219 protein-coding genes, 4 tRNA genes, 4 pseudogenes, 1 riboswitch and 1 other annotated feature (1 of these 229 cut by a window edge) are annotated in these 230,686 nt (G+C 37.3%); of the genes and pseudogenes, 39 read left to right on the top strand and 188 right to left on the bottom strand.

Annotated features, from left to right (window positions below; all coding sequences use genetic code 11):
- From tcpF to JZO71_RS05385, 10 genes are all read right to left on the bottom strand, one after another.
- Positions 1-1,123: the 5' end (the start) of a conjugal transfer ATPase TcpF gene (tcpF, locus tag JZO71_RS05435; protein WP_002338091.1), read on the bottom strand. It extends 1,325 nt beyond the left edge of the window; the window shows 1,123 of its 2,448 coding nt (coding positions 1-1,123); it begins with the start codon at positions 1,121-1,123; its stop codon lies off the left edge, out of view.
- Positions 1,107-1,499: a conjugal transfer protein gene (locus tag JZO71_RS05430; protein WP_000723888.1), complete on the bottom strand. Its 393-nt coding sequence runs from the start codon at positions 1,497-1,499 to the stop codon at positions 1,107-1,109. Before JZO71_RS05430 ends, tcpF begins: the two co-directional genes overlap by 17 nt.
- A gap of 88 nt (positions 1,500-1,587) precedes the next feature.
- Positions 1,588-2,085, bottom strand: a complete 498-nt coding sequence (locus tag JZO71_RS05425) for an antirestriction protein ArdA (protein WP_000342539.1) — start codon at positions 2,083-2,085, stop codon at positions 1,588-1,590.
- A gap of 116 nt (positions 2,086-2,201) precedes the next feature.
- On the bottom strand, positions 2,202-2,423 hold the full coding sequence (locus JZO71_RS05420) for a hypothetical protein (protein WP_001009056.1): 222 nt from the start codon (positions 2,421-2,423) through the stop codon (positions 2,202-2,204).
- Positions 2,424-2,465: 42 nt separating this feature from the next.
- Positions 2,466-3,671 (bottom strand): MobT family relaxase, encoded by a 1,206-nt coding sequence (gene mobT / locus JZO71_RS05415; RefSeq protein ID WP_000398284.1) that lies wholly within the window; start codon positions 3,669-3,671, stop codon positions 2,466-2,468.
- A 177-nt stretch (positions 3,672-3,848) separates the two neighbouring features.
- Entirely contained in the window at positions 3,849-5,234 is a 1,386-nt protein-coding gene (locus JZO71_RS05405) for an FtsK/SpoIIIE domain-containing protein (protein WP_000813488.1), read from the bottom strand.
- A gap of 28 nt (positions 5,235-5,262) precedes the next feature.
- Positions 5,263-5,649, bottom strand: a complete 387-nt coding sequence (locus tag JZO71_RS05400; protein ID WP_000985015.1) for a YdcP family protein — start codon at positions 5,647-5,649, stop codon at positions 5,263-5,265.
- Positions 5,650-5,664: 15 nt separating this feature from the next.
- Positions 5,665-5,979 carry a YdcP family protein gene (locus JZO71_RS05395; protein ID WP_000420682.1) on the bottom strand — a complete coding sequence of 105 codons (315 nt, stop codon included), beginning with the start codon at positions 5,977-5,979 and terminating at the stop codon, positions 5,665-5,667.
- A gap of 412 nt (positions 5,980-6,391) precedes the next feature.
- Positions 6,392-6,892, bottom strand: coding sequence for a GAF domain-containing protein (locus JZO71_RS05390; protein WP_206898543.1), 501 nt, complete (start codon positions 6,890-6,892; stop codon positions 6,392-6,394).
- A gap of 66 nt (positions 6,893-6,958) precedes the next feature.
- Positions 6,959-7,621, bottom strand: a complete 663-nt coding sequence (locus JZO71_RS05385; protein WP_206898542.1) for a winged helix-turn-helix transcriptional regulator — start codon at positions 7,619-7,621, stop codon at positions 6,959-6,961.
- A 239-nt stretch (positions 7,622-7,860) separates the two neighbouring features.
- Here JZO71_RS05385 and JZO71_RS05380 point away from each other — a divergent pair, with 239 nt between their 5' ends.
- On the top strand, positions 7,861-9,237 hold the full coding sequence (locus tag JZO71_RS05380) for a M23 family metallopeptidase (protein ID WP_206898541.1): 1,377 nt from the start codon (positions 7,861-7,863) through the stop codon (positions 9,235-9,237).
- A 116-nt stretch (positions 9,238-9,353) separates the two neighbouring features.
- On the opposite strand, the gene budA is transcribed toward JZO71_RS05380, so the two are convergent.
- Positions 9,354-10,064 (bottom strand): acetolactate decarboxylase, encoded by a 711-nt coding sequence (gene budA / locus JZO71_RS05375; RefSeq protein ID WP_206898540.1) that lies wholly within the window; start codon positions 10,062-10,064, stop codon positions 9,354-9,356.
- 18 nt (positions 10,065-10,082) lie between these two features.
- A complete protein-coding gene (gene alsS / locus JZO71_RS05370; protein WP_206898539.1) occupies positions 10,083-11,747 on the bottom strand; it encodes an acetolactate synthase AlsS in 1,665 nt (554 codons plus the stop codon).
- A gap of 469 nt (positions 11,748-12,216) precedes the next feature.
- Here alsS and JZO71_RS05365 point away from each other — a divergent pair, with 469 nt between their 5' ends.
- The 4 genes from JZO71_RS05365 (at position 12,217) to JZO71_RS05350 (ending at position 17,775) form a co-directional block, all read left to right on the top strand.
- Complete coding sequence (locus tag JZO71_RS05365; RefSeq protein WP_206898538.1) at positions 12,217-13,791, top strand: glycoside hydrolase family 18 protein; 1,575 nt, start codon at positions 12,217-12,219, stop codon at positions 13,789-13,791.
- Positions 13,788-14,552, top strand: coding sequence for a hypothetical protein (locus JZO71_RS05360; RefSeq protein WP_206898537.1), 765 nt, complete (start codon positions 13,788-13,790; stop codon positions 14,550-14,552). The genes JZO71_RS05365 and JZO71_RS05360 overlap by 4 nt, the downstream gene beginning before the upstream one ends.
- A 355-nt stretch (positions 14,553-14,907) precedes the next feature.
- Entirely contained in the window at positions 14,908-16,407 is a 1,500-nt protein-coding gene (locus tag JZO71_RS05355; RefSeq protein WP_206898536.1) for an AcpB/EbpR/MafR family transcriptional regulator, read from the top strand.
- Positions 16,408-17,775 (top strand): NAD(P)/FAD-dependent oxidoreductase, encoded by a 1,368-nt coding sequence (locus tag JZO71_RS05350; RefSeq protein WP_206898535.1) that lies wholly within the window; start codon positions 16,408-16,410, stop codon positions 17,773-17,775. It begins immediately after the preceding gene.
- Between the two features lie 122 nt (positions 17,776-17,897).
- Here the strand turns inward: JZO71_RS05350 and JZO71_RS05345 are convergent, their stop codons facing one another.
- From JZO71_RS05345 to JZO71_RS05315, 7 genes are all read right to left on the bottom strand, one after another.
- Positions 17,898-18,956, bottom strand: coding sequence for a WxLIP family cell surface protein (locus JZO71_RS05345; protein WP_206898534.1), 1,059 nt, complete (start codon positions 18,954-18,956; stop codon positions 17,898-17,900).
- 92 nt (positions 18,957-19,048) lie between these two features.
- Positions 19,049-19,660, bottom strand: coding sequence for a WxL domain-containing protein (locus tag JZO71_RS05340; RefSeq protein WP_206898533.1), 612 nt, complete (start codon positions 19,658-19,660; stop codon positions 19,049-19,051).
- Positions 19,661-19,710: 50 nt separating this feature from the next.
- Positions 19,711-20,277, bottom strand: coding sequence for a hypothetical protein (locus JZO71_RS05335; protein WP_206898532.1), 567 nt, complete (start codon positions 20,275-20,277; stop codon positions 19,711-19,713).
- On the bottom strand, positions 20,261-20,563 hold the full coding sequence (locus JZO71_RS05330; protein WP_206898531.1) for an LPXTG cell wall anchor domain-containing protein: 303 nt from the start codon (positions 20,561-20,563) through the stop codon (positions 20,261-20,263). Before JZO71_RS05330 ends, JZO71_RS05335 begins: the two co-directional genes overlap by 17 nt.
- Positions 20,564-20,575: 12 nt before the next feature.
- Entirely contained in the window at positions 20,576-23,509 is a 2,934-nt protein-coding gene (locus JZO71_RS05325; RefSeq protein ID WP_206898530.1) for an L-type lectin family protein, read from the bottom strand.
- Positions 23,510-24,231: 722 nt separating this feature from the next.
- Positions 24,232-24,756 (bottom strand): aminotransferase class I/II-fold pyridoxal phosphate-dependent enzyme, encoded by a 525-nt coding sequence (locus JZO71_RS05320; RefSeq protein WP_206898529.1) that lies wholly within the window; start codon positions 24,754-24,756, stop codon positions 24,232-24,234.
- 173 nt (positions 24,757-24,929) lie between these two features.
- The gene (locus JZO71_RS05315; protein WP_206898528.1) at positions 24,930-25,832 is read right to left on the bottom strand and encodes an NADP-dependent oxidoreductase; all 903 of its coding nucleotides are present in this window, start codon (positions 25,830-25,832) and stop codon (positions 24,930-24,932) included.
- Positions 25,833-25,957: 125 nt separating this feature from the next.
- Here JZO71_RS05315 and JZO71_RS05310 point away from each other — a divergent pair, with 125 nt between their 5' ends.
- Positions 25,958-26,509 (top strand): TetR/AcrR family transcriptional regulator, encoded by a 552-nt coding sequence (locus JZO71_RS05310; protein WP_206898527.1) that lies wholly within the window; start codon positions 25,958-25,960, stop codon positions 26,507-26,509.
- 291 nt (positions 26,510-26,800) lie between these two features.
- Here the strand turns inward: JZO71_RS05310 and rplS are convergent, their stop codons facing one another.
- The 5 genes from rplS to rpsP form a co-directional block, all read right to left on the bottom strand.
- Entirely contained in the window at positions 26,801-27,148 is a 348-nt protein-coding gene (gene rplS, locus JZO71_RS05305) for a 50S ribosomal protein L19 (RefSeq protein ID WP_067483995.1), read from the bottom strand.
- A 143-nt stretch (positions 27,149-27,291) separates the two neighbouring features.
- Positions 27,292-28,032: a tRNA (guanosine(37)-N1)-methyltransferase TrmD gene (gene trmD, locus JZO71_RS05300; protein WP_206898603.1), complete on the bottom strand. Its 741-nt coding sequence runs from the start codon at positions 28,030-28,032 to the stop codon at positions 27,292-27,294.
- Positions 28,022-28,546 carry a ribosome maturation factor RimM gene (rimM, locus tag JZO71_RS05295; RefSeq protein WP_206898526.1) on the bottom strand — a complete coding sequence of 175 codons (525 nt, stop codon included), beginning with the start codon at positions 28,544-28,546 and terminating at the stop codon, positions 28,022-28,024. Before rimM ends, trmD begins: the two co-directional genes overlap by 11 nt.
- 156 nt (positions 28,547-28,702) lie before the next feature.
- Positions 28,703-28,951, bottom strand: coding sequence for a KH domain-containing protein (locus tag JZO71_RS05290; protein WP_067483991.1), 249 nt, complete (start codon positions 28,949-28,951; stop codon positions 28,703-28,705).
- 11 nt (positions 28,952-28,962) lie between these two features.
- Complete coding sequence (gene rpsP, locus JZO71_RS05285) at positions 28,963-29,238, bottom strand: 30S ribosomal protein S16 (protein ID WP_005875628.1); 276 nt, start codon at positions 29,236-29,238, stop codon at positions 28,963-28,965.
- 229 nt (positions 29,239-29,467) lie between these two features.
- Here rpsP and JZO71_RS05280 point away from each other — a divergent pair, with 229 nt between their 5' ends.
- On the top strand, positions 29,468-30,022 hold the full coding sequence (locus JZO71_RS05280) for an NADPH-dependent FMN reductase (RefSeq protein ID WP_206898525.1): 555 nt from the start codon (positions 29,468-29,470) through the stop codon (positions 30,020-30,022).
- A gap of 190 nt (positions 30,023-30,212) precedes the next feature.
- Here the strand turns inward: JZO71_RS05280 and JZO71_RS05275 are convergent, their stop codons facing one another.
- The 5 genes from JZO71_RS05275 to JZO71_RS05255 form a co-directional block, all read right to left on the bottom strand.
- A complete protein-coding gene (locus tag JZO71_RS05275) occupies positions 30,213-30,734 on the bottom strand; it encodes a dihydrofolate reductase family protein (RefSeq protein ID WP_206898524.1) in 522 nt (173 codons plus the stop codon).
- A gap of 62 nt (positions 30,735-30,796) precedes the next feature.
- Positions 30,797-31,357: a DNA-3-methyladenine glycosylase I gene (locus JZO71_RS05270; RefSeq protein ID WP_206898523.1), complete on the bottom strand. Its 561-nt coding sequence runs from the start codon at positions 31,355-31,357 to the stop codon at positions 30,797-30,799.
- Positions 31,358-31,454: 97 nt separating this feature from the next.
- Positions 31,455-32,873 carry a signal recognition particle protein gene (gene ffh / locus JZO71_RS05265; RefSeq protein ID WP_206898522.1) on the bottom strand — a complete coding sequence of 473 codons (1,419 nt, stop codon included), beginning with the start codon at positions 32,871-32,873 and terminating at the stop codon, positions 31,455-31,457.
- A gap of 32 nt (positions 32,874-32,905) precedes the next feature.
- On the bottom strand, positions 32,906-33,244 hold the full coding sequence (locus tag JZO71_RS05260; RefSeq protein WP_206898521.1) for a putative DNA-binding protein: 339 nt from the start codon (positions 33,242-33,244) through the stop codon (positions 32,906-32,908).
- Complete coding sequence (locus JZO71_RS05255; protein WP_206898520.1) at positions 33,245-33,730, bottom strand: 2-thiouracil desulfurase family protein; 486 nt, start codon at positions 33,728-33,730, stop codon at positions 33,245-33,247.
- A gap of 128 nt (positions 33,731-33,858) precedes the next feature.
- On the opposite strand from JZO71_RS05255, the gene JZO71_RS05250 reads away from it, so the two are divergent.
- On the top strand, positions 33,859-34,563 hold the full coding sequence (locus JZO71_RS05250; protein ID WP_206898519.1) for a response regulator transcription factor: 705 nt from the start codon (positions 33,859-33,861) through the stop codon (positions 34,561-34,563).
- The gene (locus JZO71_RS05245) at positions 34,560-36,287 is read left to right on the top strand and encodes a sensor histidine kinase (RefSeq protein ID WP_206898518.1); all 1,728 of its coding nucleotides are present in this window, start codon (positions 34,560-34,562) and stop codon (positions 36,285-36,287) included. Before JZO71_RS05250 ends, JZO71_RS05245 begins: the two co-directional genes overlap by 4 nt.
- Positions 36,288-36,357: 70 nt before the next feature.
- On the opposite strand, the gene JZO71_RS05240 is transcribed toward JZO71_RS05245, so the two are convergent.
- On the bottom strand, positions 36,358-37,242 hold the full coding sequence (locus JZO71_RS05240; protein WP_206898517.1) for a phosphate ABC transporter substrate-binding protein PstS family protein: 885 nt from the start codon (positions 37,240-37,242) through the stop codon (positions 36,358-36,360).
- Positions 37,243-37,442: 200 nt separating this feature from the next.
- On the opposite strand from JZO71_RS05240, the gene JZO71_RS05235 reads away from it, so the two are divergent.
- On the top strand, positions 37,443-38,180 hold the full coding sequence (locus JZO71_RS05235; protein ID WP_206898516.1) for a DUF2087 domain-containing protein: 738 nt from the start codon (positions 37,443-37,445) through the stop codon (positions 38,178-38,180).
- Positions 38,181-38,367: 187 nt separating this feature from the next.
- On the opposite strand, the gene JZO71_RS05230 is transcribed toward JZO71_RS05235, so the two are convergent.
- Positions 38,368-38,826 (bottom strand): hypothetical protein, encoded by a 459-nt coding sequence (locus JZO71_RS05230; protein WP_206898515.1) that lies wholly within the window; start codon positions 38,824-38,826, stop codon positions 38,368-38,370.
- A gap of 215 nt (positions 38,827-39,041) precedes the next feature.
- Here JZO71_RS05230 and JZO71_RS05225 point away from each other — a divergent pair, with 215 nt between their 5' ends.
- Positions 39,042-39,449, top strand: coding sequence for a hypothetical protein (locus tag JZO71_RS05225; protein ID WP_206898514.1), 408 nt, complete (start codon positions 39,042-39,044; stop codon positions 39,447-39,449).
- Positions 39,450-39,516: 67 nt separating this feature from the next.
- Here JZO71_RS05225 and JZO71_RS05220 read toward each other — a convergent pair whose 3' ends face one another.
- Positions 39,517-40,110 carry a type II toxin-antitoxin system Phd/YefM family antitoxin gene (locus JZO71_RS05220; protein WP_206898513.1) on the bottom strand — a complete coding sequence of 198 codons (594 nt, stop codon included), beginning with the start codon at positions 40,108-40,110 and terminating at the stop codon, positions 39,517-39,519.
- Positions 40,111-40,186: 76 nt separating this feature from the next.
- Positions 40,187-41,475, bottom strand: a pseudogene (locus tag JZO71_RS12590) (hypothetical protein).
- Positions 41,476-41,812: 337 nt separating this feature from the next.
- Here JZO71_RS12590 and JZO71_RS05210 point away from each other — a divergent pair.
- The 3 genes from JZO71_RS05210 to JZO71_RS05200 are packed head-to-tail and all read left to right on the top strand — an operon-like array spanning position 41,813 to position 46,023.
- Positions 41,813-42,769 carry an AAA family ATPase gene (locus JZO71_RS05210; protein WP_242590411.1) on the top strand — a complete coding sequence of 319 codons (957 nt, stop codon included), beginning with the start codon at positions 41,813-41,815 and terminating at the stop codon, positions 42,767-42,769.
- Between the two features lie 2 nt (positions 42,770-42,771).
- Entirely contained in the window at positions 42,772-43,839 is a 1,068-nt protein-coding gene (locus tag JZO71_RS05205) for a DUF58 domain-containing protein (RefSeq protein WP_206898512.1), read from the top strand.
- 12 nt (positions 43,840-43,851) lie between these two features.
- Entirely contained in the window at positions 43,852-46,023 is a 2,172-nt protein-coding gene (locus JZO71_RS05200; RefSeq protein ID WP_206898511.1) for a transglutaminase-like domain-containing protein, read from the top strand.
- A gap of 104 nt (positions 46,024-46,127) precedes the next feature.
- On the opposite strand, the gene JZO71_RS05195 is transcribed toward JZO71_RS05200, so the two are convergent.
- The 6 genes and pseudogenes from JZO71_RS05195 to JZO71_RS05170 form a co-directional block, all read right to left on the bottom strand.
- The gene (locus JZO71_RS05195) at positions 46,128-47,279 is read right to left on the bottom strand and encodes a mannitol-1-phosphate 5-dehydrogenase (RefSeq protein WP_206898510.1); all 1,152 of its coding nucleotides are present in this window, start codon (positions 47,277-47,279) and stop codon (positions 46,128-46,130) included.
- A gap of 12 nt (positions 47,280-47,291) precedes the next feature.
- On the bottom strand, positions 47,292-47,729 hold the full coding sequence (locus JZO71_RS05190; RefSeq protein WP_206898509.1) for a PTS mannitol transporter subunit IIA: 438 nt from the start codon (positions 47,727-47,729) through the stop codon (positions 47,292-47,294).
- A gap of 14 nt (positions 47,730-47,743) precedes the next feature.
- A complete protein-coding gene (locus JZO71_RS05185) occupies positions 47,744-49,507 on the bottom strand; it encodes a PTS mannitol transporter subunit IIBC (protein WP_206898508.1) in 1,764 nt (587 codons plus the stop codon).
- Between the two features lie 299 nt (positions 49,508-49,806).
- Entirely contained in the window at positions 49,807-50,247 is a 441-nt protein-coding gene (locus tag JZO71_RS05180; RefSeq protein WP_206898507.1) for a PTS mannitol transporter subunit IIA, read from the bottom strand.
- Between the two features lie 33 nt (positions 50,248-50,280).
- A complete protein-coding gene (locus tag JZO71_RS05175) occupies positions 50,281-52,317 on the bottom strand; it encodes a BglG family transcription antiterminator (protein WP_206898506.1) in 2,037 nt (678 codons plus the stop codon).
- Positions 52,280-53,942, bottom strand: a pseudogene (locus JZO71_RS05170) (PTS transporter subunit EIIC). Before JZO71_RS05170 ends, JZO71_RS05175 begins: the two are co-directional and overlap by 38 nt.
- A 290-nt stretch (positions 53,943-54,232) precedes the next feature.
- Here JZO71_RS05170 and JZO71_RS05165 point away from each other — a divergent pair.
- A complete protein-coding gene (locus JZO71_RS05165) occupies positions 54,233-54,385 on the top strand; it encodes a hypothetical protein (protein ID WP_206898505.1) in 153 nt (50 codons plus the stop codon).
- A 25-nt stretch (positions 54,386-54,410) separates the two neighbouring features.
- Here JZO71_RS05165 and copB read toward each other — a convergent pair whose 3' ends face one another.
- The 14 genes from copB to JZO71_RS05095 form a co-directional block, all read right to left on the bottom strand.
- A complete protein-coding gene (gene copB / locus JZO71_RS05160) occupies positions 54,411-56,603 on the bottom strand; it encodes a copper/silver-translocating P-type ATPase CopB (protein WP_430733279.1) in 2,193 nt (730 codons plus the stop codon).
- 193 nt (positions 56,604-56,796) lie between these two features.
- A complete protein-coding gene (locus tag JZO71_RS05155; protein ID WP_206898504.1) occupies positions 56,797-58,980 on the bottom strand; it encodes a heavy metal translocating P-type ATPase in 2,184 nt (727 codons plus the stop codon).
- Positions 58,977-59,189, bottom strand: a complete 213-nt coding sequence (copZ, locus tag JZO71_RS05150; protein WP_206898503.1) for a copper chaperone CopZ — start codon at positions 59,187-59,189, stop codon at positions 58,977-58,979. The genes JZO71_RS05155 and copZ overlap by 4 nt, the downstream gene beginning before the upstream one ends.
- 13 nt (positions 59,190-59,202) lie before the next feature.
- A complete protein-coding gene (locus JZO71_RS05145) occupies positions 59,203-59,637 on the bottom strand; it encodes a CopY/TcrY family copper transport repressor (RefSeq protein WP_206898502.1) in 435 nt (144 codons plus the stop codon).
- 72 nt (positions 59,638-59,709) lie between these two features.
- Complete coding sequence (locus JZO71_RS05140) at positions 59,710-60,255, bottom strand: P-loop NTPase family protein (RefSeq protein WP_206898501.1); 546 nt, start codon at positions 60,253-60,255, stop codon at positions 59,710-59,712.
- A gap of 156 nt (positions 60,256-60,411) precedes the next feature.
- The gene (locus JZO71_RS05135; protein WP_206898500.1) at positions 60,412-61,878 is read right to left on the bottom strand and encodes an amino acid permease; all 1,467 of its coding nucleotides are present in this window, start codon (positions 61,876-61,878) and stop codon (positions 60,412-60,414) included.
- Between the two features lie 367 nt (positions 61,879-62,245).
- Positions 62,246-64,330 carry a heavy metal translocating P-type ATPase gene (locus JZO71_RS05130; RefSeq protein WP_206898499.1) on the bottom strand — a complete coding sequence of 695 codons (2,085 nt, stop codon included), beginning with the start codon at positions 64,328-64,330 and terminating at the stop codon, positions 62,246-62,248.
- 173 nt (positions 64,331-64,503) lie between these two features.
- Positions 64,504-64,887 carry a YccF domain-containing protein gene (locus tag JZO71_RS05125; RefSeq protein ID WP_206898498.1) on the bottom strand — a complete coding sequence of 128 codons (384 nt, stop codon included), beginning with the start codon at positions 64,885-64,887 and terminating at the stop codon, positions 64,504-64,506.
- Positions 64,888-65,237: 350 nt separating this feature from the next.
- Positions 65,238-66,536: an asparagine--tRNA ligase gene (gene asnS / locus JZO71_RS05120; protein WP_067483937.1), complete on the bottom strand. Its 1,299-nt coding sequence runs from the start codon at positions 66,534-66,536 to the stop codon at positions 65,238-65,240.
- 34 nt (positions 66,537-66,570) lie between these two features.
- Entirely contained in the window at positions 66,571-67,767 is a 1,197-nt protein-coding gene (locus JZO71_RS05115) for a pyridoxal phosphate-dependent aminotransferase (protein WP_206898497.1), read from the bottom strand.
- 19 nt (positions 67,768-67,786) lie between these two features.
- The gene (locus tag JZO71_RS05110) at positions 67,787-68,314 is read right to left on the bottom strand and encodes a cell wall elongation regulator TseB-like domain-containing protein (RefSeq protein ID WP_206898496.1); all 528 of its coding nucleotides are present in this window, start codon (positions 68,312-68,314) and stop codon (positions 67,787-67,789) included.
- Between the two features lie 52 nt (positions 68,315-68,366).
- The gene (locus tag JZO71_RS05105; protein ID WP_206898495.1) at positions 68,367-71,147 is read right to left on the bottom strand and encodes a helicase C-terminal domain-containing protein; all 2,781 of its coding nucleotides are present in this window, start codon (positions 71,145-71,147) and stop codon (positions 68,367-68,369) included.
- 377 nt (positions 71,148-71,524) lie between these two features.
- Positions 71,525-71,725: a cold-shock protein gene (locus tag JZO71_RS05100; RefSeq protein WP_206898494.1), complete on the bottom strand. Its 201-nt coding sequence runs from the start codon at positions 71,723-71,725 to the stop codon at positions 71,525-71,527.
- 782 nt (positions 71,726-72,507) lie between these two features.
- Entirely contained in the window at positions 72,508-73,629 is a 1,122-nt protein-coding gene (locus JZO71_RS05095) for a baeRF6 domain-containing protein (protein ID WP_206898493.1), read from the bottom strand.
- 251 nt (positions 73,630-73,880) lie between these two features.
- Between JZO71_RS05095 and JZO71_RS12550 the strand changes: the two genes are divergently transcribed.
- The 3 genes from JZO71_RS12550 (at position 73,881) to JZO71_RS05085 (ending at position 76,805) form a co-directional block, all read left to right on the top strand.
- Complete coding sequence (locus JZO71_RS12550; protein ID WP_277988598.1) at positions 73,881-74,003, top strand: hypothetical protein; 123 nt, start codon at positions 73,881-73,883, stop codon at positions 74,001-74,003.
- 131 nt (positions 74,004-74,134) lie between these two features.
- On the top strand, positions 74,135-75,442 hold the full coding sequence (locus JZO71_RS05090) for a serine hydrolase (protein ID WP_206898492.1): 1,308 nt from the start codon (positions 74,135-74,137) through the stop codon (positions 75,440-75,442).
- 163 nt (positions 75,443-75,605) lie between these two features.
- A complete protein-coding gene (locus tag JZO71_RS05085; protein WP_206898491.1) occupies positions 75,606-76,805 on the top strand; it encodes a YdcF family protein in 1,200 nt (399 codons plus the stop codon).
- 337 nt (positions 76,806-77,142) lie between these two features.
- On the opposite strand, the gene JZO71_RS05080 is transcribed toward JZO71_RS05085, so the two are convergent.
- The 13 genes from JZO71_RS05080 to JZO71_RS05020 form a co-directional block, all read right to left on the bottom strand.
- On the bottom strand, positions 77,143-78,408 hold the full coding sequence (locus JZO71_RS05080; RefSeq protein WP_206898490.1) for a voltage-gated chloride channel family protein: 1,266 nt from the start codon (positions 78,406-78,408) through the stop codon (positions 77,143-77,145).
- 53 nt (positions 78,409-78,461) lie between these two features.
- Positions 78,462-78,526, bottom strand: a riboswitch (Fluoride riboswitch).
- 41 nt (positions 78,527-78,567) lie between these two features.
- Positions 78,568-79,215, bottom strand: a complete 648-nt coding sequence (locus tag JZO71_RS05075; protein ID WP_206898489.1) for a FusB/FusC family EF-G-binding protein — start codon at positions 79,213-79,215, stop codon at positions 78,568-78,570.
- A gap of 451 nt (positions 79,216-79,666) precedes the next feature.
- A complete protein-coding gene (locus JZO71_RS05070) occupies positions 79,667-81,091 on the bottom strand; it encodes a helix-turn-helix domain-containing protein (protein ID WP_206898488.1) in 1,425 nt (474 codons plus the stop codon).
- A 6-nt stretch (positions 81,092-81,097) separates the two neighbouring features.
- On the bottom strand, positions 81,098-81,547 hold the full coding sequence (locus JZO71_RS05065; protein WP_206898487.1) for a hypothetical protein: 450 nt from the start codon (positions 81,545-81,547) through the stop codon (positions 81,098-81,100).
- 1 nt (position 81,548) lies between these two features.
- Positions 81,549-82,304 carry a class A sortase gene (locus JZO71_RS05060; protein ID WP_206898486.1) on the bottom strand — a complete coding sequence of 252 codons (756 nt, stop codon included), beginning with the start codon at positions 82,302-82,304 and terminating at the stop codon, positions 81,549-81,551.
- The gene (locus JZO71_RS05055) at positions 82,285-83,367 is read right to left on the bottom strand and encodes a WxLIP family cell surface protein (RefSeq protein ID WP_206898485.1); all 1,083 of its coding nucleotides are present in this window, start codon (positions 83,365-83,367) and stop codon (positions 82,285-82,287) included. Before JZO71_RS05055 ends, JZO71_RS05060 begins: the two co-directional genes overlap by 20 nt.
- A 59-nt stretch (positions 83,368-83,426) precedes the next feature.
- Positions 83,427-84,176: a WxL domain-containing protein gene (locus tag JZO71_RS05050; RefSeq protein WP_206898484.1), complete on the bottom strand. Its 750-nt coding sequence runs from the start codon at positions 84,174-84,176 to the stop codon at positions 83,427-83,429.
- A 22-nt stretch (positions 84,177-84,198) separates the two neighbouring features.
- Entirely contained in the window at positions 84,199-86,844 is a 2,646-nt protein-coding gene (locus tag JZO71_RS05045; RefSeq protein WP_206898483.1) for a pectate lyase-like adhesive domain-containing protein, read from the bottom strand.
- A 19-nt stretch (positions 86,845-86,863) separates the two neighbouring features.
- The gene (locus tag JZO71_RS05040) at positions 86,864-87,643 is read right to left on the bottom strand and encodes a WxL domain-containing protein (protein ID WP_206898482.1); all 780 of its coding nucleotides are present in this window, start codon (positions 87,641-87,643) and stop codon (positions 86,864-86,866) included.
- Between the two features lie 20 nt (positions 87,644-87,663).
- The gene (locus JZO71_RS05035) at positions 87,664-88,392 is read right to left on the bottom strand and encodes a WxL domain-containing protein (protein WP_206898481.1); all 729 of its coding nucleotides are present in this window, start codon (positions 88,390-88,392) and stop codon (positions 87,664-87,666) included.
- A complete protein-coding gene (locus JZO71_RS05030; RefSeq protein ID WP_206898480.1) occupies positions 88,389-88,721 on the bottom strand; it encodes an LPXTG cell wall anchor domain-containing protein in 333 nt (110 codons plus the stop codon). Before JZO71_RS05030 ends, JZO71_RS05035 begins: the two co-directional genes overlap by 4 nt.
- Positions 88,722-89,084: 363 nt before the next feature.
- Positions 89,085-89,588: an HD domain-containing protein gene (locus JZO71_RS05025; protein ID WP_067483904.1), complete on the bottom strand. Its 504-nt coding sequence runs from the start codon at positions 89,586-89,588 to the stop codon at positions 89,085-89,087.
- Positions 89,589-89,707: 119 nt separating this feature from the next.
- Entirely contained in the window at positions 89,708-90,472 is a 765-nt protein-coding gene (locus tag JZO71_RS05020; RefSeq protein WP_206898479.1) for a TrmH family RNA methyltransferase, read from the bottom strand.
- Positions 90,473-90,577: 105 nt separating this feature from the next.
- Here JZO71_RS05020 and JZO71_RS05015 point away from each other — a divergent pair, with 105 nt between their 5' ends.
- Positions 90,578-90,853 carry an acylphosphatase gene (locus JZO71_RS05015; protein ID WP_206898478.1) on the top strand — a complete coding sequence of 92 codons (276 nt, stop codon included), beginning with the start codon at positions 90,578-90,580 and terminating at the stop codon, positions 90,851-90,853.
- Positions 90,854-91,026: 173 nt separating this feature from the next.
- Positions 91,027-91,962: a membrane protein insertase YidC gene (gene yidC / locus JZO71_RS05010; protein WP_206898477.1), complete on the top strand. Its 936-nt coding sequence runs from the start codon at positions 91,027-91,029 to the stop codon at positions 91,960-91,962.
- A gap of 83 nt (positions 91,963-92,045) precedes the next feature.
- On the opposite strand, the gene JZO71_RS05005 is transcribed toward yidC, so the two are convergent.
- From JZO71_RS05005 to JZO71_RS04915, 19 genes are all read right to left on the bottom strand, one after another.
- Complete coding sequence (locus JZO71_RS05005) at positions 92,046-92,450, bottom strand: PTS sugar transporter subunit IIA (RefSeq protein ID WP_206898476.1); 405 nt, start codon at positions 92,448-92,450, stop codon at positions 92,046-92,048.
- Positions 92,451-92,463: 13 nt separating this feature from the next.
- A complete protein-coding gene (locus JZO71_RS05000) occupies positions 92,464-93,273 on the bottom strand; it encodes a PTS system mannose/fructose/sorbose family transporter subunit IID (protein ID WP_206898475.1) in 810 nt (269 codons plus the stop codon).
- Positions 93,260-94,153, bottom strand: coding sequence for a PTS mannose/fructose/sorbose/N-acetylgalactosamine transporter subunit IIC (locus JZO71_RS04995; RefSeq protein ID WP_206898474.1), 894 nt, complete (start codon positions 94,151-94,153; stop codon positions 93,260-93,262). Before JZO71_RS04995 ends, JZO71_RS05000 begins: the two co-directional genes overlap by 14 nt.
- A 12-nt stretch (positions 94,154-94,165) precedes the next feature.
- Positions 94,166-94,645 carry a PTS sugar transporter subunit IIB gene (locus tag JZO71_RS04990; RefSeq protein ID WP_206898473.1) on the bottom strand — a complete coding sequence of 160 codons (480 nt, stop codon included), beginning with the start codon at positions 94,643-94,645 and terminating at the stop codon, positions 94,166-94,168.
- A gap of 91 nt (positions 94,646-94,736) precedes the next feature.
- Entirely contained in the window at positions 94,737-95,708 is a 972-nt protein-coding gene (gene lacD / locus JZO71_RS04985; protein ID WP_206898600.1) for a tagatose-bisphosphate aldolase, read from the bottom strand.
- 2 nt (positions 95,709-95,710) lie between these two features.
- Positions 95,711-96,910 carry an SIS domain-containing protein gene (locus tag JZO71_RS04980; RefSeq protein WP_206898472.1) on the bottom strand — a complete coding sequence of 400 codons (1,200 nt, stop codon included), beginning with the start codon at positions 96,908-96,910 and terminating at the stop codon, positions 95,711-95,713.
- Between the two features lie 12 nt (positions 96,911-96,922).
- Positions 96,923-97,654: a GntR family transcriptional regulator gene (locus tag JZO71_RS04975; RefSeq protein WP_206898471.1), complete on the bottom strand. Its 732-nt coding sequence runs from the start codon at positions 97,652-97,654 to the stop codon at positions 96,923-96,925.
- Between the two features lie 506 nt (positions 97,655-98,160).
- Positions 98,161-100,236: a glycine--tRNA ligase subunit beta gene (gene glyS, locus JZO71_RS04970; protein ID WP_206898470.1), complete on the bottom strand. Its 2,076-nt coding sequence runs from the start codon at positions 100,234-100,236 to the stop codon at positions 98,161-98,163.
- 1 nt (position 100,237) lies between these two features.
- Positions 100,238-101,155, bottom strand: a complete 918-nt coding sequence (gene glyQ, locus JZO71_RS04965) for a glycine--tRNA ligase subunit alpha (protein ID WP_067483888.1) — start codon at positions 101,153-101,155, stop codon at positions 100,238-100,240.
- A gap of 22 nt (positions 101,156-101,177) precedes the next feature.
- Positions 101,178-101,420: a hypothetical protein gene (locus JZO71_RS04960; protein WP_206898469.1), complete on the bottom strand. Its 243-nt coding sequence runs from the start codon at positions 101,418-101,420 to the stop codon at positions 101,178-101,180.
- A 305-nt stretch (positions 101,421-101,725) separates the two neighbouring features.
- A complete protein-coding gene (recO, locus tag JZO71_RS04955; RefSeq protein WP_206898468.1) occupies positions 101,726-102,586 on the bottom strand; it encodes a DNA repair protein RecO in 861 nt (286 codons plus the stop codon).
- Between the two features lie 74 nt (positions 102,587-102,660).
- Entirely contained in the window at positions 102,661-103,560 is a 900-nt protein-coding gene (gene era / locus JZO71_RS04950) for a GTPase Era (RefSeq protein ID WP_067483882.1), read from the bottom strand.
- Positions 103,561-103,578: 18 nt separating this feature from the next.
- Positions 103,579-103,971 carry a diacylglycerol kinase family protein gene (locus JZO71_RS04945; RefSeq protein WP_206898467.1) on the bottom strand — a complete coding sequence of 131 codons (393 nt, stop codon included), beginning with the start codon at positions 103,969-103,971 and terminating at the stop codon, positions 103,579-103,581.
- Positions 103,955-104,431, bottom strand: coding sequence for an rRNA maturation RNase YbeY (ybeY, locus tag JZO71_RS04940; RefSeq protein ID WP_206898466.1), 477 nt, complete (start codon positions 104,429-104,431; stop codon positions 103,955-103,957). Before ybeY ends, JZO71_RS04945 begins: the two co-directional genes overlap by 17 nt.
- 34 nt (positions 104,432-104,465) lie before the next feature.
- Positions 104,466-106,667: an HD family phosphohydrolase gene (locus JZO71_RS04935; RefSeq protein ID WP_206898465.1), complete on the bottom strand. Its 2,202-nt coding sequence runs from the start codon at positions 106,665-106,667 to the stop codon at positions 104,466-104,468.
- Positions 106,668-106,690: 23 nt separating this feature from the next.
- Positions 106,691-107,662 (bottom strand): PhoH family protein, encoded by a 972-nt coding sequence (locus JZO71_RS04930; RefSeq protein WP_206898464.1) that lies wholly within the window; start codon positions 107,660-107,662, stop codon positions 106,691-106,693.
- A 157-nt stretch (positions 107,663-107,819) separates the two neighbouring features.
- A complete protein-coding gene (locus JZO71_RS04925) occupies positions 107,820-108,266 on the bottom strand; it encodes a GatB/YqeY domain-containing protein (protein WP_206898463.1) in 447 nt (148 codons plus the stop codon).
- A 26-nt stretch (positions 108,267-108,292) separates the two neighbouring features.
- On the bottom strand, positions 108,293-108,469 hold the full coding sequence (rpsU, locus tag JZO71_RS04920; protein WP_002356740.1) for a 30S ribosomal protein S21: 177 nt from the start codon (positions 108,467-108,469) through the stop codon (positions 108,293-108,295).
- Positions 108,470-108,631: 162 nt separating this feature from the next.
- A complete protein-coding gene (locus JZO71_RS04915; protein ID WP_067483869.1) occupies positions 108,632-109,060 on the bottom strand; it encodes a Fur family transcriptional regulator in 429 nt (142 codons plus the stop codon).
- A 90-nt stretch (positions 109,061-109,150) separates the two neighbouring features.
- Here JZO71_RS04915 and JZO71_RS04910 point away from each other — a divergent pair, with 90 nt between their 5' ends.
- Positions 109,151-110,011 (top strand): pyruvate, water dikinase regulatory protein, encoded by an 861-nt coding sequence (locus tag JZO71_RS04910; protein WP_206898462.1) that lies wholly within the window; start codon positions 109,151-109,153, stop codon positions 110,009-110,011.
- A 132-nt stretch (positions 110,012-110,143) separates the two neighbouring features.
- Here JZO71_RS04910 and JZO71_RS04905 read toward each other — a convergent pair whose 3' ends face one another.
- From JZO71_RS04905 to JZO71_RS04880, 6 genes are all read right to left on the bottom strand, one after another.
- Complete coding sequence (locus JZO71_RS04905) at positions 110,144-110,386, bottom strand: ArsR/SmtB family transcription factor (RefSeq protein ID WP_370629926.1); 243 nt, start codon at positions 110,384-110,386, stop codon at positions 110,144-110,146.
- 123 nt (positions 110,387-110,509) lie between these two features.
- Positions 110,510-112,237 (bottom strand): phospho-sugar mutase, encoded by a 1,728-nt coding sequence (locus tag JZO71_RS04900; protein WP_206898461.1) that lies wholly within the window; start codon positions 112,235-112,237, stop codon positions 110,510-110,512.
- A gap of 186 nt (positions 112,238-112,423) precedes the next feature.
- Complete coding sequence (trxB, locus tag JZO71_RS04895) at positions 112,424-113,356, bottom strand: thioredoxin-disulfide reductase (RefSeq protein WP_206898460.1); 933 nt, start codon at positions 113,354-113,356, stop codon at positions 112,424-112,426.
- A 138-nt stretch (positions 113,357-113,494) separates the two neighbouring features.
- Positions 113,495-114,928, bottom strand: coding sequence for a 6-phospho-beta-glucosidase (locus JZO71_RS04890; RefSeq protein ID WP_206898459.1), 1,434 nt, complete (start codon positions 114,926-114,928; stop codon positions 113,495-113,497).
- 57 nt (positions 114,929-114,985) lie between these two features.
- Positions 114,986-115,813 (bottom strand): Cof-type HAD-IIB family hydrolase, encoded by an 828-nt coding sequence (locus tag JZO71_RS04885; protein ID WP_206898458.1) that lies wholly within the window; start codon positions 115,811-115,813, stop codon positions 114,986-114,988.
- 11 nt (positions 115,814-115,824) lie between these two features.
- The gene (locus JZO71_RS04880) at positions 115,825-117,213 is read right to left on the bottom strand and encodes a 6-phospho-beta-glucosidase (protein ID WP_206898457.1); all 1,389 of its coding nucleotides are present in this window, start codon (positions 117,211-117,213) and stop codon (positions 115,825-115,827) included.
- A 245-nt stretch (positions 117,214-117,458) separates the two neighbouring features.
- Here JZO71_RS04880 and JZO71_RS04875 point away from each other — a divergent pair, with 245 nt between their 5' ends.
- A complete protein-coding gene (locus JZO71_RS04875) occupies positions 117,459-118,376 on the top strand; it encodes a MurR/RpiR family transcriptional regulator (RefSeq protein WP_206898456.1) in 918 nt (305 codons plus the stop codon).
- Between the two features lie 95 nt (positions 118,377-118,471).
- Here the strand turns inward: JZO71_RS04875 and JZO71_RS04870 are convergent, their stop codons facing one another.
- The 3 genes from JZO71_RS04870 to JZO71_RS04860 all read right to left on the bottom strand — a co-directional run bounded on the left by JZO71_RS04870 (position 118,472) and on the right by JZO71_RS04860 (position 122,355).
- Entirely contained in the window at positions 118,472-120,250 is a 1,779-nt protein-coding gene (locus JZO71_RS04870) for an ABC transporter ATP-binding protein (RefSeq protein WP_206898455.1), read from the bottom strand.
- Entirely contained in the window at positions 120,250-122,001 is a 1,752-nt protein-coding gene (locus JZO71_RS04865; RefSeq protein ID WP_206898454.1) for an ABC transporter ATP-binding protein, read from the bottom strand. The genes JZO71_RS04870 and JZO71_RS04865 overlap by 1 nt, the downstream gene beginning before the upstream one ends.
- A gap of 129 nt (positions 122,002-122,130) precedes the next feature.
- Positions 122,131-122,355, bottom strand: a complete 225-nt coding sequence (locus JZO71_RS04860) for a YneF family protein (protein ID WP_071868695.1) — start codon at positions 122,353-122,355, stop codon at positions 122,131-122,133.
- Between the two features lie 264 nt (positions 122,356-122,619).
- On the opposite strand from JZO71_RS04860, the gene JZO71_RS04855 reads away from it, so the two are divergent.
- A complete protein-coding gene (locus tag JZO71_RS04855) occupies positions 122,620-124,197 on the top strand; it encodes an Nramp family divalent metal transporter (protein ID WP_430733278.1) in 1,578 nt (525 codons plus the stop codon).
- A gap of 265 nt (positions 124,198-124,462) precedes the next feature.
- Here the strand turns inward: JZO71_RS04855 and JZO71_RS04850 are convergent, their stop codons facing one another.
- The gene (locus JZO71_RS04850) at positions 124,463-125,356 is read right to left on the bottom strand and encodes a deoxyribonuclease IV (RefSeq protein WP_206898453.1); all 894 of its coding nucleotides are present in this window, start codon (positions 125,354-125,356) and stop codon (positions 124,463-124,465) included.
- A 246-nt stretch (positions 125,357-125,602) separates the two neighbouring features.
- On the opposite strand from JZO71_RS04850, the gene JZO71_RS04845 reads away from it, so the two are divergent.
- Positions 125,603-127,948 (top strand): transglycosylase domain-containing protein, encoded by a 2,346-nt coding sequence (locus tag JZO71_RS04845; RefSeq protein WP_206898452.1) that lies wholly within the window; start codon positions 125,603-125,605, stop codon positions 127,946-127,948.
- 99 nt (positions 127,949-128,047) lie between these two features.
- Here the strand turns inward: JZO71_RS04845 and ccpA are convergent, their stop codons facing one another.
- The gene (gene ccpA, locus JZO71_RS04840) at positions 128,048-129,049 is read right to left on the bottom strand and encodes a catabolite control protein A (RefSeq protein WP_067483841.1); all 1,002 of its coding nucleotides are present in this window, start codon (positions 129,047-129,049) and stop codon (positions 128,048-128,050) included.
- A 210-nt stretch (positions 129,050-129,259) separates the two neighbouring features.
- Here ccpA and JZO71_RS04835 point away from each other — a divergent pair, with 210 nt between their 5' ends.
- Complete coding sequence (locus tag JZO71_RS04835) at positions 129,260-130,363, top strand: aminopeptidase P family protein (RefSeq protein WP_206898451.1); 1,104 nt, start codon at positions 129,260-129,262, stop codon at positions 130,361-130,363.
- A gap of 322 nt (positions 130,364-130,685) precedes the next feature.
- Here the strand turns inward: JZO71_RS04835 and JZO71_RS04830 are convergent, their stop codons facing one another.
- The 25 genes from JZO71_RS04830 to JZO71_RS04710 all read right to left on the bottom strand — a co-directional run bounded on the left by JZO71_RS04830 (position 130,686) and on the right by JZO71_RS04710 (position 154,986).
- Entirely contained in the window at positions 130,686-131,267 is a 582-nt protein-coding gene (locus tag JZO71_RS04830) for a YtxH domain-containing protein (RefSeq protein WP_206898450.1), read from the bottom strand.
- Positions 131,268-131,269: 2 nt separating this feature from the next.
- The gene (locus JZO71_RS04825) at positions 131,270-131,710 is read right to left on the bottom strand and encodes a DUF948 domain-containing protein (protein ID WP_206898449.1); all 441 of its coding nucleotides are present in this window, start codon (positions 131,708-131,710) and stop codon (positions 131,270-131,272) included.
- Between the two features lie 154 nt (positions 131,711-131,864).
- Positions 131,865-132,779 (bottom strand): UTP--glucose-1-phosphate uridylyltransferase GalU, encoded by a 915-nt coding sequence (gene galU / locus JZO71_RS04820; protein ID WP_242590405.1) that lies wholly within the window; start codon positions 132,777-132,779, stop codon positions 131,865-131,867.
- A 14-nt stretch (positions 132,780-132,793) separates the two neighbouring features.
- Positions 132,794-133,825, bottom strand: coding sequence for an NAD(P)H-dependent glycerol-3-phosphate dehydrogenase (locus JZO71_RS04815; protein WP_206898448.1), 1,032 nt, complete (start codon positions 133,823-133,825; stop codon positions 132,794-132,796).
- 40 nt (positions 133,826-133,865) lie between these two features.
- On the bottom strand, positions 133,866-134,699 hold the full coding sequence (gene lgt, locus JZO71_RS04810) for a prolipoprotein diacylglyceryl transferase (protein WP_206898447.1): 834 nt from the start codon (positions 134,697-134,699) through the stop codon (positions 133,866-133,868).
- A gap of 18 nt (positions 134,700-134,717) precedes the next feature.
- Entirely contained in the window at positions 134,718-135,653 is a 936-nt protein-coding gene (gene hprK / locus JZO71_RS04805) for an HPr(Ser) kinase/phosphatase (protein ID WP_067483827.1), read from the bottom strand.
- A 205-nt stretch (positions 135,654-135,858) separates the two neighbouring features.
- Complete coding sequence (locus JZO71_RS04800; protein WP_206898446.1) at positions 135,859-136,212, bottom strand: phage holin family protein; 354 nt, start codon at positions 136,210-136,212, stop codon at positions 135,859-135,861.
- Positions 136,212-136,517, bottom strand: coding sequence for a PspC domain-containing protein (locus tag JZO71_RS04795; protein WP_206898445.1), 306 nt, complete (start codon positions 136,515-136,517; stop codon positions 136,212-136,214). Before JZO71_RS04795 ends, JZO71_RS04800 begins: the two co-directional genes overlap by 1 nt.
- 168 nt (positions 136,518-136,685) lie before the next feature.
- On the bottom strand, positions 136,686-138,257 hold the full coding sequence (gene liaX, locus JZO71_RS04790; protein WP_206898444.1) for a daptomycin-sensing surface protein LiaX: 1,572 nt from the start codon (positions 138,255-138,257) through the stop codon (positions 136,686-136,688).
- A 522-nt stretch (positions 138,258-138,779) separates the two neighbouring features.
- On the bottom strand, positions 138,780-139,457 hold the full coding sequence (gene phoU / locus JZO71_RS04785; protein ID WP_067483819.1) for a phosphate signaling complex protein PhoU: 678 nt from the start codon (positions 139,455-139,457) through the stop codon (positions 138,780-138,782).
- Between the two features lie 12 nt (positions 139,458-139,469).
- Positions 139,470-140,228, bottom strand: a complete 759-nt coding sequence (pstB, locus tag JZO71_RS04780; RefSeq protein ID WP_206898443.1) for a phosphate ABC transporter ATP-binding protein PstB — start codon at positions 140,226-140,228, stop codon at positions 139,470-139,472.
- A 15-nt stretch (positions 140,229-140,243) separates the two neighbouring features.
- On the bottom strand, positions 140,244-141,050 hold the full coding sequence (gene pstB, locus JZO71_RS04775) for a phosphate ABC transporter ATP-binding protein PstB (protein ID WP_206898442.1): 807 nt from the start codon (positions 141,048-141,050) through the stop codon (positions 140,244-140,246).
- A gap of 15 nt (positions 141,051-141,065) precedes the next feature.
- Complete coding sequence (pstA, locus tag JZO71_RS04770; RefSeq protein WP_206898441.1) at positions 141,066-141,950, bottom strand: phosphate ABC transporter permease PstA; 885 nt, start codon at positions 141,948-141,950, stop codon at positions 141,066-141,068.
- A gap of 1 nt (position 141,951) precedes the next feature.
- Positions 141,952-142,872, bottom strand: a complete 921-nt coding sequence (gene pstC, locus JZO71_RS04765) for a phosphate ABC transporter permease subunit PstC (protein ID WP_206898440.1) — start codon at positions 142,870-142,872, stop codon at positions 141,952-141,954.
- Between the two features lie 114 nt (positions 142,873-142,986).
- Positions 142,987-143,844 (bottom strand): phosphate ABC transporter substrate-binding protein PstS, encoded by an 858-nt coding sequence (locus JZO71_RS04760; protein ID WP_206898439.1) that lies wholly within the window; start codon positions 143,842-143,844, stop codon positions 142,987-142,989.
- A gap of 351 nt (positions 143,845-144,195) precedes the next feature.
- Complete coding sequence (gene cls / locus JZO71_RS04755; RefSeq protein WP_206898438.1) at positions 144,196-145,644, bottom strand: cardiolipin synthase; 1,449 nt, start codon at positions 145,642-145,644, stop codon at positions 144,196-144,198.
- A 154-nt stretch (positions 145,645-145,798) separates the two neighbouring features.
- Positions 145,799-146,683, bottom strand: a complete 885-nt coding sequence (gene ftsX / locus JZO71_RS04750) for a permease-like cell division protein FtsX (protein WP_206898437.1) — start codon at positions 146,681-146,683, stop codon at positions 145,799-145,801.
- Positions 146,676-147,362 carry a cell division ATP-binding protein FtsE gene (gene ftsE / locus JZO71_RS04745; protein WP_067483807.1) on the bottom strand — a complete coding sequence of 229 codons (687 nt, stop codon included), beginning with the start codon at positions 147,360-147,362 and terminating at the stop codon, positions 146,676-146,678. The genes ftsX and ftsE overlap by 8 nt, the downstream gene beginning before the upstream one ends.
- Before the next feature lie 110 nt (positions 147,363-147,472).
- A protein-coding gene (prfB, locus tag JZO71_RS04740; RefSeq protein WP_206898436.1) for a peptide chain release factor 2 occupies positions 147,473-148,574 on the bottom strand; the annotation gives its coding sequence in 2 pieces (ribosomal slippage) (positions 147,473-148,501 and positions 148,503-148,574; 1,101 coding nt in all).
- Between the two features lie 150 nt (positions 148,575-148,724).
- Entirely contained in the window at positions 148,725-151,259 is a 2,535-nt protein-coding gene (secA, locus tag JZO71_RS04735) for a preprotein translocase subunit SecA (RefSeq protein WP_206898435.1), read from the bottom strand.
- A 207-nt stretch (positions 151,260-151,466) separates the two neighbouring features.
- A complete protein-coding gene (gene hpf / locus JZO71_RS04730) occupies positions 151,467-152,021 on the bottom strand; it encodes a ribosome hibernation-promoting factor, HPF/YfiA family (RefSeq protein ID WP_067483801.1) in 555 nt (184 codons plus the stop codon).
- Between the two features lie 137 nt (positions 152,022-152,158).
- A complete protein-coding gene (locus JZO71_RS04725) occupies positions 152,159-152,866 on the bottom strand; it encodes a ComF family protein (RefSeq protein ID WP_206898434.1) in 708 nt (235 codons plus the stop codon).
- Entirely contained in the window at positions 152,863-154,179 is a 1,317-nt protein-coding gene (locus tag JZO71_RS04720; protein WP_206898433.1) for an ATP-dependent helicase ComFA, read from the bottom strand. The genes JZO71_RS04725 and JZO71_RS04720 overlap by 4 nt, the downstream gene beginning before the upstream one ends.
- Before the next feature lie 88 nt (positions 154,180-154,267).
- Positions 154,268-154,591, bottom strand: a complete 324-nt coding sequence (locus JZO71_RS04715; protein ID WP_067483795.1) for a PTS sugar transporter subunit IIB — start codon at positions 154,589-154,591, stop codon at positions 154,268-154,270.
- Between the two features lie 104 nt (positions 154,592-154,695).
- Positions 154,696-154,986, bottom strand: a complete 291-nt coding sequence (locus tag JZO71_RS04710) for a DUF7662 domain-containing protein (RefSeq protein WP_206898597.1) — start codon at positions 154,984-154,986, stop codon at positions 154,696-154,698.
- Positions 154,987-155,117: 131 nt separating this feature from the next.
- On the opposite strand from JZO71_RS04710, the gene JZO71_RS04705 reads away from it, so the two are divergent.
- Complete coding sequence (locus JZO71_RS04705) at positions 155,118-155,765, top strand: YigZ family protein (protein WP_206898432.1); 648 nt, start codon at positions 155,118-155,120, stop codon at positions 155,763-155,765.
- A 44-nt stretch (positions 155,766-155,809) separates the two neighbouring features.
- Here JZO71_RS04705 and JZO71_RS04700 read toward each other — a convergent pair whose 3' ends face one another.
- Both JZO71_RS04700 and JZO71_RS04695 read right to left on the bottom strand, forming a co-directional pair.
- Positions 155,810-156,517 carry a GntR family transcriptional regulator gene (locus JZO71_RS04700; RefSeq protein ID WP_206898431.1) on the bottom strand — a complete coding sequence of 236 codons (708 nt, stop codon included), beginning with the start codon at positions 156,515-156,517 and terminating at the stop codon, positions 155,810-155,812.
- A gap of 181 nt (positions 156,518-156,698) precedes the next feature.
- On the bottom strand, positions 156,699-160,940 hold the full coding sequence (locus JZO71_RS04695; protein WP_206898430.1) for a 2-hydroxyacyl-CoA dehydratase: 4,242 nt from the start codon (positions 160,938-160,940) through the stop codon (positions 156,699-156,701).
- A 172-nt stretch (positions 160,941-161,112) separates the two neighbouring features.
- On the opposite strand from JZO71_RS04695, the gene JZO71_RS04690 reads away from it, so the two are divergent.
- Positions 161,113-161,721: a TetR/AcrR family transcriptional regulator gene (locus JZO71_RS04690; protein WP_206898429.1), complete on the top strand. Its 609-nt coding sequence runs from the start codon at positions 161,113-161,115 to the stop codon at positions 161,719-161,721.
- Positions 161,722-161,772: 51 nt separating this feature from the next.
- Here JZO71_RS04690 and JZO71_RS04685 read toward each other — a convergent pair whose 3' ends face one another.
- The 32 genes from JZO71_RS04685 to rpoN form a co-directional block, all read right to left on the bottom strand.
- Positions 161,773-161,943, bottom strand: coding sequence for a hypothetical protein (locus tag JZO71_RS04685; protein ID WP_206898428.1), 171 nt, complete (start codon positions 161,941-161,943; stop codon positions 161,773-161,775).
- Between the two features lie 135 nt (positions 161,944-162,078).
- Positions 162,079-162,150: transfer RNA gene (locus JZO71_RS04680), tRNA-Gln, on the bottom strand.
- Positions 162,151-162,160: 10 nt separating this feature from the next.
- Positions 162,161-162,241 (bottom strand) — tRNA-Tyr (locus JZO71_RS04675).
- Positions 162,242-162,328: 87 nt separating this feature from the next.
- Positions 162,329-162,565, bottom strand: a complete 237-nt coding sequence (locus JZO71_RS04670) for a DUF2969 domain-containing protein (protein WP_172843719.1) — start codon at positions 162,563-162,565, stop codon at positions 162,329-162,331.
- A gap of 90 nt (positions 162,566-162,655) precedes the next feature.
- The gene (locus JZO71_RS04665; protein WP_206898427.1) at positions 162,656-163,540 is read right to left on the bottom strand and encodes an ROK family protein; all 885 of its coding nucleotides are present in this window, start codon (positions 163,538-163,540) and stop codon (positions 162,656-162,658) included.
- A gap of 88 nt (positions 163,541-163,628) precedes the next feature.
- Positions 163,629-164,090: a GNAT family N-acetyltransferase gene (locus JZO71_RS04660; RefSeq protein WP_206898426.1), complete on the bottom strand. Its 462-nt coding sequence runs from the start codon at positions 164,088-164,090 to the stop codon at positions 163,629-163,631.
- 47 nt (positions 164,091-164,137) lie between these two features.
- Positions 164,138-164,410, bottom strand: a complete 273-nt coding sequence (gene yidD / locus JZO71_RS04655; protein WP_206898425.1) for a membrane protein insertion efficiency factor YidD — start codon at positions 164,408-164,410, stop codon at positions 164,138-164,140.
- Positions 164,411-164,479: 69 nt separating this feature from the next.
- Positions 164,480-164,656 carry a DNA-directed RNA polymerase subunit beta gene (locus tag JZO71_RS04650; RefSeq protein WP_206898424.1) on the bottom strand — a complete coding sequence of 59 codons (177 nt, stop codon included), beginning with the start codon at positions 164,654-164,656 and terminating at the stop codon, positions 164,480-164,482.
- A gap of 12 nt (positions 164,657-164,668) precedes the next feature.
- The gene (gene murA / locus JZO71_RS04645) at positions 164,669-165,970 is read right to left on the bottom strand and encodes a UDP-N-acetylglucosamine 1-carboxyvinyltransferase (RefSeq protein WP_206898423.1); all 1,302 of its coding nucleotides are present in this window, start codon (positions 165,968-165,970) and stop codon (positions 164,669-164,671) included.
- A gap of 96 nt (positions 165,971-166,066) precedes the next feature.
- Positions 166,067-166,300: a DUF1146 family protein gene (locus tag JZO71_RS04640; RefSeq protein ID WP_206898422.1), complete on the bottom strand. Its 234-nt coding sequence runs from the start codon at positions 166,298-166,300 to the stop codon at positions 166,067-166,069.
- 180 nt (positions 166,301-166,480) lie between these two features.
- Entirely contained in the window at positions 166,481-166,903 is a 423-nt protein-coding gene (locus tag JZO71_RS04635; RefSeq protein ID WP_067483772.1) for a F0F1 ATP synthase subunit epsilon, read from the bottom strand.
- A gap of 13 nt (positions 166,904-166,916) precedes the next feature.
- Positions 166,917-168,323 (bottom strand): F0F1 ATP synthase subunit beta, encoded by a 1,407-nt coding sequence (gene atpD / locus JZO71_RS04630; protein ID WP_067483770.1) that lies wholly within the window; start codon positions 168,321-168,323, stop codon positions 166,917-166,919.
- 22 nt (positions 168,324-168,345) lie between these two features.
- Positions 168,346-169,248 (bottom strand): F0F1 ATP synthase subunit gamma, encoded by a 903-nt coding sequence (locus tag JZO71_RS04625; RefSeq protein ID WP_206898421.1) that lies wholly within the window; start codon positions 169,246-169,248, stop codon positions 168,346-168,348.
- 13 nt (positions 169,249-169,261) lie between these two features.
- Positions 169,262-170,818: a F0F1 ATP synthase subunit alpha gene (gene atpA, locus JZO71_RS04620; protein WP_206898420.1), complete on the bottom strand. Its 1,557-nt coding sequence runs from the start codon at positions 170,816-170,818 to the stop codon at positions 169,262-169,264.
- Between the two features lie 22 nt (positions 170,819-170,840).
- Positions 170,841-171,383 (bottom strand): ATP synthase F1 subunit delta, encoded by a 543-nt coding sequence (atpH, locus tag JZO71_RS04615; RefSeq protein WP_206898419.1) that lies wholly within the window; start codon positions 171,381-171,383, stop codon positions 170,841-170,843.
- Entirely contained in the window at positions 171,370-171,894 is a 525-nt protein-coding gene (atpF, locus tag JZO71_RS04610; protein ID WP_206898418.1) for a F0F1 ATP synthase subunit B, read from the bottom strand. The genes atpH and atpF overlap by 14 nt, the downstream gene beginning before the upstream one ends.
- Before the next feature lie 91 nt (positions 171,895-171,985).
- Complete coding sequence (atpE, locus tag JZO71_RS04605) at positions 171,986-172,201, bottom strand: ATP synthase F0 subunit C (protein ID WP_010718599.1); 216 nt, start codon at positions 172,199-172,201, stop codon at positions 171,986-171,988.
- Between the two features lie 50 nt (positions 172,202-172,251).
- A complete protein-coding gene (atpB, locus tag JZO71_RS04600) occupies positions 172,252-172,971 on the bottom strand; it encodes a F0F1 ATP synthase subunit A (protein WP_206898417.1) in 720 nt (239 codons plus the stop codon).
- A gap of 311 nt (positions 172,972-173,282) precedes the next feature.
- Complete coding sequence (gene smpB, locus JZO71_RS04595) at positions 173,283-173,747, bottom strand: SsrA-binding protein SmpB (RefSeq protein ID WP_067483756.1); 465 nt, start codon at positions 173,745-173,747, stop codon at positions 173,283-173,285.
- Between the two features lie 20 nt (positions 173,748-173,767).
- Positions 173,768-176,125: a ribonuclease R gene (gene rnr / locus JZO71_RS04590; RefSeq protein ID WP_206898416.1), complete on the bottom strand. Its 2,358-nt coding sequence runs from the start codon at positions 176,123-176,125 to the stop codon at positions 173,768-173,770.
- Complete coding sequence (locus tag JZO71_RS04585; protein WP_206898596.1) at positions 176,122-176,877, bottom strand: alpha/beta hydrolase; 756 nt, start codon at positions 176,875-176,877, stop codon at positions 176,122-176,124. The genes rnr and JZO71_RS04585 overlap by 4 nt, the downstream gene beginning before the upstream one ends.
- 111 nt (positions 176,878-176,988) lie before the next feature.
- On the bottom strand, positions 176,989-177,225 hold the full coding sequence (secG, locus tag JZO71_RS04580; RefSeq protein ID WP_067483752.1) for a preprotein translocase subunit SecG: 237 nt from the start codon (positions 177,223-177,225) through the stop codon (positions 176,989-176,991).
- A gap of 475 nt (positions 177,226-177,700) precedes the next feature.
- Positions 177,701-177,976 carry a GNAT family N-acetyltransferase gene (locus tag JZO71_RS04575; protein WP_067483750.1) on the bottom strand — a complete coding sequence of 92 codons (276 nt, stop codon included), beginning with the start codon at positions 177,974-177,976 and terminating at the stop codon, positions 177,701-177,703.
- A gap of 1 nt (position 177,977) precedes the next feature.
- On the bottom strand, positions 177,978-178,253 hold the full coding sequence (locus JZO71_RS04570) for a (4Fe-4S)-binding protein (RefSeq protein ID WP_206898415.1): 276 nt from the start codon (positions 178,251-178,253) through the stop codon (positions 177,978-177,980).
- A gap of 246 nt (positions 178,254-178,499) precedes the next feature.
- Complete coding sequence (locus JZO71_RS04565; RefSeq protein ID WP_206898595.1) at positions 178,500-179,471, bottom strand: alpha/beta fold hydrolase; 972 nt, start codon at positions 179,469-179,471, stop codon at positions 178,500-178,502.
- Between the two features lie 152 nt (positions 179,472-179,623).
- Positions 179,624-179,983 (bottom strand): DUF1304 domain-containing protein, encoded by a 360-nt coding sequence (locus JZO71_RS04560; protein ID WP_206898414.1) that lies wholly within the window; start codon positions 179,981-179,983, stop codon positions 179,624-179,626.
- Positions 179,984-180,128: 145 nt separating this feature from the next.
- Positions 180,129-181,427 (bottom strand): phosphopyruvate hydratase, encoded by a 1,299-nt coding sequence (gene eno / locus JZO71_RS04555; protein WP_206898413.1) that lies wholly within the window; start codon positions 181,425-181,427, stop codon positions 180,129-180,131.
- A gap of 117 nt (positions 181,428-181,544) precedes the next feature.
- A complete protein-coding gene (gene tpiA / locus JZO71_RS04550; protein ID WP_206898412.1) occupies positions 181,545-182,300 on the bottom strand; it encodes a triose-phosphate isomerase in 756 nt (251 codons plus the stop codon).
- 82 nt (positions 182,301-182,382) lie between these two features.
- Positions 182,383-183,573 (bottom strand): phosphoglycerate kinase, encoded by a 1,191-nt coding sequence (locus JZO71_RS04545; RefSeq protein ID WP_206898411.1) that lies wholly within the window; start codon positions 183,571-183,573, stop codon positions 182,383-182,385.
- Positions 183,574-183,676: 103 nt separating this feature from the next.
- A complete protein-coding gene (gene gap, locus JZO71_RS04540) occupies positions 183,677-184,678 on the bottom strand; it encodes a type I glyceraldehyde-3-phosphate dehydrogenase (protein ID WP_206898410.1) in 1,002 nt (333 codons plus the stop codon).
- Between the two features lie 40 nt (positions 184,679-184,718).
- Entirely contained in the window at positions 184,719-185,810 is a 1,092-nt protein-coding gene (locus tag JZO71_RS04535; RefSeq protein WP_206898409.1) for a sugar-binding transcriptional regulator, read from the bottom strand.
- A 150-nt stretch (positions 185,811-185,960) separates the two neighbouring features.
- Entirely contained in the window at positions 185,961-187,292 is a 1,332-nt protein-coding gene (gene rpoN, locus JZO71_RS04530) for an RNA polymerase factor sigma-54 (protein ID WP_206898408.1), read from the bottom strand.
- Between the two features lie 59 nt (positions 187,293-187,351).
- On the opposite strand from rpoN, the gene JZO71_RS04525 reads away from it, so the two are divergent.
- A tRNA-Arg gene (locus JZO71_RS04525) sits at positions 187,352-187,423 on the top strand.
- Positions 187,424-187,692: 269 nt separating this feature from the next.
- On the opposite strand, the gene rpoE is transcribed toward JZO71_RS04525, so the two are convergent.
- Both rpoE and JZO71_RS04515 read right to left on the bottom strand, forming a co-directional pair.
- Positions 187,693-188,316 (bottom strand): DNA-directed RNA polymerase subunit delta, encoded by a 624-nt coding sequence (gene rpoE, locus JZO71_RS04520; RefSeq protein WP_206898407.1) that lies wholly within the window; start codon positions 188,314-188,316, stop codon positions 187,693-187,695.
- Positions 188,317-188,390: 74 nt separating this feature from the next.
- Positions 188,391-188,828 (bottom strand): YwiB family protein, encoded by a 438-nt coding sequence (locus JZO71_RS04515; protein WP_206898406.1) that lies wholly within the window; start codon positions 188,826-188,828, stop codon positions 188,391-188,393.
- A gap of 212 nt (positions 188,829-189,040) precedes the next feature.
- On the opposite strand from JZO71_RS04515, the gene JZO71_RS04510 reads away from it, so the two are divergent.
- Genes JZO71_RS04510 through yidA form a run of 3 tightly spaced genes read left to right on the top strand, consistent with a single transcriptional unit; the run spans position 189,041 to position 192,078 of the window.
- Entirely contained in the window at positions 189,041-189,883 is an 843-nt protein-coding gene (locus tag JZO71_RS04510) for a lipoate--protein ligase family protein (RefSeq protein ID WP_206898405.1), read from the top strand.
- The gene (locus JZO71_RS04505; protein WP_206898404.1) at positions 189,867-191,234 is read left to right on the top strand and encodes an HD domain-containing protein; all 1,368 of its coding nucleotides are present in this window, start codon (positions 189,867-189,869) and stop codon (positions 191,232-191,234) included. Before JZO71_RS04510 ends, JZO71_RS04505 begins: the two co-directional genes overlap by 17 nt.
- Positions 191,235-191,265: 31 nt before the next feature.
- Positions 191,266-192,078 (top strand): sugar-phosphatase, encoded by an 813-nt coding sequence (yidA, locus tag JZO71_RS04500; RefSeq protein ID WP_206898403.1) that lies wholly within the window; start codon positions 191,266-191,268, stop codon positions 192,076-192,078.
- Positions 192,079-192,321: 243 nt separating this feature from the next.
- On the opposite strand, the gene JZO71_RS04495 is transcribed toward yidA, so the two are convergent.
- Positions 192,322-192,771, bottom strand: coding sequence for an NUDIX hydrolase (locus JZO71_RS04495; RefSeq protein WP_206898402.1), 450 nt, complete (start codon positions 192,769-192,771; stop codon positions 192,322-192,324).
- A 120-nt stretch (positions 192,772-192,891) separates the two neighbouring features.
- Here JZO71_RS04495 and gloA point away from each other — a divergent pair, with 120 nt between their 5' ends.
- A complete protein-coding gene (gene gloA, locus JZO71_RS04490; RefSeq protein ID WP_206898401.1) occupies positions 192,892-193,263 on the top strand; it encodes a lactoylglutathione lyase in 372 nt (123 codons plus the stop codon).
- An 86-nt stretch (positions 193,264-193,349) separates the two neighbouring features.
- On the opposite strand, the gene JZO71_RS04485 is transcribed toward gloA, so the two are convergent.
- From JZO71_RS04485 to JZO71_RS04440, 10 genes are all read right to left on the bottom strand, one after another.
- Positions 193,350-194,705 (bottom strand): TrkH family potassium uptake protein, encoded by a 1,356-nt coding sequence (locus JZO71_RS04485; protein ID WP_206898400.1) that lies wholly within the window; start codon positions 194,703-194,705, stop codon positions 193,350-193,352.
- A gap of 105 nt (positions 194,706-194,810) precedes the next feature.
- A complete protein-coding gene (locus JZO71_RS04480) occupies positions 194,811-195,449 on the bottom strand; it encodes a V-type ATP synthase subunit D (RefSeq protein WP_206898399.1) in 639 nt (212 codons plus the stop codon).
- 2 nt (positions 195,450-195,451) lie between these two features.
- Positions 195,452-196,831, bottom strand: a complete 1,380-nt coding sequence (locus JZO71_RS04475) for a V-type ATP synthase subunit B (protein WP_206898398.1) — start codon at positions 196,829-196,831, stop codon at positions 195,452-195,454.
- Positions 196,824-198,605 (bottom strand): V-type ATP synthase subunit A, encoded by a 1,782-nt coding sequence (locus JZO71_RS04470; RefSeq protein WP_206898397.1) that lies wholly within the window; start codon positions 198,603-198,605, stop codon positions 196,824-196,826. The genes JZO71_RS04475 and JZO71_RS04470 overlap by 8 nt, the downstream gene beginning before the upstream one ends.
- A 21-nt stretch (positions 198,606-198,626) precedes the next feature.
- Entirely contained in the window at positions 198,627-198,938 is a 312-nt protein-coding gene (locus tag JZO71_RS04465) for a V-type ATP synthase subunit F (protein ID WP_206898396.1), read from the bottom strand.
- On the bottom strand, positions 198,928-199,914 hold the full coding sequence (locus tag JZO71_RS04460) for a V-type ATPase subunit (RefSeq protein ID WP_206898395.1): 987 nt from the start codon (positions 199,912-199,914) through the stop codon (positions 198,928-198,930). The genes JZO71_RS04465 and JZO71_RS04460 overlap by 11 nt, the downstream gene beginning before the upstream one ends.
- An 11-nt stretch (positions 199,915-199,925) precedes the next feature.
- The gene (locus JZO71_RS04455) at positions 199,926-200,510 is read right to left on the bottom strand and encodes an ATPase V (RefSeq protein WP_206898394.1); all 585 of its coding nucleotides are present in this window, start codon (positions 200,508-200,510) and stop codon (positions 199,926-199,928) included.
- A 19-nt stretch (positions 200,511-200,529) separates the two neighbouring features.
- On the bottom strand, positions 200,530-201,000 hold the full coding sequence (locus JZO71_RS04450) for a V-type ATP synthase subunit K (protein WP_206898393.1): 471 nt from the start codon (positions 200,998-201,000) through the stop codon (positions 200,530-200,532).
- 17 nt (positions 201,001-201,017) lie between these two features.
- Positions 201,018-203,018, bottom strand: a complete 2,001-nt coding sequence (locus tag JZO71_RS04445; RefSeq protein WP_206898392.1) for a V-type ATP synthase subunit I — start codon at positions 203,016-203,018, stop codon at positions 201,018-201,020.
- Positions 203,005-203,325 (bottom strand): hypothetical protein, encoded by a 321-nt coding sequence (locus tag JZO71_RS04440; protein WP_206898391.1) that lies wholly within the window; start codon positions 203,323-203,325, stop codon positions 203,005-203,007. Before JZO71_RS04440 ends, JZO71_RS04445 begins: the two co-directional genes overlap by 14 nt.
- Before the next feature lie 108 nt (positions 203,326-203,433).
- Positions 203,434-203,482: a sequence feature (sodium ion sensor (DUF1646 type); this cis-regulatory element may regulate processes involved in with the transportation of sodium ions), on the bottom strand.
- A gap of 204 nt (positions 203,483-203,686) precedes the next feature.
- On the opposite strand from JZO71_RS04440, the gene JZO71_RS04435 reads away from it, so the two are divergent.
- A complete protein-coding gene (locus JZO71_RS04435; RefSeq protein WP_206898390.1) occupies positions 203,687-204,406 on the top strand; it encodes a gamma-glutamyl-gamma-aminobutyrate hydrolase family protein in 720 nt (239 codons plus the stop codon).
- Between the two features lie 74 nt (positions 204,407-204,480).
- Here the strand turns inward: JZO71_RS04435 and JZO71_RS04430 are convergent.
- From JZO71_RS04430 to zapA, 8 genes and pseudogenes are all read right to left on the bottom strand, one after another.
- Positions 204,481-206,380: pseudogene (locus tag JZO71_RS04430) on the bottom strand (fructose-bisphosphatase class III).
- Positions 206,381-206,576: 196 nt separating this feature from the next.
- Positions 206,577-207,839 (bottom strand): ABC transporter permease, encoded by a 1,263-nt coding sequence (locus tag JZO71_RS04425; protein WP_206898389.1) that lies wholly within the window; start codon positions 207,837-207,839, stop codon positions 206,577-206,579.
- Positions 207,832-208,731 carry an ABC transporter ATP-binding protein gene (locus JZO71_RS04420; protein WP_206898388.1) on the bottom strand — a complete coding sequence of 300 codons (900 nt, stop codon included), beginning with the start codon at positions 208,729-208,731 and terminating at the stop codon, positions 207,832-207,834. The genes JZO71_RS04425 and JZO71_RS04420 overlap by 8 nt, the downstream gene beginning before the upstream one ends.
- Positions 208,732-208,919: 188 nt before the next feature.
- Positions 208,920-210,698: an excinuclease ABC subunit UvrC gene (gene uvrC, locus JZO71_RS04415; protein ID WP_206898387.1), complete on the bottom strand. Its 1,779-nt coding sequence runs from the start codon at positions 210,696-210,698 to the stop codon at positions 208,920-208,922.
- Between the two features lie 143 nt (positions 210,699-210,841).
- Positions 210,842-211,156, bottom strand: coding sequence for a thioredoxin (gene trxA, locus JZO71_RS04410; protein ID WP_067481710.1), 315 nt, complete (start codon positions 211,154-211,156; stop codon positions 210,842-210,844).
- 87 nt (positions 211,157-211,243) lie between these two features.
- Positions 211,244-213,604 carry an endonuclease MutS2 gene (locus tag JZO71_RS04405; protein ID WP_206898386.1) on the bottom strand — a complete coding sequence of 787 codons (2,361 nt, stop codon included), beginning with the start codon at positions 213,602-213,604 and terminating at the stop codon, positions 211,244-211,246.
- A 130-nt stretch (positions 213,605-213,734) separates the two neighbouring features.
- Complete coding sequence (locus tag JZO71_RS04400) at positions 213,735-214,283, bottom strand: CvpA family protein (RefSeq protein ID WP_206898385.1); 549 nt, start codon at positions 214,281-214,283, stop codon at positions 213,735-213,737.
- Between the two features lie 42 nt (positions 214,284-214,325).
- The gene (zapA, locus tag JZO71_RS04395; RefSeq protein ID WP_206898384.1) at positions 214,326-214,763 is read right to left on the bottom strand and encodes a cell division protein ZapA; all 438 of its coding nucleotides are present in this window, start codon (positions 214,761-214,763) and stop codon (positions 214,326-214,328) included.
- 200 nt (positions 214,764-214,963) lie between these two features.
- On the opposite strand from zapA, the gene rnhC reads away from it, so the two are divergent.
- A complete protein-coding gene (rnhC, locus tag JZO71_RS04390; protein ID WP_206898383.1) occupies positions 214,964-215,884 on the top strand; it encodes a ribonuclease HIII in 921 nt (306 codons plus the stop codon).
- Positions 215,885-216,309: 425 nt separating this feature from the next.
- Here the strand turns inward: rnhC and JZO71_RS04385 are convergent, their stop codons facing one another.
- The 7 genes and pseudogenes from JZO71_RS04385 to JZO71_RS04360 form a co-directional block, all read right to left on the bottom strand.
- Positions 216,310-216,756 carry a GNAT family N-acetyltransferase gene (locus JZO71_RS04385; RefSeq protein WP_206898382.1) on the bottom strand — a complete coding sequence of 149 codons (447 nt, stop codon included), beginning with the start codon at positions 216,754-216,756 and terminating at the stop codon, positions 216,310-216,312.
- A gap of 333 nt (positions 216,757-217,089) precedes the next feature.
- Positions 217,090-218,070: a hypothetical protein gene (locus JZO71_RS04380; protein WP_206898381.1), complete on the bottom strand. Its 981-nt coding sequence runs from the start codon at positions 218,068-218,070 to the stop codon at positions 217,090-217,092.
- Between the two features lie 492 nt (positions 218,071-218,562).
- Positions 218,563-218,744: pseudogene (locus JZO71_RS12585) on the bottom strand (recombinase family protein); the annotation flags it as partial.
- Positions 218,745-219,357: 613 nt separating this feature from the next.
- The gene (locus tag JZO71_RS04375; protein WP_206898380.1) at positions 219,358-220,272 is read right to left on the bottom strand and encodes an N-acetylmuramoyl-L-alanine amidase family protein; all 915 of its coding nucleotides are present in this window, start codon (positions 220,270-220,272) and stop codon (positions 219,358-219,360) included.
- A gap of 143 nt (positions 220,273-220,415) precedes the next feature.
- Positions 220,416-220,727, bottom strand: coding sequence for a DUF1292 domain-containing protein (locus tag JZO71_RS04370; protein WP_067481590.1), 312 nt, complete (start codon positions 220,725-220,727; stop codon positions 220,416-220,418).
- Positions 220,728-220,748: 21 nt separating this feature from the next.
- Complete coding sequence (ruvX, locus tag JZO71_RS04365) at positions 220,749-221,180, bottom strand: Holliday junction resolvase RuvX (RefSeq protein WP_206898379.1); 432 nt, start codon at positions 221,178-221,180, stop codon at positions 220,749-220,751.
- Entirely contained in the window at positions 221,177-221,443 is a 267-nt protein-coding gene (locus tag JZO71_RS04360; RefSeq protein ID WP_067481587.1) for an IreB family regulatory phosphoprotein, read from the bottom strand. The genes ruvX and JZO71_RS04360 overlap by 4 nt, the downstream gene beginning before the upstream one ends.
- A 261-nt stretch (positions 221,444-221,704) precedes the next feature.
- Between JZO71_RS04360 and JZO71_RS04355 the strand changes: the two genes are divergently transcribed.
- Positions 221,705-222,172 carry a TspO/MBR family protein gene (locus JZO71_RS04355; protein ID WP_206898378.1) on the top strand — a complete coding sequence of 156 codons (468 nt, stop codon included), beginning with the start codon at positions 221,705-221,707 and terminating at the stop codon, positions 222,170-222,172.
- A 183-nt stretch (positions 222,173-222,355) separates the two neighbouring features.
- Here the strand turns inward: JZO71_RS04355 and JZO71_RS04350 are convergent, their stop codons facing one another.
- A complete protein-coding gene (locus JZO71_RS04350; RefSeq protein WP_206898377.1) occupies positions 222,356-223,081 on the bottom strand; it encodes a DNA/RNA non-specific endonuclease in 726 nt (241 codons plus the stop codon).
- A 136-nt stretch (positions 223,082-223,217) separates the two neighbouring features.
- Positions 223,218-223,288: transfer RNA gene (locus JZO71_RS04345), tRNA-Gly, on the bottom strand.
- Positions 223,289-223,408: 120 nt separating this feature from the next.
- Here JZO71_RS04345 and JZO71_RS04340 point away from each other — a divergent pair.
- The gene (locus tag JZO71_RS04340; RefSeq protein ID WP_206898594.1) at positions 223,409-224,158 is read left to right on the top strand and encodes a threonine/serine exporter family protein; all 750 of its coding nucleotides are present in this window, start codon (positions 223,409-223,411) and stop codon (positions 224,156-224,158) included.
- Between the two features lie 18 nt (positions 224,159-224,176).
- Entirely contained in the window at positions 224,177-224,662 is a 486-nt protein-coding gene (locus tag JZO71_RS04335) for a threonine/serine exporter family protein (RefSeq protein ID WP_206898376.1), read from the top strand.
- A gap of 368 nt (positions 224,663-225,030) precedes the next feature.
- On the opposite strand, the gene JZO71_RS04330 is transcribed toward JZO71_RS04335, so the two are convergent.
- Positions 225,031-225,867 (bottom strand): TIGR03943 family putative permease subunit, encoded by an 837-nt coding sequence (locus tag JZO71_RS04330; protein WP_206898375.1) that lies wholly within the window; start codon positions 225,865-225,867, stop codon positions 225,031-225,033.
- 11 nt (positions 225,868-225,878) lie between these two features.
- The gene (locus tag JZO71_RS04325; protein ID WP_206898374.1) at positions 225,879-226,835 is read right to left on the bottom strand and encodes a permease; all 957 of its coding nucleotides are present in this window, start codon (positions 226,833-226,835) and stop codon (positions 225,879-225,881) included.
- A 197-nt stretch (positions 226,836-227,032) separates the two neighbouring features.
- Here JZO71_RS04325 and JZO71_RS04320 point away from each other — a divergent pair, with 197 nt between their 5' ends.
- Positions 227,033-227,395, top strand: a complete 363-nt coding sequence (locus tag JZO71_RS04320; RefSeq protein WP_206898373.1) for a thioredoxin family protein — start codon at positions 227,033-227,035, stop codon at positions 227,393-227,395.
- A gap of 239 nt (positions 227,396-227,634) precedes the next feature.
- Here JZO71_RS04320 and JZO71_RS04315 read toward each other — a convergent pair whose 3' ends face one another.
- Positions 227,635-228,288: a redox-sensing transcriptional repressor Rex gene (locus JZO71_RS04315; protein ID WP_206898372.1), complete on the bottom strand. Its 654-nt coding sequence runs from the start codon at positions 228,286-228,288 to the stop codon at positions 227,635-227,637.
- A gap of 223 nt (positions 228,289-228,511) precedes the next feature.
- Here JZO71_RS04315 and JZO71_RS04310 point away from each other — a divergent pair, with 223 nt between their 5' ends.
- Positions 228,512-230,446, top strand: a complete 1,935-nt coding sequence (locus JZO71_RS04310; protein WP_206898371.1) for an ABC-F family ATP-binding cassette domain-containing protein — start codon at positions 228,512-228,514, stop codon at positions 230,444-230,446.
- Positions 230,447-230,686 lie beyond the last annotated feature (240 nt).

Genomic DNA, 230,686 nt, shown 5'->3' with positions numbered 1-230,686 from the left:
AATCTTTCACTTCATTACAACGACGTTTGAGTTCGTCAAGATCATTTGCTGATACCCTTACCACATAAGACAGCTTGTACATAGATTCCTTGCTTTGGTCTAAATTGGTTTCCAGCTCATTCACACTTTCCAGAGCTTCCGCCACATTGGAGCTGGTTTCATTATCACTTTGCCAAGCGTAGTTATCCAAGTCTTTCAGTTCTTTCTTTTTATTGCGGACAGTAGATAGGGCTTTACGATTCGCTACAATTTCCACATTCATTGACGTATCAATCGGGAATGTAAATTGCTGTTGCTGGTAGTAGAAGATTTCAGAGGACGGGAAGTCCAGTTCTCCGACAATGCTGTTAATGGTAAAGTAAGCTACATAGACGGTTTCATCTTCCTGCTGGATTTTCAAATATCGCTGTTTTTCTTCCACCAAACAGCGAGTAGGCTTAATCAAGTCATAGTATTTAATCAGCGTTTCATTATCCAGCTTTTTCTTTGATAGATGGTACTCATACTCTTCATAGGCAGTGCCTGTCTGTCCGTAAAGGTGTTCAATCAGATAGCCGAAGTCGTCCTTATCTAACCTGCGGATTTTGAAACGACGAGAGATTTTATTTTCTAAGAGCTTTTCCATCTTCTGAAAACGCAGGATTTCATCATTACTCATACTAACAAAATCGCCCATCAGCTTATGGTTCACATCATAGACAAAATCAGACAAAGCATTTTTTGCTTCAACGGTAAGACTTTTCATAGAAAACTCCTGATCGTTGAGAAGCAACTTAAAGCCGATAAAGAAACGGTAGTTCACTTGATTTTCGCCAATCATGGATATTAAAGCGTCTGTCTGTTGGTCGATTTTGTCATAGGCAACCGCTTTGAGCTTGCCAGTGACTTCATTTTTGGAACGCTCTTGTGCAGAACGTATGCTGGATTCTGTACTGATTTGTAAAGCATGAATTTTGCCATCACGATTTTGTGCGATAAGCTGTCTGAAAGAATCATGCACTTGTATTTTCTGTTCTGGACTTAGAAATGAGTAATTGTAAGGAACAAGCTCATAGTAAGCATAACATTCCCCGTCTTTATTCCAGACGAGATTGTTTTCAATGTATTTAATTGGATATGCCATAAAATTCACTCCTAACTGCTGTAATGGCTTCTTGTGGCTGGTTTCTGCCAAGCGTTACTTTTTTTCCTGCATAGGTCAGCTTTGGTCGCAGTGCATAAGCAATGACAGACTTCAAAAATCCATAAGGCTTTTTACCATCAAAAGTTTTTGTAGACATAAACCATGTGAAAGCCACAGGAATCCCAAAGTATTTGAGAAATGCTCCCTCTATCATGGAAAGAGGGGGCAAGTTGCCAAGTATCATCACTGCAAAGAGTGACACGACAAACCATGTCATTTGCGTAAAGGTTATGGGAAACGGAAGTCTAAAATCATTGATAGAATACAGTACCTTTTCCACAGACCAGATACTGGTATAGCTTCGTATTTTCTTCATGTAATCAATCCTTTCATAAAAAATAGGGGTAGCTGATTGAGCCACCCCGTAAAATAGAAAATCTGCCAGTAGTAATGTACCGACAGATTTAATAGACGATTTCAAAAATCCCATGATTGGTTGAGATAAACGTTCCTGAAAGGTCTAAATCCCGACCATAGGCTTGATAATCAATATAGTTTTGAAGACTAGCTGGTACTTCGCCTAAAGCACCCGTTTCTTCAATGTAGTAGCGTGCCACGTCATACATATCATCACAATCGGAATGAATGATAATATCCTCTTGATGTTCGCTTAGTTCTTCAATGCTTGAAAAATGAGTGAGCAGAGCAGATAGCTCCGATTGTAATTCTTCGGGTAATTCCGATACCATTTCCCATAGTCGATTGAGTTCGCCAATGGAAGTGTATTCGTCAACCGTAAAGGGTAACTCGTAGTCATGAATGGCGTATTCCTCATATTCATCATTCAAGCCGATTTTCTCTTTGACTTCCTCAAAGTCAATGGGAAAGGTAAACCACGCACCGACCAATTCGCCCTCATTGTATTTGCCTAAATTCGCAATATAGACTTGCATATCGTCCATATATTCACGTCCTTTCTTTGTAGAGATTCAAAAATCCCTACCGCACTTCGTTTGGTGTACCATTCCTTTGCGGAACATAAGAAAACCACTTATATTCCACAAAAGAACGGTTTTATTTAAGCACCAATAATGCGATTGAATAGCTCTAGTAAAATGTCTTTTACTCCAGCAGCGTTGAAGACTAAGCCAACCGCAATAATCGCAATAATTAAAAAGCCAATCAGTTTGCTAAACTCACGCTTGAAGCCAAGATACAAGCCAATCACAACGATTGCTAAAAGCACCAGTGATTGAGCGTTTGATAGAAACCAGTTATAAAGGTTTTGTCCAAAATTCATAAAAATGTTCTCCTCTCTATATTCAATGAATTTGTATTTGAGTTATTTTTTTGTTGTTATCACGTCCTGTTCTTTTACTGACTGTTGCTTCAAAATCTGCTTGTGTCGGTCTGTCAGTTTCGCATGGTCGAGAATGTCTTTTACAACCTGCGTCTGGTTGATTTCATCAAGTTTAATCGCAACCTTTAAGGTCGGGGCAACTTGATGAGATAGCCAGTTCAGCGTCCTTTGGAAGGAGTAAGGCTCTGGTTTTGTGGTTAGTTTTAATCGTTCACGATTGTTCCCAATAAACCAAGCCCATTCTTCATTCAGTTTCCAATCAGAACGAGGTTTGGAATCGTCTTTATCTACAAAACGGATATACCGATTGATAATTTTAAAGGCGGTATGCTCTGGATTGTCATAGACGAGTAAATCACGGACTGCATAATAGGCACGCTCATTTTTCAATCGAATCTCAAAACGGTTTTTTACTTCTGCGTCTTCAATGGGAATATCATTTTTCTTGTACTGCTCGTAGTCCTTTTCATAGATACAGAAATAAACTTCACTTTGTAATGAACCGATATAGAGGGTGTTTCCCATACATTCCTTTTCCTCTTTGCGTACCAGTTCGCCACTGCGATAGCTTTTAAAACTGCGGAAGACGGAGATACATTCTTCCTGTTGGCACTTTTCAGTGAGTACAGGGATATTCAAAATCCCTGTCTTATCGTTAATGGCAAGGTCAAGGCGTTTCATCACACCGCCAGCCACCAAAACGTCCATAAAGAACTCATACCAGCTTCTTTGTTGTGCCAGAAGATAGCTTTCAAATTGTCTGCACCCACGACCTTTCAATTCCACCAGAACTCCTTTGTCCAGTTCATGGGAGCAAAGGACGAATATGTCGCCTAAAGCATAATGCTCTGAATAAGAATAGAAACCATAGTCCTCATGAAGAAAATAGGACAGTTTCAGTTGTAAGATGTTTTCGACCACCTGCTGTACGTCTGTTGTCGGAAAGCGAATCCTTACATAATCAAACAGCATTTCAAGGGGAGCGTCGGGATTGAAGCGTTCCAGAGCTTCCCAAAGGGACTGCTGTAAATCCTCTGATGGCTTGACTTTTCCTGTTTCAATATCGCTTAGATACTGCCTTGTAATACCAGTCGCAACAGCTAAACGGTTTTGAGATAGTCCATAAGCCAAGCGTTTTTCTTTTAAATGCTGTAACCAAGTTTGTTCATTCAGTAAAAATCCCTCCAATCAAAAAGGCGTATGTCAACTTTTAAAGCCCATTTGACATACGCTGAAATTTTGTAAATCCCTTGTAACCAAAGGATTTTCTAATGTTTTTTTGACTGTTTCCTGTCGATTTGTACCCCCCTGTTAGATACGGGGGGTTAAGTGCTGGCGTGGCTATTGCCACACCAGCCAGCAAGATCAGTCCACACCTGCGACTTCCGCTTCGCACGTCGCCTGCGTGGACTGTCTGCTGTTGGATAACTTTTTAATTTCCTCCAAGAAATCATATCCTTTTGGTACAAGGGGAGTATAAAACTCTGATATGACACTTGTTCCTACATCAACATAGCCACGACCTTTGATTCGCTTTAAGAAGAAATCCTTTTGTACGTCACTGCCAAACATCATGCCATAGCCCATTTCAGACATACGACCTAAAGCCACTCTGAAATTAAACTGATCACGGATTCCGTCGCCTAAATATTTTGCGTCTGGACGTTGACAAGCCAGTATTAGAAAGAAGCCAGCTTGACGACCTAACATGACAATCTGTTTCAGCTTATTCATAACTGCGGTGTTTTCTTTTGTTCCCAGCATTTCCATGAAAGCGACGTATTCATCAAAGATTAAGAAGTGTGCCGGGAGACCTAAGTAAGCATAATTTTTGCCAGTCTTATAGTTCTTCATCTGCTTCATTTCCTCACTACGTTTCATCATTTCTTCATAGAATGTTTCAATGCAAGAAAGCAAGTCTTCTTTTCTATAGTAGACATTTGCCATCACAGAACCTAAGTCCGCAAGGTCAGCATTTTTCGGGTCAAGAATATACAGTTTTGAATCTGTATGAAGCAAGGCTTCAATCAGTGTCAGTATAAAGTAAGTTTTACCGCCACCTGTACCACCAGCAATCAACATATGAGGGAGCTTATCATATTCCCACCATACGTTTTTCATTAAGCGAAGTTTACCATCTTTAGCTTCTACTTCATCAATAGAAATACGACTGGCTATGGTGTCATAGAGCAAAGTATATTCCACATAGGAATCCTTTAACTCTTTATCCGTCAGCTCACAGTACAAGCCACTCTCTAATTTCTTTTCCAAGTGTAAGAGTTGGTCTTGATATTTTCCCAGCGTGATTTCCACCCGTATCTGTATCAAGCCATTTTTAAGTCGATAATACATTTTAGGGAAGTAGGTTATCTTTTCCTTTGTACGACCAGCACTATCTTTAAAGAAACCCTCTGTTTTGACCTGTTCAGATTCATACCACTTGTTTTCAAGTATCATCTTTGCCAGTTTTTGACGGTGGTAAAGTTGTTTAACCGTATCATAGCGAACCCGTTTGAATACAAACGCTACCAGCAAGCAGATAAGAATTGCGACACTGAAACTGATAATTAAATAGGGAATGTCAATCTTATCTGCTTGTGATAGGTTAAAATCCTGCCAGTTGATCTGCTGGATTGTCTTCACATGAAACAGTCCGACAACCAGCAGGAAAACAGGCAGGAGTGACGCTATCGTAAAATGAAAGACTAAATCTTTACCAGATGGGCGAATCCTTTTACCACGCTGTTTCATGCGAAAAAGTCTCCTTTCTACCTAGCGACTATTTGTCTTGTGTCGGTTCTTTCTTTGCTTGTGGTTGAGCTTTGAATGAACTAGAATCCTTTGTCAGCACAATATCGTCTGCCTTGATATACCAGTCAACATCTGCTCCTTGATAGGTGGCAGTAGCAACGGTGTCCGCAATGGGATTGATAAGTTCCACCCGTGCGTTATAATCAAACTCTTTCAAAGGCACGCTGGCAGGAATACTTACTTGAATCATGCGTCCTTGTCCTTTGGATTTTAAGTCATAGGTACGTTCCTTGATTTCATCTGAAACCGACCCGTCTTCATTTTGGATTCTCACTTCACGACGTAGAGCAGAGAATTTCAATTCTCCAAAAGTCGTGTCTTTATCTAATACAATGCCATTTGCTAATCTCATCATTTTTCCTCTCTTTCTTTATTCTTTTATCATGTCGTCAGCATGTAAAAGGTAATTTGTAAAACCACGAGTGCCGATTTTGTAGCCCTCTGCGGTAATACGTGGATTGACTAACTTCACACGTTCCTCAAAGCCGAAATGTTTTTCGCCAGCTTCAGCAGGAAGCACCACCACAATATCATCTGCTCTTTGAACATCAGAATAGAGATTATAGCTTCTTGATAAGACAGTTAGCCGTCCGTTGATTCTTCGCTGAACGACTTTATCCTCGCCAGCAAATTCTAAATTGCCGAATGTTTTTTCCATGTTGGGAATCACAAATTTAAGTTCCATATTTTTACCTATCCTTTCTTTTTTATTGGCTGAATGAATGTTTGATGGTCTTAAAGAGTGGGGAACGACCTTTTGATTCTTGATTTTTTGTTTTCATAAGTTCACTTCCTTTCAAAATCGGGTAAAAAAATAGACACCTCATTTTTTGAAGTGTCTACCTATTAAATATTCAAATTTTATTGGAAGTATCTTTATATCTTCACTTTTCAAGGATAAATCGTCGTATCAAAGCTCATTCATAAGTAGTAAATTAGTAGTAAATTGAGTGGTTTTGACCTTGATAAAGTGTGATAAGTCCAGTTTTTATGCGGATAACTAGATTTTTATGCTATTTTTATAATAAAAAGACTGATTAAACTAATCGCTAAAATTCAGCAATTAGTTTAATCAGTCGAATTCGTTTTATCTCGTTCTAAACTTCATTAGCAAGTAAGATTGCTTTAGTAGGCAATGTTTGCTCTAATAGTGCCACGTATTGTTCTAAAAATTGTTTGTCGATTTCATCATAACCCGCAACTTTTCCGCAATCAATATCTAAAACACCTACTAATTCCCCGTCTTTAACTAATGGAACAACGATTTCTGAACGTGCAGCTGAATCACATGAAATATAATTTTCATGACTTTTTACATCTGTAACAATGAGTGTTTCTCGTTTTGCCGCTGACTCCCCGCAAACGCCCTTGCCTAGTTTGATTCTTGTACAAGAAACTCTTCCTTGAAACGGCCCAAGAATTAGTTCTTCACCATCAAATAGATAGTAACCAGCAAAGACAGTTTCTGGTAAAGCATCTGCTAAAAGTGCTGAAGAATTCGCAAGATTGGCTAGCCAATTCGTTTCAGCTTCAAGTAATCCTTTTTGTTGTAACAGTAAAAGTTCATACGCATCTCTTTTTTGTTTTTCTGACCACATCGCAGCAACACACTCCTTTTATTCAGAAATTATAGCTCACTTATTCCTCCAATACCAGTTGTAATTTTAATGAGCAGCATTTGTAAATCGATACCCCCGACCATGAACTGTTTGGATATAGTTGGCACTTCCCGCAACTTCTTCGATTTTCTTGCGAATATTCTTGATGTGTGTATCAATCACTCTTCCTGATCCTTCTTCATTTCCTAATAAAATCAATAGTTCTTCACGAGAAAAAATTCGTAAAGGATGGTTCAACAGCAAACTAAACAAACGATACTCCGATTTTGTTAAAGAAAGTTCTTGTTCATGTAATAAGATCACTTGTTTTTCTTCCAATACTTGGAACTTCTGATAAACAGGTTGGTTATTAGTTTTTAATTTTTTTTGCTTCAACAATGCTGAGCGCAAGGATTCTACTTTTGCCTTCATTAATTCAAAACTAACAGGCCAAGACCATAAAATGTTTACACCTTTTTGGAATAAAACAATTTTTTCTTGCTCGGAAAGTGGTTTTGTACATGCGACAACTAATGGAAAGCGACTTGTAACTGATTCTGGAAGCTCTGCCAAACGATCATCCATAATAAGTAGAACATCTGCTGATTCATTATGTAATTTCGCTAGAACGGATTGATAACTTACTTTTAGCTCTAACTGCTCTTTTTGCAATCGTTTCATTATCGAAGAAAGTGTTTTTTTATTTTTCGTAAATATTTTTATATGCATCTAGTTTCCTCCTTTCTCTTCATTCTTTTACGCAATTTACTCAATCATACCTTTCTTTCACTCACGATCACTTATCAATTCGATTGATTTTGTATCAATTATTTTGTAATTGTTTCAGTTATATTAAATTTTTCTTTTTTTCACTCAATGCATGAATCTTCACAACTTCCACACAACTCTCCCTTACAATACAAAATGTAAAAATTGAAATGGATAAAAAAGATGTTAGTGGGGAAACTATGATTAAGCTTAAAAAAATCGTCACATGTTCATTTGCGCTAAGTTTACTTTGCGCGCCAATTGTCGCGCAAGCAGATACTTTAGACGACAAGATCAATGAACAAGAACAAAAAATTGAACAACTACAAAAAAATCAAACTGCTTCTGAACAAGAATTGGCAACCATTAAAGAAAACGTCAGCCAGATTGAAAAAGAAAGTTACAAGATTCTTCAACAAAAAAATACTGAAGAACAAACATTAACTAACTTGATTCAAAAAATAGCTGATTTGAAAGAGACAATCGCTAAACGTGAAGAGCAAATTCAAAAGCAAGCTCGCAATGTTCAAACAAATCAAAATGCCAGCGACATTCTATCTGTGATGGCAGAATCTGATTCGATCAACGAAGCAATTACCAAAGCATATGCTGTAACAAAACTGATCAGCGCAAACAAAGAGATCATGTCTGAGCAACAAAAAGATCAAGCTGAATTAGAAACACTTCAAAAAAAATCAGAGGAAAAGTTACAATCTTTGACTGAAACAACGAATGAATTACAAGCTAAACAAGATGAGTTAACGAAAGCAAAATTAGATCAAGAAGTTAAAATCAACGAACTCTCTGCTAGTCTAGCTACTGAGAAAAAACAAAAAGAAAAATTTGAAAAACAAAAAGTTGAAGCAGAGAAAAAACGTCAAGAACAATTAAAAGCTTTGGCAAAACAACGTGCCGCTGAAGAAGCTGCTCGCAAAAAAGCAGAAGAAGATGCGCGTAAAGCTCAAGAGCAAAAACAAAAAGAACTCGCTGTAGCTGCTGAAAAAGAGCGCATTGCGAATGAAGCGCAAACCCAAGCATTAGCTGCTCAAAAAGAACAAGAGCAAAAGGTTGATTCTTCAAACGAAGAACAGACAGAAAACAACACAGAAGACAACACACCAGTAATTTCTGTTCCTGAAGCCCCTAAAGAAGATAATGTAACGAAACCAGAAGAAAATACTTCAGGTTGGAGCGCACCATTAGCTTCACTTGTTATCACAAGTCCTTTTGGTAATCGTGTTGATCCCACGGGCGCATCCGGCACATCTCATGACGGAATTGATTTAGCTGGGGCTTCTGGAACACCTGTTTTCGCTGCAAAAGCTGGAAAAGTTGTTGAAGCTGGCTATCATTGGTCTGCAGGAAACCATGTCATTATCCAACATGCTGATGGCTATTATTCTTATTATATGCATTTAAATAGTTTCTCTACGAATGTTGGGGCCTCTGTTAGTGCCGGAACACTTCTAGGCGGTATGGGGACAACAGGAAATTCAACTGGTGTCCACCTTCACTTTGGTATCTCCACAAGTTTATGGTCTAATTTTGTTGACCCGGCTCCATTATTAGGTATTTAAGTTAAAAAAAGCGCGAGACAGAATTCGCATTTTTTCAAAAGAATTAGCTATTACGCTATTTTTGAAAAATGATACTCTTGTCTCACGCTTTTTTGTATGCTGAAAATGGAAACCACTTATTCTGCTGTTTGAATTTCTTCTGCTAAGTTGGCATAATCGATTTCAGTATCAACAAATGTTGCATCATTGACTGGAAAATGTTGAATAAGCGACTCGATACGACTACTTTCCACTATGCCATTTGCTAATTCAAAATCAATCACATGTCCACCGAATGTTTTGGTTTTATCAAGAAAATGCAAATGGAATCCGGCAGCTGCTACTCCTTGAAATAGTTCAGGAGTAAAGAATCCGACTAATGTTCCTTCAACTTCTTCTTGATGAAATTCTGGTTGGTCTTGCGAAACTTCCACAAGTCTTTTATAAGGTTTTTCTTGTTTTGGCATGATACGAATATGCACCTTTTTAAATACCCCAGTAATTTTAACTGCAATAAATAAATTTTTCCCTGCTTCTTCTGCCAAAATCGTTTCTTTTAATACATCACCTGGATGAGGTGTTGTGATTTCGATACTTCTATCTGGTGTAAAATCTGTTACAGCTGCATAAGGTGTTTTTTCTTCACCAGTCAAACGGACAACTGAACCATCTGATTTTCCTTGATAAGCGATTCCATCAACAATGATGACTTCCCCATCTAATCCGTGGAGCGTTCCTAGTCCTAACGTTCCGTGCTTCAAGACCTCAGCCATCTTTTCCGTTCCATCCATCAGCCCAGCCATCAATGCACCTAGCGTGCCATGTTGGTATAAACTTGTCTCTGTCATCCTACACACCTTCTTTTCTTAATAGAATTGATCTGGTAAAATCGTTTCGCCGAGTTTTTCATTATCCCGATAATCAATTGGAATATCAATGATTACAGGTCCTTCGGTGGCAAAGCCAGCAGTTAAAGCTTGTTCTAGTTCCTGAACGTTAGTTGCTCGAATTCCTTTTGCACCAAAAGCTTCTGCATATTTGACAAAGTCAACCGGCCCAAAGTCAACACCTGATGAACGTTGATATTTCATTTTTTCTTGGAATTCAACCATATTATAGTGACCATCATTCCAAATCAAGTGAACGATATTTAATTTTTTGCGTACAGCTGTTTCTAAATCTTGTGCAGAAAATAGGAAGCCACCGTCACCAGAAACTGAAACGATTTGTGTATTTGGTCGAACTAAAGCAGCCGAAATCGCCCATGGCAACGCCACACCTAATGTTTGCATTCCATTACTAAATAGTAAATGGCGTGGTTCGTAACTTCTAAAGTGACGTGCCATCCAAATATAGTGACTACCTACGTCAACGGTGACGGTCATTTCGTCAGTTACTTTTGCTTGTAACGTGTTAATGACTTCTAATGGATGTAACATTCCTTCGTCTTCTGTCTTTTCTACAACATCGCGAGCTGTTAATTTTTCTTGTAATGAGTCAAGATATTCGTTCGCATCGCCCGATACTTGCTGTGCTTCTAAAGAATCACTAAGTAGATCAAGCGTCGCTGCAATGTCACCAATCAATTCTCTTTCTGGTTGCATAAATGAATCAATTTCAGCTGGTGTCTCATCGATGACAATGATTCTTGCATCTTTTTCTGCATTCCAGTTACGTGCTTCGTATTCAATCGGATCATAACCAATGGCGATGACTAAATCACTTCGTTTTAATAACATATCACCAGGTTGATTTCTAAATAAACCTACTCTCCCAAAGAAGTGTGATTCTAATTGACGTGAAATGACACCTGCAGCTTGGAATGTTTCAACAACGGGTAAAGAAGTTTTTTCCACTAATTTGCGAATAGCTGTGGTTTCTTTTTCACTTGAACCACGCATTCCCACCAATAAAACAGGCAGTTTTGCTTCACGAATGCGTTCAGCTAAGTAGCTGATATCATTAGCAGATGCAGAGCCTAATTGTGGATCACTTAAAGGTTGGATCACATCACTTTTCACAGGTGCATCAACAACATCCTGTGGAATACTGATAAAACTTGCACCTTTTTTTGAACTTTTTGCCATACGATACGCATTAGCAATCACTTCTGAAATCGTTTCAGGATCTTGAATTTCAGCACTATACTTTGTAATTGGTTTAAATAATGCTGCATTATCCATACTTTGATGAGTCAGTTTTAATAAATCACTTCGTTTTACTTGTCCACCAATTGCTAAAACTGGGTCGCCTTCGGCAGTTGCTGTCACTAACCCAGTTGCTAGATTACTTGCACCAGGACCACTTGTCGCAATAACAACTCCCGGTTCACCAGTAATTCGACCAATTGCTTGTGCCATAAATGCCGCGTTTTGTTCATGCCGAGTCACGATTAACTCAGGGCCTTGGTCTTCTAATTCATTGAATACGCCATCGATTTTTGCACCAGGAATACCAAAGATATAATCTACGTGATGATTAATCAAGCTTTCTACTACAGCTCTAGAACCTTGTTTCATTTCTCTTTCCATCATACAACTTCCTTTAACAGCTTATTTTCTTTCTGCTCAGATAATAAATAAACAATATAAAGTAATACAGTTTATTCATCTGTTACAAAAATAGTATAGCATGTCTTATATGATTTGTTTAGTAATAAGCTAAATAAATTTCAAAAAACAGTAACAGTTCATGCAACATATATCATGCTACTATAAATAATCAATTTTCTTCGTCCTATTTTTTACAAGCCCCCATTTTGTTTTCTATTTCAATTATTTTTGGCTAAAAAAAGCCATTCAGTTAAAAAAATATTTTCCACTAAAAAATGCTCAAATTATTGTCAAGACTGCTTTTACATTAAATAACATCGTTCTCTTCCTATCACGCGGTAATTTTAGAAATTTACTTTACTCATCATAGGCTTTAACTTTAGATGTAGTTGTTGGGGAGTCACCTCGACTGCTACAAAAATATTTTATCAAGGGGAGAAAAGAAAAAATGAAGACAACAAAATGGAAAACGTTGCTAGCAGCTTCGATGGCAGGATTTACACTATTATCTTCTGCACCACTTCAAGCATTTGCAACTGAAACTCAAGGGAATAATTCTGGTTTGGTAATGGATGACACATCAAATGTCATCAACGGATTAACAGATGCACACATGTGGTCTAACGATAACGGCGCTTCTTGGACACGTGGAAAAGAAAATCAAGTTTTTAAAGGAACTCAAAAAGTCATCGTTGCAAATTACGATGAACAAATCGCATCTGCACAACCATGGACAGCACGTTCATACGCAGGTGGATCAATGGTTATCTATAGAAATGCTTTATGGACAAACTCTTATTGGGCAGAAGCGAATCAAGCTCCAGGATCTGCCCCTATGTGGAGCAAAGTAAAAGACGTTCCAGCTGGTATCGCTACATTCAACTTCAATAAATTTACTGGTTCAGCTGCCGATGATTATCAAAAAGCGCAAGCAGAAACCGTTCAAAAACAGGAAAAAGTTATCGGTTACTTTGCAAACTGGCAAGGTTACAAAACAGATTATGAACCAAATAATCCTAGTTATAACTACAGTCAAGGTATCGTTGACGGCCAAGGATACGACCCGGCTGATGTACCATTTGATAAAATCACACACGTTAACTATGGATTCATGATTATCGACCCTAGCACTGGAAAATTAACTTCTAATGACGCTTGGGCTGACTTTGATGATACTGTAGATGGTGGTGGTAAAAACTATATTGGTCAAATCACTGACATGGCCGATGAAAATGATGTAGCAGCAATGGTTTCAATCGGTGGTTGGAACAATTCAGTTAACGATATGGCCTTTGATGTTGTGACAAAAACACCTGAAAAAATGGATGCTTTCACAGATGAAGCAGTTAAATTTATGTTGGATCATAACTTTGATGGAATCGATATCGACTGGGAATATCCAGACAATAACGACCGCAAAACGAAATTTGTTGCTTTGATGAAACAACTACGTGAAAAATTAACAGTTGCAGGTAAAGAAAACGATACATATTACCAATTAAGTATTGCTGTAACAGCTTCACATGAAAAAATGGAATTTATTGCGCCCGAAACTGTCAGCGAATATGTAGATAATTTTAATGTGATGACTTACGACTTCCGTGGTGGATTTGATACACAAACTGGCCATCACTCTGGATTATATGCAACAGAAACAGATAAAGATAAAAAATTCAACGTTTCTTCTGCAATGAAAGAGTACAGTGAAACATATAACATTCCTAAAAACAAATTAATGGTGGGTATGAGTTACTATTCACGTGGATTTGCAAATGTGGAATCTGGCGAACTAGGCGCACCAAGTAGCGGCGCACCAGTGGGCGGAACTTGGGATGATCCTTACCAACCTGCTGGCCTAAAACCTTGGTGGCAATTGAAGGATTTAGAAGCTCAAGCGAACGAAGATCCTAATGACAGCTTAGTTGCTAAATGGGACGATCAAGCAAAAGCACCATATATTTACGATGCAGACGCAAAAGAATTCTATTCTTATGATAATATCCAATCCATCCAAGAAAAGTGAATTGGACGATTAACAATGAATACGGTGGCGCAATTGTTTGGGAACTTAGTTACGATACGCCAAATGCGGAATTAGGTTCTATCGTGGATAATGTATTAACTTCTGAACCAACTGATCCTCCTGTTGAAGAAAATAAATTACTTGCTGTTGATGTCAACGAAAGAACACGAAAAACATATATCAACTTAAACCTATCGACTGAACAATTCAATAGTGAAGAACGTTTTGTTGTTTACTTAGATGGTAAATATTCATTCGAAACTTATAAAGGAAAAAGTTACTACAGCAATTCAACAAACTATGGCGAGAAAACTGGCGTTGCCAAAGCTTTCTCTGGCCGCAAAGATCAAAAGATTGAAGTATACAGTGCTCCAGGAAAACCTGGTCAAAGCACTGAAAACAAAAAGTTGTTGGAAACACTTGTTTTAGATAAAGATGTTGATTTTAATATTGCAGAAATGAATGACGCTGTTAAGAACATTAGTTACGATGAAAATAATATTTATGTAGATTTCGACAAAGAAGCATATAAAGGAAGCAATCGTTTCGTCGTTTGTCAAAATTATAAATATGTAGCTGAAACTTTTGAAAATAAAGCTTATTCTAGTTCGATCTCTAAGGAAACCGAAGATACTATTCAAATCAAAATTAAAAAATCAGATTTGAAATCTGGGGATGTGCTTGAAGTAAGATTAAGTAGTGGCGTTCCAGGTGAAAGTTCTAATACACTTAAATCTTTAAAAACATTTACTGTAAAATAGAGTACATTGTTACCCAAAAAGAGCGCACAGTGAAAGACTGTGCGCTCTTTTTTCTTTAATCTATTTGAACTTGTATTTGTCAATCACTACACAAGTAATCAAATAGATTTATGAAGCAATAACGAAAACTCCAATCAATCACATTTTCTTCCCCTTTTATTCGCTAGCATAGTTCCCACCACTTCATTTTTTCATCATTTATTTTTACTTTTCGCTAAATTATTTAAAAAAAAGAAACACATTAAAACCTTTGTCTATCAACAACCAGAGCGTTTTAATCAAACTTGTCTAATTGAAAAGAAACAATTACAATTAAACAGTAGTGTAGAACGTATAAAGAGTGGTGTAACAGACAATGGAACTTTTTAATTTACTAGATAAAAATGGTAAAATCCAGATTTCGATTATTCATTATTTATTAGATAAAAACTTAACAGCAGATATTTCTACACTGTTAAATGATTTAGCCGTTACTCCTTTTCTTTTTAATAATAATATCGAAGAATTAGCTTTTATTTTAAAAGAGTTAGAACTTGATTTGAGTCTTGAAATCAACCACAAAAAGAATCAAGTTACGTTAAAAAAAAGCAACCAAACAAATCTAGATAAACTATACTATTACTATCTCCAGGAATCGACGAAATATCAGATTTTACTTCATCTGTATCATCGTTCAAGCTATTCGATTTATGAACTATCTCAACGATTCCTGATTAGTGAAGCTGCAGTTTATCGGCATATCACAAAACTCAATGATTTGTTAGAAGAGTTTAACATCAAAATTTGGCGAGGAAAAATGACCGGTGATGAATTGCAAATTTGTTACTTTTTCTTCCAATTAATTTGGAATTCAGTTCCTTTGGAAGACCTTCACCAAAAAGAAAATGATCGCAATCGTTTATTGTTTGTTTCCTTTCTGGAAAAAAAACTAAAGCAACAATTTGGTACCACTACTCGTTTAAAACTTTATTTGTGGATCTGGGTTCTGAAGAAACGGACAAAAAAGTTAACGAATCCACCTTCTGTTGAAACGATGGCTATCTTAGGAAAAGATTATCTTGAAGATCCTATTTATCAATTGGTTCGTGAGTCCTATTTTCTATCTGTTAGCCCTTCTGCTGAATTTCAATTCGAATACAAAGCAACTTACTTATATTTATTTATTTCTTCCTTATTTGTTCTCGATCGTAGTCATCGCTCTTTGCTTCCATCCAATGATTGGCCGACATTCAATGCGAGAGTCATCCAACTGAATCAGATGGTCGTGGAACAAGTCAAAACAGCCTATCGTCTTGACTCTGAAGACATCGATCAACAGTTTATTCAAGAATGGAAGTACTTTTTAACACAGTTGCACAGCACAATCGTTTATTTCAAGGGAAACATCACTTTTTTTGAAGAAGAAATGTTAGTTGAGCGACTTGTTAATCAATCGATTTTTACACCAAATTTTGAACTCGTTCAAGCAATCATTCAAGAAACAGAAGATATTCTTGGCTTTGCTCTTCTTGAAACAACCAAACAGTTAGTTACGCGAATCCACCTTTATTTTATCAACCAAATGCGCCGTTTTTCTCAATTAACGATTCAAATTGGTATTTTTTGTAATCGAGATAACTTACAGACAAATATCATGATGGAAAGTATCAAGAACGAGTTCGACACAAAATTTTACATTCATTGCGAAGAAGCTGACGTCAACAAAGAATATGATTTGTTGATTTCTGACTCTGCATTTGCCACGCAACAGTTTTCATTTAAAGACTTGTACATCATCAATGATTTCAAAACACATACAGACATTCTAGCTTTAACTCATTTACTCAAAGACCATTCAAAGAAAGAAGGAATATAATTGAAAGTCATCGTTATCGGCGGCTCCCATGCTGGAATTGCTGCTAGTAAATTTTTGAAAAAATTAGATCCAAACATCGAAGTATACTTAATTGAAAAGTCAAATGTTCTTGGCTTCATTCCAAGTAGCGTCAATTTGATTTTCAATGGATTATTTACCGCAAATGAGATCGAAAAAGGGGAAGTTGGTGATCAAGTAACACTTGAAAATCTAGGTATCCATTTACTTCTTGAAACAACTGTTACCAACATCAACTTGGAAAAGAAAGAAGTGACTTATCAAGGTAACTTGAATAAACAGATTACTACGCAAACATTCGATAAACTCATTTTAGCAATGGGATCTGATCGCTTTACCCCATTGATTCCAGATACGGAAGAGGTTCACCCCAATATTATTACGTATAAGAGTCGTTCAAAAACAATTGAAGCCTATCAAAAAATCAATGAAAGTGACCAAATCGCTATCATTGGTGCCGGGCTGATTGGTTTGGAATTAGCTAGTAGTTTAGCTGCACAGCCGGATAAAAAAGTAACAATTATCGAACAGATGAATCGCCCAGCATTTCGCTATTTTGATGAAGAAATCACAAATATTTTGTTGCAACGTGTACCTGAATCCATTGATCTACGATTATCGGAAAGTTTTAATCACTATCAAGTAATTGATAGGAATGACAAGGAACAATTAGAAGTTCAATTCTTTTCGGGACAAACAAAAGTTGTTGATACTTGCGTCTTTGCAGTTAATCCTAAACCTGAGATTGCATTAGTTGAACATTTAATCGATCTTGATTTCGATCAAACAATCTTAGTAAATGACTTCATGCAGACTTCTAATCCAGATGTCTATGCAATTGGTGATTTGGTCAAATTACCATTCGGTGTTCATGGTGAGCCAGCTTACCTGCCACTTATTGGAAATGCACGTAAAACTGCATTGGTCGCTGCTAGCCACATCACATTGCCTAATCCACAGCCGATTCCTAATTCTCAGCGAGCAATTGGAACAGAAATTTTTGGTGTCTTCCTTGGTAGTACTGGACTTACACAAGATGAAGCGGATTTTTACGATTTAGAAACAACTTCGATCACCAAAACATACACGCACTTTTCTAAGTATCATCCCGATAAAGATTTCTTTGTCACAATCAAAGTGTTGTATGATAGCAAAACTAAGCAGTTATTTGGCGCCCAGTTAATTAGTAATCAAAAAGATATGTTGGATTTAATCAATATCCTTACACAAATGATTGTCGATCAAGCAAGTGTTGACTCACTCGTTTTTTCTGAAATTTATTACAACCCAAAATTATCCCCTGCAACTAATTTTTTGGCTGATGTCGGATTAGAGGCTTTAAACAAATAAATAGACAGCAACCTCAATTATTCTGTTTGAGGCTGCTGTCTATTTTAAAAAATAAAAAACTGCAAACAACGTTTAGACACCTAATTGTCCAACTTCGTTTGCAGTTTTTTTGTACAGAAATCTTATTTCGTTTCTGTGTCTGACTCTTCCTCTTTTTTTCTTCTCTTAAGAAGAATGATCCAGAAGATTCCTAACAGAATGATTGCAAGGAGAATACCAAAGACGAGATAAATCCACATTGGAATGGCCGCTTTCTTGCCTGCATCAATCGTTGCTTCATTGATTTCTTTGGCTTGTTTATCTGAAATCGTGAAGTTTTCATCAAAAACCCATTCATTGTCTTTTGCATCTGTTACACGCAGATGCAAGCTGTACTCGCCAGCTGTAAGCGGTTCTTTTTCCCAATCGATTGCAAAACGGTAGGTTGAGTTTGGTGCTAATTGCATATCATTATCGTAAGCCACGTGACGCACTTCTTTGTTCGTTTTACGATTTTTTACAGTTGCATCATATTTTAAGTGACCATAGGCATCCATTGTTGGGTTTTCTAAGATAGCTACTACACTAGTTTTCCCAAATGAAATAGCGGGTTCAACTTTTTTCAACGCTAACTTTCTTGGTATTTCTGTGTCCGTTTCAGTTAGTTTCAAACCTAAGATATACCCATAACTATTCACGATTCCTTTTTGATCTTTGTCCGTTTCTTTCACCACTTGGATTGCTGCTAAAATTTGACCATCAAAACGATCTTTAGGCATCGTTAACGTGATTGGTACATCTTTACTGCTTTTTTTAGGAACAGTTACTGTAGCTGCTACTTTTGCAATCGAATCAATCGCATAAGGATAATTATTTTTTTCCGATTCCGCTTTTTCGTTGTAGTCAATAAACCCTTGGCTATTCGTGTAGGCTTGATTGATACTCAGTTTATAAGTTGAATCCGCGTTGGAAGTATTATTGATTTTTACAGTGATGGTTTGTTCTTGTGCTGGCTCCATTCGTAAATCGAAAAAACTTTTTTCTTTGTCAATTTGATTTTCTGGAATGACTGCTTGGATATCATAGCCGACCTCACCTGCATCTTCTTGTGCAAATACTGGTAGTGGTGCTGTCAAAAGGAAACTCAACAACAAAAGGAAACTACTTACTATCTTTCGCGACTTCTTTATTTGTTTGAACATTCTTGATTTCTCCTTATTTTAAACATTGAATAAAGAAGCCGCGCAGATGCGCAGCTTCTTGTCATTCGTTCATTGATTATTGTAGTTACTGATTATTTTGCGTCTGCTGTGTTGTATAGTTGGTATTGGATGCTTCCAGCTAATTTATCCCCTACAACTAAAGCTTTATCTGTATCAGTAAAACCAATTGATACTTGGTTCACAGCTGTTTCGATCAAACCAGTGTTGTTGGCAGCTGTTTTAGTAGCTTCAGCTTTCGCTACGATTCCTTCAGCACCTGTTGCAGCAAGCTCTGTACCATCAATTTGGAATGAATCAACGGTGAATTCTTTTGAATCTGAAGAGCGAGTCAATTTATTATCAGCAACATTGGCTTTGACAGACCATTCACGATCACTACGGTCATTGAAGACTTCGATTGTTTCATCTGTTAAATCAGCAGTTAAGTTATATGTTGCATTTTGTAGTTTTGATTCAAAGTTATAAGCAGCTGGTACTTTTTCTAAAGTCAACATTTTTTGAGTTGGGTCTGTTGGATCAAGAGGATCTGTTGGATCTGTTGGATCAACATTATCAATAATAGTAACTTCTGTAGGTGTTTCTCCTTTTTGATCGACTACTTCTTGTGCTTGAACACTTGTTGCTCCTAAAGTTGCTAATACCATTGCGCTTAATGTCATGCTTACGATTTTTGTGTTTTTCATTTTAATAATCTCCTTTAAATTTGATTGTTATAAAAAATTAGTTATAAAAACTAATCTATTTCCGGTGTGTTTAATAAAGTAACTATTTGTTGACCAACAAACTCCCCTACAGGTAAATTCGCTGGTAATTCTAAATGGATCCTTTGCTTCTCGATTTGATAATAGTACTTAGTTGATTGAGAAGAGTAAGCTTCCAAGATCGTTGCAGTCTCATTCGGATCGGCAGCAATTTTTTGTGGCGTTGCCTGAACGACTTCACCTGATTGATCAGTGCTTAATTTCCCTTGTCCAAGTAATACTTTCACTTGATATTCTTGACCATTCGTAAATGTTGAAAGCTGATAGGTCAGTTGCCAAGGGCTTTTTTTATTTTCCCGTTGGTCCCTGACAGCAATCAACAGGTCACCAGTTGCTTGAATTTCTTGTTCGTGAGCTGACTTTTGATACGTTTCAAAAGTTGGTGCTGTCACTTTTTCTAACTTGATTGGACTTTCTACAATAGTGACATTCATTGGTGTCTGGTCTTCTTCTCCTGAAACTTCTTGCGCAAAAGCTGGAGCTGGGAGCAAAAGACAAAGTAGTAATCCAACGAAAACAAACTCAATTCGTTTCTTCATCTTCGTCCCTCCTTCTCAACCAGAAAACCAAGAACACGATTCCGATGAATAATGTTCCCACAAACGAAAGCATGAATACACTCGTTTCATTGGTTTTAGGCAGTAATGAATGACTATTATTCCCACCTATTTCTCCAGGTTGATTATTCTTTTCGTTGACGATCCGAAAAGTGACTTGCTGTTCATCCATATCAAAGTTAGGTTGCTCACTGGCAAAAGTATCCAGACTGCTAAATAACAAAAGTCCAAATACGATCATCAAGCTCTGAATGATTCTTTTTTTCATTCCTTCGCCCCCCTACTCTGGTACTTCCGTGTCATAAAGATTCCACTTCACAACAGCTTTACCACTGTAATCGCCGACACGCATATAATTATCACTTTGAAGCAAGACACCTTCTGATTCGTTCCATGTTTTGGTCGTCATAAAGTCCGTTGGTGTCACGTCTCCTTTACGCATCACAAGCACAGGGTCTGACATTATCGTTTGTGCGGTACTTGAGCCATCTTTTTTAAAGACGAAATCAAATGGTGCAGTAGCATCTGTCAACTCAGCCTGTACATATAATGACCAAGTTGAGGTGTCTTCACGACTATCAAAGACACTCAACGTCATTGGATTATCACTATCTCGAATCAAAGTACCTTTTGATTCACTCGCTTTTCTTCCAGTCCAACTTAATATGTCTGGAGCAGTTTCAAATGAAAGTTTTCCAGTGACATTCAACGTCAATTTCAACGTTTGAACCTCGTCTCCACGTGTCATGGTAATTGTGTATTCATTCATTCCGGGGACAATTTTATCTGCAGGAATATGCCAATTATGGCTATTGAACTCAGTTGAACCTGTCGTGACGATTTGAGCAAATTCGTTGGTTGCATCAGGGTTATTTCGATTGATCGTGAATTTTAAAAGATCACCATCATCTTCATCTTTCCAATAGAACGTTAAGTCATACCCATCAGCTACTTCTGAACGATCTTTTGTATCCATCTTTTCAGTAACTACATTCGGTGTTTCCCAAGACAAGACTGTTGGGTGTTCAGGCTGAGGAACCACCCAATAGGGAACTTCTTCTCCTTGAAAACTTCGTATATTATCAGTCCCATTTTCTTTAGCTGAAATCTGACTATTGAAATAAGTTTTCGTTATTGATCCCTTTGATTTCAGCGTTGCTGTGTATTCAAAGGTACTGTCTTGACCAATACCAACGTTACTACTTGGATTAAAGTTTACTGTTACGATTCCTTCCTCACTTACTGAACCTGTGACCCCAGCAACTTCTTTATTATTGACTTTGATGTTTTTGATACCTTTTGAAAGATCGTACAAATTTGGATCTAAGTAAGTTTCCCATTTTGTTACATCGTAAACGTCCTCTGCTTGGGCATCTATTGCAAAGTTAGACTTCATGGTCACCTCTTCGCCATATTCGGCAGATGGCAACGAATCGTTGTACTCTGCTGAATCGTTTTTGTCAGCAATGGACGTATCGTTAGTTGTTACATCATTGTTAACAGCTGCGCCTAGATCTACTGGGACTTGGGTAAAGACAAATTTTGTTTGACCACTTGCTGCTCCGTTTGCTGCGGTGAATCCCCAGTATGCTTTCATTCCATTTTCAGATAACTTTAATTCCGATTGTAAATCATCCCAAGGTATAGAAACTGTAGGTGTTGTTGAACCATTTAACGGATTGATCAAATGATATGAAAAAGTTTTACTTGGTTCATCAAAACTATATTGGAATTCATACCAACTACCTCCGTCATCACTATTGCTTAAAACACCATCTACTTTAGTAAAACCATGATGATTAATTGCCGCTGCGTAACTATGACTAATTAGGTCTAACGGATGATTATTTCCACCTGTCCCCCACCAAGTCGTTCCGTTCGTATTCGCTGAGAAATATCCTTTGCTTAGATTACCTGGAAAAGAATAAGCCATGTGAGGTACTTCAAGGTTAGTAGCATCTGTTAATCCCGTTTTTCCATCATAATAACTACCATCTTTGTAATACGAAGCTAAACTTGCATTCTGATATAAATCAAATTCAATTGCGACAGAATTTTTTATGGCAAATTGCTGAGGTCCGTCGGCAGGAATATTTTTCCCTGTAGAACGGGTTCCTCCATAGACGCCCAAATTTTGTCCATCGGATTCAGCATTTGCTGTTGTTAAAGCTTGATTCTTCTTTGAATCATTCTGCATAACAAAAGCAAAACCATCAGATTTTCCCTGTCCGAAGTTCACGTAGTTTCTTCCCTTAAAGCTCTTAGAAAAATCTAATCTGTATTCGTCGTTAGACCACACGCCAATCGCTACTTGCTTCCCAGAAAGTTGAATTTCATCGTATGGCATTCCATTATTATCACTAGGAGTAGCATGGGGAACAATAATTTCTCCAGCGTTACCTCCTCTAGATTTTACAATAGTAGAAAAAATACCATCAAGTTTAATAGCACCCTTAGGAATCGTTTTACTACCAGTCCCTAATGATGCACGCGCTAACCCACTTCTTGCTGCAATAGCTGGCGCAGCAGTATGTTTTGTTTCTGAACTAGACGTTTCTTTCGTACTTTCAGCTGTTTCCGTAGTTGATGAACTCGTTGCTGATTCAGCAGAATTTGTTGTTTTAGTCGTTTCACTCGCAGTTTCTTCTGATTCACTTGTTGAGCTTTCAGTAGCTGGTGTTTTTTCTTCTGTTGTGTTTATTTCCTCACTGCTTGTTTCTTCTGTTGCAGTAAAAGAAAAGTCATACGATTTTTTTTGGTTCAAGAAAACTTGTTCTTCCCCTTCACTTATCACCGGGGAAATTTTCAACGTGTAATCGAATTGCTGGGGAATTTGTTTCGTTTGGATCTCGAGTTGCATAGTTTGAGCTTGCTGATTATTTTCACCAATTTGATAAACACCATTTTTATCTGGTTTCAATTCTTGTTCTTTATCTGGTTGGTAAACACTAAGGACATCAGTAGGTTCAGTAATAGTGAAAGTCATTTGACGATTTGCTTCAGATGCTGATTTTTCAATCAATACTGTCCAAACAAGATTCCCAGATTCGGCTTGTTCCACTTTTTTGAGCGAGACATTGCCAACTTGATTCTGGTTTTCTTGCGTACTTTCCGCGGTCACAGCCTGAACGATTTCTGGCAAAGCCAACATCGACGGTGCAACAAGTAGTGAAACTGTTGCTTGTAAAACCAACATTTTCGTAAACTTTTTCACTTTTTCTCCTCCCTTCTGCTTGTTTTACTGTTTTGATTTTGTGCATAAACGAATTAAGCACACAGAACATTGTTTTATTCTATATGCTTAGTATATTCATTTTTTCTGCCAATTTTTATCAGATTTTTTTCGTTTTTTAAAAAAACGTGAGAGTTTCGTCGGCAAAACAGTTTAAAATCAACATTTAAACAACTAACATTAAGTAAGAAAATATTTTTCTCACTCATTAAGAATGAACTTACAGCTGATTTTTTTACACAAAAAAAGAGCCGGACATATAATTTGTCCTGCTCTTTTTGCTCGTACTTTGTTCACAACCTCAGTTAAAGGCGTTTTGTAAATCAATTTATTTATAAAACTCTCAAACAGCCGAAATAAATAAAGTGTGTTCTTACTTTGTTCTATTCTCTTATACAAGTATCTCTAACAAACTTGAGCTTAATTGAGTTGTATGAACTTTATCCATAAACAAGGCACACAGATAACAAAATCTGCGTGCCCATTAAAAAATTTATTTACTTTTTGGCACAAACTCATCTTGACAATTTTTGATTCTTTCCAACGCTTCTTCCAGAATCACTCTTGACGTACCTATGTTTATTCGGAGAAATTGATTACCATCTGCGGTGAAATTGTCCCCCGGCTCGACAATCACTCCCGCTTTTTTTTGCAAGATAGTCAACCCATTCAAGTGATGTCTTACCTGTTTCAGAAATATCAATCTATGGTAAATAGGAGGCTTCAGCAGGTATGACCTTCCAATTAGCAATATTTTCTTCAATAAATTGTTTGGAAAATTCATAGTTTTTTCTTAAATATAAAGTTAACTGTTCTAGCCACTCCTCACCATAGTCGTAGGTTGCTGTTAGTCCAGCTACACCAAAAACATTCGGAGAAGTAATCACATTCATTTTCAACCGTTGTAGGAAGATCCTTCTCTTTGATTCATCGGGTATGATTGAATAAGATGTTTTTAATCTGCCTAATTTAAAAGCTTTATTTGGTAAAGTCAATACAGCCAGGTTATCCAAATATTTTTCGGATAATTTCAAGGCAGAAGTAAACTCACCAGAAAAAATAATCTCGGAATGTACTTCATCAGCAACTAACAGTGTTCCATACTTTTTACATAAGAAAGCTATCCTTTCTAACTCATCTTTTTCCCAAATTTTCCCTGATGGATTATGCGGTGAACAAAAGATAAATAGTTGAGGCTTGACAACTTTTACCAGCAATTTGTTTGTCATATTATGGTTCAACTGTAACAAAAATCTCTTTAAAGAGCGTGTTGACTCATGCGATACAAGAAAATGTTAACCATCGGAAACTTCATAATAGACAATTTTTTTATTACCCAACACACTGGTTCAGTTATACTAAAAGTTCGTTTAATCAAGAATATCCAAAGCAATGAACTTTCCTAGAAATGAAGAACTAACTTACCATGAATATGACGATCCATCGAATTTTGAATAGCTTTTTCAAATTCACTGATTGAATATGTTTTTTCAATCGGGACAGTGACATCTCCGGATGCAATCTGATTGGCAAGCATCTCCATTTCCTCAGGTTTGGTATTGGAACCTGTTGCATAAGATACCCCTTCAGGAGGCATTGGGAAGCCAATCACTGTTGCCATCTTATTCACTGAAACGCCCAATTCAATTGCTGTGTTAATTACTTCGTGACTATACAAATCAATTGCAGCTGTTATCTTTTCACCAGCAACTCTCTGTGTTAGTCCTTTACCATAAGCAACTTGTTTTACACCAAAGGAAGTTAAAAAATCGCGCGTACTATCGGAAGCTGTACCAATAACGCTAGCTCCCTTTAGTTTTGCTAATTGGATTGCAAATACTCCGACTCCCCCTGCTGCTCCGCCAATCAATACAGTATCTGTACTAGTTATTGATGCTTTCTTGATGACATCAATAGCAGTACTTCCAGCAATTGAAATCGTAGCGGCTATTTCATCTGAAAGATTATCAGGAATCAAGTTGATTTCTGCTGGGTCTACTAGAATATATTCTGCCGCACTTCCTTTCATTGTCGAACCGAAGACTCGATCACCGACTTTAAACGGGCTATCAGATGACCAAACCTCCTCAATTTCTCCTGAATAATCATAGCCATAGATTTGCGGAAGCTGAACACCAAAATTTTTTGCGAGCTCTTCATTTGACATGATGAGCCAATCCATCGGGTTTAGTCCAATAGCTGCTACTTTAACTTTGATCGTGTTAGGTAACGTAGCCGGTTCTGGAATATCGACTAAACTCAAAACTTCTGGTCCACCGAAATTTTCGTACTGTAATGCTTTCATAAGTTGAATCTCCTTTTCAATTTTGTTAAAATGTCATAAAGTGACATTTTAGTCATTGTAAAACACCCTATGATAAAAATCAACAAAAATGTCACATTGTGACATTTACTTAAAAGGAGAGTATGATGAAAAGTAAAGAAAAACTTCAACATGCGGCGATGTCTTTGTTTACACGTAACGGATTTGATCAAACGACAATTAAAGAAATCGCTAGTCTAGCCGGTGTGACTGAACGAACTTTTTTCAGACAATTCAAGGATAAAGCTGATATTTTTTTCGAATCCAAAAACGAACTATTAGATGAACTCACCTCGTATATTGAGGAACATTATCAGGAGGAATCTTCTTTATTTGATTTGCTGCTAGATTCACTAAAAGAGGTCCAAGTTTTTGACCAAAACAGAGAACGCACTTTGATGAGGGAACAAATAATTCAGAGTCATTCAGACTTAATCGAACGTGAATTACTGAAACTATATGACATGAAACAATTATTGATTCAAAAACTCACTGAATTGAATGTTTCTGACGATGAAGTAAAAATAAATTTTGTAACTAGCGTAGTATTTCAAATTATGGATATTGCTTATAAAGAGTGGCTCAAAAATGAAAATATAACATTCAAAGAAAGCGTAACTGTCATTCAAGAAAACTACCTCACCAATTTATCCAAGTGATGGCATTACCTTTTACTCTATGAGAAGACTACTCTTCTTTAACTAGAGGTATTTCATTTTCGTTTCATAAGTGAATAACTACTTCCAACACTTATTTCGAGTGATCCCGATCGGTTACTTTTCAAACTAATACAACTTTAGCTTCTATCTAACTAACCCTCATAGTGGTTGATTAGTGAAAGGTGTATGCTCCTTTAATCCATCTTATCATTTTCTATGTGCCTTCCACTCATGAAAACCAAAAATACCCCTTGCCTAGGCAAGGGGTATTTTTGGTCGAATAACAATAAATTAACGACGGATTTCTTTGATACGAGCAGCTTTTCCGTGTAATGCACGTAAGTAGTACAATTTCGCACGACGTACTTTACCATAACGAACTACTTCGATTTGAGCAACACGTGGTGTGTGTACTGGGAATGTACGTTCAACGCCCACTCCGTTAGAAATTTTACGAACTGTATAAGTTTCGCTGATTCCAGCACCACGGCGTTTGATTACAACACCTTCAAATAACTGGATACGTTCGCGTGAACCTTCGACAACTTTCGCGTGAACACGTACAGTGTCACCAGGGCGGAAAGCTGGGATGTCAGAACGTAGTTGTTCTTTTGTTAATTCTTCGATTAATGGATTCATGTTTTCTTCTCCTTATTCCAAACATTCTTATGAGTAAACTCACAGCGGAACATCGTAATAGTTAAGTGCTTTGCACTCACCATAAAATAGTAACATACTACCAATTGAGTGTAAAGTAAATTTTCATGACAAACACATTTTTTCTATTCTGTTTCTTCTTGCTTGATTTCAGTTAAAAACTTCTCCATTTGTGGTGTCAGTTCTAAGTCAGCTAGCAAATCTGGGCGTCGTTGAACTGTTCGACGTAGAGATTCTTTTAACTGCCACTCCTCAATCAACTTATGATTACCATTTGTTAATACCTCAGGGACTTTCATTCCCTTGAACTCAGCAGGTCTTGTGTATTGTGGATGTTCAAGTAATCCGGTAGAATATGAATCTGTTTGGGCTGAGGTTTGATTTCCTAATACATCAGGAAGTAAGCGAACAGTTGCATCAATCATGACCATCGCTCCAAGTTCTCCCCCAGTCAAGACATAGTCACCCAACGAAACTTCATCTGTTACCAGTGTGCGAATTCGTTCATCGTAACCTTCATAATGACCACAAATAAAAACTAGATGTTCTTCTTGCGAAAATTCTTCTGCCATCGCTTGGTTAAATTGTTTCCCAGCTGGATCTAACAAGATCACACGTTTCTTGACAGTTGGGTCTGCTTCATCGATTGCTTTCAAATTGTCATAGATTGGCTGAACTTTCAATAACATTCCAGCTCCACCACCATAAGGATAGTCGTCTACTGTTTGGTGTTTGTTATCAGAATACTCACGAAAATTAGATACATTGATATCTAGCAATCCTTTAGCAACAGCCTTCCCAATGATCGATTCACCCATAGGCCCTTCAAACATTTTAGGAAATAGGGTCAATACATCAATCTTCATCATCAATCAACCCTTCTGGAATTTCCACATGGACTACGCCATTTGCTACATCTACTTCTTTTACGACTGATGCAATATAAGGAAGCAACAAATCTTTTTTCTTCTCACGTTGAACGACCCAAACATCATTTGCTCCTGGAGAAAGGATTTCTTTCACTTTTCCAAGTTTTTCGCCAGCTTCATCCAAGACCTCTAAGCCGATGATTTCATGATAGTAAAATTCATTTTCTTCTAACTCTGAAATTTCTTCTTTTGACACTTTTAAAATACCGTCACGATATTTTTCGACATCATTGATTGACGGATGCCCTTCAAAACTTAATAAATCAAAATTTTTATGTTTACGATGACTTTTGATGGTTAATTCAACAGGTGCTTTTCCATCTTGAAATAAAGTGAGTTGTGCTCCTTTTTGGTAACGCTCTTCAGGAAAATCAGTCGTTGAAATGACGCGTACTTCTCCTTTTAACCCTTGAGTATTGACAATTTTTCCAACATTTAGATATTCAGTCACAGTTTTTCCTCATTTCTTTTTTCTCTGCTTCATTTTAGCATGGGCGTTTGGGCAATTCTAGTTTTGTTTGTCAAAATGAATTCTTTTTTACTTTTATACAAAAATCACATGATGCAAAAAAAAAACTGTTTCGAAAAAATTCGAAACAGTTTTTGATTATTCCTTATCATCAACGATATTTAAACGAACCTTTTTAGGTGCGTTGATTCGTACCCCGTAAACGATTGTCCGGATTGCTTTCGCAACTCGTCCTTGTTTTCCAATGATACGACCAATATCTTCTGGTGCTACAGTTAGATTATATTCATAAAAATCTTTCGATTCAACAACCTCTAACCGAACTTGATCAGGATGAGTGACTAACGGACGAACGATTGTTAAGACTAGCTCACTTAAATCTTTCATATCCGCTCACCTTATTTCTTTGAAAATTTAGCTTCGTGGTGTTTTTGCATAACGCCTTCTTTTGAAAGGATGTTACGAACTGTATCTGAAGGTTGCGCACCTTTTGATAACCAGTTAAGAACTAAGTCTTCTTTTAAAACTACTTCTGCAGGGTCTTTCAAAGGATTGTAAGTACCTACAGTTTCGATGAAACGTCCGTCACGAGGAGAACGTGAATCAGCTACTACAATACGGTAAAAAGGACTCTTTTTAGAACCCATACGTTTTAAACGAATTTTAACTGCCATTATTTATTTCCACCTCCATTGATTTATTCACAAGATGTAGTGTAACAGTTTTTTTTTACCCTGTAAAGCTTTTTTTCTTTACAGGGTCATAAATTCCTTTTTTTCGATGATTATAGGCATTTTTGACGCTAATTTTGTTGGATTTTTAAATAGCAAGTGTTTTTATTTGCTCGTTTTACTTATTTTTTGTAAGATATTTATGAAAGATAATTATTAGGAGGTTCTATTTATGACAAAAAAAATTGGCTTTTTTATTGGAAGTTTAAGAAAAGATTCTTATAACAAAAAGGTTGCTGAAGCTTTCGCAAGCTTACTACCTGATGGCTATGAAAGTGTCTTTGTTAAAATTGATGATCTTCCTTTCTACAATGAAGATCTTGAAACACCAGAAAATGCACCTGAAGCTTGGACTCGTTTCCGTAATGAAGTAAAAGATCTGGATGGTGTTATTTTTGTTTCACCTGAATATAATCGTTCAATCCCGGCAGCTTTGAAAAATGCGCTAGACGTTGGTTCTCGTCCTTATGGTCAAAGTGTTTGGGATTCAAAACCTGGTTTAGTTGTTACAGCTTCTCCTGGTGGAATCGGCGGTTTTGGTGCTAACCATATTATCCGTCAATCGCTAGTCTTCTTAAATGTGCCAACACTACAACAACCAGAAGCTTATATCGGTAACATCGTTAACTTGGTTGGTGAAGATGGAAAAATCATTGATGGTACGATGAAATTCTTTGAAACGATTATGAATGCGTATATTGACTTCTTGGAAAAATTGACGAAGTAAATAAAGGTTGTGGCTCAAAGTGCTTAACTCCGAGAAGATAGCGAGAAATCACTCAAAATAGCTCTTCATATTTTGAAGTGAATGCGAGCTATATTGAGGAGTTGTTTTGAGAACACCGTAAATAAGGTTGTGGCTCAAAACGCTCAGCCAAAAAAGTTGTCTGCCAAATAAAATTTGACAGACAACTTTTTTATTTTTTTCGATAATGTAATTCAATAAATTGACCAAATTCCTGTGAATCAATATATTCTAGCCTTTCTTGATACTCACCAGGTTGAAACAATCGAATTCCCTCACCGAGTAAGACTGGCGTGATTTGGATCCACCATTCATCAATCAACTGATTTTCTAACAAAGGTTTAAGTAGTGAGCCGCCACCAACGATCCAAATGTCTGAACCTGATTCTTGTCGAAGATTTTCTATAAACGAAGTAGGATCATCATTGATCACTGTTGCGTCTGGTAGAACCAATGATTGATTTTTCGAAAATACATAATTTTTCTTTTCTGGATATAACAGTTCTGTACCTAAAGATTTCTTAGCTTCTTCATAGGTTCTCCGCCCCATGATTGTTGTATCAATTGTTTGATAAAATGATTCATAAGTTGTTTTCTCATCTGTTGGCGTATCAAATAACCACTGTAAATCATCTTCTTTTGTTGCCAGATAGCCATCCAAACTAATTGCTCCGTAAAAAACGATTTTTCGCATATGTCTCTCTCCTTCACTTCGGATTTTTATCTATTAATTGATTAGCCTTCTTGAATGGTTGATTACTTTACTTCTGAATGTCTAAAACAATCAATGACATGATCATTAATGATTCCGACTGCTTCTAAAAAAGCGTAAATCGTGGTACTCCCAACAAATTTAAAGCCATGTTTCTTCAATTCTTTCGTGATCTTGTCAGATAGTTCACTCGTTGTCGGAATTTCTTCTTGTGTTTGGTACATATGATTTACTACTTTACCATCAGAAAACCCCCATAAAAAAGTAGCAAAACTTCCGAATTCTTGTTGGATCTTTTGAACAGCCTTTGCATTATGAATAGCAGCTTCAACTTTTCTTCGATTTCGGATAATACCTTTATCTTGAAGCAAAGATTCTATTTTATTTTCGTCATATGCCGCCACTTTTTCTAAAGAAAAATTGTCATACGCATGATCAAAAGCTTCTATTTTGTTTAAAATCGTTTGCCAACTTAATCCTGCTTGATTGATGTCTAGCATTAGTTTGCGATAAAGTCTTTGATCATCATATTCTGGAACACCCCAAATCGTATCATGATACTGTTGCATTGATTCCGTACTTTCTGCCCAAGAACATCGTTTCATTTCCCTTGCCTCCATGTTTATTTATTAACAAAAAAGCTATGACAACATCTCAATCAATCGTTTGTCATAGCTCAAGTTCATTCCATTCAGCAATCGCTTATTTACGTTTTTTCTTTTTCTTCTTGTTTTTCTTAACCATGCGATTCATCGCCATTTTTCCAAGTTTTCCTTTGACTCCTGTTCCAAACATTTGGTCCATTCCTGGAATATTCATGTCACCTTTCGACATCTGTTGCATCATTTTACGAGATTCTTTGAATTGTTTGATCATCCGGTTTACTTCTACCACACTGTTTCCTGAACCAGCAGCAATACGACGACGGCGACTAGGGTTCAACAAATCAGGATTTTCTCGTTCAGCAGGTGTCATCGAGTACACCATTGCTTTTTTCCGTTCCACATCTTTTGGATCAACTTTTACATTTTCAATGCCAGGTACTTGATTCATTCCTGGGATCATTTTAATTAAGTCTTCTAATGGACCCATTCCCATTACTTGATCCAGTTGTTCAATAAAATCATTGAAGTCAAAAGAATTTTCCCGCATTTTTTGGGCAAGTTCTTCCGCTTTTTTCTCGTCATAATCTTGTTGTGCTTTTTCAATCAGGGTTAGCATGTCACCCATACCCAAGATTCGACTAGCCATACGGTCTGGATGGAAGACTTCCAAATCTGTTAATTTTTCACCTGACCCAATAAATTTGATTGGCGCGCCAGTTACTGAACGAATAGATAGTGCTGCCCCACCTCTGGTATCTCCATCAAGTTTTGTAATGACAACCCCAGTAATGCCTAGTTGTTGATTGAAGCTGTCCGCTACATTAACTGCATCTTGCCCAGTCATCGCATCAACCACCAAGAGAATTTCATTTGGTTGCGCAATTTCTTTAATTTGCTTCAATTCATCCATCAAAAGTTCATCAATGTGTAAACGACCCGCCGTATCGATCAAGACATAGTCATTTTTCTTTTCTCTAGCAACTTCCATCCCTTGACGAACGATTTCCACTGGACTGACATCTGTTCCCATATCAAAGACAGGAACATCTAATTGTTGGCCCAAGACTTTCAATTGGTCAATCGCTGCAGGGCGGTACACATCTCCTGCAATCATCAATGGTCGTGCTTTTTCATTTTTCTTCAAAAAGTTTGCTAGTTTCCCAGCAAAAGTTGTTTTACCAGCCCCTTGTAACCCCACCATCATAATCACAGTTGGGACTTTTGGTGACTTGATCAATTCTGCTGTTTCGGAACCCAAGGTGATCGTTAGTTCCTCATCAACGATTTTGACGATTTGTTGTGCAGGTGACAAGCTTTCAAGAACTTCCACTCCTACTGCGCGTTCTCGCACACGTTTTGTAAAGTCCTTGACTACTTGTAAATTGACATCGGCTTCCAATAATGCTAAGCGGATTTCCCGCATCATTTCTTTGACGTCAGCCTCTGATACTTTCCCTTTTTTTCTTAATTTTCCCATCGCCTGTTGCAGACGTTCTGTTAAGCTTTCAAATGCCATTTTCTTCATTCCTTTAATTAGTTTCTAGTTTGTTACTCTTCGATGTCTTGAATTTGTTGAATAAAACCGATTAGTGCATCATCTTTTGGATAATGCTCGGTGACATAAGTCATCAGTTGTTCCAAGGCTTGTTCACGTACGATGTAGTTTGAAAAAAGATGCAGTTTTTTCTCGTAGTCTTCTAAAATTTTTCCAGTTCTCTTAATGTTATCATAAACTGCTTGTCGACTGACTTGATATTCTTCTGCAATTTCCCCAAGTGAAAAATCATCCGCATAATACAATTCCATATAATTCATTTGTTTTTCAGTTAATAAGGTCGAGTAAAATTCAAAAAGTGCGTTCATTCGATTTGTTTTTTCAATTTCCATTCAACTCACCTCATTTATCTTCGTAATTTCTTGCTGTTGTGCTAACCAATCTTCATCAGATAGAACACTCATCTTCTGTTGTAAAAAATAAGCAGTTGCTACGCCTACACCTTCTGTCAAGGTACCAGAAAATGTACCATCGTAAATTTGACTACTACCACATGAAGGACTTTTTGCCTTCAAAATGAGTTGATCAATTTGTTGTTCTTTTAATTTTTGCCAAGCAAGAATTGCACCTGCCTGATATTCCTTTGTCACATCGACCCCTTTGGAAGTCACAACTCTTGCCTTTTCATTCCAAACATCAAATCCATCTCCGCCGACAATTTCTGCTGGATCTCTGGGAATCGGTAAGCCACCCAAAACTTCTGGACAAACCATGATGGCTTCATGGTTTTCAACCAATGCGACAAGTTGCAAAACAGCTTTTGGCTGACCGTCATAACGACATAACACACCGCCTAAGCAGGCACTGATACCAATCATTTGAATCGCTTCCTTTCCTTCCAACAAAGTGCCTAGTTATTATACCATTTATTGAGTTGGTTACATAGCCCCTACCCTTGATTCTATGCTAAAATAGTAAAGCATGAATATGTTTTAAAGGAGCGCTTATGAAAAAAATCTTAGTTGTTGATGATGAACCTTCCATCGTCACTTTATTAACCTTTAACTTAGAAAAAGAAGGCTATCAAGTTACTAGTGCAACGGATGGACGCGAGGGATTAGACCTTGCTTTAGATCAAGCCTTTGATTTTATTATTTTAGATGTCATGCTTCCTTCAATGGATGGCATGGAAATTACGCAAAAACTTCGTCAAGAAAAAAACGATACGCCTATTTTGATGCTCACTGCCAAAGATGACCAAATTGATCGTATTTTAGGTTTAGAGATTGGTGCCGATGATTATTTGGTTAAACCATTTAGCCCACGCGAAGTATTAGCTCGAATGAAAGCCATCTTTCGGCGAATGGAACCTCGAAATGCCCCCGTTGATGAAGAAGAACCAGAGTACTTAACAGTGGGGCAAATCATCGCGAACTTAACGAATTTTCAAGTTACGGTTGATGGACGCCTAATTGAGTTGACACCCAAAGAATTTGAATTGTTAGTTTACTTTATGAAACGAAAAGATCGCGTCATTGATCGAGACACTTTGCTCGAACGTATCTGGAATTTTGATTTTGCTGGTCAAAGTCGAATCGTCGATGTTCACGTCAGTCATCTGAGAGAAAAAATCGAGCGTGATCCAAAACACCCCAAATATTTAATAACTGTTCGCGGATTTGGCTATAAATTTCAGGAGCCTCGACTATGAAAAATTGGAAAACTTTCTCAAGACGTCTTTTATTCTTGGTCTTTTTCCTAACAGTTTTTATTGGCAGTTGGCAACTTATCTCAAATTATTTCCAACAGCAAATTATTGAGCAACAAGAAGAATACTTGACAAAAAAAGCACAATTGTTAACACGACAGCTCACTTGGTCGAATCCTGATTCAGTAGAAAACAAAGAAATTTTGACAGAATTCGTTCACCAATCTTCTGAACGAATCACGTTATTAGACGCTGCTGGCAATGTTTTGTATGACACCAGTGATGAAGACCTAACAGGCAGTCGTAGTACACGTCCTGAAATCAAAGCTGTTCTTGATGGTGGTCGACTGGGAAGTTCCTTGCGTCAAAGTGAGACTGTAAATGAACAACTTCTCTATGTCGCTTTACCAATTAAAGAAAACGGTCAACTAAAAGCTATGATCCGAATTGCCGAACCAACGAGTGGATTTTTACCACGCACAGAAAATTTTCGTCGTTGGGTATTTCTATTCTTTCTACTTTTCTTTTGTATCCTTTCAGGAATGATTGCTTACTTTGCGTATCAACGAAACGAACCTTTGCATACCGTATTACCTGTGTTGAAAAAAATGGTCAATGACCCTGAAGAAACCGAAGTCATTATGCAAACCTCAGATCAATGGGAAGAACTTTATCAGACAATCAATGCCTTAAGTGAACAAATGAGTCATATGTATCGTGCTTATGCGACGACTGAAGAACAGTTATATACATTGCTGAATGAATTGATGATTGGTGTCTTTTTGATTGATTCGGAGTCACATTTACGTTTACTGAATCCTAAAATGCAGATGCATCTTGGGGTTACGACTTATCTGACTTCGCAACCTTACGCTGAGGTAATTCAAGAACCTCAACTAATCCATTTGATTCATCAGGTTTCTGCTGCCAATCCATTAGTTCAGCAAGAGATCAAATTAAGTGAAGGCAATCAAACATTAGATATTAGTTTACGTTACTTTATCAATGCAGATAGAACTGGACAAATTCTGGGCGTGGCTTATGATTTAACGAAAGTTCGGCGACTCGAAAAAGTCCAGAAAGATTTTGTCGGAAATGTTTCTCATGAATTAAAAACCCCAGTTACTTCATTGATGGGCTTCACAGAAACACTCTTAGACGGTGCTAAAGATGACCCGGAAACATTGACTACTTTTTTAGAAATCATGCAAAAAGATGCACATCGTTTAGATCAATTGATTCGCGAAATCATCCAGTTATCTAAAGATGGTGAAAACTTATATGAATCACAAACGATTTATCTGGAATCTTATTTTGAACAAATTATTCAAAGCTACCACCCCTTTATCAAGCAGAAAAAATTAAGTGTCAAACTTTTGGGAAATAATGGTTCATTTACCGTTCAGTCAGAAATCTTATATCCAATCATCAAAAATTTGATTGAAAATGCCATTCAATACTCAAAAGAAGGTGGTCAAATCATTATTCGTTATCGTGTAGATGAGCACTTGTGGTTTTCTGTCCAAGACTTTGGAATCGGGATCGATCAAGAAGACCAAGAACGAATTTTTGAACGTTTTTATCGCGTTGATAAAGCACGTAGCCGACATTCTGGGGGAACAGGTTTAGGTCTGGCAATCGTCAAAGACTATGTTAATCTGTTGAACGGCACGATTACTGTGGAAAGTCATCCCGGTGTTGGTTCCACTTTTGAAGTAACTTTATGAAATAAATAGCACGAAAATCGAAAAACAGCGACGAAAACCGTATGGATTCTCGTCGCTGTTTTTTCTGTTTTTATTTGATTTCGCCGTTGACATCACGTTCAACTTTCATTGATGTGATTGGTAAATAACCTAGATCTTTGACTGGTCCTTCTTGGACGTCTTCACTTGTCATATAATCCAAGAATTTTTGAACAGCTGCATCTGGTTTTCCTTTTGTATACATATGTTCATATGCCCAGATTTTCCAGCTATTGTCTGCCACATTTTTTTCCTCTGGTTTCACATCATCCACGCTCAAGGCTTGAGTTGTTTCATCCAAGTAAGAAAAAGCAAGATAGCTGATTGCTCCTGGTGTTTGAGCAACGATTTGGCGAACTGTTCCTGATGAATCTTGCTCTTGTGATTGTACAGGTGTTTCGTCATTCAATCCCCATTTTTCAAAAGTAGCGCGAGTCCCACTACCGTTTGCACGGTTAATCACTGTGACTTTTTGATCTTTTCCACCAAGTTCTTTCCAGTTTGTGATTTTTCCTGTAAATAAATCAATCAATTCCTGTTGAGAAACATTTGTGACGCCAGTCTCTTTATTGACGATTGGTGCCATTCCGACAACAGCCACTTTATGGTCAACCAATTTAGTCGCGTCGATTCCATCTTTTTCTTCTGCAAAAACATCTGAGTTTCCAATTGTCACGGCACCGTCTGACACTTGGCTTAACCCTGTGCCACTTCCGCCACCTTGAACAGAAATTTGATAATTTGAGTTTTCTTGGGTAAAGCTATCTTGTGCAGCATCAACTAATGGCTGCAATGCAGTTGAACCAACTGCTACGATTTTTACTTGTTCTGAACCTGCTTTATCTGATTGCGCAGTTGAGTCGGTGCTTGCACCTGAAGAACCACAACCTGCTAATAAGAAACCAATGATGCCTAAAGAATACCATAATTTTTTCATTCAAATACTCCTCTCTTAGTTACAAGTAAAGTGTAACAAGCTACTGTAAAGCTCAGATATGGATGTTGTAAACAATTCGTGAATTTCTGTAAATTTCCTGTAAAGGTTAAAACTAAAATTAAACTTATTTGAATTTTGTTTATTATTTTGCAAACATAATTATAAAATGTTACTATAAATACAAATAAGGAGGTTTTTACATGGAAACTGAATTACTTTATGAACAGCAAGATTATCTAACTGGTTGGACAATTGAACACGAAGCTTATCACTGCCTTTATTGTGACGTAACTTTTCAATTTGAAAAAATTTATCCAGATTTGATTACGCCTGACACACTTCAAACCGCAAAAGGAGCCATCACACAACATCTTCAATCGGCACATGGTGGTCCTCTGCATGCCCTGCTTCAATTATCCAGAGAATCGTTAGGGTTATCCGAAAGCCAATATGAAATTGTCCAACTGTTTGAAAAAAATTTAAGCGACACTGTGATCGCTCAACGCTTAGGGATTTCCCCATCAACGGTAAGAAATCATCGGTTCAAATTAAAAGAAAAAGAGCGCCAAGCCAGACGACTGACTGCACTCATGACACTTTTACCAGCAAGCAGCCAAACATTCATCTCACCTCACACAGGTGCGCGAATGCTAGATGAGCGATACAACATCACACCTGCTGAACAGGAAAAAATCTTACAAACTTATTTAGATGATAACGACTTTATTCAAACTTTTCCAAGTAAAGAAAAAAGAAAAATCATTCTCTTGAATTATTTAACGCAAAAATTTGATCCGAAAAAAAATTATTCCGAGCGTGCAATCAATGATATTTTGAAACAGCACATTGAAGATTTTGTTTCTATTCGCCGTTACTTAATCGAATACGGATTTATGCAACGAACAAAAGATGGAAAAACATATTGGCTAAATCAATAATGCCTATTCTTCCACAATACGAAAAGAGATGTGAGCAACTGTAGAAAATCCCAAAGTCAGATTTTTTGGGTTCTCTACAAGCTCACACCTCTTTTTTAATTATCTTTGCAGTTTTATTTATACCGTTTTTAATCAAAAAGACGGATTTTAAGAACAGTTCTCTTTATTTTTTATCCTCAAACCATGTTTATCTATTTTTTCTTCTCAACTCAACAAAAAAATACATGATTACTGACACAATAAAAGACGCAGCTGCTAAATAAAATAATGGACGGATCGTCAAAAAATACATAGCGGAATAGTCGGATAAATCTTTCAATCCACTTTGACTAAGTCCGGTTGGCCCAATGATCATTCGTGGCAACAATGCAAATGTCGATGTGAAAACCAACATGCAAGAAAAATAAATTAGTTTCCAATTATAATTATTGATTAATGCCCTTGGTATCAATAAACTGACGCTCACTACCAAATAAAAAATCGTTAACGTTGGAAAATTTCGTGCAACCAAAAGTCCACTTCCTTGAATCAATCCTAATACTTCGGCCCCTTGAACGATTGCGTTCACCCAAGTAAATGGAAGTAAAAGAAGGGGGAAAAACCAAAAAAATAAATAACTATGTCTGCCCATGATTTTTTGTTTCATTTACTTCCTCCCCAAAATAAAAATTTCTTGCCTCCCACTATACAATGTTCTCTCTAAAAAAATTAGGGGGAAAATCTTTTTTTTTAGAGATAAGGAAATGAGAGTTTATTCATTTAACCTACAAATTGTGTGATAAGGTTTGCTTAATGTTTTTTTTCTTTTTAAAATATAACTATAATAAAGGTTTTCAATCAAGTATAAGGAGGTTTTAAGTTATGTTAAAAAAATACCTGTCAAACATTTTTTTGCTGCTGTTCCTGATTCCATACATGTATCTTGGGTTATTGCTTGATTTCCATTATCACTCGGTTTCTGGCTTTATTTTTCTGATCTTTCTCGCTATCCTTGGTGGATTTCTGATGAGGATCAAAGGACAAATTCGACTGCTACTTGTTGGAAATATCATTTCCACTATTGTTTCTTACATATATTCCTTAAAATTTCCCGACTGGCAACTGTTCTATCAACCCTTCAAACCGACTCAACTTATACTTGTTTTCGCGTTCCTTTATTTAGTTCCGCAAGCATTTGGTGCTTTTTGGGCAACCTTTTTTACATATTCCAAACAAACTCGTAATCAGAAAATTCCACTTCCGGCAATTAGAAAAAATTCGCAAAAATAGTCTTTACTATTTATAAAAAGATAAAAAAGAAGGAAGCTACAACTATTTAGTTGTAGCTCCCTTCTTTTTATCCTTCATGAATATAAATTTTCTTGATTAGCAATTTATCAAAAACAGGAGAACTTGCTTCTTGTTCACCAATGATCTCAGCAATAACTGGTTGAACATGTTGTCTTTTTCGTAATTGATAACTGATTTTACCTGTTTCGTTTAGCTCATCCAACATTGCAACGACACCGCCAAATCCTGTTTTTTTCGTGATAAATCCAAGTGAAACCATTCGTTCATCTAAATTTTTCGCTACAATCGGCATTCCTGTAATAAGCACCTTTTGAAGTGTTTCCACTAACTCTTCCATGCCGGCTACAGTAGATGTCACCGGTGGTTCATTAGTTGCGGTAGTTGGTTCAAATGTTGGTTTTACTTCGGCAATCACTTCTGGCGTTTGCTGTTTGATTACCGTTTTTTGTTCGCGTAGGTCATCTAATTCTTGAACTAATGCTTCATACTGTTCTTGAGTCAGCATAACACCTGCCACTTTTTCTCTGTTAAAAATATATACGCCAGTCCCGGCTTCTCTTGCTTGAGCAAATACATCCATGGGAGATCGTTTGACTTCTGTAATTGAAGATGTTGGGACCTCTAATTTCTTTAATTCCAACGAAGTTCCCTCCTTTTTTATCAAAGTTATTATAGCATAGCGCACTAAATTTTGGTTTTATTCATCAAAGATTCTATCATTTTAAGGAAATCCATTCATCCACATCCTTTAACAGTTGTTCTACACCAAGAGATGAGTGATAAAAATAAGTTTTCTGATTTTTAGAATAAGTTAACGGTGAAAAATGATCGGTAATAATCAAATCTGCATAATGTGGCGGTTTACTTCTCGTACACACATGAATGGATGTCCGTTTCCGATGACGAAGTGCTGTATCCAAAATTCTAGCTAACCTTCTGGCTTCTTCATGGTCAAAACGAAAAAGCAGAACGATTTTTACAGACGGCGGATGCACTTCTAAAAATCCTCGTTCTTGCAATGTTTTCAACAAATTTAGTCCCCAACTAACAGATGGATGCGTCAAGGCTTGTTGAATTGCTAAACGGAATTGATGAAGTTTTTCTTTTGCATTGGGAAATGTATTCAAAGTTTGTTGATATTCATGCACTTCTTCATCTGACAAACGTTCCTGAATCCCGATCGAATAGCGCAACCATTCTTGATAAAGAACTTGCGTGATCCTTTGCTTGTTGAAAGTCTCAAAATCACTATTTAACCAAAAAAATGAATCTAATTTTTCTGTAACAATTGTTAATTTTCGATAATCTTTCGTTTGCTCTAGTCGTTCCCAACGCTTTTTGGTAATCACATGACAACTCAATCGCACAATACACAGATAGTTTTTTTCTTTCACAGATAGCTTTTGTTCTTCTCGAAAAAGCAATTCTGGAAACAATTCAAAAAAATTGTTTGATTGTCACCTAAGATTTCAACTGAAGATAGTCGATTTCTTTGCTTTAACAAACGAATAAAAATTTCTGAAAATGATTCTTCTCCATCATCCACAAAAAAATGGGGAAAATCTTTCAAAAAACTAAATAACAAATAACGGACTTTTCTTTCTGATCCAAAAATCTGTCCTTTTTTATAAGAAAAAGAAAGGTGATACTCTCCTAACCATTTTCGCAATCGTTCTTGTGTTGGCCGGTCGTAACTTTCTTGGTACTTTTCTTTCAAAATTAGATCTTTCAACAAGCGAAATGATGCAGAATGAATCAAGAAATCAAAGAGCAAATAGGGCTCACTGTAGCCTAAATTATAAATCAGCCGTACCGTTTTTTTCTGATAAATTAGTTGTACAGGAAAGTCAATTGTCTCTAAACGTTTTAAATGTCGATCAATTGTTTTTACATCGACACCTAATTTTTCTGCAAGATCTGCCTTTTTCCAAGTCAAATCTTTCATTTGGTTCATCAGCAAAAATAAATTTTGTGAATTTTTTGATAACAGTTTTTGCCATTTCATATGTTTTAGTCCAGCCAAGCTACGATCCTCTACTTCTCTGTATGCTTTTTTTGCAGGAATGTCACAAATTTTTGTGGAAAATCATTTTTTGGCTAAAACGGTTGCCTCCTTTTTTGCACACATCAATGGATCATTGAGAAGAGAAACCTGTCGTAATAAACTACGCGAAAGACATCAACATTTTTTTATTTTCTGTTTATTTCATTAAAAACTCATTTATTTTTTATTTATAATCGACAAAATGTACTGTTTTGAGCAAAACTGCTTTGCTTGTAGGAACGTACGCCTTCCTTTACAATGAAAGAAACAAGATCATTATGAGAAGGTGATGTGAAAAATGGATAAAAATAATGAAAATACCATTCGTGAGATAAAAGATAAAGTCGATCATTTAATCGCTGAAGTCCAAAAAGTCATTGTGGGCAAGCAACAAATCATTGAATTGATGTTCGTCGCTCTGTTTTCCGGTGGACATATTTTATTTGAAGATGTTCCTGGTGTCGGTAAAACATTACTTGTGAAGTCCTTGGCCAAAACAATCCAAGGCGATTTTAGTCGTGTTCAGTTTACACCAGACCTTTTACCAGGAGATATCTTGGGCTTTTCTTTTTATAATTCAAAAACAAAAGATTTTGAATTCCGTCCTGGTCCGATTTTTACTACTATTTTATTAGCAGATGAAATCAACCGAACAACCCCGCGAACACAAGCGGCGTTACTCGAAGCTATGGCAGAAAAGCATATTACTATTGACGATCAAACTTATCCTTTAGATAATCATTTTTTCGTTTTAGCAACTCAAAACTCTATTGAATACGAAGGAACTTATCCGTTACCCGAAGCTCAATTAGATCGATTTTTATTCCGTCTGCACATTGGTTATCCTACTTTTGATGAAGAACTATCTTTGTTATTAGATACACAAGAACAGTCTCTTGCCGCATTAAAAGTCATTCTCACCAACGAGTTCCTCACTAGGATCAAACAAACTGTCTCAACAACCTATCTTGACCCTTCAGTCGCACGTTACGCGCTGGAATTAGTCACTGCTACACGTAATCATCCAGTAATCAAGTTAGGTATCAGTCCGCGTGGCAGCTTAGCTTTTATTCAGTCGGCTAAAGCCTACGCACTAATCAAGGGGCGTTCTTATGTTACCCCAAGCGATTTTCAAGTTCTATTACCTTTTGTTTTCAAACATCGACTATTATTTCATGATCGTTCGTTGACAGATAAAGAAATTGATTTACTTTTAACAGATCTAATAAAACAAATTTCAATTCCGGTAGCATAGTTATGAAAAAACATTGGAATTACGTCATAAATAGCTGCATTTTTTTGGTCTATTTCCTGTTCTTGATTTTTACAATTTTATTTAATCAACTATTCGGTTGGTTTTTAGTCATTCTTTTTACCCTATATATTACATTCAGTTGGCTTTCCTTAAGCAGACGACTATCAAAAATCGAGTTGGTTCTCACCGTTCCTGCACTCGCTTATCGAGACAATGCAATAACGATCAATCTTCGTATTGCTGAGTCAAAAGCTTTAACACTTTTCGTACCACGTCTAACTTTACATTTTCCAGAAGAATTTATACCGAAAACGCGAACTTTTTTATTGATTTCAAAAAAAGGACAACAACTATCGATTACTTGGACTCCCCGGAAAAGAGGAATTTTTGAAACAATTCCCGTTCAATTCATTGCTTATGATTATCTTGGCTTATTTCGAAAAAGTAAAATAAAACAGGTAGCATTCAAAACCACTGTCTTGCCAAATAATGTCCTACCTGAAGCACAAATATTAACGCATTTTTTGACACGTAGACAACAAAAAAACAACTTCCTATCTTCTCAAAATCTAGCTGGGATTCGAGAACATCGTCAAGGTGACTCATTAAAGCAAATTGATTGGAAACGTTCCGCTTACTATCAACAATGGCTCTCTCGTGAGTATGAGCCTACTGTTCAACAAAGTAATTTGATCCTTTGCTTTTGGGGAACACCAACAAACTTTGAAAAAATGCTTGATTTATACTTTTCTTTTTTAAGTTTTTATGACCAAAAAATTGATCCAAATCAACTGATTTTTGCTGAACAGAAGTACCACGGTACACGTCCTTCTCCTGCTTTTTTTGCCCAACTACACGCTATGGACGATTTTCTGCAACAACCAAATTTGGTTGAACATAGTACGAAAGAAATACTCCTTTTTGTTTCAGAATTCTCTCCAACAGTCCACGCACAAGTTTCTACTTGGAAACGAAAGTCCGTCAACGTTATCATCATTTACTATGAAAATAATGAACTGTTTCTCCAAGATGATAATGAACAAAAGTTTCCATTAAAAAAACTTAGTTAGGAGGTGTCCAGATTGAATATTTCAACAAAAAAATGGTGGCGAAGCTTTTACGCCTTTTTTCTCTTAAGTGCAGGCGTTCCAACTTTTTTAACTGCGAACGATCTCACCACAAGTTTACCGTTGATTGGTACTATTGCTGTCTTCTGTTTGATTATCCGGCTGGTTTCTTCTAAGATTATTCGAGTGATTTTAGCTTTTTTCACTAGTTTGGTTAACTTGTTTATTTATTTTCCTCCAGCAACAGTCAGAAGTAATTGGTTTTTAGAATTGTTAAATCAATCTCAAACCGAATTTAACGAATTAGTCACCAATCAATTCCATTATTTTCCAGAATTACCAGCATTCATTCTCATGTTATGTCTCGTTTATTTACTAACTACTTTAACCATTGATTATGATTTATGGGCCCTTCCTTTCTTAGTACTAGTGCTTTATTTCATGATGTTAAGTATTTTTCGTGAATTTGATTTGTTAACTGAGTCTATTTTTATTGTTATCATTTTATTCAGTTATCTTTTCATTCGTCAGTTATCATTACTTCAAAAAAAGCATAACAGATGGCCATTTGTCTTCTTTACTACGATTATTTTGCTCTGTTTGCTAGGAATTAGTGTTTTGATTCCTACACGATTGCCTGAAGTCACACAAACAATTGAGGCGAGGAGTGCTCCAGTCAGAGAATTTTTCAACAAACAAGGTTTATATGCTAGAATCCGTGCATTCCAAGAAGCAGGACGTTCAAGAACCGGATTCAGCGAAAATGATGAGACCCTTGGTGGGCCAGTTTATGATCAGACGAACGTCGTTTTTACTGCAGTTCAAGAATCTGGTCATTATTATAAAATACAGAATAAAGGAGTCTATACTGGTACTGGTTGGACAGAAAATAGTCGAAGTTCTTTCCAGATAAACGAGTTGCCGCATCAATTAGTCAATTATCCAGAAGCAATCGTTACTGAGGCGACTACCCTTCAACTGACAACAAATAATCAGACTTTTCTTCCCTACTCTTATGGGAATTTTAGTCTTACGGCGTCTCCATCCATGCAAGATAGTGCGTTATTTTTCTTACCAGATACTCAACGTTATGTTTTAGACAAGTCGTCATCATTCACAGCGACTTTCACTGTTGCAAATCTTTCTTATACGTATGACATGTTAGTCGATAGTGTTTTAACTGACGTGGAACAATCAGAACATCAAACAGATCTTCAACTACCAACAAACTTACCTAAACGAATAACTTCTCTTGCTGAAGAGATAACAAGTACCAAAACAACTTTACTCAATCAGGTTCTCGCAATCCAAGATTACTTAAAAAGTAGTGGCGAATTTCGTTATTCAAAAGTCGATACACCACACACGCCTGCAAATCACGACTATGTCGATCATTTTCTATTTGATTCTAAAATTGGTTATTGTGATAATTTTTCTTCGGCTATGGTTGTTTTACTACGCACACTTGGTATACCTGCACGCTGGACAAAAGGTTTTACTATGGGTTATCAAACGGGTAATCACAGTAATGAACTAAAGGAATACAGCATTTTAAATAGCAACGCTCACTCTTGGCCAGAAGTTTATTTTCCTGGCTTTGGCTGGTTACCCTTTGAACCCACACCAGCATTTGCAAATCCTGCAACCGTACAAAGTAGACAAGAAACGACCCCTACAGCTATTCCAGAGAGTCAGCCACAACAATCAATATCCGAAACGACAACTGCTTCCTCAACAACTGAGACAGAAACAACAACATCAACAGAAAATAACACGATTTTTCCTGATACAACAATCACCCATAAGTCTTTATGGAAATTTGTTGTTTTTTCTCTGTTCCTAGTTGCATTGGTTCCATTACTCATCCCTTCGTTTCGTCAAAAAGTTAGGTGGTTCCTTTTGTATTATCAAGTCGTTTTGTTCGCTTCAGATAATCAAAAAAGCTATCAACAGTTGCTGATACAAGTAGAGAAGCTATTTCCAAGACAACGTGCAGAAAACTTATTGGATTATAGTTATCGTGTTGAAAAGGCGATTCCGATGCAGCAACGCTTAATCAAATTAACCAAAAACTATGAAACAACTATTTATGGCCAAAACCAAGAGATACAGTTTGATAAAGAAAGTTATCTGGCTGTTATCAAAACAATCAGTAAATCACTTCGTTTCTTTTCTAAACGCAGTTAATTTTTTCATATTGCTAAATCACTTGTTTAAAAAAATCAAAGAGAGGCTGGAACTTATAAAATCCAGCCTCTCTTTGTCACTTGACATAAATATCAAATTTTTGATTAAGCAACTTGTTTGTCGTAGCGTTCCACGTTTTGTTTGATTGCCCCAATCATTTTTGCATCATTGATTCCTGTCACTGTTTGGATCAGTTCTTCAATATTTTTTGTTCGTTTCATTTCAAAAAGTTCACAACTTTGTTCATCATTTGGATCATAATAGTTAAAAATGATACCCATCGTCGCAGTTAAATGTGGTGAAACAAGATCTCTTTCTTTTAATTCTAAGATTGGTCGAGTAAAGCGTTCTTGATTCCCCAATTTTCGTAGAGGTGTCCGTGCAACGCGGCTGATTGCATCGGAAATATATTTGTTTTGGAAACGTTGAATAATTTTTTCAATATATTGTTCATGTTGTTTTTCATCAAAGCCCCACTTCGCGATCAATAGATTTCCTGTTTCATGTAATACAGATTTTAATTGTGCGACAACCAACGCATCTTGCATTGCCTCATCTATTGTTTGATAACCTAGTAAAGCGCCAGTGTACGCAGCCGTTGCATGTCCAGTGTTCACGCTAAATAGTTTGCGTTCAATATAAGGTTCCAAATCTTCTACATAAAGGACGCCTTCTAATTCGATTGCTGTGTTTTTTCGTTCATGATCTGCAATTACCCATTCTTTAAAAGGTTCGACTTGAACAAACAAAGGATCCTCATGTTTTTGTAACGGAACGATGCGGTCAACTGCTGCATTTGGAAAACCAATATACTTCTCTAAAAAATCAACTTGTGATAAATGTTTACGGACTTCTGTTTCTAAAAATGCTGAACCACCAATCATATTTTCGCAAGCAATGATATCTAATGCTGTTGTATTCTGTACTTTTTCTCGTTGCTCAATCCCTTTAGCAATCAATTCTGCGATAAAGGGCAAAACATTTGGTCCAATCGCAGTCGTCACTAAGTCTGCTTCGCCAATCGCAGCAATCACAGCTTGAGGATTTTCTTGATTATTGATTCCAGAAACCTGTTGGATTTCAATTTGTTTCTTTGTCTCATCTGCAAGTTCGATTACATATCCGTTTCTTTCATTCAGTGCGTCAATGATTTCTCGATTGACATCCACAAAAGTTATGTCAAAATCATTTTCTGCTAATACTTCACCGATAAATCCACGCCCGATATTTCCTGCTCCAAAATGTACTGCTTTCATCTTTCTCTCTCCTTATGCAATTGCTAAATTTTCGCAAACTTCTTCTTTACTTAATGCATCTGCTAACTGAACAACGTTGTCTACATCGCTACAGTACAAGGCTATTTGTTGAACTAATGCTAAGTGCTCTTCTCCGACACCTGCGATACCAAATAACACAGTTGCAATTTTCTCCTCATCCTCTGTTCCAAAATTGACTCCGTCAGGTACTTGAACGACACAGATACCAGATTTCTTAACATATTTTTTGGCTGAATCTGTCCCGTGAGGAATAGCAATAAAGTTTCCCATATAGACGGATAACATCTCATCACGTTGAATCATCGAATCGATATATGCTTTATCCACGCATCCCGCCTCAACTAATTTTTCTCCACAGTAACGAATCGCTTCTTCTTTAGAAGCAAAGGTTTGGTTTAATTCGATCATACTGAAATCTAGTGCTTTCATTGTTTTCTCCTTCTTTAAGCAGATTTTTTAAGTTGTTGCGCAATGGTCTCGTAATGTTTGATCTGAACCATGCTTTCAACTGGTAAATGAAGCGCATTTGGTGCAAGTTCTTGAATTTCTTTTGTCAAATGTTCTTTAGCAAGCACCAATGAATGTTCATCATCAGCTAGTTCATCAATCTTAATTTTTTGTAATGGAATTTGAATATCATTTTTTTGAAGCACTTCTTTTAAGACATTGATGCCCATTGTTGCAGACCCTGCTCGTTGATCATGGACGATCACGATTTTTTGGATTTTACTCATATCTTGCGGTGTGACTTCAAGCTGTAGCTCGTCCTTTGGTTCTAAGGATTCAGTTGTTTCTTTTTGGCTTAATTGTTGGATTACCTCGTCGTATCTTGGTGAATTCAAGAAATTTTCAACTGCAACAAACTGTGCATGTGGTGCTTTTTGTTTGGCTCTTTCTTGTAACTCCACCTGAGTGATGATCAACGTTCCTTCTTCATCCACTAACTGACTGATTGCTTGATTTGTCACGGTTTGTGGTAGACCAGCTTTCTGAACCATTTTTCTTAAAATTGAAGCACCCATCGCACTTGAGCCCATACCTGCATCACAGGCAAAAATAATTTTTTTAGTCGATGAAAATGCGTCTGGACGAACAGTCAACCCTTTAGCAGTCTGTTTTGCTTGTTTCATTTCTTGAACAGATTGCTCAAAACTTTCTGATTCTTCTCGAACATCCGCCTTTAAAATCACTACAGAAACCGCAAAAGAAACAATTGTTGCGACTGCAATGCCTAATAATACTGGTAGATAAGAACTAAGTGGTGCCATTGCCAAAATAGCAATGATTGATCCGGGCGAAGCTGGTGCGCGTAGGCCTGCATCTAATAATTGGAAAATGAAGCTTCCTGAAATTCCACCTGCGATTACCGATAAAAACAAAAGCGGTTTCATCATGACATATGGAAAATAAATTTCATGAATTCCACCTAAGAAGTGGATAATGATTGCACCTGGTGCAGAAGATTTTGCTGCGCCTTTGCCAAAGAAAGTAAAAGCTAATAACACACCCAAGCCAGGGCCAGGGTTAGCTTCTAATAAGAATAAAATCGATTTGCCTGCTGTTGCGACTTGCTCTGTTCCAAGTGGTGTTAAAATGCCATGATTGATTGCATTATTCAAAAATAAGATTTTCGCTGGTTCGATAAAAATATTTGTGAGTGGAATCAAATGCGCATTTAAAATAACTTCTACACCTTGAGCCATCGCTTGTGTCAAACCATCTACAACTGGCCCAATTCCGGTAAAACCAATGAGGGCTAAACCAAAACCAATCAATCCTGCTGAAAAGTTATTCACTAACATTTCAAATCCTGATTTGATTCGTGATTGAAATACCTGATCAAATTTTTTAATTGCGTAACCACCCAAAGGGCCCATAATCATTGCGCCAAGCATCATTGGGATATCCGTTCCCACAATGACCCCCATCGTTGCGATTGCTCCGACAACCGAACCTCGATCACCTGCGATCACTTTCCCCCCAGTGTAACCAATCAGTAGCGGAATTAAGTAAGTCAGCATTGGCCCAACCATTGTCGCAAATTGTTCATTCGGTAAGTAGCCATCCGGAATAAACAAAGCTGTTAAGACACCCCACGCTATTAGTGCTCCTATGTTGGGCATCACCATACTAGACAAGGTACTTCCTAATTTTTGAACACGTGCTTTCAGTGAGATTTTTTCTTTTGTATTCATCGTCTGCTCCATTTTTTCTGCTCCTTTTCTTCTTTATGGTTCAATTGTATCCGCTTACTAATTAGAGAAATAGTCGTACTTTGGCACAAAGGTTTGTGCCAAAACATGGAGAATACAAAAAAGGAGCACGACAATCGTCGCACTCCTTCTCTTAATAAATGATGTTCCCAAAGTAACCTCTTGGCAATAAGTCTTTCCTTAAAAATATGAGCAGCTATTTTAAGAAAAAATTCCTTAGTGCTTGAAATGACACTTTTTGTGCTACAACCTTTACAGTGTCACTAATTTTCACTTATTGTAACCACAGCTTTTCAATCAAGCTCAGTGATATTTTTTTCCAAAATTGCTTGCACTTCTGACACAGTTTTCGCATCACTCAACGCAATCACTTGTTCAATTTCCGCACAAAAAAATGCGAGCTCTTGTAACATTGGTAACTGTTGTTCCTTTTTGAAAGTAACCGCAAATAAAATGGTGGCAATTTTTGGTTCTTCTTCTGTTCCAAAGTTAACACCATCTGGCACTTGGATAAGTGAGATGCCTTCTTTAACTACTAGCTCTTCGTCACCATGGGGCAAAGCAACAAAATTACCAATATAAACACTCATCAATTCTTGACGTTTGATCATTGACTCAGTGTATCCTTCTTTTACCCAGCCTTGATTTGTTAACCATGACCCAATGTTTATCAATGCATCCTGCCAATTGCTGAAACTTTGATTCAAGCGAATCCTTTCTGTGGCTAGTTTCATATTTTTCTCTCCCTCCTCCTTTTTCTCATTCCTTTATTTTTTCATCTCATCAATCAAAATTTTTGCCAACAATTGATAGACGATTGCTTGATTACCTGACTGAAAAATTTCTAAGTTCAAATCATTCATGATCATCGCTGCACTGATTTTTCCTAGTAAACGGCTATCGGTTTCTTCAATGGGTGAAGGAGCAAGCATCAGCATCATTCGTTCAAGTACGATTGGTTGCTTATCCATTCCTTCAATCGTGATCGGTTGATTCAACTGAAAAATACAAAAGACTGGTGCGACCACTGCTGAACTAGATGTGTGAAACAATCCCATATTCGTTTTTGGAATCCCAATGGGTGATTGTTGATAACGTCGTATTAATTTTTCTTGAACATCCTTTTCATCTCTGAGTAAATCTGTCGGCAAATAGGAAAGGACTTGGGTTAAAATCTCACTTAGTTTGTTTTCATTACTGATTTCTTGAATAAAAAAGCGAGAAAGTAACTGATTGATTTTTTCCATCACCACTAAGGTTTTCTCATATTGATCCGCTAAAATTGGTTCAGGTGTAACTGTTTGTTTTGCTGGTAACGGATGAGCGCTTCTCACTTTTTGGAAGGCTTGTTTCAAACGTTTGATCTCATCTTCTAACAATAAGGGTGACACCAGCAAATAATTTCCTGTATATCCTGGTAAAACGGAAGTCGAAATAACCACATCATACGCTTTTTGAAGATCCACTTTTTTGATATCTGCAATCCGATAAAATTCTAGCTGACTAATCGAAGGAAAATATCGTTTCAAGCGCATTTCTAGCATACTAGTTGAGGCCAAGCCACTCGGAGAAAACGCAGCGATGCGAATTGAACTTTCTTTTGGACTACGCTCAAGTGAACTGGCAAAATGTAAAACCATATAGGCAATTTCTTCATTGGACAACTGCTTCTCTTGAAAAACTTGGCTAACTGCTGACCGAATGGCTGTAGTCAGTTCCTCGTATTGAATCATGATTTTTTCAAGAATCGGATTAGTCAATGTTTCTTCTTGTAAAATCGCTCGAGAAAATACCCCAGACAAGTGTGTCAGTAGCATTTTATAAAGACTTTCATCTTCATAAAAACGCACATCGGTTTCTTCGCTAACTAATGTGATCAGCTGCTTTACTAGATAAGCAAGCTGTGTATCAAAATGTTCATCAAAGAAATCTTTATCAAATGAATTGGAAAAATCATTTAACAAACTGGCAAAAAAGACGATTTCATTCACTGGATACAGTTGTTGGCTTTCTTTTCCGATAATCGCAAAAAGTCGCTTAGCAATTTGTAAAAATTCTTTGTTTGCTAAACCCAAATAGGTTTCATTCGTCAAAAACTGATTTTTTCTCACCCGATCCATCGTCAATGTTAAAATCAAAATCAAATGCGCTAATTTACGATCACTCAACTCATTTTTTTTACCAATCAACTCTTCACTTATCATCTTTCTCACCAGAAAAAAGTTTTCTAACTGGATAAATCGAAAAAAATAATTTGGACTTTTTTGTTCTTCCACAAGATGAAACAATTCATACTCATTGATTTCCAATTCCAACACGTTTGCTGCCAGTAAACGTCGGTATTTTTCTGGACCAATAATTTCATATCCTTGATTGCGAACAATTTCTAATGGCAGATGCTCAATACTTACTTCAAGCTGCTTGATATCTGCGTAAAACGTTGTGTTACTGACTAAATAGGTTTCCAAAAAATGCGCTAAACTTAACGGCTGTGCCGTCAATAAAATTTCTAATAAAATCGCATGTTGACGTTCCAATGTCGAAAGTTCTTCTCCACCTTCATCATTGATTTCCGCTAATAGGTTCGACTTGGTTTCAGCGGTTGCTTCAATCAAAAACGAACCACGCGTTACTTTCATCAATTGAGCATCAACTGCTTTCAGTGATAAAGCTAACTGATCCAACTCACGATAGACCGTTCGCTTGCTAACTTTCAAAACTGTCATCATTCGCTCCACAGACACTGGTGTGGAACTGTGTAACAACTCACTGATCAATTGCTTCTCCCTTGTGGACAAGTACATGTTCGACTCCTCCCTTCATCCATTGTTCATAGGTTGTTGTTAAAACAAAATCTTCAACTAAAACGACTTTTGATAGTTCAGCTAACTGAGGATTTTTGTGAAGGAGAGTAGTTGTAACAACATAAACTGTTTCTTTTTCACTTACTAACTGTTCGATCGGTAGCTTACTGATGGAAAGCGAGCATCCTTGTTGTTTCGCTAATTGTGTTAAAATCGTCATCCCCATCGTTTGTGAGCCTCTGATATTTTCAGCGTATAAAAACACGACCTTTTCAGTCTTGTTTCTGTCTATTCCTGTGGCAATTGCTGCTGGTTTCGCCACGCGAGAAGTTGTTAAAAGAAAGCTTTTAATCTCTGGTAAAGCATTCTCTACTTCCAAAAAATGAGCCAAAGGGAGAATTTGACTACTTGGTGCTTGCTGTTGAGCAAGTGCCATTAGTTCTCTTTGGACAATGATTAGTTGATCTGGTTGATTTTTCACTTGATAGATCGAAGTATAGTCAACATTTGCAGGTAAGTTTGCGACTTGTAGTTGCTTCTTCAATAACGCTGCACCCATCGCACTTGAGCCCATCCCCGAATCACAAGCAAAGATAATTTTTTTATTTTTTACTGGTTGCATTTCCTCACATTCCTCATCATTTGGCTTTTCTTCTCCAACATTCAAAGATTCTTTTCTTAATAAAAAAAATGTACAACTAAACGTCACTACGATACTCACTAAAATGCCAAAACTGACAGCTAAAAGCTGATTCGTTGGCGTATTTGTCAAAATAACGATTAGTGAGCCTGGTGACACTGGCGCACTTAAACCTACGTGCAATAACTGAAACAGAAAAGTTCCGCTAGCACCGCCCAAAATGACTGCCAATAAAAGCTTTGGTTTAATTAATACAAAAGGAAAATAAATTTCATGGATACCGCCAATAGCTTGGATCATTAGCGCACTTCCGGCATTCGTTTTTGTCTCTCTTCTTCCTTGAAGGAGGATTGCAAGCAATACCCCAATTCCAGGACCCGGATTCGCCTCCATCAAAAATAAAATCGATGAGTTTTTCTGTTGAGCAAATTCAATACCAAGTGGTGTTAAAATACCATGATTGATAATGTTGTTGAAAAACAAGACCTTGAGTGGTTCCAACAAGACATGGGCTAACGTAAGCATTTTCATTTCCGTCAACCACAGAATAGCTTGTGAGATCATCTGGCTGACCGAAGCAATAAGGGGTGTAAATACAATCATTCCCAACAAACAACATACACCACCAACGATTCCTACAAGTAAATTATTAATCAACATCTCGTATCCGATCGTAAATTGTTTTTTGACTTTATTTTCAAATAAGTCATACATTTTTCCTGCCAACGTCCCCATAATCATGGCACCAACAATTTGTGGTGCTGCTGAACCAACAATAATTCCTAAAGTAGCAATTGCGCCAACAATTGCTCCCCGCTGATTTCCAGTAGTTTTCCCGCCCAAATAGCCAATCAAAATCGGTAATAACAGATGAAGCATCCATTCGCTCACTTCATTCAGCCTATGGGCTAATTCTCCAGAAAAATAAGGCGTTATAAAAGAAAGAAAGAAAGCCCCAAGCAATAAAAATACTTAAGTTTGGCATAATCAGTTGGCTCAATTGATGTCCAATTTTTCGTAGCTCTAAGCTTTTTGTCGGTAAGTTTTCTACCAAATGATTTCCCCCCTCGCTTCCCTTCTAGACAAACATCTGAAGAGTCACTATTAAAGTATAACAAAGAAAACAAACCGTCCACAAAATTTTATGCGGTTCACGTTCAAAACACTCTTTTTTTGGAAAACTGCTTGACATATACTTCGGTACCGAACTATAATCAAATCAAGAAAATGATTCGGTACCTAACTAATTATTTTTTATGAATGGAGGTTCTACTAATGAGTGAACTTTTACAAAAATCGAAAAAGAAAATCCAAGAAAGCCAAACACTTTCATTAAAAGAAATTGAAAAAGTAAAAATTGAGCTTGAAGCCAAAGCACGATTATTTCAAACAAGTTTTGGATTAATCAAAAAAGGAGTGATGGCTTAAGTCATCACTCCTTGATTTGCCAAACTTATTTGATTTTCAACGTCAACGCATTCAAAGCAACTACAACTGTGCTAAGTGACATCAAGACAGCACCAACAGCGGGACTTAATAAAATACCAACTGGTGCTAAAATACCAGCTGCCAACGGAATAGCGATAATATTGTAACCTGCTCCCCACCAAAGGTTTTGGATCATTTTTCTTCTTGTTTGTTTTGCTAAATCCAAGAAATGCAAAATATCGTTGGGATTGCTATTGGTTAAAACAACATCTGCTGAATCAATTGCAACATCTGTCCCAGCACCAATGGCCATTCCAATCGTTGCACGAGCTAAACTTGGTGCATCATTGATCCCGTCTCCAACCATAATGACTTTTTTACCTTGTTGCAAATAGTCTTGCACGATTTTTTCTTTGTCATCAGGCAATAGACCGGCATAAAAATCATCCATTCCTAAATAATGAGCGACTGCTTGCGCAGCACTTTCGTTATCACCAGTCAACATGACAGGGGTAATCTTACGTTCTTTCAGTGTTTGGATAAATTGTTTTGCTTCTGGTTTCACGACATCACCTAACGCAATCATTGCAACCAACTGATCTGCTAAAAGCAAGAAACTAATCGTGTTTCCTTGTTCTTGATAACGGTGGAGTAATTCAGGTTTGACAACCAAGTTAAGTCGCTTGATTTCTTTTTCATTCACGATTTTGACTTCTTGATTTTTCACCGTGCCAGCTAAACCAACACCTGCTAAATTTTTCAGGTTTTCAGCTTTAGCAGGCGTAATCTTTTGCTCTTGCAGATAGTTCATGATCCCAATGGCTAATGGGTGATTCGCATTTGCCTCTAGAGCACCAATCATTTCAAGTGCTTCCTGCTTCGTTACAGAATCGGTTAGCATTTCAACGCCTGTGACCGTAAATTTTCCTTGTGTCAATGTACCGGTTTTATCCAACATGATAACGTCCAAATCAGCAGCTTGTTCTAAGGCATTTCGATTTTTCAAGAGCAAGCCATTTTTTGCAGCAATTGATGTTGAGCGAGCTACCACTAAAGGAATTGCCAAACCTAGTGCGTGGGGACACGCAATAATAAAGACTGTCACCATACGCTCTAATGCTGTCGGTAAATCGGCAACAACTAGCCAAACAATAAATGCCAAGATCCCTGCAACCAACGCCACATAAAACAACCACTTAGCAACTTTGTCTGACAACGATTCTAATTTTGATTTTTCACTTTGTGCTTTACGAACCATTTCCATAACTTTCGCAAGGTAACCACTTTCACCAGTACCAGTAACTTTGATTTCAATCGTGCCTTCACCATTGACCGATCCACCTATGACGCGGTCATCGACTTGCTTTTTGACTCCTTTTGATTCACCTGTAACAGCTGATTCATCCACGATCGTATTCCCTTTGATAATGATGCCATCTGTGGGCATCTTATCGCCTGAGCGCACGACAAGATGGTCACCTTCATGAACTTCTTTCAAAGAAACGGTTTCTTCCGCCCCATCTTCTTTGATTCGCTTCACTGATTCAGGCAATAACTCTGCTAGCTTTTGTAACGCATTACTTGCATTTGAGACAGCATTCATCTCGATCCAATGACCCAATAGCATAATGACAATCAAAGTAGCTAATTCCCAGAAAAAGTCCATCACATGTGCATGTGGGTTAACTAAGTTCGCGACAAAAGAGTACAAACTATAAATATACGCAACGGAAATCCCCATTGCAATCAAGGTCATCATTGCCGGACTCTTTTGTTCCAATTCCATTTTAGCCCCACTTAAAAATGGTTGGCCTCCATAAATAAAGAGAATCGTAGCTAAAACAAGTACGACCCACTCAGAACCTGGGAAACTGATTTGAAAAGGCAATTCCAAACCCATCATTGGTGACAAAAGAATGATGGGAATAGCTAATACAAGAGATAACCAAAATTTTTGCTTAAAATTACCCATATGCATGGAGTGATCCATACCACCCATCTCGTGGTCGTGCATGTGCCCATGCATCGAGTGTTCCATGTCACTCATGTCATGTTCATGATTCATTCCTTCGTGCTTCGAGTGATCCATACCACTTATATCATGTTCATGATTCATTCCTTCGTGCTTCGAGTGATCCATACCACTTATATCATGTTCATGATTCATTCCTTCGTGCTTCGAGTGATCCATACCACTCATATCATGTTCATGATTCATTCCTTCATGCTTCGAGTGTTCCATGTCACTCATGTCATACTGATGCTCTTGTTTATGCTTTTCATGAGGCACCTGACTGGTTGAATGAGGCTCATCGTGAGACATCTGATCGCGCATCATTTTTTCATGGTCGTGTTTCGACAATTCATTCTGTTTTTCTGTTTCTTTCATCTCGATCCCTTCTTTACTTCAATTATTTTTTCATTTTTCGATTCAAACTCAACGAATTAAGCAACACACTGACTGAACTAAAAGCCATCGCGCCACCAGCGATAATCGGATTCAACAAGCCAAATGCAGCAAAAGGAATCCCAATTGTGTTATAGACAAAAGCCCAAAAAAGATTCTGTCTGATTTTCTTCAACGTGGCACGAGATAAATCAATCGTTTGTACAACAGCCATTAAATTACTATTCATTAAAGTAACAGCCGCTGTCTCCATTGCAATATCGGTTCCACTTCCCATCGCTAAGCCAACATCAGCTAAAGCAAGCGCTGGTGCATCGTTGATTCCATCACCAACCATGCCGACTTTTTGACCTGCTTGTTGCAACCGTTGAACAGAAGCAGCTTTTTCATCCGGTAATACCTCTGCAAAAATATGAGCTGAATCAAGTCCCACTTGTTTTCCAATCACGTTAGCAGCAAGCTTGTTATCACCTGTCACCATATACACTTCGATTTTTTGTGCTTGAAGTTTTGCAATTGCTTGTTTCGCTTCTGTCTTCACTGCATCAGCAACTGCAATCAAGCCCAAAACTTGCTTTTCATCAGCCAAATACATGACTGTTTTTCCTTCTCGTTCTAAGTGTAGCGCTTGTTCTTCCAATGAAGCAACTGATAGGCTTAATTGAGCTAAGTGTTTTTTTGTCCCAGCAAAATATGCTTGTTGATTGATTTTCCCGCTGATTCCAGCGCCTGGGTGTGCAGTAAATTCACTCACTTCATAAGGGGCAATCCCTTTTTCTTGGCTGTAATCGTTAATTGCTTTTGCCAAAGGATGTTCGGAAGCTTGTTCCAGACTATGAAAGAGTTTGACAACTTCAGTTGAACCAATCACATCGGTTACTTGAGGAGTTCCTTGCGTGATCGTTCCTGTTTTGTCTAATAAAATACTCGTAAGTCCCGCAGCTTCTTCCAACGCTTCGCCACCTTTAATCAAAATACCATTTCGTGCGCCAACGCCCGTCCCAACCATAATTGCTGTTGGTGTTGCCAATCCTAAAGCACAAGGGCAAGCAATAACTAAAACAGAAACACTGTGAATTAAAGCCAGTTGCCAATCGCCTGTAAGCCATCCGGTCAAAATCAACGTAAGAAGAGCAACAACTAAGACTACCGGTACAAAAATGCCAGAAATCCGATCGGCGATTTGTTGAATGGGTGCTTTACTTCCTTGAGCATCTTCTACCATTTGGATGATTTGAGCTAACACGGTTTGACTACCTACTTGGGAAACTTCGATCTGTACTAACCCCGTAGTATTCACTGTTCCTCCAAAAACGGTGTCATCAAGCTGTTTTTCTACTGGTAAGCTCTCTCCAGTCAGCATACTTTCATCAATGGCGCTACTTCCGGAAATGATTTTTCCATCTGTCGGTATTTGTTCACCAGGACGAATGACCAAACAATCTCCAACCGTAACGTCTTCAATCGCAATCGTTTCTTCGACACCATCAACTAATTTCTGTGCTGTTTTCATTTGTAGCGACATCAGTTGCTTGATAGCATCACCTGTCTTGCTTTTGGCTGTATGTTCTAAATATTTTCCTAATAAAATCAAGGTGATAATCATACTACTACTTTCAAAATACAAATCGTTGGTCGTACTTGAAAAAAATCCGTTATAAATGCTCAATAGAAAAGCAGCAGTCGTTCCAAGAGCGACCAAAACATCCATATTTGGCGCCTTGGTTTTCAATGCGTGATAGGCGCCTTGATAAAAACGTGCACCCACGAAAAACTGAACAGGTAATGCCAAAATCAATTGAACCATAGGTTGATGGAAAAATTGAACAAGTGTGCCATGATTTCCTACTAGCATTGCAATCATTGAGGTCATCAATGGAAAAGTTAAGAGTGCGCTTAACAATAAATCTCGTTTCATTTTTCGTAAGTATGCTTTTTTTTCTTCAGCAATTTTTTGTTTATGGGCTTCGTCGTATAAGATCGCGCCGTACCCAATTTTTTCGACACTTTGAATCAATGCTTCGGCAGAAGTTTCAGCATATTTGACGCTTGCTTTTTCTGTTGCTAGATTGACTGTTGCCGAGATCACTCCTGGTTGTTCTTTCAATTCTTTTTCTACTCGTGCAGAGCAGTTTGCACAGGTCATTCCAGTAATCACCAAGGTAGTCATTTGCGATGTTTCAGTCATTCAATCACCTCTGCAGGATAACCTAACGCAGTAATTTGTTCCTTGATTTGCTCTGAATGAATTTGGCTTTCGTCGAATTTAACCGTTCCCTTTGCTTTTTTCAGATTTACTTTTACTTTTTGGATACCTGGCAGCGTTTGAAGTGTTTCTTCCACCTTTGCTACACAATGATTACAGCTCATCCCTTGAATTGAAAATTGTTGTTTCATCTTAAATTCCTCCTTATGATTTACACGTACATTGTCCAGGGACACAATTGCAAGCAATTGTTGCCACTGGTTCTTTTTGTTGTAACTGTTCCATGATTTTATTGATATCTGCTTGTGTCAACGTTGCTTCTTCCACTAGATCAGCAATCGTTTCGCCAACTTTTTTCGCACAAATATGTGAAAATAAATTTTCTGTTGCACTACGAACAGTGTCCATTTCAGAAACTGCCGGATGATAAATGAATTTTTTCCCTTCTTGTTGCGTCCATACAACTTCTTTTTTCACTAATCGTCCTAGTAATGTTTTGACAGTCGCTGCTTTCCAGTCCATCGAATCCGCCAAAATTTGAGTGATCTCTTGTGCAGTCGTTTGGTTCAATGTCCAAATCACTCGCATCACTTCCCACTCGGAATCGCTGATTTTAACAGGCATTTTAGGTTTTGTCATTACTTTCACCTCTTCCGTTTACACTTGTAATCTTTAAAGACAAACTTAGTTTACAACTGTAAACAAAAACTGTCAACTCTCTTTACTTCTTTTTTGCTCTGCTAGTTTTTGCAAAAAAACTTTTTTATCTTTTTTACTTTTCAAAATGATTACTTGTAATTCATTTGATTGTTCCCGCAAAATTTTTTCTAGTTCCACCACTTGTTTATGGGGAAATTGCCAAATGTAAATCAGAAAGTCTAAGTATTCTCGATCAAATTTTTCTTGAAATGTTTTTGGCATGTCTGGTCTAGAAGCTGGATTGATTTTTCGTTTAATAGAACGAGAAATCACTCGAAACAAGGACAATAGACGTGGTACTTTTAAGAGGATAAGTATGTCTGCATGTTGGAAACGTAAGTCACTTATTCCTAAATAATTGCCATCCATAATCCAGTTTTCATTTGCGCGGATAAACTTTTCTTGCTCTGCTTGAAACCAACTTTGGGCCTCTTCACTATAGTCTGTCTGATGCCATAAAAAATCCAAAGGTAATAAATTGGCTTCTGTTACTTGTTGAAGTTCCCGAGCAAATGTTGACTTTCCTGAACCAGAATTGCCCATGATTAAATAATTCATTGATAGAACCTCCTCTCTATTTTCTTGATTTCATTCATAACTATAAATATGTACAGTTTTTACGATACACAAAAAAATAGAATCTGACAAACTAATCACTAGTTAGTCAGATTCTATGATAAATTATTGTTTCACTTTTATTATTTAATTACTGAATTATGCTTGTGGAATTGTTTCTGATACAGGAACTTCTTTGTTCTTATCACGACGTGCAATCGCAGGTAAGATCATTCCTAGTAAAATCAAGACAATCGGTGTAATGATATTTGAAATCAATTGGAACCACCAAGCTTTTGGATCAGCTGCGTACTCGATTTTTGGAACCATACCTAAGATACAAGCAAATGCTGTAAATGCAAAACACCATGCACCGAAGATATAACCGACTTTTGGATTTTTAACAAATTTGTACTCTGAAGTGAATTTTTTATATGCTTTATTCAACATCATGTAAGCCAAGAATACCCATAGGTAACGCATTGGCATTACAACAGAGTTTAAGTTAGTCAACCATTTAACTAATTCGTTCATGTCTTTGATACCGAAAATTGGTAATAAGATAATGATACTTACTAAAATCCCTGTTAAGAAGTAACCGTTGACCAAAGTACCTTTACGATTACGTTTACGCAACCAGTTTGGTACAAACTCAGGATCAGCATCAGCTAACAAGATTTTTAGTGGTGCGTCAATTGAGAAGGCTAAAGCAGAAATTTGCCCAACCATATTTGTTAACGCGTAGATAATCATCAACGCATTTCCAATTCCATAGTAGTTACCTAAAATTTGGAAAGCACTGTAGGCACCATTTGCCATTAAGTCTTTGGGAATATTGTCACTTGCAAATAACATACCCATTGCCACTGAACCTAATACCGCACAGACACCAACCATTGCTGCTAAGAAAATCATCCCTTTTGGAAATTCTTTTGCAGGATTTCTTGTTGAGTTTACGTAAGGAGAGATTTTTTCTGCTCCACCTACTGCGAAAACTAACATTGAAACGGTTGTGAAGTAACTAAAATCAAATGTTGGGATATAAGTTTTCACTTGATCCATGTGTGGTGTAGCAAATTCCATTGTTGGGTTGATGAATGGTGCTGTCACTGCTAATAAAATGAATAGTAATGACATGACAAACATCGCAGTTCCCGCTAAACCACCGATCACTTTCAATGTTGATAACCCTTTAGTTGATAAGTATAAAAACGCTAAAAAGATTATTAATGAAATAATAGCAACTAATTGAACAGACATCGTATTGACGATATCGCCATTTCCTTGAACAGCCCAGCCAGCGGCAATCAAAATCGCTTGTGGTTTTTGTGCCAAGTAAGGAATATGCACAACCCAATAAGTCCATGCAGCGTAATAAGCTAGTCGTTTATTGGAAGTTGTATTTTCAACCCAAGAGCTTACGCCACCTTTACTATCTTTAAATGTTGAACCTAATTGACCAACAATCAAAGCATAAGGAATAAAATAGATTGCAAGAATCAATAACCAAGAAGTAATAACGGAAATACCTTGTTGTGCATAGTTATTCACAACATTTCCCATACCCCAGACCATATTGAATGCAATCAATGCAACTGTGAACCAGCGCAGTTGTTTGTCGTTCATTGTCTCTCTCCTTTGATATAAAGTATCTATTGCACCATGTAATAATAATCACTTTTTTTGACTGCCGCAATAGTTTGTTATTTTAAGTGTGTATTCTTTTACCATAAACACATCATTTTAAAATTATTTTTTCATCATAAAACCAGAAAAATATTTTTATTTCAAAAAGTTTTCGACTTATGATACTTGTAAGACATAATTTTCTGAAAAATGAAAATACATTTTTGTCCGCTACGACTTCTTTTAGAATTACATGAAAAAAATCCAAGAGGTCAGCAATAGCGATCTCTTGGATTCGAACACGCGTTATTTTTACGGTAATAATGGATTTTTTTACTCATATTTTATTTATCAATATTCATTCATTTCATTTTTTCACTCGTAAACATCTCATTGCATTCAAAACAGCAATCACTGTTACCCCGACATCAGCGAAAACAGCATCACCCATTGAAGCAAAACCCAACGCACCAAGTAGTAAAACGAAAACTTTCACACCAATTGCAAAGATGATATTTTGCTTCACAATTCGCAATGTCTTACGAGCTACTCGCATCGCGTCAGCAATTTTTGAAGGTTCATCATTCATGATGACGACGTCAGCTGCTTCAATTGCCGCATCGCTTCCTAATCCGCCCATAGCGATTCCGACATCCGCTCTAGCTAAAACGGGTGCGTCATTGATTCCGTCACCCACAAAAGCTACTTTACCAGAGCTTTTTGCAAGAATCATTTCTAATTTGTCCACTTTATCTTGGGGAAGCAATTCACTATAAACCTGATCAATACCTACTTTTTCACCCACAGAGTCAGCAATTTTTTTCGCGTCCCCTGTCAACATGACTGTTTCTTTCACGCCAGCTTTTTTCAATTTATTCATAGCCTCTATTGCATCCTCTTTTAATGCATCTGCAATCAATAGAAAACCAACATATTTTTGGTCAATCGCAACATAAAGTACGGTCCCGACTTCTTCACTCGCAGAAAACGCAATTTGTTTACGCGCCATCAATTTTTGATTACCAACTAGAATATCATGGGCATCAATCACTGCTGAAAGTCCTTCACCTGCAATTTCTTCCACTTGTTCACTCACTAATAAAGGACCTTGGTAAGCAGCCAAGACTGATTGGGCAATTGGATGCGTAGAGTATTGTTCCGCACTTGCCACATATTGCATAAAGGTTGTTTGATCCATCGTTGTTTCGATTGTTTGAACGGAAAAATCACCTTTAGTTAGCGTCCCTGTTTTGTCAAACACGACTGTTTCTGTTTCTGCAAGTAGTTCAAGATAATTACTTCCCTTAACTAATACCCCAATCTTACTTGCACCACCTATTCCACCGAAGAAACTCAATGGAACGGAGATTACTAGAGCACAAGGACAAGAAATAACCAAGAATGTCAATGCACGATAAACCCAGTCGGAGAACACTGCATCAGGAACCACTAAAGGCGGTACAATTGCTAACAATATAGCTAAAACAACTACGATTGGGGTATAGTAACGCGCAAATTTAGTGATAAAATTCTCAGCTGGTGCTTTCTTGCTACTAGCGTTTTCAACTAATTCTAATAACTTACTAATTGTTGATTCACCATAAGTTTTCTCTACGTTCATGACAATCGGTTGATTTTTATTGATAAATCCACTGAGAATCATTTCGCCACTGGTTACTTTTCGTGGCACAGATTCCCCAGTTAAAGCAGAAGTATCGACCATGGATTCACCGTCAATAATCGTTCCATCTAGTGGGACTCTTTCGCCGGGTTTAATCAAGACTTGTTGTCCTAGCTCGACTTCTTCTGGTACTACATTCTTCCACCCTTCAGCAGTTTTAACGCGTGCTATGTCAGGACGAATGGCCATGAGTTCACGAATGGATCTTCGTGATTGTTTAACCGCAAAACCTTGGAAATATTCACCCACTTGATAAAACAACATGACAGCAACTGCTTCAGGATATTCCCCAATAATCATTGCACCAATTGTCGCAATCGCCATCAAAAAGTTTTCATCAAAAATCTGACCTTTAGTTATATTCATGACAGCTTTTTTTATTACATCATAACCGATTAATCCATAAATAAGGAGATAACCAAGCAGACGAACGGCGCCGGTTGGCGATAGCCAAATCAAAAGCCCCATTCCCACTGCGGAAACAAGAATCCGAATCAAGTCATTCCGACTAGTATCATGCTCATGATCATGTCCATCTTGATGATTATTTGTAATCTCATTAATCGTCACATCAGGTTCGATTTCTTTAATTGCTTGCTTTGTTTTATTTTCAACGGTTGCTAAATCTGCTTCATCTGCAACGATTCGCAACTTGCTCGTAGTAAAGTTTACATTCGCTTCTTGCACGCCTTCAATTGTCTGTACTTTTTTTTCGATTTTCATTGCGCAGTTTGCACAATCTAAGCCATCTAATCGATAATCTTTATTCATTTTCTTTCCCTCCTTGTAATACACATGAATAACTCTTCATAAGTTATTATAAATGAATACACATTCATATGTCAACTGGAAGCCTTCTCTTTTTTTCTCTTATTTGACATTTTACGTTTCTTGTCAAAAAACAGCGGACAAAACAATTTTCGTTTTGTCCGCTGTTCGATTTGTTACTCAAAATAATAGTGATTACTTGGAACGATCTCTGCGCCAAATGGCATCAACGCCAAACGAGCTAATTTAAATGATTGTTTACCAAATGGAATACCTACAATCGTGATACACAAAAGCAAGCCACTTACAACATGCGTCAACGCCAAAGGAAGACCTGACACAATCAACCAAATCAAATTGACAATCAATGAAAAGCCACTTTGATGATAGATCACTTCTTTTCCAAATGGGGCAAAAGATAAAGAAGCAAGTTTGAAACATTGTAACCCAACGGGAATTCCAACAATGGTGATGCACCATAATGCGCCCGCAATCAGCCAGCCAAGTCCCCCAACTAATCCTCCAAAAATAAACCATAGAATATTTCCTAAACAGCTCATACTATTCTCCTTTTATAAAGTTACTTGAATCTATTATCGCATAAAATACTAAAAAAAAGCATGACAGTTTCGTCATGCTTTTTTTAAACTCTTGTTATTAAGTTGTGGCCTTATTGAAGGTGTTCCCAAAACAATTCCTTCCAAATAAACCTAAATTACTCAAAAATTTGAAACACGATTTCTGGTAATTTATTCTTATTTATTGGCGCTAGGCACTTCGTTCACAACCTCATACACGGTGTTCCCCAAGCAGCTTCTTCGGCAATAAGTCCTCTTTTCATAAAAAATGGAAAACTATTTTTAGAAAAGCATCCTTATTGCTTGAAGCTAATCGCTTGGAACCACAACCTTTATGGATAAATACGGTTCAACAAACGAGGGAATGGAATGGCCTCACGCACATGATCAATTCCTGAAATCCAAGTAACCGTACGTTCCAAACCTAAACCAAAACCTGAATGAGGTACAGAACCATACTTACGCAAGTCAAGGTACCAAGAATATTCGTTTTCATCTAAGCCATGCTCACGAATTTGTTCTAGTAAAAATTCGTAATCAGTGGCACGTTCGCTACCACCAATGATTTCACCGTAACCTTCTGGCGCAATCATGTCTGCACAAATCACAACATCTTCACGGGTAGGATGTGGTTTCATATAGAAAGGTTTGATTGCTTTTGGATAATTCAAAATGAAAACAGGTTGTTCAAATGAATTAGCAATAAATGTTTCGTGTGGTGAACCGAAGTCTTCACCCCACTCAATATCATCAAATCCATTTTTCTTCAATAATTCAATTGCATCATCATACGTGATACGTGGAAAAGGTAATTTTGTATAAGATTTCAAGACTTCTTTATCACGTTCAAGTACATCTAACGCATAGTCACAGTTATCTAAGACACTTTGTACTAAGAAAGCTACATATTTTTCTTGAACTTCTAAGCTTTCTTCTTGATGGGTAAAGGCCATTTCTGGCTCAATCATCCAAAACTCGATTAAGTGACGACGTGTTTTTGATTTTTCTGCACGGAATGTTGGCCCAAATGAAAAGACTTTTCCAAATGCCATTGCAGCAGCTTCCATGTATAATTGACCACTTTGAGAAAGATACGCTTTTTGATCAAAATAGTTTGTTTCAAATAAGTCTGTTGTACCTTCTGGTGCTGAACCAGTCAAAATCGGTGGATCAATTTTAACAAATTGATTCGCATTGAAAAATTCGTATGTGGCACGAATGATTTCATTTCTGATTTGCATGATTGCATGCTGACGTGATGAACGCAACCATAAATGACGGTGATCCATCAAAAAGTCTGTACCATGTTCTTTTGGTGTAATCGGATAATCATGGCTTTCACCAACCACTTCAATGTTAGTGATCCCAATTTCATACCCAAATTTTGAACGGCTATCTTCACGAATTTCACCAGTAACAGTAATAGCTGTTTCTTGGTGTAAGTTCTTAGCAGTTTGGAAAACTTCTTCTGGTACCTCACTCTTGACAACTACGCCTTGGAAAAAGGCTGTTCCATCTCTTAGTTGAAGAAAAGCAATTTTTCCGCTTGAGCGCTTGTTAGCAACCCATGCACCAATTGTCACTGTTTCTCCTACATGGTTTTTCGAATCAATAATTTGAATTTGTTCCACGAATGACTCTCCTTTTTTTCTTCCTGTTTTACTTTCAGGATTCATTTTGACTTTTACTCTCAATAAATTGAGCAATTCTCAACACGGCTTCTTCAAGCGTTCCAAGATTTGTCGCATAGCTTAAGCGAACATTTTCGCTTGCACCAAATCCTTCACCCGTAACTAAAGCAACACCCGTTTCTTCTAACAGATCTTCGACCCATTTTGTCACATTACTATATCCACAAATGACTAAAGTTTCTTTCACGTTTGGAAATAAATAAAAAGCTCCTTGTGGTTTCGCAAGTTTGACACCTGGCAAGGCTGCCACCAATGGATATAAACGGTTCAAACGTTCTTCAAATGCCTGACGCATTTCTTCCACCGTATCCTGCTCTCCTCTTAACGCCTCAACCGCAGCATACTGACTGACTGCCGTTGGATTGCTAGTAGATTGTGACGCAATCGTAATCATTCCGTCAATGATTGTTTGATCACCAACCGCGTAACCAATGCGCCAACCAGTCATGGCATATGTTTTTGAAACACCGTTGATGATGATCGTTTGTTTACGAATTGCTTCACCTAGTGTGGCAATTGGAGTAAATTCATTGCCATTATAAACTAAACGACCATAAATATCATCTGCAACAATCAAAATATTATTTGCAACAGCCCATTTTCCAATTGTCAAAAGTTCATCTTTGGTGTAAATCATCCCTGTTGGATTAGATGGCGAATTGATAATCACAGCTTTCGTTTTACCTGAACGGGCAGCCTCTAACTGCTCCACTGTCACTTTGAACGCATTTGTTTCTTCTCCGCGGACAAAGACTGGAACGCCTTCAGCTAATTTGACTTGCTCCCCATAGCTTACCCAATAAGGAACGGGAATAATCACTTCGTCTAACGGATCAAGAATTGTTTGAAAAAGCGTGTATAGAGCAAATTTTGCTCCATCAGTAACGATAGTCTGTGAAGCCTGATAATCGAGCTGATACTGTTGCTTTAAATAATCAACAATTGCTTGGCGCAACTCTGGAATTCCAGCAGTCGGCGTATAATAGCTTGCATTCCCATTTTTGATAGCTTGGATGGCAGCTTCCTGAATATTCTCAGGTGTTGCAAAATCTGGTTCACCTACCGTTAAGCTCAAGATATCTCTACCTTGGGCTTTCAGTGCTTTTGCTTTGGTTGCCGCTGCAAGTGTCACAGAAGGCTCTAAACGTTGTGCTCTCTTAGATAGTTCCATCATTTTCGTCCCTTCACAATTAGATATTTTGAATGGTTTTCACTTCATCGCCTGATTCAAATGTAATCAGGTAATAATTTAATGAATTGTCTGTCCCTTTAGCAACGACTTCCCAAACAGGCTGATCTTCAAAAATCCCTAGTGTTGCTTTTTCAATCACGGCTTCTGGATGCGCTTCTTGGATTTTTTGTTTCGCTTCTTCTTCTGTTAACCCCTTGTTTTGATCCAAAACTTTCACCTTATCACCAGATTTTGGAATGATGACTACAATTTTTTGATTTTTTTCATTCGTACCCATTAGCGAAAAATAAGTTTTCTCACGCGTATACCAGTAAAACTGATCCACATTTTCCAAATTCGCATATTTTTTTGCAAGAGCTGTCGCTTCTTTTTCCGCCTGTGCATAAGGGCGATTTGATCGTAAATAAAAAATCGAACTAAAAACGATTACTGCTAATAAAAACACGATCAAACTAATCAATACGCGATTAATGGTTCTTTCTCTTTTTGATTCTTTCTTCAAGGATCGTCGCTCCTTTATCTTCATTGCCTTTCATTATACCAGATGTTTCGCCCAAAATAGGAAGATTCCATTGACTTTATTCTTCTTTTTTTGTTAAGAATTCACTGATTTCCTGGTAAATTACTTCGATTGGTTCTTCTTGGACTTTTACTTTTTTTGGTAAGGAACGTAGCATTCTTCCTCCATATCTTGCAGTTAGCAATCGACGATCTAAAATCAACAACACACCACGATCAGTTTCGGTGCGGATCAGCCGACCCAACGCTTGACGTAACTTCAAAGCTGCTTTAGGCACTGATTCCTGATAAAAAGGATTGATTCCTTTAGATTCAAGATAGGCATTTCTAGCTTTTACCATTGGTCGCTTTGGATTGTCAAAAGGTAGTCGTGTCACCACAACAATTTGGAGTGCATCTCCTGGTAAATCTACCCCTTCCCAAAAACTGTCGGCACCAAAAAGGACACTCATTTCTGACAACATGAATCGCTTCAATAATTTTTCACGGCTTCCGCCAAATCCTTGTGCTAGTATTTCTCTGCCTTGTTCCAACATTCTCATATGCATCTTTTGATAGACCTGTTGCAAAATATCATGCGAGGTGAACAAGACTAAAATAGGTCGCTGTTCTCGTTTGATCAGACCTGTTAGTGTTTTGGTCAAATATTCGATATATTCCTGACTTGTTACTTGGTTTATTGCGGGTGCTTCTGTTGGCAAATAAATTCTTGCTTGACTTTCATAATCATAGGGTGAAGCAATCACTTTCAATGGTGCCCCTTCAATACCCAGTCGTTTTGAAAGATAGTTCCGATCTGGGCCAATTTTCAAAGTACCACCAATATAAAGAATGTGTTGATATCTTGGATACCAAACAGTTGTAGGTAATAACGCTGCTTGAAAATCATGTAGATGAAATATCAATTGCTGTGGACCGGTTCCAAGTACAACCCAATGAATCAGCTGTTCACGCCAATCCTCCAACCATTGCTCCATAAATTGTTGTTGCGTGTCTAATTGGTCAAATAAAGCGTACAAATTGGCTAAGTCCAAACGCATTTGATTTGACCAGCTTTCTTGAATGATTTCCAAGCTTAATTTCAATTGTTCATGAAGCTGGTAGATTTCTCGATAAAATAATTGCAGATGATCAATCGCAATCCCTGCCTCAAATGGTAACTCATCTAATAATTCTTTTGTTACCATGACCTCTTCTTGATGATTGTTTCCGTTTTGATTCAATAACTCCGTCAAACCTTCTGCAATCGTGAACTGAGCCTCACATAAAGAAACTAATTCCTGCCGGTAAATTTGCAACCAACGAGTCACTTCATGGTGCTCCGGCAAATAATTACTCATTCGGTCAAATAATTGTCCTTCGTCATTCAACTGTTGAACTTGTTTATAGAAATGTGCCACACTCAATCTTCGATCATTGATTTTTTCGGCAATCTCAGGTAAATGATGCGCTTCATCAATCAGTAAATAAGGACTTTCAGGTAGCAACGGCTCTTTGCGTAACGTTTCTTGGACTAAAAATGCATGATTGACAATCAAAAAATTACTTTGTTTTGCCTTTTTCAATAAGAACCGAACAAAATCTTGTTCATAAAATGGCTGATTCGGTGCTAAAAAATGAACACCACGATGAGCAATATCGTGGAAAAAGACATGATTCAGATTCGTCAAATGTAATTCATCTAAATCACCTGTTTGTGTTTGTGTCAGCCAAACTAAAACCGACATTTGATGCAACGCATATTGTTTTTGACTAGGTGCTTCGTTTAACGTCGCTTTCAAACGTTGAAGGTCAATATAATGACGAAAGCTTTTGATGATTGTCGCTTGAATTGGTTGATCGAGTAATTGGTTCAGCAAAGGAATGTCTTTCTCGACAATTTGTTGCTGAAGAACTAAGGAAACAGTACTTATAATAGCGGGCTTCTCAGGTGTTGCTAAATAGCTTAGTGGTAACAAGTAGCCAATCGTTTTCCCCATTCCCGTCGCAGCTTCGATCATCAAGTTTTTTTGTTCCTCTTTTTTAGTGAAGTGATCGTACACTGCATTCATCAAACGATTTTGTTCTTTACGATACATCAATGTTTCACCAAACATTCGCTCTTTTGCCTGTTTTTTTCTTGGATAAGTTTTTGCTCCATAGTGGATCTGTGAAAACAACTCTACTTGCTTTTTCTGTAATGCGATTCCATCAATGATTTCAATGGAATCATCTAATGGCTGGACTTGCTGCTTCATTTCTTCAACAACACGTGCGATGAATCGACTCGTATCCATCCCAGTGTATTTGCTTAGTCGGACAACCTCTTCCAATGTAACTAATGGCAACTGACGCATGCGCTCTTCAATCAGCAAAAGGAGCTGACCAGTCACTTCCGCATCGCTGTCTGCCTGATGTGGATTTTCATGAATGAATCCTAAGCTTTCCGATAAATCGCTCAAGCGAAAACTTGGTTCTGTTGGTAAAAAAATCTGCGCTAATTCAACCGTGTCGATCCCCGGAATCTTTAATTCTGGAAGACCACACCGCATTAATTCTTGATTTAAAAATTTATAATCAAAGTAAATATTATGTGCGACAAATACTGTTTCTGCTAAGAGATTGTAAATCGTCGGTGCGACATCTTCAAAATAAGGCGCGCGTTGGACGCGTTGGTTCGAAATTCCTGTTAAATGTTGGATTTGTTTTGAAATCTTTCGCCCCGGATTAATGTCGATCGAAAAGCGTGAAGTGATTCGACCAGCTTCAATCATGACGCAGCCAAATTGAATGATACGATCTTCTTTTGGGTTCGTCCCAGTCGTTTCAATATCGACGACCGCATAAGTTGTTGGTTTCAAAATAATTTCCTCTTCTCTTGCCGCTTCGTTTACTTTTTACTACGGATGTTTCTTTTGAAATTATACTACAAAGAAGAGGTTGGGACAAAAGTGTTTCACCTTAAAAAGACAGAATGAACGTTCAAAAATGATTCATGCTTTTTTTCTCTACTCTCTCTTCCTTTCTCAAAGTTTTTTTGTTATAAAAATTCAGTAGCTAGTGAAACAAAAAAAGACTAGGATTTTTCTTCCTAACCTCCTGCTCTTATTTTTTCCGTAAAAATTGGCTCCTTACTTGTTGACTCAAGAAAAAAGAAACAACCACGACAGAATAAAAAAGCTTGGAATAATTATCAAAAAGATAACTACTCCAAGCTTTTGTTTAATTTATAGGTTAATTAAGCTTTAACAACGTTAGTTGCTTGAGGTCCACGTTGACCTTCTTCAACATCAAAAGTTACTGCTTGGCCTTCTTCTAAAGTTTTGAATCCGTCGCCTTGGATAGCTGAGAAATGAACGAATACGTCGTTTCCGTTTTCTGCAGTGATAAATCCAAATCCTTTTTCTGAGTTAAACCATTTAACTGTACCTGTTTCCATAATAAAAATCCTCCTTGTGTTTCAAACACATATTTTGCAATTACTTGTATGGTGAATATCTGGAAGATGTTTATTTGAAACAAGCTACCATAATTACCGAACAGAAACTACGACTATTAATATACCACACATCTATTGGAATAGCTAGAATTTTAGAACATTTATTTTAAAAAATTCGATTTTTTTCACAATTCCCACCTTAAGTAGAACTCGAACGATTTTCTTTGAAGTTTTTTGATTATTAAGAAAGGAAACGGATACGCAGAAAAAAAGAACAAGAAACCAGCGCAACGTCTGACTTCTTGTTCTTAGCAAAAATAAGAGAAATAACAGACCAGGTCTTTTCTACAACCTAGAAATCTCCTGCGTTCCTACATAATCTTTGTGCCCCATTTCCACTCTCGTTTCAGCAGTTCAATCAAAAACTTTTTTGTTATTTATTAAAGTGGGAGAGCTTCCTTTACAACCACTCCAAAGTAAAGAAAACTTATTTTGAATGCTTGATTGTTGTTTTGATAGAGCTGTTTTGCGGCACAACCTTTATTCACGGTGTTTCCAAGCAGCTTCTTCAGCAATAAGTTCATTTTCATAAAAACATGAGTGGTGTTTTTAGAAAGACTTCCTTATTATTTGAAGCTGAACGTTTTGCGCCACACTCTTTTCCTCGGTGTTCTCAAAACAACTCCTCTAAATAGCTTTCACCCACTTCAAAATATGAAAAGCTATTTTGAATGGTTGCTCACTATCTTGTCGGAGCTGAACGTTTTGCGCCACACCTTTCCTTAGTATCTCAAAATCGCTACCAAACTCTTTTCATCTGGCGATTCTTTTTGATCCAAGATGAAGACTTGTCCACCTGTCTCAATGACATCATCTGCCAATTGATTCAAAACTTGACGTCGATCATACTCTGTTTCTGGATCTTCACCAAAACCATCAACTAAATTAGAGGTTGCAATGAACAAATGCGAAATTTTACCTTCTTTCGCTGCTGGAACAATATCCACTAATTGATCAATGAATTTTTTATCCAATAATTTGTTATAACTTTCAGCTTCTTTATCCGCCAATTCTTTTGACAAACGTTGTGCACCGACCTCAATATCTTTTAACGACAATTGAGCTGGTGAGGCTGAGACAGCAACATCCGAATGATAATCTGGATTTTTTGCTACTTTTTTGAAAACAGCCTGATTTTCTGGTAAAGCAAATAAATAAATCGGCCATTTTTCTGGATTTTCAAATGTATCACGTAAATAATTATCTACCGCTTGGTAATAGTTAATCCAGTCGATTTTGACTTCTTCATCTTTTGTGCTGACTCCATGGAATGTCACGCCTTCTTTTGAAGTCCCAGCTTTCCCACTCGTAATAAAGTTTAGATTTCCACCTGTTAACTCGTCACCTAAAGCTGTTACAATGTCTACCGGTGCATCTTCTGGTAATTCGACTTCCTTAACCAACTTGTTGTTTACTTCATACAACTTCATGGAATCACGATTCAACCCTAATAAATAATAAGAATAGTTGAATTGCGCATTTTTGATGATTGCCAATAAATAAGGTAAATCACTAACATAATATTGATCATCAACTGGAATACTTAAACGGTAAATATACAATTGCTCTTCATTTAAGACAACTGCTACACTTTCTGTGCCACTACGCCAAAATGAAGCATCATTTAGGATTTCTTCAATCTTTTCTTTAAATGGAGTCCACTCATGTTTTGAGTATTTTTTTTCAAAACGTTTTTTGGCTTCTTTCGCAAAATTTTTAAATTTGATTTGATCTTTTTCAACATCTTGATGTGAAACGTGTGTGTTCAACATAATTGTGACGAACGGACCTTTTGCACCTTCTGAAGCTAATTGAGACAACAATTCTTTATCGATTTTTGTCATAAACGTATCCCTCCTAAAAAAATCATTCCTACAATTAAAGTCTACCACAACAATTTTTTTCAACCCAATAAAACGAATTAAACCTCGCAAGCGCTTTCGATTTTTTCAATCATTCATGCTTTATTCACAGTTAAACCATTCTTTCCTCTCATCTTCACAGTAAATGATTCAAAATTACCTGTTATAGTTAATTTATCAAATAGAAAAACTTCAAAAATAGATTGAAAACTAACTTAAACGAGGTGAAAACGATGCAATTACTAATTATTTTTAGTTTATTAAGCATGATGAGCTTATTCGCATTTGTTGCTAGTCGTGTTGTTGAACTTGAGCCACAGCCAGTTCCAGTTAAAGTACGCGTAAAAAACGATTAATTCTACTACTATTTGACTCTTCGTCTCCTGATTTGATAACATCTAAAGTTTTTTTCAGAAACATTGAAAGTCCCCACACTCTCTGATAAAATTTTAATTTGTACGAAAAGAAATCAATAAGGAGACCGAATATGTCCATAAAAAAAACACGGTTAGTTATTCTGCTTGCTAGCCTCATCTTATGTGTTGCTTCCCTTTTCCCCACATTAACTGTTAGGGCTGATGACACGTTTTCTGTTGGCGCAAAAGCAGCTTTTGCAATTGATGCCGAAACCGGCAAAATTTTGTATAACCAAGATGGCGATACACCGATGGGAATTGCCTCAGTCACAAAAATTATTGGTCTTTACATCATTCTTGACCAAGTTGAAAAAGGAAAACTTGCTTGGGATGATGAAGTATCCATTTCAGATTATGCCGAAGAATTAAGTGTGACACCAGATCTATCAAATGTTCCATTACACAAAGAAAACACGTACACTGTCAAAGAACTTTTTGATTCTGCTGCAATTCAGTCTGCTAATGCCTCAATTGTTGCACTTGCTGAAAAAATAGCTGGTAGCGAACCTAAATTTGTTGAACTGATGCAAACACAATTAAAAAAATGGGGAATCACAGATGCTACTTTAGTCAATGCTTCTGGACTAAATAATAGTTATTTAGGTGACAATCTTTATCCTGGCAGCTCCGAAACAGACGAAAATCAACTTTCTGCTCGTGATGTCGCTATTGTTGCTCGCCATTTGATTCTAGATTACCCAGAGATTTTAGAAGTCACAAGTACTGCGACTCAAATGTTCGGTGAAGACACGGTTTCCCCAGTTGAAATGGTTAACTGGAATTGGATGCTTCCCGGATTCATCAACCACAAAGAAGGCGTTGATGGATTAAAAACAGGAACAACTGATTTCGCTGGTGCCTGTTTTGTTGGTACGATCAAGAAAGATGATCGTCGTGTAATCACTGTTGTATTGAACGCAGATGGTCATGAAGAAAATCCAAGTGCTCGCTTTACTGCTACTGCGAACTTAATGGACTACTGCTACGACAACTGGTCAGAGAAAGAATTAGGGAAAGCTGGCGCAAGTATCCCAGACATGAAAACGATCGCTGTTCTTGACGGAAAAGAACAATCTGTCCCAGTCGCACTTAAATCACCAGTTAAAGTTTGGGTTCGCAATGATATGGATACAGGAAAGTTGAACATTACACCTACACTTTCAAAAGATTCGTTGAAGGATAAACAAATTCAAGCACCTGCAGAAAAAGGAACAAAAGTCGGAACGGCTATAATTACTTTAGCAGATGACAAACTTGGCTATTTAGACGAAAAGGATGCACCAGCCACCGACATCGTCACAACTGCTAAAGTTGAGAAAGCCAATATTTTTGTTCTTGGTTGGCGTCATGTTGCTGAATTCTTCACAAATCTTTTTTAATCCTGAGTAAACTTCAACTCATTTAGCGTGAGAAACGTTGGTCACACGACAACGGCTCTCACGCTTTTTTGTTTCTCTCATTTTCTTTCCATTTTTTGGTTTTATTAAAAGCTTTTTTACAGAAATTTCGTTATACTTAAGGAATGAAAAAGGAGTTGAACTTATGAATTTAACCAGAGATCTAGCTTTTATGGCTCTCTATTTTTTAGGCATTGTTGGTATTTATTATTGGCGGAAAAAACAAAAAGATCCCGCACTTTTTTTCTATGGTAGTACATGGTCTTTTGGCGTATTACTGACTTATCTGATCGTTTTAGAAATTTCCTATCATTCACTTTTTTTTATGATTCCCTTGTTCTTCTTTAGTGTTTTTGCCTTTTTTTATTTCACAGAGAAAAGGCGTCTACTAAATGGGTGGCTGTTTAATTTATTTCTGATCAGTTTTGGTATTTACCTAGTCATGCTATTGTTTGAAACAGAGAATGTTTTCATTGGTGGACTACTTGCCTTGATTGCTATTCCCCTTCTTTTAATCCTATTATTTGGATTATATATACTGATTGTTGTTTTATTTTGGAATGGTATCGTGGTACTAAAAAAAGAATCACATTCACTGGCAAATTTATTGACGTTATTACTTGGCATTTTCTTAACCATCTTTTTGTTAACTGAACTTTTCTTAATTCAATATCTGCCACAATGGGCGAATGTTCTATTCAGTGTTGTGCCAATGATTTTATTCTACTTGTTTGTCGTATTTTATAATTTCTTGACGATTTCTGTTTTGTACCAATTTAATCGTCCACGGTTCAACCAAGATTTCATCATCGTTTTGGGTGCAGGGCTTTTAGGTGGCGAAAAAGTATCCCCTTTACTCGGACAACGAATTGATAAAGCAATCGCCTTTTATCGAGCACAAGAACGAGCAACTCTTAATCCACCAAAACTATTGATGTCTGGTGGACAAGGAACGGATGAGATATTGCCTGAAGCTGTTGCAATGAAAGATTACGCGTTAAAAAAAGGCATTCCTGAAGACCAGATTCTTGTTGAAACAAATTCAACGACTACTTTAGAAAATATGCGTTTTTCTAAGGAAATCATGGATTGTCTAATGAACGGTCCTTATCAAGCAATTTTCAGTTCAAATAACTATCATATATTTCGGGCAGGACTGTATGCGCGAGAAGCACAATTAAAAGCAAACGGAATCGGTTCAAAAACAGCTTTGTATTATTTGCCAAACGCTTTTCTGAGAGAATATATTGCTGTTTTAATGATGAATAAGAAACGGCACTTAATTGCTTGTTCGTTGATTTTCCTATTTGATTTATTACTTGTGTTGGTCACGCTGTTTACTTAGATTGCAGCGCAAAACGTTCAGCTCCGACAAGATAGTGAACAGCCACTCAAAACAGCATCTCATTTTTTGAAGTGGCTGTAAGCTATATGGAGGAGTTGTTTTGGGAACACCGAGAAAAAGGTTGCGAAAGAAGTATCCAACTCCAATCAATAAGAATACATGACCAGAAATCGTTTCTCAAATTTTTGAGCAATTTAGATTTATCAGGAAGGAGTTACTTCTTGAATACTGCGAATGAGAATGTGGCAAAAAACGCTCAGCTTTGAAAATAGAGCAAGTACTCAACAAAATAAAAAGCAAGTCTAAGTCATTTAATTGATTGACCTAGACTTGCTTTTTATTTTTGCTTGTTGCGAAATGATTCAAGTAGTGGAGTAAAGAAAATCCCCTTTTTCACAGTAATTTGTTGCGCAGAATAAATTCCATTGTTTCCAGAACACATAAAACTGACTAAACAAATCAAAAAGAAATACACGGCTGCTTCACTACCAAACAATTCAATTCCCATAATAAAACACGCTATTGGCGTATTCGTTGCACCAGAAAATACACCAATGAAGCCAAGTCCAGCTAGAAATGGGATGGACATGTGTAAAATTGGTGCTAAACTTGCACCTAAAGTTGCACCAATTTCAAAAAGGGGCGTCACTTCCCCACCTTGGAATCCAGCGCCTAACGATAGAATCGTAAAACCAAGTTTTCCTAAAAAATCAAATGGATGGGCATTGCCATTAAAAGCATCTTGTAACAAAGGTAAACTTAGACCAAGATAACGTTGTGTTTGCAAAACAACAGCTACTAAAACTACAATCGCACCGCCCATAAAATTTCGTAAAACAGGATTGGCAAACCAATGAGCATAAACTTTTTTCAAAAAGACGATTGAACGACTAAAAACCCAGCCACAAAGACCAAAGATGATTCCTGCCAACATTAATTTGACAAACAAACGACCACTCCATGCAGGAATTTCTCCCATTGGATAATGTGTGTGAATGACTCCAAAACTTTCTGTCATGAGATTTGCAAAAATAGCGGCAAAGAAGCTTGGAAATAAAGCTTCTGTTCTTACTTTACCAATCGCTAAGACCTCTAATCCAAATAAGGTTCCTGCCAAAGGTGTTCCAAAAACAGAACTAAATCCTGCACTGATCCCACTGATAATCAAGATTTCTCGTTCCAATTGATCTAATTTAAATACACGCGACAAGTTATCTGCTAAGGCTCCCCCCATTTGAACGGCCGTTCCTTCACGACCAACTGAACCACCAAATAAGTGAGTCGTGATTGTTCCAAATAAAGTCAATGGAATCAAACGTAGTGGAACTTTTTCTTCCCCACCATTTCCTTGGTCGATAACTAAATTATTTCCACGACTTGAATTCCCACCATAATTTGTATATAAATAAGCAAAAATAGCCCCACTTACAGGTAAAAGAAATAATAGCCATGTATGGGTCAAGCGGAAATTAGTTACAAGCGTTAAACTATTTAAGAAAAAGGCTGAAAGACTGCCCATGATCACACCTAAAATAGCCGTGATCAGTAACCATTTCAGCATATACCCTCCTATCCTTAACACATTTATTGTTTGTTTCTCCATTAAAATTCCCCCTAAAAAAAGACACCTACTAAAAAAGAGGACACTAATCCCGTTTTTTAGTAGGCGTCATTAGTTTATTAATAAACGTTTAAAGGCGAACACCATCACCTATTCACTTCATCTAAAAATATAGCATGATTTTCTGAAAATTACAATCAACTATCGTTCTTTTTTCACGCGATGAACGAATTCATAAAATGGCTCAAGTTGCACTAACTGGTGATTACAGGTATCACTATCGTGACAAATATAATTACCCTTTTTCGTATAAGTACCATCTGAGCCTGACTTTGTCGTAGAAAGAAAGAGTGAAACATTCGATGTCTTCTGGCAAATCGCACAGATCCCTTTTGTAATGGTTGGTGATAGACTACCATAGTCTCCTTGGAGTTTTCCTTCTTCATAATAAAGCAAATACTTTCTTTGACTCCCAGCATCATTGAATCCTACATAAGTATGTTCTCTAAGATCGTAAGCTGACCAGTTTGGTTGTTTCAGCTTTTTCACTTTCCGAAAAATTTTGTCCACTTGTTGCTTCGAAGGTTGTTCAAAAGGTATGACATAAGTTTTTAATTCTTCCATGACACGCTCTGCTTTTGCCCGTGTGAGTGTGACGTCCATTACAATTGCCAAAAAATCGGTAATTTCAGGTAATTCTTCCTGAATGACAGAATGAATTTTTTCAGCTGCTAATGCTTGAACTGTCTGAACCGTTTTCGGATCGTTCACAGAGGAATAAGCATTAAGTAATTGATCTACTTCACGTTGAATAAAATAATATTGATATGGTTGGATTGTTGGTTTCATTTTAAGAGTCCTTTCTTCTTTCAAAAGTCATACTTTGAAGAAAAAAGTTGTTTCAACAAAGTATGTCGTTACTTGTTCAAACCCAACTCTTTTAAATAAGATACGTTATTGTGCATCTCATCATCACCCCCTTTAATGGCATTGATCTATGTACTTGGAATGGTCATCTGTAAGTAAACACCAATTTCTTTTTTTCGTCAATCATTGCTTTTGATTTGTTCCTCTTCAAAGAGAAATATTCAGATCCTTTCGACAGATTTCGGGCGTTCTCCATGCTTTTGGAAACAACGACTCTTGCCTCTTTCATAATCAAACTTCAGACAATAAAAAAGATGGACAAAACGAGCTTGCGTCTTGTTCCATCTTTTTGTTTAAAAAATAATTTTTCGATGTTTGGCTACTGATCAATAGCTAAAAGTCTTATTTTTCGATAACTATACTTGTACGAGTATTATTTATTTTGACTGTTCTTATACTTTTTCTCTTGGATTCTCAGTAATATCTTGGTAAGGTTTCCCCAATCAACGGGGCGAGGTGGATTCAACCAAACGACAACTTGTGGCGAGCCCTCTTCGTATAAGTTATTCATATTTGTAATAACCACATCGGTATGTTTAGATTGCTCATCATCAATAATCTCAACATTTAGATTGATATATAAACTCAAGTTTTTCTTGATGAATTGGTTATACGCAGATCCATAAGAAAAATCGATGCCGACTTTTACCGGATCAGAAATCAATTTGATCGGTATATGATTGATTACTAACATCAAGTAACTAAAAAAAAGAAATATTTTATCTCGGGATAATTCTTTGTACTCTTCCGTTAATAAATTGATATAGTCTAACAAATAAAAGTAAAACTCTGGATAATTTTGCCTAAAAAAATAAATGTTGATGGTAAACTCATCAAATTTGTTGATAGGATAATACAGAATATTAAAATGAATTTTACTTAATTCTCTACGAATCTCTCCAGTGTTTTCTTCTTGAAGTGGCTTGAATCGTTCTTCAATTTTTTGGATAAAATAATCATTTAACTGTTCGATACCTTGATCTTTATTGTTTTCGATATAGGTTTGATCTACTTTATCATTCAAATAGAGCCAAATCAGAACTAGATAGGCAAAAGTAGTTGAAGATAGATTCAATAACTTTTTTATTTTTGTAACGCCTTCTTCAGAGAAAAAATGGATAATGTTTTTGCAAATCTCTAACTCTTTTGACTTCTCTGCTAATACATTGACAGATAGATAATGAAATAATTTTTTCTTTTCATAAACAGACAAAGAATATTCATTACTTAATAAAAAAATAAATTGATTTGTTTTATCGATAACATCTGCCGGATAAACTTTCGTGTAAGAAATATCTGTAACCAGAAATAACTGGTAATAGAAAATGATAATATTCCTTCGATTTCCGTATAATTTTTTTTTATCAAAAAAGATCTGATGCTTCTTCAACACTTTTTTTAGCTCTTGCAGTATAGTATACGCCGAGGAATAACTGATATGGTGCTCATCTGCAAAAACTTCAAGGGTCGTGTAATCTTCTCGAAAAAATTCAATCAATAAATCTAAATAAATGGATCGTTTGATATAATTTGACAATAAAAAACCACTGGAATAATGGCCATCGATCTCTAAAGAAACTTCTGTACCTGTTGTAAGGATCTTTAAATGTTCGCTTATACCTAGCTCATCAAGATCATCATTTAGGTTTTCAATCGTTTTTTTCAAAAGGAACGTTGACAGTGATAATTCCTCTTGGATTTTTAGTATTGATTCTGACAAATTTGAGCTTTCTTCCAAATATTTAAGTAAGGAATAACTGCGATAGTCCTCTTTGCTCAAAAAAAACTCATAATTCATTAGTAATCAGCTCTTTCTTCCATATATTGCTGTTCCCACTAATTCATCAATCATTTGGAAATAAAATAGATTATCTGGGTCTGGGTCGTCACCATCTAGACCGCCATTTTGTACAACATTTTTATTGACATTAAATAGTTCTTTCGTTAAATAAATTTTCTTAGTTGGTTTCTTTTGTGCCTTCTTATTTGCTGATGAAGTTGTAGCGGAAGATTCCTGTGTTTCTTTCGGTTCTTTGCTACTCTCTTGTGTTTCAGCTACTGATTCAGAACTATCCTCGATTGAAACAACTGCTTCATTTTCATGTGTATTTTCTAGTGGTTGGACTTGTTGATTAGGGTTTGTTGGATCATAAATGGGATGTTGATTTTCATCCCCATATACTGCACTTGTTGCTTTGAAAAGGGAGAGAATAATTGAACTCCACAATAAGATATTTTTATACTGATTCATCATTTCATACGTATCGCCAAATCACATAGCTACCTATGCCTAACGCAGTAAATATTATGAAAATAGGTAATAAGCTATATTTTACGATACTCCTTTGTAATATTTTTTTGTTTGGTATTACGTTATCCTTGGTATTTTTTAAAGTTTCCTGTTCTTCCTGATCAATTAGTTCTGCAGTCACTACAATTCGTTTATCAGTAAGTTCAGGTTTGTCACAAGTAATGAGTGTTAACTGGGGTATGTTCGTACTTTCTAAAACACTAAGATTTGTTTCGTTAACTATTTTCTTTTTAATTACTCGATAGTGCATCTTGTTCGTTAGATATGTCACAGTGATTTTGTCATCGACCTGCAAATTTTGAATATTGCCTAATAATAGCTCTGTCATGCTTAAATGATGACCAAAAAGTACCAAGTTATCCTTTAGAACATTCCGTTCTGGGTACATAGCTCCTACGCCAAATAACATTTGTTGATTATTTAAACCAGCAAAAATAGGTATTTTTATTTTTTGACTAGGAATATTTAGTTCTCCGATAGCTGTTCCAATTTTTTCGGAAGATGCTGTTAGATAACTTTCAATTGTCGGTAAAACGATTCGTTCATTTGGCTTTACTACTGGTAATTCTTCCTTCGTTATTATTTTTGTTTTCTGAATTTTTACTAATGTAATTGTATTTTTAATAATAGGAAAAGAAATCAAACAGACACCCATAATAAAAAGTAAATTGATAATGATTTTAAGTTTGTTCTTCCTCATGTTTTTTCTTTCTCCAAATCAACCAAAGTATCAACAACAACATCAATAATAAGAAAATGATTCCTATCAGGATATAAAGCTTCGTATTATCTTTTTTGATTGTGACATCTTTTGCATTCAACTTCTTAGCAACATCACCAGCAATTGTAAAATCTTTTTCAAATTCCCAATAGTTGCTGTAGTTAACAGTCGTGTTCTCTTTTTCTCTAGTAAACTTTCCTGACTCATTTTCATTTCCAAATACAGTCATTTTTAGATGATACTCACCTGGTTCTAAGGCAGCACCTCCTAGAGAAGTAGGAAAAGAAAAGTTGCTGTTTGGTGCAATCTGTAACGCTTCTTTTTCTTCATGGTATAGCACTTCTGAGCGGCCTTTTTTTGTAATCTCTGTTTGAATGCTCACTTGGTTGATATATGTTTTTTGATCATTTTGGATATTCGCTAAAATGACATTTCTAGCATTGATTTGCCCAGGCTTAACCTCATGAAGAATTAAATGAGGTGCCACGTCATTTAAGTTTTGACGTATTAGTAAAGCTACAACATATGAATATTCATTTTTGATTGATAATCCTTGTTCATCCTTTTCCTTTGGCTGATCTTCCGTCTGAACTTCTTTGAACGTGATTCCCCCTGCTAAAACGCCATCAAACGATTCGTTTGGCATCGTGACTTGAAAGGTTACCGTTTGATTGCTATGTGGTTTCAAAGTAACAGTTTCTGGATAATCTACATATTCTTCAAGATTGAATGCTAGACTGCTATCTTTTTCTATCTCATTTTTTCCATATTCAACTACTACATTTGAATTAGTCGTTGCACTATTTAGTGACACATCAATTGTCACGTCTTTATCCGTGTCATTTCGTAAATCAACTTTTAACTCTTCCTTTTCACCCGGACCAAGTTGAAGATCAAAATATGTTTTTTCTTTATCAATTTGATTTTCAGGCGTTATTGGTGTAACCGCGAAATTGAATTCGCTGGCAGCTACCGTTTTACTGCTAGAGAAAACACTTAAAATAACTAGTGCAATTGTGAATATTAGTTGTTTTCGTTTCAATCAAACCACTCCTTTACCAATAGATAAGAGACGAGAATGATCTCTCGTCTCTCAAGGCATTAATTTCCTGGTACGTCAGTTAGTGTCCATGTTAACTTAGTTGAATATTTTTCAGCATATTTTGTAGTTGAACCTGGGACACTTAGTTCAATACTTTCACCAGCGTTTGCAGCAGTTCCCCAAGTGTTAAGGTATGTTCCAGCACCATTTCCTACACTAGCTGCCATAACATCAGATTGTGAACCATCTGCATTTAAAACAATCGTTGCTGGTCCAACCGGTTTACCTGAATCAGATGCTGTTACGACACTCCCATTTTTGAAACTAATTGTTGCCCCAGTTAGTTCTTTTCCTGAAGTAGATGTAAATTGACCTTCTTGATTCACTTTCAATGACCAGCCAGCCTCTGTCCCACGATTATCTGTTACTTGCACATAATTAGGTCCCTCTTTCACTTCATCTGAGGGATTACCGTCTGCATCTAATGTTTTATACTTTTGTGATGCAGCAAAGTAAGTTTGATCTTTCGAAGTGATTTTTTGTACACCAAAATCCAAACTTGAAGCGTAGTCAATTGATAGTGGTCCATTTGTTCCAGGATTTGGTCCATCTGGATCAGTTGGATCGATTGGATTTACTGGGTCTGTTGGATCGGTTGGATCCACTGGATTAGTCGGATCTTCGTTTGGTACGAATTCTACTACTCCGTTTGAAGTATAAACGCCACCGTCAGCCGCAAAAGTAGTGACTGGTGTAGCTAGCGCGCCCAAGATGATTGTTGACATAAATAATTTCGATAATTTTTTCATTTTATTCGCTCCATTCTTTTGATTAAGGGACATCTTCAAGTGTCCATTCTAAAGTTCCTTTATAAGTTCCTAACAGTTGTTTTTCTATAGGAATCTGCAGACTGAGCCCTTCGGTATCATTCCAACTGTCTGATAAATTTATTTCGCCATCTTCTGTTAACTTACCTTTTTCAACGGGGATTGCTTCACTAGTGATATTGATTGTTTCCTCATCATTCGTGTAATAAAATTGTCCCTCTAAACTGTTCTCATCCGAAACTAAAGGAGATTTTTCTTTCAACATGATTCGCCAAGGATTTTTTTCATCTCCCCGTGTATCAGAAACAATTAAGTTTCCAATTACATTTGGTGTATATTTTGTTCGGATACTGCTAACTTTTTGCGTACCAAAATCAAATGTTTCAGGTACATTCTTCAGTTCTAAGGTTCCTATGACAACTATTTTTGTTGCAGCTTTAAAGACTGCATCGCGGTAGGCATACTCTTCTGCAGGTTGGATGTTTCCAATTTCAGTATTCGTTTTTGGTGGATCTGGAATTTGTGTTACTTTGCCACTTGTATCCTGTAAAAAGATTTGTAATACATCATCTTTCTTTAAATTTAAATTTGAAAGAGACAATGTCCACTTTCCTTCACTAGAAACATTCGTAGTATTGGTTTGTTTTTCACCATTCAATGTTATCGTAACGATAGCACCAACTTCGCCATTTCCTGATAGCTCTTTGACCAAAGGTGATAAGGTTTCACCGCTATCGATAATAGCTGGTTCTGGCGGTGTAACATCAATTACAAGATATTTTGATACTTCTTCCGAAATCCATGGCCCTCTTTGTGCCGTTGCCTGCATATCTTTTCCTGCAAGATTAAAGGATTCTGATTGATAACTGACGTAGCCATTTTCGTCTGTCAATAAATCTTTCGTTACTTTCCCGCGGGTATCAGTAATTGTCACATTTCCTTGATTTTTGGAAGCATAAACAGGAATATAGGTAACTTCTCCGTCAGCATTTAATCCATTGTTATCTGGTACATAACCGATAATCACTCTGGCTTTAATAGTTTTATCTGCATCTGTAACAGGAACCCACTCAACGACAGGATTTTGGTTCATTCCTGAGATTCTACGATAATTTTTTTGAGAAAAGGAGTTCAATCCAGATGTGGTAGCACTGATTTGTTCATTTGAACCATTACCGGTTACTGAAAATTGAGCTACTTTTGTATATGTTTCATCTGACGGGCCTAGAGGTTGTGTAGCTAACTTCCACAAATCGATATCAGAATCGACAATTTGAAAAAGATTATCCGTATAGTTTCCCATAGCAACTTGGACTGCTGTGTAGCCATCTCTTAAATTACGGATGTCGTATTGAGCAGGACTATTCAAAATAAGTTTATTATTTTGTCTTCTGATGTTTCCTGTGCCTAGTCCGTTGGCAGACAAATTAATCAATGGCTGATTACTTACACCAATCGTGTAAAAATAAGCGCCTGGTTCAACAATCAAATAATTGTTGTCATTACTATAAGCTACAACTGAACCAGAATTTTGCTTACTCGTTAAGTTAACAATCGCACCTGCTTTTATGGTCATTCCTGCACCATCCATATCAAATCGAACTGCATTTCCGGGCATATTTACGTTAAATGTACTATTTTCTCCCACCGTTAATGCTTGATAATATGAATAAACTGCTGGATAAGTCGTACCCGTTGTCTGGCTTTGAGTCAAATCGACACGACAATTTTTCCCAATCGTAAACTCTTTGCTTGCACCTGTAGAGGTATCCGCAGCGGCAACGTTATACCAAAAAATCGAGAAATTGTAATAATTTACATTTCCTTTGTAATTGGTACCATCTGCCATTTTCAAACTACCTAAATAGAAGTTTTCCGCACGCGTATTGATGTCCATTTTTCCATACACTGTTACTTCCGAATGAGAGGCTCTTGCCAGCCTTTGAACATCAGGTTCCGTTGTAATATTGCCAAAACGATAACGCCATTTCCCACCGTTAGTATAATTTAAACGAGTGCCCACAATATCTTCACTATTTGCCCCGCCATAACGTTGGTTCAGCACGATATCATGCATATGAAAATTTCCTGATCCTGTTGGCGAACCGAGCTGAATAGATGAACTTTTGAAATCAACTCGATGACCTCGCCCATCTATTTCTAAGTCATTTTTTCTCGAATAGTTAGTTAAAGAGGTATCTGTATTACTGGGATTGTCAAAATCACCTGTCAAAACAACCTTAGTGACTGTTTCGTCTCTAATAGCTTGGACAAATGTATCCCAACTGGATACTTCTATGCCGTCAACAGCTGCTTCTCTTGTAGTGATTAGCGCACTGTCTTCAGTTTTTGCTTCTGCTTTAGATGTTTTCTTTGCGGTATCACTTGATTCGGTAGTACTTTCATTTCCTTCTTCACTTGAAGAAAGTGTTTCATGGGCTGAATCATCGGTTTGGGTGTCACTCGTTTCTGTTTGCTGATCAGAAGTATCCGTGTGCAATTGTTCCGAAATGCCTGTATCAAGCAATTCATTTTGAATGATTTCAGAACTGTTTGCAATAGAGTCTGAGCTAAATGTATTGACAATAGGAGAGATATTGGTCGCTAATATGCCGCTTAACATTAGCGTAACTATTTTCCCTTTGAACATATCTCTTTCCCCCTAATCCCTAAATTCCTGGAACATCCGTTAACGTCCAAACCAATTTTGTTTGGTATTTAACCGCATCTTTAGGTGTTGAACCAGGTACAGCTAATTGGATAGCCTTTGTAACATTTACCTTTTGTGCGTCACCATTTTCATCAACTTCTTCTACTTCTTCAACAGCTCCCCAATAAGTAGCCCAAGTTCCAGCACCAGCACCCGTTTTGGCTGTTGTCACCACAGATTCTTCTCCAGGTACTAAAGCAATGTTTGCTTTTGCATCAGGTGCTACTACATTTTGTGCATTACTCTTCACTGTTGGATCATTCAAAGTAATTTGGGCACCCGTCAAAACATTATTTAATGTTTGCGTTGTCGAAGTTAATTGGGCAGCTTGTTTGACAGTTAACGTCCAACCACCATTTGTTCCACGATTGTCAGAAATCTGAACAAAATTCGCCGTATCTTTTTGTTCTCCCTGATATTCCTGTGCTCTAGCAAAGTAAACTTGATCTTTATTGGAAATACGGTTTTTACCAAAGTCTAAACTAGAAGCATAGTCAATTGACAATGGTCCTTGCGTTCCTGGATTTGGTCCATTTGGATCTGTTGGATCAATTGGATTTACTGGTTTTTCTGGGTCTGGATTTTCTGGATCAACCGGCGCAGTTGGATCTAAATTAGGAATAAATTCTACGAGTCCATTTGATTCATACTGTTTGTTTTCTGCTGCATATCCTTCGATAGATGACGCTAACAGTCCCAAAGTACTGAAAGCTAACAGACCTATGATTTGTCTTTTCATTGATAATCTCCTCCTCAAATTTAGTTATTTGGTGTATTTTCCAAAGACCAAACTAATGTTGTTGAATATTGTTGTGCTAATTTGACAGATTTTCCTGGTACAGAAAGTTGGACAGCCTCTTTATTTTCTTCTTCATTGGCACCAAAACGGTAAACCCATGTTCCAACACCAGTTCCTTCTTTAGCATTGATTGCAAGCGTATTACTTGCTCCGGGTGTTAATGTTAATTCAGCGTTCACAGTTGTTGGTGTATATTTTGCATCAACTAATGAAGCAGCTTGTCCTTTTGTGAATGCTAACTGTGCACCAACTAACTCTTCGCCTGATGCTGTTTTGAATTGTTCTGGTTGCGAAAGACTTAGCTTCCACCCCGCCAATGTTCCTCTTTTATCAGTAACTTGGACATATGTTGGCTTTTTAGAACCATCTGTCATTTCATCTGGTGCTGCGTAGTACACTTTATCTGCTGTAGAGATTTTTTGTACACCAAATTTAAATTTTGAACCGTAATCAATTGATAATGCCCCGCCTGTTCCTGGTCCTGGAGGATCCACTGGGTCTACAGGATCTGTTGGATCTGGATTTTCTGGATCGACTGGAGGTGTTACCTCTTCGTCTCCTGCTTCAAAAGTAATGATTCCTTCTGAATTATATTCTTTCGGAAATGTTTCCTCTGCAGCCACTTGAATTGAATTTGCTATCAAACTGAATAACAAAGCAGTTGACATCAATTTAACCATCTTTTTCATCTATCAAAATCCCCTTTTCTCTTTTCCATAAAAATAAACATGCTTACTCCGATTAACAGAATAACCCCCACATGCGTAAAAATTGGATAAGTATCATCGCCTGTACTTGGTAATATGACTTGGCCAGTTGATAAATAATTATTAGACCCAGTTGCCCACTCAGATCCAGAATTATTCGAATCATTTGTATTCTCGTACTCATACTTACCGTAAAAACTAGCTTGTCCAGTTGAATCATAGTTTTGTTCTATTGCATTTGTTTCATTTGTGATCCCTATTACACAGAAAAACAGCAGTAGAACACTCATCACTTTTAAAATATTTCTCATATGCTACTCCTTTCTTGTCATTTTGTGATTTGGTTGAACTGGCCTTCAACCATACTTAATTATAAAAAAATAAAAAACTTGTTTCTTTCAAACTTTTTACTTAACTATCCAAAAAAAATATATAAACCGTTATGCGCCAACCGTTATAAGCGCTTACAAAAACCGTTTTTTGACCGCTTTCTTTTTTTGTATTGCCAATCATAGTTATTATTTTATTTTTCTTAATCGTTATTCATATACCAAATAATTATTCCATTACCGTACTCAAAAAAGAGCAGGAAAACAGATTACTCAATGTTTTCCTGCTCCTTCGATATAAAAAAAGACAACAATCAGTTACGATCGTTGTCTTAAGTTCTTGTCTTAAATAGATTGTTCTTTTCCAAAATAATGTTGCCATTTTTGACGCATACTGCTAGTCATTGGTTGGGCAGCTTCTTTCACTGCGCAATATTTATCAACAAATGTCACAATATAGCTTTCTTTATATTTGGGTGGTGCAATGGTTGCTCCCCACATATGTTTCAAAATGATATCACGTTCTAAATCAGAAAGTTCCGTGATCTTTTCTGCATTTTTCACAGCAATTCTTGGGTGTACATACGCATGTGAACCTTCATCAAATTTAGTTGTTCGCCAATCGTAATAAAACAGATCATGTAAAAGCCCAGCTCTTGCTGTTGCCTTCGCATCTCCGCCCCATTTTTTCGCTAATAAATAACTATAATAAGAAACACTAATGGAATGTTCCAATCGTGTTGAGTGGACATGTTGCGTGTAGTCGGCTAATTTTTTCACTGCATCTGTTTCCAAAAGATCTGCTACATAAGACATGTATTCTTCGTCTTCACGCCATTTTTCTGTCATATTTTCAATCTGCCACCTTTAGATTCTCGTTATTTCTGAAATTGACCATAGTATACCACCTGAAACGATAAGATTCTAGCTGCTAAGTAATAAAATAAGAAAGCTTAATAGTTCCTTAACTAAACTGCAAAGTGGTACAACAAGATACCCGTCGCTACACCTACATTCAATGATTCAGCATTTCCACTCATAGGTATATAGATATTTTTATCTGTGAAGTTCAACAGTTCTCTACTAACACCTTGTCCTTCATTTCCCATAATGATGGCAAAGTTAGTTGGTTTTTCTACTTCATTCAATGCTGTTGCTTCTTCGTTCAATTCTGTTCCATAAATCATAAACTCTTGCTCTTTTAGTTGCTGAACAGCAAGTGACAAGTCCATCTGGATCACAGGTAAATGATAATTACTACCTTGCATACTTCGCAACACTTTCGTACTGTACAAATCAGCTGTTCCCTGACCAAGAAGCACGCCTGCTAAGCCAAACGCGTCAGCTGTTCGAATCATCGTCCCCACATTTCCAGGATCCTGGACATTATCTAACAGCAACCAGCCACCAGAAAAGGCTGGGGATTCCATTGCTTCACGTGCTACAACAGCAAGGATTCCCTGTGGTGTTGGTAAATCGGATAATGCTTGCATGACTTCATCTGTTACTAAAAATAATTCAATCTCAGTTCGTTGATCAAGCCAAGTTTGCCATTCTCTTTGACCTTTTTGGGTAACGTAAATTTCTTTGATGACAGCATTTGCAGCCACTGCCTCTTCAATCAAGTGAAAACCTTCTAAAAGATAGGCGCGAGTTTCTTCGCGATATTTTTTCTTATGCAATTTTTTCAATTCTTTGATTCGTGGATTTTTTGCGGATTGAATTTCTTTCACCTTTTTCACCTCACTTAATTATAGCATGTATTCTGGGTTGCAACTTGTTTCTCTAACAAAAAATAGTTATCATAAAGATAAGAAAATGAAAGCGGGTGACAACTTATGCGTAAAGTCAAAATGAATGTCCAAGGTCGTGTCCAAGGGGTTGGTTTTCGTTACACAACAAAAATGGTTGCCGATCGTTTAGGAATTTATGGCACGGTAAAAAACGAAGAAGATGGTTCTGTTACAATTGAAGCTGCTGGAGAGGACGAACAAGTAGAAAGCTTCATTAAAGAGATCAAAGATTCACCCAGTCCTGCTGGTCGCGTGACCTACCTTGATTTGCAAGATAATCCATGGATGGATACTCGAACAAGTTTTGATGTTATCTACTAACAACTCTATGAACAAGGAAAAAACTGGTTTATGGTTTCCCTATTTATTTTTTCTCTGCATTCATGGGATAGTTTCCGAACATTTCTATGACTTTTCTATGAAGTTGATTGAATTATGAAATTTTTTTTAGTATAGTTAATTTTGTGTAAAAATTATGGAAGAGGAAGTATTTTATGAATAAATGGAAAAATTGGTTATTGGGATCTGGACTAGTTACTGTCCTACTTTTTTTATCCGGTTGTGTTCGAACTGACTCGCATGGGAATCCTGACACATCAGGTTTCGTCTATCGAATTCTCGTTCATCCAATGGGGCAAGCAATTACCTATTTAGTGGACAATTTTAATTGGTCTTATGGCTGGGCCGTTATCGTTTTGACCATTATCGTTCGATTAGTGATCCTGCCTTTAGGTATTAGCCAATCGAAAAAAACAATGATTCAATCAGAAAAAATGCAAGCGTTAAAACCACAAGTATCAGCTGCACAAGAAAAATTAAAAGCTGCTACAACTCGTGAAGAGCAAGTCGCTGCACAAGCAGAAATGCAACAAGTCTACAAAGATAATGGGATGAGTATGACTGGTGGGATTGGTTGTTTACCATTGCTAATCCAAATGCCGATCTTCTCAGCACTTTACTTTACTGCTCGTTACACTGAAGGTATCCGTGAATCAAGCTTTTACGGAATCGACCTTGGCTCACCAAGTTTGGTATTAGTTGCGATCGCTGGTATTGCTTATTTGCTCCAAGGGTATATCTCAACAATTGGTATTCCTGAAGAACAAAAGAAAACCATGCGTACGATGTTGATTGTTTCACCAGCAATGATTGTCTTTATGTCAATTAGTGCACCAGCCGGCGTTACGCTGTACTGGGTAGTTGGTGGTATCTTTAGCTGTATCCAAACATTCATTACGAACGTTTTAATGAAGCCACGCTTGAAAGCACAAGTTGCGGAAGAACTAAAACAAAATCCACCAAAACAAGTCGTGACACCACGCAAAGATGTCACCCCTAATGAACCGAAAAAAGCACCGAAACAAGTCAATACGCAAAAAAAAAACAATCCATCAAAGAAACGAAATGCTGGCAAACAAAATCGTAACTAACATTTTTCTATCAAGCATTTCACTTTAAACAAGAAAAAGAGTGACTGATCTTTCGATCAGTCACTCTTTTTTGATGTATAACTCTATTCATCGTCTTCTTCATTCGTCAATGCAATCATTTGATTAACGGAAACAATATTTTGTTGACCAGAAGTAATAAAGTCAACAGGCGTATCAATCAATGTGCCATTGATAAACTCAATCACCATTGGCATATTCATCCCAGCATAAAGTTCAATCGCTGCGCCTTCCATAATCATACGGGAGATGACGTTACACGGCGTCCCTCCCATTAGGTCACAAAAGACGACATAGGATTCTAATTCAGCCGTGACTTGTAAAAATTTTTCTTTAAAGTCTTCTGCACCATCTGATTCTAGCAATGCCACCGTATGGATCGTTGTTTGTGGTCCCATGATCATTTCTGTACTTTTTTTCAACGCTTCACATAATTGTCCATGACTAATCAAAACTAACTCTTGACTCATTTCTCCCACCCCATTATTTTGAAATCACACCAAGAGCTGATAACGCAACACAGACAATCAGAACAATAAAGATTGCACGTGTAGATGTCATATTTTTCTTACCTAACATCCAATATACCCCACCAACGATTGCTGCTGGTAAAATCTTAGGTAAAATCATATCAATATTGTTTTGCATATTTAGCGTCACATCACCAATGCTTGGTGCCCATGAGAATTTAACATTGACCATCGTTGCTACTAAAGCACCCACCATGAAGACACCGAGTAATGTTGCTGCGTCCGTTAGTGCAGTAAGTCGTGATTGCATCGTTGTTACTAATGAGATTCCTTCCTTATAAGCAAACTCCAATTGCTTCCAACGAAAGACCATGACAACGATTTGGGCAATGATCCAAATAAAGACACCTGCCGGGTTCCCATTGATTGCCATGTTCGCAGCCAATGCCCCAAAGATAGTCGGAATAAGCGCAGCAAAGATCGAGTCACCAATTGCGGCAAAAGGCCCCATTAACCCAGCTTTCATCCCAGAAACAGTTTGTTTTGCTGCAATACCTTCCTTCTCTTCAATCGCAAGGTCAATCCCTGTTACAATCGTATTAAAGAAGTTTGACGTATTAAAAAACTGCGTATGCGTTTTCATTATTTCTTTTAACTCAGGTGTATCATCACCATAAATTTTACGAAGCTGAGGTAAAATCGTATACAAATAACCTGAACCCTGCATCCGTTCATAGTTCCAGCCTAATTGAAAAGTGAATAAACTTCTTCGATTGATTTGTTTAAAATCTTCTTTTGTCAATTTATAATTAGATTTCGTCATCTTCGATTTCCCCCTCAGCTGATTCTACTTGCTCGTTTGCTACTGGTTTTTGACTATGATTGTTCTGACCATTTTTATAACTAATAGCTGCTAACGCAAATCCAATCAAAGCGACCGCTAACATTGGTAATGAATTAAAAGTTCCTGGCATTTCTTTCACTACACTTGCCACACTCGTTCCAAGTAATTGGACGTTTGAGAAAAGCGTTGCTAACAATGCAGTAATCGTGAACCCTAAAACAAGATATGGAAAATGTTTCTTAACAGGTAGATAACGTAATAAAATAGCAAAACCAACTGCTGGCAGAACAGCTCCGGCTACTGATAAACCATCGCCTAGCCATTTTAGATCACCATTCAATACACCAACAACATTTTCAACCAAGCCGCCTCCAAAAGCCAAAGCTAAGAAAACAGGTACTAGCCGAGAAAGTGACCAAGGTAAGGCTCCCATCAAGAAGTTTCGTTCAATTGCTTTATAATTCATTGTTTCAACATGTCGATCAATTCGATGGGCAAAATACGTATTCGCAAAGCGAGCTAAAATATCTAATTGGATCATCAAACTAGCTACTGGTACAGCAATTGCTGCAATCGCTTGTTCAGGATTCATGCCAAGTGAAATCGAAAAGGCTGTTGCCAAAATCGTTCCTGAATTCGCATCAATCTTAGAAGCACCGCCAAATGTTCCAACGCCTAACACTGTTAACTGCATACTACCACCAATGATCAGTCCTGCTTGTAAATTCCCCATTACTAAACCAGCAAACAAACCGGCAAATACGGGTGCACTCATTGACGAATAAACTTGTAGTTCATCTAAAATCTGATAGCCTGCGTATAATGATAATAATAAGATCTGCCACCATTGAATATCCATGAATTATTCCTCCTATTTTGTTAACAGACTCATAAAGTCTTCGGCCTTGTCACTTGGAACCATTTGGGCAATCAGATGTACCCCTCTAGCTGCCAATTGTTTAAATACAGATACATCTTCATCGACAACATTGATTGACTTAGTAATGGATCGAGTTTCATCTGTTTGAGACATATTACCAACATTGATTTCTGTCAAAGGAACACCTAATTCAACTAACTTTAATAAACGATCCGGCTTCTTCGCAACAATCAGTAGTCGTTGGGAATCATACTTTCCAGCTAAAATATTAGCTGCTGCTTTTTCTACTGGTAACACGCTTAGCTTTACTCCTGCTGGTGTAGCAAGCTTAAGACCACTTTTTTCGATTGCGTTCGTCGCTACTTCGTCGTCTACGACCATGATTCGTGTGATATTTAGTTTTGTTGTCCACAAATTTGCTACTTGTCCATGAATCAGTCTGCCATCAATTCGTACGCCAATAATTGCCATTTTGCTTCGTTCCCTTCTGTTTTTGAATAAGTAACACCATTATAAAAAGCAATCGAAACCGCTTACTTTTTCTTTAATTAAAATGAAACTGTTATGCTTTTTCATACCAAGGTGTCGCTGTTTGTTCCACAACTTCATTTAACTCCTCGATATTTGCTCGACCAGTTGTTTGCAACCAATCAATGGCGCCTGATCGACCATTCTCAACATAAGCTTTCACACCGTCTTTCCAAGTTGCTCGACCGCAAAGAACACCATTAAAGGCTGAACCAGATTCACGAGCGAAGACCAGCGTTTCTTGGAACAATTTTGTTGACACTCCTGCACTTAAGAAGATAAATGGTAAACTTGTTGCCTCACTTTGTTCCTTAAAGAATTCTTGCGCTTCGACTTGTGTATAACACGTTTCATTGGTAGCAAATCCCTCAACGTAATTCATGTTGACTGGCACTTCGACTTTTAGTACATCCACTTTATAATTTGGTTGTGAAAATTCTTTCATCATCTCAATGACTTTATGGGGCTTGATCTTCGCATATTCGATTGAGTTACTATCTGTAATTGTTGCATCATAAGAAACCAATTCTAAATAAAAGGGGCGATCTTCTCCAGCACATTCACTTCCTAAGCGTTCGACAAAAACATGTTTTAAATGGTTGATTTCTGGGTCTTCATCCACGTCATAATACAATAAAAATTTGACAGCATCTGCTTGCGCTATTTTTAAACGTAAGGCAGACCAATCTTCGAGTAAATCAGGTAGTCGACCAGGCTTCGTTGCATCATAACCCGTTTTTTCATAAGCTAATAACAAACCCGCTTGTTCATCACGAGCTTTCGCTGCGGATAGCCCGTACTCTGGATCTAACAAAATAGCTGAAGCAAAAGGTGTTAGCTCACTTGAGACAAGGGTCTTAAATTCACTGATTTGTTCCGCTGTTGCATCCATCCCAAGTGCATTCATCATTTTTTTCAGTGCGCCGCGCTGATCAATTGCTAACGCACTGATTTTCCCTGTTTCTGTGGATAATCGATTCATTGCTGCTTGTTTTTCTGTTGTCAAGTTCACTTATTCTCTCCTCTTTTCCCTACATTTTCTGGATAGTCGTGAATTGTTACTCCTTTCACAACTCGATTAACGGTTCCGCTTGGTGAAGGTGTATCTGGTGTGTTCCCAATCTTGATTGAGGTCCACAATGCGATCAACTGACCAACTAAGATCATTGCTAAAGCCAAGTAACCATCAGATAAACAAGTTTCTGTTTCTTTTATTTGAAAAGTTTGACCAGAATAGTTTATCTTTCCAGGTTGGGCAATCGCAATTGCTTGTTTCGCAATTTTATCTCCATGAATTTCTTCTAAAATATCTAAATCATAGGTTCGCGTGTAAGGATGGTTATTAACGAATACAAAAACGAGTGTTTCATCATTCACGAATGACTTAGGTCCATGACGAAAGCCCATGGAAGAATCAAAACTAGTAGCGATTTTCCCCGCAGTTAATTCTAATATTTTCAGTTGTGCTTCTCTTGCCAATCCTGCTAAGCTACCTGATCCTAGATAAACAATTCTTTGAAAATCTGGCGAAATCAATTCCTTAATCTCAGTTGCTCTGCTTAAGATGTCCTTACCTAGTTCGGATAAAACGGTTACATATTTTCCCTTCGTTTCATCCGCTATTTGATCAAAAATCAATAAAGCACTTAACATCATGCACGTAAAACTTCCAGTCATTGCAAAACCAGCATCATTTGATTTTTCAGGCATCAATAATAAAAAGTTTTTTGGGTCCTTTTCTGCTGCTTTAGCCAAACTTCCCTCTGCTGCACAAGTAATCGTCAAATGAAAGATCGTCGAAACGACTTGATTTGCGAGATCAACTGCTGCTAAACTTTCGGGACTATTCCCACTACGTGCAAACGATACAAGTAATGTGGGCTCATCTGGAATCAAATAATCTTGTGGTGCGGCAACAATGTCGGTGGTTCCAATACTTTGGAAAATAAACTTTTGTGTTTCCCCATGTCCATTCAAATAAGGAACAATCGTATCCCCCACATACTGAGATGTTCCAGCTCCAGTAAAAATCACTCGGATACGTTTTCCTTTTGCTGATTCGCTCATTTTTTCAAAAAATTCTTTAAGCTCTTCTTTTTTTTCTTTCACGATGGCAACTGTTTCTTGCCATAATTCTGGTTGTTGCTGAATTTCACCAGCTGTGATTGCTGCACCTTGTTCTTCCAACTCTTTTCTTTGTTCAAGCATTTGACTTCCTCCTTAATGACTGCGCACGTGCCGAATTTTATAATGGAACTGATCTGCTCTGGCAACGCTGTCTGTATATTCGATAATTTCATTTTTGTGATTGTACGTCGACCGAATCAAATGTAATACAGGGGCACTATCTGCGATGCGTAATAAATCGGCATCTTTCTTTTGTACAATGCTTGCATAAAATTCTTCGTCTGCAAACTGGACGATTTGATCGTAATCTTGTGAAAAAACATCATACAAGGGTTTACTCTCAAGTAGCGGTAAATCTAAATTCATAAATAATTTAACTGGTAAATACGAACGTTCAACCATCAATGGTTCTGCATCTGCCAAACGTAAACGTTTGATTTTAAACACGGGTTCACCAAGCGTTATATTCAAAGCTTGGGCGATTTTTTTTGTTGCTTCCATTTGACGAAATTCTAAAATAACTGTCTTAGGTATTCTGCCTAATTCTTTCATTGCTTCTGTAAAGCTATATGCGCCTGCTAAGTTGGATGACTTCACAGATAAGTCGGATACAAATGTTCCTTTACCATGGCGACGATAAATATAGCCTAATGTTTCTAACTCTTGTAAAGCTAAACGAACAGTCGTACGACTGACGCCGTAATGTTGACATAATTCTCGTTCAGATGGCAGTTGATCATGTGCTGTCATCTGCGTTTCGATTCGATCTTTTAATACATCAACAAGTTGATAGTATAAAGATTTTCCTTTTCCTGAGCTCTCCATTTGTTTTTCCTTTCTCTAACTGGTTATAACCACATGACAAGAATAAAAATATTTTTCTTTTTTGTCAAACCTTTTTTTCAAAAAAATAGTTCATCATCCGTATTATCAAGGATTTGTTTTCATTTAAGAAAAGTACCAGACTGATACCAGTTGATAAAAACCAGATGATATTAAAGCTTCAAATACAAAAAACCTGAGGCAATTTTCATTGTCTCAGGTCTAACAACATTATTTACTTTTGAAAAAGTATAGGCACTCTTCAAAATATGAGAAGCTATTTTTATCAGTCACCCATTATTTTTTTCGAAGCTAAACGCTTGGTGCCACAACCTTATTCACGGTGTTCCCCAAGCAACTTCTCGTAATAATTTATAACTGTCCAAAAATATGAAACGCTATTTTTGTTAGTTACTCATTATTTTTTCGAAGCTAAACGCTTGGTGCCACAACCTTATTCACGGTGTTTAAGAAGTAACTCCTTCAAAATAAGCCTAAATTTCACAACCTTATTTTGTCATGATCTTATCCAAGCTCGCCAAAGACAATGCCATAAATGCAATTTCCTTCAATTGCGTTAAACGGTTAGCACGTACTGCTTGATCTTCTACCATAACCATTGTTTCGTCAAAGTATTGCTCAATCAATGGACGTAATTCAACTAAGCTTTCATAGCTTTCACCTAATGTTTGTGTTGCAAAATTAGCTTTCAACTCATTCACTGCTTCATTCAAGGCTGTTTCTGCTTCATTTTCAAACAATGCTGGATCTACCACACCAGCTTCTGTTGTTTCCGCTTTTTTCGCTAAGTTGATGACACGCGTCAAAGCTTCCATTGATGGTTTGAAATCCGCATCATTCAAGTGCTCCTTGAATAATTGTGCTGCACTAAAGACTTTTGTTAGATCTTTTTGTTCTGCATTCAATACCGCGTCAATCACATCATGACGAATTTCTTTCGTGACTAACAATTGACGTAGACGTCCTTTGATAAATGAAAGAACTTCGCCTTGACCACTTGTTAAGTCAATGCCAAAACGTGTTAGATCTTTGCTGATTTCTGCATCAATCACTTCTTGTAATTTAGCTAACGGGAAGCTCCATCCTTTCGCTTCAACGATGCGAACCACACCATATGCTTGGCGACGCAAAGCATATGGATCGTTTGATCCACTTGGTACCATTCCTACGGCGAAGAAAGAAAAGATGCTATCTAACTTGTCTGCAACAGCTAAGACAGAACCAATGACTGATTCTGGTAGTTCGCCTTCGCTTGAAATTGGCATATAGTGTTCACGAATTGCTTTCGCAACAGCAGGTTTTTCACCTTCAAGTAACGCATATTTTTCACCCATGATTCCTTGTAACTCAGGGAATTCACCAACCATATTCGTCACTAAATCAAATTTATAAATTTCAGCAGCACGTTGAAGGTCTGTTAATTCTGCTTCAGACAAACCGACTTCTTCTCCAATAATGCGGGCAGCAATTTGAACACGTTGCATTTTTTCATAAATGCTACCGATTTTTTCATGGAAAGTAACTGATTTCAGTTTTTCTACGTCTTCTGCGATTGAAACTTTCTTATCCTCATTGTAGAAAAATTCAGCATCTTCTAAACGTGCAGTCAATACTTTTTGATTTCCTTTAATAACGTTGTCTAATTTGACTGCATCTCCATTACGAGCGGAAATAAAGTGAGGTAATAACATTCCTTGGTCATTTCGAACTTCAAAGTAACGTTGGTGCTCTTTCATTGAAGTTACCAAGACTTCTTCTGGTACAGAAAGATATTTTTCTTCAAAATCACCAGCAAAAACAGTTGGATATTCGACCAAGTTATTTACTTCTTCAAGCAATTCTGGATCTAAATCAATTACCCAATGATTTTTTTCTGCTAATTTCTGTGCTTGACTAACAATCATTGCTTCTCTTTTTTGTGGTGAAGCAATAACAAATTGCTCCTTCAATTTTTCTTCATATTCTTTTGCATGCTCAAAAGTGATTGATTCTCCCAAGAAACGGTGTCCACGAGAAGCACGCCCTGTTTCAACATCTAACACACTAAATGGAATGACTTCATCATCTAACAAAGCAACGATCCAATGAATTGGACGAATATATTCAAAATCAAAATTTGCCCAATGCATTGTTACAGGGAAAGTTAAACTTTTAATTACATCTGCCAACCCAGCTAAAACTTCAATTGCAGGTTTTCCGTGCGTGTATTTTGTCACATAAACATATTCCACATCTTTTAACTCTCTAAAAGTAATATCATCTGTTGTTAGTCCTTGCCCACGAACGAATCCTTCAGCTGCTTTTGACCAATTGCCATCAGCATCTAATGCGATTTTTTTGGCAGGTCCTTTGATTTCTTCTTCACTATCTGCTTGGCGCTCAGGAACATTTATTACTTTGATTGCTAAACGGCGCGGTGTTGAGAATGTTTCGATTGAATCATAAGTTAATTGATGTTCATCTAAAAATTTTGCTGTTTTTTCTTCTAGTTGCTTCATGCTTGGTGTTACTACATGAGCGGGCATTTCTTCTAGTCCAATTTCTAATAATAAGTCTTTTGCCATCTTATTCAGCCTCCTTAACTGTTTCTGGATTTGCTGTGTTCTTGTTCAATAGTGGGAACCCTAATTTTTCACGTTCTGCAACAAAGATTTTCGCTACAGCGCGAGCCATATTTCGGATTCGAGAAAGGTATCCAGCACGTTCTGTAACTGAAACAGCACCACGCGCATCAAGTAAATTAAATGTGTGGCTACATTTTAAAATATAATCATATGCTGGATGAACAAGGTTTTCATCAATACAACGATTCGCTTCTTTTTCAAAACGATCAAAATTTTGTAACAATAATTCTTGGTCACTGACTTCAAATGAATATTTTGAGTGTTCATATTCAGGTTGTTTGAAAATCTCACCATATTTTACACCTGCTGACCATTCAAGATCATAGACACTTTCCACTTCTTGAATATAAGATGCTAAACGTTCTAAGCCGTAAGTGATTTCTGAAGTCACTGGTTTACAAGGCAAGCCACCTACTTGTTGGAAATACGTAAATTGTGTGATTTCCATTCCATCTAACCAAACTTCCCAACCAACACCGGCGCAACCCATTGAAGGATTTTCCCAGTTATCTTCAACGAATCGAATATCGTGTTCCAGTGGGTCGACTCCTAATAAACGCAAACTTTCTAAATATAATTCTTGGATATTTTCTGGTGAAGGCTTCATTACTACTTGAAATTGATGATGTTGATACAAACGGTTTGGGTTTTCACCGTAACGACCATCTGCTGGACGACGTGAAGGTTCCACATAAGCCGCATTCCAAGGTTCTGGTCCAATGGCACGTAAAAATGTATAAGGACTCATTGTTCCGGCACCTTTTTCTGTGTCATAGGCTTGCATTAGCATACAACCATTTGATGCCCAAAATTTTTGTAATGTTAAAATCATGTCTTGAACGCTTAATTTTTTGCTCATAGTATAGTACCCCTTTCATTTCTTACAAAGCTTGCACGACTGGATAAAATGCGACGACTGAACCTGGAATCAACTTCACATGAACAACGTCTGTCTCAGCTAATTGTGCAGCAATTGAATAAATCGTTTCTTCTGGTCTGGTGGTAAAGCTTTCTTTCACTTGTTCTTGGTCATCAACAACACTGACTGCTAATGAGACACTTGAAAGAACTTTGATTTGATTTTCTTTAAACTCTGTTGCCGGAATTTCCATGTCAAATTGCATCTTGATTTCCTCCTAAAAATACAAAAAGTCCCTATGTCTGATTACAGACATAGGGACGAATAAATTCGCGGTTCCACCCTACTTCCGAATAAATATTCGGCAGCTTCGTTTCATGTACTCCCAAGCGCCACTTCAAAAATCGATCGTATTCGGCTCACACTCTCCCGAACTCGCTTTTACCCACGTATTTTTTACTCTTCTTGATCAACATACTATTTTATCTACGGTTAATAATAGCCGTTTCGTTACTCTTTTGTCAAATTTTTTTGATGACCACTTAAATTTATCCTCTTCGTTTGCTTAGCTCACTCGTTTTCTGTCGGATCAGCTGGCAAAGCTGTCTCGGACTCTGTCTCTCCTTTTTCTTGTTCAGTTGCTGAAGGATCACCCTTTTTCTCTAATGGTTTGAGCACATGTTCCCATGATTTCATTTGATCAATAAACTTCTTACTTTTAAGATGAATGCCCACATATTCCTCATAAAGTTGATCAATCAATTGGCGAATTGCTTGTTTTGTGTCTTCTTTTAAATGGATGCCATTGATTCTTTCATAAGAAATAGCAGAAAACATACGTGCAAAATAAACAGCTCGAGGATCCGCATGATATCTTCTTTGGTCAAGTGGCCAATGACGTTCGCAAATCACACCCCCATATTTTGAAGAATAATCAAATTTTCCTTGCGTTTCACCGCAGATCGCACAATGTGTCCAAACAGGTGCAATCCCAAATCGTTGTAAGATTTGGATTTCAAAAATATTGGTGATAATTTCTGCATCATCTCCTTGATCCATTCTTTCCAACGCTTGTTGCGTAAAATGAAAAAGATTTGGATCATATTGATGATCTTCAATTGCTGCATCAACCAAACTCAACAAATAAGTCCCGTAACCACTCAAAAAAATATCTTCTTGAATTTTACGATAGGCATGAACATCTTTGACGCTCGTAATAAAAGATAGACCATCACTTTTAAACGTGCCAATATAAACAGCTTGAGTAAATGGTCGAATAGCAGGCGCTAATGGTTGATTTTGTCGATGGATGCCTTTGACATAAAACATCATTTTTCCCGCTGATTCTGTAAAAATCTTGACCAGTTTATCTTTTTCTTTGTAATTTCTACTAGAAATAATCAAACCTTTTGATTCAACCAATTGACTCAATCGATTCCCCTCCTCAAAAAAAGAAATCTGGAAAAAGTATTGCTACCTGTCCAGATCCGTTCTTTTTACTGATTTTAATATTCGTCTTTACGGTAACCAAAGTCTTGGAGATAGACTTTTTTATCACGCCAATCCTTTTGAACTTTTACCCATAGTTCCAAGAAAACTTTATCGCCTAGTAAGCTTTCAATATCTTTACGCGCTTTTGTACCGATTTGCTTCAACATTTTTCCACCTTTGCCAATGATGATTCCTTTTTGGCTATCACGTTCAACAATGATGGTTGCTTGGATTTGGATTTTATCATTCTCATTGCGTTTCATCGAATCAACAACGACTGCTACGGAATGAGGGACTTCATCACGAGTCAATACAAGAACTTTTTCTCGAATCAATTCTGAAACAACAAAATATTCTGGATGATCCGTTATTTGATCTTCTGGAAAATACTGCGGGCCTTCGGGCATTTCATCTACTAAGGTTTCCATCAAACGATCCACATTGTTTCCCTCAGTTGCAGAAATTGGCACTACTTGAGCAAATGGCATCTGTGAAGAATAATCTTCAATAATACTTAGCAACTCATCTGGATGGATTTTATCAATTTTATTGATTACTAAATAAACAGGTGATGTCACATTCTTTAGTCGTTCAATAATAAAATCATCTCCACGTCCTCGTTTTTGATCCGCACTGATCATAAACAATACAGCATCGACTTCTTTCAATGCACTGTAAGCCGCCTCCACCATAAAGTCACCCAAGCGATGTTTTGGTTTATGAATCCCTGGTGTATCAATAAAAATCAGTTGTGCTTCTGGTGTCGTATAAACACCTTGAATCTTGTTTCGAGTTGTTTGTGCTTTGTCACTCATGATAGCAATTTTTTGACCAACGATGCGATTCAAAAGAGTTGACTTCCCAACGTTAGGGCGTCCAACAATGGCAACAAATCCTGATTTATGTTCTGGCATATGGTTTCTCCTTTTTCTTTAAAAAAATAATTGATAGATTTTGGGAATGAATAAAATCAAACCGACGATCACTGCAAAGCAAGCTGTCAATAAAACAGCGCCGGCAGCCATGTCTTTGATTTTCTTTCCAATCGGATGAAAATGAAAGTCCGTAAACATATCGACAACATTTTCAAAAACAGTGTTTAAGATTTCAACGATCCATACTAAAAAAATAGCTAAAAACAACCACAGCCATTCATTCTGACTCAGCTGGAAAAAAGCGCCAGCAATCAATGCAAAGATGCCGAACACAACATGTTTTTTCATGTTGCGTTCTTCATCAAAAACCGTTTTTACTCCTTGGATGGCAAACTCCACCGAAGTCATGAAATGTTTATTTTTTTCAACCTGTTTATCTTTTAAGTCCATAAGCATCCAAGATCTCTTTCTGTAACCCAAACATTTCTTTTTCGTCTTCAGGTGTCATGTGATCATACCCATTAATGTGTAAGAAACCATGTACTGCTAAGAAACCTAATTCACGATCGTATGAATGGCCATAGGACTCGGCTTGTTCTGCAGCGCGTTCAATTGAGATCATGATATCGCCAAGAACACGCGGCATTGGATTCTCACCATCTTCAAAAATAACTGGAATTTCATCTTCGCCTTCTTCTTCTAAAGCGAAACTGATGACATCGGTTGGCGCATCTTTCCCTCGATAATCACGATTGATTACTTGAATCGCATCATTGTCCATGAAAGTCACCGACATTTCTGTTTCCTCAGGTAGTTTTAAATAATCAGCTGCAAACTGGAGTAGTTCATTGATTTCTTGCATCTTCTCCTCAGATACTTTGTTTGTTTCGTCCATGAATGTAATATCCATTAGTCATCGCTTCTTTCTTTACTCACTTTTTAGATTATTCTTGTGTTTGTGCTTGTTCTTCTTTTAATTTTTCAGCTTCTGATTTCATTTTTGGGTACTTGATTCGAGAGTGGAATGTACTACTTAATCCACTGATCAACGATTTCTCTACTTTACGAATTTCTTTCAATGTCAAACCAGTTTCGTCTAGTTGACCATCTGTAATACGTTCTGCAATCAAATTATGAACAAATTGTTCGATTTTTTCGCCAGTTGGATGATCCATTGCACGGACAGCTGCTTCACAGCTATCAGCAATATTGACGATTCCGGCTTCTCTTGTTTGTGGTTTCGGTCCTGGATAACGGAACTGTTCCTCTGTGACTTCTGGGTTACGTTCTTTTGCTTTTACATAGAAATACCGCATCAACGTTGTTCCGTGATGTTGATGACAAATATCAATGACCATTTCAGGCATACCATATTCTTCTAGAATTTTAGCACCATCTGTCACATGACCAAAAATAATTTGTTTACTATCTTCTGGTAACAGGAAGTTATGTGGATTTTCCGCACCAGAAGGTAAATTTTCAACAAAAAAACTAGCATGTTTGATTTTTCCAATATCATGATAATAACAAGCCACTCGAGTTAATAACGAACGGCCACCGATTTCTGCTACCGCATTTGCACTTAGATTAGCCACCATCATACTATGGTGATAGGTACCTGGCGCTTCTTCTAGCAATTGTTTCAATAATGGATGATTTGGATTGCTCAACTCATTTAAGATGATCACACTATCATCTGTCACCATCAACTCAATGTAAGGATGTAACCCCATTGTTAGTAAGAAAGATAACAATGCACCAGTTACTCCACAAACCAAAGTCAACCAAGTCGTTCCATCACTAAAACTCATACCTTGATAAACAATCAAAATAATATTCATCAGTGTTGGGAAGACAATTACCCATAAAACAGCGGGCATACCTTGTTCAGAAATTCGTTGTCGGCGAACAATCGTCCCCATCAAACCCGAAAATAGATAGGAAACTAATAACACAGTTAAGGTATTTGTCCCAATAGAACCATAATAGATAAATAACGCTGATACAGCTTGGAAAAGTGCCGCCACAATCCCCGCTCTTCGATTAAGGAAGAAATTTAAGACCAGTGGTGTAAACGCCGCTGGGTAAAACAGCGGGATATAAGTTGCTTGTTCTGTTTGGAATAATTGGAAAAACTTCATCATAATAATGCTCAAAGACATCGCTGTGACATAAAATAAGACATATTCTGTCCGTTTCTCTGAGTCATGGAATTGCAATGAATTATAGCCTAAGACAATAATCTGTAAAAGCACGGCCAAAATCATTGCAACTAACGGAAAGATCGAAGTTGTTTGATTGGTCAATCCCAACAATTCCAATTTTTTCATTGCAGCTGCATCAATTTGATTCCCTTCACGTACAATGATCTCTCCTTGGAAAATCATTACTGGCTGAACAGCTTCACGTGCGGTCGCTTTTAGTTCTTCTGTCTTCTTCTCATTAAGCACATCATTTACTACAATTCCTTGATCTACTAAATAATTCAATACTTGTTGTTGCGCAGAAGTGACATTGAGATATTGGATTTTATCTTGCGCTTCTTGCTTAAAGGTGTCAACATCGCTTTCTCTCACTTGCTTACTCATTTGTTCATCGATCAATTTCAGACTTTCATCACGAACAGTCAACAATTCATCTTCCGTCATACCGAAAATGAGCGTGTAAAAATTACTAGGTAACTTTTGATAAAATGCAACATCTTCTACGTTTACTGTTTCGAAATTCTTCTTTAATGCTGCAATTCTTTCATCAATCGTTGGTTTAGGAATATTCGCATCATCACTGGCCTTTTTGACTTTCTCATCATATGCCTTATCGATTGCCTCATTTGTTTTATTGATCAAATCAAATAATTGCTTGATTCGATCATTTTGATCGGCTGCTAAATCTTGCTGATAGGTATACTCTGGTGTGACTGCTTCGGCTGCCAACTTTCTCTTTTGCTCGGTCTCTTCTGTATTCTCAATCGTTTTGGTTGCACGAATACTTTCTTCAGCTACTTGTCCTTCTCTAAAATCATTTGCTTTTTGTTTGACACTACTAAAAGTCACCCCACAAATGATCACAAAAAACACAGCTAACAGCAAGGGCAAAAACGCTTTTCCTAATTTTGCCTGCAGTTGCCGGATTGTTTTATTCAACATGTGCTTATCCTCCTAAGCAAAGCTTATTCTTGATGAAGATCGGCTTTTTCATACGCTTGAATAATTTCAGCAACTACTGGATGTCGTACAACATCACTGGCTTCAAAATTAACAAAATCAATTTTTTTGATTTGCTTCAACGTACGTTCAGCATGAACTAAGCCACTCATCGTCCCTCTTGGCAAGTCGATTTGGCTAGTGTCTCCATTGACAATCATTTTGGATTGGTACCCAAGACGAGTCAAGAACATCTTCATTTGAGCCACAGTCGTATTTTGTGCCTCATCTAAAATAACAAACGCGTCATCTAATGTTCGACCACGCATATACGCCAAAGGTGCAATTTCAATTACGCCTCGTTCCATTAAACGATTCGTATGCTCTAACCCAAAGATTTGATAAAGTGCATCATAAACTGGACGTAAATAAGGATCCACTTTTTCTTTCAGGTCTCCCGGTAAAAAGCCCAGATTCTCTCCTGCTTCAACAGCTGGTCGAGTCAAGATAATTTTTTGGACTTCGCCTTTTTTTAATGCAGCAATTGCTAACACCACTGCAAGGAAGGTTTTCCCAGTTCCAGCAGGACCAATACCAAAAACGACATCATGGTGTTTGACAGACTCAACATATTTCTTTTGTCCGCTATTTTTTACCCGAATAGGTTTGCCATTTCTGTCTTTCACAATTTCTTCTTCATACATCTCGATGAAGTAATCTAAGGTACCTTTTCGTCCCATATTTATCGCTGCTACCACATCTGGTGTACTGATATGGATTCCTCGTTTGATCAATTCTTGTAGTGTACGGATAACTGAACTAGCCAATTGCACTTGTTCATTTGTCCCAATGAGTTGAATTGTTTCACCACGAGTATTGATAACGGTATCGGTTGCATCTTCTATGAGTTTGATATGTTTGTCGTGTGCACCAAAAAGCAAGCTGGCATCATCAGCTGCTGTTAATCTAATCTCTAAAGAAATGGACTCTTCTGTCAAAAATAGACATCTCCTTTATCTCTTTCATTTCTTGTCTATTTTACCACACTCATAGAAAACTATATAGCAAATAAAAAACGGGGCATTGACACAACTATTTTCTTCAAACGACAGAAAAAAACCGCAAACATTTCTGTCTGCGGTTCAGATTACAAAATTAAGCTTGTAATAGTTCTTTAACGATTGCATTCACTTGATTTCCGTCTGCTTTTCCTTTGACTTTAGGCATGATAACACCCATTACTTTACCAAATTCTTTAACAGATGAAGCACCAGTTTGTGCAATAGCGTCTTGAACAAGTTGTCGAATTTCATCATCAGAAAGTTGTTCTGGCATATACTTTTCGACAATTACAATTTCGCCTTTTACTTTATCAGCTAAATCATCGCGTCCTGCCTGCTCAAACTCTTGTAAAGAATCACGACGTTGTTTCATCTCGCGAGACAACACTGTTAATTCTTCATCTTCCGTCAAGTCGTGGCCTACTTTGATTTGCTCGTTTTGTATTGATGACTTGATCATACGAATGACTTGCAAAGTTTCTTTCTCTTTTGCCTTCATCGCTGCTTTCATGTCATCGTTCAATCTACTTAGTAGTGACACACTACCAGCTCCAATTCATCAAAGAACTAGAATTTTTTACGTTTTCTAGCTGCTTCAGATTTTTTCTTACGTTTCACGCTTGGTTTTTCGTAGAATTCACGTTTACGAGATTCTTGTAAAGTACCCGCTTTTGACACGGAACGTTTGAAGCGACGAAGAGCATCGTCAAGTGATTCGTTTTTGCGAACGACTGTTTTTGACATGTTAATTCCCTCCCTCCGAGCTTAAAAAGTAACCGTAGTGCTATTGAAATAATTATCCCAAAAAACAAACTGTCCTTTAAACATTATAGCTAATGCTCTTTTGACCGTCAAGGGATTCTTTCTTTTTTTTCGATTTATTAGTTGTTATTTTATTTTATTGAATCATTGACAATCTTCGCAACGTCCAAAGATTTCAAATCGGTGACCTTCAATCGTGCATCCCCCAAGTTGTTCTTCAAAATAGTTCATTGGGCACATATGGATTTCTTTTGTCTTGCCACATACGGTACAGATAAAATGATGATGATGCCCAATTTCTCCCTGGCAACAATGAAAGCGGAATTTCATTTCTCCATTCAGGTCCGTTTCTTCTAATAAATCCAGCTCAGCAAAATCATGTAAATTCCGGTAAATCGTATCGTAACTTACACCTTTAAATGTTTCATTCATATAGTCAAAGACTTCTTTAGCAGAGACATAGCGATTACGCTTTACCAAGTAAGTCAATAAAGCTTCTCTTTTTTTCGTGTATTTAAATCCGTTATTTTTGAGTGTTTCCAAAGATTGTTCAATTAATGTTTGCTTTTTCATTCCTCTTCCTCCAAATCAAAATGATTACGAAGTACGCGTTCCAGAGTATGGTATAATAAAGCCAAAAAAAAAGCAAGTGAGGTTTTTCTTATGGCTTCAGATTCAACTGAATTAGTTACTTTTTTTGTCATCTCTGATTCCGCTGGCGAAACAGCGACCAAGTTAGCACAAGCAACAATGGCTCAATACCCAAGTGTCGAGTTCAATTTATTTCGTCGAACCTTTGTCACGGACAAAGAAACGTTGCTCAATGCATTAAACGATGCTTTGGCAGAGCAAGCCATCGTTCTCCACACTTTGATCAATCAAGAATTGATCGATACAGCTCGAACATTTTGTGATGAAAATGAATTGTTTAGCTTCGATGTCATGACGCCACCTGTAGCTGAAATTGAACGGCGAACTGGCATTCAACCTACGCGTCAACCCGGCGCACTTCATTTATTGAATGAGAACTATTTTAAACGAATCAAAGCAATGGAATTTGCAGTGAAATATGACGATGGCAAAGACCCTCGTGGTTTTTTAGAAGCAGACGTTGTTTTACTGGGGGTTTCTCGTACTTCCAAAACACCTTTGAGTTTATTTTTAGCCAACAAAAATTTAAAGGTTGCAAACTTGCCTTTGATTCCACAAGCACATATTCCAAAACAATTGTGGGAAGTAGATCCTAAAAAAATTGTGGGTTTAACCAATGATCCAGATATTTTAAACAGTATTCGGAAAGAACGTATGCGTTCTTATGGACTAAATCCAGATACTGCTTATTCTGATATTGAAAAAATTCGTGCGGAGTTAGATTTTGCAAATGATCTTTATCAAAAGCTTGGATGTGTGGTCATCAACGTTGCCTCTCTTTCCATTGAAGAAACAGCCTCTTTGATTTTAAATGCCCTGGAATTAGAAGACCACAGTTACTACGGAACAGAAACTTCTGAAACTTCCGATTAATTCACTGATTTTTATTTCGCACTAACGAAAAAAGTGAACCTAAATCCGCTAACGATTTAGGTTCACTTTTTTCTCTAATAAAACTTCATTGGTCTTTATTGCTTGAAATAACTGCCTGTTAAAATTTTTTTCTTAGTCATGCTCCACATGCTTGACAGTCTGCTCTAAGATATCTAAAACATGGGAGTCATCCAGCACATATAGGATTGCTTTTCCTTCACGGCGAGAACGAACGATTTTGTTTTCTCGAAGTAACCGTAACTGATGGGAAACAGCAGATTGTTCCATTTCTACAGCTTGACTGATGGCTGTGACGTTTTGTTCACCATTTTTTAGATACAATAAAATTTTTAAACGTGTTGGATCGCTTAACATTTTAAATAGCTGACTGATTTTTTCAATTTTTGTTCCTTGAACCTCTGACAAAGGCTTCACCTCCAACTATCCAAAAAGACTGACTTCTAAAGTTTACCACTTTTTCTGTCAGTCTCAAATTCCTTAGTCTTTTGTAATTGCTTGGATGCTCGCTTCGTAAGCTGCAATTTTTGCTTCAGCATCTTCTTGTGAGTTTCCTTTAACTCCAATGTAGAACTTGATCTTTGGTTCTGTACCAGAAGGTCGAATTGCTACCCAACCTTGTTCTTCTAACATATATTTCAAGACATCAGAAGGTGGTGTCGTTAATACTTCGACATTTCCGGATACATCTGTTTTTGTTAATTTTTTGAAGTCTTCTGTTTGTAATACTTTGGCACCTGCGAATTCAGTTGGTGCTTCTTGACGGAATTTTTCCATTAACGCCGCGATTTTAGCTGATCCTTCTTGACCACTCATGGTAACAGAAATCGTTTTTTCTGCATAGTAACCATACGTTTCAAAAATGGATTGTAAGCCATCATACAATGTTTTCCCTTGTTTCTTGTAAAAAGCAGCAACTTCAGCCAGTAGAACTAATGCTTGAATTGCGTCTTTATCGCGTACAAATGGTTTAACTAAATAGCCATAGCTTTCTTCAAAACCAAACATAAACGTATGTGAATGGTCTTCTTCAAACTGTTGGATTTTTTCAGCAATAAATTTGAATCCTGTTAGTACATTGAACATCGTTGCACCATAGTTTTTCGCAATCGCAGTTGGTAATTCACTTGATACGATCGATTTCAATACTGCTGGATTCGCTGGCATCGTATTTCTTGCTTGATGTGCTTCTAAGATATATTGAATCATGATAGCGCCAAGCTGGTTCCCTGTTAATACTTCATACGAACCATCAGGTAAACGAACAGCAGCACCAAGACGATCGGCATCTGGATCTGTTGCAATCAACAAATCAGCGCCTTCTTTTTCACCTAAACGGATTGCATACTCAAAAGCAGAATGTTCTTCCGGATTTGGAGATTGAACCGTTGTAAAATCAGGATCTGGAATTGCTTGTTCAGGAACTAACACAAATTGTTCAAAACCAGCTTGCTTTAAGGCTTTTTCGCCTAACATTTTCCCAGTTCCATGAAGAGGTGTGTAAACTAGTTTTAAGTCTTTGCCCATTTCTTCGATCAATTCGTGGTCGATCGTTACAGCTTTCATTTCTTCTAAATAAGCATTATCTACTTCTTCGCCAATAATTGAAATCAGACCACTGTGTTCTACTTCTTCATCTGACATCACTTCGACTTTTAGCGGATTGCTGACTTCACGTACATATTTAGTCAAGGCATCGGCATCAGCAGGTGGCATTTGTCCTCCATCTTCGCCATAAACTTTGTACCCATTATAAGCAGCAGGATTATGAGATGCTGTAATCATGATCCCAGTAAACGCATTCAGGTGACGAACAGCAAAAGATAATTCTGGTGTTGGTCGTAAACTTTCAAAAACAAATGATGGAATATCATGTTTGGCTAATGTTTTTGCAGCCTCCATCGCAAATTCTGGTGATTGATGACGTGAATCATAAGCGATTGCTACGCCACGACGTTTTGTTTCAGGATCTTGTGCATCCATGAAACGTGCTAGCCCTTCTGTTGCTTGACGGACTGTGTAAATATTCATACGATTAATACCAGGGCCTAAAATGCCACGCATTCCTGCTGTACCAAATCCTAAAGGCGCGTAAAAAGCATCTTCTAATTGTTTAGAATCCTGACTCAATACAGTTAATTGCTGTTTTAAATTTTCTTCTAGGTTCACTTCGTTTGCCCATTGTTCATAAACTTGTTCCCAAGACATGAAAATAACACCTCTTTCTAAAATATGAATTCTGTTTTAGTATAGCATTCACTCAGATCAGATGAAAGGCACAACGAGAAAAAATGATACCAGTTAGGATTTTCATTGGACAAGCAAAAACAAAGCCCAGCCAAAAATGAAGATACACTTTTGGTTGAGCTTTTTTATTTTGTTAACATAATAAGTTTATGCTTGTGTAGTAGATTCTGCTAAAGTTTCTAAATACTTGAATACTTGTTGTCCAGCAATCCCACCGTCACCAACTGCTGTTGTGATTTGTCGCAAATCTTTTTCGCGTACATCTCCTACAGCAAAAACACCAGGCATATTCGTTTTCATTTCTTGGTCAGTTGGAATCCAACCAGCTCCATTCGTTAAACCAGCTTGTTTGAATGGTTCTGTCAATGGATCAAGACCTACATAGATAAAGACGCCATCAGCAGCCAAAGCTACTTCATTTCCCGTTTTTACATTATGCGCTTTAACACCTGTCACTACCATTTCATTTCCAATGATTTCATCAACAACTGTATCCCATACAAACGAAATTTTTTCATTTGCAAAAGCACGCTCTTGAATGATTTTTTGCGCACGTAATTCATCACGGCGATGAACGATTACGACTTCAGAAGCAAATTGCGTTAAATAGATTGCTTCTTCAACTGCAGAGTCTCCACCACCGATAACAACCAATCGTTTGTTACGGAAAAATGCGCCGTCACAAACCGCACAGTAAGAAACACCGCGACCTGCATACTCTTCTTCACCAGAAACACCAAGTTTGCGGTGGACACAGCCAGTAGCAATAATGACTGTTTTCCCTTCAAACGTTTTGTCTTCACAGATGACTTCTTTGTACGTACCATGATCTTTAATATCTTGGACGATTCCATAAGCATTTTCTGTGCCAAATTTTGAAACACCTTCATACATTTTATACGCAAGATCAGGTCCCATAATCGACTCAAATCCTGGATAATTTTCAATTTCTGCTGTGTTATTCATTTGACCACCAGGTGCACCTTGCTCAATCATTACAACTGATAAATTTGAGCGTGAAGCATACAAGGCAGCTGTCATTCCAGCAGGTCCTGCGCCAATGACAATTACATCATACATATGTACATTCCTCCGTTTAAAATCAAGTAAGCTTACTTTACAGCCAACATCAAAAAAAGTCTATTGTTCTGCTTACCTTCTCGAATATGTATATTATACTCGAACAAAAGGCGCAAAAACAATAGACTTTTCAGTTAATTATTCATTCGCTAAGTCTTCACCATTTGAGGCAATTACTTTTTTATACCAATCAAATGATTTTTTCTTCGTACGGGCTAACGTCCCTTCACCGTAGTTATCACGGTCCACATAGATAAAGCCATAACGTTTTTTCATCTCGCCTGTTCCGGCTGATACTAAATCGATACAACCCCAAGTCGTGTACCCCAATAAATCAACACCATCTAACTCAACAGCATCTTTCATCGCTTGGATATGTGCAGCGAGATAAGAAATCCGATAATCATCGACCACATAGCCGTTTTCATCAGGTTCATCTACTGCACCCAACCCATTTTCAACAATAAATAGTGGCTTTTGATAGCGATCATAGATATCATTCATTGTGATTCTTAGCCCTAATGGATCAATTTGCCAACCCCATTCACTTGCTTCTAAATAAGGGTTTTTGACAGAGGCAAAAATATTTCCTGCAGTTTGTTCTAACAATTCAGGATCTGTTGTTGATACCCGAGAAGAGTAATAAGAAAAGGAAATAAAGTCTACTGTGTGTTCTTTCAGTAATTCCAGATCGCCAGGTTCCATTTTTAATTCGATACCTTCACGGGCCATTTCTTTTAGCGCATAAGTAGGATACTCACCACGTGATTGAACATCAATAAAGAAATAATTTTCACGATCTGCTTGACGTGATGCCCATACGTCTTCTGGCTTACATGTGTAGGAATAATTTGCGCCCGCTGCTAACATACACCCAACTTGATTATTTGGATCCACTTCATGTGCGATCTTCGTTGCAATCGCACTTGCTACTAATTCATGATGTGCTGCTTGATATTTGACTTGCTCAACATTTTCGCCTTCTTCAAAAACAAGACCCGCGCCCATAAACGGTGCGTGTAAAATCATATTGATTTCATTAAAAGTTAGCCAGTACTTGACCAATCCTTTATAGCGGTTAAAGATTACTCGACATAAATTTTCATAGAAACCAACTACTTCACGTGAGCGCCATGCTCCATATTCTTTAATCAAATGCATTGGACAATCAAAGTGCGTAATTGTCACTAATGGTTCGATACCATGCTTTTGACATTCTTTAAACACATCTTCATAAAATTTTAGTCCTTCTTCATTGGGTTCCTTTTCGTCACCCATTGGAAAAATACGACTCCAAGCAATTGATAAGCGATAAGTTTTAAAGCCCATTTCTGCAAATAAGGCAATATCTTCTTTATAACGATGATACATATCGATTGCTACTTTTGCTGGGTAAAAATGTTCTTCATCAAATGCAAGCATTGGTTTTTGACCTGTAATAACTGGAAAACGATCCTCACCAATTGGTACCACGTCAACATTAGCTAATCCACGTCCACCTTCATCATAGCCACCTTCACATTGGTTAGCGGCTGTTGCGCCACCCCATAAAAAGTCTTTTCTAAATCCCATTTGTCTTTCCCCTTTTCTTTTTCAACTATTCCATTCAGCACCTGTCTTTTCTTGCTCTCAAATTAGTTCAAAATGCTTGAATGCTAACCAAAGTCCATCATCATCAACGGATTCTGTAATGTAATCAGCCATTTCTTTAATTTCTGGACCACCATTACCCATCGCAACTCCAGTACCGCAATGTTCCAGCATCGAAATATCAATTTTTGCATCACCAAATGCGAAGCTATTTTCTGTGGCAATGTTCAAATGCGTTAATAATTCATCTACTGCTACGGCCTTATTGATGCCACTTAATGCAACATCACCGAACAAAGCTGTTTCACCAGCACCACCCCAAGTACCCAATTTATATTCCGGGAAGGTTGCTACTGCCTCTAAATAATTTTCATAACTATCCAAGATAAAACTGATTTTATTCACATCATTTCGATATAAATCTGCGCCAAAAAGCATCTCTGGAAAAACTTCTCGAACAGTCCTCTGCCCTTTTCCTTTTCGTTGTGAATACTCTTGAATCGTTTTTTCGCCACGTTCTTCGAAAGAATCACTAGCGTACAATCCGCTATTCGCTTCTAAATAAAATTCTAGACCTTTTTGATTTAGCCAATCAACGATTGTAGTCGTGTCTTCCAATGTCAAGGTCGCTTCTTTTAGCACTTTATCTTCAAACTCAATATAGCTTCCATTACCGCCAATATACCCGTCAAAGCCAATGTCCAATATATTTTGATACATCTCGGCTTTACTGCGACCCGTTACGGTAAAAACTAAGTTTCCTTTTCTTCGTGTCTCTTGAATAGCTTTGATGGCTGACTCAGGCAAATCATTTTCGTAATTCACTAGCGTTCCATCTACATCTAAAAAGACGATTTTTTTCGTCATGAGTGCTTCCCTCAAACTTTCACTGCGTCTAATTCACGAGCTACTTTATCTTGTACCTCAACGCCTTCTTGTTTTAATCGTTCAATTGTTTCACTAAATTGTGGTAAATACTCTTGATGTGCAATAAACAATTCATCCATGATTCGTTTTGCTGTTTCTCCTGAACGGACCAACGGATTGATTGTAAATGCTTGTAATGCTGTTCCATAATCACCAGTTACGGCGGCTTCGATGGTTAGCAATTCCATATTTTTCATTACTTGCAACCAACCTCTTTCAGCCGGTGCTAATGAACCAAAAGCAACATTTCGCGCACCTTGAGCACCGACATAGGCAGTCACTTCCACGACGCAATCTGATGGTAGATCGGGAACGGCGCCTTCATTTTTCGTGGAAACGACGATTTGAGTTTCTTTGTTTCCATAAATCGAGGCAATCGTTTCACAAGCAGCATCTGAATAATAAGCGCCGCCGCGTTTTTGTAACTGCTCAGGTTTATGATCAAGGTGTGGATCTTTATAAAGCTCGAATAATTCTGCCTCTGTTTCTTTCACTTGTTGGGCACGAGTACCGATTGTCCGATATTCTTCCAGTGCATGTGCGAGCATTTCTTCTTCACGATAATAATAACGGTGATAGCCACAGGGAACCATTTGCATTTGTTTTAATTGTTCTTTGAAAAACGGAATATCGAAAATGTTTTTCGGTAAACCATTATCTTCATCATAAAGTCGTTCAATCAATCGATCTGTAATGTCTTTCCCCGTTTTATCTGCAACTTTATGCCAATGAAAATGATTCAACCCCGCAAATTTATAAATCAAATCTTCTTTTTTCTCACCCAGCATTTCAGGTTCAGTCATCATCGCCATAACAGGTACATTACATAGACCAATGACACGATCCCATTTCCCATAACGAACAACCGCTTCTGTTACCATCCCACTTGGATTTGCAAAATTAATGAGCCATGCATTCGGACATAAACGCTTCATATCTTCAACCACAGACAAAATCACAGGAACGGTACGAAAAGCTTTAAACATTCCACCAGCGCCATTTGTTTCTTGACCAATCATGCCATAATAAGCAGGAATTCGTTCATCCTTCACACGTGCATCTAGCTGACCAACTCGAAATTGAGTTGTTACAAAATCGGCATCTTTCAGTGCTTCTTCGCGATCAAGTGTTGCATATATTTTCACGTCATAAGGGGTTGCATCCCACATTCGTTGAGCCATTTTACTAACAATTTCTAGTTTTTCTTTCCCAGCTTCAACATCAACTAACCAAATTTCACGTATTGGTAATTCTTCATAGCGTTTGATAAAGCCTTCCATTAATTCAGGGGTGTAACTACTGCCGCCACCAATCGTCGCAATCTTGATTCCTTTTGTCATGTGCTCACTCCTTCAATTTTGTTTACACTTTCATTATCATTTTTGTAAAAGAAATTCTCAAGCCACCTCTTTAACTTTGCAGAGTCATTTACAATAACCGATGATTTTTTTACTAATTTTGTAAATACCACTTTGTTCGCTCCCAGATTTTTCTTATCATTTGTGGATTCATTCATGAAATAACGTAAAAACGTTTACAAACCATTCACAAAAAAGCTATAATTTATGTAAAAAGGAGGCAGTCAATGCTTTTACGAGAAAAAATCAAACAAACTGCTTTTTCACCAGCTGAGACACAAGTCGTTCATTTCCTTTTTGAAAACACACAGCAAGTTGCACAATTGACGATTCAAGAAATTGCTAAACAAGCTTTTGTTCATCCTTCGACGTTGATTCGCGTGGCAAAAAAATTAGCATTCACTGGCTGGGTTGAATTACGAGATACTTTTTTAGCTGAAGCTGAGTACTTAGAAAGAAACTTTCAAGAAGTGGATGCCAATCTGCCTTTTACAGGCGAAGAAGGGATCATGACTATCGCAAATAAATTAGCTTCTTTGGAACAAACGACAATTCAAGATACGCTTTCACTGATTCATCATGATGACTTACAACAAGCAAAACAGTTACTACTTAAAGCAAAAAAAATTGTCATTTTTGCGAGCAATGCTAATACATTAATCTCCCAAGATTTCATTTTAAAAATGAAACGTATCAAACTGGATGTTCATGTCGTGACTACATTTGGTGAATCATCTTATGAAGCATATAACTGTGATGAAGAGACATGTGGCTTACTGATTTCTTACACTGGCGAAAATCAAATGATCTTAAAAACTGCACACATTTTACGTGAAAAAAATGTGCCAATTTTAGCTTTGACAAGTATCGGTGAATGCAGTCTTTCTACTTTAAGTACCGTTGTCCTGCGTTTGACGACTCGAGAACGACTCTATTCAAAAATCGGTAATTTTACAATTAATACGTCAATCTGCTATTTGCTAGATGTACTTTATGGCTGTGTCTTTGCCGAAAATTATCAACAAAATTTGAACCATTTGATTGCTGTTGGACAAAAAGTTGATAAACGTCCAATCAGCTCTTCAATTATGCAAGAGAACCATGGGGAAAACTTTCAAGTCAAAGATTCCTTTTTACCCAATTAACTTTTACGTAACAACTTTTTTCTTCAACAAAAAAAGCAAGCAATGAATAGCGCCGTTTAAGCTCTCTTCTTTGCTTGCTTTATTTTTACTATTAATCAACTGCTTTGTAGTTGATACATATCTGCATATAAACCGCCAATTTGTAACAGTTCTTCATGATTTCCTCGTTCAACAATTTTGCCCTTATCTAGAACCAAGATAAGTTCTGCATCACGAATGGTCGACAGTCGGTGAGCAATTGCGATGGTTGTTCGTCCTTGCCTCATTTTAGCCAAACCTTCTTGAATCAAACCTTCTGTTTCCGTATCGATATTTGCTGTCGCCTCATCCAATACAAGAATTTTAGGATCTGTCACAATCGTCCGCGCAAAAGTAATCAACTGGCGTTGCCCACTAGAATAACTTGCTCCTCGTTCAATCACTTTAGAATGATACCCTTGTGGCAACTCATCAATAAATCGATTGGCTTGGACAAACTCAGCAGCTTCGCGAATTTGTTCATCTGTGATCTTTTCGTTAAACATTCGGATATTTCCAGCAATATCACCGTAAAACAAGAATGCGTCTTGGAGAACCAACCCCATTTTTTCTCGAAGTTCATTGATTGGATAAGAGCGGATGTCACGATCGTCAATCAAAATCTCACCTTCATAAAATTCATAAAAGCGCATCAAGACATTGATGATCGAACTTTTCCCACTACCTGTATGCCCAACTAAAGCTACTGTTTCACCAGGATTTGCAACAAACGAGATATTATTTAAAACATTGTTTTTTCCATCATAAGAAAAACTAACATTTCTAAATTCGATTTTTCCATTGATAATTTCGCCGCTAGCATTTTCTTCTTGTTGTGGTGCATATTCTGTCGTATCCATAATTTTTAAGATTCGACTTCCAGCAACAATTCCATCCGTGAAGACACTTAAAAAGTCCATCATTTGTGACATTGGATTAAAAAAACCTTGAACATATGTCGTAAATGCATAAATCAATCCAACTTCCACTGGTGAATGCAAGGCATCAATTCCAAATAAAGTTAAGACAAGCGCGATTGCTAGCGCATATAAAAAGTTGATGATTGGACTCAACAAAATTGAATTCGTTTTGATCATCGCATAGCGAGTTGCCAAGTAGTCATCATTTACTTCTTCAAATTCATTTGACAACCGTGTTTCTTGCCGAAATTGCTGAATAATTTTCATACCAGAAATTGATTCATTCAGCTTAGTATTCAGCTGACTTAGTTTTTCCCGCATGTTCCGGTAAATCCGAGAACTGAATTTTTGATAATACCAAATGACTACACCTAAAATTGGTAAAAAGATCAAGGTCCAAAGAGTAATTTTCACATTGATTTGAACCATTGCAACTAATGAAGAAACCACTGCAAAGATTCCCGTCAAAACCATCAAGAATACATACCAAAATTCAAACAATGTTTCGGTATCATTCGTGACACGCGAAACGATTGAACCCGCTGGTGTCTGATCAAAATAGCGCATACCTAATGTATGAAGCTTTTCAAACAGTTTCACTCGAATATGCTGGAAGGTTTTTAATGAAGCCATCGAATACAAATACCACTGGAAAAACCAGATAATACTTTTGACAATGACCCCGAATAAATATAACCCAGCAAAAAACAAAATCACTTGTGTCGTTGCTGATTGATTTGCTAAATGATTATCCATAAATGATTGAATGATCCTTGGCAAAATAACGTTGATGACAGATAGCCCTAACGCAAATAAAATAGCCACGATAAATGTTCGCTTAAATGGTTTGGCAAAAACCAGCAACCGTTTGATAATTTGCTTCTGCTCTTTTAAAGGAATTGATTTGGTCCATTCCGACTGATAATTTTCGTCCATTACGCTTCACCTCCCTCAATTTTTGCTTCTAGTTGTTGTTTGTCCCACATTTGTTGATACCAGCCACCTCGTGCTAATAGCTCCTCGTGTGTTCCGCGTTCTATGATTTTTCCTTGATCGATAACTAAGATTTCTTGGGCATGCATGACACTGCTCAAACGATGGGCAGCAATGATTGTCGTTTTCTTTTTACGATTCGACTTTAAATTTTGGAGAATCGCTTCTTCTGTTTTAGCATCGACAGCCGATAACGCATCATCTAAAATCAATAGCTCTGGATTTTGGATTAACGCTCGTGCGATAGAAATTCGTTGCTTTTGTCCCCCTGACAAAGACACGCCACGTTCACCAACTAATGTGTCATACCCTTTTGGTAATTCTTTAATCTCACTATTGATAAATGCCATCGTTGCAGCTTGTTCTACCGAAGATTCTGTCAGTGTAGGGTTAGAAAAACGAATATTTTCGCGAATCGTCATAGAGAATAAGAAATGATCCTGTGGAACATAACCAATTGACTGCAATAATGCATCTAGAGAGTACTCTTTGATATTCTTCCCACCAATCATCAATTTTCCTTGATATTGGTCGTACTCACGCATCAAGAGTTTAAGAATTGTTGTTTTCCCTGCACCTGTTTTTCCTACAATCCCTAAAGTGTTCCCCTCATGAACCGTGAAATCAATTTTTTCTAATGCAAGTCCCTGTTCTTCAGGATAACTGAATGAATCAACGGCAACGACTAACTCACCTTTAGCTGGCGTTTGAATGGCACCCATTTGTTCAACAATATGTGTTTGTTCATGTAATAGCTCGTTTACGCGATCATAAGAAGCATTTCCTCTTTCCAACACATTAAATAAACGACCAATCGCAAACATCGGCCACACCAACATCCCGATATAACTAATGAAAGAAACTAGCTGACCAATTGTAATCGTTCCTTCTAAAACATATTTGCCTCCAAGAATGATTGTCAATACATAAGAAATACCAATAATCAGTGTAATAAATGGATCAAATAAGGCATCTAAAAAATTCACTCGTTTATTTTTTTCAATTGCTTCCGCAATCTTTGTTTCAAAATCTGCTAAATCTTCTTTTTCTTGTCCAAACGTTTTGATTACTTTGATTCCCGTGATACTTTCTTGTGTCTTATCATTAATCGATGAAAAGGCTTCTTGCGCTTCACGAAATCCGTCATGAAGCTTGGTACCCAACACACGCGATGTTACAGCCAACAATGGCAGCGGAATCAGCGCAATCAGAGTCAGTCGCCAATCCACAAACAAAATCATCGCAATGATCGTCGCACCTCCAGTGATCACTGAATCTGCAAAGGTTAGGATTCCTGCACCAGCCACGTTTTGGATTGCATTTAAGTCATTTGTTGCATGTGCCATCAAGTCGCCCGTCCGATATTTTTGATAAAAGAGTGTATCCATTTTAGTAAAGTGATCAAATAAACGTTGGCGTAACTCCTTTTCAAGTCGTGCGGCACTTCCCCAAATATTCATACGCCAAATGTACCGAAAAAGATATTGAAGAACAGCTGCCACTAATAAGATGACAATCCAAAAGGCAATCGTCGACAATGAGATTTTTTTATCTGCGATTTCATCAATGATCAGTCCGATTACTTTTGGAGGAACTAGTTGGACAAGTGCAACAACCATCAACGAGAGGACACCTACGAAATAGTGCTTTTTTTCTTGTTTAAAAAACCAACCAAGTTTTCTAAAAATCGACATTTTATGCCTCCTTTAATTTTTCTCAAGAGCATCCATCCAAAATTATCTAAATTTTCTAACAACTACAATCAAAAAAAGCGAGCTGAAAAATCAGCCCGCTTAAAAGTGTGTCATTCTTGGAGAGAGAACCTATTTTTTGCCTTGGTTCTTCATTTGCTGCATCATCTGACGAATTTTCTTTTCAGATGGTTTTTGCCCCATTGACATCATCATTGATCGTAACATGTCCTCATTAACGGGAGGATTTTTTTCTAAATAGTCTTGCATATATTTGCGCGCAAAAAAGAATCCACCAATTGCGCCGATTAGTAACGCGATTACAGCGATAAGTACGACAATACCTGTTGATACCATGTAAATCTCTCCTTTCCTTTTCCGAATTGCTCTCAATAAAACATTTTACTAAAGATTTTATAAAAAGAAAAGCCGTTTTCTGAATAATGCGTAAAAAATTGGATAAAAATTCCTTGTACGACCATTTTCTTTCTGTTTTTTTCATTCCTACTCAAGAAGGTGTGCCTTATTATAATTTTTAGGTTAACCGAATTTTTTTCTTGAATTTTATTTAATTAGGTGTAAAATGTAGTCGTAAAATCAAAACAGAAAGGTGGTTTGATTGTGGAAAATTCAAACCAACATAAACATCATCTAATTGAACATACAAATGGTTTATCCTTGGCCGAAGTCAATGGTACAGTTGAAGTACCAAAAGGAAAAGGTTTTTTCAAAACATTACTTGCTTACTCAGGTCCTGGCGCTTTAGTCGCTGTTGGTTATATGGATCCAGGTAACTGGTCAACCTCTATTACAGGTGGACAAAATTTTCAATATTTACTCATGTCAGTCATTTTAATGTCAAGTTTGATTGCCATGCTTCTTCAATACATGGCGGCCAAATTAGGTATTGTTAGCCAAATGGACTTAGCTCAAGCCATTCGAGCTCGTACCAGTAAAACCCTAGGCGTTATCCTCTGGGTACTGACAGAATTAGCGATTATGGCAACTGATATCGCTGAAGTTATTGGTGCAGCAATTGCTCTGTATCTCCTATTTGGCATTCCGTTAGTCGTTGCTGTGTTCATCACTGTTTTTGATGTCTTCTTACTTTTATTGTTAACAAAAGTTGGCTTTCGGAAAATCGAAGCAATTGTTGTTTGCTTGATTTTCGTAATTTTATTCGTTTTCGTTTATCAAGTTGCTTTATCTAATCCAGATTGGCACGCTTTATTTGCAGGCTTCATTCCGAACAGTCATACTTTTGCTGATAGTCCTGCAATCGGTGGACAAACGCCGTTGACTGGTGCTTTAGGAATTATTGGGGCAACAGTGATGCCACATAATTTGTATCTCCACTCAGCTGTTTCACAAACAAGAAAAATTAACCATGATGACAACGCAGATGTGGCTCGCGCAGTTCGTTTTACTACTTGGGACTCCAATATTCAATTGTCTATGGCCTTTCTTGTTAACGCGCTTCTATTGATTATGGGCGTTGCCGTTTTCAAAACTGGGACTGTAGAAGATCCCTCTTTCTTTGGTCTTTATGAAGCCTTGTCAAATCCAGCTACGATGAGTAATGGTATTTTGGGTGAAGTTGCAAAATCGGGAATTCTTTCTACTTTATTTGCGGTTGCCCTTCTTGCTTCTGGACAAAACTCAACGATTACGGGTACTTTGACTGGACAAGTTATTATGGAAGGTTTTATCCATATGCGCATTCCTGTTTGGTTGCGTCGTTTAGTCACTCGTTTACTTTCAGTTATTCCTGTTTTGATCTGTGTCATGTTAACTAGCGGAAAAAGTGCCATTGCTGAACATGAAGCATTAAATAATTTGATGAACGAGTCACAAGTCTTCTTGGCTTTTGCTTTACCCTTCTCAATGATTCCTTTGTTGATGATGACGAATAGTCAAGTGGAAATGGGAAAACAATTCAAAAATTCATTGGTAATCAAAATTTTAGGTTGGTTCTCGGTTATCAGTCTGACTTATCTTAATTTACGAGGATTACCGGGACAAATCGAAAGTTTCTTTGGTAGCCAAGCAACGATTTCAGAAATCTCGTTAGCCGACAATATTGCTTATGCAATCATTGTGGCAGTGTTGTTATTGTTAGCTTGGACTATCATTGAGTTGTATCAAGGAAACAAGAAACATGAACGCTATCTAAAAGAAGTTATACAAGAAGAAGGATAAGGTTGTGGCTTCAAGCGTTTAGCTCCGAAAAAATAGCGAACAAGCACTCAAAATAGCTTTTCATATTTTGAAGTGAGTGTAAGCTATTTCGAGGAGTTGCTTGGGGAACACCATGGATAAAGGTTGTGGCACAAAACAATCAATCTTAACTAATTCTCTCTTCCCTCCACTCTTCATTCAACAAAAAAGAATCCGTAAAAATCAACTGATTTTTGCGGATTCTTTTTTGTTCATTTCCTATTCGTTTCTGATTTTGCAATTGAGTTTATACTTCTTCAAGTAGTTCTGGAAAAATCATTGGATCAAACTTTTGTTCTTTGAACATCGTAATTTCTTTCCCATAAGGCGCATAAGCTTTCTTTTTGTCTTTTCCAACGTAAGGTGTTTCTAAAATTTTTGATACCTGTTCAAAACGAGAATCATGAACAATCGTGTTCAACGCATCAAAGCCAATCGTTCCAAAGCCGATATTGGCATGTCGATCTTTATGCGAACCTTGTGGATTTTTAGAATCATTGATATGTAACACTTTTAAACGATCCAAACCAATTACTTGATCAAATTCAGTCATCACACCATCAAAATCATTTTTCACATCATAACCTGCATCATTTGTGTGGCAAGTATCAAAAGTGACAGATAATTTTTCGTTCAAAGTTACGCCATCAATAATTTTCGCTAACTCTTCAAACGTTCGACCAATTTCCGTTCCCTTACCTGCCATCGTTTCTAAAGCAATCTGAGCCGTTTGGTCTTTCGTCAATACCTCATTCAGTCCTTCAACGATGCGCGCAATTCCCGCTTCAGGACCAGCACCAACATGTGCACCTGGATGTAAAGTAATTTGAGTTGCGCCCAATGCTTCAGCACGTTCGATTTCTTCTCTTAAAAATTGGATTGCAAAAGGAAACATTTCTGGTTTAATCGTATTTCCTAAATTAATGATGTATGGTGCATGGACGACAATATTTGAAAGGCCATTTTCTGCCATAAATTCCTTTCCTGCCGGAATATTCATTTCGTCAATTGCTTTTCTTCTGGTATTTTGTGGTGCGCCTGTATAAATCATAAAGGTTGAAGCGCCATAGCTTGCTGCTTCTTCAGCTGCGCCTAAAAGCATTTTTTTCCCACTCATACTGACATGTGAGCCTAGTAACATGTATTTTTCCTCCTAAATTCCAGTCGTTTGCTCCAGATGGATTGATCTGTTTTGAGCCCTTTTTTCATCTTAACCGAAACCATACATAAAGAAAAGTTTAAGGATTGTTTCTTGGAAAAATTCTTCAAGAAGAGTGCTTCTTTTCAATTAAAATTGGTCATTTTGTCCTAAAAAATGCAGAGCCTGTTTTTTTGCCTATTTTTTTGCTATAATTAGCGAAATAATTCAATAGTTGAGGTGACTCTTTTGCCACAAAAAAATATTCAAAAAAGGAAGAAACACGCGAACACTGAAAAATGGTTTATTCCTAAAATTATTTTTAGAGTTTTTCAGTCGTTAGCAGTCGTGATTGTCGTACTTTTGTTACTAGCTGGTGCACTTGGCCTCGGGATTGGGGCTGGTTATTTTGCTTACCTTGTTGAAGACACCCAGACACCAACAAAAGAAGAACTGCAGACTGACTTAGGCAACATCACAGAAACATCTAAGCTTGTCTATTCAGATAACAGTGAAATTTCCACCATTCAAACAGATTTGATGCGAACAACCGTTGCTTCAGACAAGATTTCTCCCCTATTAAAAACAGCGATTATTAGTACAGAGGATGAGTATTTTGATGAACATGACGGCTTTGTACCTAAAGCAGTCTTGCGTGCTTTAGTTTCTGAAGCTACTGGGATTGGTTCTTCCGGTGGTTCAACATTGACACAGCAATTAGTTAAGCAACAAATCTTAACTGACGAAACAACCTTTAAAAGAAAAGCCAATGAGATTTTACTTTCGGCACAAGTCGAGAAATATTTTTCTAAAGATGAGATTATTTCAACTTATCTGAACGTTTCTCCTTTTGGCCGAAATAACAAAGGACAAAATATCGCAGGTGTGCAAGAAGCTGCAAAAGGAATTTTTGGTGTAGATGCAAAAGATGTTTCTCTACCGCAAGCTGCCTTTATTGCTGGATTACCACAAAGTCCGATTACTTATAGTCCTTACACGAATACTGGTGCTTTGAAAGAAGACGTTTCAGACGGACTCGAACGAAAAGATTTTGTTTTATTCAGTATGTATCGTGAAAAGAAAATTACAAAAGAAGAGTACGAAGCAGCAAAAGCTTACGATTTGACTAAAGATTTCTTACCACAGCAAATTGCTGAACAAAATGATCGTGAATTTCTCTATTATACTGTTATGAATAATGCAACTGAAATTGTAACTAAGCAACTAGCCGAAAAAGATAATGCTGACCTTGCTGAGAGTAAAACGTATGATGCTTATTATCAAAAAGCACAACAAACAATTCAAAATAAAGGTTATACCGTTCATTCAACCATTGATAAAGATATTTATGCAGCTATGCAGGATGCCGTTGCAAATTATGGTTATCTATTAGATGACGTTTCTGGTACTCGTGTCGAAACGGGAAATGTATTGATGGACAATCGAACAGGTCGGATTTATGGCTTCGTTGGCAGTCGCGATTATGCTCAAAGTCAAAATAATCATGCCTTCGATATGATGCGACAAGCAGGTTCTTCAATCAAGCCAGTGCTGGTTTATGGACCCGCGATTGATATGGGCCTAGTTGGTTCCGAATCACGAATTTCTAACTACACAACAACTTGGAAAGAAGGCGCAAATTCTGGTGAGGAGATTGTGAATGCAACCAATCAGCATCTCAACACCTTCCAAACAATTCGTGAGTCTTTAGACTGGTCAAATAACATACCTGCCTATCATTTGTATCAAGATGTACTTGATTCAGGTGGATCAAAACAATCTGCTTATGATAACTATTTGGCTAAGATGAACTATCCGAAAAACGATAACTGGGGTGTTGAGTCTGCGCCACTAGGAACTGTAGAAGTGACTACACTTCAGCAAACAAATGGCTTTCAAACGTTAGCTAATAATGGAGTTTATCAAGAAGGCTATCTGATTGATTCAATCACAGATAACGAAGGAAACGTTATTTACAAACATGAAGAAAAGCCTGTACGTATCTATTCAGAAGCAGCAGCTTCAATTATGAATAACTTAATGCGCAGTGTATTAGATCAAAAAATCACTACACCATTTAAAGAAGTGATTACAAATCTAGATGGTACATTAGGAAATGCTGATTGGGTTGGTAAAACTGGTTCGACCAATGAATATCGTGATTCTTGGTTAATTGTTTCAACGCCATCAATTACAATTAGTAGTTGGTCGGGACACGATGATAACACGCCAATGGATAATCAGGCCGGAAAACGTTCCGCAAACTATTTAGCTTATTTAATCAATCGTGTCTATCAAACGAATCCAACTGTTTTTGCAACACAAGAAAAATTTGAACTTTCCTCTGATATCAAAAAAGAAAAAGTTGCTTCCTTTACTGGTCAACTTCCTGGAAAAGTCACAGTTAATAAACGCTCGATCCAAACACCAAGTAATACGGTTGAATCTCTCTGGGCAAAAAATGAGCCAGAAAAGAGTACCTTTAAATTTGGTATTGGTGGAACAGATGAAAATTATACTGATTATTGGAAAACAGCTTCAAATTATGCACGAGCTACTTCCAAAACAAAAGATGCCAAAAAGAATAACGATTAAAAGCAAAACCCATGACAGGTGTCGTGGGTTTTTATTTTGTGATAAAAAATAGCCATGAGCAATCAAATGGATTGCCCATGGCTAACTTTCAATCAAAAATTATTTTGTTGAACCTTTTTCTTCAATTCCATAAGGTAAAACAATTGTTTTTTCTTCAACTTCCTCTTTGTTCATCATTTTTGTCAACAAACGCATTGAAACTGCGCCAATATCATATAAAGGCTGTGTAATACTTGTCAAACGAGGACGAGCTACTTCTGTTAACAATGAATTGTTGCTTGTAATGATCTCAAATTCTTCTGGAACTTTGATTCCTTTATCTAGCATGCCATCTAAAATGCCAATCGCTAATTCATCATCTGAAACGTACACAGCAGTTGCTCCACTGTTATGGATACGATCAACTAATGACAAACCATCTTTGAAATTATAACTTGCTTCAAAAATCAACCCTTCACTGTAAGGTAAGTTGTTTTCTTTCAATGCATCTTTGTACCCTTTCAAACGGTTTTGACCATTGATTGGATCAATTAGTGCACCACTAACAAAAGCAATTTTTTCATTGCCGTTTTTAGCTAATTGATTCACTGCATCTTTTGTTGCAGAAGTATAATCGATATTTACACTACCTACTTGTTCATCTGGGTCAATCGAGCCAGCCAAAACAACTGGTGTTTTTGAGCGAGAAAATTCGCCGCGGATTTCATCCGTAATATGATGACCCATAAAAATCACACCATCAACTTGTTTTGCTAACAAGTTGTTTAGCACGTTTACTTCTTTTTGGTCGTTACCATCTGAGTTAGCCAAAATAATATTGTATTTGTACATTGTTGCAACATCATCGATTCCTCGAGCTAATGAAGCAAAAAACATATTGCTGACATCAGGAATGATTACACCAACAGTAGTAGTTTTTTTGCTTGCTAGTCCACGCGCAACAGCATTTGGTCGATAATCAAGACGATCGATTACTTCCAAAACTTTCTTTCGTGTCGCAGGTTTAACATTTGGGTTTCCGTTCACTACACGTGAAACAGTTGCCATTGACACATTTGCTTCTCTAGCTACATCGTAGATAGTAATTGTTTGTTTTTCCATTTGTGTTCTCCCGTTCTTATTTATCTGATTTTTTCTGAAAATACGACTTACATTTCTAAATTAGAATATCAAATTATTTTATGGATTGCAACCGTTTTAACAGTGTTTTCATGAAAATTATGTTTTTCTTTCAATTTATCGGAATGGTCTTTCGAAAAATTTAATGTTACAATGAGAAATAGTTTGAATTATCAGAAAGAAGGAAGCTAAATGAACAATGTAAAAATCAATGAATTGCGTCAATGGATGGCAGATAATCAGGTTGAGCTTGCTTACATCAGTGATCCTGGACATATCGCATATTTCTCAGGTTACGAAAGCGATCCCCACGAACGGGTGCTTGCGTTATTCATTCCATTAGAACAAGACCCATTTTTATTCACGCCAGCTTTAGAAGTGGATGATGCCAAAAATAGTGGTTGGACATTCGATGTTCGCGGTTACCTTGATAGTGAAAACCCTTGGGAAATCATTGGTAAAGAAATTCGCACACGCTATGGTCAACCTGGTAATGTCGGGATTGAAAAAAATGCTTTGACCGTTGAACGTTTTGACTATATGTCAGATATTTTATCTGGTACAGATTTCTTTACAGACTTGACTTCAGTGATTCAACGTTTGCAATTGATCAAAACAGTTGAAGAAAAAGATAAGTTGATTGCTGCTGGAAAATGGGCAGATGTTGCTTTTGAAATTGGCTTCCAAGCAGTAAAAGAAGGTATTACAGAACAAGCAATCATTGCCGAAATTGAATACCAATTGAAAAAACAAGGCGTTTCACAAATGTCTTTTGATACATTAGTTTTAGCTGGAAAAAACGCGGCTAGTCCTCATGGTGCACCAGGAAATACTCCTGTAAAACCTAACGAACTTGTACTATTCGACTTAGGTGTTGTTTGGGACGGTTATTGTAGTGATGCAACTCGAACGATTGCTTACAAAAAACCAACTGAATTCCAAGAAAAAATCTACAATATCACGTTAGAAGCTCAGCTAGCAGCTCATGACGCTGTTCGTCCTGGAATTACTGCTGGCGAATTGGATCAGATTGCTCGCGGTGTAATTGATAGCTATGGCTATGGTGAATACTTCAACCATCGGTTAGGACATGGGATTGGCACAACTGTTCATGAATATCCATCTTTAGTTGAAGGTAACGATTTAGTTATTGAAGAAGGTATGTGCTTCTCTCTTGAACCAGGTATTTATATTCCTGAAAAAGTTGGTGTGCGTATTGAAGATTGTGTTTATGTGACGAAAGATGGGTGTGTGCCATTTACGACAACGCCAAAAGATTTGTTGATTCTGGAATAAGGTTGTGGCACTAAGTGGTTAGCTTCAAGCAATAAGGATGATTGTCTAAAAATAGCTTCCTATGTTTTTATGACAAGAGGACTTATTGCCGTGGAAGTTGCTTGGGGAACACCGTGAATAAGGTTGTGGCACCGAGTGGTTAGCTTCAAGCAGTAAAGATGTTTGAAGAACATCATAAATAAAGTTGTAGTGCACAGAGTCTCATTTTACAAATGGCATTCAGCAAACAAAGAAACAGATTGCTTAAATTGATTTCACTCCACGATGCACAAAAAAAGGCAGGTCGGAATAATTTCCGACCTGCCTTTTTTAACAACATAGCTTATTTTTCTTCTACAACCTTTTTAGCAGCATCTTTCACATCTTCTTTTGCCATGCCTGCTAAATCTTTTGCATCTTCAACGACAGGTTTTGCTTCTGCAACGCCATCTTTGACTGTTTCTTTTGCTTGTACTGCAGAATCCTTCACATCTCCTGCAATATCTGCTGTTGTGTCTTTTGCAAGACTACCTAAGTCTGCTGTTTGCTCTTTTAGTTCGTCTGCTGATTTTTTAAAACGATCAGATAGATCTGCTGATTGTTCTTTTAAATTAACTAAAATATCATCTGATTCATCATTTACTAGATCTGTCGTTTGATCGACTTTATTTTTGATATTTCCAGCTAACTCACCTGCTTGTTGTGAAAGATCTGCCGCTTTTTCTTTTGCGATATCTGTTAATTCTGCAGATTTTTCTTTTGCAAGATCAGTATAATCTGAAGCTGCATCCAATAAATCATCTGCTTGTGCTGCTAACTCGTCACGTAACTCTTTTCCTGATTTTGGTGCTAACAATAATGCTGCCACTGCCGCTGCTGTTCCACCAATTACTGCACCTAATAGAAATCCACCTTTTTTAGCCATATTTAAATTCCTCCTGTCTGTTCATCTTGTTTTTTATTTTTAAAAAATTTCATTGCTGTTCCGCCGACTTTTCCAGCAACCGTTGCCTTAGCGGTTGTCTTTCCAATGCCGCCAACTTTTGTTACCAAATTTTTACTTGAAGAATTCAATTCTGAAACACTTTCACTTAGATCAGCTACAGCTGTAAACAATGGATCAATTGTTGCAACTTTTCCATTGACATCTTCAAGCAAGTCATTACTTTTCACAAGTAGACCTTCTACTTGTCGTGATAAGATATCCACATCTTTTGTTACAATGGCAATCGTTGTATTTGCTTCTGCAACAGTTTTATCCACTTTTTCTAACGTTTTTGATACTTGCATCAAAATTCGTACTAAAAATACTACTAACACAGCAAAGGCAATTGCTGCAATCAATCCTGCGATTTCTCCGCCTGTCATAATCAGTCTCCTTCCCTTGTCTCTCCTCTTAAGAATAGCATTTCCCATTTTTTTAGACAAATAAAATACTACTAATTCTTGTTTTTATAAAAAAGAAAGCCTCAACTACTAGTAAACTATGAGTAGTTGAAGCTTTTTCTTACGCAAAAGTAATTTATTTTTCTTTTGATTCAACTTTTTTTGTTTCTTTTGCTGGAGTTGCTAATGTTTTGCTCAACTCAATGATATATTCTTTTAATGGCGCACCAACTTCTGGATGTTTTAATCCATATTCAATGCTTGTTTTCATAAACCCAAATTTGTCTCCCACATCAAAACGTTGACCTGTAAATTGACGAGCGAAGACGCGTTGTGTTTTATTCAAGGTGTCAATGGCATCCGTTAATTGGATTTCATTTCCCGCACCAGGTTCTTGGTTTTCTAAAACATCAAAAATCTCTGGGGTCAACAAGTAACGACCAATGATTGCTAAGTCACTTGGTGCTTTGCTTGGATCTGGCTTTTCTACAAAGTTTTTCACATTATAAAGACCCTTTTCTAATTCGCCACCAGGATTGATAATACCATATTTTGATGTTTCTTCATGTGGTACTTCCATAACAGCAATGGTTGAAGCATGCGTTTCTTCGTAGTCATTGATTAATTGTTGTGTTAACGGAATCTCGTCTTCCATGATGTCATCACCAAGCATGACAACAAATGGTTCGTTCCCAATAAAAGCTTTGGCTTGCAAAACAGCATGTCCTAACCCTTTAGGATGAGATTGACGGATGAAATGTAGATTGACATCCGTTGTTTCTTCAACCAATTTCAATAGATCATTTTTTCCTTTTTCACGAAGATTGGTTTCTAGTTCAATGTTAGCATCAAAATGATCTTCGATTGGACGTTTAGCTTTTCCAGTAACAATCAAAATATCTTCAATTCCTGATTTCAATGCTTCTTCGACGATAAATTGAATCGTTGGTTTGTCCACGATTGGTAACATTTCTTTTGCCATTGCTTTCGTAGCTGGTAAAAATCTTGTTCCTAATCCGGCTGCTGGAATAACTGCTTTTTTTACTTTCATGATTGACGACTCCTTTAAAAAATAGTTAATGAAAATTCGTTTTCAACTTTTCCATCACGTAACATAATTTCTTTTGCTGCTTTTTTGATATCTTTTCCTTCATAAAGAACTTCATAAATCGTTTGTGTTATCGGCATCTCCACACCCATACTATGGGCTAATTCCATAGCTGCTTGTGTCGTATTGACACCTTCAACCACCATCCCCATATTTTCCAATACTTCGGGTAATTTTTGCCCTTGTCCTAATAAATTTCCTGCTCGCCAATTACGAGAATGAACACTCGTCCCTGTGACGATCAGATCACCAACACCACTCAATCCGATGAAGGTTAAAGGGTTAGCACCTATTGCAACGCCTAAACGACTGATTTCAGCTAAACCTCGTGTCATGATTGCAGCTTTAGCATTATCGCCAAAACCCAGCCCATGAATGGCTCCTGTGCCGATTGCAATAATATTTTTCAACGCTGCTCCCATCTCAACTCCGATAACGTCAGGATTGGTATAAACTCGGAAATAGTCATTCATAAATAATTCTTGGACGTATTTTGCAGCTTCTGTATTCGTACTTGCTGCTGTGATTGTCGTGATATCATGATTGGCTACTTCCTCAGCATGACTTGGGCCAGATAAGACAACGACTGCTTTTCTTTGTTCCACTGGAATTTCTTCTAATAAAATTTCTGAAATGCGCTTATGGGTCTTTTGTTCCAATCCTTTGCTGGCATGAATGATGACAGGCTTCGTATTTGGTGTCATTTTTATTACTACTTCTTGCGCAACAGAGCGAATGGCTTTCGTTGGCACCACGAACAAAATAGTATCTACCTCAGCTAAAGCTTCTTCCATTTCAGTAAAAGCCCGAATAGATGTTGCTAATTTCAGTTCTGGTAAATATCGTTGATTCGTATGCTTTGTGTTGATTTCAGTTACTTGTTCTGCCCGGTGACCCCAGATCCTTACATCATGACCATTTTCTGCAAGCACTTGGGCTAGTGCCGTCCCCCATGACCCAGGACCTAACACTGCGATTTTTTGTTGCATTTAATCACTCCTTTGCACGGAACATTGTTTGCTTGATCATTTAAATAATTGATTGGTTCTCACCAAAACTTCGATCATAATCTGTTAAATGTTTATCTTTTTTACGACGTAAAATGAATACGACGATGGTTCCAATAAATAGTACCGCTGAAAGCAGCTGAGAAATACGAATGACATCTAAGAAGTATAAGCTATCTGTTCGAAGTCCTTCGATAAAGAAACGTCCGAAACTGTACCAGATAAGATACAAAAGAAAAACTTCTCCTTTTTTAAGCAGATGTGGTCGTTTTCTCAATATCAATAACAAGATGACGCCAAGCAAACTCCACACAGATTCATAGAGAAAAGTCGGTTGACGAAACGCCCCATCAATGTACATATTTTCAATAATAAACTGTGGTAGATGTAGACTTTCTAAAAAGCTACGAGTTGTTTCTGGTCCAAACGCTTCATGATTCATAAAGTTTCCCCATCGACCAATGGCTTGTGCAAGCAACACACTAGGTGCTGCGATGTCCAGAAAAGTCCACGGTGAGATAAAGTGATACTTGGTAAAGAAATACATTGTAAGTCCACCAGCGATCAGTCCACCATAAATTGCTAGCCCACCCGAGCGAATATTAAAAATCTGGATTGGGTCTGCAATATATTGAGGTAAGTCAAAAAGAATATAATATAAACGAGCGCCGATGATTGAAAGTGGTAATCCCCATAGCATGAAATCAGTTACGTCATCTGCTTTCATACCGACTCTGACTGCTTCTCTGGTGCTTAGCCACATGGCAATAATGATCCCTGAAACAATGATCAATGCATACCAATAAATAGGGATTCCGGCAAGCTCAAACGCTACTCGATTGATTTGTGCGAGCATTTTGTCACTCCTTATTTATTAATTTCCTGAATTTTCTTCGATTAAACGACTTAATCGTTCTTCAAATGTTTTTGTTGCGTCAAAACCCATTGTTTTCGCGCGGAAGTTCATCGCAGCAACTTCAATGATGATAGCCACATTTCGCCCAGTCTTAACTGGGATTTTGATTTGTGGGATGCCAACTTCTGCAATTTCAACCGACGTATCTTCCGAACCTAACCGATCATATTTTTTATCTTTCGCCCAAGCCTCTAAATAGACTGCCAATTGCACTTGCATCGACCCACGTACCGCACTTGCACCAAACAAGTTCATGACATCGATGATCCCAATTCCACGAATCTCAATCAAATGCTCCAAGATTTTTGGTGGCTCACCAATCACAGTCAGTTCATCTTGTTGATAAACATCTACTCGATCATCTGCAATCAGACGGTGACCACGCTTGATCAATTCTAGCGCTGTTTCACTCTTACCAATCCCACTATCACCTTGGATCAAGACACCTAAGCCATAAACATCCACTAAAACACCATGGACGCTTGTTCGTGGTGCTAATCGTCCGTCTAAATAGCTAGAAAGTTCTCCTAACAAACGTGATGTTGAAATTGGTGAACGCAAGACAGCCATCCCATGTTCATTTGCAGCCTGAATCATTTCTTCTGGTGCAGATAAACCTCTGGAAATAATAAACGCGGGCATATCTTCGCTACATAAGCGTCTCATGATCATCAAACGTTCCTCTGGAATCATGCGCTCTGCAAAACTAATTTCTTTGCTTCCAAATAACTGAAGCCGATCATGTGAATAATAACTAAAATAACCAGTCAATTCTAAGCCTGGACGTGAAATGTCACCTGTGACTATGACACGTTCTAAACTTTTTTCATCGCCGGTCACGATTTCTAAAGATAATTTTTCAACCAGTTGGCTAACTTTAACTACTTCTGCCATATTCATGCTACCTCATTTCTATTAGGGTGTTCGTTTTCATTTTATCATTGTCTACCCAAACTTACTACCAAATAAAAAAAACGGTTTATTTCTTTTTCAAATAAAAAAAGATTGCAAGAAAAGTCTGTTGAACTTTCCCTGCAATCTCCTTTTTTCTTTTATTAAACAAAGAGATGCTGATTTTTTAGTCATTCTCTTTTCATAGTTACTGACGATTTAAATTATGCTCACTAACAACAACATTTACTAATGACATAACAATTGCTACTAGAAATGCTGCGCCAAATGATGCAAATCCAAAATTGGCTGCTCCGACAAAGAAGGAAGTCAATTTTAAAATTGCTGCGTTCACTACAAAGCTAAACAATCCAAACGTAACTAAGGTCAGCGGTAAAGACAAGATTGTTAGAATCGGTTTGACAAACATGTTCAACACTGATAAAACAAAACTTGCTAACACCGCTGTCCAAATGCTACTCACATGAATCATTTGGGGGAAAATGACTGCTAGTGAAATGAATGTCAAAGTATTCACAACGATTCGTTGGAAATAAGACATTAGAAGTCACTCCAATCATCATCATCGATTTTTTCAGCTTCTTTACGTTTATTCGTTTGTTCACGATAATTATTTTTTTGGTAATATTCATTATTGTGACCATAGTTTGTACGAGAAGATTTACCAGACGGTATGATGATGGCTAGTAAAATGTACAAAATAATTGGACTGCCAAATGCTACAAGACTCAAAAAGACATAAACCACACGAACAATGGTTGGATCAATACCAAGAAACTCTGCAATTCCTGCAAGTGTACCGGTTAATACAATATTATCAGTTGATTTCGTTAATTTTTTTTTCATTCTATTTCACCTCTGTCCTACCTATTTTAATCGAAAATATCGGGAAACAAAAGTCTGCTCCACGTATTTTTTTGGACTATACAGATAAGAATGAACAAGCCAGAATAGCCCATTTTTAGGGGCTATTCTTTGTTCACCTTGTAACTGTTTCTTTTGTTTACTAATCCCTTACTCAGCATCTTTCAAGAAGATATTTCCTGTTGTGGTTGATAATTGAACTTGGGCAATCCCTGTATCAGAAATACGACGGAATTGTAACATTTGATTGGTTCTTTCTTTCTTTTCGCGAACAACGTCATACTCGCTCATCCGGCTATTGATACTGCCTAAGCTTGTTTTTGCATGTCCTTCGACACCTAATGTTTCCGGTAACGCTACTTTCACGTTTCCATTGACAGAGCTTGCTTCAACTTTTCTTAGCGAGTCTTCTGTTAACGTCAAGCGGACATCCCCATTGACTAATGATACCGAAACATTTTCAGGTGTTGTTGCCATGGTGACTGTTCCATTGACTGTTTCAATGATTGAGTCGAGAATTTGACCGCGGTTCACGTCAATATTGCCATTGACTCCTTCAATTTCTAACATAGTTGCTGTTAAATCATTGATTAGGATATTTCCATTCGTTGATTTTGCATACGTGTCTTTAGTTTCTAGATCTTTGATTGTAATATTTCCGTTAAGTAACTTGATTGCTACATGGTCGTACAAACGAGTTGGCAAGTAGAAAACAAGATCTGCTCGTACACGTTTATTCGGAATTTGGAAAGAAATGTGGTCTTCATTGACTTCAATTTGACTTCTTTCTAAAAAGGCATCAAATGGTTCAGCTGTCATTTTTCCGTAGAGTTTGATTTTTGCTTCTACTTTGACATCTTCGCTATCCCAAGTTTTCAAAATCACGTTCCCGTTTGCTGCTTTAATATCAATAATACTTGCTTCTGGTGCTTCATAGTAAAATTCATGTTCAAATTTTGTTGTCGCAATGCCAGGAACACGTAAATTGACGTCTTTCCATTCCATATTATCGTTCACAGAATCAGAAACGGTTTGGAACGTTTTCTTCAAGAACTTGCCTAATTGGCTACCCGCTTCAGACATTTTTTCACCCACTTGGTTCAATGTGTCCGTCGCTTGTTCTTTCCAATCATCTGGTAATTCAAATTTTTCAGCAATTGAATCTTTTGTTTCTGACCATTGATTTTTACGAATATCTTTTAATTCTGCTTCAAGCTTCAATTGTTGTTCAACTAGCTTGTTTCCTTCTGCTTCTAACCCTTGGATTTCACTTTCCAATGTTTGACGTTGCTCAAGTTCTTCTGCTGTTAACTCATCTAGTTCTTCTTTCGTGTTCAACTGCATCAATGCTTCCTGTTTGTCATTGCGTGCTTGTCGATTTTCTTGTAGTTCAGCATTCACTTCATCTAAATGTGCAGATGCTTTGTTTGCTTCTGTTGCTAATTCATCAAGAATTTTTTCTAAGTTTTCTTGGTCTTGTTTTTCTTTTTCCTTTGGATCGACTTCAGAATCAGCGAAAGTTTCTTCTTCGCCATTTTCAAAATCATCCATCAATTGACTTACTTGATCTTTTTCTTTATGACTAGCAGTTACTTTGTCTGCTTCTTTTTTAATTGACTTTTCGTCTTTTTCAGTTGCCATACTTTCTAACAAATCTAAGCCTTCTTCAGTCGAAAGGATTCCTTTTTTTACTAAATCTAAAATACGTTCTCTTTCTTTCATGGAAATTGCCTCCTTGAGCAAATATTGTTTGCAACTTTTCCTTACATCCATATTATGCCTTCATTTGAAGAAAATGTCATAGGACTTAAGATGTAACTTTTTCTCCATCTTCCGTCATTTCATCTACTACTTAATCATACTAAAAAAAGAGGCTAGGAGAAAACGAATTGCGTTTCCTCTTAGCCCCTTAAAGATAAGTTTGTTTTTTGTTGTTTCGCTCTAACTTTTTGGAGTGCTTGCGTGCTATCCTGTCAAAAATAAACGCTTTGCGCCACAACCTTTTCTACGGTGTTCCCAAAGCAACTCCTCCATATAACTTGCACTCACTTCAAAACATGGAAAGCTATTTTAAGCACTTGCTCGTTATCTGTTCGGAGCTAAACGCTTTGTGCCACAACCTTTTCTACGGTGTTCCCAAAACAACTCCTACAAAATAAGTCTAAATTCCACAAAAATTTGAGAAACAATTTCTGGGAATTTAGACTTATTTATTGGAGCTGAGCGTTTTGCGCCACAACCTTTTTAAAAAATCTCATCATGGGTCGTATTCAATTCCGTAATCTTCCCTGTCGCCAAGTAAACGATCCACTCACAAATATTGGTCACATAGTCACCGATACGTTCCAAATAACTCGCAACATTCAAATAGTCTGTTCCGCTAATGACTGTTTCTGGGTTAGCTTCCATATTTTTGATTGTCGCATTGTAGATTCGATTGAAATATTCATTTACACGTTGGTCCATGTTTGCAATTGTCCGGGCATCTTTTTCATCCGTTTTAACATAGGCAACCAATACATTATCAACCATTTTCTTAACATAGTCCGACATATCCGAAATTTCTTTTTCAATTTCAGGAATTCTCGTTTGTCCTTTGACACGAATTGTTGATTTTGCAACGGATACCGCATGATCCGCCATTCTTTCCAAATCAGAACTTGCTTTCATAACTGTAATAATCATACGCAAGTCTGTCGTTACTGGTTGTTGTAAAGCAATCATTTCAAAACTTTTCTTTTCTAAACGAATTTCCATATCATTGATATTTGTATCGTTTTCGATTACTTCTTGTGCAAGGGCTTTGTCATGTTTCACATAAGAGCGAACAGACTTATGCACCGCACTACTGACCATCATACCCATTTCATAAAATTGATTATGAAGGTTTAATAATTCCTCTTCAAATTGCGTTCGTAGCATTTTATTTCCCCCTTATCCGAATCGTCCTGAGATGTAATCTTCTGTTTCTTGTTTTTCTGGATTCATGAAAATTTTCTTTGTATCATTGAATTCAATTAAATGGCCATCTAAGAAAAAAGCTGTCTTATCTGAGATACGAGAAGCTTGTGACATATTATGTGTGACCATAATCATCGTATAGTTCTCTTTCAATTCTAACAACATACTTTCAATTTTTCCAGTTGAAACAGGGTCAAGCGCACTTGTTGGTTCATCTAATAAAATAATTTCTGGATTAACTGCTAAGACACGTGCGATACATACCCGTTGTTGTTGCCCACCAGATAAAGATAATGCGCTCTTATGCAGTTTATCCTTCACATCATCCCAAACAGAGGCAGCTTTCAAACTTTCTTCAACTACTTGATCCAACACTTTTTTGTCTTTTTCACCTTTTAACCTTAACCCGTAAATAACGTTCTCATAGATTGAAAAAGGAAAGGGATTAGGTTGTTGGAATACCATCCCGATTTCTTTTCGTAGCTCAACGGTATCCGTTTTAGGACCGTAGATGTCTTTCCCTTTATACAGCACACTACCGGTAATCGTTACACCAGGAATCAAGTCATTCATTCGGTTCAATGAACGCAAGTAAGTGGACTTCCCACAACCAGAAGGGCCAATCATCGCAGTAATCTCACCTTGGTTGATACTTAAGTCGATTCCTTTTAAAGCTTCTTTTTTACCATAATATAAATGAAGATCTTTTGATGAAATAATTTCTTTTGTCATAGTGAAGCCTCCGTTTTAACCAAAATGACCGGACACATAATCTTCGGTTGCTTGAATTTTCGGTCTAGTAAATATCTTTTTCGTTTGATCATATTCAATTACTTTCCCTAAGTAAAAGAATGCTGTGTAGTCACTGATGCGCGCAGCTTGTTGCATGTTGTGTGTGACAATAATGATGGTAAAGTCTTCTTTTAGATTCACTAGGGTTTCTTCCACAGTACCTGTCGAAATAGGATCCAAAGCACTTGCTGGCTCATCCAATAATAAAATATCTGGTTTCATTGCAATTGCGCGAGCAATACATAGACGTTGCTGTTGCCCCCCTGATAAGGCTAATGCACTTTTATCAAGGTTATCTTTGACCTGATCCCACAAAGCAGCTTGTTTCAAACTAGTTTCAACAATTTCATCTAGTTTCTTTTTGTCTTTTTCGCCATGTTGCTTCAAAGCAAACGTGATGTTTTCATAAATTGATTTACTGAATGGGTTGGGGCGTTGGAACACCATCCCGATTCGCTTGCGCATTTCATACACATCAACTTGGGGTGCATTGACATCAACATCCTTATACATGATTTTCCCCGTGATTTTTGTGTTTGCAATCCCATCATTCATTCGATTCAGCGAACGTAAATAAGTGGACTTCCCACAACCAGAAGGACCGATCAATGCAGTGATTTTATTTTTTTCAAATTCTAAATCAACACCTTTGATTGCTTCGTTATCACCGTACCAAACATGTAAGTCTTCCGTGTGTAAAGCAATCTTCTTTTCCGGAGGCATCGTGATGATATTTGTATCATTCAAATTGTATTCTTTCATAGTTTCTTCTTCTCCTTAGGCTGAAGTCATTTTACGGTATAACCGTTTCCCAATCGCGCGTGCTCCAAAGTTGAAGAGCAAGACGGCAATGATCAATACGGCTGATGCTCCAGCTGATACAGCAGCACCATCTGGCATCGTTCCTTCAGTATTGATTTTCCAAATATGAACAGCCAATGTTTCCGCTTGGCGGAAGATACTAATCGGACTTGAAACACTTAATGGGTTCCAGTTACTAAAGTCAAGAGCTGGTGCACTTTGTCCTGCTGTATAAATCAAGGCAGCAGCTTCACCAAAGATTCTTCCAGAGCTCAAGATGACACCAGTTAAAATACCCGGTGTTGCTTCTGGAACAACGACTTTTAAAACTGTTTCCCAACGTGATAAGCCTAAAGCTAAGCCAGCTTCTCGTTGGGTGTAATGAACAGCTTGTAATGATTCTTCCACTGTTCTTGTCAAAAGCGGTAGATTAAACACAGTCAATGCTAACGCACCAGACAAAATAGAGAAACCATATTGAAACTGAATAACGAAGACTAAGAAACCAAACAAACCAACAACGACAGATGGTAATGAACTCAAGATTTCAATAGAAGTACGGACAACATCTGTCAGCCAGTTCTTACTTGCATATTCAGAAAGATAGATACCTGCACCAAGTGATAAGGGAAAACTAATGATCATTGTAATCAATAATAAATAGATTGAGTTAAATAGTTGAACACCCACACCGCCACCTTCTTGATAAGCTTTAGAAGGCTCAGTCAAGAAAGACCAAGAGATATGAGGAATTCCACGTACTAAAATGTATAGTAACAAAGCAGCCAAAATCAAAACAATGATTCCAGAAACGGCATATAAAATACCAGTTGCAATTTTATCGGAACGTTTTGCATTCATATTATTTCAAGGCTCCCTTCTTACCAATCATGCGGATAATAATATTGAAGAATAATGACATCAATAATAGGATCAAAGCTAAGGACCACAACACATTATTTTCAATTGTGCCCATGATCGTGTTTCCGATTCCCATGGTTAAAATCGAAGTCAACGTTGATGCAGGTGTTGTTAAGCTAGTTGGCATCAATGCTGCATTCCCAATAACCATTTGGATCGCCAATGCTTCGCCAAATGCACGTGCCATCCCGAAAACAACTGCTGTCAAAATTCCAGGTACGGCTGCTCTAAGAACCACTTTATAAATAGTTTGCCATCTCGTTGCGCCTAAAGCTAATGACGCTTCTCGATAATGTCTAGGAACAGACTTCAACGCATCAACAGTCATCGTTGTGACCGTTGGCAAAATCATGACAAATAAGACAAATGTTCCGGCCAAGATCCCGAAACCAGTACCGCCAAAGACGTTACGGACAAATGGTACAATCACAGATAAACCGATAAACCCATAAACTACTGATGGAATACCAACAAGCAGCTCAATCACTGGTTGTAAAATTTTCGTTCCATTTTTCGGTGAAATCTCCGTCATGAAAACCGCTGCTCCAATAGCAAATGGTGTTGCGATGATTGCAGATAAAAATGTCACGATAAAAGATCCGGTGATCATTGGCAATGCCCCAACCATCGGCTTTCCGTCTGGACCAACTTGACTTGGATTCCAACTCGTACCAAATAAAAAGTCGAACACATTCACCTTATCGACAAAGAAAGTTGCTAACCCCTTACTTGCAACAAAATAAAAAATAGCTAATACCACTAAAACAATTAAAGCGATACAAAGAAAACTAATAAATTTTCCACGTTGCTCCATTTTTGAACGCTTCGATTTTGTTAATAATACTTTTTTTACATCCTCCACAGATGACTCCCCCTTGCTCAGGTTTAACATACTTGTTTAGTGTACAAAACAAACATCAATTTGGTTTTAATAACATGTAAAAGTTTCGCTAAGTTTGTAAATTTTTTGTAAAGGTTATTCAGAAATGATATTTCCTTCCCAATCACGTTCCACTTTCATCTGTGAAACTGGGATATAACCTAGTTCACCAACGATATTATTTTGAATCTCGTCTGAAAGAATATACGCTAAAAATTCATCCGTTAACTCCGTTGGCTTGCCTTTTGTATACATATGTTCATATGCCCAAATCGTCCATTCATTTGTTGTTACATTTTCATCTGTTGGTTCTACACCGTCGATTTTAAGTGTCGCTACTTCGTCTGTTACATAAGAAAAAGCGACGTAGCTGATTGCCCCAGGTGTGTCGGCAACGATTTGGCGAACCATTCCACTTGAATCTTGCTCTTGTGCTTGGATTGCCGATTCACCATCTAAGACCCATTTTTCAAATGTACTACGTGTCCCACTTCCAGAAGCACGGTTTAAAATAACCACTGCCTGATCGTTCCCACCAAGTTCTTTCCAGTTCTTGATTTCACCAGTAAATAGTTTTTTTAAGTCTTCCATGGAAATATCGGTGACACCCACTTTTTTATTCACAATCGGCGTGATTCCAACAACAGCAACCTTGTGATCTACCAAAGCTTTTGCATCAATTCCAGATTTTTCCTCAGCAAACAAGTCAGAGTTTCCGATGTCTACGGCACCAGATTGAACTTGAGATAAGCCAGTTCCGCTACCACCGCCTTGGACGTTGACAAATTTCCCGGGATTTTCTGTTTGATAGCTTTCCGCAACAGTTTCAACTAGTGGCTGTAATGCAGAAGATCCCACTGCTGTAATTGATTCCCCGCGATCAATCCATTTTGCACATCCAGATAAAAGAATGGCTAATCCCAATACTGGTAATAATAATTTTAATTTTTTCATTAAAAATCTCCTTTAGTCATAAAGTAATTTTATTCTAACATTTTCCGTGTTTATTGAAAACGAATCAAAATTATTAAATAACGAACTGATGAGTTATTTTTGATAAAATAAAAATAAAACTATCTCATTATTTTTGACTATGCTATACTATTTCTGAAATGTGTCTCTTGAAAAAAACTTGAGTGAACTTATTTCTTGCTTTCCCCAAAAAACAAGAAATACCCCAAAGTTCACAAAAGTGGATTGAGACGTTTTCTTCATTTCTGAGTTTACTCAGAAGTGACCCCGATAAAAAAGGACCTGGAACATAAATCAATGATTTATGCTTCAAGTCCTTTTTGCTTATTCCTCTTAAAGTAATGGTGAAACTAATCTTGCTAACCCTTCTTTGAGTTTGATTATCGTTCCTCGATTTTCATAAATTTCTCTTGTTAATTGTTTCGATACATTTGAGTCATCAAAAAATGCTTTGCGTACTTGCGAAGCCATTCGTTCATCATACACTAATGTATTGACTTCAAAATCCAAACGGAAAGAACGAACATCAATATTTGCCGAGCCTACCGAAACGACGCCCCCGTCAATAATCATCGTCTTCGCATGAATAAAGCCATTCTCATAGGTTTCAACGATTGCACCGTACTCAATCAGTTCCGCTGCGAAAGAATAAGTTGCCCAGTAAACCAATGGATGGTCTGGTTTATTCGGAATTTGCAAATGAACTTTTACGCCTGCCAGCAAAGCCAGCTTGAGTGCTTCATGAATTGAGCCATCAGGAATATAATAAGGTGTCTGAATCAAAATTTCTCGTTTAGCTAAAGAAATCATTTTTAAATAAGTCATTTTGATCTGTTCGTGTTCCGAATCAGGCCCACTAGTCACGATTTGTACAGCCATGTCCCCTGTAGAATCAATCCTTGGGAAAAAGTCTGGTGAGTAGCTGACTTCATTTGTATGTTGAGAATTCCAATCCATCAAAAAGCGATTTTGTAAACTGTAAACTGCTTCGCCATAAATTCTCAAATGGTTATCACGCCAATACCCAAATTTTTTGACCAAGCCTAAGTACTCATTTCCCACATTGAATCCACCTGTATAACCAATTTGTCCATCAATCACAACGATTTTCCGATGATTTCGGTAATTGATTCGCGGATTGATGTACGGAACAAATAAAGGGAAAAAGAAAGCAACCTCCCCGCCATGTTTCTTTAATTCATCAAAGAAACTTAGTGAAACTTGCGTAGATCCCCACGCATCTAATAAAACCCGTACTTTTACACCTCGTTGTGCAGCCACGACCAAAGCATCTCGCAGTTCTACTCCCAAATCATCGCTTCGATAAATATAATACTCAAGGTGGATATGATTTTGGGCATGATTGATATCGTCAATCAACGCATCAAATTTTTCACGACCATCTGTAAATAAAGTAACTTTGTTTTGAGACGTGTATAACGTTCCTTCTGAAACAGTCAACATGTAAATCAGTTGTCTAACATCGGCTTGTCCGGTTGGCGGATGGGGATACAGTCCACGTTTTAACGCTTGTTTGTCTTCTTCAATTTCCAAGTTCATCCCAATTTTTCCTTGCATCTTCAAATCAAAAATTTTATCTTTTGAAATTCCCCTACCAAAAAAAATATATAGAATAAATCCTAAAATTGGGATAAACATCAACACAAGTAACCAAGCCCATGTCTGTGCTGTTTCTCTTCTTTCACGAAACACGATGATTAGCGATAGCAAAATGTTCGCAATCAAAATGATCGTAAAAAAATTATCAACAATCACCTTCATGGATTCACCTCTTCATTTTCTAACCTCCTAAGCATAACCAAGTTTTTTTTTAAAGTAAAGAGAAAAAAGAACACGCTTCAAGCCATTTTTTCAACACAAAAAAACATTGTACCCAGTTTTCATGAGTACAATGTTTTTTACTTTGAATGATTGATTAAATTTTCAAGAATCGTCTCATTGAAATTGTTGATCCTAAAGAACCAATGATTACTCCGATACCAGTCATCAAGACATTGATTTTCCAAACAAAGTCTGCTGGTTGTAATAATGAATAGTTCGAGCGCAAGAGTGATGGGTTGACCAATTGGAAAATTTCACGATAACCAAATGTTAAAATCAACATTGGAATAATCGCACCAATCAAACCGATCCAACCGCCTTCTAGGAAAAAAGGCCAACGAATATAGCCATTTTTTGCTCCAACTAAACGCATGATTTGAATTTCTCTTTGACGAGATAAGATCGTAATTCGTATCGTGTTAGAAATCAAGAACATGGCAACAAATAATAACAATGCTGCAGCTGCTAATCCCCATGTGCGAACAGCTCCCGCAATTTCAAAGATTCGATCTGAAGAAGTCCCACCATAATCTGCACGATAAACGTTAGACAATTTCGCTGCTTCTTTTGAGACCTCTTTAGTATAAGAAGGTTCGGTTGCACTTACCACATATACATCATATAAAGGATTGCTATCTCCTTCAAATAGATTCCATGAATCACCCATTGCTGCTTGAATTTTTTTCAATTCTTGGTCTTTACTTGAAAAAGACACCTTTTCAACATGGTCGAGCTTTTCTAATTCTGTTCCTAATTTTTTGATATCCGCCTCTTTTGTACCAATATCAACGAAAACTGAAACATCTACGTTTCCTTCAATATCTTGTGCAAGTTTGGTTGCATTCATAATAACAGCCATAAAAATACCAACAAGTGCTAAAGTGATTGTTACCGCACTAACAGAGGCAACAGTCATCCAGCCGTTACGTTTCAAGCTTTTGATACTTTCTAATAGGTGGCGGAAAAAGGTTCTAATCATCGTATCCGTATTCCCCTTCCGCTTGGTCTCGAATAATTCGGCCATTTTCGATAGCGATTACCCGGTGACGAATTGTATTTACGATCGTACTGTTATGCGTTGCCATAACAACCGTCGTTCCTTGTGCATTAATGCGATCAAGGAGTTTCATGATTTCCCATGAATTTTCAGGATCTAAGTTACCTGTAGGTTCATCTGCAATCAAAACCTTTGGTGTGTTAACAATCGCGCGCGCAATCGCAACACGTTGTTGTTCCCCACCAGATAACTCGCTTGGAAAAACACGTACTTTATGTTTTAACCCAACTAAATCTAAAACTTCCATCACGCGTTTTTTGATTTCACGTGGTTTACGACCAATTACTTGCATAGCGTAAGCAACATTTTCATAAACAGTCTTCCGTGGTAATAGTTTATAATCTTGGAAGACAATTCCAATTTCTCTGCGTAAATAAGGAACTTCACGATTTTTGATAGCCATCAAATCGTGTCCTGCAATAGTCAGTGTTCCCTTAGTTGCTTTTTCTTCTCGGTACATCAATTTGATAAATGTAGATTTCCCTGCTCCTGATGGTCCAACTACATAAACAAATTCTCCTTGATCGATAACGACCGAGAGATTGCGGATGGCAGTCGTACCATTGGAGTACTTCTTCATTACATCCTTCATTTCAATCATGGCATTCTCTCCATATCTTTTTCAGTCTTCAGCCATTATAGCATGGCAATGTTTCAACTTGCTTGCAAAATTTTACAATTTTATGTCAATTAAATAATAATCCACTAATGTTATACCAAATGTAGTTTTAGATAAGCATCAATAAATAGGTCTAAATCTCCATCCATAACCGCTTGAACATTCCCAGTTTCCACATTCGTTCGATGATCTTTAACCATTGAATAAGGATGGAATACATAGGAACGGATTTGCGAACCCCAACCAATTTCTTTTTGTTCGCCACGCAATGCTGCAGCTTCTTGTTCTTTTTTCTCTACTTCGAGTTGGTAAAGTTTAGCCTTCAACATGCCCATTGCTTGCTCTCTATTTTTTAATTGGGAACGTTGTGCTTGGCTTGCAACCACTGTTCCAGTTGGCATATGTGTGATTCGCACAGCAGATTCTGTTTTATTGATGTGCTGTCCACCAGCTCCACTGGCACGATACGTATCGATTTTTAAGTCATCTGGATTGATCTCGATATCGATGGTTTCATCCAATTCAGGCATAACATCCACCGAACAAAAAGAAGTGTGACGTCTTTTTGCTGAATCAAACGGTGAAATCCGAACTAAGCGATGAACACCTTTTTCAGATTTCAAATACCCAAATGCATTATGACCTTTGATGAGTAAAGTAACACTCTTGATTCCCGCTTCGTCCCCGGCTTGATAATCCAAGATTTCCACTTGATACCCGTGCTGTTCTGACCAGCGTGTATACATACGCAATAGCATGCTGCCCCAATCTTGTGATTCCGTTCCGCCAGCTCCAGGATGTAATTCCAGAATAGCGTTATTTCGATCATAAGGTTCATCAAGTAACATGGCTAACTCATACGTCTTCATTTTTTCATTTAACACATGTAATCGTGTTTCCAATTCCGCTTGCATTTCTGCATCTGGTTCTTCTTGCAATAACTCCGTCAAAAGTTCTAATTCTTCCAATTCATCCGCTAATGAATGAAATTGGTCGTAAGCTTCTTTATTCGCATTATTTTCATTGATTACTTGTTGAGCAGCAATGCTGTCATCCCAAAAACCTGGTTCAGCCATCTTGTACTCAGCTTGCGCAATCGATTCTTCCAACTGATCTAAGTCAAAGAGACCCCCTAAAGCTTGTGACCTTCTCTTGCATGTCAGCTAACAAATTGCGAATCTCAAAAATTTCCATGTTTGCTTCCTTCTTTCTCTGGGCAATCTTTTTCGTCTTCTTTTCACTTCTTTTTCTAGTCTACCAGAATCTAAAGATAACAGAAAGAAGGTGAGACAAATTCTTTCTAAAAAGAACTTCTCTCACCAGCTTCTTTCTATTTAAAAATGATTAGGCTTCATTTTTCCCGTGGCAGTTTTTATATTTCTTTCCGCTTCCACAAGGACAAGGATCATTTCGTCCAACTTTATTCACTTGAACTGGTTGTTTTTTTGCGCTTGTGTTACTTTTTTCTTCTGCACTTGCTTCTGTAGCATGTGAAGCTTCGCCTTGAGATACTTGTTCTCGTTGAACATTTTGACGGATTTCAGCTTTCATGAATAATCGAGTCACCTCATATTCAATTGCGCCGACCATATCTTCAAACATTTTGTATCCTTCTGTTTGATACTCAACTAGCGGATTATTTTGCCCATATGCACGTAGCCCAATTGATTGACGTAATTGATCCATTGCATCAATATGATCTGTCCATTTTGAATCAACCACACGCAAGATAACAACTTTTTCAAATTCTAAGAGTTGTTCAGGACCGTTCAAATGGTTGGCTTTTGTATTAAACACATCTTGTGCTAGCTCATTTAAATAAGCTTTCATTTCTTCTGGCGTTTTTCCTTCAAGCTCTTTCACGCTGATACTGTCTTCATGGACAATCGCATTTCCTGCAAAATCAACGATTCCTTCAAGGTTCCAGTTTTCTTTTTCTAGTTGTGTGTGTGCATCTACTACACGACTAATTGTTCTTTTGACCATATTCATCAATGGTTGAGATAAACTAGTTTCTTCCATGATGACATCTTGGCGTTGTTTATAAATGACTTCACGTTGTTCACGCATCACATCGTCATATTGTAAAACATTTTTACGCGTATCATAGTTGTTTCCTTCTACTCGTTTTTGAGCAGACTCAACTTGTTTCGTTAACATCTTACTTTGGATAACCGCATCTTCATCCCCAATTTTCATCCGATCCAAGAAAGCTTTGATTCGTTCTGAACCAAAACGTTTCATCAAATCATCTTCTAATGAAAGATAAAATTGTGACATACCTGGGTCACCTTGACGTCCAGCACGTCCACGCAACTGATTATCGATACGACGAGATTCATGACGTTCCGTACCAATAACAGCTAAACCACCTAATTCACGTACACCAAGGCCTAACTTGATATCCGTCCCACGACCAGCCATGTTGGTAGCAATCGTAACTGCACCTTTTTGCCCAGCATTCATGATGATTTCAGCTTCTTTAAAATGATTTTTAGCATTTAATACTTCATGGGGAATCCGTTCGCGATTCAACATATCTGATAGTAATTCAGATGTTTCAACCGCAACTGTACCTACTAAGACAGGTTGTCCTTTACGATAACGGTCTTTGATATCTTGAACAACCGCATGGAATTTACTTTCCAATGTTGGATAAAGTAAATCTGCACGGTCATCACGAATAACAGGACGGTTCGTTGGAATTTGAATAACTTGAATGTTATAGATTTCTCTAAATTCTTCTTCTTCCGTTTTCGCAGTACCAGTCATCCCAGAAAGTTTTTTGTACATGCGGAAATAGTTTTGGAATGTGATCGAAGCCATTGTTTTTGTTTCATCTTCGATTTCCACACCTTCTTTTGCTTCGATTGCTTGGTGAAGTCCATCAGAGTAACGACGACCATCCATGATACGACCAGTAAATTGGTCCACGATCATGACTTTTCCGTCTTGAACCACATAATCAATATCAAGTAACATAATGTAGTTCGCACGTAATGCTTGATCTAAGTGATGTGTCAAAGCAGTGTTTTCAATGTCATATAAGTTTTCTAACCCAAAAGTTTCTTCTGCTTTTTCGATTCCCGTTTCAGTTAACCCAATCGTTTTTGATTGAACGTCGATTTTATAGTCTTCTTCTTCCTTCAAGCGTTTAACGAAGTTATCCGTTCTTGTGTATAAAGCAGTTGATTTTTCTGCTTGTCCTGAAATAATCAATGGTGTTCTGGCTTCATCGATCAAAATTGAATCCACTTCATCGACAATCGCATAGTTCAATGGTCGTTGAACCATTTGATTACGATAAACCACCATGTTGTCACGTAAATAGTCAAATCCTAATTCGTTATTTGTACTATAAGTAATATCACAATTATATGCGTCACGTTTTTCATCAGCTGATTTTGAATTGATATTCAATCCAACGCTAAGCCCTAAGAAATTATATAGCTCACCCATTTCAGTTGAGTCACGGGTTGCTAAATATTCATTTACGGTAACAACGTGCACACCTTCACCTGACAATGCATTTAAATACACTGGCATAGTAGCGGTCAATGTTTTACCTTCACCGGTACGCATCTCTGGAATGTTCCCATCGTGAAGAACGATCCCACCCATCAATTGGACGTGGTAAGGATATAAGCCCAAGACACGTTTTGCTGCTTCGCGAACAACGGCGAACGCTTCTGGTAATAATTGGTCTAAGGTTTCACCTTTTTGGTATCTGCCTTTAAATTCATCAGTTTTTGCTTGTAATTGCTCATCAGTTAAAGCTGCCATTTTATCAGCATGTGATTCAACTTTTTTAGCAATGCTATCTAAACGTTTTAGTTCTTTTTTATCATTTTCAATGATTGAACGTATAAAATTGGCCATTCGTTGTATAATCTCCTTTTTCTGCAATATCCATCTCGCTTATGTAGACTCTCCTGTCCATTTTATCATTACTTATAGATAATTGAAATATCTTAGCTAGATTATTCTGTGAACTTCTTCATTCTTAATAAAAATACAGCTTCCTTATGTAAAAAAAAACCTTATGGTGTCTAACTAGACACCATAAGGTTTTAAAAATAGTTATTTTTAGTCAGTTTCGATTAAACCATATTTTCCATCTTTACGACGGTAAACGATACTTGTACCATTGGTTTCAGCATCTTCAAAGATAAAGAAGTTGTGTCCTAACATATTCATTTGTAAGACAGCTTCTTCACTATCCATTGGTTTCAATGACAAACGTTTTGTACGAACGATATCTAATTCAGATTCGTTTTCACCTTCACCGTTTTCTTCATTGAATAATACTGCAGCACTTGCAGTATTCATGCCAGTTTCACGAGATTTGCGGTTGATTTTTGTTTTAAATTTGCGAATTTGACGTTCCAATTTATCAACAACCAAATCAATACTTGCATATAAATCTGGTGAAGTTTCTTCCGCACGTAATACAAGATAAGGTAATGGAATCGTTACTTCCACTTTTGCTGTTTTTTCAGTATAAACTTTTAAGTTTACATGGGCTGTAGCATCGGGTGCATCACTGAAATAACGTTCTAACTTGCCTACTTTTTTTTCAACATAGTCACGAATCGCTTCAGTTACTTCGATATTTTCGCCGCGTACATTATATCTAAACATAAAAATTACCCCTTTCGTCTACCACAATCAAGAAGGAGAAGGACCACTCTTTCCCTCTTCTTATTTATATTATATCGAACTCTAATCTATTTGCAAACTAAATCGCTACCAATTTCACGTATTTTTTACTTTTTCCTTTATCGTGCTAAAGAAAACGTCCGAATTTTAGTTGGTTGATGCTCTGCAAGACAACTCGCAGCATGAAATAACGTCTGTCCTGTTGTATACACATCATCAATTAATAAAATTTTACACTGTTTGATTTGCTCTGGGTCAACGCACAAAGCAAATGGCTGAGGCATCGCCAATCTCTTTGCTCGAGAATGTTGCGCCTGAGCAGAATGGTGTTTGACTCGTTTAAGTAATAGCTGAAAAGTCACTCCTGAGACTTTAAGCATCTGGCTCACTTGATTGAAGCCACGTTGAGCTAGTCGTTCGTTTGATAATGGAATCGGGCAAAAACGATAATCAGGGAATCTTTTTGGTAAACTTTGCCATTGCTTTGCAAAAGTCCCTGCTAAACGAATATCCCCTATAAATTTGTATTGTTGGAACCACGTTTGCATCGCTTCGTCATATTTGAAAAAGCTTTGGTGGCAAAAATCATATGTCGGATAACGTTCTTGCCAATAAAGACAATCTGTGCAAAAGGTTTTCTGACTATGTGTGGATTTGCTCTCACTCTTCAGCAAACTTTTTTGGCAACCATCACACCTATTTTCTATGGATAAAGGAGTAAACAGTTTGGCACATTCCCAACAGAGTTCAACCGACTTTTTTTGCTGAACGAGTTCCTTGATTGTTAAATTTTTAATGATTGGCTTTTGGCAATAGCAACACTTCATTGTAAGAGCTTCCCCGCTTTGTTCATCATTTTGATTTCTTTTACTGCTTTTTTGATTGCACGTGTTTTTTCATGATAATAGAAACAGACTTGACTGTTACTGAATTCTCCCTTGCGATCCGCTCGACCGGCAATTTGAACAAGTGCAGATTTCGTAAAAACTTCATGCTCTGCGCCTAGAACAAGAACTGAAATATTTTCGAAAGTAACACCTCGTTCAAGAATCATGGTGGTTAAAAGCACATCGTATTTTTGATGACGCATCGCTTGTACTTTCTCCTGACGTTTTTTATCTTTTGAAGATACAGATGTAATAGTAGTTGTTGGTAACCATTCCGCTAATTTTATTTGCAATTCATTCATCAATTCAATACTTGGACAAAATACTAAGACATGGTTGTCTTTCACTAATTTTTGGATTTTTTTGATTAATGGGTTCATTTTTTTTCGTTTGTTTAAGCACTGGCGCCAATTATTCCAGAAAATGAGTTGTGGCTCGGGTAACAATCGTTGATGAAAGCGTAAAGGTAAGTAATGGATCTGAAATTTTCGTCGGATTTCTTTTAGCAAACGTTCATCGGGTGTTGCAGTTAAATAGATCAATTGTCCATCAAGTTTCTTTGCTGTTTCCGTCGCATACTGGAGTCCTTTATCTCTAACATAGGGAAACGCATCAATTTCATCAACGACTAATAAATCGAATGCGTGATAAAAACGATACAACTGGTGTGTCGTACAAATAACGAAGGAACTAAATGTATAGGGAACCTGTTGTTTGCCATGAAGTAAGACGATTTTTTCTTCTGGAAAAACTGTAGTAAAACGCAACCAAAGTTCTTGGCACACATCCACCCGCGGCGAAGCAATCGCCACTCGTTTCCCAGCAGCTAGGAACAATTGTAGAAGTGGATACAAGATTTCTGTTTTACCGGCACCGGTCACTGCCCAGATTAAATGATGATCTGTTACTTGTGTAGTCAAACGTTGGGCAATTTTGGCTTGTTCTATCGTTAATGTTTTGTCCCAAGTAAAAATAATTTGACGTGGAAACAATGCTGGCTGGTCAAACAACCATAACTCTTGGGTTGTATCGTTTCGCCCCAAAAACAAACAATGTGGACAATAATACTCTTCTTCATTTAGTTTGGCTTCTTGTTGCTGAGTGATTTGTCCACATCGTTGACAAATGATCTGTTTGCTTTGTTTCACTATGCCTGTGATCCGTTGGTACGTGACTTGGTTCAGTATTTCTTTTGGTAGTTGTGCGACTTCTCTCGTTAACAGCCGCCTTCCCCAAACTTTTTTATATGGCATTTTGCTTCCCTTAGAAAAGATACGCAAAAAAAGTGCGAGGCATTTTCAAAATGAAAAAACCTCACACTTTTTAATTCGTCCGTACGCTTTATTTATCACCAATTAGTGTCAAAGCTTGTTGTAACACTTTTTCGCCATTCATCATGCCATAATCAGCCATGTTGATGATATCTAATGGAATTCCTTTTGGCTCAACACGTTTTTCAAAGTCGCCTTTCATAAAACGAACTTGTGGGCCTAATAATAAAACATCAACGTCTTTGCTTGCTAAATGATTATCTGCATCAGACGCTGATACTGCAAAGATGTCTGTATCTAAGCCTTGTGCTTCCGCAGCTTTTTCCATTTTAGTTACTAATAAGCTCGTACTCATACCAGCTGAACAGACAAGCATAATTGTTTTTTTTGACATTGTTAATCTCCCCTTTTCTAAGCCAAGGAACGTAACCGCTTTCTTGTTCCTATGTACCTATTATAGCTAAAAGATAACGATTGTCAACGTTTTCTGAATGCGGTTCACTCATCGAACAACCAACTGGATTTTACTAGTTGGTTAAAGACGATATATTCTTTTGCCAAATTAACAACAACAACTTCATATCCTGCATTCAGCCAACCATAAGCTCCTTTTTCCGGATGACGATAATCGTTCGCCCACCAATCCGTAGTCTGTCTGGCAGACTTTGGAAGCCCACTGTTAGGAAATAGCAACTCATCCATTTGAGTAAACGTCAAAGTAATTTGCGAACCACCATTATTTTTTATGTAGTGGGTTATAGCATCATATTTTTTCACACGTTCTTTCATTCCCAACTTCACCTACCTTTCCTTTATTATCCCATAGTCCAGCATTTGCGCAACCATTTCGAAAGTTGAAACATCAAAAGATTTTTCATATACTAAAGAAAGTAACTCTTCATTTGAAATGAGGTAAAACAATGATTGAACGTTATCTAACGGTCAAAGAAGATGGCCAAAGTGAAATTGAAATAAAAAAATCTCGGTTTATTTGTTCCTTCAAACGTGTGACGGCTGAAGAAGAAGCCAAAACATTTATCCAAGCAATCAAAAAGGAACACTGGAAAGCAAATCATAACTGTAGTGCTTTTGTCATTGGTGATAAAAGTGAGATCCAACGCAGTAGTGATGATGGCGAGCCAAGCGGAACAGCTGGTGTGCCCATGCTTGAAGTCTTAAAAAAGAATGAACTAATTAATGTTGTTGCCGTGGTCACGCGCTATTTTGGTGGCATCAAATTAGGTGCTGGCGGATTGATTCGTGCTTATACGCAAGCTGTTTCGCATGGTCTAACTGAGGTTGGGATTGTTGAAGGTACCTTACAACAGGAACTCGCCGTCGCCATTACTTACCCACAACTAGGAAAGCTAGAAAATTTTCTTGAACTACAACAAGTGACTGTCAAGGAAACCCGTTACACCGATCAAGTAATTGTTGTTTGTATGGTTAATGAAACAGAAGGCTCACAGTTTAAAGCAGCAGTCACCGAATTATTGAATGGACAAGTTTCCTTCGAAAAGGGACCCATTTCTTATTATGAACAACTCATTACACCAAGTGAAAAATAGACAAAAATAAACCAAGCTGAAACAACGAATTGTTTCAGCTTGGTTTATTTCTCTAGATAAAATTCAAATCGGTTCCCAACATATTGCGTACGTACGTATTCAAACGGCGTTCCTTCTTCAAAGTAAGAAACTTGTCGCAAGCGTAGAACTGCATCCCCACGTTTGACTTCTAGGTATTCAGAAATCTGTTCTGAAGCTAACATCGCAGAAATCGTTTGGTTTGCATGACCAATTTTCTTTCCACCTTTTTCTTCTAACGTTCGATACAATGATTCTGTAATTTCTGATTTGCTATATCCTTCAATAATTTTTTGTGGAATACTGGCAACTTCAAAACAGATTGGCACGTTATCTGCATAACGAATACGTTCCATCCGAAGAATCACGTCTTCTTTTTCTAATTGTAATTTTTCCATCTCACTTGAACTAGGTGACGTTAAGAAATAAGAAACCGTTCGGCTAGAAGGTACTCGATTTTGTGACTCCATAATTTCGGTGAAACTAGTTGTTCCAGACATTTTCTCTTGAACTTTTTCACGCGCAACGTAAGTCCCTGAACCAATTTTTCTCTCTAAGATTCCTTCGTCTGCTAAATTTTGGATTGCTTGACGCAAAGTCATTCGACTCACATTAAATTTTACAGCCAATTCTCTTTCAGAGGGAAGGCGGTCACCGATTTTCCAGACCCCTTGTTCAATCTCATTTTTTAATTGATCATGAATTTGTATATATACGGGTAACTGATTCGACATCTGATTTCATCCTTCCTTTCGTTTTCTTTATTATAACTGGTATATACCTGATTCTCAACCAAAAAAGGATTTTCTCCATTGAGCAATTGAAACCGTACAACTTGTTTTTCTTCAAAAAACGAGGAAAAAGTAAGTTTTAAACCTACTTTTTCCTCATTTACTTCTTGTCCAGTTAGGCTGTTTATGAAATGGTTTCTTTCGCTAATGTTTTATTAGCAGTCGCCATCATTAAACGAATGCGATTTAATTGGTTGACAATCGAAACGCCTGGATCATAATCAATTGCTGCAATATTTGCGTTAGGATATTGACGACGCAATTCTTTGATGACACCTTTGCCAACTACATGATTAGGCAAACAGCCGAATGGTTGCATACAAACAATGTTATTCACATCGCGTTTCAACAATTCAATCATCTCGCCTGTTAAGAACCAACCTTCACCTGTTTGATTTCCAATCGACAAGATTTTACTTGCATCTTCTGCCAAATCTTGAATAGATTGGATGCCATCAAATCGTTCTGATTTTCTTAATGCTTTATCCATTGGTTTTTCAATCATTTCAATCATCCGAATCGCAAATTGTGCGAGTAACTTACTTTGTTTGGCCATGCCAAGATTTTCATATTTCCAAACTTGATTGTATAAGGAATAGTTCATAAATCCGACAATATCAGGAACCACTGCTTCTGCACCTTCCGCTTCAAGTAAACGAACAATATCGTTATTCGCAGTTGGAGAATACTTAACTAAGATTTCACCAACTACTCCCACTTTTGGTTTTTTCACATCAGAAATCGGTAAGGTATCAAATGCTTTGACGATTTTCTTCATATTGCTATTAAACAACGTCAAAGAGCCATTCCGAACATTTTTTTCCACTCGTTGGAGCCACTCTTCATGTAGTCGATCAACTGTACCTTTTTCTAATTCGTAAGGACGTGTACGATAAACAACTCGTTCAAACAAATCACCATATAAAAAGGCAATCGCCAAACGTTTTAACATCGGAAACGTGAATTTAAACCCAGGATTTGATTCCACACCCTTGTTCCCCATTGAGATCGAAACAACTGGAATATTTCCAAATCCTGCATCATTCAATGCTTTTCTAAGTAATGGAATATAATTTGTTGCACGACAACCACCACCAGTTTGAGTCATCATCACACTTGTATTTTCCAAATCATACTTACCACTTTCCAAGGCTTCTACTAATTGGCCAATGGAGATGATTGCTGGATAACACGCATCATTGTTCACATATTTCAGTCCAACATTGATTGCTTCATTATCTTCTGCTGGCAAGCAAACAACATTGTACCCAGAGGCATTTAACGCTACATCCACTAAGCCAGATTGATGAATCGGACTAAGCATTGGCAACAACAAAGTATGTTTTTCTTTCATTTCTTTTGTAAAGACGATTTTTTCTGGTTCTTCAAATCGTTTGACTGGAACAAAATTTTGTTTTGCCCGTTCATTGACTGCTGCTTTTAAGGAACGTAATCGAATACGAATTGCCCCAAGGTTTGCTCCTTCATCAATTTTTAGAACCGTATAGATTTTTCCATATTGTTCCATGATTTCTTCGACTTGATCCGTTGTTACTGCATCTAAACCACAACCGAATGAATTCAATTGAACTAATTCAAGATTTTTTGATTTTGCAACGACACGTGCAGCCGCGTATAGCCGTGAGTGGTAGACCCATTGATTCACAACACGTAAATTTCCTACATCCCCTAAATGAGAAATGCTGTCTTCGGTCAATACGTGGAAGCCTTCTTGTGTAATTACTTCAGAGATTCCATGATTGATTTCTGGGTCTAAATGGTACGGACGACCTGAGATAACAATTCCTCGCTCATTTTTTTGATTCAACATCAATAAGGTTTCTTCACCTTTTTTCTGAATATCTGCCTTAAATGTTGCTAATTCTTCATATCCATGATGCAATGCTTGAGCAATCTGTTCTTCCGAAAAATCAAAATCCACAAAAGTTTGGTGTAAAACTTTTGCGACTGCTGATTCGTTTGCTAAGTTGATAAAGGGATTTCGATAATCGACTTTACCATCGCGAATGTCGTCCACATTATTTTTAATAACATCTGGATAGCTCTGGACAATAGGACAATTGAAGTGATTATCCGCTTCATTAGATTCTTGTTGTTCAAAAACAACCCCCGGATAAAAAATACGTGGAATACCCGCATCAATCATTGCCTGAATATGCCCGTGTGTGATTTTAGCTGGATAACATGCTGTATCACTTGGGATTGTTTCCATTCCTTGCTCATATAACTCTTTGTTTGAACGTGGTGATAACTCTACTCTAAATCCTAAATCAGTGAAAAATGTATGCCACAAAGGATAGTTTTCATACATATTCAATACTCGAGGAATACCAATCACACCATTGACTGCTTCTTTTTTGCGTAATGGACGATATTTGAATAAACGTCGATATTTATAGTCGACAAGATTGACCTTTTTGTCTTCCTTTTTGATCTTGATTCGAGCACCGCGTTCGCACCGATTTCCAGTGATAAATTGACGCCCATCAGAAAATAACGTAACTGTTAACATACAGTTATTTTCACACAGACCACAATGAGTAAATTCTTTTTCCGCAGTAAAGTGATCAAGCTCTTCTTCTGACAAAATGGTACTTTCTTCACCTAGCGCATAATTTTCCATGGCAATCAGCGCTGCTCCATAAGCCCCCATCAGCCCAGCAATTGATGGACGAACAACTTCACGTCCACTAATCAATTCAAACGCGCGTAACACCGCTTCGTTATAAAAAGTGCCACCTTGGCAAACAATTTTTTCGCCAAGATCTTCTGGTCTGCGAACTTTAATTACTTTATAAATAGCATTTTTGATAACAGAATAAGATAATCCAGCAGAAATATCTCCGACCGACGCACCTTCTTTTTGAACTTGCTTCACTTTTGAATTCATAAAAACTGTACAGCGAGAACCTAAATCAACTGGTGCTTTGGATGCCACGGCAGCTTTCGCAAAATCCCGTACATCATAATTTAATGATTGAGCAAATGTTTCAATAAATGAACCACAACCAGAAGAGCAGGCTTCATTTAATTGGATGGAGGAAAGCACACCATCTTTGATCGTCATGGCTTTCATATCTTGACCACCAATATCTAAAATAAAATCAACACCAGGTTGGAAAAAATTTGCTGCTTTATAATGCGCCATCGTTTCCACTTCACCAATATCAACCTTTAAGGCATTTTTGATCAATAATTCGCCATAACCTGTTGCTGCTGCTTTTCCGATAAAAACATCTTCTGGTAATTGACTGTACAACTCTTTTAGCACTTTCATCGTTGTCTCTAAAGGTTGACCTTCATTATTTCCATAGAAAGAAAAAAGAATTTCTCCTTCCTCATTAATCAAGGTAACTTTTGTCGTTGTCGAACCAGCATCGATTCCTAAAAATGCTACACCATGATGTTCTGAAAGTGGCTTTTCTGAAGCAGTCGCTTGTGCATGGCGTTCACGAAAAGTGGTTAAATCGGCTTCTTCTTCAAATAGCGGTGATAAAGTAGTTGAGGGTGTTAGTTGTGCTTGATTACCATTTTCCAAAGCATCAAGCAAAGCAGCAATTGTCGTCACTCGTGCTTCCTCAGCATAAAAAGCAGCACCCATTGCCACAAATAACTGCGGATTTTCTGGAAAAATGACATTTTCCGGTGCAATGTCCAATGTTTCAATAAAACGTTTACGTAATTCTGACATAAAGTACAGTGGCCCACCTAAAAATGCTACTTTTCCTTTGATTTTTCGTCCAGCTGCCAATCCGGCAATCGTTTGATTTACTACAGCCTGAAAAATACTCGCTGCAATATCTGCTTTATCTGCCCCTTCATTGATCAATGGTTGCACATCTGTTTTAGCAAACACACCACAGCGTGAAGCAATAGGATAAATTTGACGATATTCCTTGGCTAACTCATTCACGCCATTTGAGTCCGTCTTCAACAAAACGGCCATTTGGTCAATAAATGCGCCTGTTCCTCCAGCGCAGCTCCCATTCATTCGTTGCTCTAATGCACCTTCAAAAAAAGTAATCTTCGCATCTTCTCCGCCCAATTCAATCGCAACATCTGTTTCAGGAATTATTTCTTCCACTGTGCGTGTACATGCGATGACCTCCTGAACAAAAGGAATGTTCAATACATCTGCCAGTCCCATACCGCCTGATCCGGTGATTGCCATGGCAATTGGTTGATTGCGAACCAATGCTTGTGCTTCACGTAAAACTTTGGCTGTTGCTTTCTTGACATCTGAATAGTGACGTTCATATTTGGAAAAGATTGTTTGATTTTGCTCATCTAATAATACTAATTTGACTGTCGTGGATCCGACATCGATTCCCGCTCGTAAGTTCATCTGTTCTCCTCCTCAAACAGACAGTTTGTTGATTATCTAACAAAGTGTCTGTTATACTACTTATGTATATTTTAGAAACAATTTGCTGGTTTTGCAACTGGCAAACACCCCTTATTTGTGAGATAAGCAACAAACAAATTAAAAATGTCGAATAACAAGCGAGGAATTTTTTATGGTTAAGAAAATTGATCTTCGAGTGAAACGAACACACAAAATGATTATCGAGGCATTTATTCGCTTGGTAGAAGAAAAAGGATACGATAACGTCACCGTGCAAGACATTGCCGATGAAGCAATGATCAATCGTGCGACCTTTTATGCTCATTTTAAAGACAAACAAGATCTCTACGAACAAATTTTTGAAATGGCGATCAACGCCTTTACCTCTGTTTTGGATTTAGAACAACTTGTTCATGGCAATCGAATCAAAGTGAAACAAATCATTGCTGCTTTAACAAATATTTACAAAAACATCCAAGAAAGAAAAACTTTCTTTTTGACCATCATGGATGGTTCGTCCAACGAACTTTTGCGTAAAAAACTAGAAGAGCTTTTATACAATAAATACGCAAACATCTTCAATCGCTTAAAAATCACCGAAAATGAATTGGAAGTCCCTATTGATTTTATTATCGAATACATGACTTCGATCTTCATCGGGACTCTGCACTGGTGGATTACTAGTGACACAAACATGTCAGCCGAACAATTGGCTGCTTTAGTCGTGAAATTAGTTGGAAATGGTCATCTGACGGTATTAGGGATTGAAGTCGAAAGATAACAAAAAACTGCCAACTCGCTTTTTTTAGCGTTTGGCAGTTTTTTGTTATTATTAGCGGTTTTTTGCTAACCATTTTTTCGTGTGATTGGTTGGACGTTTCGACTTGATTTGGACTGCTTTTTTTGCATTTTTTGGAAGTCCAACTTCTACATCATATTTGCCAGATTTAACCAAATCATATAATTTTTCAGCAGTTTCATCGACTTTTTCTTTCCACTTCATTCTCTTCACCCTTTCTCTTTAAGTACCTAATTCAACTCTAGCTTAATTCTTCAAATACTTCAAGAATCAAGCTACTGTAAGCAAAAAAAAAACGAGATAACAGAAACTGTCATCTCGTAAACGTCTATATAAGAACTGGGGTAGCTGGATTCGAACCAACGCATGAGGGAGTCAAAGTCCCTTGCCTTACCGCTTGGCTATACCCCAATAAAAAAAATGGAGGAGAGTGGATTCGAACCACTGAACCCTAAGGAACGGATTTACAGTCCGTCGCGTTTAGCCACTTCGCTACTCCTCCGAAAGGTCTGTATCAACCTGACTTAGTTATAATACCTAATTTCACAGATTTTTGCAACCCTTTATTGAAAACTTTTTTGATATTTTTTTAGTCTTGTAAATTCCAGTGGCGAATTACCGTTTCTATCGCATTCTCAAGGCTTTTTTCCTTTCCAAAGTCTTCTTCACCAAAAAATATTTCAAATTCTTTTGGTCCATATGCTAAAATTTCACCGATATTTTTTTTACCAATAAATAACTGAGTAACCTCATAATTTTTGCCATTAATTACTTTTTGGATTTCTTCTACTCGTACTTCAATATCTTTATTCTTTTTTGACATCATTCTCACCTCCCATCTATTTTATCATACTCTCTACAATAAAATATACCCTGTTTACTTAACAGGGTATATAATCTGATTCTCTTCAAACTCTTAGGCCTCTCTTTGACTGACTGCATAATAATTTGCAGCAGCACCAACCAAATTTGCATCATTACGATAGTCACATAATAAGATTTCTGGAACAAAATCATGTAGATCTAGCTTATCCATTAATTTTTCAATACGCTGATTCAATTCGTCAATCAAGCCCTCTTTTGCAGAGATCCCACCACCAAGCACAATCACTTCTGGATCAAATGAAAACTGGATACTGAAAAGTCCTTTTGCTAAGTAATCATAAAATTTTTCAACTTCTTCTTGAGCGATCACATCGCCTGACTCCGCCATTTCAAAAACTTCTTTTCCAGAATAGGTCATCTTATCTAAGCCTAGACGCTCACAATAACGCCATGCCATCTGCACAGCAGTTCCCAAAATACTGAATGTTTGATCACCATCTAAAAACATCATTCCAAACTCTCCGCCATAAAGATGCGCGCCTTTGTTCATTTGTCCTTTCGTAAACATCGCGCCACCAATCCCTGTTCCAATAACGACAAATGCAACATCTTGGTAATCTCGCGCTGCGCCTTCATAAAATTCTGCCATTCCGGCACAATTCGCATCATTTTCGATAGTAATTGGTAACCCAAACAATTCTTCTAATTCTTTGAAAATATTAAAGCCGTGAATATAAGGGATTGCACTAATCCCTTCAATGATTTGGCGTTCGCTGTTAACTACACCTGGAGCGCTGATCCCTATGCCTTCGATCGCGTTTGTTCCAACAAAAGCTTGGTATGTTTCGCTTAGTTTTTGTTTCATTTCTTCCCAAGTAGCAGGTGTTGGAAATTGGTTGGTTGCTTCTAATTGACGACCATTCCAATAACCATATTTTACTGCTGAACCACCAAAATCAAATACAAGAATTCCCATAACTATTTTCGCTCCTTTTTGCTTCCTAAAAATATTGTAAAGCAATCCCATTATTTTTGAAAGCCTTTTCCGAAACGATTTACCAAATCTAGCGAAGTGATTGGATACTTTTAGCTAATGTCACTTGATCTCTTAATAAAATGCCCTCTTCATAAATGGGCCCTGCATAGTTTTTGATAAAATAATCCTTTTCTCGAGAAATTTCACTAAACCCCTTTTTTTGATACAAATGTAAAGCAGCAGAAGTGATACTGCCCGTACGAATGATTATTTGCGTTTGATTTTCTGCCTCTTCCTCAATTTGTTGGAATGCGGCTTCTAATAGTAAACCACCGATTCCTTTTCCTTGGCTTTGGGGAGCTACCGCAACATTCATGATTTCAAATTCATCCTTTGTGGCGACAAAAATCAAGACTCCCAGTGTTTCTCCATTTTCTTTCCAAATAATTCCTTCACCTTGCTCAAGGTAAGCAAGCACTTTTTCTTTTTCAGGATCAGCATCTAGTAGTAACGCCCATGGAAGTTCATTTGCCTTTAATTTTTCAATCATCGGTAATAGTTCTCCTTTCATTGCTAAAAAAGAATAAATTTTCCCCTTTACTCTCGTCCATCATAATCTGGCTGCTCTTTGTCAACTGTATTCCTCGTTAATTTGAAGTTTTTTGGTACATAATCAATGCCGCCTCTTACAAATGGATGACAACGTAAAATCCGTGCTGTCCCCATTAACGTTCCTTTCACAGCACCATGCACTTGAATCGCACGAATCATATAATTTGAGCATGTCGGATAATAACGACAACTCGGTGGAAATGCGGGTGAAATGAATCGTTGATAACCTCTTACTAAATAAATCAAGAATTTTTTCATTTTCTCTGCCTCACTAATCAGTCTATATAAAAAGGAGTTGCGACAAAAATTGCCACAACCCCTTAAATCTCAGTTAAAAAAGTCTCGAATATGAAGCCATAAATCAAGTTGGAAAACTCGAAACGGGTTTCCACCACCGATTATGCCGTAACCAATCATTGTACCGGCAATAAAAAGAAGAAAAAGCAAGATGATCACAATTAGAATCTTCATCAAACTGACTAAAATATAACGATGGTTACTCATTCAAACACGTCCTTAAGCGATAGTTTGTGCAGTTTTTTCTGTTGGTGTTTGATCCATTTCAACACGTTCAACATTTGCACCCAGTTGTTGTAATTTCAAATGGAAATTATAATAGCCACGATCTAAATATTTCAAATTACGAACACGTGTCACACCATTTGCTTTTAATCCAGCTAAAATCAACGCAGCAGCAGCACGTAAATCCGTAGCATATACTTCTGCACCTTGTAATTCATGGGCGCCTTCAATCATTGCAACATTTCCATCAATCTTAACATGTGCATTCATACGACGCATTTCTTCCAAATGTTGGAAACGATTTTCAAAGACAGTTTCAGTTACGACACTTGTACCTTCAGCAACCATTTGAATGGCAGACATTTGTGCTTGCATGTCTGTTGGAAAACCAGGATGAGGCATTGTTTTCACGTCCGTTGGTAATACATGTTTTGGTCCAACTACACGAACGCCACCTTCTTCATCTGTAATTGTCGCACCCATTTCTGTTAATTTAGAGATCAAAGGACGGTTGTGTTCAGAAATCGCATCAGCAATTAAAACATTTCCTTCTGTCATTGCTGCAGCAACCATGAATGTTCCTGCTTCAATACGGTCTTGAACGATTGAATGTGTCACAGCGTGTAAATGTTCAACACCTTCAATACGCATTGTTTCTGTACCAGCGCCATAGATATTTGCGCCCATTTTATTTAAGATATTTGCCAAGTCAACAATTTCGGGTTCACGAGCAACGTTTTCGATAATCGTTGTACCTTTTGCTTTCACAGCAGCCATCATGATATTTTGTGTTGCACCTACACTTGGAAAGTCTAAATAGATCGTATTACCAATCAATTCATCAGCGATTGCTTCGATATAACCATTTTTTTGGATAATCTTCGCACCTAACGCTTGGAATCCTTTTAAATGCAAATCAATTGGGCGTTTGCCAATGGCACAGCCACCAGGCATCGCCACTTTTGCATGACCATTTCTGGCTAATAATGGACCCATAACAACGATTGATGCGCGCATTTGACTAACATATTCATAAGGCGCTTCGATTTCTAATTGTCTTGACGCATTAAGTGTCACTTGATTTTGCTCTTCATCAAAGTCAACATCTACATTCAAATGACGGATCACTTGATTCATTGTAAATACATCTGAAAGAATTGGAACATTCGTTAATGTTGTTGTTCCTTCTTCCGCTAATAAACTAGCAGCTAAAATTGGTAGTACAGCATTTTTAGCTCCTTCAATCTTGACAGTTCCTGTTAATTGATTGCCACCTTGTACGATGATCTCTTCCATGTTGTTCCCCCCAAAAAAATTCCAATGAGCATACTCTTACTCAAAATCTTTTTCATTATAGCATTTCTTCTTTTAAAATAGTACCCTTTTTTGAAATTAGATACTAAGAAAAAGATTCCGACATAACGCCATGATTTCTAGAAAAAAATTGCTAGCAGTGTATCCTAAAAAAATTGAAAAAAAGACAATTACCATTCTGATTTGCGTAGTATTTTGCATATATTTAAAAAACGTTTCTGTACGCAAAGAACGCAAAGACCAAAAAGCTAAATAAATAAACGCTAAATGACTCACCATTCGAATAATTGCGTCAATTCCATAGACTTGCATCATAACGTCCTTTCTTGCATCTATTTCCTGTAATCTCAATAAAACGATAATACCATAAATTTTCTAAAAGGAAAAATAACTGTGCCTTTTTTACATAAAATAAATGCAATTAAAAAAACTGTGCCAAAATCAACGACTGACTTTGGCACAGTTTTTATCAAAAAATAAGTTCATTTGAATCTACGTATGCTTAGAAACATTGATCCGATTGATTGCTCGGTGTAATGCAACTGTTGCACGTTTCAATTCATTCGTATCTTCTTTTTGTTTTGCTTCTTCGATTTGACGTTCTGCTCGTTGTTTTGCTCTTTCAGCACGAGAAACATCAATATCGCGTTCACGTTCCGCAGTATCTGCGACGATGGAAACTAGATTATCACGAACTTCCATGATTCCTCCGTTAACCGCAATCCAGTCAACGTGCGTATCAGAGTCCGTTCTCTTGATGCGAACTTCATCAATGGCTAAAGGAACGATAATTGGAGCATGTTTCGGTAAAATCCCCAATTCTCCAGCAGTTGTACGTGCAACGACAATTGCTGCATGGTGATCATAGACCAAGCCGTCAGGTGTTACCACATTAACTGTTAAAAATTGATCCATGGGGCACCCCTTTCTAGTAGCCTAGTTTTTTCGCTTTTTCAACGACATCTTCAATTCGACCTACGCTTCGGAAAGCTTCTTCAGGAAGATCATCATATTTACCTTCTAAGATTTCACGGAAACCTTTAACTGTTTCTTCAACAGGAACATAAGATCCTGGAAGACCAGTAAATTGTTCTGCAACGTTAAAGTTTTGTGACAAGAAGAATTGAATTCGACGTGCACGAGAAACTAAAACTTTTTCTTGATCAGATAATTCATCCATCCCTAAGATTGCAATAATATCTTGCAATTCACGGTAACGTTGTAAAACGTGTTGGACTTCAGTAGCCACTTTATAATGTTCTTCACCAACGATTTCAGGTGCAAGTGCACTTGAAGATGATGCCAATGGATCCACCGCTGGATAAATCCCTTGTTCAGTTAATTTACGTTCCAAGTTGGTCGTTGCATCTAAGTGAGCAAATGTTGTAGCTGGCGCAGGGTCAGTATAGTCATCGGCTGGTACATAGATAGCTTGGATAGAAGTAATTGAACCTTTTTTCGTTGAAGTAATACGTTCTTGTAATTGACCCATTTCTGTTGCTAAAGTTGGTTGGTAACCAACAGCAGAAGGCATACGACCAAGTAAGGCAGATACTTCTGAACCAGCTTGTGTGAAACGGAAAATGTTATCAATAAACAATAGTACGTCTTGACCTTCAACATCACGGAAGTATTCAGCAATTGTTAAACCAGTCAAGGCAACGCGCATACGTGCACCTGGTGGCTCATTCATTTGTCCAAACACCATCGCTGTTTTTTCAATAACGCCAGAATCTTTCATTTCATAGTAAAGGTCATTCCCTTCACGTGTACGTTCACCCACACCGGTAAACACTGAAATACCACCATGTTCTTGTGCGATATTGTGGATCAATTCTTGGATCAATACGGTTTTACCAACACCGGCACCACCGAACAAACCAACTTTCCCACCTTTAAGGTAAGGAGCTAGTAAGTCAATAACTTTGATCCCTGTTTCTAAAATTTCAGTACTTGTGCTTAATTCATCAAAATTAGGTGCTTTTTTATGAATTTCGCTTCTTTCAGCATCTTCTGGGAAAGGTTTTTCTAAATCAATAGTATCCCCTAATACGTTGAATACACGACCTAATGTTTCTTTACCAACTGGAACAGAGATTGCTTTGCCTGTATCGACAACTTCCATCCCTCTTTGTAAACCATCTGTTGATTCCATTGCAATCGTACGGATCACACCGTCCCCTAGTTCTAGGGTTGCTTCAAGAACAACTTTTGATTTTTTTTCATCTTTTTTATAAACAACTAACGCGTTGTTGATATCTGGTAAGGATTGGTCTAAAGAAAATTCCACGTCGACAACGGGACCGATTACTTGAACAATCTTGCCTGAACTCATCTTTTTTCCTCCAATCTCAATACTATTCTAGTGCCGAAGCTCCGGCAACAATTTCGGTAATTTCTTGGGTAATAGCCCCTTGTCTTGCACGGTTATAAGAAACCGTCAAGTCATCAATAATGTTTGCGGCATTATCAGTTGCTGTTTTCATTGCAGTCATGCCTGCTGCGTGTTCGGCAGTTTTAGCATCGACAATTGCACCATAAATCAAACTTTCAGCATATTGAGGCAATAATTGAGCTAAGATTTCTTCTTTTGAAGGTTCAAAAATGTATTCTTGCTCAAAACTTGTTGCTTCTTCTGGATCTAAATCTGAGATTGGTAACATCTTTTCTACACGAAATTGACTAGTTAATGAATTTATATGATGGTTGTAGCACACATATAATTCGTCAAAGACTTCATTTTGATACATTGTTGTAGCCATATTCACGATTTTTCTCACTTCATCAAAACTTGGTTGGTCAGATAAGTTACGCAATTCATAGGCAAGGTCAATACCACGAGCTTTGAAAAAGTCCGCACCTGTACCCCCAATTGCAATCATCACATACTCATCGGATGATTGGTGATCTTCTTCCAAAATCGACATCGTTTGTTTCAAAATTGAACTATTATAACCACCAACTAAACCACCGTCAGCTGTGATCACAATATAGCCTGTCTTTTTAACAGGGCGACTAATCAACATTGAATTATAGTTAATATCATTATTTGTGTTTGAAGAAGCAATATCACTTAATTGGGTCGCTGTTAAATGCGTAACGATTTCTCTCACTTTGTTCGCATAAACCTGAAACTTCTTAGATGAAGATTCTGATTTCGTCAGCTTCGAAGCAGAAACCATTTGCATGGCACGCGTAATTTGACTTGTTTTTTTCGTTGAAGCAATACGTGTCTTAATTTCATTTAGTGAAGCACCCATTCATCTCACCTCACTATGCATTTTGAATGGATTTCAATTTGTCTTCTGTCGAGGATGTACTACCTTTAGAAGCTAAGAAAATGTCTTTGTATTCTTTGATTGCACTGTTCAACGCTTCTTCTTCTGGAAGATCTTGTGTTGTACGGATAATTTCAAAGATATTTGGATGATTTGTATCCAAGTATTCAAATAATTCACTTTCAAAGTCAAGAATGCTATCCACTGGAATACTGTCTAAGAAACCATGAGTCAACGCATATAAAATGATGACTTGTTTTTCTACAGCAAGTGGTGCATGTAATTTTTGTTTCAAGATTTCTACAGTACGACGACCGCGATTTAATTTGGCTTGTGTTGCTGCATCTAAATCTGAACCAAATTGCGTAAATGCTTCAAGTTCTCGGTAACTTGCTAAGTCAAGACGTAGCGTTCCGGCAACTTTTTTCATTGCTTTGATTTGTGCAGAACCACCAACACGGGATACAGATAACCCGGCATCAACGGCTGGACGTGTTCCTGCGTAGAATAAATCACTTTCCAAGAAAATTTGTCCATCAGTGATTGAAATAACGTTTGTTGGAATATATGCAGAAATATCTCCTGCTTGTGTTTCAACAAATGGCAAGGCAGTCATTGAACCGCCACCTAATTCATCACTTAATTTTGCTGCACGTTCTAGCAAACGTGAATGCAAGTAGAAAACATCCCCTGGATATGCTTCACGACCTGGCGGACGGCGTAATAGTAATGAAAGTTCACGATAAGCAACAGCTTGTTTTGATAAGTCATCAAAGATAATCAAAACATGTTTGCCATTATACATGAATTCCTCACCCATCGCTGTACCAGCATAAGGTGCGATATAAAGCAATGGTGCTGGTTGAGAAGCACCCGCATTGACTACGATTGTATAGTCCATAGCGCCATATTTTTTCAATGTTTCAACCTGTGTACGGACAGTTGAATCTTTTTGTCCAATCGCAACGTAGATACAAATCATATCTTGTCCTTTTTGGTTGATAATTGTATCGATTGCAATGGATGTTTTACCTGTTTTACGGTCACCGATGACTAATTCACGTTGTCCACGACCAATTGGGACCAAAGCATCAATTGCTTTTAGACCTGTTTGCATTGGTTCATTAACTGATTTACGTTGCATAACACCTGGTGCCATTGCTTCTACAGGACGAGCTTTATCAGTAACGATTTCTCCTAGTCCATCGATAGGTTGACCTAAAGGATTCACGACACGTCCAATCAAAGAATCTCCAACTGGAACTTCCATGATTTTACCTGTACGTTTTACTTTATCTCCTTCACGAATGGATTCGAAATCACCAAGGATAATAATCCCTACATCATTTGATTCTAAGTTTTGCGCCATTCCGTATGAGCCGTTTGAAAATTCAAGCAACTCACCACTCATTGCATTTTCCAATCCATGCGCACGAGCGATTCCGTCACCGACGTATGTGACAGTACCAATTTCTTCAACTGAAAGCACGCTTTGATAATGTTCAATTTGTTCTTTAATCAAGGCACTAATTTCTTCTGCTTTGATGGCCATTCGATTCACCTACCTCTTTGTACTATCTATTTAATTGATTACGCATTGTTTCCAATTGCGTCCGAATGCTACCGTCGATCACTCGATGGTCGGCTTCAACAATTGCGCCACCAAGAATAGAAGAATCAACGATTGTTTCTAATTCAACTGTTTGATAGTTCATTGTTTTTGCTACATTCTGTTCTAATTTTTCTAACTGTTCATCAGATAAAGGAACGGCAGTTTTCACTGTTCCAAGTAATAACCCATTACTTTCATTATAACGATGTTCATATTCATCAATCATGAACAATAGATCATCCATCCGATTGTAATTGTAGACCACTTCTAAAAAGTTTTTAACAACACCGTCATATCCACCGATTAACTTATCCATGATAAGTCGTTTTTCATGTGGTTCTAAACGAGCATCACTGAGCACTCCCCCTAATTCAGGGACTTTTTCATAAATTTTACGTAAGCTCAATAGTTCTTGATAGATTTCTTCGCTATTGTTTGAATCGATCGCCAGTTCAAACAAAGCTTTTCCGTAGCGTCTACCAACAGTATATTTATCTAGTTTCATTTGAAGAACCTAGACCTTCGATATATTGGTTGATTAATGATTCATGCATTTCTGGAGATAATTCTTTATTCAAGATTTTTTCCGCAATTTGAAGGGAAAGATCAGCAACATCATCTTTAACAGAGTTCAATGCATTGTCACGTTCTAACGTAATATCTGCTTTGGCTTTGTTTTTTAGACGAACGACTTCATCTTGTGTATCCTTCAAAATATTTTGGCGGCTAAGTTCTCCACTTTCTTTCGCATTTTTAATAATTTCAGCTGCGTCAGAGCGAGAAGCTAACAATTGTTGTTCGCGTTCTTGTTCCATTTTCGCTGATTTGATGCGAGATTGTTCTGCAGAATCTAAATCATTGGCGATCTTATCTTCACGTTTCTTCAAAATTTCACTAATTGGTCCCCAAGCAAAATGCTTTAAAAGAGCAAGTAGGATCAAAAATGAGCCGCTGACAACGATGATATTACCTAACATCGGATTGCCAACTTCTGCAATTGCCAATTGATTCAGCATAAGCTAGCCTTCCTTTCTTTGAGGTTTCTCTAGTTTCCATGTAAAAAAGCAGGAACAAACCGAGTTGTTTCTGCCAGTTTACTTACATTTATTAAACGGCAAAAACTAGAATTAAGGCGATAACCACACCAAGAATAGGAACAGCTTCAACTAGGGCTACCCCAATAAACATTGTTGTACGTAATTGACCAGACATTTCAGGTTGGCGAGCCATTGATTCGATAGTTTTTGAGATTACTTGACCGTTACCATAACCGGCACCGATTGCTGCCCCCATGATTGCGATTGCTGCTGCGATATAATTCATAATATTTTTTCCTCCTAAAATAAATAAATAGTCGTTTTCTAAAACAAATATTACTCTTCTACTTCAATCTTATGGCTCATATAAACCATTGATAAAGTGACAAAGACAAATGCTTGGATGCTTCCGATAAACAATGAAAATGCAATCCAGACCATCTCTAATGGAATTGCTAATGGTAGTGACAGCCAGCCCAGGCTTGTCATCATTTTTGCAATCAAGGTTAGCAAAACTTCCCCCGCGTAAATATTCCCATAAAGACGTAAAGCGAGTGTTAATAAATTTGTAAATTCTTCAATGATCTTCATTGGTAACATGAAACTATAAGGTTTCAAGAATGAATTTACAAAATAGCCTTTTAATCCAAATCGTTTTACCCCAAACAAATGAGTAAGTAAAATCATCATAAATGCCAATGTTAATGTCACAAATGGATCAGCTGTTGGACTTTTCCAAAGTGTCGTTTCATTTGGTAGGACGATTTTTGTCATTAGACCGATATTATTTGCAATAAAAACAAATAAGAATAAGGTAAATGCTAGTAAATGGAAATTACTTAGTTCTTTTCTAGGCAAGTTATCTGTAACAATTCCTCGACTGAAATCTATTACCCATTCAATCGCATTTTGTTTTCCAGTTGGTTTCATCTTTAAGTTACGCGTAAAGAAGTACACTAGAAAGAAAACGATTAGACAAGTTAATAACACCATCATACAAACAGTACCATCAAACCACACAGGTCCAATGTGGAACGTTAGCGAGCGTTCATCCAATTCATTTCACCTCTTTTCTCTTTTCCCTGAAATTCACATGAAATAACTTTCAAGTGCGCATTTGGTTTTTCTGAAAAAATCTGATCATAACCAATCGGTATCATACCACCATGAAACAGAAAATACAAAACATTTTCATGAAAATTAGACACTTTTTCGTTTCAGTCTAATTTGATGAAGTTTTCATTTAAATTATGATGGTGATTTTCTAGGAAAACCTTTAGTAATCGTGCTTTATCAGATTAAATGCTACCAAATTTTATCATTAAGTAAAAGCAAAAGCACCGAATATGCGAAAAAGGATATTGAAATTATCTGGAGAAATTTTTCAATGTTCGATCAATTTGACGATCGACATCTTTTCGTTTCAAGTCTTCCCGTTTATCATACGATTTCTTTCCTTTGGCTAAACCTATCAAAACTTTTGCATACCCATTTTTGATATATACTTTCAAAGGGACGATCGTTACCCCTGCATTTTTTGTTTCACCAACTAGTCGGGCGATTTGCTTTTTATGCAAGAGTAACTTACGTGTCCGCAATGGATCATGATTAAAAATATTTCCCTGTTCATACGGACTAATATGGACATTATATAGGAAGGCTTCGCCATTTCGAACACGCACAAATCCATCTTTTAGATTGATTCGGCTGTTTCGAATCGATTTGATTTCCGTCCCTTGTAAAACCATGCCTGCTTCCATCGTGTCAATAATCGAGTAGTCATGGCGAGCCTTTTTGTTTTGTGCAATTAGTTTTCCCTCGCCTTTTGGCATTCTAGTTCCCCCAAACTATTTTATTTTTTCTTTTTCTTGATTCCTTTATAAAAAGGTTTTTTACCACCTTTTCCTTTTTTCTTAGCAGGTTGGAAGTCATTTTTCTTCCCGCCAGCTTTTTTATTTCGTGGATTTGCTTTGCGTCCACGATTTTGATTTTGATTGCCTGCCCTACCTTTTTGTTTGGCTTTTGGTCGTTCAAGTTGCGCTACTTCTTCTGCTGAGACTAGTTCAAAGTCTACTGCTCGTTCTTCTGGACTTGCTTTGACCACTTTGACTCGGACTTTTTGCCCAATTTTGAAAGTTAGCCCTGTGCGTTCACCAACCAACGCTAAATGATTTTCAATAAAGTGGAAATAATCTTGTTTCAAATCATTGATATGGATTAGACCCTCGATCGTATTAGGTAGTTCAATAAACAAACCGAATTTTACCACTGAACTAATGATGCCATCAAACTCTTCTCCAACTTTATCCATCATGTATTCTGCTTTCTTCATTGCATCAACTTCACGTTCTGCCTCAACTGCTCGGCGTTCCATTTTTGAACTGTGTTCAGCGATGTCAGGAAGTTCAGCAGACCAGATTGCTTGTTTTTCTTCACTACGGTCCTCACTATAAGAACGAATCAAACGGTGAACGATTAAGTCCGGATAACGGCGGATTGGTGAGGTAAAGTGTGTATAATACTCAGCTGCTAAACCGTAATGACCATAGTTCTCTTCTGAATAACGTGCTTGTTGCATACTTCTCAATAACATCGTATTGATTACTGCAGATTCAGGCTTTTCTTCTACGTCTTCGATTACTTTTTGCAAATCTTTTGGTGTAATCGTTCCTTTTGTTCCTTTAACTAAGATTCCTAATGCTGAAGCAAAGTCAAAGAAACGTTGCATTTTTTCTTCTTTAGGTTGTTCATGAATTCGATAGATGAAAGGTAAATGAAGATCATGATAGTGTTGTGCCACTGTTTCATTGGCAGCAAGCATAAATGATTCAATCAATCGTTCTCCTACACCACGTGTTCTCAATAAAATATCTAAAGGATGTCCTTCTGGGTTCACTAACACCTTGGCTTCGCGATCCTCAAAAGAAATCGCACCACGGCGGATTCGCATCTTTTCCAATATTTCATGTAGTTCTTTCATAGCCCGAAACATCGGTACTAGTTGTTCATAGCGTTTCATTGTTTCTGGATCTTCGTCTTCCAAAATTTCATTTACAGCAGTATAAGTCATTCGTTCAGTTGTTTGAATAACACTTTGAAAAATCTCATGACTCACAACGGTTCCATTTGGATCAATTTCCATTTCACAACTCATCGTCAATCTTGGCACATGTGGATTTAAGGAACAGATACCATTGGACAATCGTTGTGGGATCATAGGGATCACACGATCAGTCAAATAGACACTTGTTCCACGATCATAAGCTTCACGATCCAATTGGCTTCCTTGTGTTACATAATAAGAAACATCTGCAATATGAACCCCCAAGAAGTAATTTCCATTTGCTAGTTTGCGAACAGTTACTGCATCATCCAAGTCCTTCGCGTCTTCGCCATCAATCGTTACTATTAGTTGTTCTCGCAAATCACGTCGCCCAACTAAATCTTTTTCATTGATATGATCAGGGACTTTATCTGCTTCTTCTAATACATCATCAGGAAATTTCGTTGGAATTCCATTTGCTACAACGATTGATAAAATATCCATACCAGGATCGTTTTTATGACCAATTACTTGTTTGACAATCCCTTCTAAACTAGTAGCATAACCATTTTCTGGATAATGGGTCAATTCTACGATCACGATACTTCCGTCTACCGGACGAATACCTTCTGCGGCTGCATATACTTTAAACCTCGTTAATTTTTTATCTTTGGGAATCACCACGCCATAAAGATCCGTTTCTGCTTCTTCCTCAGGTGAATACGCAACGAACTCACCAACGAGTTGTGTTGTTCCACGCTCTCGAATCTCAACGATCTTTCCTTCGGCGCCTCGATCAAGTGCCGTATCTGCCGTTTTAATAATATCGATTGCCACGATGTCTCCGTCCATTGCATAACCAGTGGCTTCCTTTGGAATATAGACATCATCTTCTTCTGGATCAATTGTTACAAATCCAAAACCACGTTCATTTCCACGGAATGTTCCTTCAATCAGTAATGGTTGTAGTGGCAACTTCACTTTACCTTTTTTGTTAAAAACGATACTTTGTTCTCTTTCCATTTGTGCAATCGTTTGGACTAATAGTTTAAAGTCTTCACTTTTTTGAAATCCTAATCCTTCTGCAATTTCTTCCATTGAAAAGCTTTTTTTACGGCTACTTTCCATAAAAAAAATAATTTTTTCTTTAATTGTTTCTTTTGTCATTTAGTTTCCTCATTCCAGGGTAATTTCTCTAAAAATTCTAGGACATCTTGTTCTAACTCACGCCGAGCGTTGCCAACCGTAATCACATGCTTACTTGTCGGATACCATTGAAGCGTTACTCGCTGTTTGTTCAAACGACGAGCCGTTTCATAAACACCCATTGGATCAATCATTTCATCTTGACCTGCTTGAGCTAAAAATATTGGTGCTTGAATTTTTGACAGCTTTTCATTTGCATAAGCTGCTTGTTCTTGTATATTTGCTAATTGTTCCTTAACTAAGGGACGATAGATTTCAAGTTGTTGCTGAATTTCTGTTTCTGACAGTCCTGCTACATTCAATACTTGTTGTGCATAAATGAGAAAGTTTTCTGGTACATTCGTTTCTATTGGTGAAATTGGTGAACAGAAAAAGCCGCCGCCAATCACATTTTCTTCTTCAAGTAGTCTTGTCGCAAAAATACCACCCATAGACAAACCAAAAACAGCAACTTCAGTAAAGCCATTTGCTTTTAAAAACGCGAGTGCTGCTTTCGCATCTTCCCACCAAATTGTGGCATCTTGATGTAAAATGTCTTCTGGATCCAATGTCCCATGACCTGAAAACATCGGTGCATAAACAGTATAATTTGCTTTTTCCAAAAAGCGGCAAAGCATTCGGACATCGTTTGAGCTACCTGAATATGCGTGCAAAAGTAAGACTGCTCGCTTTCCATGCTCCGCATAAAATGGTTTTGGTAAACTTCCTTTCAATTCAATCACCTCTCGCTCTTCATTTTACCATAGTTGCACTCAGAAACTTCTCGTTTTCACCTGCTCCACCAATAAAAAAAGCCCCTCGCAAATTGGCGAGAGGTTTCTTGATTAGTTTGAAGATAAAAACGCTAGGACAAACAATAGAATCATCCAAACGGCTCCCAGCACAGCAGTTGTTCGTTGCATCACAGCTTCAAAGCCACGTGCTTTTTGCTTCCCAAACAACTGATCCGCTCCACCAGTAAATGCGCTCGCCGCACTATTTTGTTTACTTGGCTGCATCATAATTGCAATGATCATGACGATCGATAAGGCAATTACGATTCCTAAAATTAAATTATACATACGCTTCAGCTCCTCCTTCTTTGAAAAATATCATCTCTTTAACTCTACCATAGAATGAAAATAAATTCAAAAAAAGGTTGTAAAAGAAGGTTATGGTTTCAAGCATCTAGCTTCGAAAAAATGAGAAGCAACTGACAAAAATAATTTCTCCTACTTTCTAGCGGTTATAAATTATTTTGAGAAATTGCTTTGTAAATACCGTGAATAAAATTGTGGCGCAAAATATCTTGTTCCGACAAACAAGTGAACAGGTTGCTAAAATAGCTTCCACTAATTTATCATTCTGTAACTTATTACGAAGAGTTGTTCGGGAAACATCGGAAAGTTTTGGTCCCCAATGTTTAGACGCAAATAACAATGTGTTCTTTCCAACATCAGTTTTCCCACTTTCAGACTCATCATGAAAATCAACTTTCAACAATCTATCCACAAAAAAAGAGTTACGTCAAAAACGTAACTCTTATCCTTTTTCTATTTATTTACGTAATACATCGCCATATTCAGGTTTTGTATCAAATTCTTTTTTAGCAAATGGACATAGCGGAATAATTTTTTTTCCTTCACGACGAGCTAGTTCAACACCACTATTCACTAACTTTTCTGCCAATTTTTGTCCACGGTAAGTAGGTTCGACAAACGTATGATCAATAATCATAATATCTGGTCCAGCATCAGACCAAGTCATTTCTCCAATTTCTTGTTGTTCATCATTGTATAAAGCAAAACGATTTTTTTCTTCTTTGATTTCCATTTTACACTTCATCCTTTCGAATAAACTTCAATGCACCACTTGGACATGTTTGAATAACGCGGCTACTTTCATCAGCACTTGCATTATCTGGCATGATCCACGGTCTACGACCTACTTCAAAAACGGCCGCATTCCCGCGAACACAATTTCCACTGTGGATACAAATCTCTTTGTTATAAAAAATATCTATCTTTTCACCCGAATATTTTCGATAACCTGCTTCAAACAATTCTTCTTCGGTTGAAAAATGTTCATTGTTCACCTGTTGCTCCATCATACCACCCCTAAAATAACTCGTGTTTTTATATAGTTCATTTTACCAATCTCTCTTCGAACCAGCAACTATTTATCCTCGCAGACAAGAGTAATCAGATAAAGTATCATTTTTTAACAAATTACATGCAACTACTTAATCAGACATTCAAATTGGCGCTCAATATAAATTACTTAGATGAAACTTTGCATTTTTTTCTTCTATAATTATTTACTGCAAATCGTCTCTTCGGAAAAAAAGCAAAATGATTTATTGACCTGCCAAAATGCGTTCATCGATAAAAGAAAATACAACTGCCCAATAAGTCTTTGGTTCATTCAACACTGGTGCTAAATGTTCCGCATTTGGGACCAACAACAATTCTTTTTCCCCTGCTGTTGCATTTTGCACCGTGTACGCTGCTTCAACCGGTACAAAATAATCATGTTCCCCATGGATAATTAACAATGGCAAATGATTACTACCTAGTTGCCGTGTGGCAGATGCTTGCTTTAAAGAATATCCAGCATATTTTTGAGCGTAAGAATTTGCGTACCGCATAATCAACCACTTTGGAAATGAAGTTAGCTTGCTTAACATATAACGAAATTCTGCATAAACAGAAACATACCCACTATCCAAGATAAAGCCTTTCACAGAAGAAGGAAGCTTCTCACCACTAGCCATCATAATCGTTGATGCACCCATCGAACCACCGTGCAAAACAATCGAAGCCTCTGGATATTCTTTCATCAGCTGTTTGATCCAAGCAATCAGATCCAGACGATCTAACCAGCCCATCCCAATGATTTCACCTTCACTTTCGCCATGTGCACGCAAATCTGGAATCAAAACATTAAATCCTTGTTCTGCATATTTTTTCCCAATAAAAGACATGTCTCGTTTACCCGTACTTCGGTAATCATGAATGCAAATCACCCAATTTTTTTGTCTTCGATCTGTGATAAACCATTTTCCTACAAGTTTTAATCCATCATAGCTTTTGATTGTTTCGGTAACACCTGTTTGCCAAAAAAGCTCTGCTGATTCTTCTAGTTGCTGTCGTTTGGTTTCGACAATTTCAGACGCTGACGGATCCATTAAGAGATGTCCTGTTGTTTCATACCAATTATGACCCCGTTGTACGCCAACTGTGATCAACTTTTTTGCATAGGAATAAGAAATAACACTAAAAACAATAGCAAGAACCACAATTACTAAAATAAAATACAACATAATGATCAATTCAATACCTCCACCACTCAACTATCATTAATTTTCACTATGAGATCAATTAATCAATGCTGATTTTTGTTTTTTTAAAAAATTCAAGTAAACTATATTTTTATTGTACCATTCTAATAAAAAAACTGTTGAATTTTTAAATACCTAATCTAAAAAAATAGAGAAACAAAAGCAATAATCGCTAATCCGCCTTGTGTAATAATAATTTTTTTATCACTCGTTATGCTTCCATACAAAGCCACTAAAATAATATACAGTAACAAGATTTTCGCGAGCTCAATACCTACAGAGGAGACATACGTCGCATAAAGTAATCCTACGCCGATCAATCCATTATAAATTCCTTGATTCTTGAATAAAACAGTTACAGATGGACGTGCTAATTCTTCTTTTGACAAATGGAATACTCGTCCAGTGGTTGCTGAGGTGGTTGCAAACGTCTCTAAATACATAATATAAAAAAACTCGATTGCTACTAACGTGATAATTATCGTTGAAAAAAGATGCATATTGTTTCTCTCCTTTGATACTTATTGATGCTATTTATCATATAAAAATTCGATCGGCTTGTAAAACAATTAACTGCACAGTATTTTATGAACAAAAAAAGACGTGAGGCATGCCTCACGTCTAAAAATAGTTAATTCGTAAAAATTATTTATTTTTTAAGTTGTAGAAAGATTTGATTCCTTTGTATTCAGCAACTTCACCAAGTTGGTCTTCGATACGTAGTAATTGATTGTATTTAGCAATACGGTCAGTACGTGAAAGAGAACCAGTTTTGATTTGGCCAGCGTTAGTTGCAACAGCGATGTCAGAGATTGTTGAATCTTCTGTTTCACCAGAACGGTGAGATACAACTGCAGTGTAGCCAGCTTCTTTAGCCATTTCAATAGCTTCAAAAGTTTCTGTCAAAGTACCGATTTGGTTCACTTTGATAAGGATTGAGTTAGCAATTCCTTTTTCGATACCTTCAGCTAATTTTTGAGTGTTTGTTACGAACAAGTCGTCACCAACTAATTGAACTTTGTCGCCTAATACGTCAGTTAATTTCTTGAATCCGTCCCAGTCGTTTTCGTCTAGGCCATCTTCGATTGAGATGATTGGGTATTTAGAAACTAATTCTTCGTAGAATTTGATCATTTCATCAGTTGTTTTTTCGCCTTCGCCTGAGTCAGCTAAAACGTAAACACCTTTTTCTTTGTCATAGAATTCTGAAGAAGCAGCATCCATAGCAAGAACAACGTCTTTACCAGGTACATAGCCAGCTTTTTCGATTGCTTCGATGATAACTTCGAAACCTTCTTCGTTTGAACCAAGGTTGGGAGCAAATCCACCTTCGTCACCAACTGAAGTTGCTAATCCGCGACCTTTTAAGATTGCAGCTAAAGCGTGGAACACTTCAGCACCCATACGTAGTGCTTCTTTAAATGTTGGAGCACCTACAGGCATGATCATAAATTCTTGGAAGTCGATTGAGTTATCAGCATGTGATCCACCATTGATGATGTTCATCATTGGAGTTGGTAATACTTTTGTATTAAATCCGCCTAGGTAGTGGTATAAAGGTACTTCTAGGTAGTCAGCAGCCGCACGAGCAACAGCAATAGATACACCTAAAATAGCGTTCGCACCTAATTTACCTTTGTTAGGAGTTCCGTCTAAAGCGATCATAGCTTTATCGATAGCCATTTGGTCACGTACATCGTAGCCAATGATTGCTTCAGCAATGATGTTGTTTACGTTATCAACAGCTTTAGTAACACCTTTACCACCGTAACGAGCTTTGTCGCCATCACGTAATTCAACTGCTTCGTATTCACCAGTTGAAGCACCTGAAGGAACCATTCCACGGCCAAAAGCTCCGCTTTCTGTGTATACTTCTACTTCGATTGTTGGGTTACCGCGTGAGTCTAAGATCTCGCGAGCGTAAACATCAGTAATAATTGACATGTTTTGTCTCTCCTTTGAGTTTGTTTTTATCCTAAGGGATTTCCCTCATATACGATTTTAGTTAATTTTGTGATGAAGTGCAAACATTTATTGCTTTTTTTCACAAATTTTCAAAAATTATTTTACAGCGTCTAATAAAGATAAGAATGAATCAGCTTCTAAGCTAGCTCCGCCAACTAAAGCTCCATCAACGTTTTCTTTAGCCATGTATTCAGCAATGTTTTCTGGTTTAACAGAACCACCGTATTGGATACGTACAGCATCAGAAACTTCTTTACCATATAATTTTTCAACTGTTTGACGAACAACACCACAAATTTCATCAGCGATTTGTGCATCAGCAGATTTACCAGTACCGATTGCCCAGATTGGTTCATAAGCAATTACCATATTGCTTACTTGTCCATCTGTTAAGTCTTTAAGACCTTCAGTGATTTGACCTTCGATCCATTCAGCAGTTTTTCCTGCTTCATATGTTTCTAAAGTTTCACCACAACATAAGATAGGTGTCATACCATTTGCAAAAATTGCTTTTGCTTTTTTGTTGATATCTTCATCAGTTTCATGGAAATATTCACGACGTTCTGAATGTCCAATGATAACATATTGAACACCAAGATCTGCTAATGCAGCTGGTGAAGTTTCACCAGTGAATGCGCCTGAATTTTCCCAGAAACAGTTTTGTGCAGAAATTTTTAGTTCAGTACCTTCAGCAGATGCCATTAATTCTTGTAAGAATAATGAAGGTGATCCGATAACAGAATCAACTACTTCATTTGAAGGGATTTTGTTTTTTACTGCTTCAGCAAATGCTTTTGCTTCAGATGCAGTTTTGTTCATTTTCCAGTTACCAGCGATGATTGGTTTACGCATGATGAACACACACTCCTTTTCTTTTTCAAAACACAAGTCTAAGGGTACACTTTTTTAAAGTGCACACCTAGATACATGTAGATTATTTGTCGTTAATTGCTGCTAGTCCAGGTAATTCTTTACCTTCTAACAATTCTAAACTTGCGCCCCCACCAGTTGAAATGTGAGTGAATTTGTCAGCAAAGCCAAGTTGTTCAGCTGCAGCTGCAGAGTCCCCACCACCGATGATTGTCGTAGCATCTTCAAGGTTTGCGATTGCTTCACAAACTCCGATTGTACCATTAGCGAAGTTACTCATTTCGAACACACCCATTGGTCCGTTCCAAACAACAGTTTTCGCACCTTTTAAGGTATCAGCAAATAATTTAACTGATGCAGGTCCGATATCTAGAGCCATCAATCCATCAGGAATGTCGCCTTCGATAACTTGAGTTTCTACGTCGTTTGAGAATTCTGGTGCACAAACGTTGTCGATTGGTAATACAAGTTTGTCGCCTGCTTTTTCAATCAATTCTTTGGCTAATTCGATCTTGTCAGATTCAACTAAAGAACTTCCGATTTTAATTCCTTTTGCTGCGTAGAATGTATAGGTCATTCCGCCACCGATCAAGATCTTGTCAGCTTTTGGAATCAAGTTTTCAATAACGCCGATTTTGTCAGAAACTTTAGCACCACCAAGGATTGCGATCATTGGGCGTTTTGGTTCTTCAACAGCTTCGCCGATAAATTTGATTTCTTTGTCCATTAAAAATCCAGCAACTGTTGGAATACCAGTTGAAGCGATTCCTACGTTAGAAGCATGTGCACGGTGAGCTGTACCGAAAGCATCATTGACAAAAACATCACCTAATGAAGCCCAGTATTTACCTAATTCTGGATCATTTTTGCTTTCTTTTTTACCATCAACATCTTCAAAACGAGTGTTTTCAAAGACAACAACTTCGCCGTCTTTCATGTTGTTGATTGCTTCTTCTAATTCTTTTCCGCGAGTTTCAGGTACGAAAGTAACTTCTTTACCTAATAATTCGCCTAAACGTTTAGCAACTGGTGCTAAAGATTTGCCTGCTTTATCTTCTTCAGCTTTTACACGTCCTAGGTGAGAGAAAAGGATTGCTTTTCCGCCTTGTTCAAGCACATAGTTGATTGTTGGTAAAGCAGCTTTGATACGTGTATCGTCAGTGATCACGCCATCTTTCAAAGGAACATTAAAGTCAACACGGACAAGAACTTTTTTATCTTTTAAGTCGATATCTTTTACTGTTTTCTTAGCCATTTTGTTTCCTCCTAAATAAACTTGTTATCAAAAAAAGCGGAGAAGCGCGATTGCTTCCCCGCTTTTAAGTGTACTTGTTTAAATTTACACTCGTACGTGTTTCTTATAGTTTAGCGAAGTATTCTAAAGTACGTACTAATTGTGCAGTGTAAGACATTTCGTTGTCGTACCAAGCAACAGTTTTAACTAATTGTTGGTCGCCTACTGTCATTACTTTAGTTTGAGTTGCATCAAACAATGAACCGAAAGTCATACCTACGATATCTGAAGAAACGATTTCGTCAGTGTTGTAGCCGTAAGATTCGTTTGCAGCTTCTTTCATTGCTTCGTTGATTTCGTCAACTGAAACTTCTTTTTTAAGAACTGTTACTAATTCAGTTAATGAACCAGTTGGAACAGGAACACGTTGAGCAGCTCCGTCTAATTTACCGTTCAATTCAGGGATAACTAAGCCGATAGCTTTAGCAGCACCTGTTGAGTTAGGAACGATGTTTGCAGCAGCAGCGCGTGCGCGGCGGAAGTCACCTTTAGGGTGTGGTCCGTCTAGAGTCATTTGGTCACCTGTGTAAGCGTGGATAGTTGTCATTAATCCTTCAACAACACCAAATTTGTCGTTCAATGTTTTAGCCATAGGAGCTAAACAGTTAGTAGTACATGAAGCACCTGAGATAACTGTTTCTTTACCAGTTAATGTTTCGTGGTTAGTGTTATAAACGATTGTTGGAACATCGTCTCCACCAGGAGCAGAGATAACAACACGTTTAGCACCAGCTGTTAAATGTTTTTCAGCAGCTGCTTTAGAAGTGAAGAAACCAGTACATTCTAGAACGATGTCTACGCCTAGTTCGCCCCATGGTAATTCTTCAGGGTTACGGTTAGCTAAAACTTTAACTTCTTTACCGTTAACGTTGAAAGAACCTTCATGAACTTCAACTGTTCCGTTGAAACGTCCTTGAGTTGTGTCATATTTTAACAAGTGTGCTAACATTTTAGCATCTGTTAAGTCATTGATTGCTACTACTTCGATTCCATCTACATCTTGGATACGGCGGAACGCTAGACGTCCGATACGTCCAAAACCATTAATACCTACTTTAACTGTCATTTAAGATTTCCTCCTTATGAAAATCAAAAAAATTTTTATTTTAAAGGGTTACCCCTTTTAAAATCTCATTTGCTGCGGCCTCATCTGTGATTAGCCACGTTTGTTTTGGTGCATTTTTCATATATGCTCGAATTGCTTTGGCTTTTGTTTTTCCACCAGCAATCGCAAGGATGATTGGCACCTGTGTCAAGTCTTTCAGTTCGATACCGATTCTTGGAACCTTGTAAACAACTTCTCCATTTTCGTTAAAGAAATAACCAAAGGATTCCGCTACAGCATTCGCCTGCTTCAACATAATTAATTCTTTTTCAGTCATTTTTCGGCGTGCTGCCATATGCAAAGCACGTCCAATACTATGAATAACACAATTTGCCTGACTTATCAAGTTTAACACTTCTTGAATAGATGGTTCATTGAGTAAAGAATTATAGGTAGCTAAACTTAGTTGCTCTGGAACATACAATGCTCGATGATCCCCATTTGTGTTAGCTGCCATTCTAGCGCTAACTGAATTTGCTTGTACGGTAACCGCCTCGCCAATTCCTCCCCTAGCAGGAACAAACAAGTTATGTCGTTTCTTGTTTTCCAAATTCGTCAACTGTTCTGCAACCACAGCCATCGTGGTCCCTCCCATTACGGCGATAATATTCTCGCCCTCTGGAAGTAGTAAATTCAAGGATTCGTTTAAAGCATCCCCAAAAGCATCTGTCACTTTCGGTTGTGCATCACTGTTTCCTGAAACGACAATACAACGTTGATTACCAAAATACTCAGCCAGTTTTTTTTCTGTCTGATGCATTCCTAAAAGCTGATCCATGAAGTTTTCAAGACTTTGGTAAACTTCCTCACCTTTTTCGGTCAACGTCATGCCACTTTTTGACGTGTCAATTAGTTGAAGATTTTTCAAAAGATCTGTTTCTGTTCGCAAAACTCGCTCTGTCATCCCCATACTTTCAGATAAGCTACGTCGACCAATTGGCTGCATCCAATAAATATTACGCAAAATTTTATAGCGTTCTTGAAGAACTTCAATAATATCTGGTGCAACGGATTCAATCATTTTCAATTCATCTAGCATAGCGATCTCCTTAGTTGGACTATAAACGTCCAATGTAGACTCAAAACGACCCATGTACGATAAAAAATAAAATTGATTGTTTTACTTTCTTTTTTCATTAAAAGGAAAACCTCAACCTCACATGCGTTAGTCTAACAGTTTCTTGCTAACTTTTCAACTAAAAAAGACTAGAAAAGTAAAATACTTTTACTAGTCTCTCATTTTTTATTTATCATACCGTTTTCTTTTTGATGAACTCGGGATTCCCAAAAGATCTCGATATTTTGCAACAGTTCTTCTTGAAATCACTATTTCTTCTTTTTTTAGAAGCTCGACTAATTTCTGATCCGATAAAGGCTTCGCCTTATTTTCTTGGTCGACTAACTCTTGTAGTCTTTTCTTTGCCATCTCAGCGGATAAGTCTTCTGTTCCAGCCGAGTTGTTACTTGCTATGCGAGTCGTAAAAAATTTTTTCAGTTCAAAAATACCAAAAGTTGTTTCCAAGTATTTCCCATGAACAGCGCGACTCACTGTTGACTCATGGACGTCAACTTCTGAAGCTACTTCTTTTAAGGTCAACGGCTTGATGGGCCGATTAACATCGATAAAGAAGTCTTTTTGACGTGAAACGATTACTTGCGCAACTTTTAAAATCGTATCACCACGTTGCACCATTGTTTTTTGTAGCCACTCAAATTCTTGTTTGCGCTCTTTCAAATAATTAGCTGTTTCTTTATCTGCTTTTTGATTCATTTGTTTGAAATAGGTTTCTTGAAAACGAATAGTTGGTTGACTTGTTCGATTTGAGACCACTTGAACTTCATTGTCGTCATGGATCAAAACTTTCACATCTGGAATAATATAAAGTTCATTGCTGTTGTCGAAAATTCTACCAGGACTTGGCGATAATGTTTGGAGATAGTCAAAAATATGTTGGACCTCGCTAAGTTCAATTGAGAATTTTTGTGCGATTTCTTTCCATTTTCGTTGGACTAGTTCATCAAAGCATTCTTCCAAAACGATGTAAGCTAATGCCGGAGCAAAATCGTCTCGTTCTGTTTGTAACATCAAACATTCTTGAAGATTTCTAGCCCCTACTCCTGCTGGTTCTAGCTGTTGGATCAACGTCAGTGCATCTAATAGTTGGATTGCTGATGCGCCTGTGTCTTTGGCCGCATCGGCTAAATCAATCGTCAAAAAACCATTTAAATCAATATATTCAATCAAATATAAAATCATTTTACGTAAAAATGTATCCCGGTAATTCAAATGTACTTGGTCAATCAACGATTCAAACAATGACCCCTTTGTATCAGGAATTTGATTAAGATAGCTTGTTTCTTCTCCATCATAATTGTTACTTGTTTTTTTGTAGTCTGGTTGCCATTCTGGTTCGACTACTTCAACCAAAGGATTTTCTAGCGCCTGATTTTCAACAAAGGCTAATAATTCTTCACTATTATATTGGAGGATTTGGATTGATTGCTGCAATTGCTGAGTCATAGCCAATTTTTGCGTTTGTTGTTGTTTTTGTGAAAAATTCTGTTGAAATTTCATTTTTTTGCCTTATCCCCTTGTAAATTATTTTTTGGTTGGTTACAATTATGCCAGTGCTTGCGTCCTTAGTGTAGTGGATATCACGTAAGATTCCGGTTCTTGAGACGGGGGTTCGATTCCCTCAGGACGCGTTCAATAGCCATTTTAGCATAATTTAAGTATCTTTGCTTTCTATATTTTAAAGAAGAGGTTGTGACAGAAGCAGTCGGCTTCAAGGAAGTCGCTTCTGAAACACCATGTATTTGAAACAGAGGCTGTGACAAAAGTATTGTCACAGCCTCTGTTTGTTCACTTTTCTCATCGCAAAAAAACCAACCAGCCATTTTCCAGCTAGTTGGTTCTGATCCTACATATACATTTCTTCAATTAGAACGTATCGCTTTTCAAGCAAAGGATGTCGTTACTCTGTTTTTTCAGAAAATTCTTCATTGTCATACTCTTCATCATCATCGTCGTCATCGTCTTCGATAATGCTTAAGTCTTCTTCAATGTTTCCTGGTAATACTTCTTCATCGTCGCTATTGTCATCCGCACCGATTTCTTGTAGATCAGAGTTGTATGCTGCGATTTCTTCATCGTCGTCATCATCATCTTCAAATAAATCATCATCATCTTCATCAGACAAGTCAGCATCTTCTGGGTCATCATCGTTATAGTCGATTGCATCTTCATCATCATTGATAAAGGCATTCACTTTTTTGCGTTTGCGGCGACGAGGTTTGTCTTCATCTTCTTCGTCAATTCCATGATTTACTTCTTCATCAATTGAATCAATTGCGTACCATGAGCGCAAGCCCCAACGGTTGTCACCTAAAGAAATAAAGCTGCCGTCAATATTTAAGTCAGTATAAAACTGTGCTAATGAATCACGAATCTCTCCATCTGTTTTGCCAAGATAGTTTTGGATTTGATTAACTAAATCAGAAAAATCCATCACATCACCATGTTGTTCTAAAATCGCATGTGCAACTTCGATCATTGATAATTCGTTTTTGTTTGCACCTTCAAATACACTAATTTCCAATCAGGACACGTCCTTTCACAGTCTATCCCTTATCATACAAAATCAACGATAAAAAATCAAACTTTTCTTTTAAATTATGCTGTAAAATCTAAGGTTAAATGATATTCACCTAATTTTTCTTCCCCCATAAATAAATCATACGCAATCACAATGTTTCCCGAAGCAGGTCGATCTTTTAGACTAACATGCAGTTCATTCGTAAATGTTTGAATCAAGATCATTCCGTAAGGTGTTTTGTAGGCTGTTTCTAAACGTTCTTTGTAACCAAATTTAAGGCGCATCCGCATTTCTCCTGCGCGAATCAATTGAACATGGCCGTCTGGAATGATTTTGATCGTCACAGGAACTTCTTGCCCTGTTTCTTCTTGGACTTCTTTATACCGTATGTATAACGTATCGCCAATTTTTACCATTTGACCATTTAAATCAAAATAAAAATCTTGAACTTCACCTTGTTGTTTCACTTTTGTACGTAGTTTTATTGAAATTGGTGTTCCTTGTGATAAATCCATCTCGCATTCTCCTTTACTTCTCATAGGCTTATTGTTCCCAGTTTCAGCTATTTTGTCAACCAACTTGTATACTTTTTATTTTTTTGCTTTTTTTACCCAAATTTAACTGCTTGTCAGTTATTCTTATAAGAAGCGTACTTAAAAACTTCTGCTTGTTTTTGAGGTATACTGGGAGAGAAATAAGGGAATTAACTGAACAAGGAGTTGATGAAATGAATCCTCCTATTTTATTGGATCAAGACATCTATCAGGGCAATGACTTTTCCCCTTTTGCATTGACCGATTTATTAACTACCGAAACGAAGAAGCAGCAACAAACATTTCTTCATTTTTGGCAATATAACAAGACAGTGATTTTTGGAATGAAAGATACCCGTACGCCTTTCTTTGATGAAGGTGTTCAATCGATTCGTGAATCTGGTTATACGCCTGTTGTACGAAATTCGGGAGGCTTGGGTATCGTTTCTGATGCGGGCATTTTAAATGTCTCTTTACTATTTCCACAAACAGATGACAAAAAAATTTCAATTGATGACGGTTACGAACGAATGTTAGCTTTGACCAGAGGAGCTTTTCCTGAGGCAGCCATTGAAGCATTTGAAATTTCTGACTCCTATTGTCCTGGAACATATGACTTAAGTATTTCTGGGAAAAAGTTTGCAGGAATTGCTCAACGGCGAATCAAAAGTGGGATTGCTGTCATGATGTATCTAAGTGTCACTGGAAATCAGCTAGCGCGTGGCGCGTTGATGCGAACCTTTTATCAAACCTCATTAAAAGAAGCTTTTGGTACAGATGGCTATCCTGCTGTCCAACCAGAAAAAATGGCGAATCTTAGCGACCTTTTGCAACAACAATTGACTGTTTCTGAGGTTAAGGTCCGCTTAGCCACAGCTTTTCAAAACCTTATGGTGCAATCTGAGCCTCTTACCTCCCTTTCTTCAACTGACTGGTTACAAAACTATGTTTCAGCAAACGAATGGGAAACACAGCTAGCAAAAATGGCTGACAGAAATTCTATCTTAAAGGAGCAACAGTATGACAATTCCTTATAAATACCAAGTTCTTCCTATTGAAAAGGTGTTTCGTGATCCTGTCCATAATTATATCCATGTACAGCATCAAGTTATTTTGGATTTAATCAACTCAAAAGAAGTCCAACGACTACGACGCATTAAACAATTAGGCACAGCTTCATTTACTTTTCATGGCGCAGAACACAGTCGCTTTACACATTCATTGGGTGTGTATGAAATTTCCCGACGAATTTGTGATATCTTTTCACGGAACTATTCAAAAGAAAAAATAGGTGAAAATGGTTGGGACGATAAAGAACGATTAGTCACGCTTTGCGCGGCACTTCTTCACGATGTGGGCCATGGGCCCTACTCCCACACTTTTGAACATATTTTTCATACTGACCATGAAGCAATCACCGTGGAGATCATTACTTCTCCGGAAACAGAAGTGTATCAAATCTTGAATCGAGTCGAAGACGGCTTTCCTGAAAAAGTTGCAAGTGTGATCCAAAAAACGTATCCCAATCCACAGGTTGTTCAAATGATTTCTAGTCAAATTGATGCCGATCGCATGGATTATTTATTGAGAGATGCTTACTACACAGGGACAGAATATGGAACTTTTGATTTGACTAGAATCTTACGAGTGATTCGTCCCTATGAAGGTGGTATCGCCTTTTCAATGAATGGCATGCACGCTGTGGAAGATTACATTGTTAGCCGTTACCAAATGTATGTCCAAGTTTATTTCCATCCAGTTTCTCGTGGCATGGAAGTCATTTTAGAACACTTACTTCATCGGGCACATGAGCTTTATTTAGAAGACCCTGCTTCATTTGAGATGCATGCACAATTGCTGCTTCCTTTCTTGGCTGAATCATTTACATTGGATGATTACTTGAAACTTGATGATGGCGTATTAGGGACTTACTTTACACAATGGACAGAATCAGCTGATCCAATTTTAAGTGACTTAGCAAAACGATTTTTAAATCGAAAACCATTAAAATCGGCCACTTTTTCTGGTGATCGCCACTCACCACTGATTGAAGAACTTACTCTACTAGTTGAAAAAGTGGGATACAATCCTGTGTACTACACAGCAATCAATTCCAGTTATGATTTGCCTTATGATTTTTATCGTCCAGAACAAAACCGGCATCGCACTCAAATTGAGATTTTGAGAAATGACGGAACTTTGATAGAATTATCCAAGGTTAGCCAATTAGTTGCAGCATTAGCTGGTCAAGAACAAGGTGATGAACGATTCTTTTTCCCAAAAGAAATGGTTGATCCCACTTTGAGAAACCATTATGATCTCTTTGATGAAACCTATCAAGAATTTGCCAGTCACATTCGAAATGGTGCTCTAATTGAAAATAGGTAAGAAATAAGTAAGAAACATGTTGGAGGAAATTATGTCTATCAAATTAATCGCTATCGATATCGATGGCACGTTGTTAAACGATCAACGTGAATTAACAACGGAAGTCAAAGAAGCAATTCAGCAAGCGGACAAGCAAGGAGTAAACATTGTTTTATGTACAGGTCGTCCATTACCTGGTGTCAGAGAACAACTTGAAGTGTTAGAACTGTTCAAAGACACAGACTATGTCATCACTTATAATGGTGCTTTAGTTCAACAAACAAAAACAGGGCACATCATCGCACGTCACGGATTAACTCACGAAGACTTTTTAGAAATCGAAGTGATGGCGCGCCGAGTTGGTAGCCACTTACACTCAATCGATGAACAAGCCATCTATACACCTAACCGTGACATCAGCCCTTATTCTGTCCACGAATCGGGTCTTGTAAAAATGCCCTTGAAATATCGTACACCTGAAGAAATGACACCAGATATGAATATTGTCAAAATGATGATGATTGATGAACCTGAAATCTTAGATGCAGCAATTGCTCGTCTTCCTCAAGAATTCCGTGACAAATATACAACTGTTAAAAGTGCACCTTTTTATTTTGAAGTCTTGAATAAACAAGCCAACAAAGGAACAGCAGTGGCGAATTTAGCACAACATCTTGGAATCACGCAAGACGAAGTCATGGCAATTGGTGACAATGAAAATGATTTATCTATGATTGAATATGCCGGTCTCGGAGTAGCTATGGAAAATGCGCTCCCAATCGTAAAAGAAGCAGCTAACGCATTAACAACTTCAAATGAAGAACATGGTGTAGCTGAAGCCATCAAAAAATATGTACTAAACTAAACCATTTGCACAACTTATTTGAACACTTTCCATTTCAAAAAGACTACTAGATAACTAAAAAAAGTGGAACAACACGTTACCAGGTGTTGTTCCACTTTTTGCTTTCTCTTTCATCTATTAATCAACTATCAGCTAGAAATAAATTTTTTATAAATCTCTGTAAAGCTAATCCTCTAACTTCATTGGTGAAGTCTTAAAAAAACTTCATTGTATTGACGATTTCGACTTTTTGTTTCAACTTTTTTATTCAGCTTCTTCTTTGCCTTCTAACCATTTTTTAACTGCCCATTGATGGCTGCCTCTTTTTAGCTTGGCAATCGCATCCGTAGGTGTGACCCACCAAATACGATTAGTTGTTTCAGTTGGCTCCCCAATTTTTTCCCAGCTTTTAGCAACATAAAAATAACCTGGATTATAATAATAAGTCGCACGGTAGTTGGAATAAAAGTATTCATCTGCCTGTCCTAAAAAGCAGTCAATAACTACTGTGACGCCAAGCTCTTCAATCATCTCTCGATCGATGGCTTCTTCTTTCGTTTCTTGTCCTTCGATTTCTCCACCCGGTAGGAAAAATGCGCCATTTGGTGCCTCAACCAAAGCTATTTTTGTTTCTTCTTCTACAATGATATATGCAGCATATCGCGTTTGGTAACTGGCTGACTGTTTCTTTTCTCCAAAAACTGGATAATCCATTCATCTTCCCACCTTTTTCTTTTTATTCTACATGAGAGTTTTCTCATGAACAAGCACCAATATTTATTTTTCTTGTTATTCTTTGCTATCATGAATAAAAAAGAAAGGGAGTTTTTATTTATGAAAATGGCACACACTTGCGTCCGTGTAAAAGACCTTGACGCATCTCTTGCATTTTATCAAACTGCGTTTGGTTTCGAAGAAAGTCGTCGTCGTGATTTTCCAGAAAACAAGTTCACGCTTGTTTACTTAACTTTGCCTGGAGATGATTACGAATTAGAATTGACTTACAACTATGATCATGAGGCATACGATCTAGGAAACGGTTATGGCCATATCGCAATTGCTGCAGATGACTTGGAAGCATTGCATGAAAAACACCAAGCTGCTGGTTTAAATATAACTGACTTAAAAGGATTACCTGGAACTGCGCCTTCTTACTACTTTGTAATCGATCCTGATGGTTACAAAATCGAAGTTATTCGTGGATAATCCACTCACTTAAAAAGTCCGATTCAAAAAATTTGAATCGGGCTTTTTCTTTGGCGTTCCGTCAAAAAAACTATCTTTATTTTGACTTACCCAATCATCACACTTTCTTCCGGATATTTGATTTTTATTTCTTGTTGATGAACCTTTTTCATCAATGAAAAAGCAATCGTCAACACACCAACGCGCCCTGTATACATCAATGCCATAATCAACACTTTCCCAACAACTGATAGATCTGGTGTCAACCCCATTGACAAGCCCACTGTACCAAAAGCAGAAAAGACCTCAAATGCAATATATTCAAGCCCCATTTTTTCTGGCACATACTCCGTAATTGATAAAATCATTACTGTCACCACACAAAGAGTGAGCGTTAAAAAAAATAAAGTCAGCGCACGCAAAATAGTTGGTTGTCGTATCGTGCGTCCAAAAATTTCGGCCCTAGTCCTTCCTTTAAACATCGAACGCATTTGCGCGAGCAATACACCTAAAGTTGTTGTTTTAAGTCCCCCTGCAGTAGAACCAGAAGTTCCACCAATGTACATCAAAAACATCGTCAGAATCAGACCAGCATGACTCATCTTAGAATAGTCAATCGACGAATAGCCTGCCGTTCGAGGTGTCACACTCAAAAAAAACGTGTGAACTATTCGATTACTAAAATTGCCTTGTGAGAAATGTGTGCCATTTTTTTCTGTAAAAAGAAAAACGAAAAAACTGCCTAATAATAAAATTCCCGTCATGCTCAAAGCAATCTTTGAGTGTAAACTGATTTTTTTCGTTTGATGGAAGTTCAACAAGTCGCGCCAAACAATAAATCCTAATCCACCAGCAATAATCAATACTGAAATCACGAGTAGCAAATAATTATTTGTTTGATATGCAATCAGGCTCTCACCTAATAAATCAAAGCCAGCATTACAAAAACTAGAAACCGCATGAAAAATACCGTACCAACTTCCCTTGATCCAACCAAATTCAGGAATAAATACGACAGATAATGCGAGGGCACCTACTAACTGGATCACTAAAGCAAATTTAAAGATATAGAGCATCAAATCAGTCACACCAGCCATTTTTTCTAAATTCAACGCTTCTTTTAGCACGATACGTGTGCTCAGGCTAATCTTTTTTCGAACAAGTGTAAAATATAAGATTGGTACCATCATAAAACCTAATCCACCAATTTCAATTAAAATCAGTAAGACCAATTGTCCCAAACCATTCCAATGTTCAACAGTATTTAAAGTAGCTAATCCAGTAACGCAAATCGCTGATGTTGCTGTAAACAATGCATCCAGATAGTTGGTTGCCTCTCCACTTCGACTAAAAAACGGCAAAGACAATAAGCTTCCTCCAATAAAAATCAGTGCAAAAAAGCCAAAAGCTAATAATTGTACTGCTGATAATTTTTGGAAACGTTGAGTCAATCGTGTCTTCAAGCAAGTTCACTGCCTTCCTATTTTTCTTATGCTAGTTTGTTTTTTTGAGAAAAAGAGACTTGATTTTCATCAAATCTCTTTTTCACATACGTAGAAATGTAGTTGCTACGTATGAGCATTTCCCATGTCTTTGATTTTGATTAAACGAGTCACTTCTGCACGTTCGTTTTCTTCGAGTTTCATTTGAATGTAATAAATTGTTTCTTCCAACTGAGGAATCGTCATATACTCTAAAGCATTTACTCTTCGTCGTGTTTTTTCAATTTCACTTGCCATCAATTGACACGTTTTTTCGATTTCCGTTAACGCCAACAATTTCGGCAAAACCTTTGTAAACTGCTCAATTGCTTGATCTAGTTCTGCATTGGAGTTTAAATAACCGTATTCTAACGGAGCCTCTCCCAGTTGATCATCATATTGAAAGTTCATCACTGGTACTTTGACACTCATAATATTTTTTTCAGTCACTGCTAATTCCATTGTTTCGGTGGGTAAAACAAACAGTTCCTCGATGAATGCTTCATTGATTGACGCATTCGCCAGAACCACATTTGCCATAGCGGCTTGTAGTTCAGCTTCCATTTCTTGACGAAGTTGATGATTTTTGCGAACTAATAAAATAAACTGGCGCATTAATTCATCTTGCTTGTCTTTCAATAATTTATGCCCACGGGTCGCCGTCGTTAATTGTTTTTTTAAACGAGTAAACTCCATGCGTGTTGGATTCACTGTCAATCTTGCCATGATTACACTTCCTTTTCAGGCAGATATTCCTCTAGCAGCTCTTCTTTGATTCGCTTTAATTCCGTCCTTGGTAACATCGAAAGCAATTCCCAACCAAGATCAAGCGTTTCAATAATTGATCGATTTGTGGTAAATCCTTGATTGATGTATTCTTCTTCAAAACGGTTAGCAAATTTTGCATAGATTTTATCCACATCAGATAAAGCCGATTCACCTAAGACGATTGCAAGTTCTTTTGCTTGCTTCCCTTGCGCATAAGCCGCAAATAATTGATTCATCGTAGCGGCATGATCTGCTCTTGTTTTTCCGGCACCTGTCCCCTTATCCTTTAATCGAGATAGCGAAGGTAACACATCAATTGGTGGCTGAATTCCGCTCTTATACAATTCACGGGACAAAATAATTTGTCCCTCAGTAATGTATCCTGTTAAATCAGGAATCGGATGTGTTTTGTCATCTTCAGGCATCGTCAGAATGGGAATCTGTGTGACAGAACCTTTTAGGCCACGAATTCGACCTGCACGTTCAAATAATGTGGCTAAATTTGTGTATAAATATCCTGGATACCCACGTCGACCTGGAACTTCGCGCCGCGCGGCAGAAATTTCTCGTAAAGCTTCCGCATAATTAGTCATGTCTGTCATAATAACTAAAACATGCATCCCTTTTTCATAAGCCAAATATTCTGCTGCTGTCAGTGCCATTCGTGGCGTAGCAATCCGCTCAATCGCAGGATCATTAGCCAGATTCATAAACATCACGCTTCGATCGATTGCTCCAGTTTGACGGAAGTCTTCCATAAAAAACTCTGCCTCTTCAAATGTGATCCCAATTGCTGCAAAAACAACAGCAAAATCTTCCGCTTCATTTAGCACGGTTGCTTGTCGTGCAATCTGAGCAGCCAATTCTTTATGTGGAAGTCCCGAACCAGAGAAGACAGGCAATTTTTGTCCCCTAACTAGCGTGTTCAAATGATCGATTGCTGAAATACCTGTTTGGATAAATTCATCAGGATAATCTCGTGCAACTGGATTGATCACTTCTCCATTGATATCGACTTTTTTCTCTGCCAAAATTTCCGGACCATGATCTTTAGGACGACCTAAGCCGTCAAAGACTCTACCAATCATGTCTTCAGAAACACCTAGCTCTAATGGATGACCAAGAAATCGTACCGCGGAATCTCGAAGATTGATACCACTAGTTCCTTCAAAAATCTGAACCATGGCTTTGTCTTCTTGAACTTCTAATACTTGTCCGCGACGAATCTCACCATTTTGCATACGAACTTCAATCAATTCTTCATACTTTACGCCTGCTACTTTTTCCACTGCCATCAAAGGGCCCACTACTTCACCAATCGTTTGGTATTCTTTAATCAACCGTCATTCCTCCTTCCGCAATAATTTTTTGGATCGTTTCTTTCGTTTCAACCAAGAGTGTATCAAGCTGCTCGATTTCAGTTTCTGGTATATATTTACTTCGAGCAATCCGATCACGAAGGACAACTGTTCCTTCCATAATTTCAGTTAAATACGACCCCAAAGACAGCGCACGACGCGCTTCTTGGCCAAATGTTAAAATCAGTTTCAACATGTTGAATTGTTTTTCTCTCGACGTAAACGTGTCAACGTCATCAAAAGCATTTTGCTGAAGATAGTCCTCTCGAAGTGACTTTGCGACTTCTAAAGTCAAACGATCATTATCAGAAAGTGAATCGATCCCAACTAAACGAACGATTTCATTTAATTGTTCTTCCTCTTTTAATATACGCATTCCTTCTGTAACCATTTGTGACCAATCTGCTTGCAATACTTGATCTAAATACTGCCCAACTTCCGTCGAATACAAAGAATAACTTTGCATCCAGTTGATTGATGGAAAATGACGACGTTGTGCTAGATTCGCATCTAACCCCCAGAAAACTTTCACCACACGCAATGTGTTCTGCGTCACTGGTTCAGAGATATCCCCGCCCGAAGGAGAAACGGCACTGATTGCTGTAATACTTCCTTCTCTAGACACTGAACCAAGCGTCATTACTCGCCCTGATCGCTCATAATATTCAGCTAAACGTGAACCGAGATAAGCAGGATACCCTTCGTCTCCTGGCATTTCTTCTAACCTACCGCTCATTTCTCTTAAAGCTTCCGCCCAGCGAGAAGTAGAATCTGCCATGATTGCCACGTCATATCCCATATCACGAAAATACTCAGCAATTGTAATCCCTGTATAAATCGACGCTTCTCGTGCTGCAACAGGCATATTCGATGTGTTTGCAATTAAAACCGTACGCTCCATGATCGATTCACCAGTATTTGGATCAATTAATTGAGGAAATTCATTTAAGACATCGGTCATCTCATTTCCCCGTTCGCCACAACCAACATAAACAACCATATCAACATCTGCCCATTTAGCAATTTGATGCTGAACAACGGTTTTTCCAGCTCCAAACGGTCCTGGAACAGCTGCAGCTCCTCCCTTTGTCACGGGGAAGAAAGTATCAATCACTCGTTGTCCAGTAATCATGGGCGCTTCTGGGTTGCGTTTTTCCTTAATCGGTCGGCTTCGTCTCACTGGCCATTTTTGCATCATCGTGAGTTTTTTACTTCCTTGTTCCGTTTCAAGAACACAAACGACTTCATCAATCGTGAAATTTCCTGATTCTAATTGGCTGATTTTTCCACTGATTCCATTTGGAACCATGATTTTATGTTGGATTACTTTTGTTTCAGCCACAGTTCCAATGACATCACCAGCAACAACAAACTCTCCCACTTCAGCTGTTGCTTCAAACCACCATTTTTTCTCATGATCTAAAGCTGGTAGTTGTACACCTCGACCTAAAAAATTACTTTGTGTGATTTCCATAAAGGTATCCAACGGACGTTGGATACCATCAAACATTTGTGAAATGATTCCCGGCCCCAGTTCAACAGACAGTGCTTCACCAGTTGAACGTACTGGCTCACCTGGACCAATTCCTGATGTTTCTTCATAAACTTGGATAGAAGCGACATCACCACGCATTTCAATGATTTCGCCGATTACACCAAGCTCTCCTACTAAACACATATCTTGAATACTAGCATCACTCATATTTTCAGCCATCACAAGTGGTCCAGACACTTTGATAATTCTTCCAATTTGCAAATCATTCGCTCCTTTTCCCTACTATAAAATATTTTGACCTACGGCTTTTTCAACATTGTTTTGAATTTCTGTTATTCCAATCTTTTCTGTTCCTTGATAATTAGGGATCAGCACGATTGCTGGCATCAGCTGTTCTTGATAGCGAGCAATTACCTCTGGGATAGAAGTCACACATTGTTCTGTGATATAGATCACACCATAGTCCTCTTTTGCCATTTTTTCCACGAGTTGACGCACCTTTTTTGAATCTGTTTCAAAGTGAACATCAAACCCAACTAACTGAAAAGGTAAAACAGATGCCTTATCGCCAATTACTCCTATTTTATGCCCCATAGACCGTTCTCACCCGCTCTCTGATTTGTTCTGCGCTAAACTGACTACGTTTACCAACTGCCAACAAACGCAAATTCTTCCTTTCTACTTCTTTTGCATTTAAAAAAGCCAGTAATGGTAATGGTCCAAAAGCCTGTGTTTGTGCCTCCTGATAAAGTGAAGAAAGATAATCATCCTTCAAACGCTCTAAAGTAATTAGATCTATTTTCGTTTCTTTTAGTGCAGGACGAATAATTTCTGCATAGTCGGTCGTTAATAAAAAGCGATTATACACTTCTAATTCTTGACCAATAAAAGATAAAAAGATTTCCTTTTCGATGCCACCCGCACTTGAAAGAACCGTTGTCATAAATCCTTTTGTTCGACCTTGGATCAATCCACGCGCCATCGTTGTAATATTTGTGAGATCAATCAATGCAATAATTTCCGTCAACAGTTCCTTGTAACCAAGCTTCTCGCCAAGTCGGCGCTGTTCCGTTAGAAAATGACGGTCATAAATCACATCGATTCCCTGTAAAATAGTTGCCCCCTCAAAGTAATCAAATACTTCACGGATACTAGCAAGTAATGTTTCGGGTAGTTCGATCGAATCTTGTGTCCGGATTGCTTCTTTCATCTTATCCAATGAATAAAAACCATCATCAATAAATAAATGATCTAAGTTTTTCCCGGTAAGTTCTGCTTTAGTCAAAACTTTCAAGTTATGAAAAGTAAAACGCATTGTATAAATCCAGAGAATTTCTGGTTCAGGGACTCGTTCTTTTAACCATGCAAATAATTCACTTTGCTCCTTCGCCAAGTTTTGCTCCAGTTCATATTCAAATCCTTCATAAACATAAGGTTGGTAAATCGTCGTTTTTAATTGTTCGCCAAATGAGTCAATTGAAGGGGCTTGAATCAATCGCTCAAAATCTTCATTCGTCAATAATTCAAGCTCTCTCCCGCGAATCAAAGGATTCAATTCGTGATAGTTCATCGTTCCCCTCCTTAAGTAAACAATTGCTGTGCTAATTCGTAGCCCATCGTACCTCTTAACTCCGTCACTAATCGACTAAACAAAAAGTTATATTGAACTCCGTCACTGTCTAATACAAAGCCAGCCTCATTGGGAATTACCTTCGGATCTTTGACTAACGTAAAGGGTAATTTTTGCGATAGATTGTTGATTATCTCTTCCGTAAAAATACCTGCTGATTTTTCACCTACACGAAAAGTAACTTTCCCCTTTAATCCCAATGGATCCAAGGCTGCTTGAACAAATGCTAGAGTCTCTTGTTGTTTCCATGATTCCATTTTCTCAATTGCTTCATCAAATAGCTTATCTAAAAAAACTTGTTTTTTATTCAGCATTTCTTGTCGAGCTTCGACTTGTTGACGGTTTTCTAATTGTCGATAATGTCGCTCTAACGACTCGAGTTGCTTACGCTCTTGTTGCTGAAAAGTAGTCATTAGTTGTTCCGATTTTTGCTTGAAGACTTGCTCGATTTTTTCACGCTCAGCCGATTCAAAAGCAGCACGCTCATTTGCTGCGTCTTCATTCATTTGTTTAATGATTTGTTCAATGGCATCCATTGATTCTCCTCCTTCACGTTTACGCGTTTAAAACTAATAAGAAAGAAATCACGAAGCCTAAAATCGCATAGGTTTCAACCATCGCAGCAAAAATAATTCCTTTCGTTGCATGTTCCGGTTTTTTCGCTAAAATTTGAATACCTGCTGCTGCCACTTTTCCTTGTGCGATACCAGAAAACAAGCCTGTAAACGCAATTGGTAAAGACGCACCTAGATAACTCATTCCTTGAACCACTGATAAATCGCCACTTAGATTGATAAAAATCAAGAACGCAATTACGAAGCCGTAAAGACCTTGTGTTCCTGGTAGCAATTGTAAAATCAGTGCCTGACCAAATTTTTCTGGTTGGCTAGTTGTCAATGCAGCCGCGGCTTCCCCAGTCATTCCGACGCCTTTGGCTGAACCAATTCCTGAAAAAATCGTAGCCACGCCCATCGCCAATACTGCAAAAATAATTCCACCATTATTTGTAATTAAGTAATCCATCATTTGTTAAAATTCCTCCATTATTCATTTTTTCGTTTTCGATGATTGATATTGACATATTTTTCTGCGGTTTTAAGTGGTTGAAACGCTCGCCCGCCACCTGTATAGAACTTGCCAAAAAATTCGACATATTGTAATCGAGCACCATGAACATACGCACTCAACAATGTTAAAAATAGATTTAATGCATGTAAGAGAACAATCAAAAGCAAACCAACACTAAATCGTGCTACTGGTGGCATAAATGCTACCAACATATTAAACGCGGCGGCAATACTGCCCCCAGAAATTCCAAGTGCCATTAAACGAGTATAACTAACTAGATCACCAATATAACTTGTTAACCCATATAGGTTATATACGCCTTTAGCAGCACCTTTTACCTTCGAAGTAGACTGAAAGATTGGAATAATCACAATGCAAAATGCTGACAAAATCGCGATACTGCCACCAAGATATAAAAATTGTTTCTGTTTTAAAACAATTGCCCCGGCTACAGCTAAAACAATCCCAATCAAGATACCTTGCCAAGCAAAACCTTCGCTAATCGCATTTAAATACGCTTTTCTTTTCAAATTTTCTTTTGCTGAGACAAATAAGCCAACTAAAATTTGAATCAAGCCAAAAATAACTGACAAGATCAAAATCGTATTCACATCTTCTGTTGTTGATAAAATAGGAAAGGGAAGTGGGATACCAAAGATACTTTTTGGTAATGCTTCCCCAAAAAATGAACTGTAAACCAAACCCCAGATAATCGTTGGGATAGATAAAATCTCAAAAAATTTAACAAATCTTGCCAATCCTCGTGGTAAAACAGCCCATTTTTGTAACAGAACCGAACCAATCAATAACAATAAACCATATCCGACATCTGCGACCATCATACCGAAAAAGACAAGATAAAATGGCGTGAACCAAGGAGTTGGGTCAACTTCTTCATATTTTGGCAAACTATACATCTCTGTTAGCAATTCAAAAGGCTCAATCAGTGGATGATTGGTTAATTTCGTTGGTACTTCTGTCTGGATTTCTTCGACAGTCGGTAGTTCAAACTGAACATGAACAGCCGAGGTTGGAAGTTTTTCCGCTAAAGCAGTCATTAAATCTGTCTTTGCATCTATTCCAATCCACCCTTGTAAAACAAGTAACTGTTTTGAACGAACAAACTGTTGTTTAACTCTTTCACGTTCGATCAGTGCCAATGTCACTTCTTCCACCCATTCAAACTCACAAATCAATTCACGGTACGAACCAATCTTGTTGGCCAGTTCTTTTTGAGCTAATTGTACTTCTGACAATTGTTCTTTGATTTTAGTTAAAACCTTACTTGGCACTTCCTCATAGGGATAGTTCATTACCGTTAAGCCTTGTCGACTGGCAATTTCTGCTACTTGTTCTGCTGCTTCCTGCAAAGTAATATACGCCAAGTAAACAGATTTTGTTGTAGAATAAATTTCTTTCAAATAAACAGGTAATTGTGCCACAGCAGTTTGAAAAGGTTCCAAACTAGTCGTTCCCATACTTCCCAAAACAAGAACTGTTTTTTGACTATCGAAAGTTGCAGGAATCACATCCAAATATTGCCACTTTAAAAGCCATTCCTCTTTCTCCATTAGTTCTTTACGTTGTTCACTTAACTTCTCCCACTGTTTTTTCAAGTCCAAGACTTCTTGTAACTTTCTCAAAAAATCAGCTTCTGAATAGGCAGCTTCTAACTCATGCAAAGAAAGTTCCGTCCGCTTTAAATGGACCAACTTTTGTTGAGAATGACCATGATGTCCAATAAATTGAACCGCTTCACGTATTGATTGCAGTCGTTGCTCTAATTCATGTTTACTCGTATCCTCAGAAAAAATCTTGACCTGTGGAAAGTAAGTTTCGACCCAATGATTATTTGTCGTTTCTTGAAATAAATCGCGAAATTCGACTTGTTGGATTCCTTGAATGGCTTGTAAAATCGTTTCTTGGTTCTTTTGATCTGAAATGAGCGTGACTTTTTCCATCTTAGTGACGGACATATTCTTTCACCCTTTCAATAATTAGATCAATTGCTTGTTCTTGATGCTTGTCATACTGTTCAGCTAGTGTTTGTTGAACCTGCTGGACTTCTTCATCTAGTTGCTTTTGTTTGCTCTTAAGTGTTGCTTCTTTGATTTGTTTTTTTTCTGAAAGAAGCTGAGTTTGTTCTTGGCGCTTTCTTTCTTCAATTACGTGAAGCTCTTCTTCTTTTTGCTTTGTTAACTCTTGCATCTCAGTACGTAAAACTTGCATCTGTTCTTCATTTTTTTCTTCTGCTTTACGAATCTTTTCTAAAATTTCTAACAAATCGTTCACATCCTTTCGATAAAAAAAAGGTAGCTGCCTTTCAAGTTCATTGAAAGTCAGCTACCTCTAACGATATCTGTCTAGTAATCAAGCTACTTTCAATAACTGCTCTTCTCACCCCTTGAAGAACTTGATCCTTGAAAGCTTACGCCCAACCTTTTTTATTTGAATTTGTCTTTTATTATAGCAAAACGGGGTAAATGTTCAACCATTTTCGAACGTTTTATACTGACTTCTTGCGAAAAAAGTCAAACTAACCCTAATAGTGTTAGGGTTTCAGGATGGCAAAAAAATTCAAAGTATTTCCACTTTTTTTCAAAAGTTGTTACAATCAATTCAGTTACAGTCTGGAGGAACAACTATGCAACCTATTATTGGAATTGCCGGTAATCATTTAAATAAAGCAACAGATACTTTTCAGGGAAATGAAGTTACCTACACCCCACATGGCTTTGTTCAAGCAGTCAAACAAGCAGGTGGTTTACCACTCGTCTTTCCTATACTTGAACCAAGCTATGCCGCTGCCTTTATCAGCCGTATCGATAAATTATTGTTAGCTGGAGGACAAGATATCAGCCCTCGGTTATACCAAGAAGAGCCACATCCAAAGTTGCAAGAAACAAACATCAGCCGAGATCTCTTTGAACAAGCGTTGATCAAAGAAGCAATCAAACAAAAAAAACCAATTTTTTCTGTTTGCCGCGGCACACAATTAGTGAATGTCGTACTAGGTGGAACCTTGTATCAAGACCTTTCCCTCTATCCCAATTGGGCAGTCAAACATGAACAACAACCAACAGTTCCAACTTTTGCTACTCATGAAGTAAAGGTTTCTGCTAATAGTCTCCTTGGTTCTTTGTTACCAGAATCTTATTTCGTCAATTCTTACCACCATCAAGCAATCAAAGACTTAGCTCCCTCATTGAGAGCAATTGCTATTGCCAACGACGGAATCATTGAGGCAGTCGAAAGCAAAAATCCCGAAGAAAAAATCTTTGGTGTTCAATGGCACCCCGAATTGACCCACCAAGTCAATCCACTAGATCAAAGTCTCTTTGATTACTTCGTTAATGAATTATAAAAATTTGAATCCTCTACCAAAAAAAGCCAGAAGCAAATGACAAATTACTTCTGGCTTTTTTATAGTTACGCCAACTATCGGTTTGAATAAATGGCTAATAATTGATGCAGATGAGCAATCTCTTGTTGGAGAACTTTTCCCTTTGTCGTATTTCGGTTTAAACGACGTGGTAATTTTTGATTGATCACCTTTTTAACATAGGTTCCTTCATTTGCTTGTGCCAATTGCTGGTCGACTGATATAAAAGGATAATGAGTAACTAACTGGAACCCATAAGAATTCAAAAGTAGTGAATAACCTGCAATTCCTGTTGTTTTCTGATACGCTTTAGACAAACCTCCGTCGATCACAAAAACCGTTCCCTCCGCCTTGACTGGTGATTCACCTTTGCAAACTTTCACAGGAGTATGCCCATTGATAATAACTGAGCCAGTCGATTTTATGCCAAATGAGGATAAAACCTTTTGACTAAACCATGGCTCATTTCTCAAACGATAGTAGGCATTACTCTTTTCCACATGTGTCTGTGTCTCTTCTAAAAAAATAGCGCTCAAAGGTTGCCATTTTGCTTTTTCCAAACAAAGGCGAAACTTTTCCACTCCAAGCATACCAAATATAATCTGTTGCTAAGTCTTCTCCAAAATCCGGTGTTTTTGCACTTTCTCGAATTTTTTCTTCAAAAAATGCTAACAATTCAACTCCCCCAGCAACTTTCTCTTGCTCTAAAGCCAAAAAATTTCCCTTTTCGTCCACTGGAATACACCCATGAAACAATAAATGGTCATTGTACGTGAGAGACATCGCTCCTTTTTCCAATAAGAACTCCATGTGGTTTTTCATTCGTAATGAGTGCTGAAAGGAATACATCAAACTATCGATTATTTGCTCCTCTTCTTTGGTCAATTGTTCAGGTGCTTGAGGGGAAATTGTTTGAAAGCATCCCCCTTCAATCGAATAACTTGCTCCTTCTAAATCGATTATTTCTTTTTCATAATCAATTTTGTGTAACAATTGACGCTCATCCATTTCAAATTCTGGGCGTCGCATGAGCAACTGCTCTTCAACTTTGAATTGCATGATTGCTAATGCTTGATGGACTTGTTCCAGTTCCATTCGTTCAGAGTCAGTCACATTTTTGCTGTTCTTAGGGGTAAATACAGGATTTTCCTTATATGTTTGATGGGCAAATGAAAATAAGGGGTGCAAATTAATTGCGTATTCTTTTTCTAACTCAAACAAATAATTATAGCGTGTTGCAATGCGGAGTAAGGTCAATAAACAAGCTTTTGATCCGTAAAATGCGCCTAACCATAAAATATCATGATTTCCCCACTGAATATCAATGGATGATTGTGCCATTAGTCGATCCATTACCTTTGCTGCTTGAGTTCCACGATCAAAAATATCCCCCACAATGTGTAAATGATCGATTACTAACGTTTGAATCGTTAACGCAAGTTTCTCTAAAAAACGATTGACTTCACCTAAACGTACTAGTTGTTCAATCACTTTTTGCGCATAAGCCTTTTTTCCCTGTAATCGATTATCCAAATATAAAAGTTCTTCGATAATGTAACTGTATTCTTTAGGTAAACTTTTTCTAACTTTAGATCGAGTATACTTGACTGAGGTAAATCCTAAGAGATCAATCAACTGTACAACTAGTTGTTCTTTTTCTTGTTGCGCATACCAAGTTGTTTGTTGTACATATTCTGGGTAAGCAACAAACAAAGTTAACTGATTTCTTTCCTCTTCTGATAATTGATTGTCAAATAATTCGCGAACTTTTTCCTTCAAGTTTCCTGAACCAATTCGCAGAATATGATCGAAAGCCGGAAATTCACCATGAATATCGCTTAAAAATAATTCCGTTCCTTTAGGTAACTGTAAAATTGCTTCCAAATTAATAATTTCAGTTAAAACAGCTTCAGTCGTTGGAAATTTTTCTGACAATAACTCTAGATACGGATCCATCAAAGGCCCTCCTTAATCGGTATAGTTCATATTCTATTACCAACTATCTTTTTAAACAAGTTTAAAATAGTTAAAATAGACAAAAACAAAAAATTGGTCTATCCACAAAAAGAAGACCCAGACAAGCTTGTCTGAGTCTTCGACTTATAACATTCAGTTAAAGAAAGATGAACTGCCTTTTTTTCATGAATATAAATTACCCTTTTTTTCGTTCATTTCTCATAATTGAAATAGATTGTTTCAATGAACTCCAAATACCACCTTCACTATATACAAGAACGTTTGATTTATACATATTTGCTGAAACGATTGTTAAGAAGATAGTTATCAAGATTAAAATAATCAACGAGATCCATGCACCACCTAATCCCACCGTTTCATTTGCCAAACGAATTGGCATAACATAAGAAGAAAGGAACGGGATATAAGAAGTAATTCGAATCACAATATTATTAGGATCTGATGCCCCAAGAATCAACCCCAAAAGATAACCACCTAATGAAAGATAAGTCACAGGTAAAATAGCTTTTGCTGTATCCTCTGCTTTGTTAACCAATGAGCCACATAGAGCTGCCAACACAGAGAAAATCAGAATCCCTAAAATCATGAATGCCAATGAGAACCACAAGAATGGGCCAAAGATATTCGTTAAAGAAATACCTGCCAAAATTTCTTTGACCATGTCCATATTTTTAAATTGTTGATACCCTACTCCAAAGATAACGCCATACAAGCCCATCTGTGTCAAAGCTACCAATAAAACACCTGTTAATTTTCCATAAAAATGTTTTTGTGCCGTTGTACTAGACAAAATAACTTCCATGATTCTTGTCCCTTTTTCCGACGCAATTTCTTGCGCAATGATTTGTGCATACGTCAAAATAATAATAAATAGCGTAATAGTAACCACGTAACTTACTACATATTGCACAAGTGAGTTGTCTTCGCCAATAGTCATCTTCCCTTGATCATCAAAGCTCACTTTTTGTCTAGTCAAACCAGCCATTTCACTTAAACTTGCCACTTCTTCTCCAGAAAGGCCAAGTTGGCTAGCACGAAGAGTTGATTGAATACCTGTTAACTGTTGTTGGATTAACAATTGAGTGCTTTGCCCCAATGAATTTTCGCTGTACAAGGTTCCTTTGACCTCATTGTTATCAATTGCAACCACTAGATACGCATCAATTTTTTCATCTTCAAGTTGTTTCTGTGCGGTCTTTTCAGAATCTACTTTTTCAAAACTAAATTCATCTGATTTTAGCTGGCTCAACTGTTCACTTAGTTGAGGATTTTCTGATAAAATACCGATTTTGTTTACTTCACTATTATTCTGTGCAAAGTTTCCAGCTACATACATGATTCCCATCATAATAAACGGCACCAGAATCATCACTAGAAAAGAGATCGATTTGACATTTTTTAAATAAACATCTTTTGTAATAATCCAAAATTTACGCATCAAACTCACCTGCCTTCAGTTTAAAAATTTCTTCAAGCGTTGGTGGCTGTTGATTAAACATTGGAATATAGCCGAATTGCGTCGCACGAGTAAAGATTTCTTTACCCGCCTCTGGATCTGACAAAGTGATTTCAAGTGAATCATCTTCACGCTTAACGACTTTTTGGACACCTTCGACTCCAGCAACTTCAGCTTGTGTTAAATCTGATTCTAAAAATAATTTTGTTCGACCAAAAGATTCGCGAATCTCATGGACCTTACCATTTAGAACCATTTTCCCGTTCCGCAACATAATCAAATGATCGCAGATTTTTTCCACATTATCCATATTATGACTAGAGAAGATAACACATGACCCTTTTGCTTTTAGTTCAAGTATGCCATCTTTTAACAATTCTGCATTCACTGGATCTAACCCACTAAACGGTTCATCTAAGATAATCAATTTCGGTTCATGAATCAATGTTGCAATCAATTGAACCTTCTGTTGATTTCCTTTAGATAAAGACTTCACTTTGTCTGTTTTCTTTCCTTTGACTTGAAACTTTTCCATCCAAAAATCAATCTTAGGTTCGATCTCTTTTCGTGTTTTTCCACGTAATTCTGCGAAATAAATCAATTGATCTTGAATCGTAACTTTTGGATATAGCCCACGTTCTTCAGGCAAGTAACCAATAATATCATATTCTTTTTCACCTAAGGGTTTACCATTCCACAAAATTTCTCCTTGATCTTGAGTCAAAAAATCTAAAATCAAACGAAACGTGGTCGTTTTACCGGCACCGTTTTGTCCAATCAACCCCATAATTTTCCCATCTGGTATCCGAAAAGATACGTGGTCGACTGCGGTATAGTCGCCAAATGTCTTAACTAAGTCTGTAACCTCTAACATCATTTCACTCCTTTTCTTTCTAAACTATTGCTTTTCATTTCATTCATAAAAAAAGTTGAATCAGATACAAAAAGAGACAAGCTTTCTTGACTTAAATATATTGGTCAAAAAAAACTTGTTTCAATTCATTTTTTTCTTTATATAAAAAATAATAGGACACTTTACAGGGTTTGTAAAGTGTCCTCGACTTAGTTTTGCCTTAGCTTATCGTGTACATTTTGAGCAACATTCTTTGGTAGACCAATTGCTTGCAACTCTTCAATTGATGCTGTGGTGATATTTTTCAAAGATTTGAATTCTTTCAGTAAGGCTTTCTTTCGCTTAGGTCCAAGCCCGTCAATTCCATCCAAACGAGAAGCAAAACTATTTTTGCTACGTAATTGACGATGAAACGTAATCGCAAAGCGATGCACTTCATCTTGGATTCGTTGAAGCAAAAAGAATTCTTGAGAATTTCGTTCTAATGGAATCACAGAAAGCTCAGGGCCAAACAAAAGCTCACTTGTTTTGTGTTTGTCATTTTTTGCCAGCCCAGCAATTGGGATATCAACACCTAACTGATTCGCTAATACATCTCTGGCAACATCCACTTGACCTTTACCACCATCGATCAAAATTAAATCAGGGAGCGGCAAGCCTTCTTTCAACACACGAGAATAACGGCGATAAATCACTTCTTTCATCGATGCATAATCATCTGGGCCCTGAACTGTTTTGATTTTATACTTTCTGTATTCTTTTTTAGCAGGTTTTCCATCAATAAACACGACCATAGCCGAAACAGGTGATGTTCCCATAATATTCGAGTTATCAAACGCTTCGATACGAATCGGTGTTGGAATATTCATGGCATTACCTAATTTTTCTACAGCACCAATTGTGCGTTCTTGTTTTCGAACAATAAGATCGAAACGTTCATTTAATGCCACTCGAGCATTTTTATTTGCTAATTCAACCAGCTTTTTCTTTTCTCCTCTTTGCGGCTGTAAAACTTTAGTTGAAAGCAATGCCTCCACACTTGGTTTATCAATAGTATCTGGTATAAGCACTTCTTGTGGAATGAAATGTTCGTTTTCTTGATAAAATTGTCCAATATAGGTTAAGAAATCTTCTTCTGGTTCATTATAAAAAGGAAATATGGATACATCTCGTTCAATCAACTTTCCTTGACGAACAAAAAACACTTGCACACACATCCAGCCTTTATCAACCGCATAACCAAAAACATCACGGTTCTTCAAGTCAGTATTTGTCATTTTTTGGCGTGTCATCACAGTGTCGATTGCTCGAATTTGGTCTCGATACTCTGCAGCTTTTTCGAATTCCATATTTTCAGCTGCTATTTCCATTTTTTGCTGGATCTCTGCTTCAATCGCTGCATAGTCGCCACCTAAAAATCGTTTGACTTCGTCCACGATTTCTGTGTAAACAGCCGGATCAACATGAAAAAAATACGGACATAAACATTGCCCTAGATGATAATACAAGCAAGGTTCTTTTGTCTGACTTGGTTTGCATTTACGCAAAGGAAACAATCGATCTAAAATTTTTTTAGTTTCATTAGCTGCACCAACATCAGGATAGGGACCAAAATACGTTGCTTTATCTTTGAGAACTTTTCGTGTAATAACCAAGCGTGGATACTTTTCATTCGTAATTTTGATAAAGGGGTACGTTTTGTCATCCTTTAGCATAATATTATATTTAGGATCATTTTTTTTGATCAAATTAATTTCTAAAAGCAGCGCTTCAATATTTGATTCTGTAACGATATATTCAAAGTCTTCAATTTCACTGACTAATCGTTCTGTTTTTGTATTATGACTACCAGTAAAATATGAACGAACTCGATTTTTCAAAATTTTTGCTTTACCAACGTAAATAATCGTTCCGTTCTTATCCTTCATTAAGTAACAGCCCGGTTGGTCAGGAAGTAAAGCTAATTTGTTCTTAATTCTTTCGTTCATCAGGTACTCCCCTCTTCGTTATTCTTTTATTTATTATAACACGATTGTCAAGAACAAAAGTTCCCCTTTTATCGATTAACATCAAAAAGAAGAGGCCGACTATTTGCCGACCTCTTACAATTGTTCATTTTGATGTTTACTTCTTATAAGTATTGGTCAACCATTTGACGCAATTGTTCTTTTGAATGAACGCCCACTGCTTTTTCTACTACTTGACCATCTTTTTTCAAAAGTAGTGTTGGAATACTCATGATTCCGAATTGTTGTGGTGTTTCAGGATTTTCGTCAACATCCATTTTGACAATGCGGAATTCGTCTTCATCATATTCTTCTTGTAATTGTTCTAGTATCGGTGCTTGCATTCGACAAGGGCCACACCAAGTTGCCCAAAAGTCGATTAAAACTAATCCTTTGTCTGTTTCTTGGCTAAATGTTTGATCTGTGATTTCACGTGACATAAAAAAGACCTCCGTTTTTATTAATCTCTGGCTAGTATAACACCTACAGCCCAATCCATCGAATAATTTGCTTACCATTAGTAAGTCTTACTTAAATTTAACAATTGTTGCACCATTTCCACCTTGATTTGCAGGTGCAAACTCAAAACTTTTTACACTACGGTGATTTTTTAAATACTCCGTGATTCCCTGACGCAACGCGCCAGTTCCTTTTCCATGAACGATCGTCACTTGTGGATAACCAGCTAAAATCGCTGAATCCAAGTATTGATCCACTTCGTTTAACGCTTCTTCATAACGTTTTCCCCGTAAATCTAACTGATTTGGCACATGACTACTTGATTCAGAACGGACAGCATGAACTACTCGTTGTTTTGGTTCTTTTTCAGGCGCAACGGGTGTTAATTCTTCTTCTGACACATTCATTTTCAAAATGCCAATTTGAACTTGCCATTGATTTCCATTTTTCTTCAACAAAGTTCCTCTTTGGCCATAAGTAGTAACTAAAACTTCGTCGCCTACTTTTAAAGTCTTCTGTTGTTTTGCTTTGCGTAATACTTTGTTTTTTCTAAGGGTTTCTTCTTGATGTAAGTCAGCTAATTGTGATTTAGCATCAATCAACTGGTGTTCTTTCACATTAGTTTGTCCAATTTGTTGTTGCATTTTGCGAATATCAGCAATGATTTTCTCTGCTTTTTCTTCCGCTTCAGAAACCACTTCATTTGCTTTTTTCTTCGCTTTTTCCAATTCTTTTTCGCGTTCTTCAAAGAAATAACTATATGCTTCTTTCAAGTTTGCTTGAAGTGCTTCTGCTTCTTCAACATAATGGCGCATTTCTAAATATTCCGTTTCAGCCATTTTTCGACGTGTTTCCAGATCAGAAATCATTTCGTTTAAATCTTGGCTTTCGTCATCCATCAATTGTTTCGCTTCATCAATTACTTCTGATGATAATCCTAAGCGGCTGGAAATCTCAAACGCGTTACTTCGACCCGGAACTCCAATCAATAAACGATAGGTCGGACTCAAAGTATCAACATTGAACTCCATACTCGCATTAATGGTATTTGCTCGATTATAACCATAAATTTTTAATTCAGGGTAGTGAGTCGTTGCCATAACATAGGCAGACTTTTTACCCAAGTCATCCAAGATTGAGATCGCAAGGGCTGCCCCTTCTTGTGGATCTGTCCCAGCACCTAATTCATCGAAAAGCACCAAACTTTTTTCATTCACTTTTGACAAGATTTCTACAGTGTTTGTCATATGGGAAGAAAAAGTAGAAAGACTTTGTTCGATGGATTGTTCATCTCCAATATCCGCAAAGATCTCTTCAAAAATACCGATTTGGCTTTCTTCATCAGCTGGAATCGGAAGACCTGCTTGTCCCATTAATTGAAGTAATCCAAGTGTTTTCAACGTGATTGTTTTCCCACCAGTATTTGGTCCAGTGATAACAATTGCCTGATAACCTTCCCCAATGGAAATATCATTTGGCACCACTTTTTCTTGATCAATCAAAGGATGACGTGCTTGTTTCAAAACAACAAAATTTTCGTCACTGATTGTTGGCACGATTGCTTTGATTTCTTTCCCAAATCGTGCTTTTGCATTCATCAAGTCCAGTTGTCCGATAACATACGCATTATGAATGATTTCTTGACGATGTGGGACTAATTCTGCAGACAATTCACTTAAGATTCGTTGCACTTCATTTCGTTCCGCAATCTGATATTGACGTAACCGATTATTTAAATCAACGATTTGCTTAGGCTCAACAAATAAGGTTTGTCCTGAGGCACTTTGGTCATGTACAACGCCGCCAAAAACACCACGGTACTCTTGCTTAACAGGAATAACATAACGATCATTACGCATAGTAATAATTGCATCACTTAAATACTTGGCATTTTTTCCACGTACGATGCTATCTAATTGTTCCCGGACCGTTTGTTCACTGCGACGAATATTTTGACGAATAATTTTTAATTCTGGCGAAGCATCATCTGTTACTCGGCCATCTTCATCAATTGCTTCTTTTAGTCGACGGCTTAAAGCAGGGATGGTTACTAATTGATCTGCCCACATGTACAAACGATTAAACGCAATCTCACTGTCTTTTAAATCATCGATGAAACGGGTTAATTCACTCGTTGTAGATAACACACGAGAAACCTGTGCCAGCTCCACTCCATTCAGATCCGCACCAATTTCAATTCGTTTCATATGTGGTCGAATATTTTCTAATTTGGGAATTGGAGTCCCCCCGCGTAATCGTTGCACTTTTAGCCCATCTTCTGTTTCTTGAAGCGCATTACTAATCTTTGTCAATTGATTTTCTGGAACTAATCGCGCAAGCTCTTCTTTTCCTTGAGCTGTCACAACAAATTGCTGGATCATCTGTTTTACTTTTTCAAATTCTAATGTTTCTAAAATTCGCTTATTCATTTTTTCACCTACTTCACTTTAACTATAAAAAGGAGTCTGGGATCAATTAGTCCCCCAGACTGTTCACATTTTTCAACTTAGATACAACTAGCTACATTTTGCTTGAAGCTGAACGCTTTGCGCCACAACCTTATCCAATCACTCTCGTAACCCATAAATCATAGATTTTATTTGTTAATATTGGTGTATTTTCAACAATATATCGGGCAAGTCCACTATTTCTAAATTGGTTTTGGATAAAATCTGCAGGGACAAATGAAAGCAAGCTTAAAAGCAAGAAAATCATGACAAAAGTTACAACAACTGACAAAAGACCACCGGCTAACCAATCGACTTGCTTCAACACTGGTAAGTAGGTTAGACTGTGAGCAAAAATGCCAACAAAACGTGTAATCAACCACCCTGCCATTAAAATAAGAAGAAATGCGATACCTGCATAAAATGCTTGATCTAAACTAAAAGAAATCGTTTGATCAAAAAAGACCAACTTCGATGTTGGCGTTACAGCCGGATAAGGAATGTATAATTCCAAATGATTCGCTAACTGCTTATAAAAATGTTGCGCGACAAGAAAGGATACCAAGTAGCCAACAGTATAGACAACTTGTAAAGCAAATCCTCTTTTCGCACCAGAAAAAAAGGCAATCAGTAAAAAAAGAATAATCAATAAACTTAGCATGCCATGTTCCTTTCTCCTCTAGCTCTACTCAAAAACTTCTGTTTAAGTAGAAGACTTCTGCTTGATTTGGCCCTTACGCTTCTCGTTCAAAATCTGTTGTGCTTCAACAGGATTTTTGATTTCACGATCAGGTTGACCATTTTCTTTCAAAACTTCACGTGCTTCATTCTCGATAGCTTCCATCCGTTTCACACGATTTTCTAACTCAGTAAACTTAATCATTTTTTTCTTCAATTGCGCAACTTCTTCATTCAATTCCAAGAGTCTCTCTTGCTTCTTCAATTGATCCGAAAGCGCATTGACCGCCATTAAAATTGCGGCTTGTTCGTTATCCATCTGTGGCGATAATTGTTTTAACTCCATCAATTGGTCATTTACTAATTTTGTAACGATATCCATATGATGCTTCGTTTCGCGACCAATGATCGTATACGTCTGATTAGCAATCACTGCTTTATAGCGTGTTTTTTCATGCGCCATACGAACCATTTCCTTCCCATAATAAAATTCCTATTTAGTGTACCACGAAGTTTTTATACGTGTGTACTTCGCACATTTTTCTTAAACATACTTTACTATTATATGATAAAATTTTAAAAAATGCTATGTCTCATCAGGGACACCTTAATCCTGTCAATGAATCAAAATCTCATGATCACAGCAAATAGTGGAGGACTAAAATGAGTAATGTAATAATCAAAGTTTCTGAATCAAAAATGAATGAAATGAAGAATGCTTATCAAGTAAACTTACTGCAAAAAAAAATCCCTTATACAACTTTCTCTGCTAAAAAAAACGGTACAACAATCACTGCTTATACTTCTGGAAAAGTCATGTTTCAAGGCGCAAACGCCGAGCAAGAAGCAAGTCGTTGGGGATCCCCTAATATGTCATCACCTGTAAAAAAAACGAATAGTAGAAGTTCCTCTTCACTCCCCAATAATATTAGCCAGCTTTCCGTCCTAGGCAGTGATGAAGTGGGGAACGGAAGCTATTTTGGACCCGTCACTGTCTGTGCCGCTTACGTTGATCGAAAACACTTAGAAATTTTGAAAAACTTAGGTGTCAGAGATTCAAAAGAACTGAAAGATGCTCAAATCATTCAGTTAGCAAAAGTTTTGAAGAAAACCATTCCTTATCAATTGTTGGTACTTACACCAAAAAAATATAATGAAATACAACCTGAATATAATGCTGTTAGGATGAAGGTTGCTTTGCATAACCAGGCAATTTATTTGCTTTTACAAAAAATTTCACCAACCAAGCCTGAAGCAATTTTGATCGATCAATTTACGCCTGAAGCAAATTTCAACAAATACGCACGGCTAGAAAAAAATAAAATTCAAGAAAAGCTATATTTTGTAACAAAAGGCGAACAATATCATCTAGCAGTTGCTGCAGCTTCTATCATTAGTCGTGCAAGCTTTTTAGAAGAGCTGGATAAAGCTTCTGCTGAACTTGGAATAACCTTACCGTCTGGTGCTGGTTCAAAATCAGATGTTGTAGCAGCGCGTGTTTTAAAAAAAGGTGGGCTCCCTTTATTAGCCAATTATGCAAAGCTCCATTTTGCTAATACGCAAAAAGCACAAAAACTCATTTGATTATCCTATTAAACTTTTGAAAATACTGAACAAACAAAAATCCCCACAAGGATTACTTTTCACACAGCAACCTTTTGTGGGGACAAAATTGAAACTTTCTACGTAAAAATTCGGAATCGATTGAATTTCTAAACAATAGATAAGAGAAAAACAAATCAAAAGTTCTTATACTCTTCTACTGACTGAACAAGAACTTTTGTTTTCTACATAGTATCACTATTTCAGGTATAAACAGAGACAAATGCTCATTTAGCCATTCATTTGTTAGAGAAAGGAGGAGACTACCCATGGGGGATTTGATCGTCAAAGTAGGTTTGTTATTAGAAGTGTTGTTTGCCTTCCTGATAGTTGTGTTAGCGATTCTAACATTGGTACTTGTTATCAAAAAGCTAACAAAAAAGTAAATAAAATTCGGCTGTCTTAACCTACATATCTAAATACATGATTCGTTCACCATTTTCTGGATCATACCTTTGACTATCAACAAATCCAAAGCGTTGATAATAAGGGATGATCTTTTCATTTTCATCATGCACACTTAGATAAATACGCTCAACAGCATATTGTTCTTTCATTAAGTCAATAAGTAAAGACAAAAATAAACTACCATAGCCTTTTCCCTGCGAGCCCGCTTCAACCATCAATCGGTCTAACCACATAGCCTGGTCCTTTTTAGCACCAATCATCGAAAAACCAACAAGCTTCTGGCCGTCATACATGGCTAATGGTCGCCACCCCAGTGATACATCATAGGCTGCTTCCAGTAAAGAAGTGGCATTCGTTTCTATAAAATTTACTTGATTATCTGAAACAGACAGCGCAATAACGTCCCGCCAATTAGATTCGTCGACCTCTTTAAGTAATAAATTCATTCGAACACTCCTTCACAAAAAATATTTTCTTTTGCAATTGCACTTATTGTAGCTACTGAACCTTCGCTGAATGTCTTCAGTTCTTCTTCAAGTAATTTTCTGGTGCTTCCTTTAAGTATAAGCTATTCGAGCTTAATGCTACATATCTTCCTAGGTAAACAATGCTCAGAAAAACGGTATTTAGCATTCGAGAAAATTAATCCTTTGTTTCTCACTGATATTTCCACCTTGAAATTGATCGTAAAAAATTGACTAGAACAATTGAGAAGAGCATAAAATCCAGATTCTATCCGTTAAGCTATGAATTGGATTTTATGCTCTTGATGTATTCAATTAATCATTATCTTTTTGCACAGTCATGACAATGTGGCTATATTTCTCGCAATACGTCACTTTGTAATTTTTAAAAATTTCTTTGATCATATTAATTATCTCCTGCTTTTCTTTTGCCTTGAATTTAAAGCGAATCTTATGTCCAAGAGATTCTTGTTTTTTATTTTTATTCGCAAAAGGCAAGATAATATCAACATTTCCGTCAAATGTCTGTGTAAACAGAAATATTTTTTCATAGAGATTTCGAAGTTCCATGTCAGATAAAAATTCCGCAAAACCATTACAAGAAATAATTAAATGATCATATCGTCTGAGCGTTGCCTTTGGATATTTTTCCCAAAAATCAAAAATAGACATATTTTCTCTTGTTATAAAATGATTCGAACCAAATAATTTTTCTGCTATTAATTGATTATTTTTCAACCATTTTGAATCAATATCAATATTTAGACTTTCATAAGGTTTATTAAAGCAATTATTTGTTAATTCGTTGATTCTATGTATTAGACGCTCAATCTCAAGGCTATCAAAGCCCGCCCCTGAACCAATATCAAGAAAGAAAAAAGATTCATTCTTTTCTATGTACTCTTTTATTTTTTGCCTTATTCCTTCTTGGATTTGTTGTCTCCTCCAAACAAGAGGTGGAGCGGCAACCTCTAACATTTTTTTGTCTGCTTTTTTCCCAAAAAAGCCCGACTGTGGTGAATTAAGTAAAACATAAAAAGTAACTTCTTCTGTTCCTGGGCGTCGTGACATGATATTCGCTAAAGGACTCAACTTTGTCAGTACTTTACCCAAAAACGTTAATGTATAAGGAGATGACGGTAGATTCTTACTTTTAAAACTACTTAGAAACAGTTCTTCCTGATTTATTTTGTAGTAGAAAGAATCATTTTTGATTTCTATAAATTCCCATACTGTTGGTTCTTGATCCACAATCTCCCAAGCATCCTCGAACTTCAGCAATTTTTGCTTAAACATCGTTTTTTTCTCCTAATTTTTTATTTAAAATCATTATGGCAGTAGATAACTGTATCATGAAAAAGGACATCTCCACTCTCTAAACTTTTCCAAAAAACCGATACCTTTATGGCTCGACTACTAACAATCTGTCTATCATGCCTATTGTCGTTAATAAGTATGATAAACAAAAATTATTGCGTATAACAATTATGAAGTATCGGCTTTTATGTGAAGGACAAATTTTGTAAAATCAAAGGTCAAAGCTACTTCAAAATAGATAACACATAAAAAGAATAACAATACTTTTAGATTTCTCCAAGGTACACTTTTTGTCTAAGGATATACAAAAAATGAAGAAACGATTAAGCGACTTTTGACAGATAGGAAAAAACAGCCAAAGGTTTCAGTTATCTTTTTTTAGAACGAAGATAACTAAAGTCTTTGTCTAGGGGTATATGGAACATAGAAACGAAAATGCACGGTATAAAAGCGAATGAACGTTGAATAACACTACAAATCATTCGCTTCTTTTATTTTATAGATAGTTGGTCGATAAATTCCATTTTCTTTGGCAATCTCTGTAACAGGAACTTCTTCGTTAACATATCTACCACCATTTTGAAAACTAATCGCCTTTGTGGGTTTGGTGAATCATGAGAATATTCAATTAGTCTTCCATTATACCGGCCAGCCGTTTTCTCCGTTTTGAAGTGGCAAAGATCCAGTATCAAAAGTGGCAAAAAAGAGAGCTTGTTCATTGGAAAGAATGCTAACGAAATTTTTGGCTAATTTATAGAAAATATTTAATTTTTATTGTCACAAATCTCGTTTTTCCCCAACATATCTTAATGCACACCAAAAGAAAGATAAAAATATTATATTCTAGCAAAAAAAGAAAGGACCCCTAGCAATTCAAATTACTAGAGGTCACTTTCTCTTTTTGTCATGTGTCATAAGTAAGTTTTCAAATGTTGTTAAAAAAACTGTGTAGAATAAAGAAGGGAACACAAACGATTAAAGGATATAAAAAATAATTTCGATTATAGCTTCCAGAACCAGTTGCTTGATTTGCTCTCATTCTGTCTCCTGATACAGCAGTACCAGATAATGCGATACCAATCAATAGCGATCCAATCCAGAGGGATTTAAAGAAGTGTTTTTTAAAGAAGGAGTTGCTTTTTCTAATGAAATAACTGTTTTTTGTTGCCCATTTTCATTGGTGATAGATTCCATGTACCCCATCTACAGTCTGAATCAAACGCGCTACGAGTCAGTCTACATTTATTTTTTCTTTACTGGCAATTGTTACTCATTAAAATAAGCAATTAATGAGTTAGTCAAGCTTTCTGCAAATTTTTCTTGGTAATCATCCGTTACTAGTTCAGCCAAGTCAGAGTCATTATTCATATACCCCATTTCCACCAAAATCGCTGGTTGAAGATTTTCTCGTAAGACTTGATAATTACCATAAGTGATTCCACGAGAATTCAAGGGCAATTCAGAAAAACCATCAGCAATCGTTTGCGCTAGCTCCTCATTTCTCTCGTAATAGTAATAAGTGGTGATTCCTGTGGCTTCATTGGCAATTTCTGTTGAATCAGCGTGTAAACTAATAAAGACATCCGCTGATTTTTCTTCGCTGAATGTACAGATTTCACCGAGTTGAATGAAGTCATCTGTCTCATGTGTCAAATAAACGGTTGCTCCTTCTGCCTCTAAAGCTGCTTTTATTTTTTTGGCTGTACTTAACGTAATCGTCTTTTCTTCGACTTGTTCGTCATTACTCAGTGCGCCGACATCCTCACCACCATGTCCTGGATCAAGGACAATCACCGCGTCAGATAAACTGGTTGGCTGGCTTTGTGTTTCTTGTGTAAGGACTGTTCCAGCCGTTTTTGCTAAATAACCTGTTGTCCCTGCGTTTGTTTTTATTTGATAACTGTCGCCTGCTTCGGAAAGATACTCGGTCAGTTCCCCGCCATTGATTGTCTCGAGTCTCGTCGTTAATTCTTCATCAGCATATAACGTAGTATCTTCTTTCCCAATTTTGATTTGCTTAAACGTTTCACGATTACTTGTTGTGGTGCTGGTTGCTTTCGTTTCAGTTGTTTGAGTGCTTCCTGTTTGTTCAGCTGTTGTTTTTTGTTCAAATATTCCCAAAAATTTAGCAACAAAGAACAAGACACCCATTACTAAAAATAAGCTACATATTTTTTTCATCTTCTCACTCACCTCGTTATGGTCAGTGTAAGAAGTGAAGCTTAAAAGGAACTTAAATGTTCAATTGTTGATGGGCTAACAAAATTCTTTTGATTTTTTTGCAAAATAAAAAGATGTTCCTAAATTAGGAACATCTTTTTGGATTACTCTTCTTCTTCCGCCATGAATGTATTGAAAACTTCTTCAATCATATCCCATTCAGCGTCTGTTTCGATTTGTTGCAATTCGCCTTCTGTACCGTCTTCGTTTTCGATGTAAGCATAAGCTTGTAACTCAACATCTTCATCTTCTGAAGCCCCAGCTGGGTATAATAGTACGTAGTTGCGACCGAATTCTTCTTGTCCATCAACTGTCAATAAGATTTCATAAAGTGTTTCGTTTCCTTGATCATCAACCAATGTGATGTGCTCATGTCCTTCATGGTCATGATCGTGTGAATGATTATGTTCTGTCATATCAATTCCTCTTTTCATTTTCTAAAATAGTTGTTTACCCGAACCGTCAAGATAGTTTTGTAAAATCATGACTGCGGCTAATTTATCAATTACTTTTTTTCTTTTTGCTCGTGACGTATTTGCTTGTTCCACTAACATGCGTTCAGCTTGAACTGTTGTTAGTCGTTCATCTTGAAATTCGACCGGTAAAGAAAATAGTTCTTTGATTTTTTCTCCATAAGCCATGGAAGCTTCTGCTCTTGGACCAATTGAGTTATTCATATTTTTGGGCAATCCTACAACAAATCGATCCACTTCATATTCAGTGACCAATTCTTTTAGTCGATCAAAACCAAATTCGCCAGCTGCCTCATCAATTCGAATAATTTCTACACCTTGGGCAGTCCAACCGAATGGATCGCTTACTGCGATGCCAACTGTTTTTGAGCCAACGTCTAAGCCCATTACTCTCATAAATTCACTCCATGATTTGAAAGATAATCTTTAACAATTACTTCCATAATTTCATCGCGCTCATGACGTCTGATTAAGTTTCGTGCGTCACGATAACGAGGAATGTAGGCCGGGTCTCCAGAAAGTAAATAGCCAACAATCTGGTTAATAGGATTGTAGCCCTTTTCTTCCAAAGCCCGATAAACGATTGCTAATGTTTCACCGACTTCTTTTTTGCGATTATCATCAAAATCAAAACGTACGGTTTCATCTGTAAAACCCATGATTCTACACCTCTTTCCCACAAGGTATTCATTCTACCTTATCCACACTCATTTTACTAGAAAAAGACAAAACTTACAAATTTTGTAAGTTGTCAATCTCTTGGCTTTAGAAAATCTTCCGAATCAATAGAACATGATTTTCCTAACATTAGATTATTTTTCTTGAGCATCTTTTTTTCTTTTACGAATCATTCTCACTATACTAATAAATAGAGCGTACATGAGGTACATGAAAACTTCAAATAGTAAAGGAGGGACGATATGCTAAATAGATTTTTTAAATTGCTTGCTTGCATCGTTGGTGTAGAATTGATAGGATCTGTATCAGGATTTTTTGCTGGTGATATTCCCGCTATCTATGCTCAGTTAAATAAGCCATTTTTGGCACCACCAGGAAATATAGTCGGAATCATTTGGACTGTACTTTATGCATTGATTGGTCTAGCGTTATTTCTAGTGATTGACAGCAAAAGTGCTAAAAAGAAAACACTTGCTTCCGTTCTTTTTGGTGTTCAACTGGTACTTAATTTTATTTGGAGCATTCTTTTCTTCGGCGGATCATACTTTTGGGTTGCTTCACTTATTAGTCTATTTCTACTCCTTACAATTATTTTCAGTATTCGTGAATTTCGTAGTATATCTAAAGGCGCAGCTATTTGCTTCATTCCGTACTTGATTTGGATTGCTTATGCAACCTATCTTTCTTTTGGGTTGGCTATTTTAAATTAATTTTTTCGAAAAAGAGAGTGTGATGACAATTTTTTGTCGCACACTCTCTTTTTTGGTGACCCATTATTGCAAAACAGATTTCTTTCAATAAAGCAAAGTTTCTTGACCCGATTATTTGTGTACTTCTCTATCAAAAAGCACAGATGATTACTCCAAAGAGTTGTGTACTTTACCATTCTTTGCTTATTTCTTACTCTTAACAGATTGACCTGTTTGGTAATTGATCGTGTAGCCGTCCTGAACGTTATAAATAAAAACATTGAACTTCAACTTAGAATCTTCAATACTTTGTGCTTCTAATTGAACACCCCGCGCTACTAACTCACTCTCTTCAAAATAAGGTGTCACTCGGTAACGCACGTGGTAATTTGTTTCTTTGATATATGCAGCAATATCATTTTCATGTGCCAACATATAAGGCGTGTTTAGTGAGCGCGTCCCTGTCATCAAATTTTTAATGTTATTATTTTGACCAGTTAACTGGAAGCCAATTAAGTGACTACGATTGTATAACCATTGTCCGTCAGTTAATTTTTTTTGTTTCCAACCAGTTGGATTCACATAAAGAGGTTCTCTTTTTTCTGTTGGAAACAACTCTTTTCCTAACATTGCATTTGCTGCACCCACTCGATTTAAATGATCCACCTCAGAATATTTTTCCCAGACCCCTTTGTTTAAACTAAGATCTGTTGGAGAAAAATCAGGTTGATTATGATTGATTTCGATTTCTTGATGCTTACCGTCATATTCAGGAACATCTGCTAACCTTGCTGCTTGTGGCGCCGAATCAAAAATTGCAGTGATTTGTTGAAAAATATCCGAATCATTTTGCGTTGTCGAAATGCCAAAAGCGCCTGCTAAAATCGCGATGACAACACCCATAATAGTCTTAGTGTTTTTTTTACTCATTTATCTACTCCTTTTCTCACAAATCCTTCTAAACTTTAACATACGTTCCCCTTTTTAGAAACTCTCTTTTTATTTTCAAACAAAAAAAACGTGCTTCTACGGTCTTCTCGACTATAAAAGCACGTTCTCTGTATTAAGCGGGTGACGAGAATCGAACTCGCGACATCAGCTTGGGAAGCTGGGATTTTACCACTAAACTACACCCGCATTACTAAAAAGTATACGCCTCTTTTTTGCGTTGCTCAAGCTTTTTTCATCCACTTTTTTACTTCATTTCTGTTTTTTGTAGTAAAATGAAAGCAATAAATGAACAATGGAGAAGATGGCATGTCGGAAAAAGAATTGAATTTATTACTTGATACTTGTTTACTTGCAGGTAAAATCATGATGGAAAGCAACGCCGAAATGTACCGGGTAGAAGATACGATGAGCCGAATAGCTTTAGCTTCTGGCAACTATCGTCTAGTTAGTTATGTCACACAAACTGGATTGTTTATTGGAATTGATCGAACTTCAACTATTCGAATGGAACAAATCACCAATCGTTCCATCAATCTTGAAAAAGTCGTCAAAGTAAACGATCTGTCTCGACGCTATGTAGCTAAAGAATTAACATTATCCGAACTTTATGACGCTTTACAAAGCATTTATAAAGAACGTTTCTTTTTCCCTGTATGGCTACAAATTTTTAGTGCAGCTGTAATCAGTGCAACTATTATGGTTTTATTTGGTGGCGAATTAGCTGATTTCCCCACTGCATTCCTTATCGGCGGTATAGGATATGCTATTTATTTATATAGCTTAAAATTTTTCAGGATAAAATTTCTTTCAGAATTTTTTTCTTCTTTATTTATTGGGTTAGCAGCCATCCTTAGTGTTCGACTAAACATCGGGATCAATCAAGATTTGATTATTATCGGATGTGTCATGCCCTTAGTGCCTGGGGTTCAAATTACCAATGCCATTCGCGATTTACTAGCTGGTCATTATCTTTCCGGTGTATCTCGCGGAACAGAAGCAATGATGACGGCTACTATGATTGGCTTTGCCATCGCTTTTATCTTTCAACTTTTTTAATCGAAAAGGAGCCTACCCATGTGGACGATACTTATACAATTTTCTTTTAGTTTTTTAGCAACGGCGGCGTTTGCTATTATCACAAACGTGCCACGAAGTGCATTAATTTGGTGTGGCTTTTCTGGCGCACTTGGCTGGATGATCTACTGGGTCACGATTACCTTTGGAGGCAACGCTGCATTTGGGTCCTTACTTGGTTCGTTAGGGGTTGCCTTTATTAGTGATGTTTTTTCCAAAAAGTTCAAGATGCCGGTCACCATTTTTAATATCCCTGGAATGGTTCCACTGGTTCCTGGAGGATTAGCTTATCAAGCTGTCCGAAACCTAGTCACTGGTTCCTATCAAGAAGCAATTACTTATGCGGTACAAGCGATTATGATTGCTGGTGCAATTGCCTTAGGTCTAGTTTTATCTGAAGTTTTTAATCACAATATTCGAAACTTTAAATTAAAGCGTGATTCTATGATCAATAAACGCAAAAAAAAGTTTTTAACAAAAAAATAAAAGAAGTCGGGACAACATCGTCTCGACTTCTTTTTTGCAAGTGATTCTATTTTGTAACGAATACGGAGATATTTGAGAAAGAGAGCTTGATGAATGAAATAGAATACTTTGCCCTACAATACTTCGATATGCAAAAACTAACGCCTTCACATCATTCACAACTGCGCTAAGATATAGGGAAACTATTTAAAAAAAGTTTCCTTATTGCTTAAAGCTAAATGTTTGAAGCCGCAACCTTACCCACGGTGTTCCCTCAAGCAACTCCTCAAAATAATTCATAACTGTCCCAAAATAGGAAAAGCTATTTTGGTTAGTGGCTCATTATTTTTTCGGAGCTAACCGCTTGAAGCCACAACCTTTTCCTCTTCCTAAAAAGAACGATACACATATTGATTTTGTGGCGCAGCCACTTTCTTCGCAGTCGTCACATGTACAGTCGGAATATCTCGCTTAAATGGTTGATAATATTCAGACTGAATCACACCTTCCACATGATACCACTCATCATTTTTAACAACGGCTCCTTCGGGCATCTGCGTCAACAACCCAAAAACACCAGAATCCGCTACACAGTGGATGATACCAAAACGGAACAAGAAAATATCTTGCTTTTCTTTATCGGGCGTCTGATAAACAAACCCATCATAGCTAATTGATTTTCCAATAAATTCACTTGGATAATTATAGATCAGTTCCATAATCTCTAAATAATTTTCATCCGTGATTTGAATCGTTTGTTGCTCCCCATATTTTTCCTTTAACTCATTCATCTGTTCTTGATAATCAGACTGGTTGAAATAAATACTCGTATCAGGCTTCAAATATTGCGTCTGCATTTCCGGATCGCCTACTGATTCTTTACTCACAGGAAAATTAAATCCCTTTGCTTCAACGATCGTAGTATCCAAGCTAACCGTTGGAAACAATGTTCCTACTATGATTGGTAAAGCTAGTAGTATATAAGCAATCAAACGCTGACTTGGTTTTGTCAATCCGTGGTCATGATCGTGATGCTCAGCTGTTGCTTCATTTGGATCATTTTTCCCCCATAAATAAAGCTGAACCAATGCTAACACCGCAGATAAAATCATCGAAAGGATTGCTAAATACCGATAATGAACATTGATGTACTGATCGAGTTTGCCAGAAACTTGTAAATACATCATCAGTTCAAAATAACCTGATAAAATTAAAAAACGGATCATCACTTTCCCTCCTAGATGATTAATGTATAACCTATAACAACAACTGCAATGACACAAATCAATGCAAAGATAAATTGACTTTTAAAGTAACGCTTCATCATCAACAGATTTTTGATATCCACCATTGGTCCAAAAACTAAAAATGCTACGACAGGTGCTGTGCCGAACAGACTTAATAAGGAAGAACCAATAAATGCATCTGCTTCAGAACATAACGACATCGTAAACGCGAGTAACAACATGATGACAATTGCCAAAATCTTAGTCGATCCTAAAGTCAACATCACTCGTGTTGGTAGATAGGTTTGCATCGCTGCTGCAATCAATCCACCGATAATCAAATAGCGACCTGTATCAAAAAATTCATCAATCGCGTGGGTTAACACATGCCATACTTGCTGACCTAGTTGATGTATGTTAGCAAATCTTCTTTTCCCGATTTTTTTATCTTCGATCGGTAATTCATGGTGATGATGTACATGTTTTTGTTGCTTGCTCAATTGGTTTTGAATCAATTTTTCTTTCAAGACCGTTTCCTTTTGAAAATAAGCTAACCAAATACCTACTACTATAGCAACTAAAAAAGCACCTAGAACACGCCAACCAGCCATCTTCCAAGAATTGCCGAATGCGATATATGTTGAAAAAATCACTACTGGATTAATAATCGGTGCTGTCAGCATAAAAGCAAAAGCGGTTGGTACCGGAACATCTTTTTTTACAAATTGATGAACGATTGGCACAATACCGCACTCACACGAAGGAAAAAAGAATCCTAATCCAGAACCAACTAAAATTGATAAAAATTTATTTTTAGGAAGCCAACGTCGAACACGTTCCGGCGTTAAAAAAACTTGTAATGCTCCCGAAATGATACAACCTAATAAAACAAACGGAAGTGCTTCGATAACGATTGATAAAAAAATCGTGCTCATTTGCAAAACCGAGTTGGGTAACCAAGAAAACATGTTGTCTCTCCTTCTCATTCAACGTCATTTGCCAAAATAATATACGCTTTTCCTTAAAAAATTACAAGTTCAGAAAAAAACTTTACTATTCTCTTATCTTTTAGCTTCTTTTTTGTAAAAACAACTTGATTGACAATTCACTCGTTCCCGACTACATTTAGTCACAGAAAATAAAAATGAGAAATGAGGTCACTTGAATGAAGAAAACAACTCAGTTATCAGAAGCGTTGCAACGCATTGACACGGAAGACACCATTGTTCTTTTTCTTTCCATGCCTCATTGTAGTGTTTGTCATGCAATTGAACCACGTCTACAGAAGTTGCTGTCCTCATTCGATCTTCCTGCCTTCCATTTAGATGCTCATGAAGTCCCTGAAGTTGCTAGTACATTTGAAGTTTTGACAGCCCCAGTGATTTTGATTTTCCACAAAGGAAAGGAAGTTGCTCGTCAAGCACGTTTCATTGACTTAAAAAAAATCGAGTCCCTTTTAACTCAGCTAACCCAGATTACTGACGCACCAAGCTATGAAGAAATTTTCAACAGGAAAAAGGATCAGTGATAATAGCTCAAATAGAAAAACCACCTAAAATCCGTTTATATAAATGGATTTTAGGTGGTTTTAAATTGATAACTGTTTTATTTTTCATTTTAACACAAGCATTTTTTTATAAATAAACTGTGTTCCCAAAGCAACTCCTCGAAATAATTCATAGCTGTCCAAAAACAGGAAAAGCTATTTTTGTCAGCTATTCATTATTTTGTCGGAGCTGACCGCTTTGCACCACAACCTTATTTAGATTATTCATCATCCGTTGTATTTAAAGTTGCATCTGAATGTAGGAAATAAATCAATGTCTGTAATTCATTTGTTAAATCCACATTTTGAATCAAAACATCCGCTGGCGCGTTTAATCGCGCAGAGGTAAAGTTTAGGATTCCCTTGATTCCTGCTTCAGTTAAACGGTTTACTACTTCTTGTGCTTTTGAAGCTGGGATAGTCAAAATAGCTACCTCGATTTGTTGGATCTTGATTTGTTCCATCATATCATCCATCGGATAAACGGGAATACCGTCAACGATTCTTCCAACGATTTCTTCATTGACATCGAAAGCACAGCTAACACGGATACTGTTACTTTGATGGAATTTATATTTTAACAAGGCGCTTCCTAGATTGCCGACACCAATCAAGGCAACGTTTGTTAGTTGATCATCATTTAGCGTTTTAGCAAAGAAGTGCATTAAATCTTCCACGTCATACCCATAGCCACGTTTTCCTAGTTCTCCAAAATAAGAAAAGTCACGTCGAATCGTTGCACTGTCGACTTGGACTGCCTCACTTAATTCAGTTGAAGAAACTTTTTTCTTTCCAGCATTATTTAAAATTCTCAAATAACGATAATATAAGGGCAAACGTTTTGCTGTTGCCTTTGGAATTATATGATCTTTCACTTGCTTACCTCCACGAGTTTCTAATTTCTCTTTGATTTACCCATCATAGCAGTATCCATGGGAAAAAATCAATTTGATTGCTCGGATATTGTGAATTTTTATTCTTTATTCATCTTTTTATCATTGTCACCAATCTCGCAGTCTTAATGAATTTATGGTAGACTACAAGTTGAAAATTACTTTTTATTCCTAGAAGAATTCACAAAGTAGAAAAGAGGATTCGATGATTTTATTACAAGCCAACCAAGTCGCCCGCCATTTTGGTGCGGACGTTTTGTTTCAAAATATTCATTTAGAAATCAGCACTGGCGCACGAATTGCCTTAGTTGGTCGCAATGGTGCTGGAAAATCAACGTTACTAAAAATAATCGCAGGTCTAGAAGCTCCAGATGAGGGTGCGATTACCAAAAATAAAACAGCTACACTTGGCTATTTAGCACAAGACACCGGGTTATCTTCTGATGAAACTGTCTGGAATGAGATGCTAAAAGCTTTTGCAGAAGTGCGCAAAATGGAACAACGCATGCGCGAACTAGAGGTTGCAATCAGTGAAGGAGTCCCTGAGACGCCTGCTTACGATTCCTTTTTAAAAGAGTATGATCGATTACAACACGAATTTTCCGACAAAAACGGCTACGGTTATGAAAACGAAATTCGTTCCGTTTTACATGGATTCAAATTTGATCCTTCTTTTTACGATCAAACAATCGATACTTTATCCGGTGGACAGCGAACACGTCTTGCACTGGCTCGGATGCTTTTGCAACATCCAGACATCTTGATTCTCGATGAGCCCACTAATCACCTAGATATTGAGACACTTTCCTGGTTAGAAAATTATTTACAAGGTTACACTGGCGCTTTACTAATTGTCTCACATGACCGTTATTTTCTTGATAAGGTTGTCACTGAAGTATATGAGCTTAGTCGTCAAAAAATGCGTCATTACAAAGGAAATTATTCCAAATATCTTGACCTAAAAGCTGAACAACTTGCAAGTGATTGGAAAGCTTATGAGAAACAACAGACAGAAATTCACAAACTAGAAGACTTTGTTGCTCGAAATCTTGTACGAGCATCAACAACCAAGCGTGCCCAGAGCCGTCGAAAGGCGTTAGAAAAAATGGATCGCTTAGACCGGCCTCTAGGTGATGAAAAACAAGCCCATTTTCTTTTCCACGCAGAAAAACCTTCTGGAAATGTTGTCTTACAAGTAGAAGATGCTGCAATTGGCTACGAGGGTGAAGTATTATCGGAACCCATCAATTTAGATATTCGACGCCAAGAAGCGATTGCGCTCGTTGGACCAAATGGAATCGGCAAGTCAACTTTGCTTAAATCTATTATTCATCAACTACCTTTTATTCGAGGAAATCAACACCTTGGAACCAACGTAACAATTGGTTATTATGACCAAGGTCAAGCAAACTTACACACAAATAAAACCATTTTGGCAGAATTATGGGATGAACATCCTACTTTACCGGAAAAAGAAATTCGTAGTGCATTGGGTGCCTTTTTGTTTTCTGGCGAAGATGTTGAAAAAACGATTCCGTTATTAAGTGGTGGCGAAAAAGCACGGGTTGCGTTAGCCAAACTAGCAATGAACCAAGAAAATTTTTTGATACTGGACGAACCAACAAACCACTTAGATATTGATAACAAAGAAGTGCTAGAAAACGCGCTGATTGATTACGATGGCACCCTGCTCTTTGTTTCTCATGACCGTTACTTTATCAATCGTATCGCAACGAAGGTGGTTGAGTTATCTGAAAATGGTAGCAAGATGTACCTTGGGGACTATGATTATTATTTGGAAAAGAAACAGGAAGAAGAAGAAATTGCAGAACTCTTGGCAAAAGAAGAACAAACAGAAGTCGTTGAAACACCCACTAGCAAATCAAATTACTATCAAAGTAAGGAACAACAAAAATTGATGCGTAGTTTAAGTCGAAAAATTACGCAAGTCGAAGAAGAAATGGCGCAATTGGATGAAACAATTGCACAATTAGAAGGAGAAATGGTTCGTCCTGAAATTCTTGACGATCATGTAAAATTAAACGATTTGAACCAACAATTGGAAAATGCGCGAGCTGAGCAAGAAGAAAAATTGGTTGCTTGGGAAAACTTGAGTATTGAGTTGGAAGAATATGAATAAGGTTGTGGCGCAAAGCGGTCAGCTTCGACAAAATAATGAGTAACTGACAAAAATAGTTTTTCATGTTTTTGGACAGTTGCGAGTTATTTCGAGAAGCTGCTTTGGGAACACGATAGATAAAGTTGTGACACAAAGTGGTCAGCTTCGACAAAATAATGAGTAGCTGACAAAAATAGTTTTTCATGTTTTTGGACAGTTGCGAGTTATTTCGAGAAGCTGCTTTGGGAACACGATAGATAA

It is taken from the genome of Candidatus Enterococcus courvalinii, assembly GCF_017315945.1.
Taxonomy (GTDB): Bacteria; Bacillota; Bacilli; order Lactobacillales; family Enterococcaceae; genus Enterococcus_B; species Enterococcus_B courvalinii.
The sequence above is the reverse complement of the archived record's forward strand: the minus strand, read 5'-3'. Positions and strand labels throughout refer to the sequence as shown.

What these genes read in the sequence shown, in the direction of transcription:
- JZO71_RS05430 (WP_000723888.1), bottom strand. Translation starts at nt 1,499, where the DNA reads ATGAAGAAAATACGAAGCTATACCAGTATCTGGTCTGTGGAAAAGGTA.
- JZO71_RS05425 (WP_000342539.1), bottom strand. Translation starts at nt 2,085, where the DNA reads ATGGACGATATGCAAGTCTATATTGCGAATTTAGGCAAATACAATGAG.
- JZO71_RS05420 (WP_001009056.1), bottom strand. Translation starts at nt 2,423, where the DNA reads ATGAATTTTGGACAAAACCTTTATAACTGGTTTCTATCAAACGCTCAA.
- JZO71_RS05405 (WP_000813488.1), bottom strand. Translation starts at nt 5,234, where the DNA reads ATGAAACAGCGTGGTAAAAGGATTCGCCCATCTGGTAAAGATTTAGTC.
- JZO71_RS05400 (WP_000985015.1), bottom strand. Translation starts at nt 5,649, where the DNA reads ATGATGAGATTAGCAAATGGCATTGTATTAGATAAAGACACGACTTTT.
- JZO71_RS05395 (WP_000420682.1), bottom strand. Translation starts at nt 5,979, where the DNA reads ATGGAACTTAAATTTGTGATTCCCAACATGGAAAAAACATTCGGCAAT.
- JZO71_RS05390 (WP_206898543.1), bottom strand. Translation starts at nt 6,892, where the DNA reads ATGTGGTCAGAAAAACAAAAAAGAGATGCGTATGAACTTTTACTGTTA.
- JZO71_RS05385 (WP_206898542.1), bottom strand. Translation starts at nt 7,621, where the DNA reads ATGCATATAAAAATATTTACGAAAAATAAAAAAACACTTTCTTCGATA.
- JZO71_RS05380 (WP_206898541.1), top strand. Translation starts at nt 7,861, where the DNA reads ATGATTAAGCTTAAAAAAATCGTCACATGTTCATTTGCGCTAAGTTTA.
- budA (WP_206898540.1), bottom strand. Translation starts at nt 10,064, where the DNA reads ATGACAGAGACAAGTTTATACCAACATGGCACGCTAGGTGCATTGATG.
- alsS (WP_206898539.1), bottom strand. Translation starts at nt 11,747, where the DNA reads ATGGAAAGAGAAATGAAACAAGGTTCTAGAGCTGTAGTAGAAAGCTTG.
- JZO71_RS05365 (WP_206898538.1), top strand. Translation starts at nt 12,217, where the DNA reads ATGAAGACAACAAAATGGAAAACGTTGCTAGCAGCTTCGATGGCAGGA.
- JZO71_RS05355 (WP_206898536.1), top strand. Translation starts at nt 14,908, where the DNA reads ATGGAACTTTTTAATTTACTAGATAAAAATGGTAAAATCCAGATTTCG.
- JZO71_RS05345 (WP_206898534.1), bottom strand. Translation starts at nt 18,956, where the DNA reads ATGTTCAAACAAATAAAGAAGTCGCGAAAGATAGTAAGTAGTTTCCTT.
- JZO71_RS05340 (WP_206898533.1), bottom strand. Translation starts at nt 19,660, where the DNA reads ATGAAAAACACAAAAATCGTAAGCATGACATTAAGCGCAATGGTATTA.
- JZO71_RS05335 (WP_206898532.1), bottom strand. Translation starts at nt 20,277, where the DNA reads ATGAAGAAACGAATTGAGTTTGTTTTCGTTGGATTACTACTTTGTCTT.
- JZO71_RS05330 (WP_206898531.1), bottom strand. Translation starts at nt 20,563, where the DNA reads ATGAAAAAAAGAATCATTCAGAGCTTGATGATCGTATTTGGACTTTTG.
- JZO71_RS05320 (WP_206898529.1), bottom strand. Translation starts at nt 24,756, where the DNA reads ATGACAAACAAATTGCTGGTAAAAGTTGTCAAGCCTCAACTATTTATC.
- JZO71_RS05315 (WP_206898528.1), bottom strand. Translation starts at nt 25,832, where the DNA reads ATGAAAGCATTACAGTACGAAAATTTCGGTGGACCAGAAGTTTTGAGT.
- JZO71_RS05310 (WP_206898527.1), top strand. Translation starts at nt 25,958, where the DNA reads ATGAAAAGTAAAGAAAAACTTCAACATGCGGCGATGTCTTTGTTTACA.
- rplS (WP_067483995.1), bottom strand. Translation starts at nt 27,148, where the DNA reads ATGAATCCATTAATCGAAGAATTAACAAAAGAACAACTACGTTCTGAC.
- trmD (WP_206898603.1), bottom strand. Translation starts at nt 28,032, where the DNA reads ATGAAGATTGATGTATTGACCCTATTTCCTAAAATGTTTGAAGGGCCT.
- JZO71_RS05290 (WP_067483991.1), bottom strand. Translation starts at nt 28,951, where the DNA reads ATGAAAGATTTAAGTGAGCTAGTCTTAACAATCGTTCGTCCGTTAGTC.
- rpsP (WP_005875628.1), bottom strand. Translation starts at nt 29,238, where the DNA reads ATGGCAGTTAAAATTCGTTTAAAACGTATGGGTTCTAAAAAGAGTCCT.
- JZO71_RS05280 (WP_206898525.1), top strand. Translation starts at nt 29,468, where the DNA reads ATGACAAAAAAAATTGGCTTTTTTATTGGAAGTTTAAGAAAAGATTCT.
- JZO71_RS05275 (WP_206898524.1), bottom strand. Translation starts at nt 30,734, where the DNA reads ATGCGAAAAATCGTTTTTTACGGAGCAATTAGTTTGGATGGCTATCTG.
- JZO71_RS05270 (WP_206898523.1), bottom strand. Translation starts at nt 31,357, where the DNA reads ATGAAACGATGTTCTTGGGCAGAAAGTACGGAATCAATGCAACAGTAT.
- ffh (WP_206898522.1), bottom strand. Translation starts at nt 32,873, where the DNA reads ATGGCATTTGAAAGCTTAACAGAACGTCTGCAACAGGCGATGGGAAAA.
- JZO71_RS05260 (WP_206898521.1), bottom strand. Translation starts at nt 33,244, where the DNA reads ATGGAAATTGAAAAAACAAATCGAATGAACGCACTTTTTGAATTTTAC.
- JZO71_RS05255 (WP_206898520.1), bottom strand. Translation starts at nt 33,730, where the DNA reads ATGATTGGTATCAGTGCCTGCTTAGGCGGTGTGTTATGTCGTTATGAC.
- JZO71_RS05250 (WP_206898519.1), top strand. Translation starts at nt 33,859, where the DNA reads ATGAAAAAAATCTTAGTTGTTGATGATGAACCTTCCATCGTCACTTTA.
- JZO71_RS05245 (WP_206898518.1), top strand. Translation starts at nt 34,560, where the DNA reads ATGAAAAATTGGAAAACTTTCTCAAGACGTCTTTTATTCTTGGTCTTT.
- JZO71_RS05240 (WP_206898517.1), bottom strand. Translation starts at nt 37,242, where the DNA reads ATGAAAAAATTATGGTATTCTTTAGGCATCATTGGTTTCTTATTAGCA.
- JZO71_RS05235 (WP_206898516.1), top strand. Translation starts at nt 37,443, where the DNA reads ATGGAAACTGAATTACTTTATGAACAGCAAGATTATCTAACTGGTTGG.
- JZO71_RS05230 (WP_206898515.1), bottom strand. Translation starts at nt 38,826, where the DNA reads ATGAAACAAAAAATCATGGGCAGACATAGTTATTTATTTTTTTGGTTT.
- JZO71_RS05225 (WP_206898514.1), top strand. Translation starts at nt 39,042, where the DNA reads ATGTTAAAAAAATACCTGTCAAACATTTTTTTGCTGCTGTTCCTGATT.
- JZO71_RS05210 (WP_242590411.1), top strand. Translation starts at nt 41,813, where the DNA reads ATGGATAAAAATAATGAAAATACCATTCGTGAGATAAAAGATAAAGTC.
- JZO71_RS05205 (WP_206898512.1), top strand. Translation starts at nt 42,772, where the DNA reads ATGAAAAAACATTGGAATTACGTCATAAATAGCTGCATTTTTTTGGTC.
- JZO71_RS05195 (WP_206898510.1), bottom strand. Translation starts at nt 47,279, where the DNA reads ATGAAAGCAGTACATTTTGGAGCAGGAAATATCGGGCGTGGATTTATC.
- JZO71_RS05190 (WP_206898509.1), bottom strand. Translation starts at nt 47,729, where the DNA reads ATGAAAGCACTAGATTTCAGTATGATCGAATTAAACCAAACCTTTGCT.
- JZO71_RS05185 (WP_206898508.1), bottom strand. Translation starts at nt 49,507, where the DNA reads ATGGAGCAGACGATGAATACAAAAGAAAAAATCTCACTGAAAGCACGT.
- JZO71_RS05180 (WP_206898507.1), bottom strand. Translation starts at nt 50,247, where the DNA reads ATGAAACTAGCCACAGAAAGGATTCGCTTGAATCAAAGTTTCAGCAAT.
- JZO71_RS05175 (WP_206898506.1), bottom strand. Translation starts at nt 52,317, where the DNA reads ATGTACTTGTCCACAAGGGAGAAGCAATTGATCAGTGAGTTGTTACAC.
- JZO71_RS05165 (WP_206898505.1), top strand. Translation starts at nt 54,233, where the DNA reads ATGAGTGAACTTTTACAAAAATCGAAAAAGAAAATCCAAGAAAGCCAA.
- copB (WP_430733279.1), bottom strand. Translation starts at nt 56,603, where the DNA reads ATGAATCATGAACATGATATGAGTGGTATGGATCACTCGAAGCACGAA.
- JZO71_RS05155 (WP_206898504.1), bottom strand. Translation starts at nt 58,980, where the DNA reads ATGACTGAAACATCGCAAATGACTACCTTGGTGATTACTGGAATGACC.
- copZ (WP_206898503.1), bottom strand. Translation starts at nt 59,189, where the DNA reads ATGAAACAACAATTTTCAATTCAAGGGATGAGCTGTAATCATTGTGTA.
- JZO71_RS05145 (WP_206898502.1), bottom strand. Translation starts at nt 59,637, where the DNA reads ATGACAAAACCTAAAATGCCTGTTAAAATCAGCGATTCCGAGTGGGAA.
- JZO71_RS05140 (WP_206898501.1), bottom strand. Translation starts at nt 60,255, where the DNA reads ATGAATTATTTAATCATGGGCAATTCTGGTTCAGGAAAGTCAACATTT.
- JZO71_RS05135 (WP_206898500.1), bottom strand. Translation starts at nt 61,878, where the DNA reads ATGAACGACAAACAACTGCGCTGGTTCACAGTTGCATTGATTGCATTC.
- JZO71_RS05130 (WP_206898499.1), bottom strand. Translation starts at nt 64,330, where the DNA reads ATGAATAAAGATTATCGATTAGATGGCTTAGATTGTGCAAACTGCGCA.
- JZO71_RS05125 (WP_206898498.1), bottom strand. Translation starts at nt 64,887, where the DNA reads ATGAGCTGTTTAGGAAATATTCTATGGTTTATTTTTGGAGGATTAGTT.
- JZO71_RS05115 (WP_206898497.1), bottom strand. Translation starts at nt 67,767, where the DNA reads ATGGAACTATCTAAGAGAGCACAACGTTTAGAGCCTTCTGTGACACTT.
- JZO71_RS05110 (WP_206898496.1), bottom strand. Translation starts at nt 68,314, where the DNA reads ATGAAGATAAAGGAGCGACGATCCTTGAAGAAAGAATCAAAAAGAGAA.
- JZO71_RS05100 (WP_206898494.1), bottom strand. Translation starts at nt 71,725, where the DNA reads ATGGAAACAGGTACAGTTAAATGGTTTAACTCAGAAAAAGGATTTGGA.
- JZO71_RS05095 (WP_206898493.1), bottom strand. Translation starts at nt 73,629, where the DNA reads ATGACAAAAATCGATAAAGAATTGTTGTCTCAATTAGCTTCAGAAGGT.
- JZO71_RS12550 (WP_277988598.1), top strand. Translation starts at nt 73,881, where the DNA reads ATGCAATTACTAATTATTTTTAGTTTATTAAGCATGATGAGCTTATTC.
- JZO71_RS05090 (WP_206898492.1), top strand. Translation starts at nt 74,135, where the DNA reads ATGTCCATAAAAAAAACACGGTTAGTTATTCTGCTTGCTAGCCTCATC.
- JZO71_RS05085 (WP_206898491.1), top strand. Translation starts at nt 75,606, where the DNA reads ATGAATTTAACCAGAGATCTAGCTTTTATGGCTCTCTATTTTTTAGGC.
- JZO71_RS05080 (WP_206898490.1), bottom strand. Translation starts at nt 78,408, where the DNA reads ATGGAGAAACAAACAATAAATGTGTTAAGGATAGGAGGGTATATGCTG.
- JZO71_RS05075 (WP_206898489.1), bottom strand. Translation starts at nt 79,215, where the DNA reads ATGAAACCAACAATCCAACCATATCAATATTATTTTATTCAACGTGAA.
- JZO71_RS05070 (WP_206898488.1), bottom strand. Translation starts at nt 81,091, where the DNA reads ATGAATTATGAGTTTTTTTTGAGCAAAGAGGACTATCGCAGTTATTCC.
- JZO71_RS05065 (WP_206898487.1), bottom strand. Translation starts at nt 81,547, where the DNA reads ATGATGAATCAGTATAAAAATATCTTATTGTGGAGTTCAATTATTCTC.
- JZO71_RS05060 (WP_206898486.1), bottom strand. Translation starts at nt 82,304, where the DNA reads ATGAGGAAGAACAAACTTAAAATCATTATCAATTTACTTTTTATTATG.
- JZO71_RS05050 (WP_206898484.1), bottom strand. Translation starts at nt 84,176, where the DNA reads ATGAAAAAATTATCGAAATTATTTATGTCAACAATCATCTTGGGCGCG.
- JZO71_RS05045 (WP_206898483.1), bottom strand. Translation starts at nt 86,844, where the DNA reads ATGTTCAAAGGGAAAATAGTTACGCTAATGTTAAGCGGCATATTAGCG.
- JZO71_RS05040 (WP_206898482.1), bottom strand. Translation starts at nt 87,643, where the DNA reads ATGAAAAGACAAATCATAGGTCTGTTAGCTTTCAGTACTTTGGGACTG.
- JZO71_RS05035 (WP_206898481.1), bottom strand. Translation starts at nt 88,392, where the DNA reads ATGAAAAAGATGGTTAAATTGATGTCAACTGCTTTGTTATTCAGTTTG.
- JZO71_RS05030 (WP_206898480.1), bottom strand. Translation starts at nt 88,721, where the DNA reads ATGAGAAATATTTTAAAAGTGATGAGTGTTCTACTGCTGTTTTTCTGT.
- JZO71_RS05025 (WP_067483904.1), bottom strand. Translation starts at nt 89,588, where the DNA reads ATGACAGAAAAATGGCGTGAAGACGAAGAATACATGTCTTATGTAGCA.
- JZO71_RS05015 (WP_206898478.1), top strand. Translation starts at nt 90,578, where the DNA reads ATGCGTAAAGTCAAAATGAATGTCCAAGGTCGTGTCCAAGGGGTTGGT.
- yidC (WP_206898477.1), top strand. Translation starts at nt 91,027, where the DNA reads ATGAATAAATGGAAAAATTGGTTATTGGGATCTGGACTAGTTACTGTC.
- JZO71_RS05005 (WP_206898476.1), bottom strand. Translation starts at nt 92,450, where the DNA reads ATGAGTCAAGAGTTAGTTTTGATTAGTCATGGACAATTATGTGAAGCG.
- JZO71_RS05000 (WP_206898475.1), bottom strand. Translation starts at nt 93,273, where the DNA reads ATGACGAAATCTAATTATAAATTGACAAAAGAAGATTTTAAACAAATC.
- JZO71_RS04995 (WP_206898474.1), bottom strand. Translation starts at nt 94,153, where the DNA reads ATGGATATTCAATGGTGGCAGATCTTATTATTATCATTATACGCAGGC.
- JZO71_RS04990 (WP_206898473.1), bottom strand. Translation starts at nt 94,645, where the DNA reads ATGGCAATTATTGGCGTACGAATTGATGGCAGACTGATTCATGGACAA.
- JZO71_RS04980 (WP_206898472.1), bottom strand. Translation starts at nt 96,910, where the DNA reads ATGCTTGAACAAAGAAAAGAGTTGGAAGAACAAGGTGCAGCAATCACA.
- JZO71_RS04975 (WP_206898471.1), bottom strand. Translation starts at nt 97,654, where the DNA reads ATGGAGAGCTCAGGAAAAGGAAAATCTTTATACTATCAACTTGTTGAT.
- glyS (WP_206898470.1), bottom strand. Translation starts at nt 100,236, where the DNA reads ATGGCAAAAGACTTATTATTAGAAATTGGACTAGAAGAAATGCCCGCT.
- glyQ (WP_067483888.1), bottom strand. Translation starts at nt 101,155, where the DNA reads ATGAGCAAAAAATTAAGCGTTCAAGACATGATTTTAACATTACAAAAA.
- JZO71_RS04960 (WP_206898469.1), bottom strand. Translation starts at nt 101,420, where the DNA reads ATGCAATTTGACATGGAAATTCCGGCAACAGAGTTTAAAGAAAATCAA.
- era (WP_067483882.1), bottom strand. Translation starts at nt 103,560, where the DNA reads ATGCCAGAACATAAATCAGGATTTGTTGCCATTGTTGGACGCCCTAAC.
- JZO71_RS04945 (WP_206898467.1), bottom strand. Translation starts at nt 103,971, where the DNA reads ATGGACTTAAAAGATAAACAGGTTGAAAAAAATAAACATTTCATGACT.
- ybeY (WP_206898466.1), bottom strand. Translation starts at nt 104,431, where the DNA reads ATGGATATTACATTCATGGACGAAACAAACAAAGTATCTGAGGAGAAG.
- JZO71_RS04935 (WP_206898465.1), bottom strand. Translation starts at nt 106,667, where the DNA reads ATGTTGAATAAAACAATCCGGCAACTGCAGGCAAAATTAGGAAAAGCG.
- rpsU (WP_002356740.1), bottom strand. Translation starts at nt 108,469, where the DNA reads ATGTCAAAAACAGTCGTTCGCAAAAACGAATCACTTGACGATGCTCTT.
- JZO71_RS04915 (WP_067483869.1), bottom strand. Translation starts at nt 109,060, where the DNA reads ATGAAAAAGCAAACATTAATTGAACAATCTTTGGAAACACTCAAAAAT.
- JZO71_RS04910 (WP_206898462.1), top strand. Translation starts at nt 109,151, where the DNA reads ATGGCTTCAGATTCAACTGAATTAGTTACTTTTTTTGTCATCTCTGAT.
- JZO71_RS04905 (WP_370629926.1), bottom strand. Translation starts at nt 110,386, where the DNA reads ATGTTAAGCGATCCAACACGTTTAAAAATTTTATTGTATCTAAAAAAT.
- JZO71_RS04900 (WP_206898461.1), bottom strand. Translation starts at nt 112,237, where the DNA reads ATGTCTTGGGAACAAGTTTATGAACAATGGGCAAACGAAGTGAACCTA.
- trxB (WP_206898460.1), bottom strand. Translation starts at nt 113,356, where the DNA reads ATGTATGATGTAATTGTCATTGGCGCAGGACCTGCTGGAATGACAGCT.
- JZO71_RS04890 (WP_206898459.1), bottom strand. Translation starts at nt 114,928, where the DNA reads ATGGGATTTAGAAAAGACTTTTTATGGGGTGGCGCAACAGCCGCTAAC.
- JZO71_RS04885 (WP_206898458.1), bottom strand. Translation starts at nt 115,813, where the DNA reads ATGACGAAAAAAATCGTCTTTTTAGATGTAGATGGAACGCTAGTGAAT.
- JZO71_RS04880 (WP_206898457.1), bottom strand. Translation starts at nt 117,213, where the DNA reads ATGACAAAAGGAATCAAGATTGCGACGATTGGTGGCGGCAGTAGTTAC.
- JZO71_RS04875 (WP_206898456.1), top strand. Translation starts at nt 117,459, where the DNA reads ATGCTTTTACGAGAAAAAATCAAACAAACTGCTTTTTCACCAGCTGAG.
- JZO71_RS04870 (WP_206898455.1), bottom strand. Translation starts at nt 120,250, where the DNA reads ATGGACGAAAATTATCAGTCGGAATGGACCAAATCAATTCCTTTAAAA.
- JZO71_RS04865 (WP_206898454.1), bottom strand. Translation starts at nt 122,001, where the DNA reads ATGTCGATTTTTAGAAAACTTGGTTGGTTTTTTAAACAAGAAAAAAAG.
- JZO71_RS04860 (WP_071868695.1), bottom strand. Translation starts at nt 122,355, where the DNA reads ATGGTATCAACAGGTATTGTCGTACTTATCGCTGTAATCGCGTTACTA.
- JZO71_RS04850 (WP_206898453.1), bottom strand. Translation starts at nt 125,356, where the DNA reads ATGTTACTAGGCTCACATGTCAGTATGAGTGGGAAAAAAATGCTTTTA.
- ccpA (WP_067483841.1), bottom strand. Translation starts at nt 129,049, where the DNA reads ATGGAAAAACAAACAATTACTATCTACGATGTAGCTAGAGAAGCAAAT.
- JZO71_RS04835 (WP_206898451.1), top strand. Translation starts at nt 129,260, where the DNA reads ATGAACAATGTAAAAATCAATGAATTGCGTCAATGGATGGCAGATAAT.
- JZO71_RS04830 (WP_206898450.1), bottom strand. Translation starts at nt 131,267, where the DNA reads ATGGCTAAAAAAGGTGGATTTCTATTAGGTGCAGTAATTGGTGGAACA.
- JZO71_RS04825 (WP_206898449.1), bottom strand. Translation starts at nt 131,710, where the DNA reads ATGACAGGCGGAGAAATCGCAGGATTGATTGCAGCAATTGCCTTTGCT.
- galU (WP_242590405.1), bottom strand. Translation starts at nt 132,779, where the DNA reads ATGAAAGTAAAAAAAGCAGTTATTCCAGCAGCCGGATTAGGAACAAGA.
- JZO71_RS04815 (WP_206898448.1), bottom strand. Translation starts at nt 133,825, where the DNA reads ATGCAACAAAAAATCGCAGTGTTAGGTCCTGGGTCATGGGGGACGGCA.
- lgt (WP_206898447.1), bottom strand. Translation starts at nt 134,699, where the DNA reads ATGCTCGCACAAATCAATCGAGTAGCGTTTGAGCTTGCCGGAATCCCT.
- hprK (WP_067483827.1), bottom strand. Translation starts at nt 135,653, where the DNA reads ATGGCAGAAGTAGTTAAAGTTAGCCAACTGGTTGAAAAATTATCTTTA.
- JZO71_RS04800 (WP_206898446.1), bottom strand. Translation starts at nt 136,212, where the DNA reads ATGTCTTATTTCCAACGAATCGTTGTGAATACTTTGACATTCATTTCA.
- JZO71_RS04795 (WP_206898445.1), bottom strand. Translation starts at nt 136,517, where the DNA reads ATGAAAAAAAAATTAACGAAATCAACTGATAATATTGTATTAACCGGT.
- liaX (WP_206898444.1), bottom strand. Translation starts at nt 138,257, where the DNA reads ATGAAAGAAAGAGAACGTATTTTAGATTTAGTAAAAAAAGGAATCCTT.
- phoU (WP_067483819.1), bottom strand. Translation starts at nt 139,457, where the DNA reads ATGCTACGAACGCAATTTGAAGAGGAATTATTAAACCTTCATAATCAA.
- pstB (WP_206898443.1), bottom strand. Translation starts at nt 140,228, where the DNA reads ATGACAAAAGAAATTATTTCATCAAAAGATCTTCATTTATATTATGGT.
- pstB (WP_206898442.1), bottom strand. Translation starts at nt 141,050, where the DNA reads ATGAAAGAATACAATTTGAATGATACAAATATCATCACGATGCCTCCG.
- pstA (WP_206898441.1), bottom strand. Translation starts at nt 141,950, where the DNA reads ATGAATGCAAAACGTTCCGATAAAATTGCAACTGGTATTTTATATGCC.
- JZO71_RS04760 (WP_206898439.1), bottom strand. Translation starts at nt 143,844, where the DNA reads ATGAAAAAATTAAAATTATTATTACCAGTATTGGGATTAGCCATTCTT.
- cls (WP_206898438.1), bottom strand. Translation starts at nt 145,644, where the DNA reads ATGAAGGTGATTGTTGATAATTTTTTTACGATCATTTTGATTGCGAAC.
- ftsX (WP_206898437.1), bottom strand. Translation starts at nt 146,683, where the DNA reads ATGATTAGAACCTTTTTCCGCCACCTATTAGAAAGTATCAAAAGCTTG.
- ftsE (WP_067483807.1), bottom strand. Translation starts at nt 147,362, where the DNA reads ATGATTGAAATGAAGGATGTAATGAAGAAGTACTCCAATGGTACGACT.
- secA (WP_206898435.1), bottom strand. Translation starts at nt 151,259, where the DNA reads ATGGCCAATTTTATACGTTCAATCATTGAAAATGATAAAAAAGAACTA.
- hpf (WP_067483801.1), bottom strand. Translation starts at nt 152,021, where the DNA reads ATGTTTAGATATAATGTACGCGGCGAAAATATCGAAGTAACTGAAGCG.
- JZO71_RS04725 (WP_206898434.1), bottom strand. Translation starts at nt 152,866, where the DNA reads ATGAAGTGTTGCTATTGCCAAAAGCCAATCATTAAAAATTTAACAATC.
- JZO71_RS04720 (WP_206898433.1), bottom strand. Translation starts at nt 154,179, where the DNA reads ATGCCATATAAAAAAGTTTGGGGAAGGCGGCTGTTAACGAGAGAAGTC.
- JZO71_RS04715 (WP_067483795.1), bottom strand. Translation starts at nt 154,591, where the DNA reads ATGTCAAAAAAAACAATTATGCTTGTCTGTTCAGCTGGTATGAGTACG.
- JZO71_RS04710 (WP_206898597.1), bottom strand. Translation starts at nt 154,986, where the DNA reads ATGAAAGAACGTGTGAAAAAATATGATGCTATAACCCACTACATAAAA.
- JZO71_RS04705 (WP_206898432.1), top strand. Translation starts at nt 155,118, where the DNA reads ATGATTGAACGTTATCTAACGGTCAAAGAAGATGGCCAAAGTGAAATT.
- JZO71_RS04700 (WP_206898431.1), bottom strand. Translation starts at nt 156,517, where the DNA reads ATGTCGAATCAGTTACCCGTATATATACAAATTCATGATCAATTAAAA.
- JZO71_RS04695 (WP_206898430.1), bottom strand. Translation starts at nt 160,940, where the DNA reads ATGAACTTACGAGCGGGAATCGATGTCGGATCCACGACAGTCAAATTA.
- JZO71_RS04690 (WP_206898429.1), top strand. Translation starts at nt 161,113, where the DNA reads ATGGTTAAGAAAATTGATCTTCGAGTGAAACGAACACACAAAATGATT.
- JZO71_RS04685 (WP_206898428.1), bottom strand. Translation starts at nt 161,943, where the DNA reads ATGAAGTGGAAAGAAAAAGTCGATGAAACTGCTGAAAAATTATATGAT.
- JZO71_RS04670 (WP_172843719.1), bottom strand. Translation starts at nt 162,565, where the DNA reads ATGATGTCAAAAAAGAATAAAGATATTGAAGTACGAGTAGAAGAAATC.
- JZO71_RS04665 (WP_206898427.1), bottom strand. Translation starts at nt 163,540, where the DNA reads ATGGGAATTCTTGTATTTGATTTTGGTGGTTCAGCAGTAAAATATGGT.
- JZO71_RS04660 (WP_206898426.1), bottom strand. Translation starts at nt 164,090, where the DNA reads ATGATTGAAAAATTAAAGGCAAATGAACTTCCATGGGCGTTACTACTA.
- yidD (WP_206898425.1), bottom strand. Translation starts at nt 164,410, where the DNA reads ATGAAAAAATTCTTGATTTATTTAGTAAGAGGTTATCAACGATTCATT.
- JZO71_RS04650 (WP_206898424.1), bottom strand. Translation starts at nt 164,656, where the DNA reads ATGAGTAACCATCGTTATATTTTAGTCAGTTTGATGAAGATTCTAATT.
- murA (WP_206898423.1), bottom strand. Translation starts at nt 165,970, where the DNA reads ATGGAAGAGATCATCGTACAAGGTGGCAATCAATTAACAGGAACTGTC.
- JZO71_RS04640 (WP_206898422.1), bottom strand. Translation starts at nt 166,300, where the DNA reads ATGCAAGTCTATGGAATTGACGCAATTATTCGAATGGTGAGTCATTTA.
- JZO71_RS04635 (WP_067483772.1), bottom strand. Translation starts at nt 166,903, where the DNA reads ATGGATCAATTTTTAACAGTTAATGTGGTAACACCTGACGGCTTGGTC.
- atpD (WP_067483770.1), bottom strand. Translation starts at nt 168,323, where the DNA reads ATGAGTTCAGGCAAGATTGTTCAAGTAATCGGTCCCGTTGTCGACGTG.
- JZO71_RS04625 (WP_206898421.1), bottom strand. Translation starts at nt 169,248, where the DNA reads ATGGGTGCTTCACTAAATGAAATTAAGACACGTATTGCTTCAACGAAA.
- atpA (WP_206898420.1), bottom strand. Translation starts at nt 170,818, where the DNA reads ATGGCCATCAAAGCAGAAGAAATTAGTGCCTTGATTAAAGAACAAATT.
- atpH (WP_206898419.1), bottom strand. Translation starts at nt 171,383, where the DNA reads ATGAAACTAGATAAATATACTGTTGGTAGACGCTACGGAAAAGCTTTG.
- atpF (WP_206898418.1), bottom strand. Translation starts at nt 171,894, where the DNA reads ATGCTGAATCAATTGGCAATTGCAGAAGTTGGCAATCCGATGTTAGGT.
- atpE (WP_010718599.1), bottom strand. Translation starts at nt 172,201, where the DNA reads ATGAATTATATCGCAGCAGCAATCGCAATCATGGGGGCAGCAATCGGT.
- smpB (WP_067483756.1), bottom strand. Translation starts at nt 173,747, where the DNA reads ATGCCAAAAGGCGAGGGAAAACTAATTGCACAAAACAAAAAGGCTCGC.
- rnr (WP_206898416.1), bottom strand. Translation starts at nt 176,125, where the DNA reads ATGACAAAAGAAACAATTAAAGAAAAAATTATTTTTTTTATGGAAAGT.
- secG (WP_067483752.1), bottom strand. Translation starts at nt 177,225, where the DNA reads ATGTATAATTTAATTTTAGGAATCGTAATTGCCTTATCGATCGTCATG.
- JZO71_RS04575 (WP_067483750.1), bottom strand. Translation starts at nt 177,976, where the DNA reads ATGGAAATCAAAGAAGAAAAAAATCGTTTTGCTTTATACAATGATGAA.
- JZO71_RS04570 (WP_206898415.1), bottom strand. Translation starts at nt 178,253, where the DNA reads ATGATGGAGCAACAGGTGAACAATGAACATTTTTCAACCGAAGAAGAA.
- JZO71_RS04560 (WP_206898414.1), bottom strand. Translation starts at nt 179,983, where the DNA reads ATGCATCTTTTTTCAACGATAATTATCACGTTAGTAGCAATCGAGTTT.
- eno (WP_206898413.1), bottom strand. Translation starts at nt 181,427, where the DNA reads ATGTCAATTATTACTGATGTTTACGCTCGCGAGATCTTAGACTCACGC.
- tpiA (WP_206898412.1), bottom strand. Translation starts at nt 182,300, where the DNA reads ATGCGTAAACCAATCATCGCTGGTAACTGGAAAATGAACAAAACTGCA.
- JZO71_RS04545 (WP_206898411.1), bottom strand. Translation starts at nt 183,573, where the DNA reads ATGGCTAAGAAAACAGTAAAAGATATCGACTTAAAAGATAAAAAAGTT.
- gap (WP_206898410.1), bottom strand. Translation starts at nt 184,678, where the DNA reads ATGACAGTTAAAGTAGGTATTAATGGTTTTGGACGTATCGGACGTCTA.
- JZO71_RS04535 (WP_206898409.1), bottom strand. Translation starts at nt 185,810, where the DNA reads ATGGGTCGTTTTGAGTCTACATTGGACGTTTATAGTCCAACTAAGGAG.
- rpoN (WP_206898408.1), bottom strand. Translation starts at nt 187,292, where the DNA reads ATGAAATTTCAACAGAATTTTTCACAAAAACAACAACAAACGCAAAAA.
- JZO71_RS04515 (WP_206898406.1), bottom strand. Translation starts at nt 188,828, where the DNA reads ATGGATTTATCACAAGGAACACCAATTTCAATAAAACTACGTACAAAA.
- JZO71_RS04510 (WP_206898405.1), top strand. Translation starts at nt 189,041, where the DNA reads ATGAATCCTCCTATTTTATTGGATCAAGACATCTATCAGGGCAATGAC.
- JZO71_RS04505 (WP_206898404.1), top strand. Translation starts at nt 189,867, where the DNA reads ATGACAATTCCTTATAAATACCAAGTTCTTCCTATTGAAAAGGTGTTT.
- yidA (WP_206898403.1), top strand. Translation starts at nt 191,266, where the DNA reads ATGTCTATCAAATTAATCGCTATCGATATCGATGGCACGTTGTTAAAC.
- JZO71_RS04495 (WP_206898402.1), bottom strand. Translation starts at nt 192,771, where the DNA reads ATGGATTATCCAGTTTTTGGAGAAAAGAAACAGTCAGCCAGTTACCAA.
- gloA (WP_206898401.1), top strand. Translation starts at nt 192,892, where the DNA reads ATGAAAATGGCACACACTTGCGTCCGTGTAAAAGACCTTGACGCATCT.
- JZO71_RS04480 (WP_206898399.1), bottom strand. Translation starts at nt 195,449, where the DNA reads ATGGCAAGATTGACAGTGAATCCAACACGCATGGAGTTTACTCGTTTA.
- JZO71_RS04465 (WP_206898396.1), bottom strand. Translation starts at nt 198,938, where the DNA reads ATGGGGCATAAAATAGGAGTAATTGGCGATAAGGCATCTGTTTTACCT.
- JZO71_RS04460 (WP_206898395.1), bottom strand. Translation starts at nt 199,914, where the DNA reads ATGAACTATCACGAATTGAATCCTTTGATTCGCGGGAGAGAGCTTGAA.
- JZO71_RS04455 (WP_206898394.1), bottom strand. Translation starts at nt 200,510, where the DNA reads ATGGATGCCATTGAACAAATCATTAAACAAATGAATGAAGACGCAGCA.
- JZO71_RS04450 (WP_206898393.1), bottom strand. Translation starts at nt 201,000, where the DNA reads ATGATGGATTACTTAATTACAAATAATGGTGGAATTATTTTTGCAGTA.
- JZO71_RS04445 (WP_206898392.1), bottom strand. Translation starts at nt 203,018, where the DNA reads ATGTCCGTCACTAAGATGGAAAAAGTCACGCTCATTTCAGATCAAAAG.
- JZO71_RS04435 (WP_206898390.1), top strand. Translation starts at nt 203,687, where the DNA reads ATGCAACCTATTATTGGAATTGCCGGTAATCATTTAAATAAAGCAACA.
- JZO71_RS04425 (WP_206898389.1), bottom strand. Translation starts at nt 207,839, where the DNA reads ATGCGTAAATTTTGGATTATTACAAAAGATGTTTATTTAAAAAATGTC.
- JZO71_RS04420 (WP_206898388.1), bottom strand. Translation starts at nt 208,731, where the DNA reads ATGTTAGAGGTTACAGACTTAGTTAAGACATTTGGCGACTATACCGCA.
- uvrC (WP_206898387.1), bottom strand. Translation starts at nt 210,698, where the DNA reads ATGAACGAAAGAATTAAGAACAAATTAGCTTTACTTCCTGACCAACCG.
- trxA (WP_067481710.1), bottom strand. Translation starts at nt 211,156, where the DNA reads ATGTCACGTGAAATCACAGATCAAACATTTAGCCAAGAAACAGACAAA.
- JZO71_RS04405 (WP_206898386.1), bottom strand. Translation starts at nt 213,604, where the DNA reads ATGAATAAGCGAATTTTAGAAACATTAGAATTTGAAAAAGTAAAACAG.
- JZO71_RS04400 (WP_206898385.1), bottom strand. Translation starts at nt 214,283, where the DNA reads ATGCTAAGTTTATTGATTATTCTTTTTTTACTGATTGCCTTTTTTTCT.
- zapA (WP_206898384.1), bottom strand. Translation starts at nt 214,763, where the DNA reads ATGGCGCATGAAAAAACACGCTATAAAGCAGTGATTGCTAATCAGACG.
- rnhC (WP_206898383.1), top strand. Translation starts at nt 214,964, where the DNA reads ATGAGTAATGTAATAATCAAAGTTTCTGAATCAAAAATGAATGAAATG.
- JZO71_RS04385 (WP_206898382.1), bottom strand. Translation starts at nt 216,756, where the DNA reads ATGAATTTATTACTTAAAGAGGTCGACGAATCTAATTGGCGGGACGTT.
- JZO71_RS04380 (WP_206898381.1), bottom strand. Translation starts at nt 218,070, where the DNA reads ATGTTTAAGCAAAAATTGCTGAAGTTCGAGGATGCTTGGGAGATTGTG.
- JZO71_RS04375 (WP_206898380.1), bottom strand. Translation starts at nt 220,272, where the DNA reads ATGAAAAAAATATGTAGCTTATTTTTAGTAATGGGTGTCTTGTTCTTT.
- JZO71_RS04370 (WP_067481590.1), bottom strand. Translation starts at nt 220,727, where the DNA reads ATGACAGAACATAATCATTCACACGATCATGACCATGAAGGACATGAG.
- ruvX (WP_206898379.1), bottom strand. Translation starts at nt 221,180, where the DNA reads ATGAGAGTAATGGGCTTAGACGTTGGCTCAAAAACAGTTGGCATCGCA.
- JZO71_RS04360 (WP_067481587.1), bottom strand. Translation starts at nt 221,443, where the DNA reads ATGGGTTTTACAGATGAAACCGTACGTTTTGATTTTGATGATAATCGC.
- JZO71_RS04355 (WP_206898378.1), top strand. Translation starts at nt 221,705, where the DNA reads ATGCTAAATAGATTTTTTAAATTGCTTGCTTGCATCGTTGGTGTAGAA.
- JZO71_RS04350 (WP_206898377.1), bottom strand. Translation starts at nt 223,081, where the DNA reads ATGAGTAAAAAAAACACTAAGACTATTATGGGTGTTGTCATCGCGATT.
- JZO71_RS04340 (WP_206898594.1), top strand. Translation starts at nt 223,409, where the DNA reads ATGTCGGAAAAAGAATTGAATTTATTACTTGATACTTGTTTACTTGCA.
- JZO71_RS04335 (WP_206898376.1), top strand. Translation starts at nt 224,177, where the DNA reads ATGTGGACGATACTTATACAATTTTCTTTTAGTTTTTTAGCAACGGCG.
- JZO71_RS04330 (WP_206898375.1), bottom strand. Translation starts at nt 225,867, where the DNA reads ATGATCCGTTTTTTAATTTTATCAGGTTATTTTGAACTGATGATGTAT.
- JZO71_RS04325 (WP_206898374.1), bottom strand. Translation starts at nt 226,835, where the DNA reads ATGTTTTCTTGGTTACCCAACTCGGTTTTGCAAATGAGCACGATTTTT.
- JZO71_RS04320 (WP_206898373.1), top strand. Translation starts at nt 227,033, where the DNA reads ATGAAGAAAACAACTCAGTTATCAGAAGCGTTGCAACGCATTGACACG.
- JZO71_RS04310 (WP_206898371.1), top strand. Translation starts at nt 228,512, where the DNA reads ATGATTTTATTACAAGCCAACCAAGTCGCCCGCCATTTTGGTGCGGAC.